We start from the raw sequence: 226,416 nt of genomic DNA, 5'->3' as shown, positions 1-226,416 counted from the left end.
TCACAGGCGGCAGGCCGGCCCCCAGCACAGGAGCGGGGACCGGAGCCGTGGGAGCGGGGGCCGGCGTCGGGCAGACCCGCCTGTTCGTCATGGAGACCAGCTCGGGCGGCGCGGTGAAGCACACGTGGGTCTCCAGCGCCCGCCGCAGCGCCTTGGGCCGGTTGGTGATCAGCCCGTCCACCCCGGCCGCGACGACCCGGCGCATCGCCGGGCGCCGGTTCACGGTGAAGGCCAGTACCTTGAGACCCAGCCGGTGCGCCCGGCGGACGTAGGCGGGGGTCATGGCGCGGTGTTTGACGCTCACGTACTCGGCGTACTCGGCGATGTCGGTCAGCTCGGCCTCGGCCGGCGACCTGCTGAGGACCGCCCGCTCTCCCCTGGCCTGGAACCTCTTGATGAACTGCCAGTCGAAGCTCTGCACGATCGTCAGCGGCGGCGCGAGCGCCATCAGCCCGGCCAGGCGCTCGGCCACCTCGGGCGCGTCGGCGGGGTGCTTGACCTCCAGCAGCAGCCCGGGGCCGCCTTTCATGGCCTCCAGTACGGCGCGCAGCGTCGGCACCCGCTCCCCGGCGAACTTCTGGTCGAACCAGCTTCCGGCGTCCAGCCTGCCGATCTCCTCCAGCGTGAAGTCCCGCACCCGCCACGGAGCGCGGTCGGGGAAGACCTGCTCGACGTCGGTCGTGCGGGCCAGCGACGCGTCGTGGATGACCACGAGGTGGCCGTCCCGGGTCTGGTGGACGTCCAGCTCGTAGAGATCGGCGCCGGCGGTGCCGGCGGCGCGGAAGGCGGCCAGAGTGTTCTCCGGCGCCACCTTGGGAGCGCCTCGATGGGCCACGATCAGCGGGTCCGGATCAAACATGATCCCTATTCGAGCGCATCCGGCGATCTTTGCCCGGTAGGACATGCCGTAGCGGTCGAATAGGGCATTTGTCCAGGTCAGAGCTCCACGGGCAGCAGCTTCCCGCTGTGGACGTCGTAGATCGCTCCGCCCACCGGCAGCGGGTGCGGGAAGAACGGGGTGGTCCTGATCCGGGTCAGGTCGTGGCGCAGGGCCGCCTGCTGGTCGGGGACGGTGTGGAACTCCAGGCTGCGGGTGTCCACGCCCTGCTGCTGGGCGAGGGCGTGCACGTCGTTGTCGGAGACCTTGGACATGCCGCAGTCGGTGTGCGGCATCACCAGGACGCGCTCGACGCCCAGGAGGAAGACCGCCAGCACCAGGGTGCGCAGGACGTCGTCGGTGACGCGGGCACCGGCATTACGCAGGATCTTGGCGTCGCCCGGCACCAGGCCGAGCAGCCCCAGAGGGTCGATGCGCGAATCCATGCACGTCACCACCGCGAGCCCGCGGGCCGCGCGTCCGGTGAGGTCGGAGCCGGTGAAGCCGGCGGCGTACGTGGCGTTGGCGGCCAGCAGGTCGTCGAATTCACTCATGAGTCAGATGATGCCGCACGCTCGTTTCCTGAGGGTTTCCGGGGTGCCCGCCAGGCTGAAGTGGCGAACGTCCCACGATCACCCCTTACTCTTTGTGATGGAGATGTAGCCACACGTGATTGATGGAGAAGGTTGCCGTGAGCCGGTCAGAAACCCTCGCCGCCTATCTGCGTTCCCAGGCGCGCCGCCGCCTCGACCGGGTGGAGTCCAACGACGAGGGCAGGAACGCCCGCGGCGCGCTCGCGCTCTTCGACGCGGCCGCGTACGCGGCCAGCCTGCCCGACGACGACCCGCTGATCGCCATGCTCGACAAGGCCGGCTGCTACGGCCCGCTCGGCTGCGAGGACTTCGACCCCGGCGAGGCCGGGGCCCGCCTGATCCGCGACTGGCAGGCCGGTGAACCCCACGAACTCCTGCTGGCCTTGCCCGCCACCGTCACCGCGTGACCCAGGTGTCGGGCGCCCAGGATGAGGTAGAAGTCTGGGCATGACAGGCATCGCCAGATTCCGCACCACCGTGCTCGACTGCCCCTCGCCCATCGAGCTGGCCCGCTTCTACTCCGAGCTGCTCGGCTGGCGTGTCGTCAGCGAGGAGGACGAGACCTGGGTGGTCGTCACCGACGGCGGCCCGCCCGCCCGGCTGGCCTTCCAGCTGGCCGAGGACCACCAGCCGCCGGACTGGCCGGACCCCGCCCGGCCCCAGCAGTTCCACCTCGACGTCACCGTCGACGACCTGGACCTCGCCGAGGATCAGGTGCTGAAGATCGGCGCGCGCAAGCACGAGCACCAGCCGAGCGAGGACGACACCTTCCGCGTCTTCCTCGACCCGGCCGGTCACCCGTTCTGCCTGTGCGTGGGCGAGACCTCGGACTAGCCCGCGAGCAGTTTCACGGCGCCGGTCAGGTCGCCCGCCGCGAGCGCCTGATCGGCCCGCGCCTGAGCCGCCGGGTCGTGGCCGGCCGCCTGCGCCAGGTCCCTGGCCACCGAGACGAGCGCGTCGTCGTGCGCGTAGGTGTCGGTACGCGACCTCTCCAGCAACGCGGCGGCCACACCCACCGCCCGCAGCACGGTACGGCCGTCGCGCACCGACCCGTCGGCGTTCCAGTGGCGCTCCGGCAGCACCGCACCCAGCACCGCCGCGGCCGCCCTGGACAGCCCGTCGCCCCTGCCCAGCTGTTCACGCACGGCCGCCAGACGCGTGCGCGCCCGATCGGTGCGCAGCCCGAACCCATAGGGGAACAGCGGACGGTACACCGGGTCGCCCACGTTGATCGGCACCTGCTCCATCGAGGCGGGCCAGGTGAAGGGCAGCCGTCCCGTGTACGGCACCGCGCCGAACATCGGATCCGACACCCCGGCTCCCTCGGTCCCCGGCAGCCAGGCGGCCACGACGGCCTCCACGCCCGACAGGTCGCCGAGCAGCAGCGGCCGTCCCGACACCACGACGACGACGCAGCGCAGCGCGCCGCAGACCGACGCGACCGCCGCCTTGTCGGCCGCCGACAGCTCCAGCGTGCGCCCCTGGCGCCCGACGTCGCCGATGCCCTCGGCGTACGGCGTCTCGCCCACGACCACGACGCCCACGTCATGACCGGCGGTGGGGGCGGAGGCGTCGGCCGAGTAGGTGACGGAGGAGGCCCGGCCGCGGATGCCCTCCAGGATGGTCGTGCCCGGCGTCGTCGGTCCCGAGGCGCCCTGCCAGCTGATCGTCCAGCCGCCGGACTGGTTGCCGACGTCGTCGGCGTTGGACCCGGCCACGTACACCTTGGCGGTCCTGGGCAGCGGCAGCACGGCGCCGTCGTTCTTCAGCAGGACCTGCGACTTGGCGGCGGCCGTACGGGCGATCGCTCGATGGCCGGGCGAGCCCACGGCGGCCAGGCCCGAGCGGTCGGCGAAGGGCCGATCGAACAGCCCCAGCCGGAACTTCTGCGTCAGGACGCGGCTCACCGCGTCGTCCACGCGGGCGAGCGTGACGCGGCCCTCGGTCACCTCGGCGGTGAGCGCGGCCACGAACTGCGGGTACGCGTGCGGCACCATGATCATGTCGAGCCCCGCGTTGATCGAGGTGCGCACGTCGGACGGGTAGTCGCCGGGGATCTGGTCGATCGCCGCCCAGTCGCTGATCACGAAGCCCTTGAAGCCGAGCCGGCCCTTCAGCACGTCGGTGATCAGTTCGCGGTGGGCGTGCATCTTGGTCGGGCCGACGCTGGAGTAGGACGGCATGACGCTGCCGGCGCCCCGCCTGATCGCCTCGGCGAACGGCGCCAGGTGCAACGCCTCCAGTTCTTGCCGGGTTCCGGTGAAGACGCCCTGGTCGATGGTGTAGTCGCCGGTCGAGGAGGTGCCATAGGTCGTGCCGCCGTCGGCGACGTAGTGCTTGGCGGTGGCCAGCACGCCGTGGTCCTGCAGGCCGTCCACGATCGTGGCCATCCGGCCGGCCAGCGCGGGGTCCTCGCCGAACGACTCGTAGGCGCGCCCCCACCGCTCGTCCCGCGAGACGCAGAGACACGGCGCGAAGTCCCAGGGGATACCGGTCGCCTTGACCTCCTTGGCGGTGATCTCCCCCGTCTTCTCCACCAGGGCCGGGTCACGCGTGGCGCCCAGGCCCACGTTGTGCGGGAAGATCGTCGCGCCGATCACGTTGTTGTGCCCGTGCACCGCGTCCACGCCGTAGATGAGCGGAATCTGCAGCCGGGTCTGCCGCGCGCGCAGCTGGAACCCGTCGACCATGTCCGCCCAGCCCTTGGGCGTGTTCACCGACGGCGCCGAGCCGCCGCCCGACAGCAGCGACCCGAGCAGGTACTCCGCGATGTCGTCCTGCCTGCCCAGCGCGCCGCGCTCGGCCTGCGTCATCTGCCCGGCCTTCTCGGCGAGCGTCATGCGCCCGAGCAGGTCACGCACCCGCTCCTTCACGCTCCTGCCCTTGTCGAGGTACGGCAGGCCGTGCGCGTTGACCACGATCGCGGGCTCGTCGGCGGGCGGCCGGACACCCTCGCCCGACAGCACGACCGGGATCGTCTCGGCGACCTCGGCCTGCCGGTCGGCGAGCGTCCTGACGGTGAACGCCTTGGCCGTGCCGGAGGCGGTGCCGGCGGGGAAGGCGAGCACGCCCTCGGCCGGGGTGTAGTCCTGGCCGGGGGTGGCGGTGCCCTCGCCGGTCCTGTACGTGACATCGGCGTCGGCGGGCAGCGGCCTGCCGTCGGCGGTGGTCACGGTGACCTTGACCTCGGCGCCGCCCTTCTCGTTCACGGGGTAGACCGGGGCGTCGGTGCTCAGCCTGACCGGTCTGGGGGGCGCGGTGCCGTACACCTGGACGTCGTCGAAGACGAGGGTGCCCGAGGCGGTGGGGAAGCGGATCGCGTACCCCCACATCGCGACCAGGTCCAGCTCGCCGTCGGTGGGGGCGCCGCCGGGCTGGTAGTCGCCGCGCCGTACGAAGTCGGCGAACGGGACCTGGATCCGCCGCCAGCCCGCCGTGTCGTCGGTGAAGGACGACTCGAACAGCTCGGCGCTGCCCGCGCCGGCGCCGCCGTCCTTGACCTCGAAGAACACCCGCTGACCCGAGGCCGCGCCCTTGACCCAGAAGGAGAAGCCCGAGTAGGGCGACCAGTCCTGGGTGGCGGCCAGGTCGTGGGACCAGCCGCCCCACTGGCTGACGGTGTACTCGGCGGACAGGGCCCGGTTGGCGCTCGCCGCGCCGGGCCGGTCGGGCGCGGCGGCGATGGCCAGCCGGGGCGTGGAGGCGGCGTCGTTGCCCCACGGGTAGACGCCCGCGGGGACGGTGTCGGACTCGAAGTCGGTGATGTCCGGCGGCTCCGCCGCCGCCCGCGCGGGGGCGGCTAAGAGCGTGGCGCCCAGCAGGGCCAGGAGGGCGAGAAAGCGCGTTCTGCGGCGGTGCGGGGTCACGACGCCTCCAGGATCTCGATGAGACCCCATAGTGACCCGAATCGCCCAGCCCGGCTAGAGAGCGCTCTCTCCGATTTCTGGCCGGGCTTTGCCCTCGGGTGAGGGCAAAGCCCGGCCGGTCAGAACAGCTCTTCCGCTCCCGTCTGGGCCGAAGGCCGGGCGGCGGGCGGGGTGTCGGCGGTCAGGGAGCCGCCCACCGCGCCGATCGTGTGGGTCAGGCGCAGGCCGGAGCCGTCGCGGCGGCTGATCTCCTCGGGCAGCGGGATGGGCTTGCCCGTCGCCGAGACCGCCTTGGCCGGCGCGGGGCCGACCCAGGCGAGCAGCAGGACGTCCTCGCCCTTCAGGAAGCGCTGGGCGCGTACGCCGCCGGTGGCGCGGCCCTTGGCGGGGAACTCGGCGTAGTCGGAGACCTTGCCGCCACCCACCTGGGTGCCGGGCAGGGCGGTGGCCGATCCCGCGACCGTGACCACCTGGGCCGGGCGGGACGGGTCGACCGCGCCGAAGAAGATGACCCTGGCGTCGCCGTCGAGCCTGATGCCCGCCATGCCGCCCGCCGGCCGGCCCTGGGGGCGTACCGAGGAGGCGGAGAAGCGGAGCATCTGCGCGTCGGAGGTGACGAAGACCAGGTCGGCGTCCTCGGAGTCGAGTTCGACGGCGCCGATCACGCGGTCGCCGTCCTTCAGCGTGATGACCTCGAAGTCGTCGCGGTTACCCGGGTACTCGGGCACGACCCGCTTGACCACGCCCTGCGCGGTGCCCAGCGCGAGGCCGGGGCTGTCGGGGTCGAGCGAGCCCAGGCCGACGACGATCTCACCGGAGTCGAGCGTGATGAACTCGGCCACCGGATGCCCGCCGGACAGCGACGGCGGGTTGGCCGAGGGCGGCAGCGTGGGCAGGTCGGCCACCGCCACGCGGACCATGCGGCCCTCGGAGGTGACGACGCCGACGCTGCCGAGCGCCGTACTTCGCACCGCCGAGACCAGCACGTCGTGGGCGGTGCGCTCGCCTTCGCCGAGCAACGCCGTGGCGTCGGGGGTGCGGGCCAGCAGCCCGGTGGACGACAGCAGCACCAGGCACGGATCGTCGGCGATCATCAGCGACGCCACCGGCGTGCGGGCCACTCCGGCCGACTCCAGCAGCACGGTGCGGCGCGGCGTGCCGTACTTCTTGGCCACCTCCGCCAGCTCGCCTGAGACCACCTGACGCAGCCGCGCCTCGGAGCCGAGGATCTCGCTGAGCTCGGCGATCTCCGTGCTCAGCCGCTCCTTCTCGCTGTCGAGCTCCAGCTTGTCGAAGCGGGTCAGGCGGCGCAGCGGCGTGTCGAGGATGTAGGCGGCCTGGATCTCGGTCAGCTCGAAGACGTCCATGAGGCGCTGGCGGGCCTGGCCGGAGTCGTCGGAGGAACGGATGACCTGGATGACCTCGTCGATGTTGAGCAGCGCGATGATGAGGCCGTCGACCAGGTGCAGGCGCTCCTGCCGCTTGCGGCGGCGGTACTCCGAGCGGCGGCGCACGACGGTGATGCGGTGGTCGACGTAGACCTGGAGCAGCTCGCGCAGGCCGAGCGTGCGGGGCTCGCCGTCGACGAGGGCCACGTTGTTGATGCCGAAGGTCTCCTCCATCGGCGTCAGCCGGTAGAGCTCCTCCAGCACGGCCTCGGGGACGAAGCCGTTCTTGATCTCGATGACCAGGCGCAGGCCCTTGTGCCGGTCGGTGAGGTCCTTCAGGTCGGCGATGCCCTGGAGCTTCTTGCTGGTTACCAGGTCCTTGATCTTGGTGACCACGCGCTCGGGGCCGACGGCGTAGGGCAGTTCGGTGACGACGATGCCCTTGCGGCGCGGGGTGATCTGCTCGACCGTGCACTTGGCGCGCATGCGGAAGGTGCCGCGGCCGCTCTCGTAGGCGTCACGGATGCCCTGCAGGCCGATGATCGAGCCGCCGGTGGGCAGGTCGGGGCCGGGCACGTACCGCATCAGCTCGTCGAGCGAGGCGTCCGGCTTCTTGATCAGGTGGCGGGCGGCGGCGACGACCTCGCCGAGGTTGTGCGGGGCCATGTTGGTGGCCATGCCGACGGCGATGCCGGTGGTGCCGTTGACGAGCAGGTTGGGGAAGGCGGCCGGCATGACCGTGGGCTCGGTCTCCTGGCCGTCGTAGTTGGGCTTGAAGTCGACGGTGTCCTCGTCGAGCGACTCCACCATGAGCATGGCGGCGGGAGCCAGCCTCGCCTCGGTGTAGCGCATGGCGGCCGGCATGTCGTCGGGCGAGCCGAAGTTGCCGTGGCCGTCGACGAGCGGCAGTCGCATCGAGAACGGCTGCGCCAGGCGTACGAGCGCGTCGTAGATCGCGGAGTCGCCGTGGGGGTGGAGCTTGCCCATGACGTCGCCGACGACGCGCGAGGACTTGACGTGCCCGCGGTCGGGGCGCAGCCCCATCTCGCTCATGGAGTAGAGGATGCGGCGCTGCACCGGCTTCAGACCGTCGCGCGCGTCTGGCAGCGCGCGTTGGTAGATGACCGAGTAGGCGTACTCGAGGAAGCTGGTGCGCATCTCGGAGGAGACGTCGATATCGACGATCCTCTCCTCGAAGTCCTCCGGAGGCGGGGTCGTGGTGCGTCGGGCCATGTCGAACATTTTGACGGAGGATCGGGGGTGTCCGCGACTCAATGGCCAGACGAGTATCTTGACCAAGCAATTGCTTGGGACGTACGTTCAGGCCATGATTGAGTTTCACCCTGTGACCAAGCACATCGGCGCCGAGGTGACCGGGGTCGACCTGCGCAAGCCACTGGCGCCGGAAGAGGTGGCCACACTCCGCGAAGGCTGGCTGCGCCACCTCGTGCTGTTCTTCCGCGACCAGCACATCGACGACGACCAGCACCTGCAGTTCGCGCTGAACTTCGGCACGCTCAACCATCCGGCGTTCAAGAAGGACTCCAGCAGCCCGATCCACGTGCTGGACCAGACCGACCCCAAGGGCGAGGGCGGCGACGAGTGGCACAGCGACAACACCTTCGAGCCCACGCCGCCCATGGGCTCGCTGCTGCGCTGCGTCCAGCTCCCGAGCGTCGGCGGCGACACCTGCTGGGCCAACACCTATCTGGCCTACGAGACGCTGTCGCCGTCCCTGCAGCGGCTGTGCGACGAGCTGACGGCCGTGCACGACATCACGATGTCGATGAAGAAGGCCATCTCCAAGGGACACCCCTTCGTTCTTGAGGAGATCCAGGCCAAGTGGCCGCCGATCGAGCGGCCGATCGTCCGCACCCACGCCGAGACGGGACGCAAGGCCTTGTTCGTCAACCGGGCCTCGACCACCCGCCTGGCCGGGCTGACCGACCGGGAGAACGAGGCGCTGCTGCCGCTGCTCATCGACCACATCCGCTCGCCCGAGTACCAGGTACGCCTGCGCTGGCGGCCGGGCACGATGGCGTTCTGGGACAACCGGCCCACCCAGCACTACGCGGTGGCCGACTACACCGAGCGCCGCCGGATGCACCGGGTCACCGTCAACGCCTTCCCCGAACACCAGGACGGCGCGTAGGAGCCCCCTTCCCCCGAGAGCGCCTTTGACCCTAGAATGAGTTAGGAAACTTTCCTAATAAGCTGGGAGTCAGGGTGAAACTCGCCGTTGTCGGGGGCGGCTCGACGTACACGCCGGAACTGATCGACGGGTTCGCCCGCCTGCGCGATGATCTGCCGATCACCGAGATCGCGCTGATCGATCCGCACGCCGAACGCCTCGAACTGGTCGCGGGCGTCTCCCGCCGCATGCTCGCGCGAGCGGGGCATCCGGCGAAGGTCGTCGCCACGCCCTCGGTCGAGGAGGGCGTGGCCGGGGCGCAGGCCGTCCTCTTCCAGCTGCGGGTCGGCGGCCAGGCCGCCCGCAACGTGGACGAGACGCTGCCGCTGCGGTGCGGCTGCGTGGGCCAGGAGACGACCGGCGCCGGAGGTCTCGCCAAGGCGCTGCGGACCGTCCCGATCGTGCTCGACCTGGCCGAACGGGTGCGCGAACACGCCCCGGACGCCTGGATCGTCGACTTCACCAACCCGGTCGGCATCGTCACCCGCGCCCTGCTCGACGCCGGGCACCGCGCGATCGGGCTGTGCAACGTGGCCATCGGCTTCCAGCGCGCCTTCGCCCGCTACCTCGGCGTCGAGCCGGGCCGGGTCAGCCTCGGCCACGTCGGCCTGAACCACCTCACCTGGGAGCGCGCCGTCTACCTCGACGGCGAGGACGTCCTGCCCCGGCTGCTGGCCGAGCACGGCCAGGAGATCGCCGACAACATCGGGCTGCCGCCGGAGCTGTTCGCCCGCCTCGGCGTCGTGCCCTCCTACTACCTGCGCTACTTCTACGCCCACGACATCGTCGTCGCCGAGCAGCGCACCAAGCCCTCGCGCGCCGACGAGGTGGCCGCCATGGAGGCGCGACTCCTGGAGATGTACGCCGACCCGGCCGTCGACACCAAGCCCGAACTCCTGGGCAAGCGCGGCGGCGCCTTCTACTCCGAGGCCGCCGTCGCGCTCATCGCCTCCCTGCTCGGCGACCGCGGCGACGTCCAGGTGGTCAACACGCGCAACGCGGGCACGCTGCCGTTCCTGCCGGACGAGGCGGTCATCGAGGTGCCCGCCACGATCACCGCGACCGGCGCCGTCCCGCTGCCCATCGACCCGCTCGACCCCCTCTACGCCGGCCTGATCGCCAACGTCTCCGCCTACGAGAGCCTGGCACTCGACGCCGCGATCCACGGCGGCGCCGACCGCGTGCGCAACGCGCTGCTGGCCCACCCGCTGATCGGCCAGGAAGCCGTCGCGGGCGAGCTCACCGACCTGCTGCTCGAGGCCAACGCCGCGCACCTGCCGTGGGTGAAGCCGTGAGCACGCTGCTCGCCGTCGACGGGGGCAACAGCAAGACCGACGTGCTCGTGCTCTCTTCCGACGGCACCGTGCTGGCGCGCGGGCGGGGCGGACCGTTCGTCCCGCAGAGCGCCGGCGTCCCCGCCGCCGCCGACGTCCTCGAAGACGCGGTACGGCAGGCGCTCGGACCCGGCGCGGCCCCGCCGTACGCCGACCGGATGGCCGCCTACCTGGCCGGCGCCGACCTGCCCGCGGAAGAGGAAGCCCTGGCCGCCGAGTTCGGCGCCAGGGGCTTCGCCCGCGACATCGTGGTCGGCAACGACACCTTCGCCCTGCTGCGGGCGGGGGCCTCAGGCCCGTCCGGCGTGGCCGTGGTCTGCGGCGCCGGCATCAACGCCGTCGGCGTCTCCCCCACCGGCCAGGTGGCCCGCTTCCCCGCGATCGGGCCGCTCGTGGGCGACTGGGGCGGCGGCGTCGGGCTCACCAACGAGGTCATGTGGCACGCCGCCCGCGCCGAGGACGGCCGCGGCGGCCCCACGGCCCTGGCCGGCCTGGTCACCTCCCACTTCGACGCCCCCACGGTCGAGCAGGTGGCGCTCGACGTGTACTTCGGCCGGCTCGACCCGCTGCGCCTGCTGGAGCTGACCGCCGGCCTGCTGGAAGTGGCCGCCGCCGGTGACGAGATCGCGATCAGCCTGGTCACCCGCATGGCCGACGAGATCGTCGGCATGGCCAGGGTCTGCCTGACCCGCCTGGACCTGCTGGAGACGCCCACCGAGGTGGTGCTGGGCGGCGGCGTGCTGCGGGCCAGGCACCCGCTGCTGATGGACCTGCTGGACGCCCGCTTCGTCAAGCACACCCCGGCCGCCAAGCCCGTCGTGACCGACACCCCGCCCATCGTGGGCGCGGCTCTGAACGGCCTGGACGCCCTGGGCACCACGCAGGAGGCCGAAGCCCGGCTCCGCGCACAGTTCTGACGAGGAGGGGGCTGCCGTCCGGACGGCAGCCCCCGGCCGCGTTCCTGGAGACCACCGTCGGCCCCTGACGGCCGCCAGGTGGAACAAGCCGTGGCCGCCCGTCTCCCCGCCGCCCTGGCGGGCGCATGCCGAAGCCGCCGCACGTGCTGTGCGGCGGCTTCGCCCGTGGTGTCTAGGCGTCGATGTGGTCGCGGTCCACCTCGGCCGCGCTGCTGACGATGAACTCGCGCCGGGGCGCCACGTCACTGCCCATCAGCAGGTTGAAGATGCCCTCGGCCGCCTCGGCGTCCTCGATGCGCACCCGGCGCAGGATCCGGTGGCGCGGGTCCATCGTGGTCTCGGCCAGCTGGTCGGCGTCCATCTCGCCCAGGCCCTTGTAGCGCTGGACCGGGTCCTTCCACCGCTTGCCGCGCCGTTCGAGATCGCGCAGGACCTTGTGCAGCTCGGCGTCGGTGTAGCAGTAGATGTACTTGTCCTGGCCCCGGCCCGGATTGGTGAGCTCGATGCGGTGCAGCGGCGGCACGGCGGCGAACACGCGCCCGGCCTCGACCATGGGCCACATGTAGCGGTGGAACAGGGTCAGCAGGAGGGTCCTGATGTGGGCGCCGTCGACGTCGGCGTCGGCCATCAGGATGATACGGCCGTAGCGTGCGGCCTCCAGGTCGAACGAGCGGCCGGACCCGGCGCCCACCACCTGGATGATCGCGGCGCACTCGGCGTTCTTCAGCGTGTCGGCGACCGACGCCTTCTGCACGTTGAGGATCTTGCCGCGGATCGGCAGCAGCGCCTGGAACTCCGAGTCGCGGGCCAGCTTCGCGGTGCCGAGGGCGGAGTCACCCTCGACGATGAACAGCTCGCTGCGGTCGACGTCGTCGCTGCGGCAGTCGACCAGCTTGGCGGGCAGCGCGGAGTTTTCCAGGGCGCTCTTGCGGCGCTGGTTGTCGCGGTGCTCGCGGGCGGCGATGCGGGCCTTCGCGGCGGCCACGATCTTCTCCAGCATCGCGCGCAGCGGCTGCTTCATGCCGCGCGGCGGGTTGGTGAAGACCGCCTTGAGCTCGCGCGAGACCACGTGGGAGACGATGCGGGTGGCCGCCGAGGTGCCGAGGACCTCCTTGGTCTGGCCCTCGAACTGCGGCTCGGGCACCCGGACGGTCACGACGGCGGTCAGGCCTTCGAGGATGTCCTCCTTGGTGACCGGGTCGTCGCCGTTCTTGAGCAGCCGGGTCTCGCGCAGCTGCTCGTTGAGCGTCTTGACCAGCGCGCGCTCGAAGCCGGTGACGTGGGTGCCGCCCTTGGGGGTGGCGATCACGTTGACGAACGAGCGGATGGTCGAGTCGTAGCCCTTGCCCCAGCGCACCGCCACGTCGACGGTCAGCTCGCGCTGGACCTCGGTGGGGGTCATGTGGCCCTGGTCGTCGAGGACGGGCACGGTCTCGTGGAAGTGGCCGAGCCCCTGCAGCCGCTGCACCTCGCAGACGGCCTCGTCGCGCGCCAGGAACTCGGTGAACTCGGAGATGCCGCCGTCGAAGCGGAACTCCTCGGTCTGGCCGTCGTGGATCAGGGCCAGCGTCAGGCCCGGCACGAGGAAGGCGGTCTGGCGCAGCCGTACGTGGATCTCGTCGATGGAGACCTCGGCCTCGGCCAGGAAGATCTGGGTGTCGGCCCAGAAGCGCACCCGGGTGCCGGTGACCTTCTTGCTCAGCTTGCCGCCGTCGCGCAGGCCGGACTTCTTCTTGAACTTGGCCGTGGGGCCCTCGCCGTCGAAGACGCCGGGCACGCCGCGCCTGAAGCTCATCAGGTGGACCTTGCCGTAGCGGTCGACCTCGATGTCGAGGCGGGACGACAGCGCGTTGACCACCGAGGCGCCCACGCCGTGCAGTCCGCCGGAGGCCGCGTAGGAGCCGCCGCCGAACTTTCCGCCCGCGTGGAGCTTGGTGTAGACGAGCTCCACGCCGGGAAGCCCGCTCTTGGGCTCGATGTCCACCGGGATGCCGCGGCCGTCGTCACGCACCTCGATGGAGCCGTCCTCGAACAGCTCGACCTCGATACGGGTGCAGTGACCGCCCAGCGCCTCGTCGACGCCGTTGTCCACGATCTCCCAGAGGCAGTGCATGAGACCGCGGCTGTCGGTGGACCCGATGTACATGCCAGGGCGCTTGCGGACGGCCTCGAGGCCCTCAAGCACCGACAGGTGACGAGCTGTGTAACCCGCCTCCACTACCGTCACTCCCGCTCCTCTGGTCTAGCCATCGAACACGTGTGCGTAGCTTACCGTTCTTCCCGCTGACGCGCGTACAAGCTTGCCATCCCGGCACGTTTGCCGTTACCAACCGGCTGATCATCATTACTTTCGGACACATTCCGCTCTCGGCGTAGCGACGCGCCGGTTGGGAACGTCCAGGTCCGGTTAGATGTTGTCTCAAGTGACTGCGCCAGATCCTCGCTTCGGCGGGGGTGACCAGAAAGGCGATACGTGACTGGAGCTCTCGCCCCCGTTAAGCCGCTGACGGCCCTCGACCGTTGTGACCGTTGCGGCGCCCAGGCCTACATTCGTGCGACCCTGCCGGTAGGTGGGGAGCTGCTGTTCTGCGCCCACCATGGGCGACAGCACGTGGCGGCACTGCGCGATAAGGGCGCCGATATCCTGGACGAATCGGCCCGACTCAGCGAAACCCCTACGATTGCCCCCGACAGCGAGCGCTGACTCAGCACTCGCTCCGAGATAACCACATATAGCGCTACGCACGACGCGGCCGCCCCTTCAGGCGAGGGGCGCCGCGTCGTGCTGTTTCAGGACCCCTGTGTACGGCCCGCCGCCCCCAGACCTTCGCCCACCCGGTAGTGGTAGCCCTCTCCGGCCACCTCGAAGCCCTCGCCGCGGTAGAGCCCTCTGGCGTTCTCGTTCGCCTCGGTGACCACCAGGTAGGCCGACGACATCCCGGCCGGCACGGCGCGCCGTACCAGCGCCCTGATCACGCTGCGGCCCAGCCCCCGGCGGCGGGCGGCCGGCAGGGTCGCCATGCAGTAGATCCCGAGCGTGTCCCCCTGCGGGACGCCGCGGCCCACGGCCAGGGGCACGCCGTCCCGCTCGACCGCGGCGTACCAGGCGGGCACTCCGGTCACGATGCGCCGCGCGTCGCCGATCCGGTCGGCGTAGCGGCCGTCCACGGACCACCAGGCGTCCATCCAGGCGTCCCAGGGCTCGTCCTCGATCCGGACGGGGTGCGCGGGCGCCTCGGGCAGAGAGCCCAGGCGGGCGACCATGGCCAGGACGGGCCGCGTACGCCGGTAGCCGCGCCGTTCCAGGACCCGGTCGAGGCCGGGATCGCCGACCGTGAAGACGGGCTTCAGCCCCCGCTCGGCGTAGAACCTTTCCGCGTCTTCCAGTGCCGCGTCCATGTCCTCCGGTACATTCCGGGCATATACCGAGTTCGCCCGATCGGTCACGCCACCGGCGTATCGCAGGACCCAGCCGTCGCGCTCGTGCTGTTCGAACGCCGGCCACGCTTCGTGCACCAACCTGCGAAAATCCATGACAAAAGCCATGAACGGCACGATATCTATTACGATTCCCCAGGTGTCCTCCCCATCCCACGAAACGACGCCGCGCGGCCGGGCCTGGATGTGGTTCGCGGGCCTCGCCGCCGTGATCCTCCTCCCGCTGGCCATCGCGTGGCCGCTCGGCGGGCTGGCGGACGCGGGAAAGAACGAGCCGCCCAAGACCGCGCTCGGGCAGAAGCTGACCGGCAACCGCTTCCAGCTCGTGCCGAAGAAGGCCGCGTACACCACCAGCGACCCCAACCCGTCGCCCTTCGGCGAGCCCGACAAGGGCCGGTACGTGGTGCTCGACCTCGACGTGACCAACGTCAGCCGGTTTCCCGCGTCGCTGTCCGACATGGCCGCCCGCCTCGCCATCAAGCTCGACGGCAGGCCGCTCGACCAGATCATGTCCATCAAGGACCAGCTGATCATGCGTCCGGGCGACAACCGGGGCAGCCTGCTCAACCCCGGCATGGCCGAGACCGTCCGCCTGTCGTGGGAGGTCGCCGCCGAGGCTCCGGACCCCAGCCGGCTCAGCGTCGCCGTCCACGACGAGGACTACCAGCCGAGCTGGTCGCTGCTGGGCTACTACTCGGGCACCTCGCTCTGGTACAGGCAGGACGATCCGCGCTGGATACTGGACACCCCGCTGGAGCGGGCATGAACAAGCTGATCGCACTGGTCGCCTCGGCGCTGCTGCTCGTGGCCGTCGGCGCCGCCCAGCGGCTGCGGCCCGACGCCGACCGCGTCTACCAGCCCCTCTCCTCGGCCGGCGCCATCGGCCAGGACGTCCGCACCACCCCGTACACCGTCCGCGTGGAGCGCGCGGAGACCGGCCGCGAGCTGGTGCTGACGGGTTTCCTGGACAAGAAGGAGAAAAAGACCACCAAGGGCGTGTGGGTCGTGGTCCACCTGACCGCCACCGCCACCCAGGAGCGGGTCCAGCTGGGCACCGTGGAGCTCCAGGCGTTGAACGGCACCCGCTACGCGGTCACCGACCGCTTCTCCACCCTCGGCTCGGCCGACCTGGAGGCGGGCATCCCGCAGCGCGGCACGATCGCCTTCGAACTGCCGCCGGACGCCGTCAAGGGCGCCATCCTGCGGATCACCAAGGCCAGGTACACCACCATCCACCGGCTCAACGCCGCGCTGGGCCCCGGGGTCGAGGTGCCGCTGGGGTTGTCCGGCGCCGCCGTACCGACGGTGACGATCGAGGAGGACGACGCGTGAGCGGGCGGCGCGCGAAGCGCGGCAAGGGCGTGAAGCACCTCTGGTACGGCCTGGGCCTGGCCGCCGCCGTGGCGGCGCTGGTGGCCGTGCAGGTCGTGCCCAAGCTGGAGGACTACGGGCTGCGCTCGGGCGGCGAGCCGATCGACGCCGCGGCCGGGTCGGGCGCGGCGTTCGAGGGCTCGACGTGGCGGCTGATCGGCATCGGCCAGACCTCGGGCGACGACCTCCCGCCCGGCACCACGGCCGTCACCGCGGTCATCGGCGTCACCCCGCGCGACGCGGCGGCCAGCAAGGCCATGTCCAAGGGCTGCGAAACGGCCGTCCGCGACGCCCGCGCCCGCACCTGGACGCCGACCACGCGGGTGAAGGGCGTCCCCAAGGTCTCCACGCTGTGCACCCGGATCGACGAGAAGACCTACAAGCCGATCCTGGCCAAGCCGGGGGTGGAGTCGAAGTTCCAGGCGAGCTTCGCCGTCCCGGCCGACGCGGTCAGCTCTCTGCGGGTTGAGGTGCGTCTTCCCGACCACCACGAGAATTTCGTACGGCTGACGCCGTCCGCAGCGCCATCTGCAGGGCCGCCGCCAGCAGGCCGATCCGCAGCACCTCGTAGACCGCCGTGACCCCGAACTTGATCGGCCCGTGCCACACGGTCCACCAGTTGCTCTCGTGCGGCCCGATCAGGTTGACCACGCCGATGAACGCCCAGTCGTGGCCCACGCCCAGCAGCGTGTAGCACAGGCAGAACACCAGGAAGAAGACCGGCCCGGCGCGCAGCACCATGCGCAGGCCGTTCAGCATGGGCGTGTACTTGTCACGCAGGTCGCGCGAGACGAACTCGGCCACCTTCCGCACCGGCTCCGGCGCCGCCTCCTTCACCCGTCCCGCGCCCGACTCGACGCGGGTGCCCTGGATCAGGGCCTCGCCCTGGCCCATCTCGCGGCCGTAGACGACGGCGGCGATCGTCACCCAGACCAGCGGCAGGACCAGCGCGTCCTTGAGATTCGGCACGACCACCGCGACCGCCTCGCCCACCGGCCCCAGCACGCCGCCGATGACGTCGGCGGCGGCCACCCAGGCGGACCTGGAGGTCAGCCACTCGATCCGCTCGCCGATCCAGTGCTCGACGCTGATCACCGCGAAGAACATCCACATGGACTCCAGCGCGATCGACAGCAGCCCGAGTCGCCCCTTCGGCCACCGCTCGTACGCCTTGCCGACCGCGACCCGGGCCGCGAACGCGCCCAGGGCGATGAACGAGGTGGTGAGCAGCGGGTTGAAGCTGAGGTTCTCGATCTCCTGCACCCCGAAGAGCTCCTGGGACAGGATGCTGTACTGCCGCACGTCGTCGGTGAACAGCCCCCAGGCCCCGTAGAAGGCCAGGAACGGCAGCATGGTCTGCGCGATCAACGTCGACAGCCGCCCGCCCTGCCCTTCGGCGGCGCCGGCCAGGATCGCGTTTCTGCGCAGCACCTGAAGCATGGCCACGTACGAGGCCAGGGTGGCCAGCACGGCCAGGCTCATGACCGCGAAACCCAGGTACTTGCGCGGGGCCTCGACGTCACCGGCGTAGACGGCGCCGACGAGGATCAGGTCGTGGACCACCCGGCCCACCGTGTAGAAGAAGGCCAGGGGCAGGAAGGACCGCACTGCCAGGACAAGTGCATCCCAAGGCAGCCAAACGGGGGAGAGTGACGCTTTCATCGCTGTGGATGCTACCGGCCCTAAGCTGTCTGACGTGCTGATTCTGCTGCCGCCGTCCGAAGGCAAGGCGCCGGAGGGCTCCGGCGCCCCGCTGGGCGAGCTCTCCTTCCCCGCGCTGGACAAGGCCCGCAAACGCGTGCGAACCGCCCTCGCCAGGGCGTCCAAGCGTCGCGACGCCATCGACGTCCTCGGCCTCACGCCCGGTCTGGCGGCCGAACTGGAGAAGAACCTCGCGCTGGAGAGCGCACCGGCGCTTCCGGCCGCCGAGCTCTACACCGGCGTCCTGTACGACAACCTCGGCCTTGCCACCCTCTCCCCCGCCGACCTGCGCAGGGCCGAGGAGTCGCTGCTCATCTTCTCCGGGCTGTGGGGCGTGCTGCGGATCACCGACCGGGTCCCGCCGTACCGGCTGTCCATGGGTGTGACCCTGCCCGTGCTGGGCGGGCTCGCCGCCTTCTGGCGCCCCTTGATCACCAAGCAGCTCGACGGGCTGCCCGGTCTGGTGGTCGACATGCGCTCCGGCACGTACGCGGGGGCGTGGAAGCCGGGCGACCGCTCGGTCGCGGTGCGGGTCTTCCGCGACGGCAAGGTCGTCAGCCACATGGCCAAGGCCACCCGGGGCGCGATCGCCCGCGCTCTGGTGCGCTCGGGCGAAGACCCCACGACCCCCGCCGACCTCGCCAAACTCCTCGACACGCACGGCTTCGCCACCACCCTGGGCCCTCACCCCAAACCGGCCCACCCCTGGCACCTCGACGTGGAGGCCACCGCCTAGCCCAGACCGCTAGCGCGGCACAGGCAAGCACACGCCGCGCAACCGGCCGGGCAGGCAGGCAGGAGCAGCGCAGACGAGCAGTCGGGCTGGCGCGGAGGCAACACAAGCGGCCCAGGGGCGCAGCCCGCCTGGGAGCGCAGCCCGTCTGGGGCGCGGGCCGTCTGAGGCACAGGCCGTCTGGGGGCGCAGACGGCGCACGGGCGCAGCCGACGTGGGGCACTCAGGCGACGCAGGCACCGCAGGCGGCGCGGGAGCGGGTGGTTCAGGCGGGGACTTGGTTGGGTTCGTCGGAGAACGTTCTGACGTCCTTGCTGGCCGCGGCCACCCCCGCCACCACCAGCATGATCCCGCCGATCCCGACCAGCGCCCACGCCCCGCCGAACGCCGCGGCCAGCGACCCGCCCAGCACCGGCGCCAGCGGGTTGAGCCCCCGGCTGACCATGGTGAGCGCCGCGCCCACCCGCCCGAGCATGTCCTCCGGCACCAGCCGCGAGACCACGGCGGAGAGCACGACGTTGAACGTCGGCGTGGTCAGCGAGAACAGCAGCAGAGGCACCATCGGCCACCACGGCCCGAACGGCAGTGCCATGGCCACGATCGCCCCGCCGAACACCGTCGTGAAGACGACAGCCAGCTTCCCCGGCGCCAGCAGCCGCCCCAGCCACCCCGACAGCAGCGCACCGGCCAGCCCGCCGATCCCCGTGGCGGCGAACACGGTCCCGGTGTTGAGCGCGTCACCCCCACGCTCGCCGATCAGCACCACCAGCGGAATCAGGAACGCGCCGCCGAGCAGGTTGAGCATCATCGCGATGAGAAAGATCTCCCGCAGCCCCCGCCGCCGCCACAACCACCCGACGGCCTCCCCGGCCTCCCGGCGCATGCCCTTCCTGACCGGCTCAGGACTCCCCTGGGGCCGCCGCGGCACCCTGGCGAGCAACGTCGCCACCCAGGCCAGCAGATAACTCACGCAATCCACCACAAAGGGCACAGCCTGCCCCAGCCCATACAGAAACCCACCGACCGGCGGCCCGGCCAGCGCCGCCGCGTGCCGCCGCGACTCCTCCTGCGCGTAGGCGCTCCGAAGCTGTTCAGGCGCGACAACCCCGCGAATCGCCGTATCCCAAGCAGGCCCGACAAAGGCCACACAAACCCCATCGACCACGGCCAGCGCCACCAGCACCCAAACGTGCGCCTCCCCCACAAGAATGACCCCAGCCAGTACGGCCGCCGCCAGCACCTGCACCGCCTGCGCCCCGAGCAACGTCCGCCGCCGATCCCACCGGTCGACCCACACCCCGGCCGGCATCTGCGCCACGAGCATCGCCGCCGCCTTGGCCCCGGCCACGACCCCCGCCAGCCCCGGCGAACCGGTGAGCGCGAGCACCAGCATGGGCATCGCGATCCTGGTCATGTCGGTACCCAGCTGCGAAACCACACCGCCGATCCAGAGCAGCTGGAACTGCTTGTTCCCACGCAGAGACACGAGACTTCCTCAACCACGGCCGAAGGGGACGTTCCACAACCCGAACGAAGCCCGCCACCCTACCCGACCCCCACCCCCACAACCCACCGCACGAACCGTCCAACCCCAGATCCCGCCAAGAGCCGCAGTCGCCAACCCCGGACGACCCCGTGCGCCGTCCCACCCGGCGGCCCTCACGGCCGCCGGGCACGGGAGCCCCACAGCCATAGCCCCGCACAAGCCCTCGCCGAACCCGGCACGAACATGTGATCGCCCAACCCGTCACAAGCATGTGATCGCCGAACCCGTCACGAGCGTTGGATCGCCGAACCCGTCACGAGCCCCCGCGACCGTCAGCGGGCCACCAGCCCGTCCGTCACCGCGTCGATCAGCCGGTCCATGATCGCCGGATACAGGTCGGCCCCCAGCTCGTCGGCATGCAACGGCACCAGCAGCACGGCCCGCAGCACCCCCACCACCACCCGGGGATCCCCCGCCAGCCGCCCCTCCACGAACTCCAGCAGGTCCGCCAGCGGCCCGCCCTCCACCTGCGCCATCCGCTCGGGCGTGAGCTTGGTGGCCAGCAGCGCGACCTCTTCGGGATGCGCGAGGAGCCGCCGATACAGGGGGTTCGCCTCCAGCTCCGCCACGGTGGCCCGCAGGAACCGGCGCAGCGAGTCCCGGGTGTCCTCGCCCCGGTTCAGCCCTTCGTCGATCACCCGCCGCCTGACCTGCTCGCCCTGCCGGAGCATGGCCTCCAGGTAGAGGTCCTCTTTGGAGTCGAAGAAGGCGTACAGGGACGTCTTGGCGATTCCGGCGGGCTCGGTGAGCTCCTGCAGGGACGTCTTGCGCAGCCCTTGGGCCGCGAACAGCCGCGTCGCCGCCTCCAGCAGCTGCTCGGTGATCCGTGCCCGCTCACGCTGGTTGAATGCCGGCGGCATGCGCAGCGCCTCCTGTGAACAAAAGTCCGTACCGTTCACAGCGTACCGCGCCGCAGACCGACGCGACCGCCGCCCACAAGACCTGAAACCAGCGAACCCGCACAGTAGAGCGCGATCCGGCGAGCCCACGGAAGCCCGTACCTGATAAGGGTCGTCCATGGGCTCCTCACTGATCAACATCACCCCGCTGCTGCCCGTCGCGCTCGCCCTGCTGGTCGCCGTGGGCGCGACGGTCGCCTGGCTGGGGCGGCTGGGCCACGGTCCCGCCGTGGTGACCGCCTGCGCGCGGGCCGCCGTCCAGCTCGGCGCGGTCTCGGTCGTGATCACCTGGGTGCTGCGACTACCGGTCGCGACAGCCGCGTTCGTCCTGCTCATGTACGGCGTGGCCGCCTTCACCGCCGGCCGCCGCATCACCGGCGGCCAGGGCGGCTGGTGGTGGGCCGGCGTCCCGATCGCCGCCGGCACCGTGCCGGTCCTGGCTCTCCTGATGGCCTGCCAGGTGATCTCCACCGACGGTCTCGTCGTCATCCCGATCGCCGGAATCCTGCTGGGCGGCTGCATGACCGCCACCACCTTGGCCGGAAAACGAGCCCGGGACGAACTGGCCCAACGTCACGGCGAGGTCGAAGCCGCCCTGTCCATCGGTCTCCTCCCCAGAAGCGCCCGACTGGAGATCTGCCGCCCCGCCGCCGCGCAGTCCCTGGTCCCGGCCCTGGACCAAACCCGCACCGTCGGCCTGGTTACCCTGCCGGGCGCCTTCGTCGGCATGCTGCTGGGCGGCGCCACCCCACTGGCGGCCGGGCTGGTCCAGCTGGTGGTTCTCATAGCCCTGCTCGCCGCCGAGGCCGTCGCCTGCGTAGCCACCATCGAACTGGCCGCCCGCGGCACCTGGCCCTGATCCATGGCTCACCGAGAGTAACCATCAGCGCCCTCGCAAAATACCGCCAACAACAACCACACCTCGCCACACAATGACTACCTTTGGCAGCTTTCGGGCATAAATATGCACATATGTCCGATCAGCTGAGGAGGCCCGCCGTGCGACGTCTAACGGGAACCATCGTGGCCACCGCGGTCATCACCGTGACCTCATGGGCAGCCCCTCCCGTCGACGCCCACACGGCCGGCAGGTACGGCGACGCGGCGGCAGCCACCTCCTCCACCCAAGGCGAAGCCGAGCGCCGCCAGTGACCTGAACCCCCACATCAGCCCACGGAACGCCAATCGCACGCAGAGCCCGCACAACGGCGCCGAACACCATCGACCCACGTCCCCACGCGGCGCCGAAAGCACAGGGGCGCACCACAGCACGGGCCACCGCCACCTTGACGCAAGGCGCTCGCGATCCCGCGCCACCCGCCGGCCCCCACGTGCAGGGCGGAAGGAGAACGGTGTCCTGGTAAACGCGCAGGCCCCGCACCCCCATCAGGGGTACGGGGCCTGCGAAAACCAGCTGACTAGTCCAGATAGTCCCGCAGGACCTGGGACCGCGACGGGTGCCGCAGCTTGGACATCGTCTTCGACTCGATCTGGCGGATCCGCTCCCGGGTCACGCCGTAGACCTTGCCGATCTCGTCCAGCGTCTTCGGCTGCCCGTCGGTCAGCCCGAAGCGCATCGACACGACGCCCGCCTCTCGCTCCGACAAGGTGTCGAGAACGGAGTGCAACTGCTCCTGCAGCAGCGTGAAGCTGACGGCGTCGGCCGGAACGATGGCCTCGGAGTCCTCGATGAGGTCACCGAACTCGCTGTCGCCCTCCTCTCCCAGCGGCGTGTGGAGGGAGATCGGCTCGCGGCCGTACTTCTGGACTTCGACGACCTTCTCGGGCGTCATGTCCAGCTCACGGGCGAGCTCTTCCGGCGTCGGCTCGCGGCCGAGGTCCTGCAGCATCTGCCGCTGGACCCGGGCCAGCTTGTTGATCACTTCGACCATGTGGACCGGGATGCGGATGGTCCGCGCCTGGTCGGCCATGGCGCGGGTGATCGCCTGCCGGATCCACCACGTGGCGTACGTGGAGAACTTGTAGCCCTTGGTGTAGTCGAACTTCTCGACGGCGCGGATCAGGCCCAGGTTGCCCTCCTGGATCAGGTCCAGGAAGAGCATGCCGCGGCCGGTGTAGCGCTTGGCCAGCGAGACCACCAGGCGGAGGTTGGCCTCCAGGAGGTGGTTCTTGGCCCGGCGGCCGTCCTCGGCGATCCACTCCAGCTCCGCCCGCACGTCGACGGGCAGGTTGTCGACCTCGCCGCCGAGCTGCTCCTCGGCGAACAGGCCGGCCTCGATGCGCTTGGCCAGCTCGACCTCCTGCTCCGCGTTGAGCAGGGGGACCTTGCCGATCTGCTTGAGGTAGTCCTTGACCGGGTCGGCGGTGGCTCCCGCGGCGGCCACCTGAGCGACCGGGGCGTCATCGTCGTCGTCGGAGAGGATGAGGACTTCTTCCTCGTTCTTCTCCGGCACCGCGGCGGCGGCCGCGGCTTCGGCCTTGGGCTCTTCCTCGGCGTCGTCGTCGGACTCTTCGCCCTCGGTCTCGGCCTCGGCGACGATCTCCTCGTCGTCGACCTCGATGTCCTCGAGGTCTTCGAGATCGACATCGCCCTCAAGGTCGATGTCCTCGTCGTCGGACCCTTCCTGGGCCTTGGGCTTGGCGTCGGCCGGGCCGGTGTTGTTGTTCTCCGGCTTGTCGGCCTTCTTGGCGGGTGCGGCCTTCTTGGCCGCCGGGGCGGCCTTCTTGGCAGGAGCAGCCTTCTTGACGGGCTCGGCTTCAGCCGCGCCCACGACCGCGGTCACGGTCTCGGGCTGCTGCTCCTTGGCGGCCGCTGCGGTCTTCGTCTTGACGGGGGCAGCGGTGCGGCGCTTTGCTGGACCACGAGACTTCTTCGGTGCCGCCGAATCCGCGGCGGTCACCACCACGGTCACGCCCTCTTTACTGAGGTTCCGCAAGAACGCGGCGGCGTGCGACATCGGGATGTCCGCCTCCTCGAAGGCTTGGCGGACATCCTCAGACTCGAGGAAACCCTGCGAGCGCCCACGCTCGAGCAGTCGCTGAATGACGGGCTCGTTCAGCTCTTGTGGCTTCGAGCGAGTCGAACTTGCAGGCGACACGAACACCTCTCGAACGAACGCGTGGCGACAATGGACCCAGATCCCCGCTGGGGGGCTATGCCTCTCTAGGAGTACGGCGAGGCCGTGCGGAGCGCAAACGGACCATCCAGCATTCTGGCATGACCCAGCACTTCATACGGCCACCTCCCGGCGGTTGACCTCCACCCTAGGCCGACCCGGACAGTAGTGCGTACGTAAGGGCGGCACTGATACCCGAAAGCAACCCTTATGACTGTTTCATTCAGTCACTCTTCGTGGCCGACGGAACATGAATGGCCAGCGCGGTAACGTCATCATCCTGTTCATATCCCGACAACATCCGGTCTACCAGGAAGTCCAGCAGCATATGCGGACTACTGACCACCTCGGGCGGAGCTTCGGTCACAACAGAGCAAAGTTCCGCGAGGCCGGCGTCCAGCCCGCGCTTCCTGTTTTCCACCAGACCGTCGGAGTAGAGCACGGCCGTATGGCCGGGCGGCACCACGAACCGGAACTGCCTTCGGCTGGTCGGCCAGCCTAGCGGAGTACCGGGCTCGGCGTCGCACAGAATCGCCGTACCCTGCGGCGAAACCAGCACGGGCGGCGGGTGACCGGCCAGCGCCAGCGTCCCCTCTCCCGTCACCGGCTCGACCACCATGTACGCCAAAGTCGTGACCTGCTCCTCCTCTTCGGTGGCCTCGAAGACCCGGTCGAGACCGGTCAGCACGGCCGCCGGAGGCGGGTTGGTCAGCGCCAGCGCGCGCATGGCGTTGCGGATCCGGCCCATGCCTGCGGCGGCCTTGACGCCCTTGCCCATGACGTCGCCGACCACCGCGGCCACCCGTCCGTCCTGGAGCACGAAGGCGTCGTACCAGTCGCCGCCGACCTGCACGTGGCGGCTTCCGGAACGGAAGCGCTGCGCCAGCACCAGCCCCTTGACCACGGGCAGCCGGTCGGGCAGCAGGCTGCGCTGCAACGTCTCGGCGGTGCGGTGCTCACGCTCGAACAGCGTGGCCCGCTCGACGGCGAGCGCGCACTGCCCGGCCAGGGCCTCCAGGAAGACGCCGTCCTCCTGTGAGATCTTCTGCGGCCGCGTGAAGGAGAAGCGCAGCGCGCCCAGCGCCCGGCCCGCGGCGAGCAGCGGCAGGCCCACCCAGGCCCGCTCGTCGCTGTGCTTGAGGTAGGCCGACAGGACCTCCTCGCTGCCGCCGGCTTCCAGCAGCTGCGACTTGAGGCTCTCCGGCGACTCGGCGAAGACCGGCCGACGGCTGTTGACCGCGATCGTCATCACGCTGGTGTGGGCGAGCGGGATCTCCTCGCCCGCCGCTCCCGGCACCTCGGGCACGCCCTCGCCGTTGATCAGCTGCAGCATGGCGCGGTCGGGATCGAGCAGCGCGACCGCGGAACGGTCGGCGGCCAGCGCGGTGCGCCCGACGTCGATGATGACCTGGACCACGTGCTCGACCGTCAGCGCCTCGGCGAGCAGCGCGGTCGCGCCCTGCAGCCTGGCCGTGCGCAGCGCGGCGGCGCCCAGCTGGTCGGTCAGCCTGCCGCGCATCTCCTCGGCCTCGCGCTGCGGGGTCACGTCGGTGTTGGCGCCGACCCACTCGACCACCCGGCCGTGCCTGATGATCGGTACGGCCCGCACCTCGAAGTGCCGGTAGCCGCTGGCCCGGGTGCGCACCCGGTAGTTCCACTCGAACATGGTCCGCCCGCGCAGGGCCTCGCGCCAGGCCTCCTCGGTCTGCTGGCGCTCGTCGGGATGGACCGCGTCGAGCCAGCCCTGCCCCAGGTACTCCTCCAGCCCCTGGCCGGTGATGGCGCGCCACTGGGGCGCGTCCTCGACCACCGCGCCCGTGGGCGAGGTGATCCACACCAGCTGCGACTGCGCCTCGACCAGCGAGCGGTAGCGCTCCTCGCTGCGGCGCAGCTCCTCCTCGGTCTGGCGGCTCTCGGTCACGTCGAGCCCGACCAGCGCGACGGCACGCAGCTCGCCGCCCTCGTCGTGGATCGGCGAGAACGACAGCGACCAGTGCCGCGTGTCACCCTCGGCCGAGCGGACGCGCACCCGGCTCTCCGTGACGGGCCCGTCGCTCTCGATCACGGCCTGTACGGCGTGCGTGATCAGCTGGCTGAGGTCGGCGGTGAGCGTCTCGGCCGGCGGCTTTCCGGTCAGCTTGTCCGCGGGCACGCTGACGACGTCGGTGAACACGTCGTTGACCCGCTGGACGCGGCCTTCGACGTCGAAGAAGGCGAAGGCGAACTCCGCCTCGGAAAGCAGGCCCTTGAACAGGCCGGAGTCTGAGATGTCCACATCCGACTCCCGGGGACGGGGAACGGAGGTCTCGGCGCTCATGGTCGGCACCTCCGTCGCGTGCCAGGGTCTCCCACGCGGCACATCTCCATAACTGTGTATCGGCGTAGCGCAGCTCCGGGCGACCGGATTCTGCTGTACATCATCGGCGATGGGTGTGCGCGGACGGAAGCCCCCGCCACCCGCGGGTCTCCACTATGGACAACGCATCCTGTCAAAATCGCTCCACATTACGCAGCAAGATCAGGCTACTTGGCCTTCGCCGCCCTTTTGGCCTCTTGCTTGGTTGCCCTGACCTTGCCCAGGCTCTCCGGGTCGGTGACGTCGGCCACCGACCTGTGGGAACCCTCCTCGCCGTAAAGTCCTGCCGCCTCGCGCCAGCCGGGTGGCCGCACGCCGAGCTGCTTGCCGAGCAGAGCCAGAAAAATCTGTGCCTTCTGCTTGCCGTAGCCCGGAAGATCTTGCAGTCGCTTGAGCAAGTCCTTGCCGTCGGCGGCGTCGGCCCAGATCCGCTCGGGCTCGCCCTCGTAGCGTTCCACGAGGTAGGCGGCCAGTTGCTGGACGCGGCTCGCCATCGACTTCGGATAGCGGTGCACGGCGGGTTTCTCGGCCAGCAGCGCGGCGAACGCCTCGGGGTCGTAGGAGGCGATCTCCCCGGCCGTGAGGTCGTGCCCGAGCCGCTCCGAGATGGTGTGCGGGCCGGTGAACGCCCACTCCATCGGGATCTGCTGATCGAGCAGCATGCCGACGAGCAGGGCGAGCGGGCTGCGGCCGAGCAGCTCGTCGGCCTCCGTCCGCTGGGCGAGCTGGATGCGCATGGCACCAGCTTCGCACGAAAGGGTCTCTCACGTTCGGTGGTCGGCATCGGTGGACCTACAGCCGGGCGAGAACGTCTAGTAAACGTAGGGAACACAGTCGGCCTGGAGGCTTGACACCGGCCCGAGAACAGATGAAATGAGAGCGCAAGTCGCCCGCGTCCGTCTCCGGGGGGTTTGCCCTCGGGCTTGCAGAGGAATCTCACGACTATGCTCGCTCTGGCCACACGCATGCTCAAAGAGCCAGTTAGTCATCGGCTGGCCGAAGAGTTTCTCACCGTGCCTGTCGACACGATCGACCGATGTGTGGCCGATGTGTGCGCCTGCGCGGAGCACCTCGGCATCGAGGCGACTCCCCAGATCGTGGAGCGCATCGCGCGCGAGCACCTGCTCGCCATCGTGAACTCCGCGCCCCCGCCCCGTAGCGCCCGATAACATCGGGGTCACCAGGCTGCGTGAAACGCGCCGTTTGTGCCTGGAATGCGAGAGAGTGAGGGCGTGCGCCGACATCGAACCAATCCTGATGAAGTCTTCCAGGAGATGCTGCAGGCGGCGCGCGAACTTCTCGCCGTACGGACGCCGCTCGACGCGGAGCTGATGGTCTCCGACATGATCGGCGCCTGGTGGGGAAAGCGCGTCAAAGGCGGTGACGTCGAGCAGGTGCTCGGCGAGGGCCTGGTCGACTACGCGGCCAAGGCCGGCACACCGGCCTCGCTGACACTGCTCATCTGCCTGGCCTACCTCGGCACCGCGCGTCAGGGCGCCAAGGCCGAGGGCGCGGCGCTGGCGATGATGGAGGGCGGCGTGGCCAGGCCCGGCTGGGCCGACCGGGTGGGCGCGGTCAAGCCCACCGGCTGTTACGTCTCCCGCGACGCCTACGGCGACCAGGACACCGTGATCTGCACCTTCGCCTACCGGTGGGGCGAGGCCGCCGCCGACCGCCCCCAGGACCGGCACGCGCTGGTCATGGTCGTCGACCACAACATGAACGGCATGGCGCGCGACGCCTGGGTCTCCTCCCACGTGGAGAAGCTGCTGGACCAGGCCAGGGCCGAGGCCGGGGCCGACCCGATGCTGCTGTTCGAGGAGATCGAGCCGCAGCAGGCGCGGGCGCTGCTGGAGTCGGCGATGAAGGCCACCGGCGGAGCGCAGGAGCTCGACGGGAGAGAGCGAGGGACGAGCCAACGAGCGGCGAAGCGGGCGCGACCATCACACACGGTGCCCAAGACGCCGCCGCCGGTCAGCGACAGCTACAGCGCCTACCACGCCTTCGCCCGCTCCCGGCTGAAGGCGCTGCCGCCCGGCCGCAAACGCCCTGCGCCGCTGCACATCGAGGCGCCCTACAGCCGCGAACGGCGGGCCATGCTGGCCGCGGAGTTCCTGTCCTCCGACGCCGCCGAGCACCTGTCGGACCCGTCGGCGGCCTCGCGCTGCGCCGACCACATCATCGACTACGGCTGCGAGCAGGACTTCAACCGGCCGATGCGGGTCAGCCCGGTCAAGTGCGAGACGTTCCTGCTGGACTGGCTGCCGCGCAAGGTGATGCTCAGCCGGGCGGAGCAGGAGGCGATGCCGCACGTGCTGTCGGCGTGGGTGCGCTTCGCGGCGGGCCGTACCGGACTGCCGGAGCGAGGACTGCGCGCGACGCAGGACGCGGTGTGGGAGGCGACGGCGAAGTTCCCCGAGGCCTACCGCGACCCGACCTCCTTCGGCCTGGAGCTGCCGCTGCTGGAGCGGCTGCTGCCGGACGGCGACCTGTCGGCGCTGGCCAGGCGGGTCTTCGCCTTCCCGTACCTGCAGGGCATGCACGGTGACATCGACCTCGACAAGCTGGACCCGGCCGACCAGGCCGACCGGCGCACGCTGCTGCGCTTCGACCACGTGGGCGAGATCGACGAGGAGCACCTGGCCTGGCACGAGGAGATCGCGACCAGGCTGTGGGACGGCGACCCGCCGCAACTGTGGGAGGCCGCCCAGCGCCTGCTGGATCTGGGGCACGACCGCCACGACGTGCTGCACGTGCTGATCGAGATCGCCGAGCGCATCGGCGGCGACCCCGAGGAACTCGCCGCCGCCCTCGACGACATCGCCGACATCCCCGACGAGATCTAGAACCATGCCGATGTACTCCTGGCTGGGCCCCGGCCGCTACCTCGCCACCGAGCACACCCAAGGTCCCTGGCACCCGGGCTTCCAGCACATGGGCCCGGTCACCGCCCTGATCGCCTACGAACTGGGCCGCACAGCGCCGGTGCCGGGGCTGGAGTTGTCCCGGCTGGCCGCCGACGTCTTCGGCCCCGTCCCGGTCGGTGAGCTGGAGGTCAGCGCGGAGGTCATCCGCGACGGCAGGCGGGTGCAGTGCCTGGCCGCCACGGTCCGGGCGGATGGGCGCGAGTACGTCAGGGCCACGGCCTGGCGCATCCGCGAGAGCGAAAGTCCCGAGATCGCCACCTCGCCGCCGCCCGCCCCCGTCCCGGACGAGCCGGGCCCGCCGTCGTGGCTGTCGACCGGTTTCGGGTACGGCAGAGCCATGGACTGGCGTTTCGTCAAGGGCACCCCCATGGAGACCGGCCCCGCCACGGCGTGGATGCGCATGCGCGTCCCCCTGGTGGAGGACGAGCCCACGACCCCGCTCGAACGCCTCCTGGCCGTGGCGGACAGCGGCAACGGGATCAGCCACGCCCTGCCGTTCGAGACGCACATGTTCGTCAACCTGGATCTCACGGTCGCGCTGGTCCGCACGCCGGCCACCGAGTGGATCTGCATGGACGCCGAGACCGTCGTCGGCCCGTCCGGCCGCGGCCTCACGCGGTCGACCCTGTTCGACGAACTCGGCGAGGTCGGCGCGGCCACCCAGACGCTCTTCGTCGCGCCACGGTAGAAGATAGGGCCATGGTGATCGACCTCAACGCGGATCTCGGCGAGGGATTCGGCATCTGGCGGCTCGGCGACGACCTGGCGCTTCTCGACATCGTGACCAGCGCCAACGTGGCCTGCGGCTTTCACGCCGGCGACCCCGTGACCATCAGGCGTACCTGCGCCGCCGCCGTCGACCGGGGCGTGTCGATCGGCGCGCAGGTCTCCTATCGCGACCTGGCCCACTTCGGGCGCAGGGAGATGGAGGTCGAGCCGGAAGAGCTGTGCGCCGAGGTGCTCTACCAGCTCGCCGCCGTCGACGGCATCGCCCGCGCGATGGGCGGCCGCGTCTCCTACGTCAAGCCCCACGGCGCCCTGTACAACCGCATCTGCCGCGACCCCGGCCAGGCCGCCGCGGTCGTCGACGCGGTGGCCGACTACGACCCCACGCTGCCGATCCTCACGCTGCCCAGCTCCGTCGTCCACGCCCTCGCCGCCGCCGAGGGCGTCCGCACGATCGCCGAGGCCTACGCCGACCGCGCCTACACGCCGGACGGCACGCTGGTCCCCCGGCGCGAGCCCGGCGCCGTGATCCACGACCCGGCCGCGGTCTCCGCGCGCGCCGTGCGCATGGCCGTCGACGAGAGCGTGCTGGCCGCCGACGGCACCCAGGTCGCGGTCAGCGCCCGCTCCATCTGCGTCCACGGCGACACCCCTGACGCGGTACGGCTCGCGCAGGCCGTACGCGATCGGCTGCTTGAGGCCGGCGTGGTCCTGCAGGCGTTCGCATGACCGCGGCGGCGCGGTGATCAGGGCGGCCGGTGAGCACGGGCTGCTCGTGGAGACCGGATCGCTGGAGGTGTCCCACCGGCTGGACGCGCTGCTGCGGGCCGAGCGGCCGGGCTCCGTGGTGGAGATCGTGCCGGGGCCGGAGACGGTGCTCGTCGTCGCGCCGGGCGCCGACCAGCTACGGCTGCGCGAACGGCTGACGGATCTGGCACGAGTCGCGGCGGAACCGCCGTCGGGCGACCGGGCGGACGGGACCCCGGCCGTCGTGGTGCCGGTCGTCTACGACGGCGCCGACCTGGCCGACGTGGCCGTGGAGACCGGGCTGACACCGGGCGAGGTGGTGGCGCGGCACAGCGGGCGGGAACTGGTGGTGGGGTGGCTGGGGTTCGCGCCCGGGTTCGCCTATCTGACCGGGCTCGACCCGGTGCTCCACGTGTCCAGGCTGGCCACGCCCCGCACGTCGGTTCCGGTGGGCTCGGTGGCCATCGCCGGGCCTCATTCGGCGGTGTATCCGAGCGCCTCGCCCGGTGGGTGGCGGTTGCTGGGGCGTACCGATCTCCGGGTGTGGGACGTGCGGGCCGATCCGCCGTCACTGTTCCGGCCCGGCACTCGTGTGCGGTTCGAGCCCGCATGATCGAAGTGATCAAGCCCGGTCCTTACGCGACCGTCCAGGACCTCGGCCGCCCCGGCTACGCGCACCTGGGCGTGCCGCACTCGGGCGCCGCCGACGCCGCCGCGCTGCGACTGGCCAACCGGCTGGTGGGCAACCCGGAAGGGTTCGCAGGAATCGAACTGACGTTCGGAGGCGCGCGGCTGGCGTTCCCGGCGGGCGCGTGGATCTCCATAACCGGCGCCCCCTGCCCGGTGACGGCCGCACCGGCCGGTCCGGGGACGGGAGCGCCGGTTGGTGCGGGGATGGGAGCGCCGTTCTGGGTTCCGGCCGGGGGCGAGCTGCGTTTCGGGACGCCCGTGAGGGGCCTGCGCACCTACGTCGCCGTCCGGGGCGGGATCGCGGCCGAGCTGGTGCTCGGCAGCCGTTCCACCGACTCGCTGTCCGGCCTCGGGCCCGCTGTGCTCCGGGCCGGGACCGTCCTGCCCGTCGGCCCGGTGGACGGGCTGGCGGAGATCTCGGTCGACGTGGCCCCCCTGCGCGAGCCGGGGGCGGCCGTGCTGCGGGTGGTGCCGGGGCCGCGTGACGACTGGTTCGTGCCCGGGGCGCTGAAGGAGCTGTGCGGGAGGCCCTACCAGGTGAGCCAGGACAGCAACCGGGTCGGCGTACGGCTGAGCGGGCCCGTCCTGGAGCGTGCCCGGCAGGGCGAACTGCCCAGCGAGGGCATGGTGGCGGGGGCCGTCCAGGTGCCGCCGAGCGGGCAGCCGATCATCTTCCTGGCCGACCACCCGCCGACGGGCGGTTACCCGGTGATCGCCGTCCTGTCCGCCGCCGACCTCTCAACCGCCGCCCAGCTCCGCCCAGGCGCCACCACCCGCTTCACCCTCCGCAAAACCCCCACCTGACCTCGGGGACCGCGGCTCGGCCCGGTCGGGCCGATCCGGCCGGCCTTGCCAGGGCCGATCCGGCCGACCTTGCCAGGGCCGATCCGGCCGGTGGGGATCCTGGTCGCCGGTCGGCGTGGGCCGTGACGGCGGGGACCACGTCCGACGTGAGAAGCGACCCCCACGATCGGCGCCCGCCCACGGCGGCGGGTGGCGTGGGGGCGGCTTCGCCGTAACGGAAAGAGAGCCGTGACGGAAAGAGCCGTGTTGGAAAGAGCCGTGACGGAAGGAGCGGGAGCACAGCCGCCGCAGAAACACCACTAAAGGGAAACCGCGCCGCGAATGCAGGTGACGGAAGAGCCGCCGACCCAGATGACATCCGCGTCGGTGGAGATGTGGACGCGGCCGGCGCGGCCGAGGGCGGTGCCTTGGGAGGCCGTGTAAGGCGCGGTGGCGCGGCCCGTGCGCAGGAGCCAGCGGGCCAGTGACGCGTTCAGGCTGCCCGTGACCGGGTCCTCCGCCGTCGCGCCGTGCAGGGGGAAGAACGCGCGCACCTCGAACGCCTGCGGCGACCCCTCCGGGTACGGCCCCGCCACCCCGATGTCCAGGTCGACGACCCCGGGCCGCACCTCCAGCACGTCCTGGGCGCCGGCCAGCAGCACCGCCACCCACCCCGGCCCGTTGTCGGCCCACTGCGCGTCCACGATCGCGGTGCGGTCGATGCGCAGCGTGTCGGCCAGGCGTTCGATCAGTTCTTCCTCCACCGGCCCCTCGCGCAGCAGCGGCGGCGCGGCGAAGGCGAGCCCGCCGGCGGTGCGCCGCACGTCGACCAGGCCGGCGCCGCACTCCTGCACGATCGTGTTCCCGCCGGCCGGCTTGCCTCCGGCCTCCAGCCAGGCGTGGCAGGTGCCGAGGGTGGGGTGGCCGGCGAAGGGCAGTTCGGTGGTGGGGGTGAAGATCCGGACCCGGTAGTCGGCCTCGGGGGTGGTGGGCGGCAGGACGAACGTGGTCTCTGACAGGTTCGTCCAGTGGGCGAAGCGCCGCATGTCCTCGGTGCTCAGCCCGTCGCCGTCGAGGACCACCGCCAGCGGGTTGCCTCGGTAGGGGGTGTCGGTGAAAACGTCGACCTGCGCGAAGTCTCGGGTCATGGGTCCAGTGTCACAGCTCGGCGAGCAGTGCCCGCATCCCGGTCACCGCTTCTGCGAGCGGGCCGGCGGGGACGTCCTCGAACAGTTCCACCTTCATGTCCTTGGGCTCCCACACCCCGGCCACCCGGCCCTGGTGGACCACCACGGGCGAGATCCAGCCCGCCGCGCGGCTGACCTTGGGCTTCACCGCGGGCGGGACGAGCGCCGCCAGGTTCCGGGGTGCGGCGAGGATGTACTGGTCGAAGCCGGGCAGCAGGTGGACCTCTTCCGACGGCCGGGTGGCGGCCAGGTCGTCGAGGTGCTCGGTGAGGGCCTGGAGGGGCTCGCCGTCCACGTCCACCTCCGTCAGCTCGGGCGCCAGGTCGCGGAACCAGCCCTTCAGCACCGACTTCTTCGCGACGCCGCCGAACAGCCACCTGTCGAACGTCTCCGGCGAGGCCGGTCCGTGGGCGCCCAGGTAGTCGCGCAGGACGCGGACGCCGGCCTCCTCCTGGGGCGGCAGCTCGGCGGGCCAGGACGGCAGCCAGTCGCGCGGCGCGGTGAAGGTGACCTTGCCCTCGCGCGGCGGCCCGTAGCACAGCTCGCCCAGCCTGCTCAGGGGCTTCAGCAGTGCGCCCCATCCCGAGGTGAGCGCCTCGCGCAGGTGGGTGTCGCCGGTGCCGGCCACGACGGCGTCGACCAGTTCCTCGCGGGTCAGCGGGGTTTCGCCCAGCGCCTTCGGGACGGCCTCGACGATCGCCTCGATCTCGGCCGCGCTCACGCCGTGGCCGCGCTGCCACACGCCCTTCTCCCAGAACCGCAGCGTGGCCAGGGCGGCGCAGTAGTCGGGCAGCCGATCGCCCGGCACCAGGTGCAGGGTGCCGCGCATCACCCAGGTCTTGGCCAGCGTGCGCTCCTGCCACAGGGCCCGGTCGACGGCGCCGGGGCCGGGGCGCGCGCTGCGTAGCGCGACCGCCTGCTGGGCCGAGGAGGCCACCTGGGTCTGGATCCCGCACAGGCGCCTGGCCACCGCCACGGGGTCGGCGGCGCCGGGGCCGCTCACATGCTGGCGCCGCAGCCGCCATGCCAGTACCTGCGACCAGGTCACCGCGATGTTCACGTGCCCCTTTCTACACCTGACCCGCATGAACGCTCATCTTGACTGAAAGTCGCGAGAAGTAGTCAAGGTGTCACAGTGCGGCTACTGTCCCGCCCCCGCGGGCCGCGGAGAACATGGCGTCCCTGGCCGCGACGGTGCGGCCGAAAGGAGAGCGACGTGAGCAGAGAACCGATCACCACGGAGACGCGGCGTGAGGTGGAGCGATTGCTGGATTTTTCCGCCCATGTCGGCGGTATCAGCGAGGAGGACGTCCTGGAGGTGCTGAGCGAACGCGGTATCACCACACTGCCGGAGTTCGTCGGCCACGCGCTCACCCAGCCTCCGCCCGCCCAGCCCAGCCGGGTCAGCGGCCTGAGCACGCTGCACGGGCCGGCGAGCGACCCGGCCATCGCGCACCGGCCGCCGCGGATGGCCCTGGTGGTGGACGGCGTGGCCTACGACCCGGCCGACATCACGCGCTTCAACGGCCAGCCGCTCACCTTCGCCCTCGACGACACCGGGCCTACCCTGCACGCCTTCACCGACGGCCGACATCTGCGCGCCGCCGCCTGGGCCGCCGCGCAAACGCGCCCGCGCGTCCAGGCTGCGGCCAGGGAGGTGCAGATGTTCGAGCACCACCACTACGGCGGCGACTGGTTCTGGCTGCAGGCCGGCTACTACTGGCCCAACCTCGCCATCAAGCGGCGCGGCGGCTGGCCCACCTCGCCGTCCTGGAACGACACGATCAGCTCCATGAGCACCAACGACTGCCACGTGGCCTACTACGACCACATCGATCTGGGCGGCGCCTCGCTGCACGTCCAGCCGTACCAGGAGATGCGGGAGCTCGACAGCCTCGGCTGGAACGACCGCATCTCCTCCGTCATCAACTACGGCTAGCCGTCACCTGGTGAAGCCGATGTCCTGGTAGCGCAGGTCGTAGAAGCCGCGGGCGCCCGCGTTGGCGAGGTTGGCCTTGGTCGCCACGTTCTGCGGGCGCTGGTACAGCGGCAGCACGTTGACCTCCTGCCAGATCAGCTTGTCGGCCTGGTTCGTCTCGGTCCGCGCCTGCGCGGGGTCGAGCGCGGACCCGGCCTTCTGCATGGCGGCGTCGATGGCCGCCGAGCCGGTCCTGCCGAAGTTGGCGTTCCAGGTCTTGCCGCCGTCGGGCGAGTTCACGTAGATGCCGTAGCTGCTCGACACGGGGTACGGCGTGCCGATGTAGGCGAACGGCGTGATGTCGAAGTTGCCGGGGATGACGTACTTGGTGAAGAAGTCGTCGCTCGGCACCGCCTTCAGCGTGAGCTTGACGCCGATCTGGGCGAGCATATTCTGGGCCAACTCGCCCTCCGACTTGCTCAGCTGCACCCCGGTCGGCACGACGAACCGCAGGTCAAGCGGCTTGCCGTCCTTCTGCCTGACACCGCCGACGAGCTTCCACCCGGCGGCGTCCAGCATCTGCTTGGCCTTCTCCGGGTTGTAGACGCCGAGCTCGCCGGCGTTGTCCTGGTAGCCCTCCTGGGTGTTCATGAAGAAGTGGTTGTTCAGCAGCGTGATCGGCCAGTCCAGGCCCTGCAGGTCCGACTGGGCGATGGCCTGCCGGTTGATGCCGAGCTGGATCGCCCGGCGGACGTTGACGTCCTTGAGCAGTTCGCTGGAGCCGTTGAAGGTGAAGTGGCGGAAGTCGGGGCCGGCGGCCTGGCGTACCTCGGCGCCCGAGGTGGACCTGGCGCGGGCGTAGTCGGGGGCGGAGGGGCCGACGTCGGTGATGTCGAGCTCGCCGTTGCCGAACGCGCCGATCAGGGAGTCCTGCTCGGAGGCGCGGTAGATGATCTGGTCGAGCTTGGCCCGGTCGCCCCACCACGCGTCGTCGCGGACGATCGTGATCGTCTTGGCGGTCTGGTCGAAGGCCTTGAACGCGAACGGCCCCGCCGTCACCGGGATCTTGTTGAGCCAGCCGGTGTTGAAGGCATCGGGCGAGCCGTTGGCGGACTTCGGCAGCAGCGGCCCGAACAGCGACTGCCAGTCGGCGAAGGGCCGGGCGAACGTGACGACCACCTCGTAGTCGTCCTTGCCCTTCCTGACGCTCTCGATGTCCTGGTAGCCGGTCGGCGAGACGATCCGGAAGGCGGTGTCGCGGCCGTTGAGCGCCTTCCACTGGGCCGCGTAGTCCTCCCACGTGATCGGGTCGCCGGTGGACCACTTGGCCTTCGGGTTGAGCGTGTAGGTGACCACCTGCTTGGGATCGCTCTCGGTGATCTTCGCATCGACGAGGTAGTCGGGGTTGACGGCGATCTCGGCCTTCTCGTTCGAGCGGAAGGGCGACGGGAGCAGGGCGTTGCTGACCACGGAGGCCATGAGGAGGTTGCCGTCGACGTGGTTGCGGTTCCACTGCGAGGGGAACTCGTTGAGCCCCCAGCGCAGCGTGCCGCCGTCGCGGACCTGATCGCGCGGCTGAAGGTTGATGTCGAACGCCTTGATCGCGGCGCCGTCGCCGGACGGTCCGGCGCCGCTGCCGCCCGCCGATCCGCCGCTGCCGCCGCCACCGCAGCCCGCCAGAGCCAGCGAGCCGGTCAGCACGGCGGCGAGGGCGAGACGTGATGCCTTCATGGATGTGACTCCTCGTGGTTCTGTACGACTTCGAGCTTCTCGGCGTAGTGGCAGGCCACGCCGTGGTCGTGGGCCAGGGCGCGTACCTCGGGCTCGCTCTCCACGCACCGGGACCGCTCGTTCTCCGCGAGCGTCCTGAACTTGGGGCAGCGGGTACGGAAGCGGCACCCGGAGGGAGGGTCGGCGGGGCTGGGCAGGTCGCCGTCGAGCAGGATCCGGCGCCGGGTGCGCTCGCGCCGCGGGTCGGGCAGCGGGATCGCCGACAGCAGCGCCTGCGTGTAGGGGTGCATGGGCCCGTCGTAGACGGTGTCCACCTGGCCGATCTCGGCGATCCGGCCCAGGTACATGACCGCCACCCGGTCGGCGATGTAGCGCACGACGGCCAGGTCGTGCGCGACGAACAGGTAGGACAGGCCGAGCCTGGACTTCAGCGCGTCGAGCAGGTTGATCACGCCGGCCTGGATCGAGACGTCGAGCGCGGAGACCGGCTCGTCCAGGACGACCAGCCTGGGTTCGAGCGCCAGCGCGCGGGCGATGCCGATACGCTGGCGCTGGCCGCCGGAGAAGTCCTGTGGGTAGCGGGCGGCGTGGGACTCGTCGAGGCCGACCAGCCGCAGCAGCTCGCGCACCCGCGAGCCGGTGTCGCCGCGCCGGTGGGTGCGCAGCGGCTCGGCCAGGATGTCGTGCACGGTCATCCTCGGGTCGAGCGAGGCCAGCGGGTCCTGGAAGACGACCTGCATGTCGCGCCTGATCGCCATCCGGTCGCCGGCGGCCATGCGCGCGGTGTCCCGGCCCAGGACGACGATCCGGCCGTCCTGCGGCTTGACCAGCTCCAGGATCTCCATCAGCGTCGTGGTCTTGCCGCAGCCGGACTCCCCCACCAGCCCGAGCGTCTCGCCCTGGCGGATGTCGAAGCTGATCCCGGCCACCGCGTGCACGGTGCCGACCCTGCGCTTGAACAACGAGCCCTTCATCAGCGGATACTGCTTGACCAGCCCGTCCACGTGCAGGACCACCTCCTGCGCGCCCCGCCCCCCGCGGGCGGTCGCCGCGGCCTGGGCCGCGTGCCGGCCCGGCGGCCTGACCCCGACGTCGGCCCAGCGGATGCAGGCCGCCTCGTGGCCGTGCCCGACCTGCAGCAGCGCCGGCTCGGCCACCGAGCACTCCTCGACCGCCATCGGGCAGCGCGGCTCGAACGGGCAGCCGGGCGGCAGCGCGGCGGGCGAGGGCGGCGCGCCTTCGATGGGAACCAGCGGCTGGCGCCCGCCCCGGTCGACGCGCGGGATCGAGCCGAGCAGCCCCACCGTGTACGGCATGCGCATCCGGTAGTAGATGTCGTCCACCGCCCCGACCTCGACCGGCCGCCCCGCGTACATCACCAGCACGCGGTCGGCGAACCCGGCCACCACCCCGAGGTCGTGGGTGATCATGACGATCGCGGCGCCGGTCTCCCGCTGGGCCGTCTTCAGCACCTCCAGCACCTGCGCCTGGATGGTGACGTCGAGCGCGGTGGTCGGCTCGTCGCAGATGATCACGCCGGGGTCGTTGGCGATCGCCATGGCGATGACCGCCCGCTGGCGCATGCCGCCGGAGAACTCGTGGGGAAAGCCCAGGGCCCGCTGCCCCGGGTTGGGGATGCCGACCAGGTCGAGCAACTCCACGGCCCGGACCATGGCCTGTTCCTTGGTGACCTTCTGGTGGACGCGCACCGCCTCGGCGATCTGGTCGCCGACGCGGTAGACGGGGGTGAGGGCCGACAGCGGGTCCTGGAAGACCATGGAGATCGTCTTGCCGCGCAGGGCGGTCAGCCGCTTCTCCGGCGCGCCGATGAGCTCCTGGCCCGCGAGCCGGACCGAGCCGGTGACGGTGGCGCTCGGGGGCAGCAGTCCCATGACCGCTGCCGAGGTGACGGACTTGCCGGAGCCGGACTCGCCGACGATGCCGAGGACCTCGCCGGGCCGTACGGCATAGCTGACGCCGCGCACGGCGCGCACGTCGCCGAAGGTGACGTGCAGGTCGCGCACCTCCAGCACCGGTTCCCCCGCGGTCATCGCCTCCCCTTCCGTGCGGCGGACGGGTCGAACGCGTCACGCAGCGCGTCGCCGATGAGGTTGACGGCCAGCACGGTGACCACCAGCAGCACGGCCACGAACCAGAACGTCCACGGCGCGTAGACGGCGGTCTTGGCGCCGTCGGCGATGAGCGTGCCGAAGGAGACGTCGGGCGGCTGGATGCCGAAGCCGAAGTACGACAGCGAGGTCTCGGTGAGGATGGCGGCGCTGACGTTGAGCGTGGCGTCGACGATGAGCAGCGACGACAGGTTGGGGATCACGTGCCGGAAGATGATCGTCACGGGCGGGACGCCCATGAAGCGGGCGGCCTGGATGTACTCGCGGTGCTTCAGCGAGATCGTCATCCCCCTGACGATCTTCGAGGTGACCATCCAGAGGAACAGCGCCAGCATGACCACGAACAGCACCCACTGCCCGTCGCCGAACAGCGGCGACATGATCGCCAGGATGAGGAAGGCGGGCAGCACGAGCAGCAGCTCGGTGATCCAGCTCAGCGTGCGGTCGGTCCAGCCGGCGAAGTAGCCGGCGAAGGCGCCGACGGTCGCGGCCAGCGCCGTGGACAGCAGCGCCGCCAGCAGGCCCACGATCAGCGACTTCTGCATGCCGCGCAGCGTGACCGCGTAGACGTCGGCGCCGGTCTGGAGCGTTCCGAACCAGTGCCGCGCCGACGGCGGCTGCAGGAAGGCGGTGAAGTCCTTGTCGGTGTAGGTCCAGGGGCTGAACAGCGGCCCCACGAAGGCCAGCAGGAACATCACCGCCAGTACGGCGAAGCCGATCCGCCCCTGCGTCGAGCCGAAGAAGCGGCCGCTCACCATCCGCAGCCGCGAGGGCGCGCGCGGGGTCTGCCGGAGCTCTTCCGCGAGCTCCTCCTCCTGCAGGCTCATGCGGTTCTCACCCGCGGGTCGAGGGCGGCGTGGAGCACGTCGGCCGCGAGCGAGGCGGCCAGGACCGCGACGGCGGCGAGGAAGGCGATGGCGGCCACGGTGTTGACGTCGTTGGTGAAGATCGAGTTGATCAGCTGCTCGCCGAGCCCGTGCCAGCCGAAGATCTTCTCGGTGAACGTGGCCCCGGTCAGCAGCGTGCCGAAGGTGAAGGCGAAGTAGGTGACGACGGGGATCAGCGCGGTGCGCAGTGCGTGCCTGGTCAGCGCCTTGCGCCTGCTCAGCCCCTTGGCCACCGCGGTGCGGATGAAGTCGGCGCCGAGCACGTCGAGCATCATGTTGCGCTGGTAGCGGCTGAAGGTGGCGATCAGGCCGAGCGACAGCGAGACCGTCGGCAGGATGAGGTGCTGCAGCCGGTCGAGCACGCCGCCCCAGAACCCGGTGTCGAGGCCGTCGGAGTACTCGCCGCTGACCAGGAAGACCTTGGCGCCGAAGACGTTCTCGTTGAGCCAGGTGCCGACGAGGATGAGCATGGTGGCCAGCACGACCACGGGGATCGCGAGGACGAGGAACGACATCCCCGTCGAGAGCCGGTCGAACCATCCGTACTGCTTGACCGCCGCGTAGGCGCCCACCAGCACGCCGACCAGGCTGCCGCAGATCAGCCCGAGCAGGACCAGCCGGAAGGTGACGCCGGCCCGCCGGGCGAGGTCCTCGTTGACGGAGGTGCCGGTGACGGTCCTGCCGAAGTCGCCGTGGAGCACCCCGGCGGCCCAGGTCGCGTAGCGCTGGATGAGCGGCGTCTTGTCGTTGAGGTTGAGCGCGGTCAGCTGGGCGTCGACGACGGCGGGCGGCGGCTTGGGAGTGCGGTCGGCGTAGTTGGAACGCGGGTCGAGCGCGCCGGCCGCCAGCATGTACGCGAGGCTCGACGCCACCGCGACCAGCACCAGATAGTTGAGCAGCCTGCGAGCCAGGAACCCCGCCATCCACACCTCCCCTCCGTAGTCATAGTGCTACACCATGTAACGGAGAGGCCGCAGCCAAGTGTCAAAGAGGAGTTACGTTAGCGTCCGGATAGTTCGTCCACCGCTGCCCGGACATCCTCGCTGGTGATAGTGGTGAGTTCGGCGGAGCTGGCGTCGACGCCCAGCGCGGCCAGGCGCACGTCGCGCCGGAGCGCCGCCCGCTCGAACAGCGAGCGGGCGAAGCGGCCGTTGCCGAGACCGTCGATGAGCTTCTCCCCGCACACCCAGGCGAACACCTCGTCGAGGTCGCGCAGGGCCGCCTCGTCGAAGCGGTCGCCGGCCTTGTCGGCCAGCAGGGCGGCGATCTCCGACAGCTCGCCGGGGCTGTAGCTGGGGAAGGCCACGCGCTGGTTGAAGCGGCTGGCCAGGCCGGGGTTGGTGGCCAGGAAGGCGTCCATCTCGCGCTGGTAGCCGGCCAGCACGATGACGATCCGGTCGCGGTCGTCCTCGGCCCGCTTGAGCAGCGTCTGCACGGCCTCGTTGCCGAAGGCGTCGCCACCGGAGTAGCCGGGGTTGACCAGGCTGTAGGCCTCGTCGATGAACAGCACCCCGCCCAGCGCCCGGTCGACCAGCTCGTTGGTCTTGATCGCGGTGGCGCCGAGGTGCTGGCCGACCAGGTCGGCGCGGTGGGCTTCGACGACGTCGGGCCTGGCCAGCAGGCCGAGCGCGGCGAAGATGCGGCCGATGACGCGGGCCACGGTGGTCTTGCCGGTGCCGGGCGGGCCCGCGAAGACGAAGTGCCGGGTCTGCGGCGGCGTGGGCAGCCCGCGCTCCTGGCGCATCCTGGCCACCTGGAGCTGGGCGGCGATCGCGTGGACCTGGCGCTTGACCGGCTCCAGGCCGGCCATGCGGTCGAGGTCGCCGAGCGCCTCCTCCAGCGTGGGCGTGGCCTCGTAGCCGCGGAAGCGGGCGGTCAGCTCGTCGAAGGCCTTGGTGAGGTCGGCCGTGGTGGTGGTGACGAGGTCCTCGGTGGTGGGGGTGCCGCCGGCGCCGACCACGCGCACGTCGCGGGCCTGGGCGGCCGCCTCGACCAGGCTGCGCACGAAGCGCGCGTTGCCCAGCTCGTCGACCAGGCCGCGGCGCTGGACGTCCTCGAACAGGCCGAGCAGCGCGGCGGGCGCGCCCAGCCCCATGCGGTCGCCGCGGCGGCCCTGGAGCAGCTCGGTGATCTCGGCCAGCTCGGCCGGCGAGTAGCTGGGGAAGCGCACGCGGGTGGCGAAGCGGCTGGCCAGGCCCGGGTTGGAGGCCAGGAAGCCGGCCATCTCCTGCTCGTAGCCGGCCAGAATGATGATCAGCCGTTCCCGGTCGTCCTCGGCCCGCTTGAGCAGGGTCTGCACCGCCTCCGCGCCGAAGCGGTCGGGCTGGCCGTCGGAGGAGTTGATCAGGCTGTAGGCCTCGTCGATGAACAGCACCCCGCCCAGCGCCCGGTCGACCAGCTCGTTGGTCTTGATCGCGGTCGCGCCCAGGAACTCGCCGACCAGGTCGGCCCGCTGCGCCTCGACCACCTGCGGCGTCTCCAGCAGGCCGAACGCGTAGAAGATCTTGGCGAGGGTGCGGGCGACGCTGGTCTTGCCGGTGCCGGGCGGGCCGACGAAGACGAAGTGGCGGGTGGGCCGCTCGGCCGAGTAGCCCGCCTCGGCGCGCAGCCTGGATGCCTCGATGGAGGCGGCGATCGAGCGGACCTGGTCCTTGACCGGCGACAGCCCGATCATGCTCTCCAGCTCGGCGAGCGCCTCCTCGACCGAGATCGGCTTCTGCGGGGCGCCGCGTTCCGGCTGCGCCTCCTGCCTGCCGTCGCGGCCCCGGACGCGCACCTGCTCCTCGGAGGTCAGCTGGGCCTTGGCCTGGCGGGCCGCGACGAAGCGGTAGAGCAGGACCGCGCCGGCGGCGCCGTAGGCCGCCCACAGGGCCACGCTCTCGGAGACCGGGGCGAGCGCGGCGGCCAGAGAACCGGCGGGCACGAGCGCCATGAGCGTGGTGAGCCACGGCGGCACCCAGCGAATGAGATGGGCGATGCCGACCACCGGCACCACCAGCACCATGAGGAGCATGGGCGCGGCCGAGCGAGGCTCGAACACCATCGTCGAGTAGACCGGCAGCAACGCCAGCCAGCCCACCGCCACCAGCGCGGTGGCGGCGGCGCGTGGGAAGCGCAACGTCAGAGCCGTGAACGCCAGCAGCGCCACCGTCACCAGGAAGGTCTGGAACAGATCCCAGCCCAGCGCCGCGGCGATGCCCACGGCGGCGACGAGCACGCCGATGTAGAGCACCCGGCGCACGGCCGGGGGAAGCTGGAAATACCGCAACCTCACCTGCTCGAACAGATCCCGTGCGGCGGCTCTGCCCGCCGGCCGGGTCCTGTCGGACTCCCGCATCACGCCTCCCCGGTCCGACCCCGGTTATACCGCACCGGACCGACGATTGGGCGCACCTGACACGCTAGGTGGCGGTGACGAATGCGGCGATGCGCCGGCCCAGCTCCGCCCCCGCGTCCTCCTGGAGGAAGTGCCCGGCCCCGGCGATCACGGGATGCTCCAGCCCGGCGGCCCCGGCCATGGTCCTCTTCAGGATGGGCGCCATGCCGCCGGTGATGGGGTCGCCGTCGGAGAAGGCGACGAGGAACGGCAGGCCGAGCGTGGTGAGGATCTGCCAGGCAGCGCGGTTGGCGGGCGCGGCCGGATCTTCGGGCGTGTCGGGGACCAAGCCGGGCAGGGCACGCGGACCGGACTTGTGGTTCTCGTCGGGGAAGGGCGCGTCGTAGGCGTCGCGGACGGCCGGCGAAAGCTCGCTCGCGCACCCGGACTGGACGAATCTGGCGATGTCGAGCACGGGCGCGGTCGTGACGGCGTCCTTGAAGCGGTGCCAGACCTCGGGCATGGGAATGTCACCGGTCGGCAAGCCCGTGTTGGCGGCGACGATCCTGGCGAAGCGCTCGGGGTGCTCGGCGACGACGCGCAGCCCGATCAGCCCGCCCCAGTCCTGGCCGACCATGGTGATGCCGGTCAGGCCGAGCTCGTCCAGCAGGAGGCGGCGGGTCCACTCGACGTGGCGGGCGTAGGAGTGGTCGGCGGGGTCGGCCGGCTTGTCGGAGCGGCCGAAGCCGACCAGGTCGGCGGCGATGGCGCGCAGCCCGGCGGCGGCCAGTTCGCGCATGACGTGGCGGTAGAGGAAGGACCAGCTCGGCTCGCCGTGCAGCAGCACGACCGGTTCCGCGTCGGGCGGGCCCGCCTCGTACCAGGCCATGCGGATGCCGTCCACCTCGGCGTAGCGCGGTTCGCAGGGGAAGTCCGGCACGTTCGCGAAGCGCGCTTCGGGGGTGCGCAGCAGATCCATCTCCCGACGTTAGCGGCGCTGGTGGCGCCCGGGGAACTCCCCGACCAGAACGTGGCTCGGCGTCACCCGCAGCGCGTCGGAGCCGGCCAGGGCGATGCCGCGTACCTCCACCCAGAACCGGCGCTGCAGCGGGTCGGCGGCGAACACCGCCACCCTGGGGCAGTCCTCGACCGCGGTCCAGGCCTGCGGCTCGGCGATCAGGCGCAGTTCGCCGGCCCTGGTCACGGAGGCGACCGCGCCCACGACGCGGGGGCCGGCAGGGTCGGTGTAGGAGAGCACCACGGATCTGGCATAGGCGAAGGCCTGCCGTACCTCGGGAGAAAGGGCCACCGACGGGGCGTCGCCGAGCAGCGGCTCGCACATGATCAGGGAGGCCCGCCACGGGCCCGGCGCGCCGCGCCACCAGGCGCGCGCGCCGCGCAGCGCGAAGAGCGCCAGAACCGCGCCGAGCGCGCCCAGGCCCGCCCACCACGCCCAGGCCAGCGCGAACACTCCCCCGGCCGCGCACGCCGGCGCCGCCACCACGACCAGCAGCGCCGCCGCGAGTAGCCAGCGGTCCTCGCCGTGGCGGGCCTTGCGGTAGGCCTCCATCAGCGGGTACGGCACCGCCAGCGCCACCACCGCCGCCCGGGGCTCCAGCACGAGCGCCCCGAGGACCAGCGGCACCAGAACCGACCAGACCCGGCCGAGAACGATCCACAGCACGACCCCGGTGTTCCGCCGCCCCTCGCGCTCCCCGCGGGCCATCGCGAACTCCTCCAGCGCCCGCAGCGGCCGCCCCCGCCAGACGCCGCCGAGCCCGTGCAGGACGGCCAGGGCGGGCCAGCCGAGCACGAGGATGCCGGTCAGTCCCGCCCAGACCGGGTCGAGCGCGGAGGTGAACGCGGGCAGCACCAGCCAGGCGGCGAACGCGGCCACCGCCACCAGAGCCGACACCACCGACGTGCCCAGCCAGGGCGCGCGGCCGAACATGGCCGGCACGTGGGCCCACACGCCGATCCTGCGCGCCTGCCGCACCGTCAGCACGGCCACGGCCACCAGGACGGCGGCGCCGCCCAGCCGGGCCTGCGGCCCCAGGTCGAGGCTCAGGGCGGCGAAGGCGATGGCGAGCGTGGCCACGGCGAGGAGCAGGCGGGTCTGGCGCGACCACACTTCCAGGGCCCGCCGGGCGCGGCCGCTCTCGCGCGGGTCGAGCGGCCAGGCGGGGTCGTGGTGGGCGCGTGGGCTGTCCCAGCGCAGCCAGGCGAGGCCGAGGTTGACGCGGGTCTGCGGGTGGGCGATGTCACGCTCCAGAGCGGCGGCGTAGGCGGTCCTGGCCCGGCGGTGCTCGCCGCGGATCAGGGCCAGGTCGCCGAGCTGGAGGTGCGGGGTCAGTTCTTCGGGGGCGAAGGCGCGGGCCAGCTCCGCCTGGCGGACCGCCTGCTCCCAGCCGCCGGGGGCGCGGCGCTGGGCGGCGGACAGGCGCAGGCGGGCCGGCCAGGATCCGGGGGCCAGCCGTACGGCGTGCTCGGCGTGCGCGAGGGCCTCGGCGTCGCGGCCGAGCCGTTCCTCGGCGAGGCTGATCAGGCGGTGGGCCCATTCGGCGTCGGGGTCGAGTCCCGCGGCCTTCTGGGCGGCTTCGAGCGCGGACTCCGGGCGGCCGTCGCGCAGCCGGGCCGCGGACAGGGCGCACCATTCGCGCGGGGATCGATCAGGGTCGTCGCCCGTTTCGTCTTTCCCCACAGGGTCATGATCGGTGGGTTGGTAGAACTTTCATAGATCGGGACATATGGCTGTATCTCTCTAGAGAGGTGGGGGTGAGGTGTGGATCATCCGATACCGCTATGCCAAGTGCCGCACATCGCCTAAGCTGCCACGCATGCTTACGCGGGCCCGTTGCGACCGAGGCGGCCCGCAGGGGGTTCCATGACCGTCACCCAGGCCGCGCCCATCATGAAACGGGCCCAGCGGGTCGGAAACGACAACCGCTGGGCCGTGCTGGTGCTGCTGTGCCTGAGCCTGTTGCTGATCACCGTGGACGCCACGGTGCTCCACATCGCGGTGCCCGCGCTGACGGCCGCGCTGGAGCCCTCGGCCGTGCAGCTGCTGTGGATCATCGACGTCTACTCCCTCATCGTGGCCCCGCTGCTCATCCTGTTCGGCACGCTCGGCGACCGCTACGGACGCAAGCGGCTGGTGCTGACCGGGTTCGTGATCTTCGGCGTGGCCTCCGCGCTGGCCTCGGCCGCGACCACCCCCGCCATGCTCATCGCGGCCCGCGCGCTGCTCGGCGTCGGCGGGGCCATGATCATGCCGGCCACGCTCTCGATCATCCGCCAGGTCTTCACCGACCGGCGTGAGCGCGCCGTCGCGCTGGGCGTCTGGAGCGCGGTGGCCGCCGGAGGCGCCGCGGTCGGCCCGCTCGTCGGCGGCGTGCTGGTCGGCTGGTGGTGGGGCGCGGTCTTCCTGATCAACGTGCCCATCCTGCTCGTGCTGCTGCCCGCGGCGACCCGCCTGCTGCCGGAGTCGCGCGAGCGCGGCGGGCGCCGCTGGGACGCGCTCAGCGCCGCCCTGTCCGTGTTCGGCATCCTGGCGCTGGCCTTCGGGCTCAAGGAGGCGGGTTCGGGCGGCCTGATGCCGTTCGGCACCGCCCTGCTGGTCTTCTCGGCGGGCGTGGCGCTGCTGGTGTGGTTCGTCAGGCGGCAGAGCAGGCTGGCCGCGCCGCTGCTCGACGTCGGGCTGTTTCGCCGCCGGGAGTTCACCACCGGGGTCGCCGGGGTGCTGCTCGGCGTCTTCGCCCTGGTCGGGCTCCAGCTGATGCTGGCCCAGTACCTGCAGCTCGTGCTCGGAGACAGTCCGCTGCAGGCCGCCGTGCGCATGCTGCCGCTGGTCGTCTCCGCGATCTCCGGCGGGCTGGCCGCCGCGCACATCCTGCCGAGGATCGGCATGCGGGCCACCATGAGCGGCGGCCTCGCGCTGGTGGCGCTCTCTCTGACGCCCACGCTGACCTGGGGCGTCGAGGGGCATCCCGTGATGCTCGCGCTCTGCTTCGTCGGCATCGGGTTCGGCGTGCAGGTGGCGCTGCTCGCGGCCTCCGACACGATCATGTCCGCCTGCCCCGAGTCGCGGGCGGGCGGGGCGGCGGCCATCGAGGAGACCGCCTACGAGCTCGGCGCGGGACTCGGCGTGGCCGTGCTGGGCACCGTCACCACCCTCGCCTACTCTCCCGCGTTGCCGGCCGTACCCGGTGTGCCGGAAGGCGGCATGGACCAGGCCAGGCAGTCGCTGGCGGGCGCGGCCCACGTCGCCGACCAGGTTGGCGGCGACGCCGGACGCGAGTTGCTCGGCGCCGCGCGCTGGGCCTTCGTCAACGCGCTGCACACGACGGTCGTGGTCAGCGTGGTCCTCCTCAGCCTGACCGCCCTCGCGGTGGCCACGCTGCTTCGCCGCGATTGAGGTGTGTGATGTCCCGTTCAGGGCAGGCATCTACCGTGAGACAGGCAATGCGAGATATAGCCGCTTTAGTGGCCCGCGTCGGCGTGGGCGGCCTCTTCTTCGCCAATGGCTGGAGCAAGCTGCAGGTCGGGCTGCTGGCCACGGGCGAGGCTTTCTCCAGGCAGGGCGCGCCCGCGCCCGGAGCCTGGGCCACCGTCACCATGCTCACCGAGCTCATCGGCGGCGCGCTGCTCATCGCCGGGCTGGCCGTGCCGGTCACCGGGCTGATCCTCTTCGTCGAGGCATTGGCCGTCTTCCTGATCGCGCCGCCGCTCAACCCCGTCACCACCAACGAGCTCATCGCCCTGGGCGCCGCCGCGATCCTGCTGGCCGTCGTGGGCGCCGGGCGCATCTCCGTGGACCACATGGTGGTCATCAGGCGCCGGGAGTCGGAGGCGGCCTCGGAGTTCGCCGCCGACAACGAGGCCGACCAGGTCATCGCCTCGTTGCGGGAGCCGTCCGCGCCGGAGCTCGCCGCCCCTGCCGAGAAGGAGCCGGCCGCGGAACCACCCGGCGCCTCCGAGGACACCGCGCCGCATCCCCGTCCGCGCCGCCGTAACGGGGGCACGGACGAGCCGGCGCCCGGCGACACGCTCGTGGCCGGGCGCAAGAAGCCGCCCGCCGCGCGCGGGCGCAAGCCCCCGGAGGAGTGAGCGCTCAGGCGTCCGCGCGGGTCTTCACGGGCCCGTCCAGGGGTACGGCCGGGCGTCGCCCCAGCCGGATCGCCCCCTGGGTCAGCGCGATGGCCACCAGGATGACCACGGCGCCGACCGGCTGGTTCCAGGTCAGCGCCTCGCCCAGGATCACCACCCCGGACAGGGCCGCGACGACCGGCAGCAGATAGGTCACCGTCGAGGTGGTCGTCACGCCCGCCTGCCCCTGCACCCAGTACAAGAGCAGGTAGGCCACGCCGGTCCCGAGCCCGCCGAGCGCGAGCATGCTCCACCACACCCCGGCCGAGACCGCGGTGTCCACCAGCGGCACTCCGGCGACGAGGGTGATCACCCCGAGCTGCACGGCCCCGCTGAGCAGTTGGCCCGTGGCCAGCGCCACGGGCGCCTCGGTACGCCGCCCGGTGATGAACCGGCCCATGTACGCGCCGCCGACGCCGTAGCAGAGCGCGGCGGCGAAGCAGGCGAGGCTGCCCCCGAGCTGCCCGCCGGCCATCGGCTGCCAGACGCCGAGCACCACCATGACCCCGGCGAACCCGAGCCCGAGTCCCGCCACCCGGCTCGCGGTCGGCTTCTCCGCCCGCAGCAGCAGCGTGAAGGCGAGCGTGCACAGGGGCGTGGTGGCGTTCCAGATGGCGGCCACGACGGAGGAGACGTACTGCTCGCCCCAGGCGAAAAGCGTGAACGGCAGCGTCGTCAGCACGACCGAGGCCACCTGGAAGTGCCCCCAGAGCCGCGGGTCGCGCGGCAGCGCCTTGCGGCTGATCGCCAGGGCGGCCAGCAGCGTGGCCGCGCCGATCACCATGCGGGTGAACGACACCTGCAGCGGGTGCATTTCGCCGACGGCGACTTTGATGAAGAAGAAGCTGTTGCCCCAGACGAGCGCCAGCACGAGGTAGGCGGGCAGCCAGCGCCGCATCGGTCCCTCCCGGTCTGATGGATCGGGCAGGAGCGTAGCGGGCTTTTCCTCGGGGTACGTAGGGATATCTCCCTATCTCAGAGCTCGAACTTCGCGACCCTTCTGAGCTTGTTGACCGCGTCGAGCGCGGCGACCTTGTACGACTCGGCCAGCGTCGGATAGTTGAAGACCGCGTCCACGAGGTAGTCGACGGTGCCGCCGCAGCCCATGACGGCCTGGCCGATGTGCAGCAGCTCGGTGGCGCCGGTGCCGAAGACGTGCACGCCCAGCAGGGACCGGTCCTCGGGCGAGATCAGGAGCTTGAGCATGCCGTAGGTGTCGCCGATGATCTGGCCTCTGGCCAGCTCCCGGTAGCGGGAGATGCCCACCTCGAACGGGACGTGGGAGCGGGTCAGCTCGTCCTCGGTCTGCCCGATGAAGCTCACCTCGGGGATCGTGTAGATCCCGATCGGCTGCTGCGACGACAGCCCGCGCAACGGCTCCCCGCACGCGTGGTGGGCGGCGATGCGGCCCTGCTCCATCGACGTGGCGGCCAGCGACGGGAAGCCGATCACGTCGCCGACGGCGTAGATGTGCGGTACGGCGGTGCGGTAGCAGGAGTCCACCGAGATGCGCCCGCGGTCGTCGGCCGCCAGCCCCGCGGCGTCCAGGCCCAGCTCGTCGGTCATGCCGTGGCGGCCGGCGGAGTACATGACGGTCTCGGCCGGGATCTTCTTGCCGCTCTCCAGCAGCGTGATCGCCCCGCGTGGCCGCTTCTCGACGGCGGCGACGGTCTCGCCGAAGCGGAAGGTGACGGCCAGGTCGCGCAGGTGGTACTTGAGCGCCTCGACGATCTCCAGGTCGCAGAAGTCCAGCATGCGCTCGCGCCGTTCGACCACGGTGACCTTGGTGCCGAGCGCGGCGAACATCGAGGCGTACTCGATGCCGATCACCCCGGCGCCCACCACGACCAGCGAGTCGGGGACGGCGGGCAGGTTCAGGATGCCGTCGGAGTCGATGATCGTCTCTTCGTCGAACTCCACGGACTCGGGGCGCGCGGGGCGGGTGCCCGTGGCGATGATGATCTTCGCGGCGCTGACCTTGACGTCACGCCCCTGCTCGTCGATGACGTCCACCGTGTAGGGGTCCACGAACCGCGCCGAGCCCGTCAGCACCGCGACGTGGTTGCGGGAGAGCTGGCTGCGGATCACGTCGACCTCGCGGCCGATCACGTGCTGGGTCCTGATGCCCAGGTCCGCGACCGTGACATCGTCCTTGACCCGGTAGGACTGGCCGTACATCTCGCGCTGGTTGAGCCCGGTGAGGTAGAGCACCGCCTCGCGCAGTGTCTTGGAGGGGATCGTGCCGGTGTTGATGCACACGCCGCCGATCATGTTGCGCCGCTCTACGACGGCGACCCGCTTCTCCAGCTTGGCGGCCGCGATGGCCGCCTTCTGCCCGCCAGGCCCGGAACCTATGACAAGCACGTCAAAGTCGGTCACACGACCCACAGTACGGTTCCCCTCCGCGCCGGTCACCAGCCCCCTGCCGGCCGTTTCCCGGCCCGCGCGGCGGCGCGGGCCGGGAAGCCGGCGGCGATCAGCTGTAGAAGGTGGTGGAGCTGTGGGTGACGGTGGTGCCGCGCTCGCCCCAGTAGGAGGTGATGTCCGCGCGGTAGCGGGTGTCCTCGTAGGCCGTGGCCAAGCTGCCGCAGGTGCTGCCCGGGTGACCGTAGAAGTTGTTGTTGTCGGTGATCGTCGGCGAGGGCCCGGGGCGGGAGAGCGGGACGAGCTTGACCTTCACCCAGCGGGCGCCCTCGGAGTTGAACGCCGCGACGCAGAGGCTGTCGGTGCCGTCGTTGTAGCTGACGGTGCCGTCGCCCACGTTCCTGGAGAAGGAGTTGGCCAGCGCGGGCTGGGCGAGAGCGAAGGTGGCCGCAGCAACGGTGACGCCCACCACGGCGGTCTTGAGGAGGTTCTTCATCATTGCCCTTCGATCGGGAGCGGTGAGGTTTCCACCGCCCTCGCAGCGATCTTGGCCAACGTCTCGTCCGTGACAACAGGTCCTAACGGGAGAATTCTCCAGTTAGTCATGCACTCGTAGACAGATATTCGTCCGGCACGTATCGATGATCAGAGGCACATCTTCCGGCAGAGGAGACGGCGACATGCTGAACGTGATCGGCGCGGGCTTCCCGCGCACGGGAACCTCTTCGATGAAGGCCGCACTGGAACGGCTGGGCTTCGGTCCCTGCTACCACATGTTCGAGATCCTCACCCACCCGGACCACGTGGACCGCTGGCTGCCCGCGGCCGAGGGGCGCGCGCTCGACTGGGACCACGTCCTCGCGGGCTACCGCTCGGCCATGGACTGGCCGGCCAGCCACTTCTGGCGGGAACAGGCCGAGGCCTACCCCGACGCCAAGGTCGTGCTGACCGTACGCGACCCGGCGCGCTGGCGCACCAGCATGCAGGCGCTGATCTCCAACGGCCCCAGGATGCTGGCCGCCACCGGCCTGCCGCCCGCCGCCGAGGAGGTCCTCGGCGGGATGCGCCGCCTGAACCCCGTGCCGGACATGATCGGGCGGGCCGCGTTCGGGCCGGAGTTCGCGATGGCCCACGACATGCCGCCGGTCGAGGTGGCCACGGAGTTCTTCGAGCTGCACACCGAGACCGTCAGGCGCGCGATCGCGCCGGAGCGGCTGCTGGTCTTCGACGTGCGCGAGGGCTGGGAGCCGCTGTGCGCGTTCCTGGGGGCCGAGGTGCCGGACGAGCCGTTCCCGCATCTCAACGACGCCGACGCGATGCGGGCCATGCTGGCGCGGCTGACGACGGAGGGAGTGGTGAGCTCGCCGTTCACTGGCGGTTAACCCCCATCGGACTCGACGGTCCGCCCCCATGGCCTCTCACCTGGGCTTTCCCTAGCGTTGACGCATGATCACACTACGCGGGCTGACCAAGCGCTACGGCGCGCGCACCGCGGTCGACGACCTCACCCTGGAGGTACGGCCCGGCGCCGTGACCGGGTTCCTGGGCCCGAACGGCGCCGGGAAATCGACCACGATGCGCATGATCCTCGGACTCGACCGGCCGGACGCGGGCACGGCGCTCGTGGGCGGCCGGCCGTACCACAGGATCGAGAACCCGCTGCGGACGGTCGGCGCGCTCCTGGACGCGCGCGCGGTGCATCCGGGGCGCTCGGCGCGGGCGCATCTGCTGGCGCTGGCCCGCAGCAACGGCATCGGCCGGGCCCGGGTCGGCGAGGTGCTGGAGACCGTCGGGATGGACCGCGCGGCGGGGCGGCGCGCGGGCGCGCTGTCGCTGGGCATGAGCCAGCGCCTCGGGATCGCGGCCGCGCTGCTGGGCGACCCGGCGGTGCTGATGTTCGACGAGCCGGTCAACGGGCTCGACCCGGACGGCGTGCGCTGGATCAGGCGGCTGATGCGCGGCCTGGCCGACGAGGGCAGGACGGTCTTCGTCTCCAGCCATCTGATGAGCGAGATGCAGCTGACCGCCGACCACCTGGTGGTGATCGGGCGCGGGAAACTGATCGTGGACGCGCCGCTGAGCGAGGTGGTCGCGGCGGGCGCGGTGCGGATCCGCTCCCCGCACGCCGGAGATCTCGCGGTACGGCTGCGCGCCGCCGGCGTCGAGGTGTCCAGGACGGGCGAGAGCCAGCTCGTGGCCACCGGCGCGACGACCGAGCGGATCGGCGATCTGGCCCACGAGGCCGGCATCAGGCTGCACGAGCTGAGCGCTCAGGAGGCCTCGCTGGAGCAGGCCTTCCACGAACTGACCGCGGACAGCACCGAGTACGGGAGCCGGGTATGAGACGGGCGATCTCCGCCGAGTGGGTCAAGTTGTGGTCGGTCCGTTCGACCTGGTGGTGCCTGATGGGGGCGGCGGCGCTGATGGTGCTGGCCTCGGTCACGGCGGCCGCGGCGCTGGGCTCGCACAACGGGCAGCCGCGCACGGAACGGCTGGCCGCCACGGAGCCGGTCGTGTCGGCGGCGATCTTCGCCCAGTTCGCGATGGTGGCGCTGGCGATGCTGGTGGTGACCTCGGAGTACTCCTCCGGCGGGATCAGGGTGGCGCTGCAGGCGACGCCGGTCAGGGGGCGGCTGCTGGCGGCGAAGGCGCTGGTGGTGGCGCCGGTGATGTTCGTCACCGGGGTGGTGAGCGGGGCCGTGGGGGCGGTGCTGACGTACGTCCTGCTGCGGATGGAGCCGTTCGGGGTGCCGGTCACGCTGGCGGCCGGTGAGACGGCGGGTGACCTGGTCAGGCTGGGGGCGTTCTGCGCGCTGGTGGGCGTGCTGACCGTCGGCGCCGGTGCGGCGCTGCGCAGCGCGGCGGGGACGCTGACCGTAGTGTTCCTGCTGATGATGGGGCTGCCGCTGCTGATCATGATGACCGGCGCGCCGGCGCTGATCGACGCCTCGATGCGGCTGCCGATGTTCGCGGGGCTGGCGTTCATGGAGAGCGTGGAGAACATGACGGGCGGGCCGATGCCGTACGCGCCGGGTGAAGGGCTGGCGTGGCTGCTGGTGTGGACGGCGGCGGCCCTGGCCGCCGGGTACGTCGTCCTCCGCCGGCGCGACGCCTAGACTGCGCTGCCGTGGCGGGAGTCATCGGGAAGAGGCTGGCCGGCGTGCTCGCCGGGCTGCTGTCCGGCCTGCTCGAACTCGCTCTGCTGGCCGTCGCCTGGCCCGCCCGGCGGCGGTGGGGCCCGGCGGTCATGCGGCTCGAACACCGCCGGCTGGCCTGGCTCGGCCTGGACAGCGCCCCGCGGTCGCCCTCCTACCCCTACCTCGCGCTGCGGTCGCTGCTCGGCGTCACCGGCGGATACGCGGTGTTCGCGCTGCTCTTCGTCGCCGGGCTGTTCCTGGCCGGCTCGGTGTGGTCGCTGATCACCGGCCGCTTCGACGTGGTCTCGCTGTCCTTCCCCGGCCTGCACCTGCAGACGCTGAGCTGGACGATCGGGCTGAGCGGCGGCCTGGTCGTGCTCGCGCTGGCCGCCGGCGCGGTGGAGCTGGTCGCGTGGGCGGAGCGGCGGCTGGCCGTACTCTTCCTCGGGCCCGGACCGGAGGAGTTGATGCGGCGGCGCATCGCCGAGCTCACCGACACCAGGCTCGGCATCGTGCGCGCCGTCGACGACGAGCGGCGCAGGATCGAGCGGGACCTGCACGACGGCGTGCAGCAGCACGGCGTGGCGCTGGCCATGCTGCTCGGCCGCGCCCGCCACAGCCCCGCCGCCGCGCCGGAACTCGTCGACCAGGCCTACGCCGAGTCGCGCAGGCTCCTCGACGAGCTGCGCAGCGTCGCCTGGCGCGTCTACCCCACCGCGCTCGACGAGCTCGGGCTGAGGGCCGCGCTCGACGGAGTCGCCGAGCGCGCGGGCGTCCCCGTCACCGTCCGGTACGGCCTGCGCGCCCGCCCCGTCTCCGAGGTGGAGACCGCCCTGTACTTCGTGGCCCGCGAAGCCATCACCAACGCCGTCAAGCACGCGCACGCCCGTGACATCCTGGTCGATCTGCGCGAGGAAGGTGAGGCGATGGTGGTGATGACGGTCTCCGACGACGGCGCGGGCGGCGCCGACCCGGCGGGCGGCGGTCTGTCCGGGCTGGCCAGGCGGGTGCGGGCGCTCGACGGCAGCTTCGAGGTGGTCAGCGGCTCCGACGGGACGACCGTGCGGGCGGTGCTGCCGTGCGGCTGATCCTGGCCGACGACGCGGTCCTGCTGCGCGAGGGACTGATCAGGCTGCTGGAGGACGCCGGACACGAGGTGGCGGCGGCGGTCGGCGACGCCGGGGCCCTGCTGGCGGCGGTCGAGGAGCATCGGCCGGAGGTGGCTGTGGTGGACGTGCGGATGCCGCCCACCCACACCGACGAGGGCCTGCGGGCGGCGCTGGAGATCCGTTCGCGCCGGCCCGAGGTCGGCGTGCTGGTCCTGTCGCAGTACGTGGAGAAGACCTACGCGGCCCGGCTGCTGTCCGGCACCGGCGTCGGCTACCTGCTGAAGGACCGGGTCTCGGAGGTCGGGGAGTTCCTGGACGCGCTGGAGCGGGTGCGGGCGGGCGGGACCGTCCTGGATCCCGAGGTGGTCAGGCAGTTGCTGGCCCGTACCTCCCACGCCGACCCGCTGGCCCGGCTGAGCGCGCGCGAGCGCCAGGTTCTGGAGCACCTGGCGCAGGGCCTGGCCAACACGGCGGTCGCCGAGCGGCTGCACGTCTCGCTCAGCACGGTGGAGAAGCACGTCAACGCGATCTTCGACAAGCTGGAGCTGCCGCAGCACGCCGACTACAACCGCCGCGTGCTGGCCATCCTGCGCTACCTGGACGACTAGAGCGCCTAGACGTAGGCGTCGGCGCGGTCGACGATGCCGGTGGCGCCTTCCTGGCGGGCGCAGTGGGCACAGCAGTACCAGGCGCGGTCCACCTGGACGCCGTGGCCGATCACCCGCGCGCCGCAGTGCTCGCAGATGGGCGCCATCGCCTGGATGGCGCACTGGAAGGAGTCGAACGTGTGCACCGCGCCCTGCGCGTGCACCTCGAAGCTCATGTCGTAGTCGTTGCCGCAGGTCTCGCAGGCAGCCATGGCCGTGCTCCTCTCGTTGATCGATGCGTGGCGGAAATACCCCCTTCTCCCCCGCCTTTTCCCCAACGGCGCCCCATATTCTTCACCGCCGGGCGGCGGCCACGAGCAGAGGAACGGCGAGCAGGGCCAGCGACGCCAGCGCCACCGGCAGGCCGGCCGCCGCGGACAGGGCGCCGACCAGGAGCGGGCTGGCCACGAAGCCCGCGTAGGAGATGGTGGAGATCGCGGCCACCAGCGAGCCGCCCGGGTCGTCGGCCGCCGCGCGGCTCAGCAGGGCGGGGACCGGCGGGCCGAGCGCCAGGCCGGTCAGCGCGAAGCCGGCCAGCGCCCAGGCGGGCGAGGTCGCGAGAGCGGCCAGGACGATGCCGGCGCCGCCGCCCAGACCGGCGACGGCCAGCAGCGCACGGGTGCCGAGCCTCGGCCAGGCCTGGGCCAGCAGGCGTCCCACGGTCAGGGCGGCCATGTAGACGGCGGGGGCGGAGCCGGACAGCAGGGCGGTGGCGCCCAGGTGGTCCTCCAGGAGCAGGGCGGACCACTGCTCGACCGCGTTCTCGATGATCAGCACGCAGGCGGCCAGGGCGCCCAGGAGTGCCGCCCGGCGCCATGGCGTGGTGGTTCGGCTCGCCGTACCGGCGGGCGGGCCCGGGGGAAGGGAGAGCGGCGCGAACGCCGCGCCGAGCACCACCACCGCGACGGCGACCAGCGCGGGTCCCGGGCCGGCGCCGAGCTCCCTGGCCAGGCCGGTGGCGGGCGCGGCCACGATAACGGCCAGCGGGAAGGCGGCGTACACCGGCTGGAACAGCCTGCGCCCGCTCTGCCGCTCCGCCCGCCCGGTGGCGAGGTTCAGCGTGACGTCCAGCGCGCCGCTGGCCGCCCCGAGCAGCAGCAAAGCCCCCGCCAGCAGGTACGGCGAGCCGCCGGCCGCCCAGGCGACCACCAGGATGCTCAGGCCGAACAGTGCCGTGGCGGTGGTGAGCCCGGCGCGCTCCCTGCCCCTGGCCAGGCGTCCGGCCAGGGCCATCGCGGGGATCGCGCCCACCGGGACCCCGCTCAGCGCGAGCCCGAGATCGGCCGTGGAGATCGCGAGCTGTTCCTTGATCGCCGGAAGCAACGCCGCCCACGAGCCCCAGAACACCCCCCACACAGCGCAGACCAGGATGAGCGGCACGCCTACCGATGCTGCCACACCACGGCCCGGCCGCTTTCGCCCTCGCACGCGCGTTGCCACAGGACGGGCCAGCCTCCTCTTCCCAGCCAGGCGGCCGGGGCGAGCAGGCCGTGGGCGGCGATCCGGTCCCAGAAGGCGTCGAGGTCGGCGCCGAGTTCCAGGGCGCCGGGGCGGGCGCCGTGCCAGGGGCCGTCCTCGTCGGCCAGGCTGGAGGCGGGGTATCCGGGGATCTCCACGGCCGCCGGGCGCGCCACCGCCACCAGGCCGTCAGCGGGCCCCCAGCAGGTGACGGCGGTGGTCAGCGCGCACAGCACTCCGGTGCCGGGACGGCGGGCCATCGCGCGAGCCAGCCGCGTGTCACCGGCGCCGGCCAGTTCGCCCAGCGCCCGCCGCAGCCGGAGCGCCACCAGCTCGGCCGTCCTGGCCTGGGCGATCGCCGCGTGCCTGGCCAGCTTGCGCAGCGAACCCAGCACCGGCTCGTCCCTGGCCAGCGGCGCCACCCGGGCGGCCAGCGCGGGCTCCAGCCCGCCGATCGCCCTGCTCATCGGCCGGACGCCGGTCAGCGCCCAGAGCCCGGCTGCGCCGAACGTGTCCAGCGCGCCGCCGCACGCCCGTGCCATCTCCTCCCGGCCGGCCCGCCGCAGAGCCACCAGTCCTGCCTCGGTGCCCGCACTGAGCACGAAACCCTTGACGAGCGCGGACAACGCGGGCAGCGCATCGGCGAGAGCCCGCTCGGCCAGGGCCGTCAGGGGCTCCCCGGCCTCGCGGAACAACCGTCCGGGCCGCCGTCCGGGCCCTTTGACCGGCCGGGGCGCGCGCTGCGGCAGCCGTGCCGACGGCATCGGCAGCCGCCCCGCCCACGCCCGTACCCGGCGCTCCAGCTCCACCTCCGGGTCGGCGTTGAACCTGGCCCTGATCTCCCCCACGCGCCACCCGTGCCGTTCGGGCCTGATCTCCACGTTGGCCGTGATCTGTCCGTCGCCGTCGACGAGCGCGGCCAGCACGGCGCGTCCCGCCGACGCCTCCTCCAGGTAGTACGGCCCGGCGATGCAGTTGCCCATGTAGGCGGCCCACTCGGCCGTGGCCCGCGGGTCGCGCGCCCAGCGGACCGTGACCGTGGTGCCGGGCACCCGGGCGCCCTCCAGCCGGGCCAGTTCATCGGGCAGCGGGAAGACGCCGGTCAGGGCCTCGGCGACAGCCGTACCGGCGAGCAGGCCGTCGACCAGCTCCGCCCAGGTACGGCAGCGCGAGACCCGCCCGCCCAGCGACACGAGCCGCGCCGCGCCCGCCAGGGCGAGCGCGACGGACTCCACCCGGGGCACCAGCGGCGCGGGCTCGGCGGGCTCGGGGTCCCAGTCGGCATGAGGGACGATCGGCCCGTGCGCGATCGCGGCGGCGTCGTGGCCGTGCGCGGCGGCGAGGGCGTCGGCCAGGTCGGCCAGCCAGAGCAGGTCGCCCACCACCTCGGACCCGCCGTCCTGAGCGGACCGGGCGGAGAGCGGCTCGGCGCCGCCGCACAGGACCGGCTGGGCCCAGGTGCGGGGAGAGCGGGCCCCGCTCAAGGGCACCGCGGCGCGCCAGGCGCTCAGGTCGCGGCCGGTCCAGTGCCGCAGGTCCTGATGGACGTGCTCGGGGATGTCGATCAGCAGTCCCTCGGCCGCGTTCAGCACGACGACGCCGTAGTCGCGGGCCCTGGCCAGCCGCTGGTGCGCCAGGTCGGGGCGGTCCGGCCGGCCGGCCAGGTCGCGGACGTAGAAGCCGGGCCGCGGCGGCAGCCCCGCCTGCCCGGACAGGCGGCGCGAGCCCTGCACCGTTCCGGCGGCCGCGTTCAGCTGCGCGGTCATGCTCGCCAGGCCCGCCCGGGTCCCGAGGTCGGCCACGGCCACCGCGGTACGCAGCAGGACGGTCGCGGCCATCGCGTCCTCCAGGGCCGTCTGCAGCATGACCGCCCAGTCGGTGGGGCCCGGCGTCCAGCGTGCGGCGTCGGCCAGCGACGGCGTCCAGCCCATGGTCATCCCGAGGCGGCGCACGATCAGCTCGTCGGCGCCGCGCCGGTAGAGCTCGCGCAGCTCGTTCTCCCGGCCGATCTTCCCGTGCACCGCCAGCCTGGCCGCCCGCCGCGCGCCGGCCGCGTGGTGCGCGGCGACCCGCTCCCACAGGTCCATGAGCGGCGCCGTCCTGCGGGGCCGTGGCACGTCCGCGAAGATCTGTCCCAGATGTACGGCCAGCCGCGACGCCCGTCCCCGCCCGGCGATCCCGTCGGATCCGGAGCACGCGCCCAGAAGGGCTTCCAGTTGCTCCGGGCCCAGGATGTCGCTGGCCGCCGAGGCCAGGGTGAGCGCGTCCCAGCGGCCCTCGGCGACGGCCGCGGCGGCCGCGGCGCCGACCGGCTTGGTGGCGGCGGGACCGAACAGCGCCACCAGCACCCCCGCGCGCTCCCCGAGCAGGTGCGCCCGCTCGGGCCCGAGCGCACGCAGGGCGGCGAGGACGGCGTCCCGGCGGTCACCTGCGGCCCCGGCCAGCCGCGCGGAGCGGAACCCGTCGCCCAGGTCCACCCCTGCCCCGGCGGCGTCCTCGCCGCCGGCGGCCACGAGCCGCCGCAGTTCCGTCAGTGCGGGAGCCGGGTCTCGTCCCTCGGGCCCCACGACGACCGCCGCGCCCTGTCGTGGACGCGCGGGGTCGAGCACCCGGACCAGCAGGCCCGGGTGGGTCACCACGCCAAAGGCCAGCCGTGTCATGATCCTCCCTCCGCTTTCCACGGTAGGGATCACATGTCCGGAAAACACCTGCTTTTCGGCGCTACCCCGGCTCCCCGCCGCCGCCCCGCCGGCGCCGGACGGAGTGGGCACGGCGCGCGATGACGTCGTCGCGCCGGCCGGGTGAGCGCGGTGCCGGGGCGACCCGGCCCGCGCCGGCAGAGGAGATCCACCGGCGCGTGCCGGTGCCGGAGAAGGCGCTGCGCGTGATCAGCGGAAGCGGGCCTTCCCGCGCTTGTTCCAGCCACCGTTGACGTCGAGGTACTCCCTGGAGTGCCAGTTCTTGAACTGCTGGAGCGCGCGGGCCGCGCCGCCGGCGTAGTCGACCTTGTCGGGGTTCCAGAGGCCGAGCTTGTGGTAGCGGTAGAGCTGCGTGCCGGCCTGCTCCTCGGTCCTGGCCGGCGGGGTGGCGCCGGTCCTGAGGTCGTTCCAGGCGCGGCCCTTGGCGGTCAGGGCCCCGTCGCGGCCGATGAGGTCGTGCTTGCAGTAGGTACGGTGCTGCCGCTTGGCGACCTTGGAATTGTCGGAGTACTCGACCCGGTTCGGGTCGAAGGCGCACTTGTCCTTGGCGGCGGAAGCCGTACCGGGGAAGAGGGTGAGGGCGCCGAGCGCGCCGGCGGCGAGGGCGGCCGTGATGATCGTTCTGGTGTTCATGCAGATGAAGATGCCCGCCCAGTTCCAAGGCCGTTCCCCGGTCACCACCCGGTTGCGTAACGGAAGGTCCAGGAGAAATGCGTTGTGAGCGGCAGCAGGTGGCGGTTAGGTTGCAACTGCCTGCCAACCCGGCGGCAACCGGGCCGGGTGACCGTGGAAGCGAGAGGGGGCAGACCATGCGACGCGTCAGGAAGATCAAGCCATCGACCAAGAAACGCCCTGAGCTGGACCTGCGCACCCCGTCGGGGCGACGACTTCCTTACTGATTGTGGTCCTTACGACCAACTTACGGGTGGTTCTGTAGATAACATAGGTAACAGAAACATCACGCCGGGGGGCTTGAGGATGAAGAGGCTAATGGTGGTGCCGCCGCGTATCGCCAGGCACAAGGTCCGCGACATCCGTTCGGGCGGCCGCCGCGGGCCCGTGGTCGCCGACCCCAAGGTCGTCGACCTTCGTGCCTACAGCGGCCGTAATGTGATCCTTTTCCCCGGCGGGCCGACGCCCGCCGCGTGATCACACCTTGTAGAGCTTGTCGGCGTAGCCCTTGCTGTAGTACGCCTCCAGCTGCTCGACGCTCTCGGTCACCGTCTGGACGTCCTTGACGATCCGCGCGTGCGAGGGCAGCTCGTCGGGGCTCCACGACTCCGGCTTCCACAGGGACGAGCGCATGAACGCCTTGGCGCAGTGGTGGAAGATCTGCTCGATCTCGACCACGAGCGCCAGGTGGGGACGGTGGCCCTTGACGATCATCTCGTCGAAGAACGGCGCCTCGCGGATCAGGCGCGCCCTGCCGTTGATGCGCAGGGTCTCGTTTCTGCCGGGAATCATGTAGAGCAGCCCGACCTGCGGGTTGCGCAGAATGTTGAGGAAGCCGTCGGCGCGGCGGTTGCCGGGCCGGTCGGGAATGGCGATCGTGGAATCGTCGATCACATGGGTGAAGCCCGCCGGGTCCCCCTTCGGGGACACGTCGCAGGTGCCGTCGTCGCTCGAGGTCGCGATCAGGCAGAACGGCGAGGCCGCCAGCCATGCCCGGTCGAGCGCGTGCAGTCGGGGGCGGTCCTTGGTCGCCGCTCTCGGCATCACCTCGCCCAGCAGTTCACGGAGTTCTTCGGCTGATTCGATCTCCATCCAGGTCATTGGCCCATTCTTGACCATCCGCTCGCGAAGCGGGCAACGGGGTCTACCATCGGCGGGCCCGCGCCATCACGTCCAGGAGGGCGTCGCGCTCGGCGGCGAAGGAGTCCAGGTCCATGCGCTCGCGTTCGGCGCGCACGTGCAGCATGGTCAGTTCGGTGGCCGCTTGCTGGTAGTCGGACATCGCCCGGCCCAGCCCCGCCTTCTGCGCCCACGCCCGCGCGTGCTTGCGCGCCTTCAGCGTGGTCAGCATGCCGAGGTCCTGCGGACTGAGCAGGCCGGTGCCCTGGTAGCGGGGCAGCACGTCACCCATCCTGGCCACCAGTGCCCGCCGCTCGCGTACCGTGACCAGGATCAGCATGACGAGCACCGCCATGATCACCAGATAGGCGAGGCCGAAGAAGGGCAGGGAGCCGGTGGTGGCGCTGCCGTTCCAGAGCATGTGCAGCGAGACCGCGCCCAGATACCCCAGCGGGATCGCCCAGTAGCGCCGCCGCACCGCCGCGTACGCCACCCCGATGCCGATCAGCGAGGTGTAGACCGGATGCCCCAGCGGTGAGATCACCCCGCGCAGCACGAACGTCGCCACGGCCCCGTCGACCCCGCCCTGCCCGAACGAGCCCAGGTAGTAGCCGACGTTCTCCACGGCGGCGAAACCGAGCCCGGCCATGCCCGCGTAGATGATGCCGTCGGTCAGCCCGTCGATCTCCCGCCGCCTGCGCAGCAGCGCCAGCAGCGCCGCGCCCTTCAGCGCCTCCTCGATCACCGGCGCGAGCACGACCGTTCCCACGTCGTCGGTGACGCCCGCGCTGTAGCCGAGCTCGGCGACGACCGCCTGGCCCGCCATCGTGAGCGCGATCCCGAGCACGATCGCCACCCCCGCGCCCCACGCGAAGGCGAAGCCCAGGTACAGCCGGGGTTCCGGCTCCAGCCGGTCCAGGCCGAGGACCGCCGACAGCAGGATCGGCAGCGGCGCCAGCGCGAGCAGCATCGACAGGCCCCACCCGACGGGGCCGCCGCTGAGCAGCAGGACGGTGAGCACGAGCGCGGCCAGCGCGCTGGACACCCCCAGACCGAGCAGCAGCCGCAGGCTCGGCCGCGGCGCCAGGGCGGGGGGACGGAGGTCGACAGCCATGCCTCACTGTGCCCCCGTCCTGTCAACGTCCGCTTGACAGCCGCTTGAATCTTTACTCGATCGCTTTGAGCACGGCGTCGGCGATGGAGCGCGGGTCCACGCCGAAATGCTCGCGCACCGCCTCGCGGGTGTCGGACAGGCCGAAGCCGTCGGTGCCCAGCGAGGTCCAGGGGCGCTCGATCCACGGCGCGATCTGGTCGGGCACCGCCCGCATCCAGTCGCTCACCGCGATCACCGGCCCGTCCGTCCCGGCGAGGGCCCGCTTCAGGTACGGCACGCCGTCCGTGGCCATCGCCTCCCTGCGCAGCTCACTCCAGGAGGTGACCGACCAGACGTCGGCGCCCACGCCGTACTCCTCGTCGAGCATCTTCTGCGCGGCCAGCGCCCAGTGCACGGCGGTGCCGCTGGCCAGGATGTGCGCCTGCCCGCCGCCGTCGGAGTACCGGTAGATGCCCTTGACGATGCCTTCCTCGACGCCCTCCGGCATGGCGGGCTGCGGCAGCGGCTCGTTGTAGACGGTGAGGTAGTAGAAGACGTTCTCGGGGGCGGGGCCGTACATGCGGCGCAGGCCGTCGCGCACGATCACGCCCACCTCGTAGGCGAAGGCCGGGTCGTAGGACAGCGCGGCCGGGTTGGCCGAGGCCAGCAGGTGCGAGTGCCCGTCGGCGTGCTGGAGTCCCTCCCCGGTCATGGTGGTACGGCCCGCCGTGGCCCCGACCAGGAAGCCACGGCCGAGCTGGTCGGCCAGCGCCCACATCTGGTCGCCGGTCCGCTGCCAGCCGAACATCGAGTAGAAGATGTAGAACGGGATCATCGGCTCGCCGTGGGTGGCGTAGCTGGTGGCGGCGGCGGTCAGGGAGGCCATCGAGCCGGCCTCGGTGATGCCCTCGATGAAGATCTGGCCCTGTTCCGACTCCTTGTAGGCCAGCAGGAGCTCACGGTCGACGGAGTCGTAGCGCTGACCGAGCGGCGAGTAGATCTTCGCGGTGGGGAAGAGCGACTCCATGCCGAACGTCCTGGCCTCGTCGGGCACGATGGGCACCCAGCGGCGGCCGGTCTCCGGTTCCCTCATCAGGTCCTTGACGAGGCGGACGAAGGCCATCGTGGTGGCCACCGGCTGCGTGGACCCCTTGGCCAGGGACTGGAACGGCTTGTCGCCCGGCAGTTCCAGACTCTTCTGGACGTATGCGCGCTTGGGGATGGGGCCGCCGAGGGCCGCGCGGCGCTCCAGCGCGTACCTGACCTCGGGCGAGTCGGGGCCCGGGTGGAGGAACGGCGGGAACTCGCCCTCCAGCGGCGGGACCGGCAGGCCCAGCCGCTCGCCCATCTCCCGGAACTCCGGCAGGGTGAGCTTCTTCATCTGGTGGTTGGCGTTGCGGGCCTCGACCCCGGCGCCGAGTGTCCAGCCCTTGACCGTCTGCACCAGGACGACGGTCGGCGCGCCCTTGACGGACGTGGCCCGCCGGTAGGCGGCGTACACCTTGCGCGGCTCGTGCCCGGCCCGGGAACCGCCGACGACGCGCCGCAGTTCCTCGTCGCTCGCGCTCGTGCGCAGCCCGTGGAACAGGTGCTCGCGGATGTAGGCGCCGTCGGAGGCGGCGAACGTCTGGAACTGGCCGTCGGGGATCTCCCCCAGCCGGGCGACCAGCTCGTCGTCGTGGAGCAGGCCGTCCCACTCCTGGCCCCACAGCGCCTTGACCACGTGCCAGCCGGCGCCGCGGAAGACGCTCTCCAGCTCCTGGACGATGCGGGTGTTGCCGCGTACCGGGCCGTCGAGGCGCTGGAGGTTGCAGTTGATCACGAAGGTGAGGTTGTCGAGCCCTTCGCGGGCGGCCAGGGTGAGCGCCGCCGTGGACTCGGGCTCGTCCATCTCGCCGTCGCCGAGAAAGGCCCAGACGTGGCTGTTGCTCGTGTCCTTGATGCCGCGGTTGTGGAGATAGCGGTTGAACCTGGCCTGGTAGACCGCGTTGAGCGGGCCCAGGCCCATGGAGACGGTCGGGAACTGCCAGAAGTCCGGCAGGGCGCGCGGGTGCGGGTAGGAGGGCAGCCCGCCGCGGGTCTCGCGCCGGAAGGCGTCCAGCTGCTGCTCGCTCAGGCGGCCTTCGAGGAAGGCGCGGGCGTAGATGCCCGGGGAGGCGTGTCCCTGGAAGTACACCTGGTCGTCGGTGCCGTGGAAGAAATGGTTGAACCCGATCTCGTACAGCCAGGCCGCGGAGGCGTACGTGGCCATGTGCCCGCCCAGGCCCAGTTTGCTGCCCCTGCTGACCATGGCCGCGGCGTTCCAGCGGTCGTAGGCCGCGATGCGCTCCTCCAGCTCCAGGTCACCCGGGTAGGGCGGTTCCTCGGCCGTGGGCACGGTGTTCACGTATCGGGAGGACGTGGCCAGCCTCCGCAGCAGGTAGTCGGCCCGTTCGGGACCGGCCGCCCGCCTGACCGCGTCGAGCGACTCCAGCCACTCGGCGGTCTCCTGAGGATCCAGATCTTTCTCCATACCTACCATTAAACACCCAATGATCGATCATTGGGTGTTCGGGTGACTGGATTCGCGATTTAATCTTGTGTGTGAAACCCGTAGTGCGATCCCCGCTCCGCGACGACATCCGCCGGCAACTGCTGGACGGCCTGATCACCGGCCGCTGGGCCCCCGGCGAGCGCATCGTGGAGCGCCGCGTGGCCGCCGACCTGGGCGTCAGCCAGGCCCCGGTCCGCGAGGCGCTGCGCGAGCTGGAGTCGCTGCGCCTGATCGAGTCCTCGCCCAACAAGGGCGCGCGCGTACGCCCCGTCACCCGGGCCGACCTGCGCGAGGTCTACCAGGTGCGGGCCGGGCTCGAGGAGACCGCGGCCCGCCTGGGCGCCCCGGCGGTGGAGGCGCTGGAAGCCCACACGGCCCGGCTCGAAGCTGCCGCGGCGACCGGCTCGCTGTCCGGCCAGGTGTCGGCCGGGATCGCCTTCCACCGGGAGATCGTCGCCGCCTCGGGCAACGCGCTGCTGCTGTCGGTGTGGGACGGCCTGGGCCTGGAGGTGTGGACACACCTGTCGATCCGGGTGTTCCGCGCCGAACTCCACGAGAACGCCGCCGACCACCAGCCGCTCGTGGACGCCTTCCGCGCGGGCGACCCCCGGGCCCCGGGCCTCCTGCGCGAGCACATCCTCAGCTACGCGCCGTGAGGAAGGCCGCGATGCGCGCCGGCCAGGTGCGGATGCCGGCCACGGTGTCCGAGACGTGCAGAGTGGCGGCCGGGAGCAGGCCGGCGAGCGCCTCGGCCGTGGACAAAGGATGGCCGTCGTCGGTGTCCCAGGCCAGAATCAGCGCCGGGTGCGTCAGCGCGGACAGCTCCGCCGGCGCGGGCAGGTCGGAGGCGGCCAGACCGCGCATGACCGAGGGCAGCAGATCCCAGGAGACATCCGGCAGCGGGAACGCGGGCCCCTGCGCGAAGATCGCGGGCGGTTCCTCTCCGGCCATCAGGTCGGCGAAGCCCTTCGGTCCCCGGGTCTCCAGCGCCTCGGCCGCCTCCCGGTAGTGGGCGGCCACCGCCTTCCTGGTCTCCCACGCGGTCGGCGGGATGATCAGCACGAACCGTTCGAAGGCCTCCGGCCGCTTCAGCGCGGCGTGCAGCACGGTGGCCGTGCCCATGGAGGCGCCCATCCCGGTCACCGGCCCGGCGTCCACGCGGTCGATCACCGCGAGCAGGTCGTCGGCCAGGTTCGTGAAGACATAGTCCTCGGGTACGGCCCGGCCGCTCGACTCGCCATGGCCGCGGACGTCATAGCGGACCAGCCTGGCCACCTCCTCCACCGGCTCCCACACGAACAGCCCGTGCCGCCGCTCAGCGGCCCTGCTGGACATGGCGCCGTGGACGTGGACCGCGAGCGGCCCGCCCTCCCTGCCGCTCACCGCGTAGGCCAGATCGGCTCCCTCTCGGGCGACGGTTGCCATCACTTCCTCCTCAGCATGGTGGGGATGCCCACGGCGGCGACCGTACAGATCACCGCGATCACCCACAACCGCCGGCGCGGCCCCCTCCCCCGCCACGACCCGGCTGCCCGGCGCGCCGTCACCCACCCCGGGCCCGACCATGCTCACGGCCGGTCCGTCACGCGATCCCGCCCACCAAACGGCAGACGCGCTAGGGTCGCCCCATGCCCCGCACGATCGCCACCACGACCCGCGTCGACCTGCCCGAGCTGCTGGAGTTTCTGCGCCCGCGCCACCACGGGCTGCTGTCCACGGCCCGCGCCTCCGGCCGCCCCCAGCTCTCGCCGGTCGCCTGCGGCGTGGACGAGTCCGGGCGGATCGTCGTGTCCACCTACCCGGACCGCGCCAAGGCGCACAACGCCCGGCGCGAGGAACAGGTGTCGATCTGCGTGCTGTCCGACGACTGGAACGGCCCGTACGTGCAGGTCGACGGCCGCGCCGAGGTGCTGGACATGCCGGACGCCGAGGACGCGCTGGTGGAGTACTTCCGGTGCATCGCCGGCGAGCACCCGGACTGGCGGGAGTACCGCGAGGCCATGCGCCACCAGGACAAGTCGCTGATCCGGATCACCATCGACTCCTGGGGCCCGATCGCCACCGGCGGGTTTCCCGCGCGACTGGCGGACTGACATCGGGGATGCTGGAGGGGTGGCGGAAGGCATCTTCATCCGGCTGCTCGGATCGGTGGGCGCGCGGGACGGCTCGCGCGCCGTCGAGCTCGGGGCGCCGCGCAGGCAGGCCGTGCTGGCGATGCTGGCCGCGCGGGCGGGCGCGCCGGTCACGGTGGAGGCGCTGGTCGACGGGGTGTGGGGCGAGAGCGCCCCGCGCAGTGCCGTACAGAACGTCCACACCTACATCGCCGGGCTGCGGCGGGCGCTGGAGCCAGGGCGGTCCCCGCGCGCTCCGGCCGGACTGCTGAGAGGCGTGCGCGGCGGCTACCTGCTGGCTCTGGCCCCCTCGTGCGTCGACTCCCTGGTCTTCGCCGACCGCGTCGAGCGGGCCCGCGCCTTACCGGCTGACCGGGCGCTGGCCCATCTGGACGAGGCGCTCGGGCTGTGGCGGGGTCCTGCGCTGTTCGGCCTGCCGGGCCCGTTCGCGGAGATCGAGGGGCAGCGGCTGGAGGAGCTCCGGCTGACCGTCGTCGAGGAAAGGGCCGCGCTGCTGCTCGACGCGGGCCGCGAGGCCGACGCGCTGGACGGCCTGGAGCAGGTGGCGCACGCCCATCCGCTGCGCGAGCGGCTGTGGGAGCTGCTGATCCGCGCCCAGGCCGGCAGTGGCCGCCGGGCGGAGGCGGCCAGATCGTTCGAGCGGGCGCGCCACAACCTGGCCGAGGAGCTGGGCGTGCGTCCCGGGCAGGGGTTGCGCGCGGCCCTGGAGGGGCTGGGGCAGGTCCGTGACCGCCGCGCGCCGCAGCAACTGCCACGCGACCTGCGTGGCTTCGTGGGCCGCGAGGCCGAGACGGCGGCGCTGTGCTCGCTGCTGGCGCCGCCCGCCGGCACGGCGCAGGCGTCCGTGGTAGCCGTCACCGGCGTGGCGGGGGCGGGCAAGTCCGCGTTGGCCGTCCACGTGGCCCACCTGCTGCACGCCCGGTTCCCCGACGGCCGGCTGTTCACGAACCTGCGCGGCGCCACGCCCGGGGTTCAGGCGGTGAGCCCGCTGGAGGCGCTGGGCCGGTTCTTACGGGCGCTGGGCGTGGCGGCCGAGGACGTACCGGTCGATCTGGACGAGGCCATCGCCCTGTGGCACAGCCGCCTGGACGGCCGGCGCGTGCTCGTCGTGCTCGACGACGCCAAGGACCCGGCCCAGGTACGGCCGCTGCTGTCGGTGCCGGCGGGCAACGCCGTACTCCTGACCAGCAGAGAGTCCTTCTCCTGCGTCGACGACTGCGCGCAGGTCGGCCTGGCGACGCTGCCGGAGCCGGAGGGCGCGGCCATGCTGGCCGAGCTGGTGGGCGGCGAGCGGGTGCGGGCCGAGCCGCTGGCGGGCCGGCGGCTGGTCGAGCTGTGCGGCGGCCTGCCGCTGGCGATCAGGGTCGCGGCGGCGCGGCTGCTGGACGACCCGCACGCGGGCCTGGCCCGGCACGTGGCCCTGCTGGAGGACGAGCACTCCCGGCTGGAGGAGCTGCAGGCGGGCGACATCGCGGTGCGCTCCAGCCTGATGGGCAGCTGGAGCGCGCTGGCCGGCAGCGAGCACGAGCGCGACCGGCAGGCCGCCGAGGCCCTCGCCGCCCTGGGACTGCTCGACGTGGCCGAGTTGTCGCCGCAGGTGGTGGCGGCGCTCATGGGAACGGGCGTCGCGGTCGCCGAGCGGGCGCTGAACCGGCTGGCCGCGGCGCATCTGATCGACCGCGTGCGGTCCGGCCGCTACCACCTGCACGACCTCGTACGGCTGTTCGCCCGCGAGATCGCCCCGCGACGGCGCCGCGAACCGCTGCTCAGAGCCCTGGGCTTCTACGCCGCCACGGCCCGCGCGGCCACCATCCTGCGCGACCCGCACCGGGTGCAGCCCGCCGGCCCGCCGGTCACCGCCGAACCCCAGCCCTTCGCCGACCGGGACGAGGCGTGCGCGTGGCTCGTCGCCGAGGATCCCAACCTGGTCGCGGCGGCGTGGCAGGCGATGGGCGAGCCCGACGACGAGATCGCCGCGCTGGGCGTCGCCGTGACGTTCGCGCTCCTGTGGCACCAGATCGACGCGTGCGCCATGGCCGACATGCGGCGGCTCAACGAACGGGCCCTGGTCGTGTCCCGGCGGCTGGGCCAGGACCGGCTGATCCTGGAGTGCCACAACCACCTGGGCCACACGGCCAACTGCTACCACCGCACTCCCGAGGCCATCTGGCACTACGAGCAGCAGCTCAACCTGGCCCGGCGGCTGGCGGACCCGTTCTGCGAGCAGCGCGCCCTGGGCAACATGGCCTCGACCCAGCACACCGGCGGCCTGTTCGCGCAGGCACTCGACTCGGCCCTGGCCCAGCTGGCCCTCGCCCGGAGGGAGGGGTTCGCCGTCGGGGAGCGCTTCGCGCTGTTCATCGCCGGCTCCGCCTACCGCGGCCTGGGCCGATCGGCCGAGGCGCGGGACCTGCTGACGCGGGCGTTCGACCTGGCCGTCGAGGCGGGCGACGACTTCCAGGTCCTGTCCACGGGCCGCGAGCTGGCCGAGCTCTACCTGGACCTGTACGACTTCGAGGAGGCGCTGGAACGGCTGACGCGCACCCACGCGCTGGCCGTGGCGCTCAACAGCAAGAAGTGCACGATCGCCTGCCTGATGGCCCTGGCCACGGCCTACCGGCGGCTCGGCGACCCGTCCAGGGCCCACGCCCACCTGACCGAGGCCGCCGCCCTCATCGAGGAGACCGGCGACGCCTACCACCTCGAACGCCTCCACCAGGAGGAACGCGCGGTCCGCCTTGATCTCAGCTGAGGTTGAGGTTCTAGCGTGGGGGCGTGAGACGTGGACGGATGCTCGCCGTGCTGCTCGTGGCCTGGTTCATGGCGCAGTTCGACTTCTTCGTGGTCAACGTGGCCGCGCCGGCCTTCGAGCGGGAACTGGGCGCGAGCCAGGCGCAGCTTGAGCTGATCGTGGGCGGCTACGCGTTCACGTTCGCCGCCGGGATGATCACCGGCGGGCGGCTGGGCGACCGCTACGGCTACCGCGGGATGTTCGTCGCCGGGATGACCGCGTTCACCCTCGCCTCGGTCCTGTGCGGGCTGGCACTCGACCCGGCCCAGCTCATCGCCGCCCGGCTCCTGCAAGGGCTGGCCGGCGCGATCATGGTGCCGCAGGTGCTGGCGATGATCCCGGTGATCTTCGAGCCGCGCGAGCGCCCCATGGCCGTCGGCTGGTACGGCGTCGCGGGCGGCGTCGGCGCGATCGCCGGGCAGGTGCTCGGCGGGCTGCTGCTCACCGTCGACGTCCTGGGCCTGGGATGGCGGATCGTCTTCCTGCTCAACCTGCCGATCGGCGTGGTCACGATCGTCCTGGCGGCTCGCCTGCTGCCGAAGGCCGGCCCGGGGACGTACGCGCGGCTGGACCTGCGTGGCGCCGCCGGGCTGGCGCTCGGGCTGGCGTTGCTGCTGGTGCCGCTCGGGCTCGGGCACAGCCTGGGCTGGCCGGTGTGGGCGTTGGTGTGCATGGCTTCCGCCGTACCGGTGCTGGCGCTGACCGGGTGGTGGCAGCGGGTGCTGGCCGCGCGCGGCGGTCAGCCCGTGCTGGACCTGGCGTTGCTGAAGGTGCGCTCCTACGTCGCCGGGGTCGGCGCGGTCACCGCTTTCACCGCCTATTTCGTGTCGTTCATGTTCACGCTGACGCTGCTGCTGCAGGGCGGGTTCGGGCTGGACGCGTTCCAGGCGGGGCTGGCGTTCGCGCCGATGGGGCTGATGTTCTCGATCACCTCGCTGCTCGGCAGCCGCCTGGTCCGCCGGTACGGCCCGCGGGTCGTCATGATCGGCGGCTGTGTCACCGCGGCCGGGCTGACCGGGATGCTCTTCGTGGAAGGGGTGCCGTGGACCATCGCGGCGCTCATGGTGGTCGGCACCGGCAACGGGCTGGTGCTGCCGCAGCTGATCGGCACCGCGCTGGTCGAGGTGGAGCCGGGGCAGGCGGGCATCGCCTCGGGCTTCCTGACGACGGCCCAGCAGTTCGCCGGGTCCGGCGGGGTCGCGGTGATCGGGGCGGTGTTCTTCGCGGCGGCCGCGGGACCGGGCGGCTACGCCGCGGGCATGCGCTGGTCGGCCGCGATCGATCTCGCGCTGATCCTGGTCGTGGTCGCCGTGGTGGCCTGCAACGGCCGCCGGGCGCTCACCCGAGCTGAGCTTCCAGTCCCTTCACGTCGGACATGACCCAGTACTCGGCGAAGCGGCCGCCTTCGGCCCGCAGGATGTCGTGGCCGCTGAAGGCGATCGGCCTGCCCTGATGGTCGCCGCTGAACGTCCAGCGGGCGGCCACGAGGTCGCCGGTGACGATCGGGCCCACGTCGAGCGTGACCTTCACGCCGGTGAAGGGTTCGTGGCCCTGCTTCAGCACCTCGATCAGCTCGTCGGGGCCCCGTACGTCCATGCCGGGCCAGTGGCCGGTGAAGTCGTCGGTGACGAGTTCCCGGGCGAGTGCGAAGTCGCCGTTCCACATCTCCAGGAGCCAGCGTTCGTACAGGTTGATGACCATATCCAGCGACGTACCCACTAGGTTGCCCTTCATGAACGTTGCGATTACCGGGGGTTATGTCGTGCCCGTGACGGGCGCGCCCGTCGAGAACGGCACCATTCTCATCCAGGACGGGAAGATCACCGCCGTCGGCCCGGACGTGACCGTGCCCGACGGCGTCGAGATCGTGGACGCGGGCGGCGCCTGGGTGCTGCCCGGCTTCGTCGAGGCTCACGGGCACATGGGCGTCCACGAGGAGGCCGACGGCTGGGCCGGCCAGGACACCAACGAGATGACCGACCCGAACGGCGCCCGCCTGCGCGCGCTCGACGCGATCAACCCGGCCGACCTCGGCTTCGGCGACGCGCTGTCCGGCGGCGTCACCACCGCGGTGATCAAGCCGGGCTCCGCCAACCCCATCGGCGGGCAGACCGTGGCGCTCAAGTGCTGGGGCAGGAGCGTGGAGGAGATGCTCCTGCGCGAGCCGGTGAGCGTGAAGAGCGCGCTCGGCGAGAACCCCAAGCGGGTGTACGGCGACCAGAAGAAGCTGCCCTCGACCCGCCAGGGCGTGGCCGCGGTGATCCGCGACGCGTTCATGAAGGCCCAGGACTACCGGGCCAAGCGGGCGGCGGCGGCCGACGAGGGTAAGCCGTTCGACCGGGACGGCACGATGGAGGTGCTGGTCAGGGTGCTGGACGGGGAGCTGCCCTGGTGCCAGCACACCCACCGCGCCGACGACATCGCCACCGCGCTGCGCCTGGCCGACGAATTCGGCTACCGGGTGATCGTCAACCACGCCACGGAGGGGCATCTGCTGGCCGACGTGCTCGCCGAGCGGCGGATTCCGGTGATCATCGGGCCGCTGTTCACCAGCCGGACGAAGGTGGAGCTGCGCCAGCGGTCGTTGCGCAACCCCGGCATTCTGGCCAGGGCGGGCGTCGAGCTGGCCATCACGACCGACCATCCGGTGGTGCCGATCCACTTCCTGGTGCACCAGGCGACGCTGGCCGTGAAGGAGGGGCTCGACCGGGAGACGGCTCTGCGGTCCATCACGGTGAACCCGGCCAAGATCATGGGGCTGGACGACCGGGTCGGGGCGCTGGCGCCGGGGCTCGACGGCGACGTGGTGATCTGGTCGGGGGATCCGCTGGACGTCATGAGCAGGGCGCTGAGGGTCTTCGTGTCCGGGCGTGAGGTGTACACGTTCTCCGATGAGCTGGGCGAGGGTGTGGTGGCCGACCCCTACTACCGCGAGTCCTGATTTTTCACGCCTTAACGCGCCGCGTCCCGTTTGGGGGCGCGGCGCGTTGGTTTGCGGCATGCCGTACAGTGAAAAAATCTAACACTCGTTCAATTTGTTTGCGGAGGCTTCTCCCATGGCCAACCCCTATGCGGCGTTGTTCAGGACGCCAGGCGCCGTGGCCTTCTCCCTCGCCGGATTCGTGGGGCGCATGCCCATCTCGATGACCGGGATCGGAGTGCTGACGATGTTGTCCCAGATGCGAGGCGGCTACGCGCTCGCCGGAGCCGTGGCCGCGACCTTCACGCTGTCCACCGCCCTCGCGGGTCCGCAGGTGTCGCGGCTGGTGGACCGGCTGGGGCAGGGGCGGGTGCTGCTGCCCGCCGCCGGGCTCAGCGTCGCCGGGCTCGCCGCCCTCCTGCTGTGCGCCCGCTCCGGCGCGCCCGCCTGGACGTTGTTCGTCTTCGCCGCGCTGGCCGGGACGCTGCCCAACCTGGCCGCGATGGTCCGCGCCCGCTGGACCCACGCGCACCGCGACTCCCCCCATCTGCACGCGGCCTTCTCGCTGGAGTCGGTGGTGGACGAGCTGACCTTCGTCATCGGTCCTGCGCTGTCGGTGGCACTGTCCACGGCGTGGTTCCCTGAGGCGGGCCCGCTGGTGGCCGGGGTGCTGCTGGTGGCCGGGGTCGTGCTGCTGGTGCCGCAGCGGCGCACCGAGCCGCCCGTTCAGAGGTACGACGCCGCCGCCGGCCCGAGCCGCTCGGCCGTCCGGATCCCGGCGGTGCGGCTGCTGGCGCTGCTCCTGGCGGCGGGCGGCGTGATCGCGGGCACGGTCGACGTGGTCAGCGTGGCCTTCGCCGCCCAGGCGGGCGCACCGGCGAGCGCCGGGTTCGTCCTGGCCGCCTACGCGGGCGGGTCGGCGCTGTCCGGGCTGGTGTTCGGGGCGCTGCGGCTCGCGGTGCCGCTGCCCCGGCTGCTGCTCGTCAGCGTGACCGGGACCGCGCTGACCACGGTGCCGCTGCTGTTCGCGGGCGGCGTGGCGGCGCTGGCCGCGGCGGTGTTCGCCGCCGGGCTGTTCTTCGCCCCTACGATGATCGTGGTGATGAGGCTCGTGGAGCGCGCGGTTCCCGCCTCGTCGCTCACCGAGGGGATGACCTGGGCGATCACCGGGCTGAGCGCGGGCATCGCGCTGGGCGCGGCGCTCGCGGGCGCGCTGGTCGACCGCTACGGCCCGACGAGCGGGTTCGGCGTCGCCGTCGCGGCTGGAGCGGTCGCGCTGGCGCTGGCCGTCCGGGCCGCCCGCGCCCCGGCAGGAAAGGAGGCGAAAGGTGAACGAGCCGCTCACTGACGGGCGCCGCATCAAGGGCGAGCAACGCAAGCGGGAACTGATCGAGGCGACGATCCGGGTGGTCGCCCGCGACGGCGTGGCCGGTGTCAGCCACCGCACCGTCGCCAAGGAGGCCGGCCAGCCCGCCACCGCCGCCGCCTACTACTTCAAGGCCATCGACGACCTGCTCACCGCCGCGCTGACCTCCTGCATGGACGAGGACGCCGAGCGCATGCGCCGCCTGGCCGACATGGACGACCCCGAGGAGGGCCTGCGGGCCCTGGCGGCGCTGATGTGCCGGGTCGTGGCCGCCCCCGCCCACCTGCTCGCCGAGTACGAGCTCTACCTCCTGGCCGCCCGCCGCCTCGAGCTGCGTGAGCCCACCCGGCGCTGGCTGGCCGCCGTCGAGCGCTTCGGCCGCCGCCACACCGACGATCCGGTACGGCTGCGCGTCCTCGCCGGCACGATCGACGGCGTGCTGATGCAGGCGCTGCTGACCGACACGCCGCCCGGCAGGGAGGACTGGGAGGACATCCTGCGGGCCGTGCTGCTCACACCCGGTCCAGAAACCGGGCGATGAGCGGGGCGATCTCCGCCAGGTCCTCCTCCAGCGCGAAGTGGCCGGTGTCGAAGACGTGGAGCTCGGCGCCGGGCAGATCGCGCAGGTAGGCGCGGGCGCCGGGCTCGGGGAAGAACGGGTCGTTGCGGCCCCACACGATCAGGGCGGGCGGGGTGTGCTCGCGCAGCCATGCCTGCCACCTGTCGTACTGCTCGACGTTGGAGCGGTAGTCGAAGGCCAGCGCGACCTGGGCCTCCTTGCGGCCGGGCAGGTCCAGGAAGTGCTGGTCGAGCGTCCAGCCGTCGGGCGAGAGGCGCTCGGGGTGACGGGTGCCCGACTCGTACTGGCCGCGGGTGCCGGACAGGGTGAGCAGGCCGCGGATCGTCTCCTCCGCGCCGGGCGTCTCCGGCCGCAGGTCGACGAAGTCGCGAGCTCCGGCCGACAGGCCCTCCTCATAGGCGTTGCCGTTCTGGATCACGAGACCGGCGATCCACTCGGGGTGCCGCAGCGCGAGACGGAAGCCGATCGGGGCGCCGAAGTCGAAGACGTACATGGTGAAGCGGGTGAGGCCGAGTTCGCGCACGAACCCCTCGGTGATGTCGGCGAGCCGGTCGAAGGAGTAGGTGAAGTCCTCGGGCGCCTGGGTGTGGCCGAAACCCGGATAGTCGGGGGCGATCAGCCGGTATCGGTCGCCGAGTTCGGCGATCAGCTGCCGGAACTGGTGCGAGCCGGACGGGAAGCCGTGCAGCAGCAGGAGCACAGGAGCGTCGGGCGTGGCGGGGACGGACTCGCGGTAGAAGACGCGCACGCCTTCGACGTCGGCATACATGCTGAACTAATGCCTTTCGTTAGTGAAGATGCATTAGTTGTAGCGTGTCGCGACCTAATGCGTCAACCCAGGGATATAGAATTAGTGACATGACGGATCCGCTCACCGGCGAACATCTGGCCCTCGACCTCGTCAACACCAGACCGAGCGTCGGTGACCTCCTCGCCACCCCCGCCGACCTGCGCCATTGGCTGGTCCTCCAGCGGGGCAGGCTGCGGGACGAACCGGTCGCCGAGCGCGACGTCGCCCAGGTACGCGAGCTGCGCGAACTGGTGGCCGTCGCCGTCTCGCACCTGCGCACCGGCACCGCCCCGCCCGAGGAGGTCCTGCGCGCCCTCACGCAGGCGCAGCGGATGGCGCCCGCCTACCGCGAGCTCTCCTGGCGCGACGGGGCCGTCGCCGCGCTCCCCCGGCGCTCCGGCACGCCCGGCGAACGCCTGGTGGCCCAGCTCGCCGAAGCCGCCGCCGACCTGCTCGCCGGCCCGGACGCCGGCCGTATCCGGCAGTGCGAGGGACATGACTGCGTGATGTTGTTCGTCCCCGCGCACCCGCGCCGCCGCTGGTGCTCGACCGCCCGCTGCGGCAACCGCGCCCGCGTGGCCCGCCACTACCAGCGCCACAAGCCCGCTTGAACTCTTCCGGATCCTCGAACCATTGATCAGATCCGGGCGTCAAACGAGATCACAAGCATCTGGAGTGGTTCATGTGATGATCTGGCCGAGCCCCGCCGCCGTGGGTGTGTCTCCGGCATGGTGAGCCGCAAGCGCGCCGCACGCTCCCCGCAGCACATCGACGTGAGTCGTCTTCCCGAGGACATCGTGGCGCTCCTCGACGACCTCCCGCCCGGCGAGAACCTGGTCGTCACGCGCGACGGCGCGCCGATCGCGACGATCGCCGGCACCGTCGACGTGGTCGAGGGCGCCGTCGTCGAGCGCGGCGCGCCCGACGAGGTCACCGAGCAGGCGCCGGTGGACTACGACGGCGTGACCGTCGTGGCCACCGCGATGGAGCTGTCGACCGCGGCCCGGGTGGCGCTGTCCACCCAGCTCGGCGCGGACTACGTCGTCCTCGACATGAAAGCGGCGCCCTTGACGGCCGACGTGCTTCTCGTGCCGCCGGGCAGCCCGCAGCTGATCGGGGCGCTGCGGGGAATGTTCACGAAGGCGCGCATCATCGTCACCGAGATCGAGGACGACGAGCTCGGCGTCCAGTACCACGGTCCGGTCCGGCGGCTGCTCGACGCCGGGGCCGAAGCGTATCTGCCTCCGGCGAACCTCCCGCGCCTGGCCATGCAGCTCGACTACACGCTCAACCACGGGCGCGAGCTCTCCGGCGGGACAGCCGCGCAGCCGCAGATCGCCCCGGCGGCGGACTGAAATCAGCACCATTCGAAGACGCCGGACGCCCGGCCCCCGTGCGGGGCCGGGCGTCCGGTCGGGTCGCCGTCAGCTGCAGCCGCTGGTCGAGCCGCAGCCCTCGCAGACGTAGCAGCTGCCCGCGGGGCGCATCTTGGTGCCGCACGTCATGCAGAGCGGCGCGTCCGCCGTGAAACGCTGGTGGCTCTCCAGCGTCAGCTCACGGCCCGGCGCGGGCTCGGCCGCCGGCTCCGGCTTGGCGGCCTCTATCGGCGCGGACTGGGCCAGGATCTCCCGGTCCACCGACTCGTGCAGCGGCGCCGGGTCCTCACCACGCTGCTGCGCGGCCCGCTCGGCGGCAGAGAAGATGCCCAGGGCGGCCCGCTCGTCGTACGGCAGGTGGTCCAGGGCCAGGCGGCGGAAGATGTAGTCCATCACCGACGTGGCCATCCGGATGTCCGGGTCGTCCGTCATTCCGGCGGGCTCGAAACGCATGTTGACGAACTTGCTCATGTACGTCTCGAGCGGCACGCCGTACTGCAGCCCGATCGAGATCGCCACGGAGAAGGCGTCCATGACGCCCGCCAGCGTCGAGCCCTGCTTGGACATCTTGAGGAAGACCTCGCCCAGACCGTCGTCCGGGTAGGACGAGGCGGTCATGTAGCCCTTGGCGCCGCCGACCGTGAAGCGGGTCGTCGTGCTGGGGCGCTGGTTGGGCATGCGGCGGCGGGTCGGCCGGTTGACCTCGATGACCTTGACCTCGGGCTCGCCGGCGGCGGCCTCGGTGGTCTTGGCCTCCTCCTTCTTGCCCCCGACCGACAGCGGCTGGCCGACCTTGCAGTTGTCGCGGTAGACGGCCAGCGCCTTCAGGCCGAGCTTCCAGCCCTCCAGGTAGACCTGCTCGATGTCGTCGATCGTGGCCGACTCGGGCAGGTTGACCGTCTTGGAGATGGCGCCCGACAGGAACGGCTGCGTGGCGGCCATCATCCGCACGTGGCCCATCGGCGCGATCGCGCGCTCACCCATCGCGCAGTCGAACACCTCGTAGTGCTCCTGCTTGAGGCCGGGCGCGTCGACGACGTGGCCGTGCTCGGCGATGTACTCGACGATCGCCTCGATCTGCTCCTGCTGGTAGCGCAGCTGCTTGAGCGCGCGCGGGATCGTCTGGTTGACGATCTGCATCGAGCCGCCGCCGACGAGCTTCTTGAACTTGACCAGCGCCAGGTCCGGCTCGATCCCGGTGGTGTCGCAGTCCATCATCAGGCCGATGGTGCCGGTCGGGGCCAGCAGCGACGCCTGGGCGTTGCGGTAGCCGTTCTTCTCGCCGAGCTTGAGGCACTCCGACCACTGCTTGGACGCCTCAGTGTGGATCTTGGAGTCCATGATGCCGACCGTGCGCAGGTTGTCGTTGGCGGCGGCGTGCTTGCGCATGACGCGCTTGTGCGGCTCGGCGTTGCGGGCATAGCCCTCGTACGCGCCGACGGCCGCGGCCAGCTCCGCGCTGCGGCGGTAGGAGACACCGGTCATCAGGCTCGTGATGGTGCCGGCCACCGCGCGGCCGCCGTCGGAGTCGTAGGCGTGGCCGGTGGCCATGAGCAGAGCGCCCAGGTTGGCGTAGCCGATGCCGAGCTGGCGGTAGGCGCGGGTGGTCTCGCCGATCTTCTCCGTCGGGAAGTCCGCGAAGGTGATCGAGACGTCCATCGCGGTGATGATCAGCTCGGTGAGCTTCACGAAGTTCGCGATGTCGAAGGAGTTGTCGTCCTTCAGGAACTTCAGCAGGTTGATGCTGGCCAGGTTGCAGGAGGAGTTGTCCAGGTGGACGTACTCACTGCACGGGTTGGACGCGGTGATGCGGCCGGTCTCCGGGCTGGTGTGCCAGTCGTTGATCGTGCCGTCGTACTGGATGCCCGGGTCGGCGCACTCCCACGCGGCCTTGGCCATCTTGCGGAACAGGCCCTGGGCGTCGACCTCCTCGATGACCTCGCCGGTCAGGCGGGCGCGCAGGCCGAACTTCTCGCCCTTCTCCACCGCGTGCATGAACTCGTCGGAGACACGCACGGAGTTGTTGGCGTTCTGGTACTGCACGGACACGATGTCCTTGCCGCCCAGGTCCATGTCGTAACCGGCGTCGCGCAGGGCGCGGATCTTGTCCTCTTCGCGGGCCTTGGTGTCGATGAACTCCTCGATGTCGGGGTGGTCGACGTCGAGCACGACCATCTTGGCCGCGCGCCGCGTGGCACCGCCCGACTTGATGGTCCCGGCCGAGGCGTCGGCGCCGCGCATGAAGCTGACAGGGCCGCTGGCCGTACCGCCGCTGGAGAGAAGTTCCTTGGAGGAGCGGATGCGGGACAGGTTGATGCCAGAGCCGGAGCCGCCCTTGAAGATCACGCCCTCTTCCTTGTACCACTCCAGGATCGACTCCATCTGGTCGTCCACGGCAAGGATGAAACACGCGCTGACCTGCTGCGGGGACTGCGTGCCCACGTTGAACCAGACCGGCGAGTTGAAGGCGAAGACCTGGTGCGAGAGCGCGTACTTGAGCTCGTGATCGAAGATCTCGGCGTCCTCGTCCGTGGCGAAGTAGCCGTGCTCGACCGCGGTCTTGGTGTACATGCCGACCACGCGGTCGACCAGCTGCTTCAGGCTCCACTCACGCTGCGGGGTGCCCACGGCGCCCCGGAAGTACTTGGTGGTCACGATGTTGGCCGCGTTGACCGACCAGAACTCGGGGAACTCGACACCCCGCTGCTCAAAATTGACCGACCCGTCGCGCCAGTTGGTCATGACGACGTCACGGCGCTCCCAGGTGATCTCGTCGTAGGGATGCACGCCCGGCTTGGTGAAGATCCGCTTCATCCTCAGACCCTTGCGGGGCTTCTTGCCCCCGCGCGCCACTGAACCGCTTGCCGTCTCCGTCATGACTCCCCCTTCAGGCCCTTGACGGCCGAGCTCGTCGTGCCGGTGCGGCTCGACTCCCTCTCCGTCTTCAACTGTTCGATCTCGGCCTCGAAGTCCGCCAGGCTCTCGAAACCGCGATATACCGATGCGAACCGCAGGTACGCCACCTCGTCCAGCTCCCGCAGCGGGCCCAGGATCGCCAGCCCCACCTCGTTGGAGGGGATTTCCGCCGCGCCCCTGGCCCGGATGACCTCCTCGACCCTCTGCCCCAGCTGGGCCAGGGAGTCCTCGGTCACCGGCCTGCCCTGACAGGCCCGCCGTACGCCCGCGACGACCTTGTCCCGTGAGAAGGGCTCGGTCACCCCGCTACGCTTGCTCACCATCAGCAGGACCGTCTCCTGGGTGGTGAACCTGCGCCCGCACTCCGGACACGTCCGGCGTCGCCTGATGGCCGCGCCGTCGTCCGTGGAGCGGCTGTCGATGACCCTCGTGTCGGGGTGGCGGCAGAACGGACAGTGCACGCTGCTTCGCCTCCTCGAACGGCCGCGTAAAGCGGTTGTCCCCGTACGCTCGCGCACACCCCACGGCGAGCCATGGAGCGGTCACGGAAACACAAGTTGTGGTGAACTACATCGGTGTAACTACTAGATGTTGTGGTCCTAAGTTAGAAGCGCGCGACCATGAACGCAAGTTGGCGCGGCCCTTCCCACCGAAGTCGCTGATCAGCGGGGTGATGGGCGCTTCGGCCGGGCGTGTCGGCGTCAACAAGCGGGGCGAGGCAGGTGTTCCCGGACCTGTTTCCGCAGGTCGGTGGGGTGTTGGCGGGCCCGCCCGCTTGGGCCTTGATGATCTTGCTTGGAGTGCGGGAAGCCCCTGTGCGCCGGGGTTCCGGAGGTTTCCGAGGCCGGTGTGAGAGGTGGTGCACCGGTGCGTCCGTGAGGCTGATGCTCTCCGCCGGGTGCGCGCGCAAAACGCGCGCCCGTTGCCGGGCGCGCGCTCCTGCCTTCAGGTTGTACGGCGATGCGTCCTCAGCGGCCCGAGGGGATGTACAGGCGGGCGCCGGGACGGATCAGGGAGCTCTTCAGCCCGTTCAGCCGCATGATGTCCCGGGCCACGGCGTCGGCGTCGCCCTCAGGGGAGACGGTTCCCGCGATGGTCCACAGGGTGTCGCCGTCCTCGACCACGACCCACGGCAGGCCCGCGGTGCCGGGCAGCGCCTGGCCCGCCGAGGCGAGGCTCACCGCCCGGGTGCCCAGCCACAGGCCGGCCAGGGCGAGCGCGGCCACGACCACCACCAGGGCCGCCCTGCCGCGCCGCGTCAGCCGTACGGGAGGCTTGGGCCGATTGACCCGCACCTCACCCCCGCGCGACCCACCCCCACGCCCAGCACCACCACGCCCGGTCCCATCGCCATTGCCACGACCACGCACGGCACCCCCGCTTTCGGCACCACCACGTCCTTTGGGTCTGCCTTTGCGCGGGATCGGCTGGGTGTCGTGCGTTCGGGTGTCCCCGGGAGCCCCCGTGGCCCCGGCGACCCTGTTCCGCGCACGCTCCTGGCGGCCTCGCGACCGCCCGCCGTTCCTCGAACCGCCCCGGGCACGCTCCTGGCGACGGCGCGGCCGTTCACCCGAACTCCCGCGACCGTCCGCAGACCCGTCACCCGGCACAGACGGGCCACGCGGCACAGACCCCTCGGACCGCGTGCGCCCGTCACCCCGCGCAGGGCTGTCACCCCGCGCAGGGCTCTCAAGTCGCGGGCCGGGGCCCGTGCCTGTGGGCTCCGTGCGTGGTGGTGGGACCAGCCAGAGGGTCGGGCCGCCCGGACGGCCGCGGCGCACGCGGCCGGGACGCGAGCCCTGCCCGGCCGTGCGCGCCGCGGCCCGCTCCGCGGGGTCCCCCGGGCCGCCGTTGTTCGAACGCCCGGCGCCCCGGTTGTTCGAACGGTGGCGCTCGGCGCTCTCTGCTGCGCGCCGGGCGTCGGCCAGGACGATGTCGGCGATCAGCGTGAGCCCCTGGACGTCGTCGCTGGTCGATGATGTGGTTGTGGTCGCTCGCACGATTGGCCTCCCGCCCCTGTGGCCTTAGCAAAAGGCCCAATAAAGATCGGCAAATCGAACACGGTGTCGATCGAACTCCCGTACGATGTTGTACACCACGCTGGCGACATTTTCGAGGAAGACTCGAACAATTGTTTGAGGATGATCTTCGACGGCGATATCGTCGCTGTGTGCGACATGAAGACCACAGACCGGCAGGCGCGCCGAAGAGGCCGCCCACCGGGCGAGGAGGAGAGCATGAGCGAGCGGGATGACGCAAACGGGGTCAGCGACCTCGCGGTGCGCCGGCGTGACTCCCTGGGCCTGACCCCACGGCAGCGCAAGATCCTCGAGGTGATCCGCGATTCCGTCCAGCAGCGCGGTTATCCCCCGTCCATGCGGGAGATCGGCGAGGCCGTCCAGCTGACGAGCACGTCCAGCGTGTCGCACCAGCTGACGGCCTTGCAGCGCAAGGGCTACCTGCGCCGCGACCCCCACCGTCCGCGCGCGCTGGAGGTCCGCCTGCCCGGCGAGCCGGTCCTGTGGGTCGATCCCGACGCCAACGACGACGAGCCCGCGGTGAGCCGCCCGACCGCGGCGTACGTCCCGCTGGTCGGCCGCATCGCCGCCGGTGGCCCGATCCTGGCCGAGGAGAGCGTCGAAGACGTCTTCGCCCTCCCCAAGCAGCTCGTCGGCGAGGGCACGCTCTTCCTCCTCCAGGTATCCGGTGACTCGATGATCGAGGCCGCGATCGCCGACGGCGACTGGGTCGTGGTCCGCCAGCAGCCGGTGGCGGAGAGCGGAGACATCGTGGCCGCCATGATCGACGGCGAGGCCACGGTGAAGACCTTCAAGCGCAAGGACGGCCACGTCTGGCTGGTCCCCCACAACTCCAACTACGACCCCATCCCGGGCGACGAGGCCAGCGTCCTGGGCAAGGTGGTAGCCGTCCTCCGCCGCCTCTGACCCACAGGGCCCGGCACCACACCGGGCCCTCCCCAGCCCCCCTTCGCCTCCCGACTCTCCCTCCGCTGTTCCCTCTCGCGGCTCCCGTCTCCCCTCGCGGCTCCCCGTCCCCCCTCCTGGTTCCGGCTCCCCTTGACGCGTGCGGCTCCTCCTTGACGCGCGCCGATACCGCTGAAGTGAGGGCTCCTCCTGAGGGCACGCGCCGCCCTGCCGTTTGGGGGCCATGGTGGTCTGCGCCGCATAAGTGCTCTCTGGCCTGCGGCTTCCGCGGGTCGCGCCGGGTAGGCAGTGGGGTTCAGGTGAGCATGCGGTCGTCTGCGCCGGACACGTAGCGCCACCTGCCCGGAGGCTTCCGTGGCTGCGCCCAGTGGTGGGTGCGGTGCGTGGGTCGCGCCGGGGCACCTGCGCCGGGTAGGTGCGGTGGGTACCGGGTCGGGTGGGTGCGGTCATGCCGAGTAGGTGCGGTGGATGCCGGGTCGGGTGGGTGCGGTGGATGCCGGGTCAGGTGGTGCGGTCGTGCCGGGTCGAGTCAGGGTCAGGTCGGGGTCAGGGGCGGGTAGGGAGGTGGGCGGGTTTTGGCTCTGTCGGGAAATGTCGTGAAAAATACAATGCTCGGGTGAAACGTGATGGGTTGAAGTGGAGCAAGGTCGCGCCGGGTGTGATTCCGGCCTGGGTGGCGGACATGGATCTGCCCACCGCTCCGGCCGTCGTCGAGGCGCTCAAGGCTCGGGCGGAGGGTGATCTCGGCTATCCGACCTGGCTGGACAACCACCAGGCCGGTCCCATGTCCGAGGCGTTCGCCGAGCGCATGACCGCCAAGTTCGGGTGGGCTCCCGACATCGGTCACTGCCGCACCTACAGCGACCTCAACCAGGCCCTCCAGGTGTTCCTGCAGGTCTGGACGCGCCCCGGGGACGGGGTGGCGGTTCATACACCTACCTACCACCCGTTCCTGGGCACACTTTCCGGAATGAACCGTCCGATGCGCCCGATCCAGCTCGAACCCGACGGCGAGTCGTGGCGGTTCGAGGTGCCGGATCTGCGCGGATGCCGGGTGCTGCTGCTGGTCAACCCGCACAACCCCACCGGACGTGTCTTCACCCGCGCCGAGCTGGAACTCCTGGCCGAGCACGCGGTCCGCCACGACCTGCTGGTGATCTCCGACGAGATCCACGCCGACCTCGTGTACGCCCCCCACCGGCACATCCCGTTCGCCACCATCCTCCCGGAACGCACCGTCACCCTGACCTCGGCCACCAAGGCGTTCAACCTGGGCGGGATCCGCTGCTCGATCGCCCACGTCGGCGCGCCCGAGGTCCGCAAGGCTCTCGAGGAGCAGCCTCCCTTCGTGTACGGCTCCGCCCACCTGTTCGGCGTCGAGGCCACGGTGGCGGCCTGGCGGCACGGCGACACATGGCTGGCGGACACGCTCGCCCTCCTGGACCGCAACCGGCACACCCTCGCCGCCCGCCTCCCGGGCACGGTGAGCTACCGGGAACCGGAGGCCACGTACCTGGCCTGGCTGGACGTCGGCCGTCCGGGCGTGGCCGACGTCCTGGAGCGCGAGGCCAAGGTGCTGCTGAACGACGGAGCCGCCTTCGGCCCCGGTGGTGACGACTACGTGCGGCTCAACTTCGCCACCACCGAGGACACCGTGGCCCAGATCCTGGACCGCATCGTGCCGGTCCTAGCCTGAGATGCCAGTCCTGGCCTGATATGCCGTCCTGGCCTGAGATGCCGGTTCTCGCGTGAGATGCCGCTCCTAGCCTGAAAGCCGCTCCTAGGGGAGGAGGAGAAGCTGAGGAAAGGTCAGGCGAGGGGCGGCAGGTCGGGCGGCGTCGCCGGAGGGTGTTCCTCCAGCGCGGCCAAGGCCAGCTCCACCGCCTTCTCCAGCTGCGGGTCCCGCCCCGCCACCCGGTCCTGCGGCGTCATGACCACCTCGATGTCCGGGTCGACGCCGTAGTTCTCGACCCCCCAGCCGTGTCCCCCCTCCAGCCAGAACGAGTACCGGGGCTGGGTGACCACGGTGCCGTCGACCAGCGAGTACCGGGAGTCGATCCCGATGACGCCGCCCCACGTCCGCGTCCCGACCAGCGGGCCGATGCCGCGGATCTTGATGCCGGCGCTGACGATGTCGCCGTCGGAGCCGGCGAACTCGTCGGTGACGGCGACGATCGGGCCGCGGGGGGAGTCCTCGGGGTAGCGGCGGGGTTCGTAGCCGCGGGCGCGCGCCCAGCCGGACACCCGCCGGGACAGCTTCTCCAGCACCAGCTCGGAGGTGTGACCGCCGCCGTTCTCCCGCACGTCCACGACGAGGCCGTCGTGGTCCATCTCGGTACGCAGGTCGCGGTGGAACTGCGCCCACCCGGCGGCGACCATGTCGGGAACGTGCAGGTAGCCGAGCCGCCCGCCGGACAGCTCGTGGACGCGGGCCCGCCGGCTCTCGACCCACTCGTGGTAGCGCAGCTGGGTCTCGTCGGTGATCGGGGTGACGACGACGCGGCGCGGGTCGCCGCCCGAGGCCGGCCGTACCGTGAGCTCGGTGGGCTGGCCGGCGGTGCCGGCGAGGGAGGCGAGCGGGCCGCGCACGGGGTCGACGGGGCGGCCGCCGACGGCGAGGATCGCGTCGCCCTCGCGGACGGCGACGCCGGGCGCGAGCAGCGGCGAGCGCGCGTCGTGGTCGGAGCTCTCGCCGGGCAGGATGCGGGTGACGCGCCAGGCGCCGTCTTCGTCGCGGGCCAGGTCGGCGCCGAGCAGGCCCTGGCGGCGGCGGGGGTCGACGCCGGTGCCGTTGGCGCGGGCGTAGGCGTGGGAGGTGCCGAGTTCGCCCTGTACCTCCCAGAGCAGGTCGATCAGCTCGGAGTAGGAGCCGATGCGCTCGACGAGCGGGGCGTAGCGGTCGAGCATGCCCTGCCAGTCGACGCCGTTCATGTCCGCGCGCCAGAAGTGGTCGCGCATGAGGCGGCCGGCCTCGTGGTAGCTCTGGCGCCATTCCGCGACGGGGTCGATGGTGACGCCGACGCGGTCGAGGTCGATGGTGACGACCTCGTCGCCTTCGCCGGCGGCGCGGGTCTGCAGGCCGTTCTTGCCGTTGGTGACCAGGCGGCCGCCGTCGGAGCTGACCTCGAACGCCCGGTACTCCTTGCCGAGCTCGGCCTTGGCGCGCTTCTTGAGGTCGTAGCGCTCCAGCACGACCTCGGGGGTGACGTCGCTGCCGTCGCCGAGCTGGCCGGTCAGCGGGTGGCGCAGCCACAGCAGGGCGTCCTTGGCGGTGCGCAGGTTGCCGTAGCGGCCGGCGGGCACCGGGACGGGCACGACGCGGGCGGCGAGACCTTCGGCGTCGACCTCGGTGCGCGGCGGCGTGTCGCCGTTCTTCTTGTCCTTGGCGTCCTTGGAGCCCTTGTCGTCGTCCTCGCCGTTGAAGCCGCGCCCCTGGAGGCTCGGGTCGAAGGGGCTGGGCGTGGTGGCCTGCAGCGGCACGATGTACGGCCGGCACGCATTGGGGAAGGACAGGTCGAAGACGTGCGAGTCGTAGACCGGATCGAAGGTCCGCATGGACAGGAACGCCAGGTGCTTGCCGTCCTTGGTGAAGACCGGCGAGTAGTCGGAGAAGCGCGGCTGCGTCACCTCCAGCGTGGCGGTCCCGTCGACCCGCCCGACCTTGATCTGCGACAGCGGCTCCGGGTGCGGGTGAACCCAGGCGAGCCAGGCGGAGTCGGGCGAGAAGGCCAGGTCGCCGATGTCGCCGTGGGCGGTTCTGTCGAGTTCGCGCAGGGTGCCGTTGTCGAGGTCGACGGCGAGCAGGCGGCCGTCGTGGGTGGCGACGGCGGCGTGCTTGCCGTCGGGCGCGGCGGCCAGTTCGAGCACCCGTCCGAGCTCGCCCGCGGCCAGGGTGCGGATCTCGCCGCCGGGCACTCCGGTCTCCAGCGCGTCCTCGCCGGTGGCGTCGGAGACCCAGATGGCGCGGCCGTCGGCGTCGAGGGTGCGCGGGAGCCGTACCCGCACGCCTGCTTCGGCGCGTAGCGCGCCGGCGGGTCCGTCGCGGTGGGTCACCCAGTGCGCGGTGCCGCGGATCTCGATCGCGCTGGCCCGTCCGGTCGCGTCGGGCGAGAAGCCGCCGACGCGGCTGGGCGCCGGGCGCTTGGCGCGCGCCGGGCGCGGCCCGCCAAGCGAGATGTCCAGCTTGTACGGCTCCGCAGCCAGATCCTCCAGCAGCCAGAGGTCCCCGGCATGGCTGTAGACCACGCGCTGCCCGTCGGTGGCCGCGTGCCGGGCGTAGAAGTCGTCGTGCGTGGTGTGCCGGCGCACGTCGGAACCGTCGGCCAGGGCGGAGTAGAGGTTGCCGGTCCCGTCCTCGTCGTTGAGGAACGCCAGGCGTTCCCCCACCCACATGACCGACCAGTACGGCGAGAGCCGATCGGCGAACAGCCGCTCGAACTCGCCGTCGCCGTCGGCGTCCACCCAGATCTTGCCCGCGGTCCCGCCGCGGTAGCGCTTCCACTGCGACGGCTCGCGCCACACCGCGGAGACCACCGCGACCCGCTCACCGTCGACGGCCGCCTCGCTGACCCACCCGTACGGCAGCCGCGTGGCGGGACCGCCGTCGAGCGGCACGGAGTACGCCCAGGTCCGGCTCCGCCCGGCTTCGCCCGCCGCGGTCACGGCCAGCACGTTCCCGTCGGCGGTCCAGCCGCGTACGCCGGTCGTGCTGTTGCCCCAGAACGTCAGTCTGTCGACCGCCGCATCGTCGATCTCGGCGGCGAAGGCTTCCGGCGCGCCTTCGCGTGCGCCGGTCCAGGCGATGCGGGTACCGTCGGGAGAGAAGCGCGGGGAACTGACCGGGATGCGGTCGGCGGTGAACCGCCACGCGCGGCCACCGCTCAGCGGAGCGAGCCAGACATCGTCGTCGGCGACGAAGGTGACCAGGTCACCGTGCAGATGCGGGTATCTCAGGTATGCGCCATTTGTCACATCTGAACCCTAGTGCTCGGTCCGCGGCGACGGCTCGTGCTCGCTCCCAGCGAACAGCTCGCTAAAGCGGTCTAGTCCAGGAACAGAGGATGAAGTAGCGTCTCCACCGCAGACAGCTAAAGCGATTTAGCATCGAGGAGAGCTTCATGACCCGTCGTCTGTTACCCCTGCTGTGCGGGGTCCTGGTCGCGACCGCCCTCGTCGCCCTCCCCGCACGGGCCGCCGCCCCCGGCGACCAGCCGTACGCCTCGTACTGGCATCCCGGCACCATCCTGTCCTGGAACCCGGCGAGCGATCCCGACGCCCGGTTCAACCGGTCGAGCGTTCCGCTGCGGCCCCGCGTCTCGGACCCGGCGCTGAAGGCCAACGCCAACGCCCGCGCCGGTGAGGGCCGCGTCGCCGCGCTGGCCGCCTTCGCCCCCACCTCCGGCAACCCCTCCCAAGGCGGGCTCGACCCCAACTACTACGCCTTCACCTACTGGCAGTACATCGACACGCTGGTCTTCTGGGGCGGCTCGGCCAGTGAGGGCCTGATCCTCGCCCCCAACGGCCCCGTGATCGACGCCGCCCACCGCAACGGCGTCAGGGTCTACGGGACCGTCTTCTTCCCGCCCACCGCCTACGGCGGCCAGATCCAGTGGGTACGGGACTTCGTCCAGAAGCAGGGCTCCACCTACCCCGTCGCCGACAAGCTCGCCCAGGTGGCCCAGCACTACGGCTTCGACGGCTGGTTCGTCAACCAGGAGACCGCCGGCGGCGACGCCGCGCTGGCCACCGAGATGCGCAACGTGATCTCCTATCTGCGCGCCAAAAACATGCAGGTCATGTGGTACGACGCCATGACCGAGTCCGGCGCCATCTCCTGGCAGGACGCGCTGACCAGCGCCAACGACAGCTTCTTCCAGGCCTCGAACAACATGTTCATCGACTTCGGCTGGTCGGGCCTGACCTCCTCGCGCGACCTGGCCCGCACGATGGGGCGCAGCGAGTTCGACCTGTACAGCGGCATCGACACCGAGGCGAACGGCTACAACACCGGCGTCAACTGGAACGCGGTCTTCCCCGGCGGCGGGCCGCACGTGACCTCGCTGGGCATCTACCGCCCCGAGTGGACGTGGAAGTCCGCGAGCGGCCCCGCCGACTTCCGCACCCGCGACTCCCGCTACTGGGTGGGCGCCAACGCCGACCCGTCGAACACGGGCACCACCTCGGCCTGGAAGGGCCTGGCCCATTACGTGGCCGAGTCGAGCCCGGTCACCGGCAAGCCGTTCGTCACCGGATTCAACACCGGTCACGGCGACTTCTACAACGTCGGCGGGGTCCGGGTGCGTACCGGGGGCTGGAACAACCTGTCCGTCCAGGACGTGCCGCCCACCTACCGCTGGGTCATCGCCTCCTCAGGCACCAAGCTCACCCCGTCGATCGACTACGGCGACGCCTACGAGGGCGGCTCCTCGCTCCGCCTGACCGGCACCCTCGACGCCGCCAACACCCTGCGCCTGTACCAGACGCGCCTGCCGGTGGCGGCCGACACCAAGCTGTCGGTCGTGGTGAAGGCGCCCGCCGCGGGGCCCACCCGGCTCAAGGCGGCCGTGGCCTTCACCGACGCCCCCTCCACCTTCGTGCCGCTGGACCTCGGCTCGACCGGCGGCAACGGCTGGGAACGCAAGACGCTCGACCTGTCCGCCTACGCGGGCCGTACTCTCGCCCAGGTGGGCCTGCGCGCCGAAGGTGCGGCGGGCGCCTACGACGTCAGGGTCGGCCGGCTCGCGGTCTACGACGGCGCGGTCGACGTGCCCGGCGCCCCCTCCGGGCTCACCGTGCTCGGCGCCACCGACGTCTCCCCCGCCCGCAAGTCGCTCCGCCTGAGCTGGACCGGCTCGGGCAGCCCCCACCACTACGACCTCTACCGCCGCGATCCCGACGGCACCCGCACCTACCTGGGCGCCACCCCGGGCCAGGCCTTCTTCGTGCCGCAGCTCGACCGCGCCGGATCCGAGGCGAGCACCACGCTCGACGTGGAGGCGGTCAGCGCCGAGTACGGCCGCTCGGCCCCCGCCAGCACCACGATCTCCTGGTCCGGCACCGGCGAGGCGAACCTGGCGCTGAACCGCCCGGCCACCGCCTCGGGTCAGTGCAACCCGAACGAGGGCCCGGCCAAGGCGGTCAACGGCAGCGTGGGCGGCGGCAACACCGACAAGTGGTGCGCCCTGACCGCGGCCAAGTGGATGGAGGTGGATCTCGGCGCGCCCAAGGCCCTGACCAGGTTCACCGTCAGGCACGCGCAGGCGGGCGGCGAGTCCGCCTCCTGGAACACCCGGGCCTACACCATCCAGGTCCGCGCATCCGCCTCGGACGCCTGGACCACCGCGGTCACGGTCGCGGCCAACACCGCCGCCGTCTCCGACCACCCGGTGGCGTTCACCGCCCGCCACGTCCGCCTGAACGTCACCACACCCGCCCAGAACGGCGACCCGGCGGCCCGGATCTACGAGTTCGAGGCCTGGGGAGGCTAGAAGCCCTGGGCCCAGCCCCGCTGCGCGGCCTGCCAGCCGAGCTGGACGCGGGTCCGCACGCCCGCCAGGTCCATGAGCTGCCTGATGCGCCGCTGCAGCGTGCGCAGGGACAGACCGAGCCGGCCGGCGACCGCCTCGTCGGTCAGCTTGGCCGGCCACTCCTGCGTCGTGCCCGACAGCCCGATGCGCGCCACCGGCCCGCGCACGTCGCCCGCCAGGTCCGTACGCACGTCGTAGTCGAGTTGCAGCAGCGGGATGTCCACGTTGAACGGCCCGTCCGGGTCGTTGGCGCCGGAGGAGAACCCCCACTCGGTGCGCGCGCGGGTCGAGGTCCGCCGCGTCCCGCCGTCCCCGGCGCTGTCCAGCACCAGCCGGTACGGCAGCGCCGCCGGCGAGTCGTCGGGAAGAGGTGTCGAGGGGCATGCGACCGATCCAACGCCGCCCCGATCGGCCCGGCCGAGACGGCGGCCCGGCGGAAACCCGCCTTGGCGGCGACCCGCCACCTAACCGCGGGTCACGTACGCGTTGACCTCCCCGGCAAGCTCGATCTGATGCAGGAAGTCGCTGCCGTCGATGCCGAAGCCGACCTCGGCCGCGCCCGCCTCGGCGAAGGCCGCGACCCGTTCCGCCGCCTCCCGCGGGGGTCCGCTCACCGTGGCCTCGCGGATCTCCTCGGGCGAGAGCTGGAAGAATCCGGCGAGCTGGGCCTCCATCGCCCGCTTCGCCTCGGGGTCGTCGCCCAGGACGGCGTGCACACCCACGTGGACGAAGGGGGCGGGCCTGCCGTACTCGTCGGCGAACTCCTTCAGCCTGGCCACGGCCGCCTGGAGCTGGGCGGGTGTCAGCCCGGAGGGCAGCCAGCCGTCGGCGTAGCGTGCCACCCGCCGCAGGCCGGCCTCGCCGGTGCCGGAGCCGACCAGCAGGGGCGGCACCGCCGTCCCGGGGGCCAGGGTCACCTCCGGGCCGTCACCCACCGGGGTGGGGCGGCCGGCGATCAGGCCGGGCAGCGCGCGCAGGGCCTCGTCGGCGGCCCGGCCGCGGTTCGTGCCGGTGGCGCCGATCGCGATCCAGAACGGCGAGCCGGGAAAGCCCCCGATCCCCACGCCCAGCCGGACCCTGCCCCGCGAGAGGTACTGCAGGGTCTGCACCTGCGCCGCCATCATCGCCACCGGCCGGGTGGGCGCCGACAGCACCCCGAAGTCCAGCGTGATCCGCTCGGTGACGGCGGCGGCCGTGGCCAGCGTGACCACGCTCTCCAGCGCGAGCGTCCCGTCCCCGATGAGCACGTCGGCGGCGCCCAGGGAGTCGAGGCCGGCCTCCTCGGCCAGCCGCGCCGCGCGGGCCACGCCGTCGGGGCCGAGCGTTTCTATCTCCTGCATCGTCGGAAGCCCGACGCCGATCTTCACCATGGATCCACTGTGCAACCTCAATTCGGCTTGAGGTCAAATCCTGTCGAGAAGGGGCCGGGCCGTTCGTGTAGAAGGTGACCGAGGGAAGGACAAGAGGATGAACTACCTGCTGGCGATCTACCAGCCCGACGGCGAGCCGCCGGAGGGACTGCTGGACGAGGTGCTGCCGCGCGTCGTCGCCTGGGACGACGAGGTCAAGGCGGCCGGGCAATGGGTGTTCGCCGCCGGGCTGCACCTGGCCTCGACCGCGACCGTCGTGCGCGCCAAGGACGGCGACGTGCTCATGACCGACGGGCCGTTCACCGAGGGCAAGGAACATCTCGGCGGCTTCACCGTGATCAGCGCCCCCGACCTGGACGACGCCCTGGCGTGGGCGGGCAAGCTGGCGAAGGCCGTCGGCCTGCCGATCGAGGTGCGCCCGATCCACGGTGACTGACCAGGTCGAACGCGTCTTCCGCGAGGAGTACGGCCGTGCGGTCGCGGTCCTGGTCCGCTCCTTCGGCGACATCGACCTCGCCGAGGAGGCGGTCCAGGACGCCTTCGCGACCGCGCTGCGCCGCTGGCCGGAGGAGGGTCCGCCGCCCAGCCCGTCCGGATGGATCATCACCACCGCCCGCAACCGGGCCATCGACCGGCTGCGCCGGGAGTCCTCTCGCCAGGACCGGCACGCGCAGGCCGCGCTCCTGCGCGCCCGCGAGGAGCCGCCCGCCGAGGAGGGGCCCGTGCGCGACGAACGGCTGCGCCTGATCTTCACCTGCTGCCATCCCGCCCTGGCCAGGAACGTCCAGGTCGCGCTCACGCTGCGGCTGCTCGGCGGGCTCACCACCGCCGAGATCGCGCGGGCGTTCCTGGTGCCGGAGCCGACGATGGCCCAGCGTTTGGTCCGTGCGAAGGGCAAGATCCGCGACGCGAAGATCCCCTACCGGGTGCCGAAGGAGTCCGACCTGCCCGACCGGCTGCGTTCGGTGCTGGCCGTCGTCTACCTCATCTTCAACGAGGGCCACCTGGCCAGGGAGGACCTCTGCGCCGAGGCGATCCGGCTCGGGCGGCTGCTGGCCGCGCTGATGCCGGACGAGCCCGAGGTGATCGGGCTGCTGGCGCTCATGCTGCTGATCGAGGCGCGGCGGGCCGGCCGTACCGGGGAGTCGGGTGAGCTGGTCCCGCTCGCCGCGCAGGACCGCGCGCGGTGGGACCGCGCGCTCGTGGCAGAAGGCCGTGAGCTGGTACGGCGGTGCCTGCGCCGCGACCGCCCGGGCCCGTACCAGATCCAGGCGGCGATCAACGCGGTCCACAGCGACCCGCCGCCGACGGACTGGGCGCAGATCCTGGCCCTGTACGACCAGCTGATCGCGCTGGCCCCGACCCCCGTCGTGGCGCTGAACCGGGCGGTCGCGCTCGCCGAGGTCCGGGGAGCCGCCGCGGCGCTGCCCCTGGTCGAGGAGCTGCCGCTGGACGGCTATCACGTCTTTCACGCCGTCCGCGCCGACCTGCTGCGCCGCCTGGGCAGGAATGCCGAGGCGGCGCCGGCCTACGAACGGGCGATCGCGCTCACCGGCAGCGCGGCGGAGCGCACGTTCCTGCGGGGCCGGCTGGCGGCCCTGCGGTGACGTCCGTCCGGGTCAGGGGACGATGTTGACCAGCTTCGGCGCGCGGACGATCACCTTGCGGGGCTCGCCCGACAGGTGCGCCCGCACCTTCTCCGAGGCCAGCGCCAGCGCGCGCAGGTCACTCTCGGAGATGTCGGGGGCCACCTCCAGCCGGTCGCGGACCTTGCCCGCCACCTGCACCACGGCGGTCACCGACTCCTCGACCAGCAGCGCGGGATCGGCCACCGGCCAGCCTGCCAATGCCACCGAGCCGGTACGGCCCAGTCGCTCCCAGCCCTCCTCGGTGGTGTAGGGCGCGACCAGCGACAGCATGACCGCCAGCGACTCGGCCGCCTCGCGCACCGCGGGATCGCCCGCGCCGGGGCCGGAGTCGATGGCCTTGCGGGCGGCGGAGGTCAGCTCCATCAGGCGGGCGATCGCCACGTTGAACCGGTAGGACTCGATCAGCTTGGTGACCTCGTCGATGGTCTTGTGGGTGACCTTGCGCAGCGCCGGGTCGCCCTGCGAGAAGTCGGCGCCGGCCTCACTGGCGACCTCGTCCATCACGCGGAAGGCGCGGGCCAGGTACTTCTGCGAGGCCTGCGGCGAGACGTCGGCCCAGTCGATGTCGTCCTCGGGCGGGCTGGCGAACAGCATCGTCAGCCGGACCGCGTCGACGCCGAAGTCGTCGATCTGCTTACCCAGGTCGACGCCGTTGCCCAGGGACTTCGACATGGCCTTGCCGCCGTTGATCACCTGGCCCTGGCCCAGCTGGCGCATGAACGGCTCGGTGAAGTCGACCATGCCCATGTCGTGCAGCACCTTGACGAAGAAGCGCGAGTACAGCAGGTGCAGGACCGCGTGCTCCACGCCGCCGACGTACATGTCGATCGGGCCCCACTCGCGGATCTTCTCCACGTCGAACGGGCCGTCGGTGTAGGTGGGGTCGGTGTAGCGCAGGAAGTACCAGGCGGAGTCGACGAAGGTGTCCATGGTGTCGGTGTCGCGCTTGGCGGCGCCGCCGCACTTGGGACAGGCGACGTTGACCCACTCGGTGGCACCGGCCAGCGGGGAGATGCCCTTGGGGGCCAGCGCCTCGCCGCGCAGGTCGGGCAGCGTGACCGGCAGCTGGTCGTCGGGGACCGGCACCTCGCCGCAGTCGGGGCAGTGGATGATCGGGATCGGCGTCCCCCAGAAGCGCTGACGCGACAGCAGCCAGTCGCGCAGGCGGAAGTTGATCGCGCCCTTGCCCCGGCCGTCGGTCTCCAGGCTCCGGATGATCGTGGCGATGGCCTCGGTCTTGCTCAGGCCGTCGAGCGGGCCGGAGTTGACCAGCGTGCCCTCGCCGGGGGTGGCCTCGCCGGTCTCGCCGGGGTCGGCCAGCCCGGTGTGCACGACGACCCGCACCGGCAGGCCGAACTTCAGCGCGAAGTCCAGGTCGCGCTGGTCGTGCGCGGGCACCGCCATGATCGCGCCGTGGCCGTAGTCGGCCAGGACGTAGTCGGCCGCCCAGACCGGGATGCGCTCGCCGTTGACCGGGTTGATCGCGTGGCGGCCCAGGAAGACGCCGCTCTTGTCCTTGTCGGTGGACATGCGCTCGATGTCGCTGAGCTTGGCGACCTCGGCCCGGTAGGCCTCGAACTCGGCGCGGTGCTCGTCGGTGACGATCTCGTCGGCCAGCGCGGCGTCCACGGCGACCACGAAGAACGTGGCGCCGAACAGGGTGTCGGGGCGCGTGGTGAAGACGTGGACCGGCTCCTCGCGGCCCTCGATCTCGAACAGCACGTCGGCGCCCTCGGAGCGGCCGATCCAGTTGCGCTGCATCGTCAGCACGCGCTCCGGCCAGCCGCCCTCCAGCTGGCTCATGTCGTCCAGCAGGCGCTGCGCGTAGTCAGTGATCTTGAAGTACCACTGCGTCAGCTCGCGGCGCACGACCTCGGCGCCGCAGCGCTCACACTTGCCGGCCACGACCTGCTCGTTGGCCAGCACGGTCTGGTCGTTGGGGCACCAGTTGACCAGTCCGCCCTTGCGGTAGGCCAGGCCGCGCTCGAAGAAGCGGTTGAACAGCCACTGGTTCCAGCGGTAGTACTCGGGGTCGCTGGTGTGCAGGCGGCGCGACCAGTCGAAGGAGATCGCGTAGCGCTTGAAGGAGTTGGCCTGGACGTCGATGTTGGCGTAGGTCCACTCGGCCGGGTGGGCGTTCCGCTTGATCGCGGCGTTCTCGGCGGGCAGGCCGAAGGAGTCCCAGCCGATGGGGTGCAGGACGTTGTAACCCTGCTGGAACCAGTAGCGGGCGACGACGTCGCCGATGGCGAAGACCTCGCCGTGGCCCATGTGAAGGTCACCGGAGGGGTAAGGGAACATGTCCAGCATGTAGCGGCGCTCGCGGGGGTCGGCGGCGTCCTCGCTGGCCCGGAACGGGTCCTGCTCCTCCCATCGCTGCTGCCACTTGGCCTGCAGCGCCTGCGGGTCGTACTCACTCACGGCGGTGTCCTTCTGGTTTGATTCTGACCCCATAAGAAAACCCCTCGTATGACAACGAGGGGTAGCCGCGACGGCGAGATCTCAGGGCCGTCGCGGCCCGCTAAGAAGCAGGGTCGCGGAACGCATAGGTCAAGCCTAGCGCACGTCTTCGGAAGAATGAGGGGACTACGCCTGGGGCACCCGGCAGAATGGGCCCTTCAGGTCCTATGAGACCTCGTTGAGATCTATCCGTTGTGACCTCATATGTCCCATTAGAATACTCTCGTCGCCGTGGCCAACCCTGCTGAGCCTGACCGATCAGCGGCCGACCTGCCGATGCAGGATCCGCCGACGGATCCGCACGGCTTCGCACGTTTCCCTGCGGAAGACCACGGGCCACATGAGATCATGCCGGATGCGTCTAATCCGGACATAACCTCGGGAGGTACGGCAGCAATGGCAACGGAGAATTCCGGAGCACCACACTTGCCGCCATCCTGGCCCGAGGTGCCCACGTCCTGGCCGGAGGCTCGCGACGAGGTGCCGACCTCATGGCCGGAGGCGGGACCGCCGCCGCAGCCCACCTGGCCGGAACCACCGCAGCGTGACCCACTCGGCGGCAGGGACCCCTTGGTCGATCCTCGCGACCCCTTGGGTGACCTGTCGGGTGGCAGACGGAGCCGGGACGCACAGGGAATGAGAGACCAGCAGAACATGCGTGATCAGCAGGGTACGCGCGAGCAGCCTCCCGTCCGGGATCCGCTGCCCGCCTGGTCCGACACCCCCGCGCCGGCCCCCTGGCCGGAGACCGCCCAGCCCGGCGGCGCGCACTCCGCCCCGCAGAACCCCTTGGCACAGAACCCTTTGACGCAGAGCCCGTCCGGGCAGAACCCTTCGGCACAGCAGAACCCTTCGGCACAGCAGAGCCCGGGGCAGCAGGTGTGGCCGGAGATGCCGCCGCCCGCCGACGGAGCCTGGTCCAACCTGTCCAGCCCCGCCCCCTGGCCCCCGGCCGGACCGCCGCAGAAGGACCCGTGGCCCCCGGCCGCGCCGCCGCCGGCGGGCGCCCAGCCCGACCCGCGCGCCTGGCAGCAGGACGGCCGCCCCGACGCTCCGGCCTGGCAGCCCGACGGACGCACGGAGACCCCGGGATGGCAGCCCGAGGGGCAGCCGGTTCAGCAGGCGGCGCCCAAGGGCGACCCCATGGACCGGACGATCACCTACAACGAGGCCTACCCCACCCCCGCCGCCCCGCCGCAGGAGCCGGATGAGCACGGCCAGCAGGGCCAGCACGCCCGGCCGGGCTCCAACCTGAGCCGCGACCCGTCCGACCCCGACCGCCCGTTCGTCACCGCGGGCCAGATCAGCGGCTCGCGCACCCCTCCGCCCGAGCGTCAGCAGGAGCTCTGGAACACCGTCTTCGGCGACAACTACCAGGAGATGGGCGACGACGGCAAGGAGTCGCTCGACGAGCCGGGCAAGCCGGTGTGGCTGTTCGCGCTGGCCGCCTCGGTCGCGGTGGCCCTGGTGGCCGCGCTGGTGTGGGCGTTCGTCGCGGGACCGCTGGCCAGCGAGAGCGAGCCCACGGACCCGCCCGCCGCCAAGCCCCAGGCCAGCGGCAAGCCCACACCCACCAAGCCGTCCACCACGATCGGCCCGCTGAAGCGCTTCCCCGGCAAGGCGGCCCCGGTCATGGGCGTGGTCCCCGACCAGCAGGCCGGCATCTCGGTGCCCCGCCTGGGCGGCACCTGGCTGCTCGACCAGCGGCCCCTGGTGAAGACCACCTACGGCTACGACACCCGCCAGTACGTCCAGGTCGGCACCGACACCTACGCCAACCTGATGACCGGCCCGCTCCCCCAGCGCCTGGCCGCCTCCTACACCTCCAAGGACGACCTGGAGCCGGTGATCAAGCAGGTCGTGCTGAGCGCCCGCAAGCGTTTCTTCCCCGAGGACAACAAGGTCAGGAAGATCGCCCAGCAGCCGCTCAAGATCAACGGCTCGACCGGCCGCCTGATCGCCTACGAGCTGACCTCCGGCACCGGCAAGGCCACGATCGTGACCGCGGCCATCAACACGGCCAACGAGCTTCCGGCCATCGTCTACATGTCCGTCCCCGGCGACGCCAAGCGGCTCCTGCCCGACATCAACACCGTGGTCAAGCAGATCAAGGTGACCAACCCGGCCCCCTGACCCTCAGAACGTGCACTCCATGTGCTTGATGCCGTTGATGAAGCTGGAGTGCAGCCGGTCCGGGTGACCGGCCTCCAGCTGGGGGACGCGGCGCAGCAGTTCGCGCAGCATCACGGTGATCTCCCGGCGGGCCAGGTGGGCGCCCAGGCAGAAGTGGGGGCCGGGCCCGCCGTACCCGACGTGGGGGTTGGGGTCGCGGGTGATGTCGAAGGCGTACGGGTCGGTGAAGACGCGCTCGTCGCGGTTGGCGGCCCAGTAGAACAGGACGACCTTCTCGCCCTCGCGGTACAGGTTGCCGTTCATCTCGTGGTCGCGGGTGACCTTGCGGCGCATGAAGTTCACCGGCGAGGCCAGCCGGACGATCTCCTCGACGGCGCCGGGCAGGCGGGCCTCGGTGTCCTCCAGGAGGAGGGCGCGCTGGTCAGGGTGGTTGGAGAGCAGGCGCATGCCGTACGAGATGGCGTTGCGGGTGGTCTCGTTGCCGGCCACGACCAGGAGGATGAAAAAGGACCCGAGCTCCTGCAGCGTCAGATGCTCGCCGTCGATGTTGGCGTTGACCAGAGCGGAGATGAGGTCGCCCGTGGGGTTGCCGGTGCGGTGGGCGGCGAGGTCCTGGACGAGCTGCTGGAGTTCCATGCCGGCGTTGAGCAGGCGTTCGGCGACCTTGGTCAGGTCGTCGCCGGCGTACTCGGGGTCGAAGCCGCCGAGGATCAGGTTCGAGCGCTCGAAGATGAACTGGTAGTCCTTCTCCGGGATGCCCATCATGTCGCAGATGATCTTCAAGGGCAGGCGGGCGGCGACCTCGGTGACGAAGTCGCAGCCGGAGCCGGTGACGAGGAGGTCGTCGACGATCTGGGCGGCGGCGGTCTCCACGTCGGCCTCGAACTGCTTGATCATCTTGGGCGTGAAGGCCCGGGAGACGATGCGGCGCAGGCGGGCGTGGCGCGGGTCGTCCATGTTGATCATCGAGCCGAAGTACTCGGCGAACTCCGGGGGCATGTCGGGGATGTTCGTGGCCCCGCCCCTGCCCGAGCTGAACACGTCCGGGTTACGGCTGGCCTCCAGGATGTCGGCGTGCCTGACGAGCGCGTGGTAGCCGATGCCCTTGGGGGCGAAGGACACCTCCATCTCCTCGAAGAAGGCGGGGGTGTCCCGTGCGCGCAGCGTGTCGAAGGCCGCTTCCCGCTCGGCCATGGGCCTGGCCCAGAAGTGCTGATCCGACAGATCGAAGTCGAGTGCGCTCATGTGCCCATAATTCGAGAAAGCGGGCACTTACGTCAATACTTGGCACGTACACCGTACGTAGGCCCTGGAAAATCGATGGCCGGGCGCCCGCGGGCCCGATAGCGTCGGGCGTATGACGTTCTTCTTCCTGCGCTAGCGACCCCGTCGGCGGGCACGCGGCTCAGTGACCCACCGCCGGCGATGCGGGACGGCTCCACGCCCTCCCGAGTCGCGACGTGGGAGAAGGACACGTGCATACCCTTGCCGTGGCCAGGTCGGTGCACGGCATCGAACACCTGGTGGCCACGGAGATCCGTCATGCCGGGCTGGGCATCGTGCGCGAGGTGCGGCACCGGGAGGTCTGGTTCGAGATCACGGGGCCGGGGGCGTTGGAGCTCCGTCTGGCCGACGACGTCCTGCTGGTGGGAGCCGTGGTCGACGGCGTCGGGCCGCGCCGTGACGCGCTGCGCCGCCTGGCCTCGGCCGCCGCGGGCATCGACGTCCACGCCGTGGCCGCAGGGCGGCCTCTCGGGCCCGGCTCCGGTGTGGAAGTGTCGGCCTCGTTCCTGGGGCGGCGCGCCTACAACCGCTACGACATCGAGGACGCGGTCGGGCCCGAACTCGGCCGTCCCTACCACGCGCGGCGCGAGGGCCGGGTGCCTCCGGCAGGCGCCGCGTCGTGGCGGGTGACGGTCGAGGGCGAGCGGGCCGTGATCGCCCTGCGGGCGGGCGCGCGTCCGCTGCACCGTCGTGCCTACAAGGTGCGCTCGGTGCCGGGAACGCTGCACCCGCCGCTGGCCGCCGCCATGGCGTACCTGGCCGAGCCGAAAGGGCTGGTGATCGATCCGTGCTGCGGCGCCGGCACCACGCTCATCGAGGCCGCCGCCCTCGCGCCGGAGGCCCGCACGCTGGGGTTCGACCGTTGCGGCGAGGCGATCGCCGCGGCCGCCGCCAACGGCCCGCGCCTGGCGTGGGCGCGCGCCGACGCGGGCCGCGTCCCGCTGCCCTCGGGGAGCGTGGACCGCGTGCTGGTCAACCCGCCCTGGCAGCGGCAGGTACGGCTGGCCGGATCCGGTCACCGGCTCTGGGCGGAGCTGCGCCGGGTTCTGGCCGACGGAGGGCGGGTGGTGGCACTGGTGCCTGAGGTGCCGCGCGGCTGGGCCGTACTGGAGAGGGTGGATGTTTCGCTTTTTGGGCGGCATCCCATCCTGGCCATGATGACTCCGGACAAATCCTGATCACGGTTTTGGTGGGCGGGGGACATCCGGGCCGGGTCCCGCGGCTGGCAGCGTGGACACATGAGCGAGGTTGTGATCACGGGGCTCGGGGCCGTGACGCCGCTGGGCGGCGATGTTCCCTCGACGTGGGCGGGACTGCTGGCCGGCCGGTCCGGGGTGGTGGCGCTGCGGGAGTCCTGGGCGGAGCAGTTGCCCGCGCGGATCGCGGGGCGGCTGACCGTGGATCCGGCCGCGCTCCTGGGGCGGCAGAAGGCCCGCCGCCTCGACCGCTGCGAGCAGATCGCGCTGCTCGCCGCCCGTCAGGCCTGGGCGGACGCGGGGCGTCCCGAAGTCGATCCCGAACGGCTGGCGGTCGTGATCGGCACCGGCACCGGCGGCGTCACGACCCTCCTCGACCAGGACGACGTGCTGGAGAAGGAGGGCGTGCGCCGCGTGTCGCCGCACACCCTGCCCATGCTCATGCCGAACGGCCCGGCCGGCTGGGTCAGCATCGAACTCGGCGCGCGAGCCGGCGCCCACGCCCCGGTGAGCGCCTGCGCGGCCGGGGCGGAGGCGATCGCGGCCGGAGCCGACCTGATCCGGCTGGGGCGCGCGGACGTCGTCGTCGCCGGTGGTACGGAGGCGTGCGTGCACCCGCTGACGCTCGCCGCCTTCGCCCAGGCCAAGGCGGTCTCGACCCGCAACGACCGGCCCGAGCGGGCCTCGCGGCCCTTCGACGCGGACCGCGACGGGTTCGTGCTGGCCGAGGGAGCCGCGGTGGTGGTCCTGGAACGGGCCGGGTGGCGCGACGGCGCGGCGCTGGCCCGCCTGGCCGGGCACGGGATCACCGCCAACGCCGAGCACATCACCGCCTCCCAGTTCGACGGCCAGGCACGGGCGATGCGCATCGCGCTGCGCGAGGCGGGGCTGTCGGGCCAGGACGTGACGCACGTACAGGCGCACGCCACCTCGACCCTCGACGGCGACGTGGTCGAGGCCGCCGCGATCGCCCAGACCGTGGGCGGGCATCCGGCGGTGACCGCGATCAAGTCGGCGACGGGGCACCTGTGCGGGGCCTCAGGCGCGTTCGCGACCGTGGCGGCGGTGCTGGCCATGCGCGACGGCCGCGTCCCCGCCACCCTCAACCTGGACCGCCTGGACTCCCGCGTCGAACTGGACGTGGTCACCGGCACACCCCGCCACTGGCTGCCGGGCCCCTCGATGGTGAACGCCTTCGGCTTCGGCGGCCACAACGTGAGCCTGGTGCTCACCCCAGCCAGTCGAGGATCCGCGCGTTGACCTCGCGCGGCTTCTCCAGGTGCAGGAAATGCCCGGCGTCCTCGACGATCTCCGCCCGCGACCCCTCCGGCAGCACGCTCGCCACGTCCGCCACCAGGTCGGCGCCGAGGCAGCCGTCCTGGGCGCCGTGAAGGTACAGCACGGGGCGTACCGGGCCTTCTGTCGCGGCGGCCTGCTCGGCGGCGTACCGGCCTGAAGGCGGGGTGGTGCCGAGCATGGCCCGGTAGTAGCCGATGGCGGCGGCCAGGTTGGCCGGCTCGCCCAGGCTCTGCTTCAGGAAGGCGAGGTCCTCGGTGGCGTCGTGGCCGGGCGACCAGTCCCTCCACAGCCCGTCGAGAAACCCGGGCGCCGACGCCGCGGTCTCGGCCAGCGCCGTCTGGAACAGGAAGATGTAGAAGGACCGCTTGAGCTGCTCGTAGGTGAAGAACGTGCCGAGCAACCACTTCGTCGGAGGTACGGCGAGCGCCACCGACCTGCGGAAGCGCTCGGTGGTGCCGTAGACCGGGTAGGTGCCCCAGTCGTGGCCGATGATGACCGCGTTCTCGTCGCCGCCCAGCTCCTCGTGCAGGGCGTTGGCGTCGGCCACCAGGGCTCCCAGCTCGTAGCCTTCTGTGACCTCGGTGGGGGCGTAGCCGCGCATGAAGGGGGCGACGGCGCGGTAACCGCGCTCGGCCAGCTCGGGCATCAGGTGCCGCCAGGTGTGCGCGGTGTCGGGGAAGCCGTGCATGCACAGGGCCAGCGGCCCGTCACCCAATGCGAGGTAAGCGAACTCCACACCGTTGGCGTGGATATTCCTGATCTCCATGCGCGGAAACCTAGTGCCCTCTCCGCCCCCCGTCCATCAACCACCCCACGACGAGGACGGGACCCCACGGCCAGACGGACCACCACGGGCTTCCACGGGCTTCCACGCGAACCACCGGCCACGCGGGCGAGCCGGCCGCCAAGCGGGTGAGCCGACGGCCGAGCGGGCGAGCCGACGGGCAAGTGGGCGAGCCGGCGGCCATGCGGGCGGGCCGACGGAGTGCACGTGCCCGCCACCGGCCGGCACGGCACGCCGCCCGGCGCGGCTCCCGGGGCGGCGTGACACAGGCGCGCGGCCCTGCGGCAGGCGGACCGCCGTGGCTTCCGGAGGGATCGACCGCAGAGCGGGCCGGCCACGGCGACGGCATCGCCCTGGCGCGCCACCGCTCGGCACCCGGGCGGTGTGACACGGGTGCGCGGGCAGTGACGGCACGTTGGCTGGGCGGGGGTGGCCGATCGCGGGGTTGTGTCAGGTGGTGTAGCGGAGGTGCTTGATGCCGTTGATGAAGTTGGAGAGGAGGAAGTCGGGTTCGCCCTCGGACGCGATGGCGGGCAGGCGGGTGAGGAGTTCGCGGAACATCACGGTCATCTCGCGCTTGGCCAGGTGGGCGCCCAGGCAGTAGTGGGGGCCGGGGCCGCCGAAGCCGACGTGCGGGTTGGGGTCGCGGGTGATGTCGAAGGTGTCCGGGTCGGTGAAGACCGCCTCGTCCCGGTTGGCGGAGTTGTAGAACAGCAACACCTTGTCGCCCTGGTTGTACCGCATGCCGTTCATCTCGACATCCCGCGTCAGCGTGCGGCGGAACTGGATGACCGGCGTCGAGTACCGGACGATCTCGTCGCAGGCCTTGGCGATGCGGCCGTCGAAGTCGGCCATGAGGTGTTCGCGCTGTGCGGGATGGTCGGTGAAGAGCTTCAGCCCGTACGCGATGGCGTTACGGGTGGTCTCGCTGCCGGCCACCACCAGGAGGATGAAGAAGGAGCCGAGTTCCTGGGAGGTAAGGCGTTCTTCGCCGTTGACCAGGAGGCTCACCAGGTCGCCCGCGGGGTGTTCGCGGCGCTGGTCGCCGAGGCGGGCGGCGAGGCGGTTCAGGCTGTAGCCGGCGTGCAGGAGCTTGCCGAGGCCGCGGGCGACGTTCATGCGCTTGAAGTCGGGCTCGATGCCCGTGTACTCGGCGTCGGTGTTGCCGAGGATGATGTTGGTCCGCCGCAGCACCATGTCATGAAATTTCGCGGGGATGCCCATCATGTCGCAGATGACGCGTACGGGGAGCCTGGCGGCGATCTGCTCGACGAAGTCACCCGGGCCCTGCGCGATGGCGTCGTCCACGATCTCGGCGGCGGCCCTGGCCAGGTCCTCCTCCATCTTGGAGAGGATGCGCGGGGTGAAGGCGCGGGAGACGATCCTGCGTAACCTGGCGTGCTTGGGGTCGTCCATGTTGATCATCGAGCCGAAGTACACAGCCAGCCAGCGCGGCATGTCCGGGATGCTGTTGGAGCAGGGCTCGCTGCTGAACACGGCCGCGTTGCGGCTGGCCTCGGTGACGTCGGCGTGGCGTACCAGGGCGTAGTAGCCGGGGCCGCCGCCAATGAAGGGCACGTGGTTCTCGCGGACGAACACCGGGCGCTCCAGCCCGCGCAGCTGACGGAAGGCGTCCATGCGCTCGGCTTGCGGTAAGGCCCAGAACGGTATCTGCGACAGGTCGATGTCGGATGTCGCCGTCATGTCTCCCAAGAGTTGCGCAAGCAATCACTTACGTCAAGACCGGCGCCGCCCCCGCGACGCCGGTCGGAACACGCTTCAGCAGCCGTCGAGGTACGTCTTGCCCTCGGTCCAGACGGTGTCGTCGAAGTCGTGCGCGTACACGCCCAGAGTGGCGTCCACGGGGTGGTTGCTCGCGTTCCTCCAGAGCCGGCCCGACTGACGCTCCTTGAGCCGCACCTGCGAACCCTGGATCCGGAAGGTGATGTCGGTGTTCTGCGAGGTGCGGTTGTAGACCCACACGCATGCCCCGGCGGGGACCGTGCGGACCTGGCAGCCGTTGTTCCAGCCCATGGCGGGCGCCTTGCAGCGGAAGGGCTTGTCGTCCGACGCCAGGGCCGGCGCCCCGCCCACCGCGAGGGCCGCGGTCAGGACCAGCAGAGCGTTCTTGATCATGAGATTCCTCCTCTCGGAGCGTAGCGAAATGGCTACGCTGTGCGATGCCTCCACTGTTGGCGGGGCGGTGCGGCGATGGGGAGGGGTTGACCGTTTCCCGATGGATGGGCGACGCCAGGAAACGACCGCGTTCGGCGCGGAACTACGCAGGTGGCGCACGCTTCGCGGGCTCTCGCTGACCACGCTGGCCGAGCGGGTGCACTACAGCAAGGGCTACCTGAGCAAGATCGAGAACGGCGGCAAGCGGCCCACGCCCGAGCTGGCGCGCGCCTGCGACCGCGCGCTCGAAGCCAACGGCGCCCTGGAACGGCTGGCCCCGCCCAGAACCGGCGGCGGCGACGAATGCCCCTACCCGGGCCTCGACGCCTTCGGCCCCGGCAGCGCCCACTGGTTCTTCGGCCGTGAGGAGGCGACCGCCGAGCTGACCATGCGGCTGGCCGCCAGGATGGACGGCGGCGGCCCGCTCGTGGTGGTGGCGCCGTCGGGAGCGGGCAAGTCCTCGCTGCTCGGCGCCGGCCTGGTGCCCGCGCTGGCCCGCGGCGCCCTGCCCCGTGCGGGTTCCAGCGAGTGGCCGGTCGTTCTGTTCACCCCGACCGCCCGGCCCATGGCCCGCCTGGCGGAGATCCTCGGCACGGACGGCCGGCTCGTGCTGGTGGCCGACCAGTTCGAGGAGGCGTTCACGCTCTGCCGCGACGACGCCGAACGCGACCTGTTCGTCCGCACGCTCAACGAGCTGGCCGTCTCCGGCCGGGCGCTGGTCGTGCTGGGCCTGCGCGCCGACTACTACGGCCACCTGCTCGCCCACCCCGAGCTGGTGGCGGCGTTGCGCGGCGGCCAGCTCGCGCTCGCGCCGCTGACCGAGCGGCAGCTGCGCGCCGCCATCACCGAACCCGCCAAGGCCGTGGGCCTGAGCCTCGAACCCGGCCTGGCCGACCTGCTTCTGCGCGACGGCGGCGAGCCCGGCACGCTGCCGCTGCTTGCCCACGCCCTGCGCGCGCTGTGGCAGCAGCGCGAGGGCGGCGTGCTGACCGTGGCCGGCTACCACCGCACCGGCGGCATCCACGGCGCCGTGGCCACCACCGCCGAGGACCTCTACACCGGCTTCGACGACGCCGCGCGCGAGGTGGCCAGACGCCTGCTGCTGCGGCTGGTGCAGCTCGACCCCGACGGCGGCCAGACCCGCCGCCGGGTCCCGCTCGGCCTGATCTCGCCCGCCTGGCGGCCGGTCCTGGACGCGCTGGTCGGCGCCCGCCTGCTGACGGCCGACGAGAGCGAGGTGTCGATCGCCCACGAGGCGCTGCTGGGCGCCTGGCCGAGGTTGCGCGACTGGATCGAGACCGACCGCGCGGGCCTGCAGACCCGGCGCAGGCTGGGCGAGGCGGCCCAGGCGTGGCGGCAGGCGGGCGACGACGCCTCGTTCACCTACCGGGGCGCCTCGCTGGCGGTGGCACGCGAGTGGGCGGCCGCGCATCCCGACGAGCTCGGCCCGCTGGAGGCGGAGTTCGTGCGCGCGGGCGAACACGAGGAGCGGCGTGCCGCGAGGAAACTGCGCCGCCTGGTCGCGGCGCGCACCGCGCTGGTGGTCGTCACGGCCATGACGGCCGGCGTGGTGGTCTGGCAGGTCGGCGACGCCAGGGCCGAGCGCGACGAGACGCTCTCGCGGCAGGTGGCCGCGGTCGCCGGTTCCGTGCGCCCGGGAAACGCGCCGCTGGCGGCGGGCCTGGCGCTGGCGGCGTGGCGGCGGGCCGAGACCCCCGAGTCGCTGGGCGCGCTGATCGGCTCCAGCGGCTTCCCCGCCGGGAGCCGGTCGAGCGCGGGCGCGGGGCGGGTGACGGTCATGGCCGCCAGCGCGGACGGCTCCGCCGTGGTGACGGGCGACTCGGCGGGTGAGGTGTGGCTACGCCGTACGGGAGACCCCGCGCCGGGCCGTACCGGAGACTCCACGCCTGGCCGTACCGGAGACCCCGTGCTGCCCCGCACCGCAGACTCCGCGGTACGGCTGGCCTGGGACCTCGGCCGGATCACCACGGCGGCCTTCCGCCGGGACGGGCGGGTCGTGGCGGTCGGCGGCGAGAAGGGCGTGCGGGTCTGGCGGGTCGGCAGACCCGAGCCGATCGCCACCCACGCGGCCTCCGCCGTCACCTTCCTGGGCTTCGGCGGCGAAGACGGAGAAGCCGTGGTGGCGGGCACCGGCGAGGAGACCTTGACCTGGAAGGCCGCCACCCCGGAGCGCACGAAGCGGACGGACCGGCTCGTCGGCCTGACACCGGACGGCCCGATCGGCACCGACAGGCGGGGCACGCTCTTCGCCCTGAGCCCCGATCACGCCACCCTCGCCGCCGCGGACGGAGACCGGCTGTGGCTGGTCGACCGCGAGTCCGGCCGGGCCAGGGAACTGCCGACCACCGGCGGCTTCATCTACTCGCTGGCCTTCAGCCCCGACGGCCGGCAGGTCGCGGCGGGGACGAGCGCGCCCGGGGTGCGCCTGTGGAGCACCGCCGACGGCGCGCTCCTCACCGATCTCCCCCACCCGGCCGAGGTACGGGCGCTGGCCTACGGCGGCCGCGACCTGCTGGCCGGGGTGGCCGGCGGGGAGGTGTTCCGCTGGGCGATGCCGCTGCCTGCCCCGCGCGTCCACCCCGGCGAGGTCATGGCGGTGACCTCGGACGAGCGGGTCATGGCGACCGGCGGCAAGGACGGCGGCGTCGGCCTGTGGACTCTCGACGGCGCCCCGCTGGGCACGGCCGGGGAGCATGACGGCCAGGTCAACAACCTCGTCCTGGCCGGCGGCCTGATGGCCTCGGCGAGCGACGACGACACGGTCGGCGTCTGGGACGTCTCCCGGCCGGGCGGCCCGCGCCTGCTCGGCCGGTTCACCGGGCACGACACCGACGTGGTCGGCGCCGCCCTGAGCCAGGACGGCCGGATCGGCGCGAGCGTCTGCGAGAACGGGCACGTGCTCCTGTGGGACCCGGCGACCGGGAAGCGGCTGGGCGAGCTGCCCGGCGTCGACGGCGTGACCGACGTGATCCTCAGGGAGGACCTGCTGGCCGTCGGCGACGCGGAGAACAACGTGCAGATCTGGGACGTCGGCCACCCCGACGCGCCGAAGCGGGTCAGGGTGCTGAAGGGCCACACCGGATACTCCGACGACCTCGACTGGCATCCGGGCGGCCGGTACCTGGCCAGCGCCGGGCACGACGGCGCCGCGCTGGTGTGGGACCTGTCGCTGGCCGAGGACACGCCCGTGGCCCGGCTGACCGGCCACACCGGGATCGTCAGGAGCGTCTCGTTCGACTCCGCGAGCGGACGCCTGGCCACGATCGGCACCGACGGGACGTTGCGCCTGTGGGAGCAGCACCGGCTCCAGGCGGTCTGGCGGGCCGCGGGCGCCGCGCTGCGCTTCCTGCCCGGCGGGCGGCTGGTGTCCGGCGGCCACGACGGCCTGCTCCACCGGTGGACGCTGGCTCCGGAGCCGGTGGCCGCGCGCATCTGCGCGCTCGACCCCACTCCCGTCAGCGCGCGGGAGTGGAGCCGGCACGTCTCCGACGGCTCCTACGCCCCGGTGTGTCCCGAGCGCGACTGAAGGATCAGGTCGGCGCCCTTCTCGCCGATCATGACGGCGGGCGCGTGGGTGTGGCCCCGGTTGAGCGTCGGCATGATCGAGACGTCCACGACGCGCAGCCCTTCGAGACCGCGCACCTTGAGCGCGGGGTCGACGACGGATTCGGCGTCGGTGCCCATCCGGCAGGTGCCGACCGGGTGGTAGAGCGTCTCGCCGCGCTCGCGTACCCACTGGGCCAGTTCTTCGTCGCTCTCCGGCGCCCAGTAGGGGGCCATGGGCCCGCCCGCGTAGGGGCGCATCGCGGTGGTGGTGAAGACCTGCTTGGCCGCCTTCAGCCCGGCGACCAGGCGCTTCACGTCGGCCTCCTGGGTGAGGTACCCGGGGTCGATGGCCACCTCTCGCCCGCTCAGCGAGACCCGCCCGCGGCTTTCCGGCTGCAGCAGCACGACGCCGACGGTCAGCCCGTGCCCGGTCGGCGGGGTGAGGCCGTGGTCGATGAACGGGCCGGGCGCGAAGATCAGCTCGATGTCCGGCGCGGGCTCCTCCGGCGAGGTCTTGATGAAGGCGACCGCCTCCCCCACGTTCGTGGTGAGCATGCCGGAGCGCAGCACGATGTAGCGGACCAGCTGCACCAGCGACTCGGCCTTGACCAGCGTGACCGGCTGTTTGGACTCGACGTAGACGCCGGTGGACAGGTGGTCCTGCAGGTTCCTGCCGACCTCGGGCAGGTCGTGGACGAGCTCCACCCCGGCCTCGCGCAGGTCCTCGGCCGCGCCCACGCCCGAGCGCAGCAGCAGGTACGGCGAGCCGATCGCCCCCGCCGAGAGCACGACCTCCCGTCTGGCCGACACCCGCACCCCGCCGTGCTCGACCCCGACGGCCCGGTTGCCCTCGAACACCACGCGGTCCACGGTCGCGCCGGTGAGCACGGTGAGGTTGGGCCGCTTGAGCGCCGGGCGCAGGTAGGCGTCGGCCGAGCTCCAGCGGCGGCCGCGGTCCTGGGTGACCGGGGTGGGGCTGTAGCCCTCGTTGACGCGCTCGTTCAGCTCGCCGAGCCGGCGCATGCCGAGCTCCTGGCAGGCCTTGAGGAAGGCGGCGGTGGTGACGTTGGGGCTGCGCAGCTCGGAGATGTGGAGCGGTCCCGCGGTGCCGTACACGCCGCCGTTGTTGCTGCCGACGCGGTGCTCGGCCTTCTTGAAGTACGGCAGGACGTCGTTGAAGCCCCAGCCGGGGACGCCCCACTGGTCGTAGTCGGTCGCGCAGCCGCGTACCCACATCTGGGCGTTGAGCGAGGAGGAGCCGCCGATGACCCGCCCGCGCGGCCAGTAGAGCTCGCGCCCGGCCATCTCGGCCTGTTTGGTGGTGGTGTAGTTCCAGTCGTACTCGGTCTTGAACAGCGCCTTGAATCCGGCCGGCATCCGGATCTCGAGCTTGTCGTCCTGGCCGCCGGCCTCGACCAGCGCCACGGTCACGCCCGGATCGGCCGACAGCCTGTTGGCCAGGACGCACCCGGCCGAGCCCGCTCCGACGACCACGTAGTCGTACTCCATGACCCCTCCGAACGGTAAGTAACCTGGTACTTGCCTACCCCAGGGGACAGATCCCGTCCATACGCAGTTGTGACCTCAGTTACCTACCGGTCGGTATGCATCGCCTGCTTAGATGGCGGCAAGCCGGCCCGAGGGAGGAAGCTCTTCCATGCTCAACTTGTCGATCGTCCTGGAGGACAGCGCGAGGAACGCGCCAGACAAGACGGCCATCGTCTTCGGTGATATGCGACTGCCGTACTCGATGGTCGACAACGTGGCCAGCCAAGTGGCCAATCTGCTGGTTTCGCGGGGCATCGGCAAGGGGGACAAGGTCGCGCTGGCCTGTCCGAACCTGCCCTATTTCTCCTTCATCTACTTCGGCATCCTCAAGGCCGGCGCCACCGTGGTGCCTCTGAGCGTGCTGCTTCAGGGCAGGGAGATCGCCTACCACCTCGCCGACAGCGACGCCAAGGCGCTGTTCTGCTTCGAGGGAACGCCCGAGCTGCCGCTGGGCGCGCGGGGCAAGGCCGGGTTCGAGGCCACCGAGGGCTGCGAGCACTTCTTCGTGCTGCCCGCCACGGCGCTGGCGACCGAGTCGGAGCATGGCGAGTCGATCTGGGCGGCGCTGGGCGGCATGTCCAGCGAGTTCGCCACCGTGCAGACGGCGCCGGACGACACCGCGGTGATCCTCTACACCTCCGGCACCACCGGCCAGCCCAAGGGCGCCGAGCTGAGCCACCAGAACATGCTGGTCAACACCATGGTCTGCGACAAGATGTTCCCCAGGAGCGACGGGGGCGACGTCTACCTGGGCGTGCTGCCGCTGTTCCACTCCTTCGGCCAGACCGTGATCCAGAACACCGGCTTCCTGCGCGGGGCCACGATGGTGCTGCTCCCCCGCTTCGAGCCGGGCGACGCGCTGGCGATCATGCGCAAGGAAGGCGTGACGTTCTTCGCCGGCGTGCCGACCATGTACTGGGCCATGCTCACGAAGATCCACGCCGACGGCGCCGAGGTGCCGACCACGCTGAACGTGGCCGTCGCGGGCGGCGCCGCCTCGCCCCTCGAGGTCCTCAACGACTTCGAGAAGACGTTCGGCATCGGCATCCTCGAGGGTTACGGCCTGTCGGAGACCTCCCCCGTGGCCAGCTTCAACCAGCTCGGCCGGCCCACCAAGCCGGGCACGATCGGCACGCCCATCTGGGGCGTGGAGATGAAGCTCATCGACGCCGACTGGAACACGGTCGGCGGCGAGGGCCCCGGCGAGATCGCCATCCGCGGCCACAACATCATGAAGGGCTACTACAACCGGCCCGAGGCCACGGCAGAGGTGATGAACGACGGCTGGTTCCGCACCGGCGACATCGCCACCCGCGACGCCGACGGCTACTACTCCATCTTCGACCGGGCCAAGGACATGATCATCCGGGGTGGCTTCAACGTCTACCCGCGCGAGGTCGAAGAGGTCCTCATGTCCCACCCGGACGTCTCGCTGGTGGCCGTGCTCGGCGTGCCGCACGAGTCGCACGGCGAGGAGATCAAGGCGTACGTCATCCGCTCGGCCGGCTCGGCGATCACCGAGGACGAGCTGATCTCCTGGTCGAAGGAGAACATGGCGGCCTACAAGTACCCGCGCAGCGTCGAGTTCCGCGACGAGCTGCCCATGACCGCCTCCGGAAAGATCCTCAAGCGCGAACTGCGCTGACCCACCGGCCCGTACGGCTCGCGCCCTCCCCCCTGAGGCGCGAGCCGTACTCGTGTCTAGATCCTCGCCAGTTCCTCGCGCATGGTGCCGAGACCCATCGGGCCGAGGTCCAGCGCGGCGGTGTGCCAGGCCTTGAGGTCGAAGCCGGGCCTGGCCTGCGCCTCGGCCCGCGCCTCCAGCCAGGCGCGCTCGCCCAGCTTGTAGCAGATGGCCTGGCCGGCCCAGCCGAAGTACCGCAGCACCTCGGGGTGGACCTTGTGCGCCTCGGCCCTGCCGCGCTCGCGCAGCACCTCGCAGGCCTTCTCGAACGTCCAGCGCGAGCCGTCGGGCAGCGGCAGCTCCAGGTGGACGCCGATGTCGATGACCACGCGGGCGGCACGCAGCGCGGAGGCGGCCAGCATGCCCAGCCGGGCGCCGGGGGCGGTCAGCCAGCCCAGCTCGTCGGCCAGCCGCTCGGCGTACAGCGCCCAGCCCTCGCCGTGGCCGCCCACCCAGGACATCTTGGCGTAGCGGGAGAGCTTGTCACCGGCGACGGCGACCGCGCCCAGCTGCAGGTGGTGGCCGGGTACGCCCTCGTGGAAGACCGTCGTCAGATCGCTCCACGTGGCGAACTTCTCCCGCCCGCCGAGCGGCCACCAGGTCCGTCCCGGCCGCGAAAGGTCCTCGCTGGGCTGCGTGTAGTACGGCGCGGCGGACGTGGACCCCGGCGCGAGCACCACGTCGACCGTGCGCAGCTGCTCGGGGATGTCGAACTGGGCGCCGTTGAGCGCGGCGATCGCCCGCTCGTGCTGGTCCCTCAGCCAGGCCAGGTACGCGTCGGGGCCGACCACGTACTCGGTGGAGTCCAGGTGGGCGGTGGCCTCGTCCACGGTGGCGCCGGGCAGGATGGCGCGGGCCTCCGCGGCCATCTCCGCCTCGATGCGGTCGAGCTCGGCCCAGCCCCAGGCGTAGGCGTCGCGCAGGTCGATCTCGTCGCCGAGCTGCATGCGGGCGGCCACGGCGTAGCGCTCGGGCCCGACGGCGTCGCGCTCGTCGGCCCGCGGCGCGTACTCCTCGCGCAGGTAGCGCGCGGTCTCGGCGTAGCCCCGGTAGGCGCTGCGCGCGGCCTCGGCCAGCTCGCCCGCGACGGGGCCGTCGCCGTAGCCCGCGATCAGGTCGTCGTGGGTGCCCGCGAAGCGCTCCGCCTGGTCGGCGGCGCCGAGCGCCTGCCGCCGCGCCGCGCGCAGCCCGCGCTCCAGGCCGACGTCGAGGGTGGTGCGCCAGCCGTTCAGCATGCCGGGGACGGCGGCCAGGCGCGCGGCGATGGCGCGCCACTGCTCGTCGTCGTTGCGCGGCAGCAGGTCGATGCTGTCCCTGAGCCCGGAGACGAGCCCGAAGGGCGAGCTGACTTCCCGGTACGGCCCGCCGATCGCGTAGACGGCGGCCTGCGCCTCCAGCCGTTCGCGCAGGTGGGCCGCGGCCCTGCGGTCGGCGTCGGAGGACGGGGCCAGGCGGCTCAGCTCGGCCAGGGTGTCGCGGACCAGCTCCTGCCTGGCCTCGTGGCCGTCGGGGCTGTAGTCGGTGGCCACGCCGAAGTCGCCGACGATGCCCAGGTAGACGGATTCGACGGGGTCCAGGGCCGCCGCCCTCAGGATGTACTGCTCACACAGGCGGAAGATTGCGCTCACCCAGGCACAATAGCCACATTTCCTTCATTTCGCGGGGTCGGGATATCTTCCTTGGAGCAGTAGTTGCAGAAACGCCCTGTCTGCTACGTTGCAGAGATGTCAACGGACCCCAGCAAGATCTTCCGGCGCTATCTGAGCGCCGGCGTGATCAACGCGCTGGCCACGGCGGAGGCGGCGGGACTCAACGCCACCGACTACTACGCGCTGAACCTGCTCGACCTGTCCGGTCCGCTGACCTCCGGCGACCTGGCCGCCGGCACCGGCCTGACCACGGGCGCGACCACGCGCCTCATCGACCGGCTGGAGAAGGGCGGGCTCGTGCGCCGCGCAACAGACCCTGCCGACCGGCGCAAGGTCATCGTGGAGTCGGTGGCGCGGCCGGAGGGGCTGGAACAGGTGCTCGCCGGGACCCGGCGGCGGCTCGGCGAGGTGTTCGAGGGGATGACGGAGGGGGATCGGGCGGTGCTGTTCCGCTACTTCACCCAGGCCGCCGACGCCTACCAGGCCGCCACCGAAGAACTCCACCACCCCCGAACCCCCTGACCCACCCCCATCTCCCGCATTCCCCCGCCCCGCCGAGCTTTCCGACCTCCTCAGCCCCCCGGACTCCCGCGCCTTGCCTCCACCCCCTCCCCCCGGGCACCCGGCCTCCGCCCCACCGGGCTACACCGGCCTTCCGGGCTCCCGGTCTCCGGGTCTTCCGGCTCCGCCGCGCTTTCTGGCCGACGGCCTCTCCGACCGGCTGTCTCCCGGGATTGCCGCTTTCTCCGGGTCCGAAATTCCCGGCGTCTCCGCCCCTCCCATACCCCCGAAACCCCTAGCTCCGGGCTACCCCGGCCTTCCGGCTCTTCCGGGCTTCTCCCCCCAGATCCAGGTGTCTGGGGGGTGGCGGCTCAGAAAGGATGTCAGCGGGAGGTGGGCAGGAGGGGGAAGGAGGGCTGGGCGGACTTGAGGACCGCGTCGGTGCCGCAGGAAGCCTTCAGCAGGAAGGAACCCAAGGCCGGGTCGATGTCGTTGGGCAGCATCTGCCCGTTCTCGTCGAAGCGCTGATACTTCATGAGGTTCATCCCGAACGACACCTGCCGCCGCCCGTCCTCGCTGATCAGCGACTGCGTGCCCATCCCGAACACCCCGCCGTCATGCCCCCAGAACCGCCCGCACGGCAGGTCCAGCGGATACAGCCCCAGCCCGTAGTCCATGGCGAACCCGCCCACCGCCACCTTCACCGTCGTCTTCATCTGGGCCAGCGACGCCGGCCCGATCAGGTCGCCACGCAGCAGCGACCGGTAGAAGGAGTTGAGGTCGTCCATAGTCGAGACCAGGTTCCCCGCGACTCCGGCCCACGACATGTTGTAGACGCTGTAGTCGCGCGGCGGGTCGATCCAGCCGTACATGTTCTCGTAGGCCTTGGAGTGCGCCCCCCGGATGTACGGCGAGCGCGGGAAGGCCGTCTCCCGCAGCCCCGCCTTCCTGATCACGTGCCGGGTGATGTAGTCCTCGGGATTCGTCCCCGTGACCTTCCGCAGCACCAGCCCGGCGATCACGTAGTTGGTGTTGGAGTAGGAGCCCGGCTGGGCGCCCGGCTCGCCGTACGAGGGAGCGGCGAGGCCGAGCTTCACCAGTTCCTCGGAGGCGAAGGTGCGGAAGCGGTTGTCGTCCAGGCTCCTCGGCGAGCCCTCCAGGAGCGACGGGAACGCGCCGGCGACGTGGTCGGAGATGCCGCTGGTGTGGTTGAGCAGCATCCGGATGGTGACCTTGTGGCCGCGTTCGCCGGGGATGAGGCCGGGCAGGTAGCGGGCCACCGGGGCGTCGAGGTCGATCCGGCCGCGTTCGACCTGCTGGAGGACGGCCACGGCGACGAACGTCTTGGTGATGCTGCCGATCCGGTGGCTCAGGCCGGGCCGTACCGGACGACGGGTCTCCACGTCGGCCACACCCGACGCGCCCGCCCATTCCTGGCGGCCGGCGCGCGCCTGAGCGTAGATGCCGTACATGCCCGCGGCGTGGACGGCGTCGAGTGACTGCCTCAGCTCGCGCCGGTCGAGCTCGCCCGTGGCGGCCGCGGCCGGTGCGCCGCCGAGGTACAGGGCCGCGGCGACGGCGGCGACGGTCGCGATCAATGGTCGTCTCATGAGATTCAGCATGATCGTTGGGCGCGGGCGCGGTTAGTCCGGCGCGTCACCGGCTGGGGATGACAACTGTCATGTCCAGGTGAAGCGGGTGGCGTCCTCGGGGAGGCTGTTCCAGGCGAGGACGCGTTCCGGCCGCAGGGTCCAGACTTCGGGCAGGAACGCGCCGTAGCCGTATTTCTCCTTGTCGGCGGCCTCCAGGCGGCGGGCCAGGTCCGGGCCGGGAGTGGTCCAGGTGGCGGCGCCCTCCACGATGACGGCCGCGGTCGCGTTTTCCAGGTGGACGCAGGCGTGGCCGTTCGCGCGCAGATTGCGGATGTGGACGGTCTGGTCGCCGCCGCTGAAGTAGAAGGCGTCGGCCACCCACAGCCCGTCGACCGGGACGACGTGCGGGCGGCCGTCCGGGCGCGCCGTCGCCAGCCAGTAGCTGGGGGCGGCCCGGAGCTTCTCCCGCACCTCGCCCCAGGTCAGAGTGATGGTCTGCGGCTGGGTGCGATACCCGTCGGGCAGGTCGAGTACTTCGGTCCTCGGCTCCATGGCCCGAGTATGCGTGTCAGCTGTCCGCCCGGCGGTTGAAAACCGAACGTGCCCAGAAATATCCGGCCAAGGCCCCGGCCAGGCACCAGGCGATCGCCACCAGCCACTGGCCGCCGACGGGCCGGCCCATGAGCAGAGCGCGCAGCGTGCCGATGATCGGCGTGAACGGCTGGTACTCGGCGAACCACCGCAGCCCCGCCGGCATCGACTCCGGCGTCACGATCGCATTGCCCAGGAAGGGCAGGAACTGGAACGGCAGCCCGATGTTGCTCGCCGTCTCCGCGCCCTTGGCGATCAGCCCGAACGCGGCCGAGATCCACGTGATCGCGAACGCCACCAGCAGCATGAGCCCGATCACCCCGAGCCAGCCCAGCGGCCCGGCCGCCGGCCGGAACCCGATCAGCAACGCGACCAGCGTGACCAGCACCACGCTGATCATCGTCTGGATGACGCTGCCGACCACCTGCCCGGTCATGACCGAGGCCCGCGAGATCGGCATCGTGCGGAACCGGTTGATGATGCCCTCGGTCTTGTCCACCGAGACCGAGACCGCAACGACCACCGAGCCGGACATGGTGGCCATCATGAGGATGCCGGGGGTGACGAAGTTGACGTAGTCGCCGGTCGCCAGGCCCTTGCCGATCGCCCCGCCGAAGACGTAGACGAACAGCAGCAGCATGAAGATCGGGATGAACGCCACCGAGAGCGTCATGTTCGGATACCGCTTGGCGTGCAGCAGGTTGCGCCGCAGCATCGTCATCGAGTCGCGCATGGCGAGGGTCGTCGAGCTCATCGGAGGGCTTCCTTCTGGGAGTCGTGGGGGTGGCCGGTCAGCGCGAAGAAGACGTCGTCGAGGTCGGGGGTGTGCACCGACAGCTCCTCCACCTCGACCGCCGCGCCGTCCAGCCGGTCGATGAGGGCGCGTAGCGCGCGGAAGCTGCCGTCGTTCGGGACCTGCAGCGTGAGCGCGTCCTCGTCCGCGCTCACCTCGCCCGCCGCTCCGAGCGCGAGCTCGCCCGCCCGCAGCGCGCGCGGGTCGGCGAAGCGCAGGCTCACGTGGCCGCCGGGAATGCGCCGCTTGAGCTCCTCCGCGGTGCCTTCCGCCACGATCCGTCCATGATCGAGTACGGCGATGCGGTCCGCCAGCTCGTCGGCCTCCTCCAGATACTGCGTGGTCAGGAAGATCGTGGTGCCGTTCGCGACCAGCTGCCGGATGATCTGCCACATGGTGTGGCGGCTGCGCGGGTCCAGGCCCGTGGTGGGCTCGTCCAGGAAGATGACTCGTGGGTCCCCGACCAGCGTCATCGCCAGGTCCAGTCGGCGGCGCATGCCGCCCGAGTAGGTGGTCGACACCTTCTTGCCCGCCTCGACCAGGTCGAAGCGCTCCAGCAGCTCGGCTGCCCTGCGGCGGCCCTCCTGCTTGGACAGGTGGTTCAGGTCGGCCATGAGGAGCAGGTTCTCCTCGCCGGTCAGATAGCCGTCGACGGCGGCGAACTGGCCGGTGACGCCGATGGACATGCGGATCTCGTCGGACTGCTTGGCCAGGTCGAAGCCGTTGACCCGCGCTTCACCGGCGTCGGGCTTCTTCAGGGTGGCCAGGATCTCCACGGCGGTGGTCTTGCCCGCGCCGTTCGGACCGAGCAGGGAGAAGATGGTGCCGGCCGGGACGGTCAGGTCGATGCCGTCCAGGACCAGCTTGTCGCCATAGGACTTGCGCAGGCCGGTCACCGCGATGGCGGGTTGGGCATGGGAGGGCATGATGCCTCGTCTCTTTCGGACGTGTGGGTGTCGGGGGTCCTGCCCTGCCGGTTTCGGGCGCGCTCTGGCGCGCCGTGGCGGCGGTGCGGGGAAGTGTCGCGCGCGGCCTGCGGTCCCGGGAGCGGTCACCGGGCGGGCGTGCGGCGAGTGTCAGGTGATGTCGGGGTCGGGCGGTCAGGCAGGGCTCAGGTGGTCACCTCGTGGGGGTGCGGGTGTGGATGGCCGGGTTGCCGGTCAGGCGCGGCGGACGAGGATGTCGCCGTAGCCGGTCGTGGCGTGGACCTCGACCATGTCCTCCGCCTCGGCGGGGCCGTCGTGGGCGTCCAGCTGGACGCGCACGTCGCCGTACTGGGACGAGACGTTCAGCCAGGCGGCCGTGCCCTTGCGGACGCCGACCTCCAGCTCGCCGTAGGCCGTGTCGATCACCGTCGAGCCGCGGACGATCTGGCCCAGCCGTACGTCGCCCGCCGCGGTCTTGGCGATCACACCCGACAGCGCACGCTCGACCTGGATGTCGCCGTAGGCGGTGTTCATCCGTACGTCACCGGATACCTGGCCGAGTGTGATGTTGCCGTTGGACGTCTTCACCAGAGCGGCGCCGTCGATCTCCCGCACCCGGATGTCGCCGTTGGCCGTGGTGATCTCGGCGGGCCCGCCGGCCCGCGTCACCAGGACGTCGCCGTCACCGGTGTGGATCTGGACCCGTCCGGCCTCGTCGACGTCGACGTCGCCCATCGACGTGGTGAACCGGCAGTCACCCAGCCGCCCGCGGCAGCGCACCTCCGCGTCGGCCTGCACCTCCACGCCGGACCCCGAGGGCAACTCGACCGTCACCTCGACCGAACCGCCCCACAACCACCACCAGCTGCGGCGGCCGGAGTCCTTGGACGTCTTCACGGTCAGCCTGCCGCCGGAGTACTCGACCCGGGTCTGCTCGGCGGCGCTGACATCGGACTCGTTGCCGGAATCGGCCGGGCGCACGTCGACGACCGTGTCGGTGCGCTCGCTCGCGACGATGCGGATATGGCCGGTGCCGATCTCGATGCTGGCCGAGATCGGTTCGTTCGTGTCGAACCTGGGCATGGCGCTGCCTCCTCTTGATACCTGCCGCCTCTGCTGCCCGTACGGCGGACCGATGCCGGCGACCGCCGCTCCCGTGCGGCGGGCCGATGGTGGTGGCCGCTGCCCTCACGCGCCCGTGCGGCGGCCGATGCCGGTGCGCGCCGCCCTCAGGTGCCGGTACGGCGGGCCGATATGACGACGGCGCCATGGGCGGCGCCGGGATGTGGGGTCAGCGGACCCAGCCGGTGTAGCGCTGGCCGCCGGAGCCCGCGTCCTTCGTTCCCCGGCCCCCGTGGTCGGGGTCGAGAGCCGCCGACACCGCGCGTACGAGCCAGGAGTTCACCGACAGCCCCTCTCGGGCGGCCGCCTCGTCGATGCGTGGTTTGAGATGGTCAGGAACCCGCAACGCCACCCGGGTGGTGCCGCCTTCGTCGGTCTCCGGCGGGCGTACCGGGCGGGCCTGGGCGGTGCCCGGACCCGCCTCCGTGTCACGTGGCGCCACGGGCGGCGGGGTCACGACGAAGTCCGGGTCACGTCCGCGCAGCCGTACGTCCACCGAGCCGGGGGCGAGCTCCCTGGTGATCTCGTTGGCGGCGGCCGACAGCGCCTCCAGCAGGGTCAGCCGGGCGGCCGACTCCAGCGACGCGATGAGGCGCTCGGCCGGCGCCCGGGTCTCCTCACCGCCGGCCTCGGCGGCGACCGCCAGCTCCCGGCGGAGGTGATCGACATATGGCGCGAGTTCCATGACACCACTATGACATGCCCATGGCACCAACTCAAGCGCGCATGGCACCATAGTGGCACCACCCAAGGAAACGCCAGGTCAGGCAATCCTGCCACGCCTTGTCGCCCAGCCTCCGGCGAAAAGGAGTGGCGCCGGCCTGCCGGGGGTGCGTTCCGGCTGCGTCTCTACGTGTCGGCTCGGGGCCCGATGTGGGCGGTGTCCGGCCCACGGGGCGGACGTCACGGCGGCCGGCCCCGCACGCTGGACGGCCGTTCCCCTGGACGGGGCCCGGCCACGGTCGGCGGGCGGGGTCTTGGCGGCCGTGCCGTAACGGAGAGAGGGAGATCAGAAGCGGGCCAGGTTCTGGGAGAACACCCGCGCGGGGTCATAGGCCTGCTTGATGGCGGCGAGGCGGGCGCGCGTGGCGGGCGGGTAGACGGCGGCGACGTCGGCGGGGCGTGGGTCACTGAAGAAGTTCGCGTACGCGCCCGAAACGTGCGGCTCCATCGTCTCCCACAGCGCGTCGTAGGCGGGCAGCCGCGCGGGGTGGTCGGCCGGAGTGCCGAGCAGGACCCCCAGCAGCATCGCCTCGCTGTCACGGTGCGCGAAGGCGGTGTCGTCGCCGCGTCCCATCGCGCCCCCGATCGCCCGGATCTCGCGGAACATCATCGGAATGTCCGCCGACACCCACGCGTCGATCAGCTCATTCGTCAGAACCGGGGCGAACCGGTTGCGGACCATGGGACGCCAGCCGGGCGGCAGTTCGGCGCTCTCCAGGACCTCGGCGTAGGGGATGGCCGAGATCTCCTGGAACGTCGGCTCGCCCAGGCGGGTCAGCGGCTCGATGACCGCGGGGTCGTCGCCCGCGTAGGCCGCCAGGATCAGGATCGACGGCGGCGCCTCCTCCCCGAACGCCGGGTACAGGTGCGCCGACGACGTCAGCTCCTCGCCCGCCTCGCGCACCACGTCCCGCCAGGCCTTGAGAACCGCGGCGGCGTCGGCGGCGGGGTACCCGACGCGGGCGAAGGTCACGGTCGTCTCCCGGCGGGCCCTGACCAGGAATGAGGTGATCACCCCGAACTCCCCGCCACCGCCCCTGACGGCCCAGAAGAGATCGGCGTTCTCGTCGGCGGCCGCCCGCAGCACCTCCCCGGCGGCGGTCACCACCTCGGCCTCGACCAGGTGATCCAGCGCCAGCCCGTACTTGCGGACCAGCCACCCGATCCCGCCCCCGACCATCAGCCCGCCCACGCCGACCGAGTCGGTGTCACCCGAGGAGATCACCAGCCCATGCGGCGCCAGCACCCGCGAGACCTCGCCCCACCGAGCCCCCGCGCCGATCCGCACCAGGTCATCATCCAGAACCTCGACGCCGTTGAGCCGCGCCAGGTCGATCACCGCCCCGCCGTCGTTGGTGCCGTAGCCGGGCACGCTGTGCCCGCCGCTGCGCACCGACAGCACCAGCCCGTCGCGCACGGCGTGCCCGACCGCCTCGGCCACAGCCGCGGCGTCGCGGGGGCGGACGACGCGCGCGGGCGCGCCCTCCTTGGAGAAGGTACGGCTGAGCAGCTCGTACCCCTCGTCACCGGGGCGGACGATCTCGGTGGCCAGCGTGTCGTTCGTCATCGTTGTTGCCCTTCCTGTCCGTGTTCTCCCTGACAGGTCGGAGCCGGTGACGCCCGCTCTACACGCACGGCCAAGATTCTTTCCGGGCATGGGAGGGTACGGGGCATGGTCTTCGGAGTCCGCGCGTTCGAACTGGCACTCATGCACCGCATGCGGGACCTCAATCCCGCCCGGGTCGAGGACGCCCTCGCCGACATGGGCGCCACCCGCGCCGAACTCCGCGAGGCCCACACCCTGTGGACCCGCACCGCCTACGCCGGCCGGGCGCCGAAGGGGGCGGGCCGGTTCCGGAGGGCACTGGGGCGGCCCGCGTTCGAGGGCGAACGGCCCATCGGCAGCCTGACCTGCGACGTGGTGCGGTGGGCGCTGCCGTACTGGCCGGGGCTGGAGTTCGAGCTGCTCGTCGGGCCGGGCGGAGAGATCTGGAACCAGTGGTTCGTCCGGCCGTCCGGTGACCGGACGCTGAGCTTGGCCGGCCTTGTGCCGTGGGAGTGCGTCGTGGCCGACGTCGGCGCGAGCTTCCCCGACGCCGTCCAGGAGGAGGGCGCCGCGCCCCACCACTGGGCCGTCTCCTTTCCGCAGTCCGGCGCCACCTACCGCGCCCGCTTCGTCTACGGCCTCCTGCAGTGCGTCGACCCCATCCCTTAGCGGTTAGGATACAACTGTATCCATACGGGAGATGGGGTCCATCATGCGCACACCTGATCGGCCGTCCGGCTTCAGCGACGACGCCGCCCGCGACAAGTTCCACGCCGTCTACGACCGCGTGCTCGGCGAGCTGTGGCCGGTGCCGGTGGACGCCTTCGACGTCGAGACCCGCGCGGGAAAGGTACGGATCCACCGGGCCGGGCCCGCCGAGGGCGATCCCGTGGTCCTCGTGGCCGGCGCCGGCGGGAACGCGCTGGCCTGGTACCGCTACATCGAGCCGCTGGCGCGCACCCGCCCGGTCTTCACCGTCGACCCTCTCGGCGAGCCGGGCCGCTCGGTTCAGACCCGGCCGCTCACGAACGGCGCCGAGGTCGGCGGCTGGCTCACCGACGTCCTGGCCGGGCTCGGAGCCGAGCGCGCACACATGGCTGGCTTCTCCTACGGCGGCTGGACCGCGGTGGAGCAGCAACTCGGCGAGGGCGGCCGGGTCGCGGCGCTGACGCTGGTGGACCCGGGCGGCTTCGCGCCGTTGCCCGGGCGGTTCGTCCGGTGGGCCCTCGCCGGGGCTCTAGCCTCCATGCTCCCCCGTCCGTTGCGGCACGGCATGGCCGGCGTCGTGAGCAACGGGGTTCTGCGCGAGGATGGGCTGGTGAGGCTGATGCGGGCCGGGTGGTCCTTCCGCCGGCGCCTGCCCGTGCCGCCCACCTACACCGACGAGCGGATACGCGAGGTGCCCGTGCCCGTCCAGATGCTGCTCGGCGCGCGCAGCGCGCTGCTCGACCCGCAGGCGGTGGCCGCGCGGCTGGCCGGCACCGCGCCGTCCTGGCGCGTGGAGATCGTGCCCGGCACCGGACACTCGTTGTCCGTCGAGGCGCCAGACCTGGTCATCGAGCGGATCCTCACCTTCCCCCAGCTAAAGGCAGGACACGGGCATGCCCCGACAGGTGGATCATGACGAGCGGCGGCGCCGGCTCACCGACGCGCTGCTGCGCATCGCCAGCACCCGCGGCCTGCAGGCGGTGTCGATGCGTGAGATCGCCGCCGAGGCCGAGGTCTCCCTGCGCGTCGTCCAGTACTACTTCACGAACAAGCAGGCCCTGCTCGAATCCGGCCTCACCGAACTGGGCGCCCGCATGGAGCGCCGGGTCAGGCAACGGACCGCCGCCGCGGGCGAGCTGACGCCCCGAGGCGTCTTCGCCGCCGTCCTCGGCGTGATCCTGCCGTTCGACGAGCAGAGCGAACGGGACTCCATGGCCTGGACCGCCTATTACACCGCCGCCCTCACCGACCCGGCACTCGCCGCGGTCGGGCTCACCCTGCCCAACGCGCTGGAGAACTTCCTCACCGTACGGCTGACCGCCGCCCAGCAGGCCGGGGACATCGCCCCCGATCGGGACCCGCGTACCGAAGTCGCCGGCCTCCTGGCCCTCGTCAACGGCCTGACCTCCAGCGTCCTCAGCCGGCAGCGCAGCCACGAGGCCGCCGTCGAGATCATCGACTACCAGCTGGACCGCCTGTTCGCCTCGGGCTGACGCGGCGGTTCGCGTTCACCCGGGCGGGCCCGCCCTGACGCGCTCCACCAGCTGTTCCATCGATCCCCGGTAGCCGTGAAGGTGTTCGAGCCACCAGGTGGCGCCCGCCTCGGCGTAAGCCCGTACCGACGAGCCGGGTTCGCTCACGCCGATGACCGCCACGTCGAGGTCGCCCGCGCCCGCCCGGCGCAGCTCACCGGCCTGGACGGCGAGGGCGTCGGGCGTGAGCGACATGCGGCCCTCCTGGTCGTCGGCCGCGACGATCCAGCCGTCCCAGCGGGCGGCCCGCCGGAGGGCGGCGGGAGCCGTGCCGCCGACCCACACCGGTACCCGCGGGCGCTGGAGGGGCAGGGGCGAAAGCCGTACGCCGTCGACGGTGTAGTGCGCGCCGCGGTGGCGCACCTCGTCGCCGGACCAGAGCGCGTCCAGCACGCCGAGCGCCTCGTCGAGCACGGCCCCGCCGGGACGCGCCTGACCGAAGGCGGTGAACTCCGCCGTCACCCCGCCCAGCCCGGCCCCCAGGATCACGCGGCCACCGCTCAGCCGGTCGAGCGTCGCCACGGTCTGGGCCAGCCGCTCCGGACGGTGCCGGGCCACGGCCGTCACCGCCGTGCCGAGCCTGACGCGCGAGGTCGCCTGGGCCGCGGCGGCCAGCGCCACCCACGGGTCGGCCGACGGCGTGCCCCAGGCGAAGGCCAGATGGTCCCAGACCAGCACCGCCTCCCACCCGGCGTCCTCGGCCTCCTGAGCCAGGGCGACCAGACGCGCCGGCTCCGCGAGATCACCGAGAATCGCGATGTCAATGCCGTACCGCATCCCCCGACCCAACCACCCGCCACCGACACTTTCCCGGTCCCGCACTTTCCCGGGGCGGACGGGACGGTTCGCGAGCAAGCCGACGCGGGATCATGCTCGACGAGAAGCACGAGATCACCGAGGTCGAGCCTGGTGGCGCCGTGAGGTGCTCCGCTGGAGCCAGGGTGGGCTCCAGCGGAGGCGGGCACGTCTACGGCCAGTCGACGGAGGGGCGGAGGGGGATGCCGGAGCGGCCCTCCTTGTCGAGCTTCACGCCCAGCACCTGGTGCAGCTGGACCTTGTTGCGTTCGAAGCCCACGATGCAGCCGGCCATGTACAGGGCCCACACCCGGGCCGTGCCCATGCCGACTTCCTGGACCGCGTCCTCCCAGTTGGCGTCGAGGTTGTCGCACCAGGCACGCAGCGTCTTGGCGTAGTGCTCGCGCAGGTTCTCCTCGTGGCGGATCTCGAAGCCGAGGTCCTCCATCTGCCTGACCAGGTAGCCCACCGACTCCAGCTCACCGTCGGGGAAGACGTAGCGGTTGATGAAACCGCCCTTGTTGAACGTCTTCTCCTTGCCGGTTGGCCGGGTGATGCAGTGGTTCAGGATGCGGCCGCCGGGGCGGAGCTTGCCGTACAGGAAAGAGAAATAGGCCGGTACGTTGGCCGCGCCGATGTGCTCGGTCAGGCCGATGCTGCTGACGGCGTCGAAGTCGCCCTCGGGGACGTCGCGGTAGTCCATGAAGCGGACTTCCGCCAGGTCCTCAAGGCCCGCCTCCTTGATGGCGGCCTGGGCCCATTCGGCCTGCTGCTTCGACAGGGTGACGCCCAAGGCCTTGACGCCGTAGTTCTTGGCGGCGTGCATGACCATGCCGCCCCAGCCGCAGCCGACGTCGAGCAGCCGCATGCCCGGCTTCAGGTCGAGCTTCTTGGCCACCAGGTCGAACTTGGCGAACTGGGCCTCTTCCAGCGTGGATTCCTGGGTGGGGTAGACGGCGCAGGTGTAGGCCATCGACGGGCCCAGGACCCATTCGTAGAAGCGGTTGGAGACGTCGTAATGGTGGTGGATGGCTTCGGCGTCGCGCTGCTTGGCGTGCCGGGAGCCGAGCTTGGCCAGCGTGCTCTGCCGCATCTCCTGCGGAGGCGGCGGGACACGCATCATCAGCGGCTTCATGCCCAAAGAGCGGACGGCCTCCACTTTTTCGGCAAGAGTCAGGTCGTTGGTGGTGATGTTCCACATACGGTCGAGCAACGTGTAGATGTCACCGTGCACATCGATGTGCCCCGAGACATAGGCACGTGCCAGACCCAGCTCCCCCGGAGCTTGAGCCAGGTACGCCACCGCGATGGGTGACTTCACCTCGATGGTGACGTCCGACCCGTCCGGCCCGGCCTTGCTGCCGTCATAGGCCAGGAACGAGATGTTCGACTTGGAACCGACGATTTTTTCAAAGATGGTTGCGAGCGCCATCACTTACCTTCCCCGCACACACTTGTCGTACAGGTCAAGCAGGCGACCGTTCGGATCGTATTCCCGCTTGACCGGCCAGTAAGCATCGCCGTTGTACAGCTGCCAGAACTGCTCACGGGCATAGAAACTGGTCGAATATAGCGACTTGTGCCCGTCCAGCTCGTGCACAGAGTTCTCGATGAGCCGGTTGTAGTACCCGTCGAACTGCCCCCGAGGCAACGGGACCAGCCCCCAGAACCCGAAGTTGACATACAGCTTGCCCTGCTCCAGCGGATAGAGCGGCCAGTCGCTCGACGACTTGAGCGGGCACATCCAGACCGGCGTCATGCCGACCTTCTCGTGGAAGAACCGGAGGAAGTCCGCGCCCCGCTCGACCGGCGTCTCCACGTCCTGGATCACCGACTCCTGCACCGGCTGGTCGCGCCACCGGTCGACGCGGGCGGTGAAGCCGTACTTGCGATCGAGGGCGACGAGCCTGCGGTAGACGTCGGAGCGCATGTAGCGGCGCGGCATGAGCGAGCGGACGACCGGCTGCTGCACGCCGAAGGCGCGCGAGCACCAGAACCAGTCGGTGTCCCAGCGCCACAGATAGTCGCGCACGGTCAGCCAGTCGCGGTTGCGCTTGCGGATGGACTGGTAGTAGATGCGCATCCCGGTGTAGTCCGAGACGTACGGGGCGCGCTCGGCGAAGCGGCCGAGCGTGACGTACATCTCGTCGGGGCTGAAGAACACCCCGTCGATGAAGTCGACCTGCTCGCCGTCGTGCACCATCGTGTCGCAGATCTCCTGCATGGCCAGCATGCACTTGTCCGCGTCGGTGAACTTCACGTGCGTGAGATGCACGTACGGCTGGACCGCCTTGAGCTTGATCCGGATGCGCAGCGCGTAGCCGAGCGTGCCGTAGGAGTTCGGGAAGGCGCGGAAGAGGTCGCGGTGCTCGTTGTCGTCGCGGGCGATGACGATGCGCCCGTCGCCGGTGAGGATCTCGAGCTCCTCGACCGACTCGTGCGGCAGACCGTCCCTGAAGCTGGTCGACTCGATGCCCAGACCCGTCACCGCTCCCCCGAGCGTGATCGTCTTGAGCTGCGGCACGACGTACGGCATGAGCCCGTGCGGGAGGGTGGCGTCCACGAGGTTCTCGTAGGTCGTCATCCCCTGGACTTCCGCCGTCATCGTGACCGGATCCACGCTGATGACCTCGTCGAGGTCACGTGCGGAGAGCTTGGCCGTCTTGCCGTTGTCGCGGAACCTGAACAGGTTCGACGTGGCCTTGGCCAGGCGGGGCGCGGCGTCCCCCGGAATCTCGGCGTACGACTGCCGGATGTGCTCTACGGCCCTCTGGTGTGTCGACATGTCTGTCGTCACGGAACACCCCCTGGAGCTGGTAGAGATCGTCCGTAAGACCGTATCTCCCTCCAAACACATAGAACAGACCGGGGTCTGTTAAAGACACGAAAACTGTTCACAGTGCCAGGTCGAGGAGCTACGCCGCGGGCGAATCACCAAACTTCCTGGTGACAATCGCATCGGCCCTGTTGACAACGTTGACTAGTGGCCGCCCGTCGACCGCCGCTTCAAGGTTGTCCATGACGGCCTTGAGCAGGCGTCCCGTCGCCTGTCCCGTGACGCCCGCGATGTGCGGCGACAGCAGGACGCGGTCGAGCCCGAGCAGCGGGTCGTCCGCGGGCAGCGGCTCGGTGGCGAAGACGTCGAGCGCCGCGCCGCCCAGGTGCCCGCCGAGCGCCTCGGCCAGCGCCGCCTGGTCGACGACCTCGCCGCGGGCCGCGTTGACCAGCAGCGCGCCCTGCTTCATCCGCCGCGCGTCGATGAGCCCGCGCGTCTGCTCCGACAGCGCGATGACCACCACGAGCACGTCGGACTCGGCCACGACCGTCTCCAGCGGCGTGTAGGCGGGGTCCTCGCGGGGGGTGCGCGTCCAGTAGGACACCTGGCAGCCGAACGCGCGGAACAACCGGCCGCACTCCGCGCCGATCGGGCCGTGGCCGACGATCCCGACCTTCGACCCGGACAGCTCGCTCGGCTGCAGCTCCTGCTGGGGCCAGCGGCCGGCGCGTACCGCGGCGTCGGCTTCGCGCAGTTTCCTGCGTACGGCCAGCGCCGCCGACACACACCACTCCGCGACCGCCACGGCGCTGACCCCGGCGGTGTTGGCCAGCGGCACCCCTGCGGCGGTCAGGGCCGTCAGGTCGTGCCCGTCCACGCCGACGGACGGCTGCTGCACGAAGGCTAGCCGGGACGCGGCCGCGACCGCCTCGGCGTCGAGCGCGAGCTCGGCCGACCAGTCACCGAGGACGATCTCGGCCTCGGGCAGGGCGTCGAGCATGGCGGCCCGGTCCCGCCTGGCGGGGACGCTCAGCCGTACCCGATCGCCGAGAGGGGTGAGCAGGCCCCGCAGCAGTTCCTCGGGCAGCGGCGGGAGCGCCAGCAGGTTCCAGGGCGTCATGCGCCCACTGTAAAGCTGTTGATCACCTTGCGCATGAGCTCCCGGTGCCGCGGCCACTGCGCCTCGGTGAAGGTCCAGGACAGGACGTAGGCGGTCTCGCCGACCGTCACCGCGCGCCTGACCTCGCGGTAGCGCTGCCCGGCCTGCGCCCAGGCGCTCTCGCCGGGGGCGCCCGCGGCCCGCCAGGTGAACTCCCACTCGACCGCGGTCGCCCCGCGGTGCCTGACGACCTTGCGACCGACCGTGGTGAACTCCTGGCCGCTCTCCTTGAACATCTCCTCGGAGTCGCGCAGGAGCTGGTGCGGGTCGGTCTCGGAGAAGACGGCCTCGACGGCGAGGTGTCCGCGCCGGTCGGGCCTGGTCCAGGTGGCCGAGCCGTCGCCGCGCGCGCCCCGCCAGCCGGTGGGGCGGGAGATCGACCAGCCGTCGGGCGAGGTCCAGACCCGCATCGGCGGCCTGGTCCTGGTCGGGGTGGGGGTCGGCGTCGGTGACAGCGTGGGGCTCGGGGTCGGCGTGGAGACGCTCGGCAGCGGGCTGCTGGCCGCGCGCTGCGCGAGGCGCGGGGTGGGTTCGGCGTCGGCCGACAGGATCGTGTACGCGCTCACGCCCCCGCCGATCACCAGCACGACCGCCGCCACGGCCGCGACGAGCAGCTTGCGGCTGCCCACCTTCTCCACCGACTCCACGGTACGGCCGGCCGCCAGCCCGGCCAGCAGCCGCTCCGCCTCCTCCGGCGCCAGCCGCTCGTGCGGTTCCTTGCGCAGCAGCCCGCGCAGCACGGGATGCATGGCGGGCGGGATGCGCCGGTAGTCGGGCTCCTCGTTGAGCAGCGCGGTGAGCGTGGCCATGGGCTCGCCGCGTTCGAACGGCGAGCGCCCGGTCAGCGCCGCGAACAGGGTGGCGCCCAGCGACCACAGGTCGGAGGCGGGCCCGGCCTCGGCGGCGCGTACCCGCTCGGGCGCGAGGAAGCTGGGCGAGCCGGTGACCATGCCGGTGCTGGTCAGCGACGAGTCGCCTTCGGCGGTGGCGATGCCGAAGTCGGTGAGCACGGCCCTGCCGTCGTCGTCGAGCAGGATGTTGCTCGGTTTGACGTCACGGTGCAGGATGCCCAGCTCGTGCGCGGCGCGCAGCGCGGAGAGCACCTGCCTGCCGACCTCGGCGGCCTGCGGGATGGGCAGCGCGCCGGTGGTGGCCACGATCTCCTCGATGGAGCGTGCCCTGAGCATCTCCATGATGATCCAGGGGCGGCCGTCCTCCTCGACGACGTCGTAGATCGCGACGACCGACGGGTGGTTGAGCCGGGCGGCCGTGCGCGCCTCGCGGGCGGTACGCAAAAGCTGCCGCTCACGGTCGGCGGGTGGGACCCCGTCGGGCAGCAGCACCTCCTTGATCGCGATCTGCCTGTTGAGGAGCGTGTCGCGACCTTCCCAGACCACGCCCATGCCGCCGCGCCCCAGCTCGCGCAGTAACTGGTACCGCCGAGCGACGAGCTGTTCCGAAACCATGTCCAACCTCCACAACAGTGGGCAAGTTTCCCATAAGTGGGAGTGCGGAAGAGTGTGATCACATGAGCCCGGCATGGTTGCGGCCTGCTACCGAAGGTTGTTCTACTGGGGTGGGCGCCCGGCGCCGGGTCGCGCCCGCCGTACCGGAACAGACTTGAGGAGATGTCCATGCGTGAAGGTCCGCTGGCCGGAGTGCGGGTGCTGGAGCTGGCGGGGCTCGCGCCAGGGCCGTTCGCGGGGATGATGCTCGCCGACCACGGCGCCGAGGTCTTGCGCGTCGACCGCGTCAAGGCGGTCACCGACAAGCCGCGCACGGACGTGATGGACCGCGGCAAACAGACCGTCGGCCTCGATCTGAAGTCGCCCGAGGGCGTGCGCGCGTTCAAGGAACTGGCGCGGAACGCGGACGTGGTCATCGAGGTGTTCCGCCCCGGTGTCGCGGAACGCCTCGGCATCGGCCCCGCCGACCTGCACGAGATCAACCCGAGGCTCGTCTACGGCCGCATGACCGGCTGGGGCCAGGACGGGCCGCTGGCCCCGACCGCCGGGCACGACATCGACTACATCGCGATCTCCGGCATCCTGTCGATGCTCGGCCGCGCGGGCGACAAGCCGACGCCGCCGATCAACATACTCGGCGACTTCGCCGGTGGCGGGCTGATGCTGGCGTACGGCGTGCTGCTGGCCCTTTTCGAGCGCGAACGCACCGGGAAGGGCCGGGTGATCGACGCCGCGATGGTGGACGGCGCCTCGATCCTGTTCGCGATGTTCCACCACGGCGTGCAGTCCGGCTTCTGGGGCCCGCGCGGCACCAACCTGCTCGACACCGGCGCCCCCATGTACGACACCTACGAGACCGCCGACGGGGGGTTCGTGGCGGTCGGCTCGCTGGAGCCGCAGTTCTGGGACGAGATGGTCCGCCTCATGGAGCTGAGCGACCTGCCCGACCGCGGCGACAGGGAGCAGTGGCCCGCGCTCAAGGCCCGGCTCGCGGACGCCTTCAGGTCGAGGACCAGAGCCGAATGGGAGGCCGTCTTCGACGGCTCCGACGCCTGCGTCTCCCCCGTGCTGACCATGGGCGAGGCCGTCGAACACCCGCACAACGCGGCCAGGGAGAGCTTCGTCCAGGTCGGCGAGTACCGGCAGCCGATGCCGGCGCCGCGCCTGCTCGGCGCCCCCGCGCCCGATCTGTCCCCCGCCACCCGGCTGGCCGACCTGTCGGCGTGGGGACTCGACGCCGCGGAAGCCGACAAACTCCGCGAAGCGGGGATACTGGCCTGATGGAGATCTTCGAGGCCCTCTACACGACGCGCGCGATGCGCCGGGTGAAGCCCGACCCCATCCCGACGGAGGTGCAGCGCTCGATCCTGGACGCCGCCATCCGCGCCCCCACCGGCGGCAACGCCCAGAACTGGCGCTTTTTGCTAGCCGACGACCCCGCTCTGAGGGCCGAGCTCGCGCCGCTCTACCAGGACGGCCTGCGCCGCCTGTTCGGGACTCACTACAAGGAGGCGATCGACCAGGCCGACGACCAGGCCGACCGCGTCTTCACCTCCGCCCGGTACCTGGCCGACCACTTCGACGGCTACCCGCTGCTGCTGTTCGCGTTCGTCCAGCACGACCCGAGCGGCGGCTCCATCTTCCCCGCCGTCTGGAACGCCCAGCTCGCCGCCCGCGCCCACGGCGTCGGCACCGCGCTGACCACCATCCTCGGCATATTCCACCCGAAGGAGACGATGCGCCTGCTCGGTGTTCCCGAAGACGAAGGCTGGTGGCTGGCCTGCACGGTGACCTTCGGCTACCCGACCGGCCGCTGGGGCGTGGCGCCCCGCCGTCCCGTCCACGAGGTCAGCTACCGCAACCGCTGGGGCGACCCGGTCGGCTTCACCGTGGACGAGCCGCTGTGGAGCCCACCGGCCCCGCGCGGAGAGGGGTGAAGCCCACCTGATTTCCCCGGCCTGACCGCCCAGTCGCAGGCGCGAGCGATGCGGCGGCTCCGTGACAGCACCTCTGAACCCCCGGAGCTGACCCATGCACGAACCACCGGCGCGCCTGCGCACAAGCATCGACCTGCTCGACGGCGACCTGTACGCCGACGACCCCCTGCCGCTCTACGCCTGGCTGCGCGAGCACTCCCCCGCCCACTACGACGCCGCCAACGACCTGTGGGGCATCTCCCGCCACGCCGACATCTGCGCCATCGAACGCGACGCCAAGCTCTGGACCAGCACCGGCGGCTACCGTCCCCAGCTGCCCTCCGATCCGTCCATGATCGGCATGGACGACCCCGAGCACGCCGAGCGCCGCCGCCTCGTCTACCGCCGGTTCACCCCGCGCCACGTGCACGAACGCTACGCCGACCGGATCCGGTCCGTGGTCACCGAACAGATCGACCAGGCCCTGGCGGAAGGCACCGTGGACGCCGTACCGGCCCTGGCCGCACCGCTTCCCGCCCGCATGATCGGCTGGCTGCTCGGCTTCCCCGACGCGGACTGGCCCAAGCTCAAACACTGGTCGGAGACCACGATCGCGGCCGGCGGCGGCCTGCGCTACGTCACCCACGAGGCCGCCGTCGCCGCCGGCGAGTTCGGCCTCGCCGTCCTGGACCTGGCCGCCGAGCGCCGCGCCTGCCCCCGCGACGACCTCCTGTCGGTATGGTCGGCCCGGCCCGACTACGACGACGAACACCTGGCCAACGAGGCCCTCCTTCTGCTCGACGGCGGCGCCGAGACCACCCGCACCGTGATCGCCACCGCCCTGGACGCCCTCGTCCGCCACCCCGCCCAATGGCGCCACCTGCGCGAGAACCCCTCCCAGATCGACACCGCCGTCGAGGAGTTCATCCGCTGGACCACGCCCATCCTCAACATGTGCCGCACCGCCACCCGCGACACCACCCTCCACGGCCAGACCATCAGAAAGGGCCAGCAGGTCCTTCTCATGTACGGCTCCGCCAACCGCGACCCGGCGGTCTTCGACGACCCCGACACCTTCGACATCACCCGCAAACCCGGCGGCCACATCGCCTTCGGCCTCGGCACCCACTTCTGCCTGGGGGCGGCGCTGGCACGGCTGGAGCTCAAGATCTTCTTCGAGGAGTGGGTGGGCCGCGTGGAGTCGGCGGCCTGGGCGGACGCCGACGGTCCCCGCCTGATGCGCAACTCCTTCGTCCGAGGCGTCACGTCCTTCCCCATCACCCTCCGCCCCCGCCGCCAGTAGCACCGCCCCCTCCGGTGGGCCACCACAGAGGGGGCCACCCCAGGGTGGTGCCCCACCCTGGGGGCCGCGTGGCACCGCCCACGCCCCCGTGCCCCGGGGCAACCCCGGGCGCGCGGGGGGTCAGGCGTGGGTTGTGAGGGGGTGGTAGGGCTTCAGGGTGATCGAGTCGTGGAGGCGGAGGCCGTTGGCGCTCAGCTTGGCCAGGCGGCGGGTCAAGGGACTGGGGAGGTGGTTGATCAGGCGAGCCCCTTGGGCCAGGGCCCAGACGTCCAGGCGCGTCGTGGGGACCAGGCGTTGGGCGGCCGCCACGGCGAAGGTGCGGCTCCGCCGTACATAGTCGGAAATTTCGTGTTCGTAGGCCGGGAAAGCGCGTGTGTGGTCCCCGCCGTGCGCGGCCAGTTCGCCGGCCAGCACGTACGCGCCCACGACCGCCAGGCTCGTGCTGCCGCCCACCGCCGGACCGGGGCAGTAGCCCGCGTCGCCGACCAGCGTGACCCGGCCGCGTGACCACGTGTCCAGGCGGAGCTGGGCCACCGAGTCGAAGTAGAAGGTCCCCGCGGCGTCGGCCTCGTCCAGGAGGCGGGGAATCTCCCAGCCCATGCCGGAGAAGGCCTCGCGGAGCAGTCGCTTCTGCCTGGGCACGTCGCGGTGGTGGAAGTCGAGCGGGGCGTCGGGACGGAACAGGAACAGGGCCCGCGCGTCGGGCATGCGGTCGGCGCCGTAGATCCCGGCGATCCTGCCGACCTCGGCGGCGACCTCCATCCGCCCGTCCAGCCCCAGGTAGTTGGGAACGGACGCGACCGCCAGGTACGCGCCGATCCAGTGCTCCTCGGCGTCCCCGAACGTCAGGCGGCGCACGTTCGAGTGCAGGCCGTCGGCCCCCACCACGAGGCCGAAGCGCCGGGGCGGCCCCTTCTCGAAGGTCACCTCGCCGTCGGCGGAGATGGAGGTGATGGAGTCGCCGAAGATGTACTCGGCGCCGTCGCGGGAGCGCTCGTAGAAGATCTCGCTGAGGTCGTCGCGCATGATCTCCACGTGCCGGTCGGAGACGGCCGTGACGAGGCGGCCGAGCTCCAGCCCGACCGGGCGCTTGCCTGCGCGGTGGTAGGTGAGGTGGCTGGTGCCGGTCTTGGCCTGTTCGAGCTGGTCGAGGACGCCCATGCGCTCGGCGATGTCCATGGCGGGGCGGAACAGGTCCACCGCGTGGCCGCCGCCCTTGCGCAGCGTGGGCGCGCGTTCCACGACGGTGACCGCGAACCCGTGGCGGGCCAGCCAGTAGGCGAGGACGGGACCGGCGACGCTGGCGCCGGAGATGAGGACGCGCATGCCTTTACCTAACGGTAGGTAAGTAGCTGACTTAACGGAAGGTAAGTCATACTGAGGCCCATGGCAAGACCCGGTGACACCAAGGGCCGCATCCAGACCGTCGCCCGTGAGTTGTTCCTGGCCAAGGGCATGCAGCAGACGAGCCTGCAGGACATCGCCGACCGGCTCGGCATCACCAAACCGGCGCTCTACTACCACTTCTCCTCCCGCGAGGAGCTGGTACGCAGCATCATCGAGCCGATGTTCCAGGACGGCGAGGCGTACGTGTCACGGCTGGAGGCACTGGAGGAGGTCCACGTCCCCGAGTTGCTCAGGGAGTACTTCGACTTCCACTACCGGCACCGGGACATGGTGATGTTCATGCTCAGGGAGATGATCTCGCTGAGCGGCCAGGGGCTGATCGACTGGGCGTTCACCTCGCGGGAGCGGCTGACCGTGCTCCTCGTGGGGGAGAATCCGACGCTGGAGCAGGCCACGCGTGCGACGGTCGCGCTGGGCGGGGTGGCCGACTGCGCCGTGCAGTTCGTGGACGCGCCCGCGGACCAACTGCGGGCCGCGGCCGTGCGCGCCGGATGCGACGCGCTCGGCCTGCCGTCAGATCGCTAGGTAGAGGTCGGCGCCGTCCGCGTGGTGGATCTCCAGGTCCGTGGTGAAGGCGCGCGCCGGGCTGCCGCCGGACTCGGTGTGCTTCCAGACGTGCTGCCAGGCCTCGATGAGCGCCTGCGGCATCGGTCCGCGCGCCGCCAGTGTCAGCGCCTGGCCGGCCGGCACGCGTACCGCGACCATCCCTTCCGGCAGCCTTGGAACGGTCCGTACCCCGACCCCGAGAATCTGCGTGTAGGCGCCGTGATGGTCGCTTTCGTAGTCCGTGAGGACCGCGTAGAGGTTCTCGTCCGTTCGCCCCGGAACATGGGCGAACGCACCCGGCGCCCCCGCCCGCTGCCATTGCGCGGGCAGCTTCGCGCGCGAGGGATCCATCTCGTCGGCGTTCGTCGTGCGGACGGCGTAGCCGACCACCAGCAGTTCGGCGCGTTCTGTGACGTCCACTGCTCCTCCATCCCCCATAAGTATCCAGGGCCGATCATATGGCGGGACTTGACCGGCTACCGCATAGGATGGACGAACGTGAAGTTTCTCAACGGACTCGAGCCGTCCTACGACCTGACCTACAGCGACGTGTTCATGGTCCCGTCGCGTTCCTCGGTCGGATCCCGGCTCGGCGTCGACCTCTCGACGAACGACGGCACGGGCACCACCATCCCCCTCGTCGTGGCGAACATGACCGCCGTGGCCGGCCGTCGCATGGCCGAGACGGTGGCACGGCGGGGCGGCATCACCGTCATCCCGCAGGACATCCCGATCGACGTGGTGACCGACGTCGTCGACTGGGTCAAGAAGCGCGACCTGGTCCACGACACCCCGCTCACCCTCACGCCCCACGACACCGTCGGCGAGGCGCTCAACCTGCTGCCCAAGCGCGCCCACGGCGCGGTCATCGTGGTCGACTGGGAGAACCGCCCGGTCGGCGTGGTGACCGACGCCGACTGCCAGGGCGTGGACATGTACACCCAGCTCTCGCAGGTGATGTCCACCGAGCTCCTGACGCTGCCCGCCGGGCTGGACCCGCGCGTGGCCTTCGACCGCCTGCACGACGGCCGCCACCGCCTGGCCCCCATCGTCGACGGCGAGGGCCGCCTGATCGGCATCCTCACCCGGACCGGCGCGCTGCGCGCCACCCTCTACGACCCCGCGCTCGACGCCGCGGGCAAGCTGCGGATCGCCGCCGCCGTCGGCGTCAACGGCGACGTGGCCGCCAAGGCGAAGGAACTGCTGGAGGCGGGCATCGACGTCCTGGTCGTGGACACGGCGCACGGCCACCAGGAGAAGATGATCTCGGCGCTGCGCGCGGTGCGGGCTCTGGACCCGTCCGTGCCGGTCGCGGCCGGAAACGTCGTGACAGCCGAGGGTGTACGCGACCTCGTGGACGCCGGAGCCGACATCCTCAAGGTCGGCGTCGGCCCGGGCGCCATGTGCACCACCCGGATGATGACCGGCGTCGGGCGGCCCCAGTTCTCCGCCGTCCTGGAGTGCTCCGCCGAGGCCCGCCGCCTGGGGCGGCACGTGTGGGCCGACGGCGGCGTACGGCACCCGCGTGACGTCGCGCTCGCGCTGGCCGCCGGGGCTTCCAACGTGATGATCGGATCCTGGTTCGCCGGCACGTACGAGTCGCCCGGTGACACCCGCACCGCGGCCGACGGCCGCAAGTACAAGGAGAACTTCGGCATGGCCTCGGCGCGGGCCGTACGCCTGCGTACCGCCGAGGACAGTCCTTTCGACCGGGCCCGCAAGGCGTTGTTCGAGGAGGGCATCTCCACCTCCCGCATGTACCTGGACCCGGTGCGCCCGAGCGTCGAGGACCAGATCGACGCCATCGTGGCCGGCCTCAGGTCCTCGTGCACCTACGCGGGCGCCACGACGCTCGAGGAGTTCTACGAGCGGGCCGTGGTCGGCATCCAGTCGTCCTCCGGCTACACAGAGGGCATGCCGCTCCACCAGAGCTGGTGATCACTCCTGGCCGACGTGGATGGTCGTGCCCGTGACGAGCCTCGCCATCTCCCCGGCCAGGAAGACCGCCACCGCCGCGGCGCCGGACAGATCGCCCGGCGGCCGTCCCGGCGCGATCGCGTTGACCCGGATCGGCGCCAGCTCCGCCGCCAGCGAGGCGGTGAGGCCGGCCACCGCGGCGGTCATCGCGGCCTGGATCGCGAAGCCCGGGGCCGCCCCGATGTTGATGATCGACGAGCCCGCCCGCATCAGCGGTAGCAGGCGCCGGATCATGGCCGTGAGCTGGGTGAAGTTCTCCTCGATGAGGGTACGCTCGCCCATGGCCGTGGTCTCGGCGAAACTCGTGTGGCAGGCACCGCCCGCGCTGTTGACCAGGATGTCCACCCGCCCATAGCGCTCTTCCACCGCGCGGGCGAACACATCGGCGGCCACCGGGTCGCGGACGTCGAGCGTCATCGCCAGCCCCTGCCCGCCCGCGATCTTGACCCGGTCGCAGACCGCCACCGACGCCCCGAAGGCCTCGAACGCCTCCGCCACCACCCGCCCGACCCCCTCGGCGCCTCCCGTGACCACGGCGACGCGCCCGGTGAGCAGGATCCCATCGGGAGAAAGGGCCATCCCGACAGCATAGAGTCGTCGGGTCCATTCGTTTCGTTCATCAGGAGTACTTTCGTGGCACTCGAGAAGCCGGAGATCGACTTCCCGGAGGGCAACCCGCCCACCGACCTGGAGATCGTCGACCTGGTCACGGGCGACGGCCCCGAGGCCAAGCCCGGACACACGGTCAACGTCCACTACGTCGGCGTCGCCTTCTCCACCGGCGAGGAGTTCGACGCGTCGTGGAACCGGGGCGAGGCGTTCGCGTTCCCGCTCGGCGGCGGGCGCGTCATCGCCGGCTGGGACCAGGGCGTCGCGGGCATGAAGGTCGGCGGCCGGCGCAAGCTGGTCATCCCGCCGCACCTCGGCTACGGCAACCGGGGCGCCGGCGCCCGCATCAAGCCGGGCGAGACTCTCATCTTCGTGGTGGACCTGCTCTCGGTCGGTTAGTCGGCTGTTCGGGCGTCGCCGCGTCCCTGACGGGCGCGGCGGCGCCTTTCGGCGCGCGCTAGCATGCCGGGCATGCGATCTGTGCGCGACTTCTTCGCCGGTGTCGGCTTTTTCGTTCAAGGGCTGGGCTGGGTGGCACGTAACGGGCGTTGGTGGCTCTTCGGCCTGATCCCCGCGCTGATCGCCTTCGCGGTCTACGTGGCGGCGCTGGTCTACCTGGGCAACAACGCCATCGAACTGGCCAACTGGATGACGCCGTTCGCCGACACCTGGGGCTGGCGGGACGCGTTCCGGGTGATGATCGCGATCGTCGTGTTCGTGGGCGGGCTGGCGCTGGCGGTGGTGACGTTCACCGCGATCACGCTGGTGATCGGGGAGCCGTTCTACGAGAAGCTGTCGGCGACGGTGGACGTGGTGCCAGGGTATGAGGAACTGCCCTGGTGGCGGACGCTGCCCCGGTCGATCAGGGACAGCCTGGTGACGTTGGGGTGGGTACTGTTGATCACCGTTCCGCTGTTCTTCCTCGGTTTCATCCCGGTGGTGGGCCAGACGGTGATCCCGGTGATAGGCGCCGCCGTTTCCGGATTTTTCCTGACAGTGGAGCTCACGACCCTTTCGATGGAAAGGCGGGGGTTGGCGCGCAAGCAGCGATTCGCCCTGCTCCGCGGAAACAAGCCGGCCGCGCTGGGGTTCGGGGTGGCGGTGTTCCTGCTGTTCCTGGTCCCCTTCGTCGCCGTGATCGCCATGCCGGCCGCGGTGGCGGGCGCCGCCCTCCTGGTCCGCAACCGCCTGTCCCCCGCTTAGCCGTCCTTTTCCGCGTACGGCCCGCGTAGCCGTCCTGCCGGAACAGCCCGCGTAGCCGTCCTGCCGGAACAGCCCGCGTAGCCGTCCTTCTGGCATGGCCCGCGTTATCCACAGCCGGGCCCGCCCCAACCCCGCTCCGTCCCCAGAACGCCTTTCGGCCCCCCGGCCGCACCCCCGTCCACGGCACCCTCATGCCCCATGACCCCGTGCCTCACCCTGCTCTCCCCGTCCGACATCCTCGCCGCGGTGCCGTACCTGGTCGGCTTCCACCCGTCGGAAAGCCTGATCGTGATCGGCATGGCCGCCGACCAGGCCCAGATCGCGGCCCGCTGGAGCCTGCCCCTGCCCGAGGACGCCCTCGCTCCCCTGACCCCGGTCCTGGAGCGGGAGAAGATCACCGAACTGATCCTCGTCGGCTACGGCGCCGGCCCGCTGGTGACCCCGGCGATCGACGAGGCCAGACGCCTGGCGGCGGCGGAGGGTGTGAAGATCGGCGAAGCCCTGCGAGCGGAGGACGGCCGCTACTGGTCCTACACCTGTGACCTCCCCCACTGCTGCCCGCCCACGGGCACCCCCTACGACCCCACGACCAGCCCCGTGGCCGCCGAGGCGACGGTCCACGGCATGGTGGCCCTCCCCGACCGCCAGACCCTGGAACGCACCATCGCCCCGTGCACCGGCCCGGTCCGCATGTCGATGCGCGCCGCCACGGCCACCGCCGTCGCCGACCTGCGCACCCGCCTGGCGAATTCTGAAGACACCGAGGCTTTCGCCCGCAAGTTCGTGGCCGAGGGCCTGGTGAGGGTCCGCGCCGCCATCGCCTCCCACGCCGCCGGCCGCCGCCTCGACGACACGGAAGCCGCCAAACTCGGCCTGGACCTCACGATCATCCGCATCCGGGACGAGGCCTGGACCCTCATGGACGACGCCCACGCCCCACTCTGGAAGGACCTGACCCGCAGGCTGGAGCCCCGCTTCGTCCCCGCGGCCGCTTCCCTGCTGGCCATGTCCAGCTGGCGCTCCGGTGACAGTGTTCTGGCCGTCATAGCCCTCGAACGCGCCCTGACCACAGACCCCGCCTACTCCATGGCCAACCTGCTGATGCACGCCCTGCAGCACCTCATGCCGCCCTCACTCCTGCGCGGCCGCCTGCCCACCCCCGCCGAACTGGACACCGCCATGGGCACCCCAAGAGCCGCCTGGCTCCTCCCCCTGACCACCCTCCTGGACGACCCCGCAGACGCCATAACCGTCTGACCCACCCCGCAGGCCCCACCACGACCCACCCCACAGTGCCGTCACGATCCGCCCCGCGAACGCCGCCACATCCCAGCTCACCACCCGAGCGCACTCCGCCACGCCCCAACCCACCACCCGGCGGATGCCGTAACGGCCTGCCCCACCACCCGAGCCCACCCCGCCACGCCCCAACCCACCACGCTGCGGATGCCGCAGCGGCCTGCCCCACCACCACGCGGATGCCGTTGGGACCTGATCCCACCACCCGGCGGCTGAGGCCACGACCACCTGACGCCCCGCCCCGGCCGCTGCTGCGACACGACCCACCAGGACCCCTTGGCGGCCTGACCCATCACCCCCGGGCACCCGACGGGCACCACACCACCACCGGGGCGGCCACTTCCAGGGCTGCTCGGAGACGGGCAGGAAGATTGCGAGCACACGAAAAGGGCACGCGCCAGAGCGGCGCGTACCCCGAGGGCAGGCGGGCTACAGCCCGCCCTCCTCCCTGCGCCGCTTCTCGTTGTAGGCGCGCATGCGCTGCGGATACCCCGTCAGCTGCACGTCGTACACGGGCAGCGCCAGGTCACGGGCGACCTTGTGGATGACGGCGGGCGAGCCCACCCGTCGCCGGGTCCACTCCCCGTCGTCGGCCACGGCGACGGCCGTGGTGTCGGTGGCAAAGGTCTCCGGTTCGACGTAGAACTCGACGCCGCGCCGCGACTTGGCAAAGGCGATGAGCGCTTCGATGTCGGCGTCCGTCGCCTCCCGGTCGAACTTTGCGACCTTCGGCCCGCGCAGACGCCGGAGCCCATAGCGGTCTCGCCATCTCATGGTTCCTTTTTATATCGGTTTCGCGTCCGCCGCGTCGGGGCTGTTCTAAGGGAGACTTCGGGGTTCCTCCCGATCCCACATCACCGGAAAAGGATGCAGCATAGGACCAGACCGCCTGAGCTAAGGAGAGGCATGGCCGCGATGACAGAGGCACCCACACCCCCGGGCGGCCCGGGACCCGTGCCCCAAGCCCAACTGCGGGTGACCAACCAGGACCGCGAGCACGTCGTGGAGCACGTCCAGGCCGCCTATGCCGAGGGCCGGTTCGACAAGCACGAGTTCGACGACCGCCTCGAACGCGCCATGACCGCGCGCACGCACGGCGACCTCATGCCCATCATGACGGAGCTGTACGGCTCGCGCCCCGCAGCCCACCTGCACCAGACAGCGGCCCCGGCACCGCCGAAGCACCACGGCCCCACGGAGAGCAACGAACGCCTGGGCGCATCCGCGGCCCACCTCGTGGCGCTGATCGGCTTTCCCATCATCGGCCCGCTGATCCTCCTGCTGACCGGCGGCAAAACCTCGCCGTACATCCGCCGCCACGCCTTGGAGTCGCTCAACTTCCACCTCACGGTGACCGGTGCGACGTTCCTGCTCCCGTTCACCATCGTGGGCGTCATCTTGCTGCCGGTCATCTGGATCGCCGCGGTCATCCTGTCGATCGCCGGAGGCGTGGCCGCTCTGTCGGAGAACGAGTTCCGCTACCCCCTGACGGTCCGCCTGATCAAATAGCCGCGACCGCGACCCGACCACCAGTCGCCAGCCACCAGCCACCAGCCAGGCGACCAGAGAGGGGCCTCCGGCCTCCCACCAAACGCCGGCCACGCTAGACCCTTCGGCCCACCCGGCTCCCGCCGAAAAGCGGGAGACCCGGGCCCACCCAGCACCGCCCACACGGATTTCCAGGCACACATGCGCGGCCGGGCCCGGAGGACCTCAGCTCCACGCGGAACCCAAGTCCGGACGCAGCCCAGCCTCACGCGGGCACCCGGCTCCACGCGGAACCCAAGTCCGGACGCAGCCCAGCCTCACGCGGGCACCCGGCTCCACACGCGAGACCGATCCCGCACGAGATGCCAGCTCAGCACGGGACAACCGGCTCCCGCGAGACACCGGCGAGACCTGCCCCGCACGGCCTCCGGGCTACGCGCGCAGGGCACCAGCCCAGCCACGCACCAACCACGCCTCAACCCCGGCCCGCACCGGTCACCGGACACCAGACACCGGTCTGCCGCGCCGCGAGAGCCGCCGACGCCCGCCCTTCCCGGCCACCACACCGCCGCATGAGAGCACCCATGCCAAAGCCGCCTGCCACGCAAGCGCAGGTGAGGGGTTACCTGGCCAGGACCTCGTACTTGACGGTCATGACGCCCGAGCCGGTGTTGCCGATGGCGTCGAAGGCGGCTTCCGAAAGGTCCAGGCACCGTCCGCCCACATAGGGCCCACGGTCGTTGATGCGGACGGTCACCGAGTCGCCGTTGTTCGGGTTCGTGACCCGGACCCGGCTGCCCAGCGGCAACGTCTTGTGCGCAGCCGTCATCGCGGACGGGTTGAAGCGCTCCCCGCTGGCGGTCATCTGGGGCTCGCCGTAGAAGGAGGCCCCGCAGGTACCGGTGGAGACGACCCGGGTACGCGGCTTGGAGACCCGCTCCGCCTTGGCCACCTTGGGCGCGGCAGGCGCTTTGCTGGGGCTTGACGACGGCTTGGGAGACGCCTCGGGGTCACCGGGCGAGGGTGAATGCACTGGTTTGCCCTGAGATTGGGCCGGACCGCCGAGCCGTGGCTTCGGGGTGGCGGTCTGTGAGGCGGCGGAGGGACGCCCGGCCGGGGTCTGGGCCGGAGGGATGGCCGCGGTGTTCATGGCGGTGGCGCGCTGGGTGTCGTCACCGTTGGTAACCGCGGCCCAGGCGGTGGTCGAGGCGGCCGCGACGACGGCGACTCCGGCGGCCAAGGCGGTCCAGCGGCGCTTGCCGCTTGCGGATGACCGGGCAAGGGGGTTCGGACGAGACGGCTTGGTCGAATGCTGACCCAAGGGGAACCACAGTCCTAGATAGGGGACAGGACGGGGAAAGGCCAGGCGAGAAGGGGTATGGTGCGCGCTTCGGCCGTTCCCGGCAGGATGGGGCGAGTCAACGCCCCGGCAACGGAGTGAACATACGCGACAAAGCCCGAGTAAAGGCAACTTAATGAGTCAAGTAGTGACATATATCACTTTGATCACAAGTTTCACTGGAGTTTCGAGGGTACGCGCCTGATCTTGTGGTGTCCTGGATTCCCGGTGAGCACTCTGCGTGATCAGTTCGGCCGAGCCGTACCCTGGCACGATGATGAACACGCTCGCCGTCGAGAACTACCGGTCACTGCGCAGGCTGTTCGTCTCGCTGGGGCGGCTCAACGTCGTGACCGGCGCCAACGGCAGCGGCAAGTCCAGCCTCTACCGCGCGCTGCGCCTGCTCGCCGACTCCGCGCGCAACGGCGCCGTCGCCGCGCTGGCCAGGGAGGGCGGCCTGGCGTCCACACTGTGGGCCGGACCGGAGAACATCGGCCGGAGCGTACGCGAGGGCGCCCACCCGGTGCAGGGCACGACCCGTTCCGGCCCGGTCAGCCTCAAGCTGGGCTTCGCCGGAGACGACTTCGGCTACGCCATGGACCTGGGCCTGCCCATCCCCACCGGCGGGTACGGCGGCGCCGCCTCCGCCTTCTCCCTCGACCCGGAGATCAAGGCCGAGGCGACCTGGGCGGGGCCCATCCTCCGGCCCGCGACGTTGCTGGCCCAGCGGGGCGGCCCCGCCGTACAGATTCGTGATCGCGGCGGCAGGTGGGAGTTCGTGCCGCACGACCTGCAGCCCTTCGACAGCATGCTCAGCGAGATGGCGGATCCGGTGCGCGCGCCCGATCTGCTGGTGCTGCGCGAACGGATCAGGTCATGGCGCTTCTACGACCATCTACGGACGGACGCGTACGCACCAGCACGACAAGCACAGATCGGCACCCGCACCCCGGTTCTGGGTCACGACGGCGGCGACGTGGCGGCGGCGCTGCAGACGATCCGCGAGATCGGCGACGCGGACGCGCTCGACGCGGCCGTCGACCACGCCTTCCCGGGCAGCCGGGTGGAGATCGCGCTTGAGGGTACGCGCATGGAGCTCACGCTGAGGCAGCACGGACTGCTACGCGCGCTGGGCAGCGCGGAACTGTCCGACGGCACGCTGCGGTATCTGCTGTGGGTGGCCGCGCTCCTCACGCCCCGCCCGCCGGAGATGCTGGTCCTGAACGAGCCGGAGACCAGCCTCCACCCCGACCTCCTCGAACCTCTGGGCGAACTGATCGCCGCGGCCGCCGAGGAGACGCAGGTGATCGTCGTGACGCACGCCAAGCCCCTGGTCGCCGCGCTGGAACGGCGCAAGGCCACGACGATCGAACTGGTGAAGGACCTGGGCGAGACCGGGGTGGCCGGGCAGGGACCGCTCGACGGGCCCAGCTGGAAATGGCCCAAACGCTGACGTCAGACCATGAGGGACCGGACCGTGTCGACGGTGTCGGCCTCGTCGGCCCGTTTGTCCGGGCGATAGCGCAGTACCCGGGCGAATCGCAGCGCCATGCCGCCGGGATAGCGCGGCGATCGCTGGACCCCGTCGAAGGCGATCTCGACGACGAGTTCGGGGCGCAACGTGACCGTCCAGCCGTCGGTGGGGCCGTCGGCGATCTCCAGGAACCGTTCGGTCTGCCAGGCGAGCAGTTCGTCGGTCAGGCCCTTGAACGTCTTGCCCAGCATCACGAAGCCGCCCTCGGGGTCGCGGGCGCCGAGGTGAAGGTTGGACAGCTTGCCCTCCCGGCGGCCGTGACCCCATTCCGCCGCCAGGACCACGAGGTCGAGCGTGTGGCGCGGCTTCACCTTGATCCATCCGGCGCCGCGCCGACCGGCGGCGTACGGTGAGGTGAGGGTCTTGACCACGAGCCCCTCGTGCCCGGCGCGCACGACCTCGGCGAAGAACGCCTCCGCCTTGGCCACATCACCGGTGACCAGGCGCGGGGTGAGCAGACCTGGCGGCACGGTCCTGGCCAGGGCCTCCTGCCGTTCGGCGTAGGGCAGATCGAGAAGATCCTCGCCACCGGCTCGCAGCGCGTCGAAGAAGAACACGCTCAACGGCGTCTCCTCGCGCAGCCGCGCGACGTCCAGCTTGCTGGCCACCCGGCTCGCCGTGACCTGGAAGGGGTGCGGCCGTCCGTCCGGCTGAAGCGCGATCAGCTCACCGTCGAGCACCAGATCGGTCTCGGGCAGGGCGAGCATGGCCTCGGCCAGCTCGGGAACCTGGTTGGTGATGTCGTCAAGCGTGCGGGTGAAGACCCGGACATCCTCCCCAGACCGGTGCGCCTGCACCCGAATCCCATCCAGCTTCCACTCCAACGCCACCACACCCGAGGCGCCGTCTTCAGAGTCTTTGGCAGCGGTCTGCGGCCTGGCCTGAGCAGCCTTCTCCAGCGCGGCGGCCACATTGGCCGCGCTCCCCGCCAGCATAGGAGCAACCGGACGGCCAACCTCCAGCCGGAACGCCCGCAAAGCGTCGATCCCACCAGAAAGCGCCCCCGCCCCCACCGCGGGCAGCCACCCCCGCAACGTCAGCGCCCGCCGCACGTCCGCCGACGGCGCCCCGGACGCCTTGGCCAGAGCCTCGATCATCACCCCGTCAAGCGCCCCCTGCCGCAGCTCCCCGCTGAGCAACCGGGTCAAGAACGCCTGCTCTTGACTGGTCAGCCCCGCGAACAGCTCCGTCACGAGCCCCTTCCGGGCCGCCTGCGACCCCTGCCCGGAAACAGCCTTGATCCGGCTCAGCAACTCATCCACCTGGGCCAGCGTGGCAGTGGCGGCCAGCCGGGGCGGCGGAATGTCCTGAAGCGTCCGCCACCCCACCCCGACCTGCCGCTGCGGCAGCTCGCCGGACAGGTAGGCGATGGCGATCTCGGCCTCATCGGGGCCAACCCTGCCGAGCAGCTCGGCGAGGTGTCCCACCTTCCCCAGCCGAGCCGACGTCCGCGTCACCGCCTCCGACACCCGGACCACGTCGATCAATAGCACACCCGCTATGTTGCCGCACCCCGCCGACAAAACCCACCAGCGCCGACGCACCATCCTGACGTCGCCGCGACCAGCGCCCCCACTACGACAAACCCCACCCCCTGCTACGACAAACCCCACCCCCACCATCCGTTACGGCAAGCCACCCCACCCCCACCCGCCGTCGCGAGTGACCGCCGATCGTGGGGATCGCTTCTCACGTCGGACGGGGTCCCCGCCGCTACGGCCCACCTTGACCGGCCACCGTGCCCCACCCCGCCCACCGGCGAGGGGCGCCAAGCCCACCACCCACCACCCCGCCGCACGGCGCCCCAAACCCCGCTATCGCCACGTGCGGCCGGCGGCGCAGCGAGGATCGCGAGGTCACCCCGGTTTACGAGCCTCGATCAAGAAGCGGGTGGTGGTGGCCACGAACGGCCCTTCGCTCTCCAGCCGCTCATGCAGCTCCCGCAACCGCGGCAGATACTCCTCAACCGTGAACCCAGGCACCATCCAGATCACCTTCCGCAGAAAGTAGACCACCGCCCCCACGTCGAAGAACTCCGTCCGCAACCGCTCGAACCGAAGATCCATCACCTCGAGCCCGGCCCCTTCCGCACCGGCCCGAGCGTCATCCGGATGCCGCCCCCGCCGCCTCTCATCAGACAACGGCCCCAGAAAGTACTCGACCAGCTCGAACACACTCTCCGGCCCCACCTGCTGCGACAGATACGTCCCGCCGGGAGCCAGGACGCGGCCGATCTCCTCCCACCACACGGTCACCGGATGCCGGCTCGTCACCAGGTCGAAGGCCCCGTCAGCGAACGGCAGCGGCGGCTCATCCGGGTCCGACACCACCACGCACCCCCGCGGATGCAACAGCCGGGTGGCTTTGGCGAGATTCGGCGGCCAGGACTCGGTGGCGACCATCAAGGACGGAAGCCGCGCGGCCCCGGCCAGCACCTCCCCACCGCCCGTCTGAATATCAAGCCCGGCGGTAGCTCCAGCCAGGCGTTGGGCCATGAGCCGCTGATACCCCCACGAAGGCCGCGCCTCCGTCGCACGCCCATCCAGCCAGGAGAAGTCCCAGCCTTCCACGGACACCGACGCGGCCTCGTCCACCAGATCCTCGAATGCGCGCTTCATAAGATCACCTTCGCAGCTCGCCAGCCACCCGGTCGAGCGCACGCCACCCGCAGCCGCACCGCGGATCACGGCGTCAGCGCCCTCTGCGCAAGGCCTTTCTCCGTGGCGCCACGCCACGCGGCTGGCGGATCGCGACGTTGGCGCCCACGCACAAGACCTGCTCCACGGCTACGCACCGCATGGCCGCCGCGTCGCCGGCGTTCGCGTTGGCTGCTCTACGGCAGTCCTCCCTGGCGGTGCGCCACGCGGATCACGGGGTCGGCCGCCCTGCGGGAGGCCACCTCCAACGCGAGTCACCGCCCGGAGCCCAGCGGCGCGGCGGAGGCGTGTCAGGTGGCAGGGTCGTGTGGTCGGAGGGCTTCGTAAAGGGCGGCTACCGCCAGTAGGACGTCACCGAGTGGCCCAGTTCTTCGAACAGCGATCGGGTCAGCGGCAGTGAGATGCCCAGCACGTTGCCGTGGTCGCCGTCGATGCCGTCCACGAACCACCCGCCGCGTCCCTCGATGCTGAACCCACCGGCCATCTGCAGCGGCTCCCCCGAGTCGATGTACGCCTCCAGCTCGGCCTCGGTCGGCTGGCCGAAGCGGACCACCGTGGTCGCCGTCTCGGCAGCCTCCCGGCCGGCCGTCACGTCGATGACGCAGTGGCCGGTCACCAGGCGGGCCGTGCGGCCGCGCATCATCCGCCAGCGGATGGCCGTCTCCTCGGGCGTGCCCGGCTTGCCGTACGGCCGGCCGTCCAGCTCAAGGATGGAGTCGCAGCCGATGACCAGTCCCTCGTCCAGGTCGGAGGCCACCGCGCGGGCCTTCGCCCGCGCCAGCACGAGGCTCAGCGCGGCGGGCGAGTGCGCGGTGTACGCGTCCTCGTCCACGCCGCTGACGATCACCTTGGGATCGAGCCCGGCGGTGCGCAGAAGGGCCAGACGGGCGGGTGACGCTGAGGCGAGGACGATCATCACCCCAGCTTACCGGTCACCAGTCGGGGTTCGACGTGCCCGGAGCGGCCGAGGACGGCTGCTGTTGCTGGGGCGGCTGCTGCGGCTGGCTCGGCTGCTGTTCGCCGCCGAAGATGCCGCCGAGCACGGAACCCAGCAGGTCGCCGAGGCCGCCGGTCTGCATGCCGGCCTGTTCCTGGTTGAGGTCGTTGGCCACGGCTCCGGCGTCCATGTTCTGCTGGGAGGCGCGGTTGGCCAGCAAGGACATGATCATGGGTGCGATGAGCGGCAGCAGCTTCATGATGGTGCCGGAGTTGATCCCGGCGAACTGCGCCAGCCCCTGCGCCGCCTGCTCCGTCCCCTGCGAGCCGAGAACGTGACCCAGGATCCCCTCGCCGTCCCTCGACAGGCTGGCGACGTCACCGGTGAAGGGGTCGGCGTCTACATGCTGGTCGAGTGCGCTGCGCAGTGACTGCGCGCCGTCGTTGTTCTCGGCGTTGCGGGCCATGCCGCCCGCGATGGTGCCCGTCGCGGCCTCGACGACGCTGCGCGCCGTGGCCGTGTCGGTGCCGAGCAGACCGGCGATCTGCTGCAGTCCGGAGTCGCCCAGTTGTGCGAGTAGCTCATCATTGAGTGACACGACAAGTCCCCCCGATCGTTTGTCTCGGGTGGACCTACCCTCCGCTTTATCGAGCTATTTCCCGAATTGACCTAACTGTCTACCAACACCCCTCAGATCAGGTACGGCCCGCCTCAAACCCCCCGAGCCCCTCAAGAACCGCGAGACAACCAGAGCCTCACAAAAGATCGGAAACCGGGCCTTCCACAGGTTGGCCCACGTATCGGGGAAGGGCAGCGGGGAACCAGCGTCCCGCGAAAGCCCTTGAGCCAGACCTCCAGGATCGAAGCCCTCAACAGCGCAAGCCTCTCGGAAGCCCGTGGGAACCGGCCTCCCTCCCGAACGAAGGAAGGAAGGAACCGGCCCGAGCTCAGGACCCCAGAAAGCACGCCTCAGGATGTGGGTGCGTCGGAAGAGCCCGCGACCCCGTTCGGGGCGCCATCGGAAGGCATCGGGGTGGACACGTCAGGCACCGGCGACCCGTCCACCGACTGCTGCGGCAGCGGGCCCGAGGGAGCGTCCGCCCCCCGAGGCAGTTCGCCGTTGGCGCGCGGGGCCTCCAGCGGGGTGTTCGCCGGCCGGCTGACCCCGGCCGCCGCATACGCGCCCGCCTCGTCCAGCGTCTCGTGCTCCAGCAGCGCCACCACGATGGCTTCCAGCTTGTCGCGGTTCTCCGACAGGATGCGCACCGCCACCTCGTAGCACTCGTCCACGATCCGGCGGGCCTCCTCGTCCACGGTGGCGAGGGTGGCGGGTGAGGCCTGGGGCTGCTGGCCGTCATTCGGGAGGATGGTGAGCGGGCCGACCTTGGCGGACATGCCCCACCGGCCCACCATGCCCCGCGCGATCATGGTGACCTGCTCCAGGTCGTTCTCGGCGCCGGTGGTGATGATGTCGTACACGACCTGCTCGGCGGCCATGCCGCCCAGGGCGCCGGCGATGCGGCCGCGCAGGTACTTCTCGTCGTAGGCGTAGCGGTCGGTGTCGGGCGTGGACAGGGTGACGCCGAGCGCCCGGCCGCGCGGGATGATCGAGATCTTCCTGACCGGGTCCGCGCCGGGCTGGAGCATGCCGAGCAGCGCGTGCCCGGCCTCGTGGTAGGCGGTCCTGACCCGCTCCTCCTCCGGCATGACGATGCTGCGGGCCGCGCCGAGCTGCAGTTTCTCCAGCGCGTCGGCGAAGTCGGCGGTGCCGACCTTGTCCTTGCCGCGCTTGGCTGCCAGCAGCGCCGCCTCGTTGACGAGGTTGGCCAGGTCCGCGCCGGTCATGCCGGGCGTGGTCTTGGCGAGCTGGTCGAGGCTGACCTCGGCGGCCAGTGGTACGCCGCGGGTGTGCACCTTCAGGATGGCGCTGCGGCCGGCCGCGTCGGGCAGGCCGACCTGCACGGTCCGGTCGAAGCGGCCGGGGCGCAGCAGGGCGGGGTCGAGGACCTCGGGCCGGTTGGTGGCGCCGATGACGATGACGCCCTCCGCGCCGGAGAACCCGTCCATCTCGGTGAGGATCTGGTTGAGGGTCTGCTCGCGCTCGTCGTGCCCGCCGAGGCCGGAGGCGCCGCCGCGGGCGCGGCCGATGGCGTCGATCTCGTCGATGAACACGATCGCCGGGGCGACCTTGCGCGCTTCCTCGAACAGGTCGCGCACCCGGGAGGCGCCCACGCCGACGATCATCTCGATGAACTCGGAGGCGCTGGCGGAGAAGAACGGCACGTTGGCCTCACCGGCCACGGCGCGGGCCAGCAGTGTCTTGCCGGTTCCGGGCGGGCCGGCGAGCAGCACGCCCTTGGGCAGCTTGGCGCCGAGCCTGCGGTACTTGCCCGGGTCCTTCAGGTAGTCGACGATCTCGACGAGTTCGTTCTCGACCTCGTCGATGCCGGCCACGTCGTCGAACGTGACCCGGATCTTGGAGCTCTCGACCGGCTTGGCGGCCTTCGACTTGCCGAGCCCGCCCAGGCCGCCGCCGCCCATCATGCTGGCGCCGCGGCGCATCACCCAGATCCACAGGGCCGCGAGCAGCAGCACGGGCAGCAACGACAGCAACAGGTTCAGGAAGAGCCCGCGCCCGCCGACCGGAGTCGACGTGATGTTCACGCCCGCGGCCTTGAGCTGGGCGTCCAGCTGGTCGGTGTTGGCGAACACCGGGATCTCGGTGTCGAACTTCGTGTACTGCTTCTTGTCGTCGGGGTCGGTCGCCGCCGCCTTCAGTTCACCCTGGACGGACGTGCCCTCGGCCGAGATGTCCTTGACGTTGTTCGCCGTCACCTGCTTGGTGAACTCCGTGTAGGAGATCGTCTCCACCGGCTCGCTGTCGAAGAACGAGGAGATCAGGAAGAAGCCCGCGTACACCACGAGCAGCGTCACGACGAAGCGCCACCAATTGATCTTGGGACGTCCGGTGCCGGAACCACCCGGGAGGCCCTCGGCGCGCCAGGGCTTCTGCTTGTTCTTGTCCTGCTCCTGAGGCGGCCCAGAGCGTTCCACGGCGTCACTCCCCCAAATCGCCGCATCCATGATCTCTACCCTAGAACACGGGCACCAGAGACGACGCGGTAGATGTCACGCCAACGCTTACGTTGCGTGTCCGGTATCGAAGCGAACACCAGTCCCGGCTTGGCCATTCCCCCGTCCAGTACGACGACGGCGGCGACAGAGGACCGCTTGCCGTACTTGACCTGGTAGATCGTCGCCCAGCCGCCCTTGACCGGCTGGGAGGTCAGCCAGCGGACGGTGGCGCCCTTGGGGTGGAGGTTGAGTGTCCAGCGCGCGGCCAGCAGCGCGGTGTCGCGCGGATTCTTCTGCGCCTCGATCGGGACGGGGCAGCTCACGATCAGGCCGCGCTCGGCGCGGCCGCGCAGCTTGGGGAGCACCTGCTTGCTGGTGAACGGCGCGCCGCGGTGCCGCTTCCAAGGCCTGCCCAGCAGGGGTACGGCCACGCCGGTCCGCTTGTCCGCGAGCACGCGGCGTCCCGGCTTGGGCAGCACGGCCTTCTTCGGCTTGCCCGGCACCTCCGGCAGCCGGGCATCGGCGTAGAAGGCCTCCATGGCCGTGTATCCGGGTGCCAGGGACGCGCCGGGCGAGGGCGTGGGCCGCGCCGCCGCCTGGGAGACCGACGGCGCCGGGCTGGGCAGCGCGGGCACCGCCGCGGACGGGCTGACGACGGGCTCGGCCGTACCGGCGGGATGGACGGTCGCGGCGGGCGGAACAGCTCCCGGCGTCCCGGACGGAGTGGCCGACGCGGTGGCCGACGCGGTGGCCGACGCGGTGGCCGACGCGGTGGCCGACGGGGTGCCGGGTGGGGTGGCGGACGAGGTCGGCGGGGCGGTCGATGGCGCGGCGACCGGCCGTTCCGCGACCTCGTCCGGCCGGGAGGGAAGTGCGAGCACGACAGCGACGACGGCGACCGCCGCCGCGACGAGCACGGCGAGCCCGCGATAGACGTCCCGCATACGCAGGTCGCCGATGCGGGAACGCCTTGGCGGGGAGGCGTTCTTCGGCTTGTCCGCCGTTGTCACACGGGAACCCACGGTCCCACCTTCCCCATCGAGCACGACGGGAGCGTACGACAAATCCAGCTATTGCGTGCAAGAAGCTATGGAAGTGTCATCATGGCAGGGTGCACCAGGTGGAGCTCCGATTCCATCCCGCCTCGCGGGAGACGCTGACCCACACCAACCTGTCCGCGGTCCGTCACGACGGCGCCGGCCTCTGGCTGGCCGGTGACGAGACCGCCACGATCGAACACCTCGCCTGGAACGGCGAGCGCTACGACGACCAGCGCACCTTCCATCTGGCCGACTACGTGGACCTGCCCGCCGGACCCCACGACGAGGCCGACATCGAGGGCCTGGCCAGGACCGACGGCCAGTTGTGGCTGGTGGGTTCCCACAGCCTCAAACGGCGCAAGCCCAAGTCCAAGGACCCGGAGAAGGCGGCCAGGCGCCTGGCCACGGTGCTGCGCGAGGAGAACCGGTTCATCCTGGTACGCCTCCCGCTGGACCCGGTCACCAACAGCCCGCTGCCCGGCGAGATCATGTCCGGCAAGGAGAACCTGGCCCGGCACCTGGACGACGACGAGCATCTCGCCCCGTTCCTGGCGCTGCCCGGCAAGGACAACGGCCTGGACATCGAGGGCATCGCGGTCATCGGCCGCCGGGTCTTCCTGGGCCTGCGCGGGCCGGTGCTGCGGGGCTGGGCCGTCGTGCTGGAGGTCAACCCCGTCCCCGCCGACCGCGGCAGGCTGAGGCTGGCGACGCCGTACAAGAAGCACTTCCTGGACCTGGGCGGGCTGGGCGTGCGGGACCTGTGCCCCTACGACGGCGACCTGCTGCTGCTCACCGGCCCCAGCATGGACCTGGACGGACCGGTGCGGGTGGTGCGCTGGCGGGCGGGCAAGCACACGGACGTGGTCGGCGCCCAGGACCTGGAGACCGTCGCGGAGCTGCCGTTCGGGATCGGCTTCGACCATCCGGAGGGCCTGGCGATACTGCCGGACGGGCGGTTGATGGTGGTCTACGACTCGCCGGGCCCGCACCGCCTCACCCCGCAGGGCGGCGTGCTGGCCGACATCATCGCGCTCTAGAGCCCGCCAGCCAGGGCGCTTCCGCCACGAACGTGCACGAGCCCGGCGCGATCTCGGTGAACCCGGCGTCGCGCACCACCGGCAGCCCGCTGCCCGACAGCGCGTCGAAGCGCTCACGCGAGGGCGCCAAGCGGACGGAGACGGCCAGCCCGCGCGCGATCCAGGCCGCCCGCTCGGCCGTGCCACTGGCCCACCAGGCCAGCTGGGCGGCGTGCCCGGCCTGCGCCATGGCCTTGCCCGCGCTCATCTCCAGCGCGGGGTTCTCCCACAGCACGGGCGGCTCGGCGGCCGGTAGGGCGGCGCCGTCGGCCAGGTCGGTGCCGGACACCTGAAGCCGGGACAGGTCCTTGGGCCACCCGTCGAGCGGGACGGGCGGATGCACGCGGACTTCCGCCGACCGATGCTCGACGGTACGGCCGGGCAGCGCCAGCACCCGCGCCCACTCGGCCCCGCGCGCCCGGCGCACCACCTTGCGGATCTTCCCGGTGGCCTGCCAGGCGAGCAGTTCCTCGCTCCACTCCCCCGGGTCGGCCAGGACGCTCAGCACGGCCATGGCGGCCGCCTCCAGCGCGTCGGCGCGCTCGGGCGGCGCGGTCCGCTCGATCCTGACCACCAGCGGGAGGACCCTCAGTTCAAGCTCGTCGTTCATCGCTGACCAGCATGCCCGACGGCGTCCCCGCGAGCGGGCGCGACCCCCTTCCGATGGCCAGTGAGAGCGCGGCGGCGACCAGGCAGAGCGCGCCGGCGGCGTACCAGGCCAGGTCGTAGGTGCCGAGCTGGTCGCGGGTGAGGCCGGCGAGCACGGCGGCGATCGCGGCGCCGATCTGGTGGGAGCCGAACACCCAGCCGAACACCACGCCGCCGTCGGCGCCGTAGATCTTGCGGCAGAGCGCGACGGTGGGCGGGACGGTGGCCACCCAGTCGAGGCCGTAGAAGATGATGAAGACGAGCATGCTCGGTTCGGTGGTGGCGGCGAACAGCCCCGGCAGCACCATCAGCGACAGCCCGCGCAGCGCGTAGTAGACGCCGAGCAGGATGCGCGCGTCCATCCGGTCGCTGAGCCAGCCGGAGGCGACGGTGCCGACGACGTCGAAGATCCCGACCAGCGCGAGCAGCCCGGCGGCGCTCGCCTGGGGCATGCCGTGGTCGTGCGCGGCGGGGATGAAGTGGGTGCTGACCAGTCCGTTGGTGCTGGCGCCGCAGATGGCGAAGCCGCCGGCCAGGAACCAGAAGGGCCGCGTGCGCGCCGCCGACCTGAGCACCGACAGCGCCCTGACCGCCGCGTTGACGGCGGGCGGTTCCGTACGGCCCGCCCCCAGCTCGGCCCCCAGCGCGGTGGTGCCCACGTCGGCCGGGTGGTCGCGCAGCAGCCACCACACGAGCGGGACGACGACCAGCGCGCACCCGGCCACGGTCAGCGAGGCCACCCGCCATCCCGGCCCCTCGGCCAGGTGGGCCAGCACGGGCAGGAAGATGAGCTGCCCGGTGGCGCCCGCCGCGGTGAGCAGGCCGGTGACCAGGCCGCGGTGCCGTACGAACCAGCGGTCGGTGACGGTCGCGGCGAAGACCAGCGCCATGGAGCCGGTGCCCAGCCCGACCAGGACGCCCCAGAACAGCAGGAGCTGCCACGACGCGGTCATGGCCAGGGTGCCGCCGCTGCCCGCCGCGACCAGCAGCAGGGCGATCGAGACCACGCGGCGCATGCCGAAGCGGTCCATGAGGGCGGCGGCGAAGGGGGCGGTCAGGCCGTACAGGACGAGGTTGATGGAGACGGCCAGCGAGATCGTCGCGGTGGACCAGCCGAACTCGCGCTGGAGCGGCTCTATCAGGACGCCGGGGGTGGCGCGGAAGCCGGCGGCGCCTAGGATGGCCACAAAGGCCACGGCCGCCACCAGCCAAGCACGGTGCAGTCTTCTCACCGGATCATGCTGATCGATCCGGTGAGAAGGCGAAAGTGGCCGGAGAGCCAATATGTGAAAGAATCAGGCCATGGTGCATCGTGTCGCGGTCGTCGTGCTCGACCATTTCGCCACGCTCGACCTCGGTGTGCCCGGACAGGTGTTCCGGGTGGCGGAGACGCCGGACGGCGAGAAGCTCTACGAGATCGTGACGTGCTCGCCCGGCGGCCTGCCGGTGCGCTGCGACGCCGGGTACTCGGTGACGCCCGACCACGATCTCGGCGTGCTCGGCACCGCCGACACCGTGCTCGTGACCGGCGTGCACGGCGGGCCGGCGCTGGTGGACGGCACGCTCCCCGGCGACGTGCGCGCCGCGCTCCAGGGGCACCGGCGCATCATGTCGATCTGCACGGGCGCCTTCGTGCTGGCCGCCGCCGGGCTGCTCGACGGCCGGCCCGCCACCACGCACTGGCGCGAGGCGGCGCGGTTCGCGTCGTTGTTCCCGCTGGTCGAACTGGATCCCGACGTGCTGTACATCGACGACGGCGACGTGCTCACCTCGGCGGGCGTGGCCGCCGGGCTCGACCTGTGCCTGCACGTGATCAGGCGCGACTTCGGCAGCGAGGTGGCCAACCGGGCCGCCCGCCGTTGCGTGATGCCGCCCTCGCGCGAGGGCGGGCAGGCGCAGTACATCGACCGGCCGCTGCCCGACCCCGCCGGCACCAGCACCGCGGCCACCCGCGCCTGGATGCTCGGCCGGCTGGCCGAGCCGCTCGACCTGACCACGCTGGCGGCGCACGCGGGCATGAGCGTGCGCACGTTCACCAGGCGCTTTCGCGAGGAGACCGGGCTGAGCCCGGCCAAATGGCTGACCGGGCAGCGGGTCGGGCACGCCAGAGACCTGCTGGAGGCGACGGACCTGCCGGTGGACGAGGTGGCCAGACGCGCCGGGTTCGGCACGGCGGTCTCCCTGCGGCAGCATCTGCACGCCGCGGTCGGGGTCTCGCCTCAGGCCTACCGCAACACGTTCACGCGGGCGGTTCAGGTCTGACGCCGCGAGCCCGCGTGCTCCTTGAGGAAGTCGACGACGTCCTCGGGCAGCGGCGTACGCAGCGCGAGCCGGAACGAACCCGTCTCCGGCTCCCGCACGATCAGCGAGTGGCCGGTGTAGACGAGCGTGGCGCGCGTCAGGTCGACCCGGACGGTCCGGTACGCGACCTTCCTGACCAGCGTCGTCCCCTCAAGCCAGGCCGCCGTGCCGCGCCTGAGGAAGATCCAGACCCCGATCAGCCCCAGGATCGGGACCCCGGCGAACAACCCCAGCGTCACCGCGGTCTGGAACGTCGTCATGCCCGCGCCCAGCGCCGACATGCTCGCCATGGCCACGAGGATCAGCACCACGAGACTGGCGCAGCCGCACCCGCTGCGCAGGCCCACACCCAGCGAGACGTCGAGCTTGATAGGGGAGGTCACGTCCCTAAAATAGCGGCGTGGTCGAATGGGTGGAGCGGCCACCTGCCTTGGAGAGTTGATGATCAATCCCCTCAACGTCCAGCTCTACTCCGTCCGCGACCCGTTGTCAGCAGATCGTGACGGAACGCTGCGCCGGATCTCCGGCATCGGCTACCGCGCGGTCGAGCCCTTCGACCCCATGAACGACCCCAAGGGCATGCGCGAGCTCTGCGACGAGCTCGGCCTGGCCATCCCGAGCACCCACGCGTACGCGCTGCTCGGCGAGGAGACCCGCCCCGTCTTCGAGGCCATCGCCACCCTCGGAGCCGAGCTGGCGATCATCCCGGGCGGCATCCCGCACGAGGAGTTCACCGGCCACGAGGGTCTGCTGCGCACCTCGGAGCGTCTGCTCGCCCTGGCGGAACAGGGCCGCGAGTACGGCGTGCGGATCGGCTACCACAACCACTGGTGGGAGATCGAGCCGGTGATCGACGGCCGGCACGCGCTCGAACTCCTGGCCCCCGAGATCTTCCTGGAGGTCGACACCTACTGGGCTTACGTGGGCGGCGCCGACGTGCCCGCGCTGCTGCGCCGCCTCGGCGACCGGGTGCTGGCCCTGCACGTCAAGGACGGGCCGGGGGTGAAGGACCAGCCGCACACGGCCGTCGGCTCCGGTGTCGTGCCGGTGCCGGAGATCCTGTCGGCCAAGCCCGGCGCGCTGCGGATCGTCGAGCTCGACTCCTGCGACGGCGACATCTTCGACGCCCTGACCGCCAGCCACGCCTACCTCAGCGCGCTGGAGGTGCGATGACCGGCGTGGCGATCGTCGGCGCGGGGGTGATCAGCGCCGCCTACCTGCGCGTCCTGGCCGACTTCCCGGAGATCGAGGTGGTCGGGGTCGCCGACCTCGACACCGCGCGGGCGGCCGCGGTCGCCGCCGAGCACGGGGTGCCGGTCTCCGGCGACCTGGCATCGGTGCTGGCGGTGCCCGAGGTCGAGATCGTGGTCAACCTCACCGTGCCGGCCGCGCACGCGGCCGTCGGCCTGGCGGCGTTGCGGGCCGGCAAGCACGTGTACGGGGAGAAGCCGCTCGCGCTCGACCTGGACGAGGGCGAGAAGCTGCTGACGGAGGCCGAGGGCTTGGGGCTGCGCGTGGGCAGCGCCCCCGACACGTTCCTCGGCGCCGGGCTGCAGTCGGCCGGGCGGGCGCTGCGCTCGGGGATCATCGGGGAGCCCGTCGCGGTCACCGCGGCCGTGCAGGGGATGGGGCCGGAGGCGTGGCATCCGAGTCCCGAGTTCTTCTACCTGCGGGGCGGCGGGCCCATGTTCGACCTCGGGCCGTACTACCTCACGGCGCTGGCGGCGCTGCTCGGCCCCGCCGTACAGGTGGCGGGCAGCACACGCAAAGCCCGTGAGCTGCGGGTGGCGGGCGCGGGACCGAGGGCGGGCACGACGTTCCCCGTCGAGGTGGCCACGCACGTGCACGCGCTGATCGACCTGGCGAGCGGGCCGTCGGTGTCGGCGACGTTCAGCTTCGACTCGGCCGTCCCGAGGCGGCGGATCGAGATCCTCGGCACCGAGGGCGCGCTGTCGCTGCCCGACCCCAACACCTTCGGCGGGCCGCTGCTGGTGCGCGGGCCGCGGGAGGCGGACTGGCGCGAGCTGCCCGTCGAGGGCTCGCAGGTCGGTCGCGGCATGGGCGTCCTGGACCTGGTCAGGTCGCTGCGTGACGGCACGCCCCACCGGGCCTCCGGCGCGCTCGGCCTGCACGTCCTGGAGATCATGACCGCGATCACGGAGTCGGCGGAACAGGGCGAGTTCCGGCGCCTGCTTACGAGCGCGCCGCTGCCGGAACCGCTGCCGGACGGCTGGCTGGACTGATCGAAGGGGGTCGGGGAACCGAAGCCGGGATCCGCGCGTTGACCCGGACATGCGTAGCTCCTTCTTCGGCAACCTCGACCCCCAGCAGGCGCAGGGCTCCTTCGCGCTGCAGAACACCAAGATGCTGCGGGTACGGCTGCCGCAGGAAGTCCTGGCCCGCCAGGGCTCCATGGTGGCCTTCCAGGGCCAGATGACCTTCGACTACGAGGGCTCGGGCGGCGTGAGCAAGCTCTTCAAGAAGGTCATGACCGGTGAGGGCGTGCCGCTCATGCGGGTGAAGGGCGAGGGCTTGCTCTACCTCGCCGACAACGCCGACGACATCCACCTGTTCTACCTGGAGAACGAGGGCCTGACCGTCAACGGCCGCAACCTGCTGGCCTTCGAGCCGCAGCTGACCTGGGACATCAACCGGGTGCAGGGGGCGGGCGTGGCCGCCGGCGGGCTGTTCAACACCACGGTCACGGGCGCCGGCTGGGTGGCGGTGACCGCCCACGGCAGCCCGGTGATGCTGGACGCGGGGCAGGCTCCGACGTTCGCCGACGGGCAGTCCGCGGTCTGCTGGAGCGCGGGGCTCCACGTGGGCGTCAACCGCACCTTCAAGGCGGGAGCGCTGATCGGGCGGGGCAGCGGCGAGGCCATGCAGCTGGCCTTCCAGGGGCAGGGCTTCGTGCTGGTGCAGGCCAGCGAGGGCCCGCCGATTCCGTCGGCTTCCTAGGCACTCAGCTTTTCGCACAAATCCCAGACGGCGTCGCGGACGCGCTCGTCCAGCACGGTCCTGGGCCACGGGCGGCGCCGCAGGTTCTGGCCGAAGTAGGCGCCGCTCACGCCGTCCACCTCCGCGCTCGCGGCGAGGTGGACGCTGGAGCGCGCGGGCTTGGCCAGGTCGCCGAAGGCCAGCGGGGCGATCAGCCTGACCAGCGGCGCCAGGGGCCGGTAGACGTAGGGGAAGGCGGACATCGCGGTCCGCCGGTTCATCGGGGTGTCGCCGTGGCCGGGGTAGACGACGTTGACCGCCACGTCGTGCTCGCGCAGCCGTTCCGCCATCCGGTGGCTCATCGCCATGAGCATCGTCTTGGTGTGGTTGTACTGGCTGAACGTCCAGCCCAGGAAGCGCTTCTCCGCCTGCAGGTTGTTCAGCTCGATCGGGGCGCCGGGGATGCCGCCGGTGACGTTGACGACCCGGCCGCCGCCGCGCAGCAGCGGGAGCAGTTCCCAGGTGAGCGTGTAGGGCGCCAGGACGTGGGCGGCGAACATCGTCTCCACGCCGTCGGCGGTCAGCCGCCTGCGGCCGGTGTTGGCGCCGGCGTTGTTGACGAGCGCGTCGAGCCGGCCGCCGCGCTCGCGTACGCGTGCGGCCAGCTCGCGCAGGCCGCGTAGGTCGAACACGTCGGCGGTCATGGCCTCGGCCCGGCCGGCGCCGCGGGCCAGCTCGGTGGCGGCCGCCTCCGCGCGGCCGGGGTCGCGGCCGACCAGGATCACGTGCGCGCCGCGGGCCACCAGGGCACGCGCCGTCTCCTTGCCGATGCCCGCGGTGCTGCCGGTGATCAGGACTGTCTTCCCGTGCATGCCATCTCCTCATCAGAGCGATGACCTAAAAGTGGCATTCAGTGCCACAAATGTCAACGGGTATACTTCGGGCATGACGGGATTGCGGGAGCGGACCAAGCGCGCGGTGCGTGCGGAGGTCGTGGAGGCGGCCAGGGGGCTGTTCGCCGAGCGCGGCTTCGACGAGACCACGGTGGACGACATCGTCCAGGCCGCCGGCATGTCCAAGCGCAGCTTCTTCCGCTACTTCCCGGCCAAGGAGGACGTGGTCCTCGGCGAGATCGACTTCATGGGCGAGCGGATCGCCGCGGAGATCGCGGCCCGCCCGGCCGAAGAAGACGCCTGGACCAGCCTGAGCACGGTGCTGCGTACGTGGGAGCAGCGCATCGACGACGAGCGGCAGGCGCTGGAGCGCCTGCGGCTGATCGAGTCGAGCCCGTCGCTGCGGGCCCGCTACCACCAGAAACGGGATGAGACGCGCGAGCAGATCGCGCGGGCGGTGGCCGCCCGGCCGGGGCTGGACCCCTTCACCGCCGACCTGCTCACCGCGGCGGCCGGGGCCGCCCTTGACTGCGTGGCGCGCGCCTGGACGCGCTCCGACGGGCGAGCCGACCGGCTCGCCCTCGTCGACCAGGCGTTCGCGCTGTTCGCCCCTACACGGGCAGGACGCTGACGTCCCCGGAGCCGGCCTTGACCGAGACCTTGCGGGTGGCGGACGGGTCGTTCTTCACCGAGACGTTGGCGTCACCGGAGTCGGCGACGGCCTGGATGGCGTACGGCCCCGCGGGCAGTTCGAGCACGGAGTTGCCGGAGCCGGTGACCAGGTTCACCTCGTCGGGGGCGGCGGCGTAGGTCAGCTTGGTGTCACCGGAGCCGGTCTTCACCGAGACCGTCTTGCCGAGCAGTCCCGTGCCCACCAGATCCCCCGAGCCCACGCTGGCCACGATCGGCCCGGTGACGCCCTTGAGCGCGATGTCGCCGGAGCCTGTCTCCAGGTCGAGCTGGAGACCCTTGGGCACCTCGATCTTGTAGTTGACGCTGCAGTTGTCCATGGCCGCCGGGCATTCGTACTTCATGACCAGCGTGTCGCCCTCGACCTTGTGCTCGGTCTTGGGCTTGTCGGAGTTCCACTTCAGCGTCTCCACGACCTTGATGGCGCCGCCGGTGCCCTCGCGGATCTCGGTGTCGCCCGAGCCGCCGGCCAGGCGGAGCTTCACCACCTTGTCCGTCACCGAATAGCCGGCCGTCTCCTCGTTGGCCGCCTTGCCGATGTTCTGCAGCCCGCACCCGGTCAGCAACACCGCGGAGGCCAGCAGGCCGCCCGCCAACACCATCGTCTTCATGACCGTCATCCTGTCGAACCGGGCCGGCACCCCGCATCCGGGTACACCCCTGACCCGCCCTCGGGGGAACCCCGGAGGTCAGCCGCGGATGCGGGCCGTGATGCGGTCCACGTCACGGCGTTCGGCCTCCGGCAGGGGCGCCCCCGCCGACGCGCGCAGCCGGGAGGCCTGCTCCAGGAGCTCGGCGGCCTCGGCGTTCTCTCCCGCCAGTGACCGGGCCCCGGCCAGGCCCTCCAGGGCGAGCGCCTTCGCGCGGGGATCGCCGCTGCTGTGCGCGGCGGCCAGCCCCGCCTCGTGCAGACGGCGGGCTTGGCCGGCGTCGCCGCGCAGCTCCGCGACGAAGCCCAGCTCGGCCAGGAGCAGGGCCACGCCGTAGTCGGCCTCCAGCGCGCGGGTCCACTCCAGCCATCGGTTCAGGTGCGCCTCGGCGTCGTCGAGCCGGCCCTGTCGGCGGGCCACCATCCCCAGCCCCACCTCGGCGAACTGCACCCCGAACGTGTGCGAGCGCTCCTGGGCCAGCCGCAGCGCCCGCTCGTGGTGGCGCACGGCCGCCTCGTAGTCGCCCGTCAGCATGGCGATGCGCCCGAGGCCGGACAGCCGGAAGGAGACCTCAAGGAACAGGCCGACCTCCTCGGCGATCCGCACCCCCTCGGCGTGCAGGGCGGCGGCCCGCTCGTAGTCGCCGTTGACCTCGGCCAGGAAGCCCAGCGTGTCGCCGATCTGGACCTGGCCCCAGCGTTCGCCGAGCCGCCGGAAGCGGCGCGCGCTGTCGGAGCCGTGACGCTCCAGCGCGGCCAGGTCGCCGCGGAAGGTCGCCTGCCCCGCCTTGACGGCGAGCACGGCGGCCAGGCCCCACGCGTCGCCGGTCTCGGTGAAGTCGTCCAGGGCGACCTCGGCCAGCTTCTCGCTGGCCGACAGATCGCCGAAGTTCAGATGCGTGAAGGCGAGGAACCACGCCGCCGTCCCCCGGGCCCCCGGGTCGTCCGCGAGCAGGTCGAGGGCGCGCCGGCTGCGCTCGCAGCGATCCTCGCCGTCGGCGTCGAGGAGGGCGAAGCCGGTGTGCCAGGCCAGCACCCGGCCGTCGGCGGTCAGCTCCAGCACCGCGCCCATCACCCGGTGCGCCTCCCGGTGGCGTCCCCGCAGATACCAGTACCAGGCCAGCGCGGTCACCAGCCGCGCCGCGAGCCCGGCCGCGCCCCGGTGCAGCGCCTCGTCCAGGACGTTCCTGAGGTTGGCCGACTCGTCGTCCAGCCGGTCCAGCCAGCGCCGCTGGTCTTCGCCGTACAGGTACGGCGCCGCCCGCTCGGCCAGGTCCGCGTAGTGGTCGTCGCGACGGCGGTGTACCTCGTCGAGCTCGCCGGCGGCGCGCAGCCGTTCCACGCAGTAGGCCGCGACGGACTCCAGCAGCCGGTAGCGCGCCCCGTCCGCGGTCACGACCAGCGAGCGGTCCACGAGCCGCGACAGCAGGTCGAGAACGTCGTCCGCGGCCACCTCCCCGCCCGCGCAGACCTCCTCGGCCGCCTCCAGCGTGCAGCCCTCCGCGTGCACGGCCAGGCGGCGCAGCACCACGCGTTCTGGCTCGCTGAGCAGCTCCCAGCTCCAGTCGATCATCGCGCGGAGGGTGCGCTGGCGGGCGGGGGCGTCGCGCCGGCCGGACGCCAGCAGACGGAAGCGGTCGTCGAGCCGCTCGGCCAGCCCGCGTACGCCCAGCGCGCGGACCCTCGTGGCGGCCAGCTCCAGCGCGAGCGGGAGGCCGTCGAGGCGGCGGCAGATCGCGGCGACGGCGGCGGCGTTGTCCTCGTCGAGTACGAACCCCGGCGCGGAGGCGGCGGCTCTGGCCACGAACAGGCGTACCGCTCCGGCCTCGCGCAGGGTGTCCAGGCCGGCGTCCGGCTCGGGCGCGCGCAAGGGCGGCACGGCCAGCAGGACCTCTCCGGTCAGGGCCAGCGGCTCCTGGCTGGTGGCCAGCACGCGCAGTTCCGGCACCTCGCGCAGCAGGATGCCCGCCAGCTCGGCAACGGGCTCGATGAGGTGCTCGCAGTTGTCCAGGACGAGCAGGGTTCCCCGGCTCCGCAGCGCGCCGACCAGCCGCCGGGTGATCCGCGGCATCTCGGCCACCGGGCTCTCGGGGGTGGGGGCCTCGTCGCGGATGTCGAGGGCGGTGGCGATCGCCTCGGCGACCTCGGCGGCGTTCGCGCTCGCCGGGCGGTGCCGTCCCGCGAGCTCGACCACGAGCGCGCCGGCGAGGCCCCCGGCGGCGGCCAGCGCGAGCCGGGTCTTGCCCACGCCGCCGGGGCCGGTGAGCGTGACCAGCCGCGCCGTGCCCAGCGTCGCCCTGACCTCGGCCACCTCCTGGTCCCTGCCGATCAGCTCCGACGGGGAGATCGGCGCATGGGGCCGCAGACGGGGCGCGTGTTCGAGGATGGCCTGGTGGAGGGCGGTCAGCTCGGGGCCGGGGTCGAGGCCGAGCTCCCCGGCCAGCTGGACGCGCAGGTCGGCGAAGGCGGCCAGCGCCTCGGCCTGCCGGCCGGAGAGGTACAGGGCCCGCATGTGGGCCGCGCGCAGGCGCTCGCGCAGCGGGTGGGCGGCGGCGAGCTCGGCCAGCTCACCCGCGAGCGCCGCGTGCTCGCCCAGCTCCAGGCGGGCCTCGGCGCGTTCTTCCAGCGCGGTCAGCCGTTGCTCTTCGAGGCGGGCGACCGCGGCCGTGGCGAACGCCTCGTCGCGGAAGTCGGCGAAGGCGGGGCCGCGCCACAGCGCCAGCGCCTGGCCCAGGATCGCGGAGCGCTCGCGCGGGTCGGCGCTGGCCCGGCCTTCGGCCAGCAGTGCGGTGAAACGGCCGCTGTCCACCGAGTCCGGGGCGGCGCGCAGGAGGTAGCCGGCGGGGCCGTACGCCACGAGGTCCTTGACGCCCAGCGCCCGCCGCAGCTGCGAGACCTTGCCCTGCAGCGAGTTGGCCGGGTCGCCCGGCAGGTCCTCGCCCCACAGGTCGGCGGCCAGGCGGTCGGCGCTCACCGGGCGGCCGGGCTCGACGAGCAGGTCGGCCAGGAGCGCGCGGACCTTCGCCTCGGGGACCCGCACCGGCTCGCCGCCGTCCGACCACACCTCGAGCGGGCCGAGCACCCCGAAACGCATGGCGTCCAACCTACCCTCAGACGGCCCTCAGCCGACCGTCAGCGCCCCGGGCCACCCTGACCCCATGAGAACCGACATTGAGCCCAAAGCCGGTCCCAAGGAGTGGATCGGCCTGGCGGTCCTTACTCTGCCCACGTTGTTGCTGTCGCTGGACGTCACGGTGCTGCACCTGGCGGTCCCGCACCTGGGCGCGGACCTGAAGCCGTCCAGCACCCAGACGTTGTGGATCATCGACATCTACGGGTTCATGATCGCCGGCTTCCTGGTGACGATGGGCACGCTAGGCGACCGCATAGGACGCCGCCGGCTGCTGCTGGCGGGTGCGGCGGCGTTCGGGGCCGCGTCGGTGCTGGCCGCCTACTCCACCAGCGCCGAGATGCTGATCGCCGCCCGCACGCTGCTGGGGGTGGCCGGTGCCACGATCATGCCGTCCACCCTGTCCTTGATCAGCAACATGTTCCGGGATCCGCGCGAGCGCGGGCTGGCGATCGGGGTGTGGGCGACGATGTTCTCGGTCGGCATCGCGCTCGGGCCGGTCGTGGGCGGGCTGCTGCTGGAGCACTTCTGGTGGGGGTCGGTGTTCCTGCTGGGCGTTCCGGTGATGGCGATACTGCTGGTGGCGGCGCCGTTCCTGCTGCCGGAGTTCCGTGACCCGGGGGCCGGGCGGCTGGACCCGCCGAGCGTCCTGCTGTCGCTGGCGACCCTGCTCCCGATCACCTTCGCGATCAAGGAGCTTCCCGTGTACGGCCCGCGTCCGCTCCCCCTGATCGCCCTGGCGGCCGGGCTGGCGGCGGGAGCGGCCTTCGTGCGCAGGCAGCGGCGGCTGGCCGACCCCCTGCTCGACCTGAGGCTGTTCGGCGACCGGGTCTTCCGCGGCGCCCTGCTCATCATGCTGATCAGCCTGGCCACGCTGGGCGCCGTCTACCTGTTCGTCACGCAGTACCTGCAACTGGTCGCCGGACTGTCGCCCCTGCGGGCGGGCCTGTGGCTGCTGGCTCCGGCGGTCGGCCTGGTCGTGACCTCCATGGCCGCGCCGCTGCTGGCCAGGCGGATTCCGACCGGGCACGTGCTGGCCGGGTCGCTCGTGCTGTCGGCGGCGGGGTTCGCGCTGATGACGCAGGTGACGGCGGCGACGCCGCTGTTGCTGCTGGCCGCCTTCTTCCTGCTCTACGTGGGCTCGGGGCCGGTCAGCGCGCTCAGCACCGACCTGGTCGTGGGGGCGGCGCCGCCGGAGAAGGCGGGGGCGGCCTCGGCGCTCGGCGAGACCAGCGGCGAACTGGGCCTCGCGCTGGGCATCGCGATCCTGGGCAGCGTCGGGACCGCGGCCTACCGGGGCGCCATGACCGGCTCGCCCGCCCTGGACGGCGTGCCGGCGGCCGCCGCAGAAGGAACGCGCGAGAGCCTGGCCGCCGCGGTCGCGACGGCCGGCGGACTGGAGGCGCCGCTCGCCGGGGAGGTGCTGGGGGCGGCGAAGGAGGCGTTCACCGGCGGGCTCACCACGGTCGCGGCGATCGGCGCGGTGCTCATGGCGGGGGCGGCGTTGCTCGCGGTGGTCACCCAGCGCCGCTCGTGACGTGTCACAGAAAGGGCCCGGACCTCCTCTTGGCGGTCCGGGCCCGTCAGGCGTCGGTCAGGACTGGCGGCCGCTGGTGGCGGCCACATACTGCAGGTCCTGGTTGGGCAGGCTGGACTTGACCTCGAACGGGGAGACGACCTTGGCGGTGGTCTTCCCGGCCCGCACGATCGAGGCGCTGTGCCTGCCGTACGCCAGGGGGAAGGTCGTGGCGGTGATCCCGGCGGCGACGTCGGCCTTCTTGGCCGCCCCGCCGATGGCGGCCTGCACGGTGGCGGCCCCGGTCAGGAAGGCGAGGACCTCGACGGTGTCGCGCGGGGTGCTGGTGCCGCCCCTAGGGACCATGAACTTGGTCTGCGAGCCGCCAGAGGGCCGTTGCGCCGCCTTCTGCAGGCGGTGCGTGAGGTAGACGGTGTCACGGACGATCGCCGGCGCCTTGCCGGTCTTGAACTTGGTCAGGTAGTAGGACGTGAGGTCCAGGTACGCGCCGCCGTTGTGCGTGGACGGCGTGAACTGGGTGCCTTCCGAGAAGTCGTTCCAGGTGGTGAGCTGCACCCAGTCGGCCCCGCCGGTGATGGACTTGTCCCACGTCAGGCGGAGGTTCTCGGTGTTGTTGGCCTCGTCGTAGATGCCCTGGTTGGGCCGCTCGTCCTGGACGGAGACCGGTTGCATCCAGATCTTGCCCAGATCGTGGGCGAGGTTGATGTTGGAGGCGATGCCCGCCTGCTGCGCGGGGCTGCGGTTGCCCCAGTTGGAGAAGCCGTAGCTGATGGGCGCGTACGCCTTGGCGTGGGTGGAGAAGTTCAGGAAGACGGGCACGAACGCCACCTTGACGCTGTGCTTGACCTGCATGATGTCCATGAACTCCTTCCACCACGAGACCGGCTGGTTCTCCGCCTTGAACGGTGAGACGACCAGGCGCTTGTCGGCCAGGCGGTAGACGGTGGAGTTCTGGGCCAGCTCGGCCATGGAGGCGGCGAGCTGGGCGGGGGTGACGCTCTTGAGGCCGTTCATGTCCGGCATCAGGACGATCTTGAAGCCGGGGTCGACGTTCTTGGCGGCCTGGACGAGCAGCTTGAGCCGGGTCCAGTGCTGGCTGGTCAGCGAGAGGACGTCGACGGTGAAGCCGTCGAGCCCGGCCGTCCTGGCCAGGCGGATCTCGCTCTCCATGTCGGCCAGTTGCCAGTCGCCGGTCTTGGGCGCTCTGGGCAGGGGGCGGTCGCGCAGGAGCCCGCCGTAGGCGGCGTGCTTGCCGCTCTCACCGGCCGGGTTGAGGTAGTTGCGGGCGTAGTAGTCCTCGGCGCCCGCCTTGTTGTCCAGCGAGATCGGGTACGGCGTGAAGTAGTGCGCGAACACCTTCTTCTCCGAGGCCCGCAGCGTGCTGATCGCCGGAAGGTCGAACGGCAGCGGCCCGGCGGGCACCGGCGGCTTGTCCGCGGCGGTGTAGGTGATGACCAGGCGCGGCGGGACGGCGCCGGTGGCGGTGGCGCGCGAGGAGTGGAAGACGCCCTGGACGCCGCCGGTGCTGGTCAGCGCGAAGGCGTACGTGCCGTCGCCGGTCACCGCGCCCGGCAGGTCGATCTTGGCCTGCTGGCCGGCGGTGAAGCCGGTCCTGGTGCCGGCGGTGGCGCCGAGCGTGGGCCGGTCGGTGTAGAGAACGTGCTCGTCCCATGCGGACGTGGTCTTGCGCACGGCCAGCGCCGTGTCGGTGGTGCGCACGGAGTGGATCTCCAGCGCCGCCTTGACCTCGGCGCCTTCCGGGATGCCGGTGACGTTGAAGCGCACCAGGCCGAAGCGCTCGTTGCCGGCGCCGTTGAAGGCCGACATCCAGGTGAAGTCCGCGTGGTCCGCCGTGGGACTGGTCTCGCTGACATAGGTGTCGGCGGAGGCCTGCACCGTTACGGTCTTGGGCTCGGCGGCGGCCTGTGCGGAGGCCGGCGGAGCACTCATGATCGCGACGGCCATCGCCATGACAGCGGATAACCAGGGCTTGCGCAGCATGTGATCTCCGGGGTGTGGGGTTTGCTGCGCGTGATCTTATTGCCCGCCTTGCCATGAAATGACCCGAAATATCAACATCCGGTCAGCCGTTTCTCCGCGGAGTACTATGAACAAAAAACCAGATTGTTCATACGGAAGGAGACACGATGAGGGACGACCTGCCGCGCATCACCGTGGGCCAGGGCCCGCCCCTGGTGGTGCTGCTCTTCACGCCTCGGGCGGCCAACCCCGCCGGGCTCGCCCGCTGGTCGGCGATGCGGATGCTCAAGCCGTTCACCGAACACTTCACCGTCCACCTGCTCAACCGCCCGCCGGGGCTGGCCCCCGGCACGACCATGGCCGAACTCGCCGCCGTCTACGCCGGCGGCTTCGACGGCCCCGCCCGGGTGCTGGGCGTCTCCACGGGCGGCTCGGTCGCGCAACAACTCGCCGCCGACCACCCCGACCTGGTCGAACGCCTCGTCCTCGCGGGTACGGCAGGCACGCTCGGCCCGATCGGCAAGCGCGCCCAGCGGGCCTACATCGACCGCGCCCGCCAGGGCAGACGCCCCAGCCCGGCCCTGGCCGAGCTCGTCACCCCGTCACCGCTCGCCCGCGGACTCCTGTCCGGCCTCCTGTGGCTGTCCGACGGTTCGGCCGACCACTCCGACGCCGCCACCATGCTCAACGCCGAGGACGGCTTCGACCTGCGCGGCAGGCTGGCCGACATCAAGGCGCCCACCCTGCTCGTCCACGGCGAGAAGGACGTGGTCTACCCGCTGGAGCTGGCCAGGCAGACGGCCGCGGGCATCCCCGGCGCCCGCCTGATCGTCTACGCGGGCCGAAGCCACAGCGCCACGTTCACCGACCGCCGCTTCGCCCCCGACGCGCTGGCCTTCCTCACCTGAACACCGAACACTCACCTGATCACAGACCCTCACCTGATCACAGACCCTCACCTGATCGCCGAACCCTTCTCCGGCGCCACCCTGCGCAGGGTCAGCACCCTGCGGCGGCGTGAGGCGGCCGTCCTGATGAACGACTCGGCCTGGTTGACGTGCGGGAACGGGAGGGCGGGCGCCGCCGTACCCAGGAACTCGCACAGCGGCGCCCAGCCCTCGCGCACGTCGAAGACCAGCAGCCGGTCGGCGGGCACCTCGGCCATGACGGCGTCGTTGTGCCGGCGGAAGACCTCCATGGCGTGCTCCGGCTCGCCGAACCGGCCGCCGAAGGTGTCCTCCCAGATCAGCCGCTGGGCCAGGGCGCGGCGCCTGGCCAGCGACGGGTAGAACGCGTCCTCCAGCCGCATGACCAGGCCGCGCACGCCCGGCTTGCGGGCCATGAAGTGGTAGATGGTGCGGTGCGCGCTGGCGTACCAGCGGGCGGGGTCGCGTACGGTCAGCACGATCTTCGCCTTCGGGAACGCCCCGGCCAGTTCCCGCCAGAACGAGCAGGCCGGCCAGTCGCAGGCGGCCCGGAAGCCGGTCAGCAGGTCCGGCCAGTCGACCGCCTCACCCCGCACGGCCGCCTCCCACCTCGGGATCAGCTCCTCGCGCTCGCCCAGGGACGACATGTGGTGGCAGGGCCGGTACCCGAGCGCTTCCAGCGCCAGGCGCAGGGAGTAGGTACCGGTCCGCCCCATGCCCGCGCCGATGACCTCGACCATGAGACCGCTCCTCTCATGGTGCACAACGGGCGGGCGCGGAATCCGGTTCAACATTGAAGGAGTTGACGTGGACGTCAAGGGTCGTTCATCCGCGCTTCAGCGAATGGACGCCGGGCATCGCTAGCTTCCGGGTGCCATTGCCACACTTTTGATCGTTAGGAAGCGTCGTGTCCCGTTCATTGATCGCCGGGCTGGCTGCCGCGGCCGCCCTCACCACCGTCGCGGCCGCCCCCGCCGAGGCGGCGCCGCGGCCCAAGGTCACCTCGGACGTCGTCCTGCCCGCGCCCGCCCTGGCCGACTTCGAGAAGGGCCTGGTCCAGGACGACCGCGGGGTCAAGCTCGGCGGGATCGGCAGCGGCCTGTACCCGGCCGGCCGGCGCGGCGACTACTGGATGGTGACCGACCGCGGCCCCAACGGCGAGCCGAAGGTCAACGGGGAGAAGCGGCGCACGTTCCCGGTGCCCGAGTTCGCGCCGGCCATCGTGCGCGTGTCCGTGAAGAACGGCAAGGCCGCGATCACCAGGACGATCACGATCAAGAACACCGACGGCACCCCGATCACCGGCCTGTCCAACCAGTCCGGCCACGACGAGGTGCCCTACGGCTGGGACGGGCAGGAGGAGCTCGCCTACGACCCGGGCGGCCTGGACACCGAGGACATCGTGCCCGACGGGCGCGGCGGCTTCTGGCTGGTCGACGAGTACGCGCCGTCGCTGGTGCACGTCGGCTCCGACGGGCGCGTGCTGACCCGCTACGTGCCGAAGGGCCTCGGGCTGAAGGGCGCGAAGTACCCGGTGAAGGAGACGCTGCCCGCCGTACTCGCCACCCGGCAGCAGAACCGCGGCTTCGAGGCCGTCGACGTGTCACGCCGCGAGAACGCGCTGTACGTGGCCGTGCAGAGCCCGCTGGCCAACCCGGACAAGAAGACCGGCAAGGCCTCCGGCACCGCCCGCATCCTGCGCGTCGACCTGCGTACCGGCCGGCCGACCGGCGAGTGGGCCCACACCATGGAGAACGTCGCCACCTTCGACCCCAAGGCCGAGCAGGGCGACATGAAGATCTCCGCGCTCACCGTGCTGGCGCCCGGCCGCCTGCTGCTGCAGGAGCGTACCGACGCCGTCGCCCGCCTCTACACCGTTGACCTGCGCCGCGCCACCGACCTGGCCGGCGGCGGCCACGACGACCCGGCCACGAAGCCGTCGCTGGAGTCGGCGCTGCCCGCCTCGGTGAAGCCGGCCAAGAAGGAACTCGCCGTCGACCTGGCGGCCATCCCCGGCCTGCCCGGCAAGATCGAGGGCGTGACCCTGCTCGACCCCAGGACCCTCGTGATCGCCAACGACAACGACTTCGGTCTCGGCACGTTCGGCGAGGACGGCCGCCTGATCGACTCCGGCGTCAAGAGCCACCTCGTCACCATCCGCCTGCCCCGCCCGCTGCGCTGACCGTTCCTCTGCACCCGGAAACATCACCCTCTGTTACCTGCTGCGACGCCAGAATCTTTAGGAAAGTTTCTTGATTGTTGGCGGATCGTGAGTCAAGCTTGATCTTGATCATGAAGCGGTGGCCCGCACCCCGCGGGCCACGCAAGCACGCAGGAGGACGCTTGATGCACACAAGAAGGCTCGGTCGTGCCGGAGTCGCCGCCGTCGCCGCGACGCTGACGATCCTGGGCGCCGGCACCATGGCACACGCCGAAACCCCCGCCTCCGCGCCGAGCGCGGCCGTCGCCTGCCAGCCTTCGGGTGCGCTGGCAGTCGACGGCGCCGAGCTCGACGTCAACAGCCCCGCCCCCGGAACCGGCAACTGCTTCACCTTCACCGGCCAGGTCGGTGACAACCTCACCGTCGGCATCTACCTGCCCGGCGGCGCCGGCGAGCGGATCGGCTTCCACAGCAAGCTGATCGTCCGTGACCCGTCCGGTCAGGTGGTCGCCCAGTACCAGGGCGGTCACCCGCAGGTTCAGGCGATCTACCGCCTGGCCGTACCCACGCTGACGACAGCGGGCACCTACGAGGTCGAGGTCGCCCCGATCACCGCCGACGGCCTGCTGGCCGCCCGCGTCCTGCTCAACTCGGTGACCGACCTCGGCAGGGTGAACATCGACGGCCCCGGCAAGCTGGTCCACCTCAAGCGGATCGGCCAGGAGCAGCGCATCACCTTCGCCGGCACCGCCGAGCAGTGGGTCCAGCTCGACCTGGCCGGTTTCGACTTCGAGACCGGCACTCCCGGGCGCGAGGCGGGCGTCTGGTTCGAGATCTGGAACAAGGACCAGACCCGGCTGCTCTTCCGCGACGTGCTGCGCGCCAGTGGCCGCCGCGAGCTCGGCCCGCTGCGCGTCGGCGGCGACTTCGTCATCCAGGCGTGGTCGGTGTGGGGCTCCGTCGGCGGTGTGACCGTCTCGGTGCCGAGCATGCCTCCGCAGAAGTAACCTGCTGAACCGTGCGACGGCCGTCCCTCCGGGGCGGCCGTCGCCGTCTACCGTCACGATGACGGATTCGCCGGCCCCGCCCTGGTCCGTAATTTCTTCCTCAGAAGGAAACACGACCTCGAAAGGACCGCGCCATGGTCACCACCACCGCCCCCGCCGCCACCACCACCGACGCCAAGCTGCTGCGCTTCGCGCTCCGCCTCGACGCGATCGGGACCGGCGCCAACGGCCTGCTCTACCTCGGCGCCGCCGCCGTCTTCGGCGGGATGTTCGGCCTGCCCGCCGCGCTCCTGTACCCGATCGGCGTCTTCCTGGCCGCCTTCGGCGCCGTCCTGCTCGTCCTCGCCGCCCGGCCCGCGATCAGCAAGGCCGCCGTCGGAGTCGTGATGGCGGTCAACGTCCTCTGGGTGCTGGCCAGCGCCGAAGCGCTGATCGCCGGCTGGTTCCCGCTGACCGCTCTCGGCACCGCGCTGGTGATCGCCCAGGCCGCCGCGGTCGCGGGCTTCACCGCTCTGCAGTACGCCGGTCTGCGCAGGGCCTGAGCCGCCCTACCATCGAAGATCGTGAAGGATCTCGAACTGCTCCGCCAGGAGATGCGGGTGCAATGGGACATCGACGGCCGGGACCGCATCCGGGGCGGCGGCGAGGACCTGGCCGTCGCCGTGGCCCCCGACGGGACGATGGCGGCGGCGGTGGCCGAGACCGTGCCGGACGAGAAGGCGCGCCCGCTGCTGAAGAGGGTCACGGACGGCCCGCCCCCGCCTCCCGGCCGCCCGCCCGCGCTCGCGCCCGGCGCGACGGTGTCCGGCGGCCCCTCCTACCTGGTCTCCCCGCCCGTGCGCGGCGACGTCCACGTGGACGTGCTGCGCTCCGACCGCCCGGCCGACGCCGACCTCGTCCGGGACCTGCGGCCGGGCAACTGGGAGCCGGAGGAATGGGCCGACCTCGTCGGCGGCGGCCAGGGAGCGCCGTGGGCGATGGTCGTCTCGGCCGGCCGGGTGGTCTCCATCTGCCACACACCACACCGGACGGCCGCCGGAGCGGAAGCCGGCACCTGGACCGCGCCCGGCTTCCGCGGCCGGGGCTACGCCGCCGCCACCACCGCCGTCTGGGCGGACCTGCTGGCTCCCGGCTGCCCGCGCCTGTTCTACAGCACCACCGCCGCCAACCGCTCCTCGCAGCGGGTGGCCGAACGGCTGGGACTACGGCACATCGGGTGGATCTGGCGGTTCGAGGGGCTCTAGGGTCATGCGGGTGGGCGAACCGTTCGGGCAGTTCGGGCAGTACACGGCCATCGAGGTTCTCGGCGAAGGCGGTCAGGGCACCGTCTACCTGGGACGAGCCCCCGACGGCACGCAGGTGGCCATCAAGGTGTTGCTCGGCCAGATCGCCCGCGACGACGACGCCCGGCGGCGCTTCCGGCGCGAGGCCGAGGCGGCCCGGCGGGTGGCGCCGTTCTGTACCGCGCGGGTCCTCGACGTCGGTGTGGCCGCGCGGCCGTACATCGTGAGCGAGTACGTCCCGGGACCCTCGCTCGACGCCCTCGTCCGCCGCGACGGACCCCGCACGGGAGGCGGGCTCCAGCGGCTGGGCGTGGCCACCCTCACCGCCCTGGACGCCGTCCACCGCGCCGGGATCGTGCACCGCGACTTCAAGCCCAGCAACGTGATCATGGGCCCGGAGGGGCCCGTCGTCATCGACTTCGGCATCGCCAGGGCGCTCGACCAGACGGCCACCAGCGGCGTGCTGGGCACACCCGCGTTCATGGCGCCGGAGCAGTTCGGCGGCCAGGGGCTCACGGGGGCGGCCGACCTGTTCAGCTGGGCCGCCACGATGGTGTACGCGGCCACCGGCCGGTACCCGTTCCGCGGCGAGACGATGCCCGCGCTGATGCACGCGATCCTGACCACCGAGCCGGACCTGTCCGGCGTCCCCGGCGAGCTCCTGCCGTTGCTGCGGGCGTGCCTGGCCAAGGAACCCGGCCGGCGCCCCACCGCGGCCACCGCCCTGGGCACGATGACGGCGCTCCCCGCGACGGGCCGGCCGACCGTCACGGCACCGTCACCGCCGGCTGCCCCGCCGACCATGGCCGCTCCGGTGCCGCAGGCTCAGGCCCGGCCGGCCATCGCCGCCCAGGTGCCACAGCCGGCCGTCGACGTTCCGGTGCCGGAGGCGGCGTCCGGTCCCCCTGGCGCCGATTCCCGTCATCACGCCCCGGCGGCCGGGATGACGAGTCTGGCCGGGGCGGTGTTCGCGCTGGTGGCCGTCGCGCCACTGCTCTACTACAGCGTGCTGTTCGCCCTGGCCACCCTGGAGCACGGCCCGGCCGGTTCGGCGGAGCCGTACCCGCTGGACATGCCCAGGGCGATCGCGTTCTCGGTCGTGGTCTGCCTGCTCTGCGTGGCGGTGCACCACGTGTCCATGGCGGCGGCGCTCATCGGGCTGCTGCACATTCCGTTGTCTGTGGTCTTCGCGCTGCCGTCGCTGCCGGGGGCGACGCGGGCGGCGTTCAGGGAGATGGCCGGGTTCGACGTGATGGCGCTCGTGTCGCTGTCGTCCGTGCTGACCGCGCTGGTACTGCTCGCCACCGCGCTGCCGCAGTGGCGCTGGAGCCGGCTGGTCGCGGCGCCCGCCGTCGCCGGGAGCGCCCTCATGATGATCGGCGGCCTCACCGGCGTGCTGGCCGAGCTCCGGCTGGCCGGGCCGCGGTCCGGCGCCTACACCACGGAGGCGCTCGGACGGCTGGCCATCGGCCTCTGGGCGCTGGCGGCGGCGGGGATGGTGGTGGCGCAGGCCGTACAGGCTAGACGGCGATCTTCCGGGCCGCGCCCTTTCCCGCCCGCAGCACCAGCAGGGCGGGCGTGAGCAGGGTCCACGCGCCCAGCGTCACGCTCGTGACCATCGACTCCAGCTGAAGCAGGTCGTAGAGGACGTCAGGGAGCGAGCCGGGCAGGCGTACGACGAGGAAGCCGAGGGCCTCGACGGCCACCAGGCCCCCGGCGGCCACACCGAGCAGCGCGACCACCAGGCTGAAGCGCCACAGCAGGAGCGCCGACACCGAGATCATCAGCCCGATCAGCACCCCGGGCACGACCGCCAGCAGGAACGCGGGCAGGTCGTTGTCCCCCAGGGCGAACCCCCAGAAGACGAACACCAGCGCCGGTAGCACCGTCATCGCCATGCAGATCGCCGCGCCCACGCTGTGCCGCCAGGCCGCGACGGCGTAGGCCGGGATGTACAGGAGCAGCGACACCACGCTGATCGTGAGCCAGGAGGTCATGCTCAGGAACGTCTCGTAGTCGTCGTCGATCCAGTCCGCCACGGTCTCGAAGGTCTGGCCGAACAGGCTGAGCGCGACCACCGCGCCGCAGATCAGCGCCGTCACCGCGGCGATCCGGTGAACGACGTCGGCCGCCGGGCGCCCGGCCCTGGCCACAGGCGCCGGCGGCTGCCACGGCGGCGGCCCGGCCTCCAGGCGGACCGTCCCGGCGGCGGGCACCGTCCGCGGCCCAGAGACCGGCACCGGCACCGTGGGCATGGCCTGCGGTCCCGAAGGCGCCCCGGTGAGCGTGGACAGCAGCCCGTCGGCGGTGGGCCGCTGGGCCGGATCCTTGTTCAGGCACGCCTGCAGCAACGGCCGGAGATCGTGGGGAACGCCGGACAGGTCCGGTTCCGCGGTCAGGATGGAGTGCATCAGGGACGGCATCGTGTCCCCCTTGAACGCCTGCTCCCCCGTGGCCGCGAACACCATCGTGCTGGCCCAGCTGAACAGGTCGGCCGCCGGCCCGGCCACCCCGCCGGCGAACTGCTCGGGCGCCATGAACGCCGGCGTCCCCATCACGCTGCTCGTGGCCGTCTGGTCGAGCGCCCGCGCGATCCCGAAGTCGATGACCACCGGCCCCTCGGCGCCCATGATCACGTTGCCCGGCTTGAAGTCGCGGTGCACCACACCGGCCCGGTGGATCGCGGCAAGCGCGGTGAGCGTGGCGACGGCCAGCCGTTCCAGCCCGCTCCCGAACCGCGCCCCGTCGCCCTTGACCATCTGCTCCAGCGACGGCCCCGCGATGTGCTCACTCACGATGTACGGCCGGCCGTCCGCGACCCCCACATCCAGCACCCGGGCGGTACAGAACGGCGCCACCCGCCGCGCCGCCTCCGCCTCCCGCAGGAACCTGCGGTGCGCGTCCTCGTCGGCCACCTGGGCGTGAAGCACCTTCACGGCCACCTTGACCCCGGCGCCGTCCTCCCCCAGATACACCGATCCCTGCCCACCGCGGCCGAGCACTCCGCTCAGCGAGTAGACGGCGATCTGACCAGGGTCCGCGGCGGCGAGGGGCAACACGCAGACGACCTTAGTGGCACCTCACCGCCGCGGCCACCCGCCCCCGAGCCCGGCGGATCCCGGACGCGCGGCCCGCCCGCGCCGGAAAACCGGTTGCCTCCGGCGTGGGCGAAGTCCTAGCTTGTGGCCGTCGTCCGTGCATCGGGGAGGAACATACGTGTTCGACGCCGCCGTCCACGCCTATCTCAGGTCGGCCGCCGGGGAGGGGGCTCGCCGGGCCGGGCCGTTCACGGTGCGCTTCGACGAGCACGACGACGCGCTGCCGTTCAACTACGCCGTTCCCGACGACGACGTCGTGCCCACCGCCGGCGAGGTCGGCGCGCTGGTCGCGCTCTTCCACGAGCACGCCCGCGTGCCGCGGCTGGAGTACGTGCCGCAGGCCGCGCCCAAGGTGGAGGCGGCGGTGCTGGCGGCCGGCTTCGAGCCCGAGGGACGCTACCCCCTTCTGGTCTGCACACCCGCCACCGTGGTGGACGCGCCGGTGGACCCCGCGATCGAGGTGGCGCCGGTCACCGCCGACGCCGGCCTCTGGCAGGCCGCCCGGGTCATGAACACCGCCTTCGACGCCCCTGACGCCACCGAGCACGACGTCGCCCGCATGCGGCGCGTCCTCGACCGCGGCGGCCTGGTCGCGGTCGCCACCGACACCACGACCGGCACAGCCGTCGGCGCCGGCCAGATCGGCGGTCCCCACGAGGGGGTGGCCGAGGTCGCCGGGATCGCGGTGGCGGCCTCGCACCGGCGCCGTGGCATCGCCGGCGCCGTCACGGCCCTGCTGACCCGGGCGGGAGCGCCCACGGCGTTCCTCACCCCGGCCGACGACGCGGCGGGCCGGGTGTACGCGCGTGTGGGCTACCGGAAGGTCGGCGAGATGCTGCACATCTCGCTGCGCTGACGCGGGGCTAGCCGACGAGGGTGCACGCGGTGACCGGTCCGGCCGAGACGCGGTCGCTGATTCCCGCCTCCATGCCCATGAAGGAGCTCCGGACCATGAACTCCAGGACGGCGGTCTGACCCGGTCCGACCTTGGACGGGTCGAGGCGGAAGCCCGCGCCGCCGCTCTCCTCTTCGCCGGACTGCGGGGCGGCCAGGCGTACCCCTTCCACCCAGGTTGTCGAGCGGGGCTGGGGTGAGCATCTCTTGCCCTCGGGGATGAAGTCGACGATCGCGTTGAAGCCGCGGGCCCGGAGTTCGGCCTGCAGGCCCTTCGGGTTCTCGGCCTGGTAGATCTTGACGGTGATCGTGCCGTCGGGGTTGTCGGTCACCGCGTAGGCCGGGCCGGTGTTCAGCAGGACGGCCGCGGCGGCGGCGGCCAGGGCCAGCGCCGCCGCGGCGGGGACGAGCAGTCTCCTGCGGCGGCGGGGCGGGGTGGCGAGGTCGGTCATGACGCGCTCCTTGAGCAGGTGGAGGCGGCCGGGGTCCAGGTCGGCCCCGGGCACGGGTGACAGCAGGCGGGTCAGTTCGTCGAGGTCGTTCACCTGTCGTCCTCCCGTCCGGCCGCGGCCGCGCCGGTCGCGCGGTCATCTGTTACCTGCCGCTCAGGCTTGATCAGTTCCCGGGCCAGGCGGGCGCGGGCGCGCGACAGCCGGGACTTCACCGTGCCGACGGGGATGCCCAGTGCCTGGGCGGCCTGCTCGTAGTCCAGACCGGCCCAGACGCACAGCGCCACCACGTCCTGCTCGGGGCGGCGGAGCCGGTCGAACGCCTGCCGTACCGCATGGATCTGGGCCGCGGCGGCGGCGCGGTCGGCGACCTGGTCCGCGAAGTCCGGCACCAGCGCGTCGGGCGGCAGGCGGTCGGCCAGCGCGCGCCGGCGGCGCTCACCGCGCCGCGCGGCGCGCGCCAGGTTGGTCGCGATGCCCAGCAGCCAGGGTCGCAGCGTCCCGCCGTCCGTCTGGATCTTGCGGCGGGAGCGCCACGCCTGCCCGAACGTCGCCGCGGTCACGTCCTCCGCCGTCGACCAGTCGCCCGTCAGCCGGTACGCGTGCGCGTAGACCTGCTGGGCGAATTCGTCGAACAGCGCCGAGAAAGCGTCGTGATCACCCGCCCGGAGGCGGACGCGCAGCGAAGGCTCCACACTGATAACTGTCCGCCAGAGGGCCCCGGGTTCCGTAATGTTCGGGTTCATGAGCTTCGCCGGCACAGCGCGGCCGCGACCCCGCTGGTACCACGCGCAGACCGACCTGGACGACTTCGCCATCATCAGCTACCGGGTGGACGCCGACGCCCTGGCCCGCCACCTGCCCGACGGCTTCACCCCGATGACGCTGGACTTCGCCGACGGCCCCGGCGGCCTGGTCTCGGCCGTGGCGTTCAGGGACCGCGACTTCCACTTCCGGTTCCTCCCGCAGGTCGGCATCGACTGCGGCCAGATCAACTACCGCGCCTACGTCACCGCGAACGGCCGGCCGGGCGTCTGGTTCTTCGGCACGAGCCTCGACCATCCCGTGGTCCTGATCCCGCAGCACCTGTGGGGCATGCCCTGGCGCCGCGACCGCATCCGCATCGGCGCCGACTGGACCGGCAGCCCGGCCCACTGGCGCCTCGACGCCGGCGACGCGCGCTGCGAGGCCGAGGAACTCCCCGAACCGCCCGCCCGCCTGGACGGCTTCGCCGGCGAAGCGGACTGGCTCGAACGGCTGACCCACCCCATGGACGGCTGGTACCGGCGCCGGGACGGCGGGGTCGGCGTCTACAGCATCTGGCACCCGGTCATGCGCCCCCGCTACCTGACGGCGCGCTCGGCCCGGTTCCCGGTGTTCGAGCGCCTCGGGCTGATCACCGCGGACGCCGCCCCGCACTCGATCCTGGCGCAGCGGCATCTGCCGTTCGACATCCACACCCCGCCCCGCCGTCTCTGATGCCCCTTCGGTCAGCGACGCGGGCAACTGTAGGGCCACGACATCGCGGTGATCGTGTGCGTCGCCTGGAACGTGCCGCGCTGACCGGGAAAGACGCACCGCTCCACGAGCACCACCGACCCGCCCTGGCGCGGATCACCGTTGGTGTAGGAGGTCTCCAGCCGCCTGACACCGCTCGTGGCGTCCGCGGTACCGCAGGAGAGCGTGAGCGCGCCGGCGAGAACGAACGGGGCGGCTCTCATGACGTTGCGCACAGCGACAACACTGCGGGGATCATCTCCCGCCGGGTACCTCGCACATCAGAGGACGGTCAGCAGCGGGTGAGCCACTGGTGGGAGCGCGCCATGTAGGTCCCGGCGAGATTGCCCTGCGCGTGGACCGAGGTGCAGCCCTTGCGGCGCTGATGGTCGCGCTCCATGTAGAAGGCCAGGGCATGGTAGGGGTCCAGCTCGTTCGCGTTGTTGAACACCGACTTGATCGGCCGGGTCAGCGCCCACTCACAGCGCCCCGGTCCGGCCGCCCAGTCCTTGCTGGTCTCCGTCCAGCTGCACATCTCACCTTTGCCGTCGTTCTCCGAGAAGAAGCACGCGCTGTTCTCGGGACAGCGGTAGTACCCGGTCGTCCCCGGCTGCTCCCGCAGACCCGCGGCGCCGAAGCCCGCGAGCGCGCCGACGACCAGCGCGGCGGCGGTGACCGCCAGGAGCCGCGGACGCCTGCGCCGCCGCGGGGTGGTCGCGGCGGCGGCGGACGCCACGCGGGGCAGCAGGCTCTCGCTCGTGTGCGCGGCGCGCTCCTCGTGGGTACGCGCCAGGCAGTCGCGCACGATCTGCCGCCAGGGCTCGGGCAGATCCGGGGACAGCCGGATCCGTTCGGCGCCCCGGCCGTAGGCCTGCACGGCGTCCCGGCGAGCGGCCGGCGTACCGCCGGGAAACGGGTGCGCGCCGGTCAGGAGGAGATGGGCCATGATCCCGAACGCCCAGACGTCCGCGCTGGGCCGGATGACCTGGCCCCGCTCGCCGATCTCGGACCAGAGCAGCTCCGGCGCGGTGTAGTCGGGGGTGGAGAACGCGGGCGCGTAGGCGTGCGTACCCTCCATCTCGGCGGCCAGGTTGAAGTCGCCGAGCCGTACCGAACCGTCCGCCATGAGCAGCACGTTGCCCGGCTTGAGATCGCCGTGCACCCACCCGGCGGCGTGCAGGTCGGCCAGGCCCTCGCAGACCTGCGCCAGCACCACCGGCCCGCCCGGGACCGGCGCCGGCGCGACGAGCGAGACGAGGGAGATCAGCGCGTCCAGCGAGCTCTCCGCGCGTTCCAGCACGAGGACGGTGGCGCCGTCCAGCTCCGGCTGTCCGGCGTCGTCGACGACCAGGGTCTGGAACATCCGGATCAGGCGCGGGCGGCGCAGGGTGCGGTGGAGATCCACCTCACGGCGTACCAGGTCCTGGTAGTGGCGCAGCCGGCGCGGGGTGCCCGTGCCCGTGGGCAGGAACTTCAGCGCCGCCACCGCGGGCAGGTCGTCCGACGCTCCCACGCGGTGCGCGAGATACACACTGCTGAACGCCCCGGTGGCCAGCGGATGGCGTACCTCCCAGTCGCCGACCCGATAGCCGGAAGGGACCGGGACGGCGAAGAGCCCGCCCGGCTCCCCGATCACGTCGCGGCCCCGTCCAGCAGCGCCAGGTCGTCCTCACCGGCCAGATCGAACCGCAGGGCCAGCGAGACGAGCGTCGCCTTCTTGCTGTGCAGGCGGGATCCGCGGTCCGCGGTCTCCGGTGCCGGCTTCAGCCGTAACTTGACGGCCAGGTAGTCGATGTTCCACTGCACGGACGTCCGTGACGCGTCTGGCCACGTGGGCCGTAAGCGCCGCACCAGTTGCTCGACGGTCGGCGGCGGCGTGTGCAGTTCGCCCCGCAGCCGCGACTCGCACAACGCCACCAGAACCAGGAAATACCGCGTGCCGCGGTCCAGCGGGAACGCCGGCGTGGTGAGCGCACCCGCCAGCTCACGATCGTCCACGGTGCGGTAGTCGTGCCGCGGCGCCCACACGTCGAACCCGAGCAGTTCCTCCCCCGCGGGCAGCACCACCCGGGAGAACTCGAACGGCACCGGCGCCTCGGCCCGCCCCGGAGCGATCTTGATGTGCTCGCCCGCGCCCTCGGGGTTCTCCACCACGTACGTCTGGCGACGGCTCAGATTGCTCAGCGTCCAGAAGGTGCCGGTCGCCGTGACCTCTCCGGCGACCCTGGACACCCCGCCGTGGGCGATCGTCAGGTGGGCGCCGGTCCCCGACGGAGCCCGCCCGAAGACCAGCGTCTCCCCCGGCGCCAGCCGGATCTGCTCGTCCGGCCCCGCGCAGCCCTCGGGCACGACGATGATGCTGAACATCCACAGCCCCTTCCCCGCGGGGGAATGGCTCCCTCACTGAGGTCTGGTCCGTTTCAGCGTAGCCGTGGAGATCGAACGCGCGACACCGTTACTCCGTGATGCGGACGTTGCGGAACGAGACGGTGTCACCCGTCCCGTGGTTCTGCAGGCCGATGTGCCCGTCCTTCAGCGAGCGTGCCGGGTCGGCGTTGGTGTAGTCGTTGATCTTGACGCCGTTGAGGAAGACCTGGACCCTTTCGCCCTCGACCTTGATCTCGAAGGTGTTCCACTGGCCGGGCGGGTTCAGGGCCCTGTCCCGGGCGGCGATGTCGGCCGCCTTGAAGCCGTAGACCGAGCCCGTGGTGCGATCCGCCGCGTCGGTGGCGTCGATCTGGATCTCGTAGCCGTTGTTCACCGCCGACCACGGGTCGGTGCTGGCGGGGAAGCCGATGAAGACGCCCGAGTTGTCGTCGCCGGCCATCCTCCAGTCGAGCTTCAGGGAGTAGCCCCCGGTGTACTGCTTGGCCTTGTACCAGTACAGGCCCATGCCGCCGGTGGAGGTCAGGGTCGCGTCGGCGTTGGTGAACGACCCCGGTCCCGCCTGCTCCCAGCCGGTGACCGAGCCGTTGTACAGGGTCGTGTAGCCGGTCTCCGGCCGGCAGTCCGCCTGGGCGGCGCCCATGGCGTACGCGATGCCGCCCTTCAGATGCTGCAGGAAGGCCGGCTCGGAGTAGGACGCGACCGTGTGGCCCAGGCCGGTGTAGAACGAGCGGCCGCCCTGGTAGACCTTGCACCAGGAGATCGGGTGGTCGCCGCCCATGGTGCCGCCCGTGTAGGAGGTCTCGTCCAGGGTGGCCAGGACGCGGGCGGCGGGCCTCGGGTTGGTGCGGAAGTTGTACCACTCGTCGGTCCTGGTCACGGTGGCGCCCAGGTGGGCGGTGGCGGCGTGGGCCCGGTCCCCGACGTTGATCCTGGCCTGCTGGATCGCGGGGTGGGAGGCGAACCAGGCGCCGGCCAGCTCACCGTAGAAGGGCCAGTCGTACTCGGTGTCGGCGGCCGCGTGCACGCCGGCGTAGCCGCCGCCGCTCTTGATGTAGCCCTCGAAGGCGGCCTGCTGCTGGGCGTTGAGCACGTCGCCTGTGGTGTTGAGGAAGACCACCGCCTTGTAGCCGGCCAGGTTCGCGCCGGTGAAGGCGGCCGGGTCCTCGGTGGCGGTCACCGCGTAGCCCATGTTCCTGATCGCCTGGATGCCCGCGGGGATCGAATCGTGACGGAAGCCCGCCGTACGGCTGAAGACCAGCAGGTCACCCGCCGCCGGCGTCGGCGGCGAGAACCGCTGGGCGGCACCGCCGTTGCACGCCCTGATGACGAGTTGCGCGCGGTCGGTGGCGTCCAGGCACTTGCCCAGCGCCTTGAACGCGCCCGCGTCGACGGTCCACTTCTGGGCGGCGGTGGCGTTGCAGGTGTAGATCTGCACCCGGGTGCCGTCGGCGGGGTTGGCGCCGGCGACGTCCATGCACTTGCCGAGCGCCTTGACCGTTCCCGGGCCGGGGTCGATGGTCCATCGCTGGGCCGCGGACTGGTTGCACGCGTACATCTGCACCTTCGTGCGGTCCGCCGGGTTGGCGCCGGCCACGTCGACGCAACCGCCGGGTCCGCCGATCGGGCCGGTGACGGGCTGGGCGACGGCCTCCCTCGACAGCGTGAAGGAGTCCACGTCGAACAGCGCGCCCGTTCCTCCGGTGAAGACCAGGAACAAGCCGGTGGTGGCCGTGGTGAGGCCGGTCAGCGCGGCGCGCACGTCCACGAACGTCTCCCAGCTGCCGGTCTGCGGTACGGCCACCCTGCCCGCGACCGGTCCGGTCTGCGAGCCTGTGCGGATCTCGACGGTCCCGCCCGCGCCGCCGGAGGAGACGCGGAACGTGGCCGACCTGGCGGAGCTGAGCTCGTACGGCGTGAAGGGGATCCAGTCACCCGCGTGGATGTCGCCGACCGTCTTGCCGCCCTCGGCCGCCGCCTTGTTGTACACCCCGATGCCGGAGGCGTTGGTGTAGTGCTCGGCCTGCCGGTGTCTGGGCTGGAGGGTGACGGACTTGCCGGTGGTCAGGTTGCCGTCGTCGGTGTAGGAGGCGTTGAACACGGCGAAGATGTTGGCGGCGCTGTCGTGCTCGCCGTCGGTGGGGATGGTGAGCGTGCCCTCGCACCCGTTCGTGGAGGTGATGGGGTGGCCGTGGCTGTCGTGGCCCAGGACGTACGACACCAGGACGGTCGCGCAGTCGACGGCCCCGTCCTCCGGGTCGGTGACGGTGACCTTGAACGGCACCGTGTCGCCCCACTCGAACAGCTGGCCCTCGCGCGGCAGCTGGAAGGTGATCGCCGGTGCGGTGTTCCCGACGGTGATCGGTACGCTCGACGTGCCCGAGTTGCCCCCCGGGTCCTCGACGACCAGGGTGGCGGAGTGGGTCCCCTTCGCCGTGTAGGTGTGCGTGGGGTTGGGCTCGGTGGAGGTGGCGCCGTCGCCGAAGTCCCAGGCGTAGGTCAGCGGCTGGCCGTCGGGGTCGGCCGAGCCCGCGGAGGAGAAGGCCACGGTCAGCGGCGGCTGGCCCGAGGTCTTGTCGGCGGCCACCCGGGCGACCGGGTTGCGGTCGCGACCCTTCACGTACTCGATGCGGTAGAGGGCCGAGTTGGCGTCGCCGCCGAAGTAGCCGGTGCCGTAGTCGAGCACGTAGAGCGAGCCATCGGGCCCGAAGGCCAGGTCCATGACCTGGGTTCCGGTCCACGGGAACGCGGAGATGTGGTTGTCGGCGAGGCTGACGGCCTTGATCCACCGGCGACCGAACTCGCCGAGGAACACCATGTTGTCCAACTCTTCCGGAAATTTCACAGCAGAGTTGAGCAAGGGGTCGTAATGGTAGACAGGTCCGCCCATGGGTGACTCGGACCCCGTGCCGAACTCCGGCGGGCTGCCCGCGTCCCCGCCGTACCTGATCCACGCGGGCAGCGCGGCGGGCAGCGTGCTCAGGCCGGTGTTGCGGAAGGAGTTGTTGGCCGGGCCGCCCGCGCAGTCGTACGTGGCGCCCGACGGCCCCGAGGGGAAGGTGTACTCGTTGTAGGTCTCGGCCGCGGTGTTCGTCCCCGTGCAGTACGGCCAGCCGTAGTTGCCGGTTCTGCCGACCTTGTCGAACTCCACCTGCCCGGAAGGCCCGCGACCGGGGTCGGTGCTTCCCGCGTCGGGTCCGTAGTCGCCGACGTAGATCACCCCGGTGGTCTTGTCCACGCTCATCCTGAACGGATTCCGGAACCCCATGGCGTAGATCTCCGGCCGGGTCCTGGCCGTGCCGGGGGCGAACATGTTCCCGCTCGGGACGACATAGGCCCCCGTAGCCGGATTTACCGTGATCCGGAGGATCTTGCCGCGTAAGTCGTTGGTGTTGCCCGCCGTACGCTGCGCGTCGTAGGCCGGATTCCGGTTGGTCCGCTCGTCAAGCGGCGCGTACCCGGCCGAGTCGAACGGATTGCTGTCGTCCCCGGTCGACAGATAGAGATTGCCCTGGGCGTCGAAGTCGATGTCTCCGCCCACATGGCAGCACATGCCCCGATCAGCCGGAACGTCCAGGACCTTCTTCTCGCTGGCCACGTCCAGCGTCCAGTCGGGCTTGACGGTGAACCTCGACAGGCGGTTCACCCCCTGCCAGGCGCTCCAGTCCGTTCCCGTCGCGGGAGCGTCCCCGGCGGGAGTGGACAGCCGGGGCGCGTAGTAGAGATAGATCGTGCGATTGGTGGCGAAGCCGGGATCGGCCGCGACCCCTTGCAGCCCTTCCTCGTCGTGGTTGTAGACGCTGAGCGCGCCCAGAACCTTGGTGTCTCCGAGCCGGTCCGTACGCCGGAGCGTCCCGTCACGGGCGGTGTGGATCACCGACAGGTCGGGCAGGACGGCCATGCTCATGGGCTCACCCATGTCCGGCACGCCCTTGGCGAGCTCGACGCGCTGGTAGTCGGCGGGATCGATGGCCTCGTGGGCGTACGCGGGCGCGACGGCCCAGGCCGAGGATAAGACGATGGCGCAGAGTAAGACCGTGCCTTGACGAATCATGCCGGTGTCCATTCGCGGGGGGGTGGCGAAGTTTCGCGGCGCTGCGCCGTAATGTAAGTCGGTTCTCACATCATGTCCATCACTTTCGCCGCAAATCGACAGAAGTCTGCCTTCACCCCAGGAAAAGCCGAAAAGTCAGGCGTGTCCGGGCTCTTTCGCCTCCTGCCCCCGTGGGACAAAATCAGTGTTCTCCGTCGAGTGTCGGCATCGACAAGGGGATGAGCATGTGACCCAGCCCGGTACGGCCGCCGCCCCGGGGCGGACTCCCGCGTGGCGCTACGCCATAGGGATGTTCGGCACCTCGATCCCGATCAACATGATCAAGGGATCGATGATCTTCTTCTACGTCGACATCCTGGGGCTCGACGTCCGCGCGTACGGCGTGGTCATGGTCGTCTACGCGGTCATCGACGCGCTCGACAACCCGCTGCTCGGCCACCTCTCCGACCGCACCAGAAGCCGGTTCGGCCGGCGGCGGCCATGGCTGCTGATCGGCGCGCCGATGCTCGCGGCCTGCATGATCGCCTTCTTCTCCGCGCCCAGCTCGCTGGAGGGTTTCGGCCTCGTCCTGTGGTTCGCGGTGTTCGCGATCCTGTGCGAGGCGTTCGACTCGATGCTCAACGCCAACTACGGCGCCCTGCTCCCCGAGCTCTATCCGCGCGAGCGCGACCGCGCCGTCGCCAACAGCCTGCGCCAGGGCTTCCAGCTCGTGGCCCTGGTGATCTCGCTCGCGGTCACCCCCTTGCTCACCACGCAGGTGTTCGGCACCGAGAAGTCCACCGAAGGCTTCCAGACCACCGCGATCATCTACGGCGCCATCGCCGTCGTCGTGATCGTGTTCATGGCGCTCAGCGCCCGCGAGAACCCCCGCTACTCCACGCAGGAGAGGCTGCTGCCCAGCCTGTGGTCGATCGTCCGCAACCCGATCTTCTGGAAGGTCGGGCTCACCGGCGCCTGCTACGGCGCGGCCATGGCGCTCGTCCTGGCCGGCATCCAGCTGTACGTGCGCTACTCGCTCGGCCTCCCCGTCGCCAACGCCCTCTACCTCCAGGGCATCGTCATCCTCATCTCCGCGCTCGGCCTCGTCGTGTGGACGCGCGTCATCGCCCGCCGCGGCGCCCTGTGGGCCTGGCGCCTGTCCTTCGCGATCCTCGCGGCCAGCTTCGCCGCCCTGTTCTTCGCCACCGACCTCGTCACCGCCGTCGCCGCGGGCGCGCTCGTCGGCGCAGGATGGTCGGGCATGCTCGCGACGAACGACCTCATCGTCGCGCGGGTGCTGGACGCCGACGCCGCACACAACGGCGAGCACCGCGAAGGCCTGTTCCTGTCCGCGTTCGGCTTCTTCGGCCGCCTGAACGGCATCGTGACCGGACTCGCGCTCACCTCGCTCGGCGTGTTCTTCGGCTACAACTCCGGCAACGACCCCGGGGCCGACCCGGGATTCGCGTTCCGCGTGTACCTGTGCGTGTACCCGTTCGTGCTGACCACGATCGGCGCGGTGGCCGCACGATTCATCTCGATCCCGCTGGCCCCATCACCCGAGCCCGCCTCTCCCGGCTCTCCCGGCTCTCCCGGCTCGGAGGAACCTCGATGACCCGTCGCGTCGTCATCACGGCCGACGATCTCGGCCGGGAGGCCGGGACGACGGAGGTCATCATCGCCCTGCTCGCCGAGGGGCAGGTCAGCGCGACAACCCTCATCCCCGTCTCGCCCCACGCCGACCAGGCCGCCGCCCGGATCCGCGACCTCGGCGTCGTACCGCGCCTGCACGTGACGCTCACCAGCGAGCACGGACTCCCCCGCTGGCGCCCCCTCACCGGCACGACCACCCTCCCCGACCCGGACGGAACCCTCACCGACGACCCCTTCACCCTCGGCGCCCGAGGCGAGACCGAGGACGTCATCCGGGAAGCGGACGCGCAGTTGCGCTGGATGCACGACCGCGACCTCCCGCCCGTAGCCGCCGACTCCCACTCCGGCACCTTGTACGGCCTGCACGGCCGATCCTGGCTGGCCCCGGCGCTGAAGTGGTGCGCGCACCACGGCCTGGCCTTCCGGCTGCCCCGCGACGCGGAGCCGTACTTCGGCGGCCCCCTGCCGCCGGAGCCGGCGGCGGCCCACGAGAGCGCCGTCACCCTCGCCGACACGCTCGGCGTGGCCATCCCGCAGACGATCGCGACCAACCGCCGGACCGCTGCCGAACTCGGCTCCTACGAACGGCTCCGGGATGACTACCTGCGCCGTCTAGCCGACCTTCCCGAGGGGACGAGCGAGCTGTTCCTGCACCCGTCCGGTAAGGACGCCGTGAACGGACCCGACGGAGTCGTGCGCGCCTGGGAGACCCGGTTGCTGCGTGACCCCGCCTGGCACAAGGCCCTTGAAAGCGAGGGCGTCGAGGTCGTCGGAGGCTGGTGGTAGCCGCCTCACGCAGGGACAGGGGAGGCGGCGAACCGTCGGGACGTCAGGGTGCGTTGAGCGAGCAGATGCCGGCCGGCCGCCGTTCGGCCCACGGGCGCAGCTGGCGCGGACCTCTACTGTCGAAGGCCGGTCGTCTCGGGACCGGCCGGGACGGCGGTGGTTCGAGACCATGTCCAGGCGGAGCGCAGGATGAAGGCCAGGAGCAGCACCTCGATTCCGATGGAGAGGCCGTAGAAGAGGGCCCAGTCCCAGGACTCCCCTACCGCGTTGAACACCGAGTACGGGATGTAGAGCGATGCGACGACGAGGTTCGTGGCGCGGTTCACCCGGGCGGGCAGCGTCATGGAGAGCATCACCATCACGGCCGGGATCGCCACGGACGCGAGCATCGCGGTCAACAACGTCGGGCTGATGTCGAACTCAAAGACGACGCCGGCCCGGATGTTGTCGACGGTGCCAGGCTTGTAAAGGTGGAAGTAGTCGACGTAGATGTAGAGGAACATGAAGCTGGTCCATGCGGCGGCCAGTTTGACCTGCACGGGGACCGGCGGGTTGGCGAGCAGGTTCGGGGCTTTCGTCCGGACGGTCATAGGTTCTTCCTTCGAGAGGAGCGGTCCGTCCGCCGGGGTGGCGGCCGGTTGGGGCGTACATACGCACGGGGTTGGGTCGTGCTCGTCGGTCCGGCCGTCAGACGGTGACGACGACCTTCCCCCCGGGGTGGCCGGCCGCGAGGTAGCGGAGGGCGTCGGCTGCTTCGGCGATCTGTACGGCGAAGCGGCGCTGGCCGCCCCGACGTGCCCGTGACCAGCACCGTCTGGCCCGGTCGAACGTTCGCGACCATGCGCGATGCCTGCAACGCCGCCATGTACCGAGGCCGCGCCCACCTGGACGAGCACATCGCCTCGACCGGACAGCGGTAGCCCGGCCTCGGACGAGTCGAGCGCTGGGGGCGACCCGCATCGTCGTCACCCCGGGCGTGCTCCGGCCTTCGATCGCCGTTCGATTCCCACACGAACCTCCTCACGCCCGAGCCGCGACCCTCGCCGGTTCGTACACTGTACTTCGTACGCCGTACTACGGTAGTACGCTGTACGATGGCCGTACGCTGAACGATTGTCAAGCCGTTCGAGGGAGCGAGGAAACCCGTTGCCTGCAAGGGAACGCCGCCAGGTCGCGTCGGATGCGGGGCTGAGCAAGAAGCGGGTGGTGGTCGAGGCGGTCAGGCTCGCCGACCGCGAGGGGGTCGGCGAGCTGAGCATGCGCCAGCTGGCTCGCGCGCTCGGCGCGGGCGCGATGTCGCTCTACCACTACGTGGCGAACAAGGAGGACTTGCTGGACGCCATGATCGACGTCGTGTTCGAGGAGATCGAGCTCCCGCCCGAAGAGACCGACTGGCAGTCGGCGATGCGACGTCGGGCGGCATCCGCCCGGCAGGTTCTCGCACGTCACCCGTGGGCGATCGGCCTGATGGAGTCACGGACCTCGCCGGGGCCCGCCAACCTCCGCCACCGCGAAGCGGTCACCGCCTGCCTGCGGAGGGCCGGCTTCCCGGTCTTGATGGCGACGCACGCCAACTGGCTGCTCGACAGCTACGTCTACGGTTTCGCCCTGCAGGAAGCCAGCCTGCCGTTCGACACCGTCGATGAGCTCGCGGACATGACCGAGGACGTCTTCCTGCCCCAGCTTCCTCCTGACGAGTTCCCCTACCTCAACGAGTCCGCCGCGGTGCTCGCCGCCGCCGGCTACGACCCGGCGGAGGAGTTCACCTTCGGCCTCGACCTCGTCCTGGCCGCCCTCGAACCCCTGAGAGTGCCTACGTGAGCCTCCGTCCGTGATGTCGTTATGTGATCGTCTGGATTTGTAGTGGCACCGCCCGTCTGCGGGTCCAGTTGCGCTGGGATGGCGCGGCGACTTGAGCGCATGCCGTACCCGAACGACTGAGCCGACGCCCAGGGCGTTGATCGAACCGGTCCCCGCGGTATGGAAGGCGGCGCGCCCCTCGGTCGGCGGCCACTCCATGACCCGCTGCGCTGGCACCCGCACGAGAAGAAGGGCCGATGAGCCGACCCGGGCCCGGTCGTGCTGGACACCCAGAGCGTCCACGTCGCGGCCGGCGTCCCCGCCACCACGACCGGCCGGGACGTCGCCAAGAAGGTGCCGGACGTAAGCGGGGCCTGGCCGTAGACGTGCCGGGCCTGGTCATCGCGGTCGTCGTGCCCGCGGCCTCAGCGCACGAGAACCCGGCCGGGATCGCCCTGCCGGACCGCACCAACACCTTCGATGCCGGGCAAACCGCGCAAGCCATGCGCCGAAGTCGCGGACGATCAAACGCCCGAGCGCAGCGAGGACCACAGACCAGGGCGGGATCCAACCGCCCAACCGGGCAACGGGTGGGGCCCCAGAAGAACGCGCGAAGCACCATGCCCTTGGCCAGAAAGAAACGCCCGGCCGGAGGGAGGACCTTCAGGGGTCGAGCTTCAGCTCGACCGGAGAAACGCCTGGAACACCAACGCGCGAAGCGCGCCCATGTGAAAGACCTTGCCTGTGGACCTCATCGCCGCCTACTCGAACACCATGTTTCAGGAGATGACGCTGCACCAGCCGATCGTCCGCTGAAGAGGGCTGACCATGCCTGACCGGTCGGGCATGATCCTTCCTGGGAGACGAACCTCTTGCGCTAGCCTGTCGCTCCGTGCGGTCGCGTCACGGCGATCACGTCCACCAGTCGTCCCAAGCCGTCGAAGTCCTTGGGGTTTGCCGTGAACAATGGCAGTTCATTGCTGGCGGCCGTAGCAGCGATCATCAAGTCGGCGGTCCGGCTCCGTGGCTGTCGGCCTTGCGCGTACACCACGGCGCAGAGCTGCCCGAACATCCGGGCCGCCGCAGCGTCGTACGGCAACGGATCGCCGAACGCCGCCTCGGCATGCTGGAGCACCGCGACTCTTCCGGCGCGCTTGACCACATCATCGGTGGCGTACGGGCCACGTGACAGTTCACCGAGTGTGACAGCCGTGATCGCCGACTCCATAGGTAGTTCGGCGGGATTGAAGAATTTAAGGGCGGCCACGATGTTCGTGTCCAGAACGCCCCGCTCATGTCGGCTCACAGGCCGGTCCCCTCGAACGGATCACGCAGGTCATCGTCGATCGCCGTGTCCAGATCAGCCCGTACCTCGTCCCAGTCAACAGCCGGGGCGGTAGCGAAGACGCCCTGCGCCTCGGTTGTAGGAACGAATCGGCGACGTTTGATCGGCTTCACTTCGGCGAGCGGCTCACCGTTGATCGTCAGAATGTAGCGCCTTCCCTCACGCAAGCCGCGCGTGACGCTACCGGAGTCGTTGACGAACTGGCGCACGCTCACCTCAGTCGGACGAGACCTCTGAGCATCCATACCTCGACCATACCCCGCGGTACCACGGCGTACCACGGATCGCTAAGTGGTTCACCGGTTCGAGCAGCCAAAACAGAGGCTCCAGCGACGTCTCGCCGCTGCTGCCATCAGCTCTCGGCCTGCGAGTTCAGCGTCTTGCGCCCGCATTCCAAGCGCCAGTTCAGCGCCTCCGACGACTGAACTTGCTGACTGAACGCGCAAACCGCGCGCCGAAGGCGCACACGATCAAACGCCGAGCGAAGCGAGGACCACAGACCAGGGTGGGCTCCAACTGCCCAACCACCCAACTGGGCAACGGGCGGGACATCAAAGGAACGCCCGTGCGAAGCGAGGACGACCAGGTGTCGGGGCCGCGCCCCGACTGGAAGAACGCGCGAAGCACCCTGCCTTTAGTCCGGAAGACGCCCGACCGGAGGGAGGACCTTCAGGGGTCGAGCTTCAGCTCGACCGGAGAAACGCCTGGAACCTTGAACGCGCGAAGCGCGCCCATGTGAAAGACCTTGCCTGTGGAGCTAAGGGGATTCGAACCCCTGACCCCCTCCATGCCATGGAGGTGCGCTACCAGCTGCGCTATAGCCCCATGCCGCATCACGGCACCGCATCAGTGTATCCGACTCCCAGACTCCCCGAGTTCGGGATTAGCCTGCGTCACCGTCTTGCTACCGTGCGTAACGTGACGACTGTGGAGGCAGTGCCTTTGACGGCGCGGTGTGCGCGTATCTTCGCCGGGCGGGAGCATGCGCTGCTCGGAATTAGCGCTATGAATGGATATTTCAGTCTTGGGGCTATTACGGGGCTGCTTCACTGGGCTCGGGGGCACTTCAAGCGGGTCGATGTGCTCGTTCCGGGGATCGAGCTGGCCGGGACGCTCGCGGCCCGGGGGGATCTGCCGCCGCACAAGGCCAACAAGAAGGCCCGTGCGGCGATCAACAACACGCGTAACCGCGTGGTTCACGCGCTTTCCGCCCTCGAAGCGCCGGACGTCGGCGTCTACTCCTGGACCGAGCTTCACGACCGGCCCGCCTACACCGGCCTCCGGAGCCGCCTGGACGAGCTCTACCTGGGCGATTCGGTCTTCCGCGAGCTCTGCGACGCCGCGCTGGAGCCCGTGCTGGGCACCTCGCGGCCCACCGCCGACCAGGTCCACGAGGCCATTCCATTCCTTTTGTCGGAATTGCCGCTCATGCTGGATACTCCGGCGATTTTGGAGACGGAGTCGTCATTGTTCTGCTATCCGCGCATGCTCCCGGTAGCGAAGTGGCTTTATGCCGGGATGATGCCGGTATATCCCAGCACTGGTCAGGGAATGTTGACGACTCGGTTGACAGGTATTGATGCAGGTGAGAACCATTAGTCCTGAGTAATTTACCGGGGTGGGGCGGGGCGGCCATGGATCCTCACGCGCGTAACGCGGGGTATGCATTCGACAGTAGCGACATGGGTCATGACGGGTTCCTCGACGAGCACGACATGATGCTCGTCGGCGTCGCGGTCTGTGATCGGCTCAGTGTTCCCGAGCCGTCCGAGCAACGCGACGCCGTCGTCTCCGCCTACCGCCAGGCCTGGCAGCACGCCGTCGACCTCATCGGGACCGACGACCAAGGGCGCATCAGCCGCGCTTCCTATGTACGGCACGCGATGCGCCCCGCCTCCGGCCGCATGACCTTCGTGGCCCGGATCGTCTGGCCCATCGGCGACGCCCTGTGGGACGCCCTGGACACCGACGGCGACGAGCAGCTGACCCGGGCCGAGTATCTACGCCTGTTCGCGGCCTACGACGTGGCCGGCCGTACCGCCAGAGAGGCCTTCGAGCGGCTGGACGCCAACCGCGACGGCCGGCTGTCGAAGGACGAGTTCGCGCAGGCCCTGTACAACTTCTACTACGGCCGCGACCCAGAGATCCCGATCTTCGGCCGCCCGGGATAGGCGCTTCCCCCGGATACGGACAAACGCTCAAGCCACCTCCGCGGCCTTGCCGATCAGGGATGACAGCTCGGTGACCATCGGGTCCTCCGCCGCCGCCGACAGCCGCCCCGCGTGCTGCGCCAGCGTCCTGAGGTCCAGGCCGAAGGCCTCCCGGTCGCGCATGTACACCGCGAAGGCCGCCGCCACGACATCCACCTGAAGCCGCACCGGCGCCTTGCTCCAGAGGTCACCGCTCAGGTCACCGACGTCCACGGCCTTCCCGGCCTCGGCCGGATTGCGGGTGTCGGGATCCTGCCAGCGCACCGTCGCCGCGGCGAGCTGGCCGGTGGCCCCCGGCTTGAGCTTGACCGAGTAGAGGGCGGTCACCGAGTGCCCCGGCCCGATCTCGCCGCCGTCCTTGGTGTCGTCCCGGAACTCCTCGGCCGCCAGCGCCCGGTTGTCGTACCCGATGAGCTGGTAGGACTCCACCGCGCGCGGGTTGAAGGCGACCTGGGCCTTGGCGTCGCGGGCGCGTAGTTCGATGGTGGTGGTGAGCTGGTTGCCGAAGATCTTGGTGGCTTCCTCCTCGGTGCTCATGTAGACGGCCGCGCCGTCGGCGTTGTCGGCGAGCTGCTCCATGAGCTCGTCGCCGTACTCCCGCCCGACGCCGACGGTCAGCAGCGTGATCTGCTTGCCCGCCTGCTCCTTGACCTTGTCCAGCAGCGACCGCCACTGGGTGTCGCCCTGGTTGGCCAGCCCGTCGGACAGCAGGATCACGCGGTTCGTGGCGGCGGAGCGGAAGGCCTTGGCGGCCTCGTCGTAGCCGAGGCGCAGGCCGGACTCCAGGTTGGTGCCGCCGCCGATGGCCAGGGAGTCGACGGCCGCGTGCAGTTCGGCGCGGGAGACGAGCGGGGTCATGGACGCCAGCAACGTGCCCTGGTCGCTGAACGCCACGATGGACACCTGGTCGCCGGGCGCGAGCTGGTCGAGCAGCGTGTGCAGCGACTTGCGCACGAGGTCGAGCCGGCCGGGCTCGGCCATGGAGCCGGAGACGTCGATGACGAAGGTGAGGTTGGCGGGACGGCGGGCGGCCGCCTCCGAGGCGCGCGTCTGCAGCCCGACGCGGACGACCGCGTTGTCGCCCTCGCCCATGCGGGCACCGTCGACGTGCACGGTGAAGCCGTTGTCGGCGGGCTGCGCGTAGTCCTGGCGGAAGGAGTTCACGAACTCCTCGGGACGGATCCGGCCCGCTTCGGGCCAGCGTCCTTCCGCGAGGGTACGGCGGGCGTACCCGTAGGAAGCGGTGTCCACGTCCAGCGCGAACGTGGAGACCTGGGCCGTGGTCGTTTCCGAGTCGGTCCGGGTGGCCGCCGGCCGGGGCTGCTCGGGAGACGAGTCCCGCCTGGGCGCGACGTGGGCGGGCGCCTTGGCCTCGGATCCGGAGGAGCCGCCGCCGGGCCCGCCGCACGCGGCCAGCAGCAGCACCCCGGCCAACCCGACGCCTACCGCTATAGGACGAAATTTCATGGATAACCACCTCCACGCCCTATGACGGACCCGCATAACCACTGGCCGGGCCGGAGACGCAAGCGAGCACAAACCGTGTTCACCACGTGATCGGTGTTTTCGAACCGTGACCCGTTGTGCCAGGCCAGGGCCATCCGGTAGGCATGGATGCCGTGCGCGTCTATTTAGGACTGGCCGCGAAAGGCCAGGCGATAGATCCTCGTATCCTCGACCGGGCCAGGTCCGTTATCGAAACGGCCTTCCCCGTGCCCCCCGACGTCATCCGCGGCCAGGAATGGCACGGCGCGGGCGTCTCCCTGTTCGCCTGGTCCAACGAACCCGACGACACCCGCCACCCACCCCTCCTCCACCGGCGCCCCGGCGACGGAAGGGTCACGGGAGTCAACGGCCACCTCGCCGACCCGGCCGACGTCACCCGCCTGCCCGACTCGTCCGTAGGCGGCTGCTACTCCGCCTGGACCGCGAGCGACCGGGCGCTGACCGCCACCACCGCCGCCAACCGGATCTGCCCCGTCTTCCACGCCGAGACCACCGGCCTGCACATCGTCGCCAGCCGCGCTCTCCTCGCCCACCTGGTCGCCCAGCACGACGAGAACCTCGCGTTCGACGTGATGGCGCTGCAGACGATGGTCAGATCGGGCTACTTCCTGTCGGATGAGACCCCGTACCTGGGCGTGACGGCGCTGCCGCCGAACTCCCGGCTCGACGTGCGCGGCGGCAGCCGTACCGTCACCAGGGAGGAGTTGCCGCGGGCGGCGCCCGCGCCCACGACGCGGCGGGAGAAGCGTGCGGCGCTCGACGAGCTGGCGGCGGCGCTGCTGGCGACGGTGGCGCCGCTGCGGTCGGCGGCCGAGCCGGTGAACCTGGCGCTGACCGGCGGGCGCGACACCCGCGTCCTGGCGGCGCTGCTGCATGCCGCGAAGGTGCCGTTCCGGGTGACGACGAACGGGCTGGACACCCATCCGGACGTGATCCTCGCCCGCCGGATCGCGGCCGAGCTGAAGCTGGAGCACACGGTCATCGCGCCACCGCAGACGGAGGACCGCGACGCGATGCTGGTGGAGCACCCGCTGGCACGCGCCTGGGAGACGCTGCGCACCTGTGAGGGCATGACCTCGGCCTACGAGTCGATCGTGGGCTACCTGCCGTACTCGGCCACGCCGACCATGTCCGGGCAGGGCGGCGAGACGCTGCGCGCCGGGAGCCTCAACCTGCTGCAGACGGATCTGAGTGACAGAGCGCTGCTCAGGCGGATCGGCGCCACGTTCCTCAAGGACGAGAAGCTGTTCACCGCGGCGGCCAACGAGCACGCGCGCGAACAGGCCAGGCCGTGGCAGGAGCGCCAGGACAAGCTGGAGGCGCTGCACCACATCTACCTGTCGTACCGGGTGGGCCGCTGGCAGGCCGGTGCCCGCGCGGGCGCGCTGCGCCGCGGCGACTCGGTGCGGCCCTACCTGGACAACCGGGTGGTACGCGCCGCGCTGAGCCTGGACCAGCGCTGGAGCCTGTCGGAGGAGCCGATCTACTCGCTCATCCTGCGCTTCGCCCCGAAGCTGCGGAAGATCCCGATCGAGGGGAAGCCGTGGCGGTTCGTCGACGGGCGGGCCGGGCGATGGCCGTGGTCGCACGTGCCGCCGCCGCATCTGCCGACGGCCAGGACGGGCGGCGGGTGGAGCTGGCGCACCAGCCCGGGTCCGGCGCTCACCGACGTGCTGCGCGAGCAGGTGCTGGGCGGCCTCGACGCGCTGGAGACGATCGTGAACCCGGACGAGGTACGCGCGATGTTCGCCGGCCCGGTGGTGAGCAAGCCGGCCACCGCCTGGAACCTCTACACGGTGAGCACGCTGCTGACCGGCCTCTACCCGGGCAAACGCCCCGAAGCGCTCGAACGCGTCACCGTGCACCGGCCGTAGGTACTATCCGGCCATGATGCCGTTCAGGCCGCACACCGTCGCCGTGCTCGCCTATGACGGGATGGCGCCCTTCGAACTCGGCTGCGTGGTCGAGATCTTCGGCCTGCCCCGCCCCGAGCTCGACGTCCCCTGGTACGACCTGAAGGTCTGCGCCGAGACCGGCGGCCCGCTGCGCGTGGTCGGCGGGTTCACGATGCGCGCCGAGCACGGACTCGACGTGCTCACCTCGGCCGACACGGTCATCATCCCCGGCGCCGACATCACCAGGCCGGTGTCCCCAGCGCTGGTCGGGGCGGTCCGCGCGGCGCACGCCCGCGGCGCCCGCGTGGTCTCCATCTGCTCCGGCGCCTTCACCCTGGCCGCCGCCGGCCTGCTCGACGGCCGGGACGCGGCCACCCACTGGAAGTACGCCGATCTGCTCCAGCACCGTCACCCCGAGATCCGGGTCAACCCCGAGGTGCTCTACGTCGACGACGGCGACGTGCTGACCAGCGCCGGCAGCGCCGCCGGGCTGGACCTGCTCATCCATCTCGTCCGCAGGGACCACGGCGCGAGCACCGCCAACGCCGTGGCCCGCCGCCTCGTGGTGCCGCCGCACCGGGAGGGCGGGCAGGCGCAGTTCATCGAGGCCGCGGTGACGCCCGTCGGCGAGGACGACGGCGTGGCCAGGGCGATGGCGTGGGCGCTCGACCATCTCGCCGAGCAGATCACGGTGCGCGAGCTGGCGAGGCGGGCGCACATGTCGCAGCGCTCGTTCATCCGTCACTTCAAGCGGCAGACCGGCACCAGCCCGCTGCGCTGGGTGATCTCCCAGCGGGTGGCGGCCAGCCTGACCATGCTGGAGTCCACGACCGCGCCGGTGGAGGCGATCGGCGCGGCGGTCGGGTTCGAGAGTCCGGTCACCTTCCGCCACCATTTCACCCGCGCGATGCGTACCTCGCCGTCGGCCTACCGGCGCGCGTTCAGCGCGTGAGGGTCAGCCGCCACAGCGAGGTGACCTCGGCGGCGCGCGCCCGGTGCAGCGGGTCGTCGCTCTTGGCGGCCCGCCCGTGCCTCGGCGTGGTCTGGAGCTGACCGGCGACCGCCAGCCCGGCCTCCTCGAACCAGTCGAGCAACTCCTGCCGGGAGCGCAGCTCAAGATGTTCGGCCAGGTCGGACAGGATCAGCCACGCCTCCCCGCCGGGTGACAGGTGATCACGCAGCCCGTTCAGGAAGCCGCGCAGCATCCGGCTGTCCGGGTCGTAGACGGCGTGGTCGAGCGGGGACATGGGCATGGCCGGGATCCACGGCGGGTTGCACACCACCAGCGGCGCCCGTCCCGCCGGGAACAGGTCGGCCTGTTCGACCAGGACCCGGCCGGACAGGCCCAGCCGTTCCACGTTGTCGCGGGCGCACTCCAGGGCGGCGGGATCGAAGTCGGTGGCGATCACTCGGCGTACGCCCCGCCTGGCCAGCACCGCCGCCAGCACGCCGGTGCCGGTGCCGACGTCGAAGGCCACCTCGGCGTCGGGCAGCCGCGCCCGGGCGACGAGGTCCACGTACTCGCCTCTGACCGGGGAGAACACCCCGTAGTGCGGGTGGATGCGCTCGCCCAGCGCCGGGACCTCGACGCCCTTGGCCCGCCATTCGTGCGCCCCGATCACGCCCAGCAGCTCGCGCAGCGACCCGACGGCCTCGCCGGCGGCCGGGCCGTAGACCTCGGAGCAGGCCTCGCGCACGTCGGGCGCGCGGCGCAGCGCGATCTCATGCTCTCCCGTGTACGGCACCAGCAGCATCCCCAGAATCCTGGCCCGCTGCGACTGGGCCTGGCGCTGCCGGTGGAACCCGCTGCCCGGCCTGGGCCGGGAACAGCGCCGGTCCATCGCCCTGAGCAGTTGCCGGGCGTTGTGGTAGTCGCCCGTCCACAGCAGCGCGGTGCCATCGGCGGCCAGGTTGTGCGCGGTGTCGGCCTTGGTGGCGTCGTCGGCGAGTTCGACGTGTGCGGGCTCGGGTGCGCCCGCCGCCGATCGCCAGGCTGCTCGCCGCTCGTGTCCCGCCTCGTTCCAGGAGATCATCGTCTTCCGACGGTGTCACGCCACCTGGTCACGGGCAACCGGTTTAACACCTGCGATCAGCCAAAAGGGACCTCAGACCAGCACGCCGGGATTGAGCACGCCCGCCGGGTCCAGCGCGTCCTTGGCCGCGCGCAGCGCCAGCGCGAACGGCTCGGGACGCTGCTCGTCGTAGAAGGGGCGATGGTCGCGGCCGACCGCGTGGTGGTGGGTGATGGTGGCGCCGTGGTCGAGCAGGATGCGCGAGACCCGGGCCTTGAGCGCGTCCCACTGCGCGACCTCCGCGCCGCGCTCGGCGGGCAGGGAGACCGTGTAGTAGGGCGCCGGCCCGTCCGGATAGACGAACGCGAAGCGGCAGGTGGCGTCCACCGCGCCCGTGACCGCCTCGTGCAGGGCCGGGAACCGGTCCCACGTGACCGCGGTCTCGAACGTCTCCACCACCCTGCCCATCCCTGGAAAGGCGTTGCGGAAGTAGGGCATCCGGGTGAACGTGCCCTTCCACTCCTGGTCCTGGCGTACCCCTCCGGTCTCGCCACCGGCGATCTCCAGAGCCCTGGCCATGGCCGCGTCCACGGGGTGGTCGGCCGACTCGAAGCCGAGGATGAGGACCGCGTGCTCGCCGTCGCCTCCCGCCGCGAGCTGGGCTTCGGCGGCGTCGAGCAGGCGGCAGTTCGACGGGTGCAGCCCCGACTGCGACAGCTCGCGCACCGCCTCGACCGCCCGCGCCCACGAGGCGAACCGGACCGACGCCGACAGTTTGTGCGCGGGCCGGCGCTGCAGCCGCACCCACGCCCGGGTGATGACGCCGAGCGCGCCCTCTGATCCCAGCAGCATCCGGTCGGGCGAGGGTCCCGCGCCCGAGCCGGGCAGCCTGCGCGACTCCCACACCCCGGCCGGGGTGATCGCGCGCACCGACTCGACCAGATCGTCGATGTGGGTGTGCAGGCTCGCGTAGTGGCCGCCGGCCCGCGTCGCGATCCAGCCGCCCAGCGTCGAGAACTCATACGACTGCGGGAAGAAGCGCAGCTGCAGGCCGTCGGGCAGCTGGGCGTTGAGCGAGGGCCCGCTCGCCCCGGCCTGCACGAGCGCCGCGCGCGAGACCTGGTCCACCTCCACGACCCGGTCCATCCCGCTCAGGTCGAGACAGATCGCCGGCCCGTCGAAGCGGGCTTCGACGCCGCCGACCACGCTCGTGCCGCCGCCGCGCGGCACCACCGCCACCTGCCGCGCGGTGGCCCACTCCAGGACCTGCTCGACCTCGGTCTCGGTGCGGGGCAGCGCCACCAGATCGGGCGCGCAGGTGAAGTCGCCCCGGTAGGCGCGGATGAGGTCGCGGTAGGCCTGGCCGTAGGTGCGGCCCGCGCGGGCGCGCGCCTCGCCGGTAGCGAACTCCTTCCACGCCTCCGGTACGGCCAGCCGTGGCGGCGGCAGCCGTACCCGGTCGAAGGGGACGGGTTCCTCGAAGTCATCGCTTCCGCTGATCATGCGGGCGATGCCCCGCAGCTCGTCCAGGTCCGGCTCGGCGCCCCACGCCCAATGGCTCATGGGTCCTTGCTACATCATCGGCGGCTTGGACATCATCGGAGCCATGGCTCGAACGGTACCGGCGTGATCAAGGCCGTGCTGGCCCTGCTGGCCGTGGTCGTGCTGCTGCTGGGGTTGCTCTGGGTGTTCCAGCGGCGGCTCGTCTACCTGCCCGACGCCGCTCCCGTGCCGCCGGCCGCCACGGTTCTGCCCGGCGCCCGCGAGGTCACCTTCACCACCGCCGACGGGCTGAAGCTCGGCGCCTGGCACCTGCCCGGTGACCGGGGCGTCACCGTCATGGTGATGGGCGGCAACGCGGGCAACCGCCTGCATCGCGCGCCGCTGGCCGCGGCGCTGGCGCGGGAGGGCTTCGCCGTACTCCTGATGGACTATCGGGGCTACGGCGGCAACGCCGGCTCGCCCACGGAGGACGGGCTGGCGCTCGACGCGAGGGCGGCCCGCGCGACGTTGTCAGGGAAGGTCCTCTACTACGGCGAGAGCCTCGGCGCGGCCGTCGCCACGCGCCTGGCGACCGAGATCCCGCCGGACGGCCTGCTGCTGCGCTCCCCCTTCACCGACCTGGCCGACGCCGGTCAGCACGCCTACCCCTTCCTGCCGGTACGCCTGCTCCTGCGCGACCGCTTCCCGCTGAAGGAGCAGCTCGCCACGGTGCGGGCCCCTGTCACCATCGTGTACGGCTCCCGCGACACGATCATCCCGCCCGCCCTGAGCCGGGCCGCCGCCCCGCCGGGAGCGACTCTGGTCGAGGTCCGGGACGCCGACCACAACGACCGCATCCTGCTCGACGGCCCCGAGCTCGTCGCCGCCGCGGTGGCGCTGGCTCAGAGGGTGTAGTCGAGGACGTAGGAGTGCGAGCCGTCGGGCGCGATGAGGATGTCCATCTCGCCCCTGATCCCGGCCAGTCCGCCGACGCCGGAGTCGGGCACGATCGTGACGCGCAGCGACTGGCCATCGGGCTCGCTGACGGCCGAGTGCGCGACGGTGAAGGCGCCGGTGCGGCCGTCCAGGGTGGCGTCGATGCGCTCCAGCGCCACGTACGCCTTCGACTCCTCCACCGGAGTGCTCACCATCAGCATCGTGACCAGGCTGGTGCCGGTCAGGTCGCCGTGGAAGGTCTTGGTCAGGGTGACGACGCCGAGCGAGACTCCGTCGCGGTCGTCGTAGGGCGGCTGAGGGGTCCAGTCCGCGAGGTCGAAGGTGCCTTTCGCTGTCATGGAGCCCAGCGTGGCACAGGTGCCTGTCATCTTCTGTCAGGTACCGGCCAGCCGTTCCACGACCGGGGCGAACTTCTCCATGAACTGGGCGCTGATCGAGACGTAGGAGATGCCGAGGCGGTCGCGGCGGCTGCGCAGCGTGTCGGCGATCTGGTCGGCGGAGCCGGTCATGATGCCGTAGCCGCCCCTGGCCACGATCTCGCGCGGGTCCGCGCCGAGCTGCTGGGACAGCCAGCCCGGCAGCTCGTCGCCGACGGCGGCCAGGTTGGTGTTGATCTCCAGCCGGTTGAAGCGGTCGCCGGCCAGCTCGTAGAGCTCGTCGAGCTTGGCGGCCAGGTCGTCCTCGGTGGCGGTCGCGGGCAGCCCGAGCGCCACCGTGTCGGCCCGCTCGGCGGCCAGGCGCAGCAGCCGGGTGCTCGCCGCAGCGATCAGCACCGGGACGTCCTTCACCGCGTCGAGGGTCTCCTCGACCCGTTCCACCCGCTCGGACGGCGTGCCGAACCGCACGCCGAGCGCCGCCGCCTCCTGCTCGGCGCCGGGCCGCCCGGCGCCGATGCCGAGTTCGAAGCGCCCGCCGCTCAGCGCCTGCAGCGTGCTCACCTCGCGGGCCACCACCGCCGGAGTCCGGTACGGCGCCGCCGCCACATACGTGCCGACCCGCAGTCTGCTGGTCACGGCGGCGACAGCGGCGGCGGCCGTGAAGGGGGAGAGCGTGTTGAGCGTGTCCGGGATCAGCAACGTGGAGTATCCGAGCTCCTCGGCGCGCCGGGCCAGCCCGGTCCACGCCTCGCCCGTCGCCGCGAAGCCCCCGACGGTTCCGAATCTGAACGCGTGAGAAGTCATGCCTCCCACCTTCTCTCCGGACGGCCGCCGGGACATCGTCCACAGGACCGGTGATCTCCTACCGCACCGGACGCAGCGGGCCGCCGGCGCCGTACTCCCGTGGCTGTACAGGGGTCGGTGCGTCTGTTACCTTCCGCCCGTGCTGTACCTCTACCAAGCCATGGGGCTGGCCACGCTGGTGCTGTGGATCTACTGCCTCTTCGACGCGATCACCACGCCCGACGAGGCCGCGCGCAACCTTCCCAAGATCCTCTGGGTGATCATCGTCCTGCTGTTCCCGCTGGTCGGCTCGCTCTTCTGGCTGGTGGCGGGCCGTCCACAAGGTCAGGCGCCGCCGCGCATGGCGGGCCAGGCGAAGGCGACCAGCCCGGACGACGACGAGGAGTTCCTGCGCCGCCTGCGCGAGCGCGCCGAGGAGCAGCGCAGGAACGCCCCGAAGGACAAGCCGGACGACAAGGAGTAACCAGGTCCTACAGGGCCACCGCGCAGCGGCCGCGGTCGGCCCTGCGGGGGCCCTCGGCAGTGGGCTTGATGTCGAAGTCGAAGATGGCGGTCGGCAGGTAGAGCGAGCAGCACGCGTTGGGGATGTCGACCACGCCGCTCACCCGTCCCTCGATGGGCGCCGAGCCGAGGATCAGGTAGGCCTGCTCGCCGCTGTAGCCGAACTGCTTGAGGTACTCCACGGCGTTCAGGCAGGCGTTGCGGTAGGCCAGGGTGGCGTCGTTGTAGTGGTTCTCGTTCGTCTTGTGGTCGACGGAGATGCCGATGAACGACAGGAACTCGGTGTAGCGCGGCTCGACGTTGCCCGGCATGAAGATCGGGTTGGTGGAGACGGCGTACTTGCTCATGCCGTCCTTGATGAGATCGACGTGCATGTCGATGAAGCCGCCCATCTCGATGGCGCCGCAGAAGGTGATCTCGCCGTCGCCCTGGCTGAAGTGCAGGTCGCCGCCGGAGAGCTTGGCGCCGGGCACGTGCACGGGGTAGAGGACGCGCGAGCCGCGGGAGAAGTTCTTGATGTCGTGGTTGCCGCCGTTCTCGCGGGCGGGGACGGTGCGGGCGCCCTCCCTGCCGACGCGTTCGAGGTCGGCGCCGTCGAGGGTGCCGGCCAGGACGCCCTCTTCCAGCGGGGGCAGGGCGAGCGGGGGCACCCGGCCGGGGTCGGTGGCGATGAGGGCGCGCTCGCGTTCGTTCCACTTGGCGAGCAGGTCGTGCGAGGGCGCGGTGCCGAACAGGCCGGGGTGGGTGATGCCGGTGAAGCGCACGCCGGGCAGGTGACGGGAGGTGGCGACCTGGCCGCGGAAGTCCCAGACGGCCTTGCAGGCCTGCGGGTACTCCTCGGTCAGGAAGCCGCCGCCGTTCTCCTTGGCGAAGATGCCCGTGTACCCCCAGCCTTCGCCGGGCGCCTCGCCGCGGGTCTGGGGAACGGGACCGAGGTCGAGGATGTCGACCACGAGCAGGTCGCCGGGCTCGGCGCCCTCGATCGCCACGGGTCCGCTGAGCATGTGCGCCACCGACAGGTCGACGTCGCGTACGTCCTTGGCGGTGTCGCTGTTGAGGATCTGGCCGTCGGTCCATTCGCGGCATTCGATGCGGATCGAGGTGTCGGGCGGGACGGTGGCGACGGCGGGGATGTCGGGGTGCCAGCGGTTGTGTCCCGGCGCGGCCTGGTCGCGCATGGATCGGGACTGGTCGACGGAGAAGACGACGTCAGGCATGGGACGGCTCCCGTTCTTTGGGGAGGCGGGCGTACATCCACAGGCCGCCGAAGGCGACGACGCAGACGCCCGCCAGGATGAGCGCGAGGGTGGCCGAGGGGGTGTAGCGGCCGGCGAGCAGGAGGAAGGCGGGGATGACCGCGGTCAGCCAGGCCTCGGCGAGCGTCACCCAGCCGGTGTAGCGGGTGAGCTCCGCGCGCCCGAGGCCGAGCACGAGGAAGAAGAGCAGCCACAGGAACGACCACAGCACCCAGATGACCGCGAAGGGGTAGTCGCCCACGACGAAGGCGTTGTGGGCGGCGTAGACGAGCGCGGTGATCGCCACGAACAGGGAGAACCACCCCACGCCCGTGCCGGAGAGCCCGGCCAGCAGGCCGATGCCCACGTAGAGGTAGGTGAATCCGAACAGGTAGATGCCGGAGGCGCCCATGATCGTGGGCAGGTCTCCGCCCGCGGTCATGATGATCACCGTGGGCGTCACGACCTGCAGCGCTCCGACGAACAGGTTGAGGATCGCCGCGGCCTTCTCCTCGACCTTGCCGAGCAGCATCATCGCGTTGACGAACAGCACCGCGCCGACGTACAGCAGGCCCACGCTGGCCATCGCCGTCACCTCCTGACGACTCGGGGCTCGTGCGCGCTGGCCTCCTGCGCGTCCAGGGCCCGCCGCAGCCCCGGCGTGATCTGGCGTACGGCCGGCGGCGAGAACCGCCGGGCAGCGGCGGCGCCGCATCCTTCGCAGGCGGCCTGCTCGGGCGCCTGCCCGATCGGGTGCCGGGCGTCGAAGGGCCCGCAGGTCCGGCACGTGTACTCATAGACAGCCATGGCCACTCCTCCGCCCAGATACTTCACACAGAAACTATTATCCTGGGAAGTATTGTCAAGACCTCAGAGTTGCTGCAGCACGCGGAAGTCCATGCCTTCGGCCTCCGCGAGGAACACGGCCTGCTCCAGATGACGTCCGCGCATCCGCATCGTGCCCCGCGGGCCCTCGTACACCAGGCCCTCGGCGATCCGCCCGATGCTGCGCAGATCCAGCTCCCCCGCCCGGTTGAGCAGTTCGCCCAGCAGCAGCACGCCCTCGAAACAGGACTCCCCCATGCTGTTGAGCACCGGCGCGTCGGGCCCGAACCTGGCGTGGTAGCGCCCGCCGAGGTCGAGGCTGCCCGCGGTCCCCAGGCCCTCGAAGAATCCCGCCGCCGAGTACAGCCCGCGCGTGCTGGCCGCGCCGGTCGCCATCAGCATGTTCTCGTCCATCAGCGGGCTGAAGCGCACGTGGTCGCGGTCGAGTCCGGCCGCGGCGAAGGCCCGGTTGAAGGCCACCGCGTCCTGGCCGACGAGCAACATGAGCACGCCCTCGCCGCGCCCCTGGGCGATCCGGCCGAGCGCGCCGCCGAAGTCCTCGGTGCCCAGGCGCACGTAGACCTCGTCCACGATCTGGCCCCGCGCCTGCCTGACGTAGCGGCGGGCCGCCCTGGCCGACTCCCTTGGCCACACGTAGTCGTCGCCGACCACCGTCCAGCGCCGGACGCCGAGCTCCTCGGCCATCCAGCGCAGCGCCGGGCGCAGCTGCCGTCCCGGCGTCTCGCCGGTCAGGAAGACCCACGGGGTGTGCTCGCCGCCCTCGTAGAGCGGGGTGTAGAGGTACGGCACGCGCCCGGCTATCCGGGGGGCCACGGCCTGCCGTACCGCGGAGATGTGCCAGCCCGTGACGGCCTGCACCTGGCCCGCGGTGATCAGCCGGTCGACCTCGTCGGCGACCTCGCGCGGCGGGCGGCCGCCGTCGACCACGCGGAAGACCAGCTCGCGGCCGAGCAGCCCGCTCCTGGCGTTGATCTCGTCGGCGGCCAGCCTGGCGCACAGCTCGCACGAGGGACCGAAGATGCCGGCCGGCCCCCGCAACGGGATCACCAGGGCTACCGCGAGAGTGTCCATGGCGCGCCCCTTTCGCGGTCACTTTATCCGCGAAGTATTTGCGCGTGAACTGTTAATCTGGAGTGAACATGGAGACAGCACGCCTGCTCACGCTCGCCGAGCGCCAGTTCACCCAGCGGATCTCGACCGCGCTCACCTCGGTCGGCGGCACGGTCGATCAGTGGCGCGTGCTGGGCCTGCTCGCCGACGGCCAGGGGCACCCGATGACGCAGGTGGCCGAGCACGTCATCCTCGCCGCGCCGACCGTCACCAAGATCGTGGACAGGCTGGTGTCCCAGGGGCTCGTGTACCGGCGGGTCGACGACGCCGACCGCCGGCGGGTGCTCATCTACGCCTCGGCCCGCGGCAAGGCGGCCCTGCGGCGGTGGGACACGGCCGTCGAGGGCGAACGCGCCCGGCTGGAGCAGGAGGCGGGCGAGGACCTGGCCCAGCTCGCCGAGGTCCTGACCAGGATCGTCGCCCGCCTGCGCTGACCTACGCGCCTTTCTTCCAGATCTGGCTGCGCAGGTCGGTACCGCGGATCACCTGCACCCGCCACGGATCCAGCCGCAGCACGTGCAGCTTCGGGTCGGTCGGACTGGTCCAGAAGTTGCCCAGGTCGTAGCCGGCGCCCCGCGGGCTGGTCTTGCGATACAGGTCCCACACGCGGCGCTTGACCTCGACGTCCGTCACCCATTCCGCGACCGTGTCGACGTTCACCGCGTTCTGGCGCGCGGTCCAGTAGGAGAACGTGGTGTGCGGGTTGTTCGCCAGATGCGCCGCCTTCACCGGAGTCCTGTACGTGGCCAGCCAGCCCAGCGGCTCGCCGTCCACCACCTCCCAGATCGGGATCAGCACCCGCGCCCTGGGCCGGTTCCGCTTGTCCACCGTCGTCATGGTGGCGTACACGATGTCGCCGATGTAGGCCTCGAAGGCGTCCTGGATCTCGCTGAACTTCGTCATGCCGTCTCCTCCAGCACCACGACGGGGATCTCGCCCCTGGCCGCGTTCGCGTAGCGCTGGTAGACCGGTTGGCGGGCCACCAGCTCGTTCCACAACCTGCGCCGCTCGGCGCCGTGCGCGGTGTGCGCGCGGACGCGCAGCTTCTTGTCGCCCAACTGGACTTCCGCCTCTGGGTGGGCAACCAGGTCCCGGTACCAGCCGGGCAGATGCGGACCCCGTTCCGAACCTGGGCCTATCAGCACCAACTGCCCTTCGTCGGAACTGTAGGCGTGTGTCGTCGTTCGCAGGCGGCCGGTCTTGCGGCCCACTGTCGTGATCACCAAGTCACTCATACGGGCAGCATGGAGGGCGGGACTTCAGCTTTCCTCCAGACTCCCTCCGGGCCCTTAGGCTGCTGTGTCATGTCTGAGGAACTCGCCCGCGTCCACCGGTTCCAGCGGGACTTCAACCTCCGCAAGGCGCGGCGGACGATCGAGGTACCCGGAGGCGTGGCCGTCCTGAACGACCGCTTCCCCGCCTCGCACGACGACAACAAGCTGCTCCTCTGGGCGGGCGACGCCCCCGCCCCCGCCGTCCAGGCCGCCGACGAGGCGCTGGCCGGGCTGGGCCACCGCTACGTCCACGTGCTCGACGACGACCTCGGCGCCGCCTTCGCACCCGCCTTCACCGCCGCCGGGTACGAGCACTCGCCGTACCTCACGATGGTCTTCCGCGGCCAGGCGCCGGCCGGCGTGCCCGCCGCGGACCAGCTCGGCCTCGACGAGATGATCTCGGTGCTGCGGGCGAACTGGCGTGAGACGCTGCCCGGCGCCCGCGACGAGGAGGTCGAGGCGCTGGCCCTGCGCATCGAGGACCGCGTGCGCGGCGCCGCGACGGTGGCCTTCCGCGGCGTAAGGGCACCGGACGGGGAGGTCGCCGCCCGTGCCGACCTGTACGTGCACGACGACATCGCCCAGATCGAGAGCGTGTACACCGCCGAACGGCACCGAGGCAAAGGCCATGCCCGCACGCTCATGGAGTCGATGCTGGCCGAGGCCGCCGGCGCCGCATTGATCTTCCTCTACACCGGAACCGACAACTGGGCCCGCGACTTCTACACCCGGCTGGGCTTCGAGCCGCTGGGCCGTACCCACGGCTTCCTGCGCATCGAGTAGAGCCGTGTTGTGCGGGATGTCCAAGATCGCCTAGGGTGGGCGCTTCCACCGGAGGCAGGGGGCTGCTGCGTGCCGAAGCGTCACCCGGCGACACCCGACGACTGGTCGGTCGCCTACACCCGGGCCGTCGCCGGCAACATTCGCGCCCACCGCGAGCGCCGCCGCATGTCCGTGCAGGCGCTCGCCGATCGTTGTACCGCCCTGGGCTATCCGCTCGAACGGACGAACCTGAACAAGCTGGAGTCCGGCGGCCGCGCGTCCATGTCCGTGGCGGAACTGCTGGTGCTGGCCCGCGCGCTCGACACCCCGCCCATGCTGCTCCTCGTCCCCCTGCACGACGAGCCGGTGGAGATCCTGCCCGGCGTCGAGGCGCCGGCCGCCGTGGCGGCCGCGTGGCTGGACGGTACCGCTCCCGCCCCTGACGCCGACGACGCAGAGGCGGGCGAAGAGCGGCGCGACGCGTTGCGGCTGCTGCGCGACCACCACCGCGCCGTCGAGGAATGGACGTCGCGCTCGCGTGCCGCACGCACAGCGGGTACGCGCGCCGCCGACGCCCAGGACCCCAACCAGCGGGAGTGGCAGGAGGCGGCCCACCAGCACGCCGACCAGGCGCGCCACGCCGCCGACCGGCTGGGCTTCCTGCGCGACGGCATGCGGTTGCGCGGCGTGCCCCTGCCGGAACTGCCGCCCGGCCTGATCCACCTGGACGACGCCCCGGCCTGACCATCAGGACGGTTGGCCACTCAGCTGGTCGGCCCAGAAGCGGCGGGCGTACATGCGGCGCCACACGCTCATCATGAACGTCAGGGCCTCGATCTCCGGCGGCGTCAGTTCCGGATGCCAGAAGTCGAAGAGCAGAACGGTCCGGCGCTGATCGCCCTCGTTCCACACCTCGTGCTCGAAGGTGTCGTCGAAGACGAAGGCCCGGCCCTCCCGCCACCCCCGCGTCTCGTCCGCCACGCGGATACGCGACCCCTCCGTCGCGACCAGCGACAGATGACACCGCAGATGAGCATTGGTGAATCCGGTGTGCGCCGCGATATGAGTGCCCCTTTGGACACTGGAGAAGAAGGTCATATCGCAGTTGGAGGCTCCGGGCAGGGCCGAGAGGATCTTGAGTGTCAGGGGGAAGGCCTGGAGGTTCTTGGCGTACGGCCTGCCCATGGTGCACAGGTACAGTGCGCGCCAATCGCCTTTCGCCGTGTGTTCTCCCCAGTGCGACAGGGGCGGACTGGTGTCCAGGCCAAAGGCCAGGAGTTCCTGGCGGATGGTGGGCGCCGCCGCCTCCAGCTCAGCCAGCCAGGGAAAGTCCGCGCCGCTCCACCAGGGCCGGGCGGTCAGCCCGGGAAAGAAGACCTCCGGCCCCTGGAGCTTCGCCACCTCCCGGATTCCCCCGTGAGCCGAGATCTCCAGCCCCTCGGAGATACGCGACACGTCATCGCGATCGACGCTCCCCCGCGCCAGCCAACGCTCGAACTCGCGAGGCCCTTCGGTAAGCCATGGCTTTTCCATACGTGCGGCTCCGATCGATTCATCCAGTACTCCGGTCCGGCATCAGGCGACCGGCGATCCGTCAGCGAATCCGCGCGACCAGCATGCCGTCGTGGCCGCGCCGGCCGACGGTCTGAAACACCGCCCCGTCCACGTCCTCGGCGCTCCCCACCATCTGGAGTACCTGCTGTGTGGCACGCACGGCCTGATTCGTCGTGCCTGTCTGGCGAACCTCGCCGGAGCGCACGACATTGTCGAGGACGATGACGCTTCCCGGGCGGCCGAGGCGCAGGCAGCTCTCGAAATAGACGACGTTGTTGTGCTGGTCGGCGTCGATGAAGAAGAAGTCGTACGGCTCCGCCTTTTCGTCGATCAGGGCGGCCAGTCGTTCGGCCGCGTTTCCGAGTCGCACCTCGACCTGGCCGGACAACCCGGCTTGTTTCAGGTTGCCGATGGCGACCGCGGCGTGCACGGGATTGTTCTCGATGGTGATCATCCGGCCGTCCGGGGGCAACGTCTTGGCCAGCCACAAGGTGCTGTATCCGCCGAGGGTTCCCACCTCGAGAATCCGGCGGGCCCCGACCATCCTCGCCAGCAGGCTGATCTGCCTGCCCTGTAGCGGCGACACGTTGATCGGCGGAAGGTGCTCCTGCTCACTGCAGTGCAACGCGAGAGCCAGATCCGCGTCCGGCGGGCACAGCAACGCGCTGAGGTAGTCCTCGGTCTGTGACCAGATCTCCGGGGTCATGGGTCACCTGGCCAGCTGGTGCGCCCAGAAGCGGCGGGCGTACATGCGGCGCCACACGCTCATCATGAACGTCAGGGCCTCGATCTCCGGCGGCGTCAGTTCCGGATGCCAGAAGTCGAAGAGCAGAACGGTCCGGCGCTGATCGCCCTCGTTCCACACCTCGTGCTCGAAGGTGTCGTCGAAGACGAAGGCCCTGCCCTCCTGCCACCCCCGCGTCTCGTCCGCCACGCGGATACGCGACCCCTCCGTCGCGACCAGCGACAGATGACACCGCAGGTGAGCATTGGTGAATCCCGTGTGCGCCGCGATATGAGTGCCGCCCTCGACCGCGGAGAAGTACGTCATTCCGCACGCGGAGGCTCCCGGCAGGGCCGACAGGACCTTGAGTGTCAGGGGGAAAGCCGCGAGATTCTTGGCGTACGGCCTGCCGATGTGACACAGGTACAGCGCACGCCAGTGACCGCTCTCCGCGAGCCTGGTCGGGTGCGACGGCAGAGAGCCCGCGTCCTGGCCGCAGGACAGCAATTCCCGGCGGATGGTGGGCGCCGCCGCCTCCAGCTCAGCCAGCCAGGGAAAGTCCGCGCCGCTCCACCAGGGCCGGGCGGTCAGCCCGGGAAAGAAGACCTCCGGCCCCTGCGGCCCCGCCACCTCCGCGACCCTCCCCTCAGCCGAGATCTCCAGCCCCTCGGAAACACGCGACACGTCATCGCGATCGACGCTCCCCCGCGCCAGCCAACGCTCGAACTCGCGAGGCCCTTCGGTAACCCATGGCTTCATCATCGTTTCTCCCGTCGGTCGTCGATGGCGAAGGGTCAGTCGGACCCGAGCAAGGCCGTCAGGCGTGCGAAGTTACTCATGGAGCCACGCTGCTCGTCAGGGGGATCGGCGGCGAGGAATCCCGTCAGCGTCTGCCGATGCACCGAGCCGGCTGTTCGATCCACCCGTTGAATGCAGTGGATCGTGCCTTCCTTGACCAGGACGAGCCGGTTGGGTTTGGGCACGATGGCCGTCAGGCAGTGCGGCGCCTGGTTCACCTTGGCCGCGACCAGTTCCCGTGGCGGCAGCGTGGGGTCGGCGACCTCGATGGTCTCGGGGTCGGCGTCCAGGAGGAGGAGTTCTCCGCTCCACGACGCCTGCCAGGTCGGGTGGAGGAAGAGGATGAATTCGCCCTGCCGGCCGCTGGCGACGTCGTTGTGCCAGCTGAGCCGGTTGCCGGCCGTGTACTTCCAGAAGCTGAATCCGATGATGGACCAGGCGTCGCCGGGTGCGCCGAACAGGTCGGTGTGCGCGCCCAGCCCTCGGATGATCGAGTTGTAGGCGTTTCCCTCACGGGCCGTGTCGTGGCGGAGCACGGAACTCCGTGAGCGGAAGGCGGTCCCGTCGGTCTCGGGGTCGACGACGCTGGCCACCTCCTCGAAGGTGCTCCTGTCCATCAACTGGCGGACTTCCTCCAGTTCTGCGGGGTTCAGGAAGTCGTCGATGACGCGGAAGCGCGCGCCGCCGGCCACACGTTTCATGGGCAACTCCATTCCGTGAATACCGTCCATCAGCGCGTGGGCCAGGCCCAGGACCGTGTATGCCTCGGGTGCGGAAGCGAACTCGTCGGGGAAGACGAGGCCGAACCTGTTCTCCAGCGCGGTCAGGATGGCCATCCAGGTCAGCGAGTCGACCCCGTGGGTGGCCAGGGAGAGGCGTAGGTCGCTCTCCTGGGAGGTCATCAGAGCGCGCAACCGGGCGAGGGTCGTGTCGTCGGCCGCCATGTTCTTCGCCGCGTCCAGAGCCTCGCTGATCACGGCCCCGACGGCACGCTGCGCGGAGTCATCCATCTCGCCTGATCCATTCTGTGAGCGCGGTTCTGTCGAGTTTGCCGAGGACTGTGCGTGGGAAACGCTCGTAAAAGCGGAGGCGGGGGACGAGGCCGCGGTGCGCGGTCGTGCGGATGGCCTGCTCCGCTGTCGCGCGGTCGACCCGGGGACCGGCCACCACGGCATAGACGTCGTCACCATCGGGCTGACCGGCCCGAGGCAGGACGACGAAGGCCACATCCCTCACCCCGGCGATCTCGGCGAGGGCCTGCCGTACCGGGCCGACGTCCACGAACGCGCCGTTGGCCCGGACCGAGCCCTCTGCCCGTTCGGCGAACCAGACCTGCCCTGAGGCGTCGCGCTCGACGATGTCCCGCGTGTGCCACAACGTGGCCGGTGGCCGTCCGTCTCCCAGGTAGCCGAGTACGGGTGCGCTCGTCGTCACCACCAGCTCGCCGCGTTCCCCGGCACCGGGTGCGACGATCTCGACCGAGGGGATGGGCCGGCCGATCCCTCGCGGCCCGATGAAGATGCCGCCGGTCTCGGTGGATCCGTAGCCACGCGTCAGGGCGACTCCGAACCGCTCCTGGCAGGCGGCCTCCAGCTCCGCGGAAGCCGGGCCCGCCCCGACGAGTATGCCGCGCGGCCGTTCGCCGCCCCTCGGCCTCGTCCGCACCAGCAGCCGGGCCAGGGGCGGGGTGAGGGCGACGTGGGTGGCCTGTCCGGTGTCCAGGTCGGCGGCCAGGCTCGCGGGCGTGGTGCACGCGCGGACGTCGGCTCGGCAGCCCGACAGAAGGGCGCTGAGCGCGACGCCCCAGCCGAGGGAGTGGGTGACGGGCAACGGCACGCGCACGGTGTCGCCAGGGGTCAGGCCCAGCCCCTGCCGGTAGCCGATCTGTTCGGCGAGGAGGCTGGCGACGCTCCGCTGGACGAGTTTGGGAGTGCCGGTGGAGCCGGAGGTCTCGTGCACCACGGCGAGGCATTCGTGCGCCTGACCGGGGACGGCCGGGCCACGCCGTACCTCCGAGTCCGCTGTGACCAGGACGGACGCCGGCTCCGGCGGCCGGTCGAACCCGCGAGGGGACACCCAGACCGCCGCCCCCAAGCTCCAGCAGGTGATCGCCATGGTCAGAAGCGTCTCCGGCGGCAAGGCGGCGAGGAGGACGAGATCACCCTCGCCGACGCCGGCTTCACTCAGCACGTCGTGGCCCGGGGCGCCGATCACCCCGCCGGAGGCGACGATCGTGTGGGCGAGGTGACGCCGTCCCTCAGCCATGGCTCGTACGCCCCTGGAGCAGTCGATCCATCCCGAGGATGGGAAGGACCGTCAGGCAGGTTCCGGCCACGCCCAGCCACATGGCGGGCACCACTCCCACCTGGGCGCCGAGCCACCCGGCGAGAATCGCGGCCGGCGGCATGCTGCCCCACACCACGAAGCGGATCGAGGCGGTCATCCGGGCCAGCAGTTCCTTGGGGCAGACCCGTTGCCGCACGCTGACCTGGGTGATGTTGAACGTCACCGCGCCCCACGTCATGCCGAACTGGCCGAGGGTCAGCAGCGCCGCCGACCACAAGGGCGACCACTCCCGCAATGACCCCGCGATGGGGAAGGCGGCCGTGGAGGCCGCCGCCAGGAGCAGGCCGGCCGCCATGACCGTGCCCGCGCGCCGGCGCTGACGAAGCCTGGCGACGACGAGCGAGCCCGCGAGACCGCCGAGCGTCCCCACGCCCAGAATCACGCCCATGGCGGTCGCGCCCAGGCTCAGCTCGGTCAGGATCAGCAGGGGGGTGAGCGTCATGACGATGGTGGCGAAGAAGTTGGAGACCCCGACCGCGAGGCACAGTCTCCGGACCACCGGGTTCCCGAGCACGAAGGCGATCCCGGTGCGGATCTCGGCCGCCAGCGAATGCCCGGCCCGCTGCCGGGGGCGACGGCGGGGCTCGGTGTCCTTGATCGTGGCCAGGAAGCCCGCGGACAGCACATAGGCCAGGGCGTCGAACGCCAGAACCAGCGGAGCGCTGACGACCTTGAGGAGGAGCCCCGCCAGGGCGGGTCCGCCGGCGGCGGAGATCTGGGCGGAGGCTTCCAGCCGTGCGTTGGCCGGTTCGATGGCCGCGTCGGAGACGATGAAGGGCAGGTACGACTGGTAGGCGACGTCGAAGAAGACGGAGGCGATGCCGATGACGACGGCGGCGCCGTACATCCACATGAGCGTGAGGTGCCCGCCGGCCCACAGCCCGGCGAGGAAGGCGAGCGCGAGTGCCCGCACCAGAGCCGAGGACATCATCGTGGTCTTCTTCGGCCATCGATCGACCCAGGCGCCGGCCGGCAGGCCGACGAGCAGATAGCAGACGGTCAGCGCCGCCGTGAGGTAGCCGACCTCCGTGCTGCCCGCGTGCAGGATGTCGATCGCGGCGACGGGCAGGGCCAGGAGGCCGAACCGCTGGCCGAGCTGGGACAACGATTGCGCGGCCCAGAACCGGGGGAAGGCGCCGGAGGTCGTCTCGGCCGCGGCGTTGGTCATCGCCGGCCCGCTTCGGTCGTCGCCTCGTTCAGGAAGGCCGATCCGCGCAGGTCCAGGCCCGAGGACTTTGCCACGCTCCGCACGTGATCGAGGGTCACGACGAAGCGGTCCTTGCCGTAGATGAGGTAGCGCTTCTGGTTGGCGGCGCCGGAGAAGTTGACCGTCATGACGTTCGCGCCCGCTTCGAGCCCGCGCGACTGGCCGCCGTCGTCCACCCGCTCCAGCGCGCTGACCGACGGGATGAGCAAGTGCGGATAGCACAGCCGCAGGCAGGCGATCACGTTCAGCGCGAGCTCGTTGTCACCCATGGGCGCCACGCTCAACGGGGTGTCGGGGGCGGGGATGAACGGGCTGACACTGCACATGTCCACCTTGAGCGCGCCGGCGAGGCCGATGTCGTCGATGACGCTGTCCAGCGTTTGGCCCGGCAGACTGGAGATGAGGCCGGTGCCGACCTTGAACCCCACTTCCCGCAGGTCCCGCAGACACCGCAGGCGGGTTTCCAGCCCCTCATGGCGGATCGCCCTGTGCAGCTCGGGATCACTGGTCTCGTGCTTGAGGATGTAGCTCAGCGCGCCCAGATCACGCAGCCGCTGGTACTGGGAGCGCCGCAGGTTGCCGAGGTTCAGCAGGATCTCGACCCGGTCATGGAACAGGTGACGGATCCGGGGAATCGCCTCTTCCAGGATCGGCAGCACCGACGGCGTCTCCCCGCCCTGGAGCAGGATGATGTCGATCCCCGCGCCCTTGATCGCCCTGGCCCCCTCCACGATCTGATCACTGGTCAGGAAATAGCGGTCGTTGACCGGAATGTTGTCGCGCCGCATGGGGCAGTAGTCGCAGTTCACGCGGCACACGTTGGTCAGCTCGATGACCCCGCGCACGACGGCCTTCCTCCCCCAGCGGGCGTCCCGGGCCTGGCGTGCTCGCGCGAACCACTCCTGCTGCTCGTGCCCACGAGCCAGGAGCAGCCTGCGTATCTCATTGCGAGTCAGCATCGCCTACCTTCTCACCACTGGTCTCGGACAGCTCGATGTCCGCTGCCATCTGTGCCATCCGACCGGGATCGGCGCCCGCCGCCCGATAGCCGGCTATCGCCGCGTGCGTCGACGGCGTGAACTCGACGTGCCGGGTGACCCCGTTCACCGTGACGCGGATCCGCCCCGGGTTCACGATCCGGTCGCTGAGGAACAGCCGGAGATACGCCGCGTGGGCCGTCCGGATCTCCACGTGCGAGCGGCTCGCCACCCGGGCGTCCACCCAGCCCGTACGCCCCGGAGTGATCCGCTCGATCGCCACCCAGTGCGCGCGCCCGCCGTCGCACTCACGCGCTTGGTGACGCACCCGCGCGGGCCAGGTCCGGCGCCGGCCGGACCGCAGCCGCCGGATGACGAGATCGGTGTGCGGGCTGCCGGGGGTCCAGCTCATCGTGCTGAGCCTGTGCTCTCCTCCAGCCACTTCGAGGTACGACAGGTCCGGGTGACCGAGGGCGTGAAGCCTGGCCACGCCTTCCTTGTCCAGGGCGGGCGGGATCTGCTGGTCCATGCTCCCGTGCACCACCACGAACGGCAGGTTGACGAGGTTGGGCAGAAGGTCACGCATGGATTGGTCCGGCCCGAAGAGTTCCCAGATCGAGGGCGCTCCGTTGATCGACGCGGCCAGGCTGAGCTCGTCCCAGCGTCGTGCGGCCAGATTCCAGGCCGTGATGCCGCCCATGGAGGTGCCGGCCAGAGCGCAGCGGTCGGCGTCGACCGCGAGGTTCTCCCGCGCCCAGCGCAGCGCCTGAGCGGGAAAGTCGCCCGGAGCCGGCGTCCAGCGCGCCTCGGTGAACCGGCTGCCGAACAGCCCGGCCAGGTCGAAGTTGCCGGTCCGGCCCACCGGACGCTGTGCGGTCGGGCACAGCAGGACCGCGCCGCAGGCGTCGGCAACGGGACGGAAGTACGGCTCGAGATCCGCGCCGGAACCGCCCACGCCGTGCAGGGCCACGATCACGCCCAGCGGGTGACCGCCGTGCGTTTCCGGCACGTACACCGTCATCTCGGTGGTCCGTCCCCAGCCGTCCGTCAGCGGGACGGTTTCCGTGCGGGCGGGTTCGGGTTCGCGGGCCACCGCGCTCAGCAGCGACCGGAGCCGGGACTGCCCGATGCCGCGTCGTTCCAGCGCCGCGGCCGCCTCGTGGACGGTTCCGGTCAGGCACAGCCGACGTGCTTCGCGTGGGCTCGTCATCGCGCCTCGGCCCCGAAGGTCGCGACGCCCAGGCTCACCGGGGAACGGCTGAGCCGCTTGGCGCCCATTCCGGCCAGCTGAAAGGCGGTATGTAGGTCGGCTGCCTCGAAGAGAACCTCGATGCCGGTCGCCCCGGTCGCCGCCGCGGGCGTCGCCGTCGCCGCCACCAGGACCGGCAGGTCGGTGACCGTGGCACAGGGGTTGCCGCTCAGCAGCAGGCGCGTACGGTCCAGGGCCCAGCCCAGGCGGGTGTTGCCCGGATCGTCCTGCTCAAGGCCGAGCAGCTCCTTGACCATGGGGGCGCCGTCGCCGGGAACGGTCACGATCCCGGTCGCGGGTACGGCAGGCGCCGCGCTGCCCGGCGAGCACGGCAACGGGATGAGATAACGATGGAGAAGCGGGCTGGAGGGCCGCAGGCGCAGCCGTTGAGCGAGGTGCGATTCCGGACGGCCGTGCTCGATCCAGGCGAGAATGCCCGCCAGGTTCTGCTGACGGGCCCACTCGCGGATGGCGAAGGCCGCGCGCAGACCCACGCCCGATTCCCGGAACCGGTCGGCGACGAACAGTCCCTTGAGCAGCAGGTGTCGGTGCCAGCGCATGCCGCGGTGCAGGGCGGCCGGCGTTCCGTCCGGCGTGTACAGCCCCATCCAGCAATACAGGCTCCCGGCGCTCAGCTCCCGCTCCACGACCGAAGCGTCGACGTCGTCGAAGGAACAGAGACTCAGCACGGCGTCCGCTTCACCGGCGACCAGCGGACGGGCGTGTAGGTCGCGGAGGTCAGAGGTCACTACCACGGCCTTCCACGCGAGTGGCCAGCGCGAGATAGGTCACCCCGGGCCGCGATGCGACCGTGGCCATCCTGCGCGCGGCGACGCGGCCGGCGAGCAGGTTCATCATCAGAGGGGGGCTGATGAACCGCGCATCCAGATCCTGGAGGACCCAGTCGAACAGAGCCAGGTCGAAGGGATAGTAGGTGGGATAGAGGAGCGCCTCCTCGTCCGTCCCCACCTGGCGAGACAGAGCGGTGCTGGGCAGGATGCGGTAGCCGATGTGCATGACGAGTTCTTCGGCGCTGAGATGGTCGTTGATGAAGCGCGCGCTGTTGCGTACCGTCTCGCGTGTCTCGCCCGGCCCGCCGAAGACCACGTTCACCCGGACCGGCAGCTCGTTCTTCCGGCTTCGCTCCAGGAAGCGCGCCATGTGCCGGGTGTCGAAAGTCTTGCCCAGATTGCGCATCACCTGGTCATCCAAGCTGTCGGGAGAAACCACGACCGCTTCGACGCCACTGCCGACAAGAATGTCGCCGAACTCGTCGTCGAAGGGCTTGGGGGTGAAATACGCCGACCACGTCATCGCCTTGAGCGCGAGTTCGTGGAGTAGTCCGACGACCTGCTTGGAGTAACGCAACTCGCTGTTGAAGATTCCGTCGGTGAAGAAGATACGCCGGAATCCCGCATCGTAGATGCCCTGTATCTCGGCGGCCAGGATGTCCATGGGTTTGAGGTCGCCGGCGTTGTCGCCGTCGATATAGGCGTAGGGGCAGTAGACGCATCCCTGGTAACACGTCTTGCGCCGCGTTTCCACACCGATCATGGCTCGGTGGGCATTCGTGTAGGCACCCATGAGGGACGTGGGGTGACTCAAGGTCTCCGACAGGAATCCGGCGTGTCGCTTGCCCTGCAGAACGGCCTTGCGGCCCTTGAACGCGCGAGGGTTGCCGGCTATCTCCAGCATGACCTGCTCGCCGGGGCCCACGACGCCCACATCCAGTCCGAGCCTGTCGAGAAGGACACCGGCGAAAAGACTGAACCCCGGGCCGCCGCCGATCAGCACCGGATCCCGGCCACACCGGTCGAGCTCCCGCCGGACCCTGTCGACGAAGGCGATGTAGTCGTCGACATGAGTGCCGCAGGAAATCTCGATGGGATCGATGTTCCGCAAGGTGAACCCGATGACATCCCAGTCATGGCCGAGCCACTCCAGGCTCGCCAGTTCCCCCGGCGCCTCGACGAAATCCACCAGCGCCGTCACGTGGCCGGCCCGGTCCAAGGTGTCCTGAACACAGCGGACGCCGATCGGGAAAATCGGTTCGTTGCCGGCCATGGGAAGGCTGGCCAGATTGACGAGTGCGACGCGCGCCATGCGATACCTTCCCCCACGGGCTTGGCCAGGGCACGCCGATCCGGTGTGCCCTGGCGCCGGGCCGCGAATTGACTCAGCCGCAGGACGGGACGCCCATGGCGACGAGGAAGTCGGAGTCGACCAGGTCGAACAGCGCCTCGGACACCAGGTCGAAGCGTGCGGGGTCGACGAGCATGAGTGCCTCCATCGACTCCTTCTCCAGCGTCAGCCCGGCGTCGGCCAGGGTTTGGCGGGGGCTTTCCTTCAGCGCCGCGGCGAAGGTGTCGTCGTCGCCGAGCCGGCGCACCAGCGCCTCCAGGGCCTTCGCGGCGTTCTCCGCCTGAGCCATTTGCTCGGTTGTGAAAGTGCTGGTGGAGTTGACCATTTCTCGTCTCCTTCACAGAGCGGTGATTGACGTGCTCCTGATGGTGCGGTCACGGAATGTCACGTGCCCGATGACAGAACTCCCTCGTCATTGGACTTACACCGGCGAGATATGACGATAGAAGCGCGGCCTACATTTCCCCTATATTCCATATCTCGCTAGTTCTGCTGGAGAAAGGCGAGTACGGCCAGCACGCGGCGGTGGTCGTCGCGGGCCGGTGGCAGGGTCAGTTTGGTGAAGATGTTGCTCACGTGCTTCTCCACGGCCCGCTCGCCCACCCGCAGCAGCCGCGCGATGGCCGTGTTCGAGCGGCCCTCCGCCATCAGCGCGAGCACGTCGCGCTCGCGCCCGGTCAGTACGGCCAGCGGATCCCTGCGCCGCCCGGCCCGCATCAGCTGGGCCACGACCTCGGGATCGAGAGCGGTGCCTCCGGCGGCCACGCGGTCGAGGGCGGCCAGGAAGTCCTCGACCGCCGAGACCCGGTCCTTCAGCAGGTAGCCGACGCCGCCCGGGTTGCCGGTCAGCAGTTCGGTGGCGTAGCGGGTCTCGACGTACTGCGAGAACAGCAGGATGCCGACGCCCGGGTGGCTTCCGCGGAGCGCGATGGCCGCGCGCAGTCCCTCGTCGGTGTAGCCGGGCGGCATCCGGATGTCCACCACGGCCAGGTCGGGCAGGTGCTCGGCCACGGCCGCCCGCAGTTCCTCGGCCCTTCCCGTCTCGGCCACCACCGTGTGCCCGTGGTGCGTCAGCAGCCGGGACAGCCCGGCCCTGATGATGGCCGAATCCTCGGCGATCACGATGCGCACCCCGGTCACCGCCGGTGCGGCAGTTCGACCACCGCCGTGGTGGGCCCGCCCGGAGGGCTGGAGATGCTCAGCCGGCCGTCGACCGGGCGCAGGCGATTGGCCAGCCCGTCCAGCCCGCCGCCGGGTGTGGTGGCGGCGCCGCCGTACCCGTTGTCGTGGACGCGCAGCACCAGAACGGACGGCTCGCGGCGCACCTCGATCGCGGCGCGGGTGGCGTGGCTGTGCTTGAAGACGTTGGCCAGCAGTTCGGCGGCGCAGAAGTACAGGATGCTCTCGGTGGCGCGGTCGGCGCGCCGCGGCATGGAGACGCTGACCTCGACCGGGATGCCGCCCCGGGAAGTGGCCAGCGTGGTCAGCGCGGTGTCCAGGCCGTGGTCGAGCGCGGGCGGGTGGATGCCCCTGGCCAGGTCGCGCAGCTCGGCCACGGCGCCCGCCGCGTTCTGACGGGCCAGCTCGAGGAGTTCGCGGGCCTGGTCAAGCTGGGTGGCGTCCCGCAGCAGCTTGCCGGCGGTGATCAGGTCCATGGTGACGGCGACCATACGGGCCTGTGCGCCGTCGTGCAGGTCGCGTTCGATCCGGCGCAGGGTGGCGGCGGCGTCATCGACGGCCTGGGTGCGGGTGCTTTCGAGGTGGCGCAGGCGGTCCGCGCCCGTCGGGGTCAGCAGGGCTCTGGCCAGGAGGCGTTCGAGCGCGATCGTGCCGCGGACCGCCCACGGGGCGCCGGCCAGCAGGAGCACGCCCGCGCCCGCGGCGAGCAGGGAGTGAGGCTCGATTCCGCCCCATACCTGGGTGAGGCCGCCGATGTGCCGCCAGACGGGGTACGCGAGCTCGGCCACGCCGACGGCCCAGAAGAGCAGGGCGGCGGAGAAGGACAGCAGCGCGGTAAGCGGCTTGAGCAGGGCGAACGCCACCGCCCGCCAGCCGGCCCCGTGTTTGAGCCGGGCGGTCAGCCATCCTCCCGGGCCCGGTCCCGGCGGGGTCTCGATCCGGATGCCGAGCAGGCTCGCCTGGCGCCGCCGTTCGACCGAGGCGAACCATCCCGCCAGATCGGCCGCGGCGGCCACCAACGGCAGTCCGGCGAGGACGAGCGCCAGAGCCAGGCCGGGGACGAGCAGCACGCCCACCCCCACCAGGCCGGCCAGCGCGATCGGCAGCGCGGTGACGGCATAGCGGAATTCCGCCCAGATGCGTCGCACGCTCCCAGCCTGCCAAGGATCACGCCCGTGTCCATCGGGTAAACCGAACCATCGACGGCCGGACGGCACGATCGCCCGCGCGCCGCCGGGTTCCTAGCGTCGGCGGCATGCTGACACCACTGATGCTCACCCTCGCCCTGCTCGCGCCGCCGCCCCAGGACGCCTGGTTGCGGCGCGGCCTGGACGCCGTACGGGATCTGGGCGTGATCGGCGCGGTCGCCGAGGTCCGTGACGGCGCGCGCCTTCTGAGCGCGCGCACCGGCATGGCCGACCGCGCCACCCGGCGCCCGGTCCCCCGCCGGCCGCAGATCCGCATCGCCAGCGGCACCAAGGCGTTCACCGCCACCGTGCTCCTGCAACTTTCCGGCGAAGGCCGCCTCGCCCTGGACGACTCCGCCTCCCGATGGCTGCCCAGGCTCGACGCCCGGATCACCGTCCGCCACCTGCTCCAGCACACCAGCGGCCTCGCCGACGACGACCCTCCGGGTCTGGCCTCCGAGGAGGGCTACCTGCGCCACCGCCTGGACACCGTCACGCCGCACCAGGTCGTCGAACGCGCCCGGAAGCTCCTCGCCCCGGGCACGGGCTGGAACTACGCCAACGTCAACTCGGTCATCGCCGGGATGATCATCGAGAGCGTCACCGGGCAGAGCTGGGAACGGCAGGTCACCGACCGCGTCATCGTCCCGCTCGGCCTCACCTCGACCTACGCGCCCGGCCCCAGTCCTTACCTCGCGGGCCCGCACCTGACCGGATACCGCCAGTTCGCCGCGGGCGGCCGTCTGGTCGACACGACCGTGGCCGACCAGAGCGCCCACCGCGCCGCCGGCGACCTCATCAGCACGCCCTCGGACCTGGCCCGGTTCTTCACCGCCCTGATCGGCGGGAAGCTGCTGCGACCGGCGCAACTGGCCGAGATGCGGAAGACGGTGCCGGTCAGCCCGTTCTACCAAAGGCTCCTCCCCGGGATGAGGTACGGCCTGGGCCTCATGTGGTTCCCGCTGACCTGCGGCGACGGCTACTGGACCCACTGGGGCGACGCGCTCGGCTACTCCACCCGTGGCGGCGTCACCCCCGGCGGCCGGCGGGTGGTGATCGTGCACACGAACACCAACGGCGACCCCCTCCAGGGCCGCTTCCACCAAAAACTGCACCCGCTGGTCGACCGCGCCCTGTGCGGAGGCCGCTCGTGATCGCCCTGGCCTTGGCCCTGATCCTGTCGTCACCTCTCCCCTGACGTCGAGCGGATCCACCGCACCGGCGATCGGCGTACTCGCCGTGACCGGCGACGGCGACCGGGCGCGCGCGGGCGTCACCGTACTCGGCACCGCCGGAAAGATCCCCTTCAACGCCCGCTTCCGCATCGCCAGCGGCACCAAGGCGTTCACCGCCACCGTGCTCCTGCAACTTTCCGGCGAAGGCCGCCTCGATCTGGACGACTCCGCCTCCCGATGGCTGCCCAGGCTCGACGCCCGGATCACCGTCCGCCACCTGCTCCAGCACACCAGCGGCCTGCCCGACTACTTCCGCGACCCCGCCGCCTGGCCCCAGCTCCGCGCCGCCGCCGGCTTCCTCGCCCGGCGGCTGCGTACCTACCGGCCGTCCGAGCTGGTGGCATTGGCCCTGAAGCATCCGCCCCTGTTCCCGCCCGGCACCCGGTGGTCCTACTCCAACACCAACGACATCCTGGCCGGGATGCTCATCGAGAAGATCACCGGACAGACCTGGGCTCAGCAGGTACGGCAGCGCGTCATCCATCCGCTGCGCCTGCGCGCCACCAGCGTCCCGGAGACGGACCCGGCCATCCACGGCCCCCACGCCCACGTCTACCGCCGCTACCCCGACGCGCCGGGCCCCACCGACGTCACCGAGGTCAACCCGTCGATGGGCGGGGCGGCAGGCGCGATCATCACCTCCGCCACCGACCTCAACCGCTTCCAGCAGGCCCTGAACTCCGGCCGCCTGCTCCGCCCAGCTCAGCTCTTGGCGATGCGGACCACGGTCGAGACCGACGCCGAGGCTCAGTCGGTCTGGCCTGGGGCGGTACGGGCTCGGGCACCATCTCCAGCCTCTTGCCGTAGCTTGGCCGGGACCCCTGTTTGGCCTGACGACCACATGACGCAACTCGACGTGAAGTGCCGCCTGCCCCACGCCTGACCCGGCCCGCCGCGCAAGGCGCGCACGATCAAGGCGTTCGAGCGAAGCGAGGACCACTGACCGGGGTGAACTCCAGCGGCGACGCCTCGCCCGTGCCCCCACCTGGCCGGCGCCCGCCTGGACGGACCACCTCTGACCGACCAGGTTCACAAAAGTCCGCGCGCACCGGCGTGGCCCCTCGGAGATCTTGACGCCGTTGGTGCCGCATGTTGTGATCCACACATGCGCTATTTCGTACTGATTTAGTAGGAAATGAGGCGGTTGTGAGGTTACTCCGGCGTGCCGCTGCGGTTGTCATGCTCCTGGTGAGCGCGGCGGGCATCCAGATCGTCCAGGGCGGACCGGCGCAGGCGGCTCCGCCCACCGCCGCCGTCGCGCTCGGCGACAGCTTCATCAGCGGAGAAGGCGCGGGGAACTACCAGCCCGTCGTCGACACCTCCGGTACGGCACAGAACTTCCCCGGCTGGTCGGCGGCCAACAGCAACGCCTACTTCTGTCACCGGTCGGCGAACGCCTCGGTGTTCGCGGCGGCGCTCCCGGGCATTCAGCAACGATTCAACCTCGCCTGCTCCGGCGGTCAGCCGGCCGACATCGCCGCCCCCTCCAGTGCCCGGGCCGGGGGCCGTACCGTCGCCTCGCAACTCGATCAGCTGCGCGCCGTCGCCCAGACGCACGATATCGACGTCGTCCTCGTCGGCCTCGGCTCCAACAACACCCAGTTCACCTTCGGTGACGTGGCCACGCTGTGCGCCAACCGCTTCATCGCCGACGCCTGGACCGGCTGGTGGGAGTTCTGGGCCTATCTGGGGGGCCCGGTGCCGCAGAAGCCCTGCAGCGCCTCGGACCTGGCCACCGACACCGAGGTCGCCGCCGCCACCACCGAGACCACCGCCGCCCTGCGCCAGATCCTCGACACCCTCGCCCAGATCGACGCCGACGGCACCCACCAGGTGATTCTGCAGACCTACACCAACCCGCTGCCCCCCGACGTCGCCTCGCGCTACCACGAGGAGGACAACCGCTCCGACACCCGCGACAAGTTCCGCGCCCTCGGCGCCGAGCGGTACGCCGCCGGATGCCCGATCCACCGCGCGAGCCTCGCCCCCGGGCTCGTGTTCTCCCAGAACCTCGGCTCCCTGGTCAGGAACGCGCACAGCACGCTGGCAGCCGAACGTCCGGGGGCCGACCTGCGCGTACTGGACGTCCAGCAGGCTTTCGACGGGGCCAGGCTCTGCGAGAACCCCGACAGCCCGGCGAGCGCGCTCGCGACGCCGGTCCGGGTACAGGACGGGCCGTCCGGCACGTTCGTCACCAGCCTGTCCGGCTGGGACAAGATCGATATCCAGCGGGCGGCGAACACCTGCGTCACCTACTTCCAGACCTGCCAGGAGTCGTGGCACCCCAACGCCGCGGGCCACGCGGTCCTCGGCCAGTGCCTGACCGCCGCCTCCGCCGCGGCGCCCCGCGCGATCGTCGCATGCGCCCGTAACCCGAACGGCACACTCACCATCTCCTGACACCTCCTCGGCTTCGCGTCCGGCCTTCGGAAGCCGGACGCGAAGCCGAGGACGCGATCGCCTGGGCAGCACAGCGGAGCCGGACGCGAGGCGAGAAGACGACCGGCCTGAGCAGCACAGCGGAGCCCCACCTCCCGCGCGCGTCCATGAAGCCCACGCGCGGAAATCCGGCGGACTCCGCGCCCCGCGACCAGCGAGGACCTACAGGGGCTGGAAGCACGCGCGGAGCATCGCTGACCAGGGTGGGATTCACCTGCCCAACCACCCGGCCGGGCAACGGGCAGGCCGCAGAGGGCGCGCGAAACACCATGCCTTTGACCCGGGAAAGCGCCCGGCCGGAGAGAGGATCTTCAGGGGTTAAACTCCAGCCCGACTGGAGAAACGCCCGGAACCCAAATGCCCGAAGCACGCTGATGTGAAAGACCTTGCCTGCGGACCTCATTGCCACTACTCGAACGCTGCACCGCAGGTGCCGGTTCTGCGCCACGCAATCAGGCGCATCGGCTGTGATCGGTCAGATCAGCCATTGGATGCCCCCGAATCAACGATCACTTCGGCAGCCCCGTCGCCTCGTCATACGGCATCGCGTCGAAATCCTGGGACACAGAGTCCTCACCCATGCGTCGCGCCATGTCCCGGCCGATCGCCACCAACCGCTCCGCTTTGTCCGTCTCCCGCTGTTCGAGTCGCCTCAGCCTCTCGGTCATCGCGATGATGACGGTCTGCGTCAGCCTCTGGAGCTTGCGTGCGAGCTCTTCAGCCTCGGCGTTCTTGATGTTCACGGATGTCCACCACTCCACCTCGGCATAGAAGAATTCCACCGTCGAAATCGGGCTGACGGGAAGAAATTCGCAACACCCAGCGATCAGCCGACCACACCGGAGTGAGGGCGCATGCCCGAAGATCAATGAAAGGCGCGGGGGCAGCCTCTCAACGTCATCACGCACCTCTACCGGCGAGACTCGGGAAGCCACGGGCCCGCGATCTCATCATTTGGTGCGCTGGCAACCGCCTTAGGGCGACGCCCACCACTGGACAGCGGCAGCTTCATGTCCTCACACGTGACATCCCGCACACGTGGGCCCCCGGGCTTCACGCATCACGCCGATCAGAGCATCCGCCCACCTGTTCCAGCCCGCAGCCGGCGTGGAGTTCAGCGCCTTTCGCCCGTGTTCCGAGCGCCGGTTCAGTGAACCTTTTTCATCCTCACGCGGCCTGGGCGACTCGGTGGTTTTGAAGGACGGCGATGGCCTTGCACAGGTGGCCGGCCTTGCTGGGGCTGCAG

The 226,416-nt window shown here is 71.3% G+C and carries 202 protein-coding genes and 1 tRNA gene (1 of these 203 only partly in view); 89 read left to right on the top strand and 114 right to left on the bottom strand.

Features of this window, described 5'->3' with window-relative positions; all coding sequences use genetic code 11:
• On the bottom strand, positions 1–859 hold the 5' portion of the coding sequence (locus tag ACIBHY_RS43150) for a glycerophosphodiester phosphodiesterase (protein ID WP_397309755.1). Its footprint begins 26 nt before the window's first position; 859 of the gene's 885 nt are visible here — the first part of the coding sequence; its start codon is at positions 857–859; the stop codon falls past the left edge of the window.
• Between the two features lie 77 nt (positions 860–936).
• Positions 937–1,431 carry a beta-class carbonic anhydrase gene (locus ACIBHY_RS43145; protein WP_397241980.1) on the bottom strand — a complete coding sequence of 165 codons (495 nt, stop codon included), beginning with the start codon at positions 1,429–1,431 and terminating at the stop codon, positions 937–939.
• A 137-nt stretch (positions 1,432–1,568) separates the two neighbouring features.
• Between ACIBHY_RS43145 and ACIBHY_RS43140 the strand changes: the two genes are divergently transcribed.
• Positions 1,569–1,877: a hypothetical protein gene (locus ACIBHY_RS43140; protein WP_379609509.1), complete on the top strand. Its 309-nt coding sequence runs from the start codon at positions 1,569–1,571 to the stop codon at positions 1,875–1,877.
• Between the two features lie 40 nt (positions 1,878–1,917).
• Positions 1,918–2,304 carry a VOC family protein gene (locus tag ACIBHY_RS43135; protein WP_397241978.1) on the top strand — a complete coding sequence of 129 codons (387 nt, stop codon included), beginning with the start codon at positions 1,918–1,920 and terminating at the stop codon, positions 2,302–2,304.
• On the opposite strand, the gene ACIBHY_RS43130 is transcribed toward ACIBHY_RS43135, so the two are convergent.
• Complete coding sequence (locus ACIBHY_RS43130) at positions 2,301–5,336, bottom strand: glycoside hydrolase family 3 N-terminal domain-containing protein (RefSeq protein ID WP_397309754.1); 3,036 nt, start codon at positions 5,334–5,336, stop codon at positions 2,301–2,303. The genes ACIBHY_RS43135 and ACIBHY_RS43130 overlap by 4 nt on opposite strands.
• A 119-nt stretch (positions 5,337–5,455) precedes the next feature.
• Positions 5,456–7,966, bottom strand: coding sequence for a DNA topoisomerase (ATP-hydrolyzing) subunit A (locus tag ACIBHY_RS43125; protein WP_397309753.1), 2,511 nt, complete (start codon positions 7,964–7,966; stop codon positions 5,456–5,458).
• 85 nt (positions 7,967–8,051) lie between these two features.
• On the opposite strand from ACIBHY_RS43125, the gene ACIBHY_RS43120 reads away from it, so the two are divergent.
• The 3 genes from ACIBHY_RS43120 to ACIBHY_RS43110 all read left to right on the top strand — a co-directional run bounded on the left by ACIBHY_RS43120 (position 8,052) and on the right by ACIBHY_RS43110 (position 11,166).
• The gene (locus ACIBHY_RS43120) at positions 8,052–8,876 is read left to right on the top strand and encodes a TauD/TfdA dioxygenase family protein (protein ID WP_397241972.1); all 825 of its coding nucleotides are present in this window, start codon (positions 8,052–8,054) and stop codon (positions 8,874–8,876) included.
• Positions 8,877–8,950: 74 nt separating this feature from the next.
• Positions 8,951–10,210, top strand: a complete 1,260-nt coding sequence (locus tag ACIBHY_RS43115) for a 6-phospho-beta-glucosidase (RefSeq protein WP_397309751.1) — start codon at positions 8,951–8,953, stop codon at positions 10,208–10,210.
• Positions 10,207–11,166: an N-acetylglucosamine kinase gene (locus tag ACIBHY_RS43110; protein WP_397241968.1), complete on the top strand. Its 960-nt coding sequence runs from the start codon at positions 10,207–10,209 to the stop codon at positions 11,164–11,166. Before ACIBHY_RS43115 ends, ACIBHY_RS43110 begins: the two co-directional genes overlap by 4 nt.
• Positions 11,167–11,338: 172 nt before the next feature.
• On the opposite strand, the gene ACIBHY_RS43105 is transcribed toward ACIBHY_RS43110, so the two are convergent.
• Positions 11,339–13,393, bottom strand: a complete 2,055-nt coding sequence (locus ACIBHY_RS43105) for a type IIA DNA topoisomerase subunit B (protein WP_397309750.1) — start codon at positions 13,391–13,393, stop codon at positions 11,339–11,341.
• 246 nt (positions 13,394–13,639) lie between these two features.
• Here ACIBHY_RS43105 and ACIBHY_RS43100 point away from each other — a divergent pair, with 246 nt between their 5' ends.
• Positions 13,640–13,870 carry a hypothetical protein gene (locus ACIBHY_RS43100; RefSeq protein ID WP_312896826.1) on the top strand — a complete coding sequence of 77 codons (231 nt, stop codon included), beginning with the start codon at positions 13,640–13,642 and terminating at the stop codon, positions 13,868–13,870.
• Between the two features lie 86 nt (positions 13,871–13,956).
• Here the strand turns inward: ACIBHY_RS43100 and ACIBHY_RS43095 are convergent, their stop codons facing one another.
• A complete protein-coding gene (locus tag ACIBHY_RS43095) occupies positions 13,957–14,712 on the bottom strand; it encodes a GNAT family N-acetyltransferase (RefSeq protein WP_397309748.1) in 756 nt (251 codons plus the stop codon).
• 31 nt (positions 14,713–14,743) lie between these two features.
• On the opposite strand from ACIBHY_RS43095, the gene ACIBHY_RS43090 reads away from it, so the two are divergent.
• Both ACIBHY_RS43090 and ACIBHY_RS43085 read left to right on the top strand, forming a co-directional pair.
• A complete protein-coding gene (locus ACIBHY_RS43090) occupies positions 14,744–15,370 on the top strand; it encodes a hypothetical protein (protein ID WP_397309747.1) in 627 nt (208 codons plus the stop codon).
• Entirely contained in the window at positions 15,367–15,936 is a 570-nt protein-coding gene (locus ACIBHY_RS43085; RefSeq protein ID WP_397241960.1) for a hypothetical protein, read from the top strand. The genes ACIBHY_RS43090 and ACIBHY_RS43085 overlap by 4 nt, the downstream gene beginning before the upstream one ends.
• 489 nt (positions 15,937–16,425) lie before the next feature.
• Here ACIBHY_RS43085 and ACIBHY_RS43080 read toward each other — a convergent pair whose 3' ends face one another.
• Positions 16,426–17,583, bottom strand: a complete 1,158-nt coding sequence (locus ACIBHY_RS43080; protein ID WP_397309746.1) for a hypothetical protein — start codon at positions 17,581–17,583, stop codon at positions 16,426–16,428.
• A gap of 88 nt (positions 17,584–17,671) precedes the next feature.
• On the opposite strand from ACIBHY_RS43080, the gene ACIBHY_RS43075 reads away from it, so the two are divergent.
• Positions 17,672–18,412 (top strand): YaaA family protein, encoded by a 741-nt coding sequence (locus tag ACIBHY_RS43075; RefSeq protein ID WP_397309745.1) that lies wholly within the window; start codon positions 17,672–17,674, stop codon positions 18,410–18,412.
• A gap of 262 nt (positions 18,413–18,674) precedes the next feature.
• On the opposite strand, the gene ACIBHY_RS43070 is transcribed toward ACIBHY_RS43075, so the two are convergent.
• Together ACIBHY_RS43070 and ACIBHY_RS43065 are read right to left on the bottom strand one after the other, a co-directional pair.
• On the bottom strand, positions 18,675–19,895 hold the full coding sequence (locus ACIBHY_RS43070) for an MFS transporter (protein ID WP_397309744.1): 1,221 nt from the start codon (positions 19,893–19,895) through the stop codon (positions 18,675–18,677).
• A gap of 332 nt (positions 19,896–20,227) precedes the next feature.
• A complete protein-coding gene (locus ACIBHY_RS43065) occupies positions 20,228–20,815 on the bottom strand; it encodes a TetR/AcrR family transcriptional regulator (protein ID WP_397309743.1) in 588 nt (195 codons plus the stop codon).
• A 157-nt stretch (positions 20,816–20,972) separates the two neighbouring features.
• Here ACIBHY_RS43065 and ACIBHY_RS43060 point away from each other — a divergent pair, with 157 nt between their 5' ends.
• Entirely contained in the window at positions 20,973–21,713 is a 741-nt protein-coding gene (locus ACIBHY_RS43060; RefSeq protein WP_397309741.1) for an ABC transporter permease, read from the top strand.
• 140 nt (positions 21,714–21,853) lie between these two features.
• Positions 21,854–22,006 (top strand): hypothetical protein, encoded by a 153-nt coding sequence (locus tag ACIBHY_RS43055; protein ID WP_397309740.1) that lies wholly within the window; start codon positions 21,854–21,856, stop codon positions 22,004–22,006.
• 266 nt (positions 22,007–22,272) lie between these two features.
• Here the strand turns inward: ACIBHY_RS43055 and ACIBHY_RS43050 are convergent, their stop codons facing one another.
• The 3 genes from ACIBHY_RS43050 to ACIBHY_RS43040 all read right to left on the bottom strand — a co-directional run bounded on the left by ACIBHY_RS43050 (position 22,273) and on the right by ACIBHY_RS43040 (position 27,024).
• A complete protein-coding gene (locus ACIBHY_RS43050; protein ID WP_397241944.1) occupies positions 22,273–23,913 on the bottom strand; it encodes an RNA polymerase sigma factor in 1,641 nt (546 codons plus the stop codon).
• A 241-nt stretch (positions 23,914–24,154) separates the two neighbouring features.
• Positions 24,155–26,248 carry a SpoIIE family protein phosphatase gene (locus ACIBHY_RS43045; RefSeq protein ID WP_397309739.1) on the bottom strand — a complete coding sequence of 698 codons (2,094 nt, stop codon included), beginning with the start codon at positions 26,246–26,248 and terminating at the stop codon, positions 24,155–24,157.
• Positions 26,249–26,454: 206 nt separating this feature from the next.
• On the bottom strand, positions 26,455–27,024 hold the full coding sequence (locus ACIBHY_RS43040) for an HhH-GPD-type base excision DNA repair protein (protein ID WP_397241940.1): 570 nt from the start codon (positions 27,022–27,024) through the stop codon (positions 26,455–26,457).
• Between the two features lie 276 nt (positions 27,025–27,300).
• On the opposite strand from ACIBHY_RS43040, the gene ACIBHY_RS43035 reads away from it, so the two are divergent.
• From ACIBHY_RS43035 to ACIBHY_RS43010, 6 genes are all read left to right on the top strand, one after another.
• Positions 27,301–27,456: a hypothetical protein gene (locus ACIBHY_RS43035; protein ID WP_379609489.1), complete on the top strand. Its 156-nt coding sequence runs from the start codon at positions 27,301–27,303 to the stop codon at positions 27,454–27,456.
• 105 nt (positions 27,457–27,561) lie between these two features.
• A complete protein-coding gene (locus ACIBHY_RS43030; protein ID WP_397243759.1) occupies positions 27,562–29,133 on the top strand; it encodes a hypothetical protein in 1,572 nt (523 codons plus the stop codon).
• A 10-nt stretch (positions 29,134–29,143) separates the two neighbouring features.
• Positions 29,144–29,902, top strand: a complete 759-nt coding sequence (locus ACIBHY_RS43025; protein ID WP_397241938.1) for a thioesterase family protein — start codon at positions 29,144–29,146, stop codon at positions 29,900–29,902.
• Positions 29,903–29,913: 11 nt separating this feature from the next.
• Positions 29,914–30,669 (top strand): LamB/YcsF family protein, encoded by a 756-nt coding sequence (locus tag ACIBHY_RS43020; protein WP_397309738.1) that lies wholly within the window; start codon positions 29,914–29,916, stop codon positions 30,667–30,669.
• Between the two features lie 13 nt (positions 30,670–30,682).
• Positions 30,683–31,300 carry an allophanate hydrolase subunit 1 gene (locus ACIBHY_RS43015; RefSeq protein WP_397309737.1) on the top strand — a complete coding sequence of 206 codons (618 nt, stop codon included), beginning with the start codon at positions 30,683–30,685 and terminating at the stop codon, positions 31,298–31,300.
• A complete protein-coding gene (locus ACIBHY_RS43010) occupies positions 31,297–32,181 on the top strand; it encodes a biotin-dependent carboxyltransferase family protein (RefSeq protein WP_397309736.1) in 885 nt (294 codons plus the stop codon). Before ACIBHY_RS43015 ends, ACIBHY_RS43010 begins: the two co-directional genes overlap by 4 nt.
• Positions 32,182–32,480: 299 nt before the next feature.
• Here the strand turns inward: ACIBHY_RS43010 and ACIBHY_RS43005 are convergent, their stop codons facing one another.
• Both ACIBHY_RS43005 and ACIBHY_RS43000 read right to left on the bottom strand, forming a co-directional pair.
• Positions 32,481–33,308: a PhzF family phenazine biosynthesis protein gene (locus ACIBHY_RS43005; RefSeq protein ID WP_397241930.1), complete on the bottom strand. Its 828-nt coding sequence runs from the start codon at positions 33,306–33,308 to the stop codon at positions 32,481–32,483.
• 10 nt (positions 33,309–33,318) lie between these two features.
• The gene (locus tag ACIBHY_RS43000; protein WP_397241928.1) at positions 33,319–34,407 is read right to left on the bottom strand and encodes a winged helix DNA-binding domain-containing protein; all 1,089 of its coding nucleotides are present in this window, start codon (positions 34,405–34,407) and stop codon (positions 33,319–33,321) included.
• Positions 34,408–34,563: 156 nt separating this feature from the next.
• On the opposite strand from ACIBHY_RS43000, the gene ACIBHY_RS42995 reads away from it, so the two are divergent.
• Positions 34,564–35,286, top strand: a complete 723-nt coding sequence (locus ACIBHY_RS42995; protein ID WP_397241926.1) for a hypothetical protein — start codon at positions 34,564–34,566, stop codon at positions 35,284–35,286.
• Positions 35,287–35,289: 3 nt separating this feature from the next.
• Here ACIBHY_RS42995 and ACIBHY_RS42990 read toward each other — a convergent pair whose 3' ends face one another.
• From ACIBHY_RS42990 to ACIBHY_RS42960, 7 genes are all read right to left on the bottom strand, one after another.
• Positions 35,290–36,996, bottom strand: coding sequence for an ABC transporter family substrate-binding protein (locus tag ACIBHY_RS42990; RefSeq protein WP_397241924.1), 1,707 nt, complete (start codon positions 36,994–36,996; stop codon positions 35,290–35,292).
• The gene (locus tag ACIBHY_RS42985) at positions 36,993–39,047 is read right to left on the bottom strand and encodes a dipeptide ABC transporter ATP-binding protein (protein ID WP_397309735.1); all 2,055 of its coding nucleotides are present in this window, start codon (positions 39,045–39,047) and stop codon (positions 36,993–36,995) included. The genes ACIBHY_RS42990 and ACIBHY_RS42985 overlap by 4 nt, the downstream gene beginning before the upstream one ends.
• A complete protein-coding gene (locus ACIBHY_RS42980) occupies positions 39,044–39,952 on the bottom strand; it encodes an ABC transporter permease (protein WP_397309734.1) in 909 nt (302 codons plus the stop codon). The genes ACIBHY_RS42985 and ACIBHY_RS42980 overlap by 4 nt, the downstream gene beginning before the upstream one ends.
• Positions 39,949–40,935: an ABC transporter permease gene (locus tag ACIBHY_RS42975; protein WP_397241918.1), complete on the bottom strand. Its 987-nt coding sequence runs from the start codon at positions 40,933–40,935 to the stop codon at positions 39,949–39,951. Before ACIBHY_RS42975 ends, ACIBHY_RS42980 begins: the two co-directional genes overlap by 4 nt.
• 77 nt (positions 40,936–41,012) lie before the next feature.
• Complete coding sequence (locus tag ACIBHY_RS42970) at positions 41,013–43,349, bottom strand: AAA family ATPase (protein WP_397241916.1); 2,337 nt, start codon at positions 43,347–43,349, stop codon at positions 41,013–41,015.
• A 64-nt stretch (positions 43,350–43,413) separates the two neighbouring features.
• Entirely contained in the window at positions 43,414–44,307 is an 894-nt protein-coding gene (locus tag ACIBHY_RS42965; RefSeq protein ID WP_397309732.1) for a haloalkane dehalogenase, read from the bottom strand.
• Positions 44,308–44,316: 9 nt separating this feature from the next.
• Positions 44,317–46,029 carry a tetratricopeptide repeat protein gene (locus ACIBHY_RS42960; RefSeq protein WP_397309731.1) on the bottom strand — a complete coding sequence of 571 codons (1,713 nt, stop codon included), beginning with the start codon at positions 46,027–46,029 and terminating at the stop codon, positions 44,317–44,319.
• Positions 46,030–46,212: 183 nt separating this feature from the next.
• Here ACIBHY_RS42960 and ACIBHY_RS42955 point away from each other — a divergent pair, with 183 nt between their 5' ends.
• Both ACIBHY_RS42955 and ACIBHY_RS42950 read left to right on the top strand, forming a co-directional pair.
• Positions 46,213–47,742: an MFS transporter gene (locus ACIBHY_RS42955; RefSeq protein WP_397309730.1), complete on the top strand. Its 1,530-nt coding sequence runs from the start codon at positions 46,213–46,215 to the stop codon at positions 47,740–47,742.
• A 47-nt stretch (positions 47,743–47,789) separates the two neighbouring features.
• Positions 47,790–48,434 (top strand): DoxX family protein, encoded by a 645-nt coding sequence (locus tag ACIBHY_RS42950; protein ID WP_397241908.1) that lies wholly within the window; start codon positions 47,790–47,792, stop codon positions 48,432–48,434.
• 4 nt (positions 48,435–48,438) lie between these two features.
• On the opposite strand, the gene ACIBHY_RS42945 is transcribed toward ACIBHY_RS42950, so the two are convergent.
• From ACIBHY_RS42945 to ACIBHY_RS42935, 3 genes are all read right to left on the bottom strand, one after another.
• Positions 48,439–49,371 carry a DMT family transporter gene (locus ACIBHY_RS42945; RefSeq protein WP_397309729.1) on the bottom strand — a complete coding sequence of 311 codons (933 nt, stop codon included), beginning with the start codon at positions 49,369–49,371 and terminating at the stop codon, positions 48,439–48,441.
• Between the two features lie 77 nt (positions 49,372–49,448).
• Entirely contained in the window at positions 49,449–50,852 is a 1,404-nt protein-coding gene (gene sthA, locus ACIBHY_RS42940) for a Si-specific NAD(P)(+) transhydrogenase (RefSeq protein WP_397241904.1), read from the bottom strand.
• 97 nt (positions 50,853–50,949) lie between these two features.
• Positions 50,950–51,336, bottom strand: a complete 387-nt coding sequence (locus tag ACIBHY_RS42935) for a hypothetical protein (protein WP_397241903.1) — start codon at positions 51,334–51,336, stop codon at positions 50,950–50,952.
• 181 nt (positions 51,337–51,517) lie between these two features.
• Between ACIBHY_RS42935 and ACIBHY_RS42930 the strand changes: the two genes are divergently transcribed.
• From ACIBHY_RS42930 to ACIBHY_RS42910, 5 genes are all read left to right on the top strand, one after another.
• Entirely contained in the window at positions 51,518–52,219 is a 702-nt protein-coding gene (locus ACIBHY_RS42930) for a sulfotransferase family protein (RefSeq protein ID WP_397309728.1), read from the top strand.
• A 64-nt stretch (positions 52,220–52,283) separates the two neighbouring features.
• Complete coding sequence (locus tag ACIBHY_RS42925) at positions 52,284–53,180, top strand: ATP-binding cassette domain-containing protein (protein WP_397241901.1); 897 nt, start codon at positions 52,284–52,286, stop codon at positions 53,178–53,180.
• A complete protein-coding gene (locus tag ACIBHY_RS42920; protein ID WP_397309727.1) occupies positions 53,177–53,953 on the top strand; it encodes an ABC transporter permease in 777 nt (258 codons plus the stop codon). The genes ACIBHY_RS42925 and ACIBHY_RS42920 overlap by 4 nt, the downstream gene beginning before the upstream one ends.
• A gap of 11 nt (positions 53,954–53,964) precedes the next feature.
• A complete protein-coding gene (locus tag ACIBHY_RS42915; protein ID WP_397241899.1) occupies positions 53,965–55,062 on the top strand; it encodes a sensor histidine kinase in 1,098 nt (365 codons plus the stop codon).
• On the top strand, positions 55,053–55,691 hold the full coding sequence (locus ACIBHY_RS42910) for a response regulator (RefSeq protein ID WP_379609464.1): 639 nt from the start codon (positions 55,053–55,055) through the stop codon (positions 55,689–55,691). The genes ACIBHY_RS42915 and ACIBHY_RS42910 overlap by 10 nt, the downstream gene beginning before the upstream one ends.
• 5 nt (positions 55,692–55,696) lie before the next feature.
• Here ACIBHY_RS42910 and ACIBHY_RS42905 read toward each other — a convergent pair whose 3' ends face one another.
• From ACIBHY_RS42905 to ACIBHY_RS42890, 4 genes are all read right to left on the bottom strand, one after another.
• Positions 55,697–55,942, bottom strand: coding sequence for a hypothetical protein (locus tag ACIBHY_RS42905; RefSeq protein ID WP_184974494.1), 246 nt, complete (start codon positions 55,940–55,942; stop codon positions 55,697–55,699).
• 82 nt (positions 55,943–56,024) lie between these two features.
• Complete coding sequence (locus ACIBHY_RS42900) at positions 56,025–57,110, bottom strand: MFS transporter (protein WP_397309725.1); 1,086 nt, start codon at positions 57,108–57,110, stop codon at positions 56,025–56,027.
• 2 nt (positions 57,111–57,112) lie between these two features.
• Positions 57,113–59,848, bottom strand: a complete 2,736-nt coding sequence (locus ACIBHY_RS42895; RefSeq protein ID WP_397309724.1) for a hypothetical protein — start codon at positions 59,846–59,848, stop codon at positions 57,113–57,115.
• 228 nt (positions 59,849–60,076) lie between these two features.
• Complete coding sequence (locus ACIBHY_RS42890) at positions 60,077–60,520, bottom strand: hypothetical protein (RefSeq protein ID WP_397309722.1); 444 nt, start codon at positions 60,518–60,520, stop codon at positions 60,077–60,079.
• A gap of 345 nt (positions 60,521–60,865) precedes the next feature.
• On the opposite strand from ACIBHY_RS42890, the gene ACIBHY_RS42885 reads away from it, so the two are divergent.
• On the top strand, positions 60,866–61,036 hold the full coding sequence (locus ACIBHY_RS42885) for a hypothetical protein (RefSeq protein ID WP_184974622.1): 171 nt from the start codon (positions 60,866–60,868) through the stop codon (positions 61,034–61,036).
• On the opposite strand, the gene ACIBHY_RS42880 is transcribed toward ACIBHY_RS42885, so the two are convergent.
• Genes ACIBHY_RS42880 through aceE form a run of 3 tightly spaced genes read right to left on the bottom strand, consistent with a single transcriptional unit; the run spans position 61,037 to position 65,283 of the window.
• On the bottom strand, positions 61,037–61,660 hold the full coding sequence (locus ACIBHY_RS42880) for a pyridoxamine 5'-phosphate oxidase family protein (RefSeq protein ID WP_397241895.1): 624 nt from the start codon (positions 61,658–61,660) through the stop codon (positions 61,037–61,039).
• A 43-nt stretch (positions 61,661–61,703) separates the two neighbouring features.
• Complete coding sequence (locus ACIBHY_RS42875) at positions 61,704–62,792, bottom strand: PrsW family intramembrane metalloprotease (protein WP_397309721.1); 1,089 nt, start codon at positions 62,790–62,792, stop codon at positions 61,704–61,706.
• A 52-nt stretch (positions 62,793–62,844) separates the two neighbouring features.
• Positions 62,845–65,283 (bottom strand): pyruvate dehydrogenase (acetyl-transferring), homodimeric type, encoded by a 2,439-nt coding sequence (aceE, locus tag ACIBHY_RS42870; protein ID WP_397309720.1) that lies wholly within the window; start codon positions 65,281–65,283, stop codon positions 62,845–62,847.
• Between the two features lie 71 nt (positions 65,284–65,354).
• On the opposite strand from aceE, the gene ACIBHY_RS42865 reads away from it, so the two are divergent.
• Entirely contained in the window at positions 65,355–65,960 is a 606-nt protein-coding gene (locus tag ACIBHY_RS42865) for a GntR family transcriptional regulator (RefSeq protein ID WP_397241892.1), read from the top strand.
• Here the strand turns inward: ACIBHY_RS42865 and ACIBHY_RS42860 are convergent.
• Positions 65,944–66,729 (bottom strand): alpha/beta fold hydrolase, encoded by a 786-nt coding sequence (locus ACIBHY_RS42860; RefSeq protein WP_397309719.1) that lies wholly within the window; start codon positions 66,727–66,729, stop codon positions 65,944–65,946. The genes ACIBHY_RS42865 and ACIBHY_RS42860 overlap by 17 nt on opposite strands.
• A 203-nt stretch (positions 66,730–66,932) precedes the next feature.
• Between ACIBHY_RS42860 and ACIBHY_RS42855 the strand changes: the two genes are divergently transcribed.
• The 3 genes from ACIBHY_RS42855 to ACIBHY_RS42845 are packed head-to-tail and all read left to right on the top strand — an operon-like array spanning position 66,933 to position 71,606.
• The gene (locus ACIBHY_RS42855; RefSeq protein WP_397241890.1) at positions 66,933–67,397 is read left to right on the top strand and encodes a PPOX class F420-dependent oxidoreductase; all 465 of its coding nucleotides are present in this window, start codon (positions 66,933–66,935) and stop codon (positions 67,395–67,397) included.
• A 19-nt stretch (positions 67,398–67,416) separates the two neighbouring features.
• A complete protein-coding gene (locus ACIBHY_RS42850) occupies positions 67,417–70,188 on the top strand; it encodes a BTAD domain-containing putative transcriptional regulator (protein WP_397309718.1) in 2,772 nt (923 codons plus the stop codon).
• A gap of 23 nt (positions 70,189–70,211) precedes the next feature.
• Positions 70,212–71,606, top strand: coding sequence for an MFS transporter (locus tag ACIBHY_RS42845; RefSeq protein ID WP_397241887.1), 1,395 nt, complete (start codon positions 70,212–70,214; stop codon positions 71,604–71,606).
• Here the strand turns inward: ACIBHY_RS42845 and ACIBHY_RS42840 are convergent.
• Positions 71,566–71,961, bottom strand: a complete 396-nt coding sequence (locus ACIBHY_RS42840) for an ester cyclase (protein ID WP_397241885.1) — start codon at positions 71,959–71,961, stop codon at positions 71,566–71,568. The two genes, ACIBHY_RS42845 and ACIBHY_RS42840, sit on opposite strands and share 41 nt — an antisense overlap.
• Between ACIBHY_RS42840 and ACIBHY_RS42835 the strand changes: the two genes are divergently transcribed.
• The 3 genes from ACIBHY_RS42835 to ACIBHY_RS42825 all read left to right on the top strand — a co-directional run bounded on the left by ACIBHY_RS42835 (position 71,960) and on the right by ACIBHY_RS42825 (position 75,054).
• The gene (locus ACIBHY_RS42835) at positions 71,960–73,168 is read left to right on the top strand and encodes an amidohydrolase (protein WP_397309717.1); all 1,209 of its coding nucleotides are present in this window, start codon (positions 71,960–71,962) and stop codon (positions 73,166–73,168) included. The two genes, ACIBHY_RS42840 and ACIBHY_RS42835, sit on opposite strands and share 2 nt — an antisense overlap.
• A 115-nt stretch (positions 73,169–73,283) precedes the next feature.
• Positions 73,284–74,495: an MFS transporter gene (locus tag ACIBHY_RS42830; protein WP_397309715.1), complete on the top strand. Its 1,212-nt coding sequence runs from the start codon at positions 73,284–73,286 to the stop codon at positions 74,493–74,495.
• Positions 74,476–75,054 (top strand): TetR/AcrR family transcriptional regulator, encoded by a 579-nt coding sequence (locus ACIBHY_RS42825; protein ID WP_397309714.1) that lies wholly within the window; start codon positions 74,476–74,478, stop codon positions 75,052–75,054. Before ACIBHY_RS42830 ends, ACIBHY_RS42825 begins: the two co-directional genes overlap by 20 nt.
• Here ACIBHY_RS42825 and ACIBHY_RS42820 read toward each other — a convergent pair.
• The gene (locus ACIBHY_RS42820; protein WP_397309713.1) at positions 75,026–75,862 is read right to left on the bottom strand and encodes an alpha/beta fold hydrolase; all 837 of its coding nucleotides are present in this window, start codon (positions 75,860–75,862) and stop codon (positions 75,026–75,028) included. The genes ACIBHY_RS42825 and ACIBHY_RS42820 overlap by 29 nt on opposite strands.
• Before the next feature lie 89 nt (positions 75,863–75,951).
• Here ACIBHY_RS42820 and ACIBHY_RS42815 point away from each other — a divergent pair, with 89 nt between their 5' ends.
• Entirely contained in the window at positions 75,952–76,494 is a 543-nt protein-coding gene (locus ACIBHY_RS42815; protein WP_397241875.1) for a CGNR zinc finger domain-containing protein, read from the top strand.
• Positions 76,495–76,656: 162 nt separating this feature from the next.
• The gene (locus ACIBHY_RS42810; protein ID WP_397309712.1) at positions 76,657–77,238 is read left to right on the top strand and encodes a hypothetical protein; all 582 of its coding nucleotides are present in this window, start codon (positions 76,657–76,659) and stop codon (positions 77,236–77,238) included.
• Positions 77,239–77,307: 69 nt separating this feature from the next.
• Here ACIBHY_RS42810 and ACIBHY_RS42805 read toward each other — a convergent pair whose 3' ends face one another.
• The 3 genes from ACIBHY_RS42805 to ACIBHY_RS42795 form a co-directional block, all read right to left on the bottom strand.
• On the bottom strand, positions 77,308–80,136 hold the full coding sequence (locus ACIBHY_RS42805) for a vitamin B12-dependent ribonucleotide reductase (RefSeq protein ID WP_397241871.1): 2,829 nt from the start codon (positions 80,134–80,136) through the stop codon (positions 77,308–77,310).
• A complete protein-coding gene (gene nrdR / locus ACIBHY_RS42800) occupies positions 80,133–80,636 on the bottom strand; it encodes a transcriptional regulator NrdR (protein ID WP_397241869.1) in 504 nt (167 codons plus the stop codon). The genes ACIBHY_RS42805 and nrdR overlap by 4 nt, the downstream gene beginning before the upstream one ends.
• A gap of 507 nt (positions 80,637–81,143) precedes the next feature.
• Positions 81,144–81,470, bottom strand: a complete 327-nt coding sequence (locus ACIBHY_RS42795; RefSeq protein WP_397241867.1) for a LysM peptidoglycan-binding domain-containing protein — start codon at positions 81,468–81,470, stop codon at positions 81,144–81,146.
• Between the two features lie 942 nt (positions 81,471–82,412).
• Between ACIBHY_RS42795 and lexA the strand changes: the two genes are divergently transcribed.
• Complete coding sequence (gene lexA / locus ACIBHY_RS42790; RefSeq protein WP_397241865.1) at positions 82,413–83,120, top strand: transcriptional repressor LexA; 708 nt, start codon at positions 82,413–82,415, stop codon at positions 83,118–83,120.
• Between the two features lie 616 nt (positions 83,121–83,736).
• A complete protein-coding gene (locus ACIBHY_RS42785; protein ID WP_397309711.1) occupies positions 83,737–84,816 on the top strand; it encodes a MalY/PatB family protein in 1,080 nt (359 codons plus the stop codon).
• A gap of 113 nt (positions 84,817–84,929) precedes the next feature.
• Here the strand turns inward: ACIBHY_RS42785 and ACIBHY_RS42780 are convergent, their stop codons facing one another.
• Entirely contained in the window at positions 84,930–88,091 is a 3,162-nt protein-coding gene (locus ACIBHY_RS42780; RefSeq protein WP_397309710.1) for a PDZ domain-containing protein, read from the bottom strand.
• A gap of 146 nt (positions 88,092–88,237) precedes the next feature.
• Between ACIBHY_RS42780 and ACIBHY_RS42775 the strand changes: the two genes are divergently transcribed.
• Entirely contained in the window at positions 88,238–90,607 is a 2,370-nt protein-coding gene (locus tag ACIBHY_RS42775) for a discoidin domain-containing protein (RefSeq protein WP_397309709.1), read from the top strand.
• On the opposite strand, the gene ACIBHY_RS42770 is transcribed toward ACIBHY_RS42775, so the two are convergent.
• Together ACIBHY_RS42770 and ACIBHY_RS42765 are read right to left on the bottom strand one after the other, a co-directional pair.
• A complete protein-coding gene (locus tag ACIBHY_RS42770) occupies positions 90,604–90,975 on the bottom strand; it encodes a helix-turn-helix transcriptional regulator (protein ID WP_397309708.1) in 372 nt (123 codons plus the stop codon). The genes ACIBHY_RS42775 and ACIBHY_RS42770 overlap by 4 nt on opposite strands.
• 135 nt (positions 90,976–91,110) lie before the next feature.
• The gene (locus ACIBHY_RS42765) at positions 91,111–92,016 is read right to left on the bottom strand and encodes an LLM class flavin-dependent oxidoreductase (protein WP_397241855.1); all 906 of its coding nucleotides are present in this window, start codon (positions 92,014–92,016) and stop codon (positions 91,111–91,113) included.
• 97 nt (positions 92,017–92,113) lie between these two features.
• On the opposite strand from ACIBHY_RS42765, the gene ACIBHY_RS42760 reads away from it, so the two are divergent.
• Together ACIBHY_RS42760 and ACIBHY_RS42755 are read left to right on the top strand one after the other, a co-directional pair.
• Positions 92,114–92,452 (top strand): YciI family protein, encoded by a 339-nt coding sequence (locus ACIBHY_RS42760; protein ID WP_397241853.1) that lies wholly within the window; start codon positions 92,114–92,116, stop codon positions 92,450–92,452.
• Positions 92,445–93,623, top strand: coding sequence for an RNA polymerase sigma factor (locus ACIBHY_RS42755; protein ID WP_397241851.1), 1,179 nt, complete (start codon positions 92,445–92,447; stop codon positions 93,621–93,623). Before ACIBHY_RS42760 ends, ACIBHY_RS42755 begins: the two co-directional genes overlap by 8 nt.
• A gap of 12 nt (positions 93,624–93,635) precedes the next feature.
• On the opposite strand, the gene leuS is transcribed toward ACIBHY_RS42755, so the two are convergent.
• Positions 93,636–96,119, bottom strand: a complete 2,484-nt coding sequence (gene leuS, locus ACIBHY_RS42750) for a leucine--tRNA ligase (protein WP_397241849.1) — start codon at positions 96,117–96,119, stop codon at positions 93,636–93,638.
• Between the two features lie 660 nt (positions 96,120–96,779).
• On the opposite strand from leuS, the gene ACIBHY_RS42745 reads away from it, so the two are divergent.
• Positions 96,780–98,258, top strand: coding sequence for a hypothetical protein (locus ACIBHY_RS42745; RefSeq protein ID WP_397241847.1), 1,479 nt, complete (start codon positions 96,780–96,782; stop codon positions 98,256–98,258).
• Positions 98,259–98,261: 3 nt separating this feature from the next.
• Here ACIBHY_RS42745 and ACIBHY_RS42740 read toward each other — a convergent pair whose 3' ends face one another.
• Positions 98,262–99,503, bottom strand: coding sequence for a cytochrome P450 (locus ACIBHY_RS42740; RefSeq protein WP_397309706.1), 1,242 nt, complete (start codon positions 99,501–99,503; stop codon positions 98,262–98,264).
• 230 nt (positions 99,504–99,733) lie between these two features.
• On the opposite strand from ACIBHY_RS42740, the gene ACIBHY_RS42735 reads away from it, so the two are divergent.
• Both ACIBHY_RS42735 and ACIBHY_RS42730 read left to right on the top strand, forming a co-directional pair.
• Positions 99,734–100,720, top strand: a complete 987-nt coding sequence (locus ACIBHY_RS42735; RefSeq protein ID WP_397309705.1) for a methyltransferase domain-containing protein — start codon at positions 99,734–99,736, stop codon at positions 100,718–100,720.
• A gap of 60 nt (positions 100,721–100,780) precedes the next feature.
• On the top strand, positions 100,781–101,998 hold the full coding sequence (locus ACIBHY_RS42730; RefSeq protein WP_397309704.1) for a beta-ketoacyl-[acyl-carrier-protein] synthase family protein: 1,218 nt from the start codon (positions 100,781–100,783) through the stop codon (positions 101,996–101,998).
• Here ACIBHY_RS42730 and ACIBHY_RS42725 read toward each other — a convergent pair.
• The 3 genes from ACIBHY_RS42725 to ACIBHY_RS42715 form a co-directional block, all read right to left on the bottom strand.
• Positions 101,967–102,803 carry an alpha/beta fold hydrolase gene (locus ACIBHY_RS42725; protein WP_397241839.1) on the bottom strand — a complete coding sequence of 279 codons (837 nt, stop codon included), beginning with the start codon at positions 102,801–102,803 and terminating at the stop codon, positions 101,967–101,969. The genes ACIBHY_RS42730 and ACIBHY_RS42725 overlap by 32 nt on opposite strands.
• A gap of 468 nt (positions 102,804–103,271) precedes the next feature.
• The gene (locus ACIBHY_RS42720) at positions 103,272–104,525 is read right to left on the bottom strand and encodes a cytochrome P450 (RefSeq protein ID WP_397309703.1); all 1,254 of its coding nucleotides are present in this window, start codon (positions 104,523–104,525) and stop codon (positions 103,272–103,274) included.
• A gap of 75 nt (positions 104,526–104,600) precedes the next feature.
• Positions 104,601–104,957, bottom strand: a complete 357-nt coding sequence (locus tag ACIBHY_RS42715) for a hypothetical protein (protein WP_397241835.1) — start codon at positions 104,955–104,957, stop codon at positions 104,601–104,603.
• A 100-nt stretch (positions 104,958–105,057) separates the two neighbouring features.
• Here ACIBHY_RS42715 and ACIBHY_RS42710 point away from each other — a divergent pair, with 100 nt between their 5' ends.
• Positions 105,058–108,543, top strand: coding sequence for a helix-turn-helix domain-containing protein (locus tag ACIBHY_RS42710; RefSeq protein WP_397241833.1), 3,486 nt, complete (start codon positions 105,058–105,060; stop codon positions 108,541–108,543).
• Here the strand turns inward: ACIBHY_RS42710 and ACIBHY_RS42705 are convergent.
• Positions 108,513–110,072 carry a GMC family oxidoreductase gene (locus ACIBHY_RS42705; RefSeq protein ID WP_397309702.1) on the bottom strand — a complete coding sequence of 520 codons (1,560 nt, stop codon included), beginning with the start codon at positions 110,070–110,072 and terminating at the stop codon, positions 108,513–108,515. The two genes, ACIBHY_RS42710 and ACIBHY_RS42705, sit on opposite strands and share 31 nt — an antisense overlap.
• Before the next feature lie 148 nt (positions 110,073–110,220).
• Here ACIBHY_RS42705 and ACIBHY_RS42700 point away from each other — a divergent pair, with 148 nt between their 5' ends.
• Complete coding sequence (locus ACIBHY_RS42700) at positions 110,221–111,756, top strand: long-chain fatty acid--CoA ligase (RefSeq protein ID WP_397309701.1); 1,536 nt, start codon at positions 110,221–110,223, stop codon at positions 111,754–111,756.
• 56 nt (positions 111,757–111,812) lie between these two features.
• Here ACIBHY_RS42700 and ACIBHY_RS42695 read toward each other — a convergent pair whose 3' ends face one another.
• A complete protein-coding gene (locus ACIBHY_RS42695; protein ID WP_397241827.1) occupies positions 111,813–113,423 on the bottom strand; it encodes a DUF885 domain-containing protein in 1,611 nt (536 codons plus the stop codon).
• Positions 113,424–113,519: 96 nt separating this feature from the next.
• On the opposite strand from ACIBHY_RS42695, the gene ACIBHY_RS42690 reads away from it, so the two are divergent.
• On the top strand, positions 113,520–113,966 hold the full coding sequence (locus ACIBHY_RS42690) for a MarR family winged helix-turn-helix transcriptional regulator (protein ID WP_397309700.1): 447 nt from the start codon (positions 113,520–113,522) through the stop codon (positions 113,964–113,966).
• Between the two features lie 362 nt (positions 113,967–114,328).
• Here ACIBHY_RS42690 and ACIBHY_RS42685 read toward each other — a convergent pair whose 3' ends face one another.
• The 7 genes from ACIBHY_RS42685 to ACIBHY_RS42655 all read right to left on the bottom strand — a co-directional run bounded on the left by ACIBHY_RS42685 (position 114,329) and on the right by ACIBHY_RS42655 (position 121,259).
• Positions 114,329–115,555: a serine hydrolase domain-containing protein gene (locus ACIBHY_RS42685; RefSeq protein ID WP_397241823.1), complete on the bottom strand. Its 1,227-nt coding sequence runs from the start codon at positions 115,553–115,555 to the stop codon at positions 114,329–114,331.
• Positions 115,556–115,624: 69 nt separating this feature from the next.
• Positions 115,625–116,089, bottom strand: a complete 465-nt coding sequence (locus ACIBHY_RS42680; RefSeq protein ID WP_397241821.1) for a pyridoxamine 5'-phosphate oxidase family protein — start codon at positions 116,087–116,089, stop codon at positions 115,625–115,627.
• Positions 116,090–116,105: 16 nt separating this feature from the next.
• Entirely contained in the window at positions 116,106–116,882 is a 777-nt protein-coding gene (locus ACIBHY_RS42675) for an ABC transporter permease (RefSeq protein ID WP_397241819.1), read from the bottom strand.
• Positions 116,879–117,847, bottom strand: a complete 969-nt coding sequence (locus tag ACIBHY_RS42670) for an ATP-binding cassette domain-containing protein (protein ID WP_397241817.1) — start codon at positions 117,845–117,847, stop codon at positions 116,879–116,881. The genes ACIBHY_RS42675 and ACIBHY_RS42670 overlap by 4 nt, the downstream gene beginning before the upstream one ends.
• 234 nt (positions 117,848–118,081) lie before the next feature.
• Positions 118,082–118,930 carry a DUF4097 family beta strand repeat-containing protein gene (locus tag ACIBHY_RS42665; protein WP_397241815.1) on the bottom strand — a complete coding sequence of 283 codons (849 nt, stop codon included), beginning with the start codon at positions 118,928–118,930 and terminating at the stop codon, positions 118,082–118,084.
• A 208-nt stretch (positions 118,931–119,138) separates the two neighbouring features.
• Complete coding sequence (locus tag ACIBHY_RS42660; RefSeq protein WP_397241813.1) at positions 119,139–119,654, bottom strand: hypothetical protein; 516 nt, start codon at positions 119,652–119,654, stop codon at positions 119,139–119,141.
• A gap of 324 nt (positions 119,655–119,978) precedes the next feature.
• Entirely contained in the window at positions 119,979–121,259 is a 1,281-nt protein-coding gene (locus ACIBHY_RS42655; protein WP_397309699.1) for an FAD-binding oxidoreductase, read from the bottom strand.
• Positions 121,260–121,364: 105 nt separating this feature from the next.
• Here ACIBHY_RS42655 and ACIBHY_RS42650 point away from each other — a divergent pair, with 105 nt between their 5' ends.
• Genes ACIBHY_RS42650 through ACIBHY_RS42640 form a run of 3 tightly spaced genes read left to right on the top strand, consistent with a single transcriptional unit; the run spans position 121,365 to position 123,439 of the window.
• Positions 121,365–121,907 (top strand): hypothetical protein, encoded by a 543-nt coding sequence (locus ACIBHY_RS42650; protein WP_397241809.1) that lies wholly within the window; start codon positions 121,365–121,367, stop codon positions 121,905–121,907.
• A gap of 43 nt (positions 121,908–121,950) precedes the next feature.
• Positions 121,951–122,862 carry an alpha/beta fold hydrolase gene (locus ACIBHY_RS42645; RefSeq protein WP_397241807.1) on the top strand — a complete coding sequence of 304 codons (912 nt, stop codon included), beginning with the start codon at positions 121,951–121,953 and terminating at the stop codon, positions 122,860–122,862.
• Positions 122,840–123,439 carry a TetR/AcrR family transcriptional regulator gene (locus ACIBHY_RS42640; RefSeq protein WP_397241805.1) on the top strand — a complete coding sequence of 200 codons (600 nt, stop codon included), beginning with the start codon at positions 122,840–122,842 and terminating at the stop codon, positions 123,437–123,439. The genes ACIBHY_RS42645 and ACIBHY_RS42640 overlap by 23 nt, the downstream gene beginning before the upstream one ends.
• A gap of 15 nt (positions 123,440–123,454) precedes the next feature.
• Here ACIBHY_RS42640 and ACIBHY_RS42635 read toward each other — a convergent pair whose 3' ends face one another.
• The 5 genes from ACIBHY_RS42635 to ACIBHY_RS42615 form a co-directional block, all read right to left on the bottom strand.
• On the bottom strand, positions 123,455–124,255 hold the full coding sequence (locus tag ACIBHY_RS42635; RefSeq protein ID WP_397241803.1) for an LLM class flavin-dependent oxidoreductase: 801 nt from the start codon (positions 124,253–124,255) through the stop codon (positions 123,455–123,457).
• A gap of 190 nt (positions 124,256–124,445) precedes the next feature.
• Complete coding sequence (locus ACIBHY_RS42630; protein WP_397241801.1) at positions 124,446–125,705, bottom strand: class I SAM-dependent methyltransferase; 1,260 nt, start codon at positions 125,703–125,705, stop codon at positions 124,446–124,448.
• A gap of 3 nt (positions 125,706–125,708) precedes the next feature.
• Positions 125,709–127,058, bottom strand: a complete 1,350-nt coding sequence (locus tag ACIBHY_RS42625; RefSeq protein ID WP_397241799.1) for an FAD-binding oxidoreductase — start codon at positions 127,056–127,058, stop codon at positions 125,709–125,711.
• Positions 127,059–127,188: 130 nt separating this feature from the next.
• Positions 127,189–128,169 (bottom strand): NAD(P)-dependent oxidoreductase, encoded by a 981-nt coding sequence (locus ACIBHY_RS42620; RefSeq protein ID WP_397241797.1) that lies wholly within the window; start codon positions 128,167–128,169, stop codon positions 127,189–127,191.
• Positions 128,166–129,674 carry a serine/threonine-protein kinase gene (locus ACIBHY_RS42615; RefSeq protein ID WP_397241795.1) on the bottom strand — a complete coding sequence of 503 codons (1,509 nt, stop codon included), beginning with the start codon at positions 129,672–129,674 and terminating at the stop codon, positions 128,166–128,168. Before ACIBHY_RS42615 ends, ACIBHY_RS42620 begins: the two co-directional genes overlap by 4 nt.
• Before the next feature lie 168 nt (positions 129,675–129,842).
• Between ACIBHY_RS42615 and ACIBHY_RS42610 the strand changes: the two genes are divergently transcribed.
• From ACIBHY_RS42610 to ACIBHY_RS42600, 3 genes are all read left to right on the top strand, one after another.
• Positions 129,843–130,955, top strand: a complete 1,113-nt coding sequence (locus tag ACIBHY_RS42610; RefSeq protein ID WP_397241793.1) for a CaiB/BaiF CoA transferase family protein — start codon at positions 129,843–129,845, stop codon at positions 130,953–130,955.
• Entirely contained in the window at positions 130,955–131,611 is a 657-nt protein-coding gene (locus tag ACIBHY_RS42605; RefSeq protein WP_397241791.1) for a nitroreductase family protein, read from the top strand. The genes ACIBHY_RS42610 and ACIBHY_RS42605 overlap by 1 nt, the downstream gene beginning before the upstream one ends.
• A gap of 94 nt (positions 131,612–131,705) precedes the next feature.
• Positions 131,706–132,893 carry a cytochrome P450 gene (locus ACIBHY_RS42600; RefSeq protein ID WP_397309698.1) on the top strand — a complete coding sequence of 396 codons (1,188 nt, stop codon included), beginning with the start codon at positions 131,706–131,708 and terminating at the stop codon, positions 132,891–132,893.
• Positions 132,894–133,013: 120 nt separating this feature from the next.
• Here ACIBHY_RS42600 and ACIBHY_RS42595 read toward each other — a convergent pair whose 3' ends face one another.
• Positions 133,014–134,219, bottom strand: coding sequence for an FAD-dependent monooxygenase (locus ACIBHY_RS42595; RefSeq protein ID WP_397309697.1), 1,206 nt, complete (start codon positions 134,217–134,219; stop codon positions 133,014–133,016).
• 60 nt (positions 134,220–134,279) lie between these two features.
• Between ACIBHY_RS42595 and ACIBHY_RS42590 the strand changes: the two genes are divergently transcribed.
• A complete protein-coding gene (locus ACIBHY_RS42590) occupies positions 134,280–134,825 on the top strand; it encodes a TetR/AcrR family transcriptional regulator (RefSeq protein WP_397309696.1) in 546 nt (181 codons plus the stop codon).
• Here ACIBHY_RS42590 and ACIBHY_RS42585 read toward each other — a convergent pair.
• Positions 134,814–135,266 (bottom strand): GyrI-like domain-containing protein, encoded by a 453-nt coding sequence (locus tag ACIBHY_RS42585; protein WP_379609391.1) that lies wholly within the window; start codon positions 135,264–135,266, stop codon positions 134,814–134,816. The genes ACIBHY_RS42590 and ACIBHY_RS42585 overlap by 12 nt on opposite strands.
• Before the next feature lie 78 nt (positions 135,267–135,344).
• Between ACIBHY_RS42585 and ACIBHY_RS42580 the strand changes: the two genes are divergently transcribed.
• On the top strand, positions 135,345–136,784 hold the full coding sequence (locus ACIBHY_RS42580; protein ID WP_397241783.1) for a GuaB1 family IMP dehydrogenase-related protein: 1,440 nt from the start codon (positions 135,345–135,347) through the stop codon (positions 136,782–136,784).
• Here the strand turns inward: ACIBHY_RS42580 and ACIBHY_RS42575 are convergent, their stop codons facing one another.
• Positions 136,785–137,402, bottom strand: coding sequence for an SDR family NAD(P)-dependent oxidoreductase (locus ACIBHY_RS42575; protein WP_397241781.1), 618 nt, complete (start codon positions 137,400–137,402; stop codon positions 136,785–136,787).
• A 54-nt stretch (positions 137,403–137,456) separates the two neighbouring features.
• On the opposite strand from ACIBHY_RS42575, the gene ACIBHY_RS42570 reads away from it, so the two are divergent.
• The 3 genes from ACIBHY_RS42570 to ACIBHY_RS42560 all read left to right on the top strand — a co-directional run bounded on the left by ACIBHY_RS42570 (position 137,457) and on the right by ACIBHY_RS42560 (position 139,892).
• A complete protein-coding gene (locus tag ACIBHY_RS42570) occupies positions 137,457–137,831 on the top strand; it encodes an FKBP-type peptidyl-prolyl cis-trans isomerase (RefSeq protein ID WP_184973397.1) in 375 nt (124 codons plus the stop codon).
• A gap of 72 nt (positions 137,832–137,903) precedes the next feature.
• The gene (locus ACIBHY_RS42565) at positions 137,904–138,635 is read left to right on the top strand and encodes an EI24 domain-containing protein (protein WP_397241779.1); all 732 of its coding nucleotides are present in this window, start codon (positions 137,904–137,906) and stop codon (positions 138,633–138,635) included.
• 198 nt (positions 138,636–138,833) lie between these two features.
• On the top strand, positions 138,834–139,892 hold the full coding sequence (locus ACIBHY_RS42560) for a DUF4192 domain-containing protein (protein WP_397309695.1): 1,059 nt from the start codon (positions 138,834–138,836) through the stop codon (positions 139,890–139,892).
• A gap of 471 nt (positions 139,893–140,363) precedes the next feature.
• On the opposite strand, the gene ACIBHY_RS42555 is transcribed toward ACIBHY_RS42560, so the two are convergent.
• Positions 140,364–140,708: a hypothetical protein gene (locus ACIBHY_RS42555; RefSeq protein WP_184973393.1), complete on the bottom strand. Its 345-nt coding sequence runs from the start codon at positions 140,706–140,708 to the stop codon at positions 140,364–140,366.
• Positions 140,709–140,840: 132 nt separating this feature from the next.
• Between ACIBHY_RS42555 and ACIBHY_RS42550 the strand changes: the two genes are divergently transcribed.
• Positions 140,841–141,443 carry a DUF1707 and DUF4870 domain-containing protein gene (locus tag ACIBHY_RS42550; protein WP_397241775.1) on the top strand — a complete coding sequence of 201 codons (603 nt, stop codon included), beginning with the start codon at positions 140,841–140,843 and terminating at the stop codon, positions 141,441–141,443.
• A gap of 601 nt (positions 141,444–142,044) precedes the next feature.
• Here the strand turns inward: ACIBHY_RS42550 and ACIBHY_RS42545 are convergent.
• Positions 142,045–142,662, bottom strand: a complete 618-nt coding sequence (locus tag ACIBHY_RS42545; RefSeq protein WP_397309694.1) for a septal ring lytic transglycosylase RlpA family protein — start codon at positions 142,660–142,662, stop codon at positions 142,045–142,047.
• 373 nt (positions 142,663–143,035) lie between these two features.
• Here ACIBHY_RS42545 and ACIBHY_RS42540 point away from each other — a divergent pair, with 373 nt between their 5' ends.
• Positions 143,036–144,214, top strand: a complete 1,179-nt coding sequence (locus ACIBHY_RS42540) for an AAA family ATPase (protein WP_397241771.1) — start codon at positions 143,036–143,038, stop codon at positions 144,212–144,214.
• Between the two features lie 2 nt (positions 144,215–144,216).
• Here the strand turns inward: ACIBHY_RS42540 and ACIBHY_RS42535 are convergent, their stop codons facing one another.
• The 6 genes from ACIBHY_RS42535 to ACIBHY_RS42510 form a co-directional block, all read right to left on the bottom strand.
• Complete coding sequence (locus ACIBHY_RS42535; protein ID WP_397309693.1) at positions 144,217–145,788, bottom strand: ATP-dependent DNA ligase; 1,572 nt, start codon at positions 145,786–145,788, stop codon at positions 144,217–144,219.
• A gap of 363 nt (positions 145,789–146,151) precedes the next feature.
• Complete coding sequence (locus tag ACIBHY_RS42530) at positions 146,152–146,913, bottom strand: class I SAM-dependent methyltransferase (RefSeq protein WP_397241767.1); 762 nt, start codon at positions 146,911–146,913, stop codon at positions 146,152–146,154.
• A 373-nt stretch (positions 146,914–147,286) separates the two neighbouring features.
• Positions 147,287–147,868 carry a Maf family protein gene (locus tag ACIBHY_RS42525; RefSeq protein WP_397241763.1) on the bottom strand — a complete coding sequence of 194 codons (582 nt, stop codon included), beginning with the start codon at positions 147,866–147,868 and terminating at the stop codon, positions 147,287–147,289.
• Between the two features lie 16 nt (positions 147,869–147,884).
• Positions 147,885–148,487, bottom strand: a complete 603-nt coding sequence (locus ACIBHY_RS42520; protein WP_397309692.1) for a DUF937 domain-containing protein — start codon at positions 148,485–148,487, stop codon at positions 147,885–147,887.
• A gap of 371 nt (positions 148,488–148,858) precedes the next feature.
• Positions 148,859–150,973 carry an ATP-dependent zinc metalloprotease FtsH gene (gene ftsH, locus ACIBHY_RS42515; RefSeq protein ID WP_397309691.1) on the bottom strand — a complete coding sequence of 705 codons (2,115 nt, stop codon included), beginning with the start codon at positions 150,971–150,973 and terminating at the stop codon, positions 148,859–148,861.
• A gap of 5 nt (positions 150,974–150,978) precedes the next feature.
• Positions 150,979–151,986 (bottom strand): hypothetical protein, encoded by a 1,008-nt coding sequence (locus tag ACIBHY_RS42510; RefSeq protein ID WP_397309690.1) that lies wholly within the window; start codon positions 151,984–151,986, stop codon positions 150,979–150,981.
• Positions 151,987–152,084: 98 nt separating this feature from the next.
• Here ACIBHY_RS42510 and ACIBHY_RS42505 point away from each other — a divergent pair, with 98 nt between their 5' ends.
• Positions 152,085–153,041, top strand: a complete 957-nt coding sequence (locus ACIBHY_RS42505; RefSeq protein WP_397241755.1) for a DUF3616 domain-containing protein — start codon at positions 152,085–152,087, stop codon at positions 153,039–153,041.
• Here ACIBHY_RS42505 and ACIBHY_RS42500 read toward each other — a convergent pair.
• Together ACIBHY_RS42500 and ACIBHY_RS42495 are read right to left on the bottom strand one after the other, a co-directional pair.
• The gene (locus ACIBHY_RS42500; protein ID WP_397309689.1) at positions 153,028–153,690 is read right to left on the bottom strand and encodes a peptidyl-tRNA hydrolase; all 663 of its coding nucleotides are present in this window, start codon (positions 153,688–153,690) and stop codon (positions 153,028–153,030) included. The two genes, ACIBHY_RS42505 and ACIBHY_RS42500, sit on opposite strands and share 14 nt — an antisense overlap.
• Positions 153,674–154,960, bottom strand: a complete 1,287-nt coding sequence (locus tag ACIBHY_RS42495) for an MFS transporter (protein ID WP_397309688.1) — start codon at positions 154,958–154,960, stop codon at positions 153,674–153,676. The genes ACIBHY_RS42500 and ACIBHY_RS42495 overlap by 17 nt, the downstream gene beginning before the upstream one ends.
• A 70-nt stretch (positions 154,961–155,030) precedes the next feature.
• Between ACIBHY_RS42495 and ACIBHY_RS42490 the strand changes: the two genes are divergently transcribed.
• Positions 155,031–155,990 carry a GlxA family transcriptional regulator gene (locus ACIBHY_RS42490; protein ID WP_397241749.1) on the top strand — a complete coding sequence of 320 codons (960 nt, stop codon included), beginning with the start codon at positions 155,031–155,033 and terminating at the stop codon, positions 155,988–155,990.
• On the opposite strand, the gene ACIBHY_RS42485 is transcribed toward ACIBHY_RS42490, so the two are convergent.
• Entirely contained in the window at positions 155,981–156,412 is a 432-nt protein-coding gene (locus ACIBHY_RS42485; RefSeq protein ID WP_397241747.1) for a hypothetical protein, read from the bottom strand. The two genes, ACIBHY_RS42490 and ACIBHY_RS42485, sit on opposite strands and share 10 nt — an antisense overlap.
• Positions 156,413–156,470: 58 nt before the next feature.
• Between ACIBHY_RS42485 and ACIBHY_RS42480 the strand changes: the two genes are divergently transcribed.
• The 3 genes from ACIBHY_RS42480 to ACIBHY_RS42470 are packed head-to-tail and all read left to right on the top strand — an operon-like array spanning position 156,471 to position 158,987.
• On the top strand, positions 156,471–157,202 hold the full coding sequence (locus ACIBHY_RS42480; RefSeq protein WP_397241745.1) for a sugar phosphate isomerase/epimerase family protein: 732 nt from the start codon (positions 156,471–156,473) through the stop codon (positions 157,200–157,202).
• Positions 157,199–158,272, top strand: a complete 1,074-nt coding sequence (locus ACIBHY_RS42475) for a Gfo/Idh/MocA family protein (RefSeq protein WP_397309687.1) — start codon at positions 157,199–157,201, stop codon at positions 158,270–158,272. Before ACIBHY_RS42480 ends, ACIBHY_RS42475 begins: the two co-directional genes overlap by 4 nt.
• A 49-nt stretch (positions 158,273–158,321) precedes the next feature.
• The gene (locus ACIBHY_RS42470) at positions 158,322–158,987 is read left to right on the top strand and encodes an AIM24 family protein (RefSeq protein ID WP_397241741.1); all 666 of its coding nucleotides are present in this window, start codon (positions 158,322–158,324) and stop codon (positions 158,985–158,987) included.
• On the opposite strand, the gene ACIBHY_RS42465 is transcribed toward ACIBHY_RS42470, so the two are convergent.
• On the bottom strand, positions 158,984–159,838 hold the full coding sequence (locus tag ACIBHY_RS42465; RefSeq protein WP_397309686.1) for an SDR family NAD(P)-dependent oxidoreductase: 855 nt from the start codon (positions 159,836–159,838) through the stop codon (positions 158,984–158,986). The two genes, ACIBHY_RS42470 and ACIBHY_RS42465, sit on opposite strands and share 4 nt — an antisense overlap.
• A gap of 73 nt (positions 159,839–159,911) precedes the next feature.
• Between ACIBHY_RS42465 and ACIBHY_RS42460 the strand changes: the two genes are divergently transcribed.
• Positions 159,912–160,490: a TetR family transcriptional regulator gene (locus tag ACIBHY_RS42460; RefSeq protein ID WP_397241737.1), complete on the top strand. Its 579-nt coding sequence runs from the start codon at positions 159,912–159,914 to the stop codon at positions 160,488–160,490.
• Here the strand turns inward: ACIBHY_RS42460 and ACIBHY_RS42455 are convergent.
• Together ACIBHY_RS42455 and ACIBHY_RS42450 are read right to left on the bottom strand one after the other, a co-directional pair.
• Positions 160,471–161,160 (bottom strand): DUF4097 family beta strand repeat-containing protein, encoded by a 690-nt coding sequence (locus ACIBHY_RS42455; protein ID WP_397241735.1) that lies wholly within the window; start codon positions 161,158–161,160, stop codon positions 160,471–160,473. The genes ACIBHY_RS42460 and ACIBHY_RS42455 overlap by 20 nt on opposite strands.
• 78 nt (positions 161,161–161,238) lie before the next feature.
• Entirely contained in the window at positions 161,239–164,292 is a 3,054-nt protein-coding gene (locus ACIBHY_RS42450; protein WP_397309685.1) for a BTAD domain-containing putative transcriptional regulator, read from the bottom strand.
• Positions 164,293–164,356: 64 nt separating this feature from the next.
• Here ACIBHY_RS42450 and ACIBHY_RS42445 point away from each other — a divergent pair, with 64 nt between their 5' ends.
• On the top strand, positions 164,357–165,865 hold the full coding sequence (locus ACIBHY_RS42445; protein WP_397309684.1) for an MFS transporter: 1,509 nt from the start codon (positions 164,357–164,359) through the stop codon (positions 165,863–165,865).
• Positions 165,866–165,922: 57 nt separating this feature from the next.
• On the opposite strand, the gene ACIBHY_RS42440 is transcribed toward ACIBHY_RS42445, so the two are convergent.
• On the bottom strand, positions 165,923–167,866 hold the full coding sequence (locus ACIBHY_RS42440; RefSeq protein WP_397309683.1) for an endo-1,3-alpha-glucanase family glycosylhydrolase: 1,944 nt from the start codon (positions 167,864–167,866) through the stop codon (positions 165,923–165,925).
• Between the two features lie 146 nt (positions 167,867–168,012).
• Here ACIBHY_RS42440 and ACIBHY_RS42435 point away from each other — a divergent pair, with 146 nt between their 5' ends.
• A complete protein-coding gene (locus ACIBHY_RS42435) occupies positions 168,013–168,753 on the top strand; it encodes an alpha/beta fold hydrolase (protein WP_397241727.1) in 741 nt (246 codons plus the stop codon).
• Positions 168,754–168,800: 47 nt separating this feature from the next.
• Here ACIBHY_RS42435 and ACIBHY_RS42430 read toward each other — a convergent pair whose 3' ends face one another.
• Positions 168,801–169,511 carry a sulfotransferase family protein gene (locus ACIBHY_RS42430; RefSeq protein WP_397309682.1) on the bottom strand — a complete coding sequence of 237 codons (711 nt, stop codon included), beginning with the start codon at positions 169,509–169,511 and terminating at the stop codon, positions 168,801–168,803.
• A gap of 167 nt (positions 169,512–169,678) precedes the next feature.
• Between ACIBHY_RS42430 and ACIBHY_RS42425 the strand changes: the two genes are divergently transcribed.
• From ACIBHY_RS42425 to ACIBHY_RS42405, 5 genes are all read left to right on the top strand, one after another.
• On the top strand, positions 169,679–170,953 hold the full coding sequence (locus tag ACIBHY_RS42425; RefSeq protein WP_397309681.1) for an esterase-like activity of phytase family protein: 1,275 nt from the start codon (positions 169,679–169,681) through the stop codon (positions 170,951–170,953).
• 164 nt (positions 170,954–171,117) lie between these two features.
• Positions 171,118–171,939: a hypothetical protein gene (locus ACIBHY_RS42420; protein WP_397241721.1), complete on the top strand. Its 822-nt coding sequence runs from the start codon at positions 171,118–171,120 to the stop codon at positions 171,937–171,939.
• 134 nt (positions 171,940–172,073) lie between these two features.
• Entirely contained in the window at positions 172,074–172,481 is a 408-nt protein-coding gene (locus ACIBHY_RS42415) for a hypothetical protein (RefSeq protein ID WP_397309680.1), read from the top strand.
• A gap of 21 nt (positions 172,482–172,502) precedes the next feature.
• A complete protein-coding gene (locus tag ACIBHY_RS42410; protein WP_397309679.1) occupies positions 172,503–173,183 on the top strand; it encodes a GNAT family N-acetyltransferase in 681 nt (226 codons plus the stop codon).
• 10 nt (positions 173,184–173,193) lie between these two features.
• Entirely contained in the window at positions 173,194–174,804 is a 1,611-nt protein-coding gene (locus tag ACIBHY_RS42405) for a serine/threonine-protein kinase (protein ID WP_397241715.1), read from the top strand.
• Here ACIBHY_RS42405 and ACIBHY_RS42400 read toward each other — a convergent pair.
• Positions 174,743–176,281 (bottom strand): serine/threonine-protein kinase, encoded by a 1,539-nt coding sequence (locus tag ACIBHY_RS42400; RefSeq protein ID WP_397309678.1) that lies wholly within the window; start codon positions 176,279–176,281, stop codon positions 174,743–174,745. The two genes, ACIBHY_RS42405 and ACIBHY_RS42400, sit on opposite strands and share 62 nt — an antisense overlap.
• Before the next feature lie 157 nt (positions 176,282–176,438).
• Here ACIBHY_RS42400 and ACIBHY_RS42395 point away from each other — a divergent pair, with 157 nt between their 5' ends.
• Positions 176,439–177,176 carry a GNAT family N-acetyltransferase gene (locus tag ACIBHY_RS42395; RefSeq protein ID WP_397241711.1) on the top strand — a complete coding sequence of 246 codons (738 nt, stop codon included), beginning with the start codon at positions 176,439–176,441 and terminating at the stop codon, positions 177,174–177,176.
• A 7-nt stretch (positions 177,177–177,183) separates the two neighbouring features.
• Here ACIBHY_RS42395 and ACIBHY_RS42390 read toward each other — a convergent pair whose 3' ends face one another.
• Together ACIBHY_RS42390 and ACIBHY_RS42385 are read right to left on the bottom strand one after the other, a co-directional pair.
• On the bottom strand, positions 177,184–177,759 hold the full coding sequence (locus ACIBHY_RS42390; RefSeq protein WP_397309677.1) for a hypothetical protein: 576 nt from the start codon (positions 177,757–177,759) through the stop codon (positions 177,184–177,186).
• Positions 177,756–178,358, bottom strand: a complete 603-nt coding sequence (locus tag ACIBHY_RS42385; RefSeq protein WP_397309676.1) for an RNA polymerase sigma factor — start codon at positions 178,356–178,358, stop codon at positions 177,756–177,758. The genes ACIBHY_RS42390 and ACIBHY_RS42385 overlap by 4 nt, the downstream gene beginning before the upstream one ends.
• A 49-nt stretch (positions 178,359–178,407) precedes the next feature.
• Between ACIBHY_RS42385 and ACIBHY_RS42380 the strand changes: the two genes are divergently transcribed.
• Positions 178,408–179,142 (top strand): DUF2071 domain-containing protein, encoded by a 735-nt coding sequence (locus ACIBHY_RS42380; protein WP_397241707.1) that lies wholly within the window; start codon positions 178,408–178,410, stop codon positions 179,140–179,142.
• Between the two features lie 11 nt (positions 179,143–179,153).
• Here ACIBHY_RS42380 and ACIBHY_RS42375 read toward each other — a convergent pair whose 3' ends face one another.
• From ACIBHY_RS42375 to ACIBHY_RS42360, 4 genes are all read right to left on the bottom strand, one after another.
• Positions 179,154–179,396 carry a hypothetical protein gene (locus ACIBHY_RS42375; protein ID WP_397309675.1) on the bottom strand — a complete coding sequence of 81 codons (243 nt, stop codon included), beginning with the start codon at positions 179,394–179,396 and terminating at the stop codon, positions 179,154–179,156.
• A 56-nt stretch (positions 179,397–179,452) separates the two neighbouring features.
• Complete coding sequence (locus ACIBHY_RS42370) at positions 179,453–180,796, bottom strand: protein kinase (RefSeq protein WP_397309674.1); 1,344 nt, start codon at positions 180,794–180,796, stop codon at positions 179,453–179,455.
• Positions 180,793–181,527, bottom strand: coding sequence for a hypothetical protein (locus ACIBHY_RS42365; RefSeq protein WP_397241701.1), 735 nt, complete (start codon positions 181,525–181,527; stop codon positions 180,793–180,795). The genes ACIBHY_RS42370 and ACIBHY_RS42365 overlap by 4 nt, the downstream gene beginning before the upstream one ends.
• A gap of 88 nt (positions 181,528–181,615) precedes the next feature.
• Entirely contained in the window at positions 181,616–185,599 is a 3,984-nt protein-coding gene (locus ACIBHY_RS42360; RefSeq protein ID WP_397309673.1) for a ThuA domain-containing protein, read from the bottom strand.
• Between the two features lie 226 nt (positions 185,600–185,825).
• On the opposite strand from ACIBHY_RS42360, the gene ACIBHY_RS42355 reads away from it, so the two are divergent.
• The gene (locus ACIBHY_RS42355) at positions 185,826–187,193 is read left to right on the top strand and encodes an MFS transporter (protein ID WP_397309672.1); all 1,368 of its coding nucleotides are present in this window, start codon (positions 185,826–185,828) and stop codon (positions 187,191–187,193) included.
• Entirely contained in the window at positions 187,190–188,017 is an 828-nt protein-coding gene (locus ACIBHY_RS42350) for a carbohydrate deacetylase (protein WP_397309671.1), read from the top strand. Before ACIBHY_RS42355 ends, ACIBHY_RS42350 begins: the two co-directional genes overlap by 4 nt.
• Positions 188,018–188,130: 113 nt before the next feature.
• Here the strand turns inward: ACIBHY_RS42350 and ACIBHY_RS42345 are convergent, their stop codons facing one another.
• The gene (locus ACIBHY_RS42345) at positions 188,131–188,607 is read right to left on the bottom strand and encodes a DUF6326 family protein (RefSeq protein WP_397241692.1); all 477 of its coding nucleotides are present in this window, start codon (positions 188,605–188,607) and stop codon (positions 188,131–188,133) included.
• 556 nt (positions 188,608–189,163) lie between these two features.
• Here ACIBHY_RS42345 and ACIBHY_RS42340 point away from each other — a divergent pair.
• Entirely contained in the window at positions 189,164–189,838 is a 675-nt protein-coding gene (locus ACIBHY_RS42340; RefSeq protein ID WP_397241690.1) for a TetR/AcrR family transcriptional regulator, read from the top strand.
• Positions 189,839–190,694: 856 nt separating this feature from the next.
• Here the strand turns inward: ACIBHY_RS42340 and ACIBHY_RS42335 are convergent.
• The 3 genes from ACIBHY_RS42335 to ACIBHY_RS42325 form a co-directional block, all read right to left on the bottom strand.
• Positions 190,695–191,123 carry a type II toxin-antitoxin system VapC family toxin gene (locus ACIBHY_RS42335; protein WP_397309670.1) on the bottom strand — a complete coding sequence of 143 codons (429 nt, stop codon included), beginning with the start codon at positions 191,121–191,123 and terminating at the stop codon, positions 190,695–190,697.
• The gene (locus tag ACIBHY_RS42330; RefSeq protein WP_397241686.1) at positions 191,120–191,371 is read right to left on the bottom strand and encodes a hypothetical protein; all 252 of its coding nucleotides are present in this window, start codon (positions 191,369–191,371) and stop codon (positions 191,120–191,122) included. The genes ACIBHY_RS42335 and ACIBHY_RS42330 overlap by 4 nt, the downstream gene beginning before the upstream one ends.
• Before the next feature lie 543 nt (positions 191,372–191,914).
• Positions 191,915–191,987, bottom strand: a tRNA-Ala gene (locus tag ACIBHY_RS42325).
• Positions 191,988–192,080: 93 nt separating this feature from the next.
• Between ACIBHY_RS42325 and ACIBHY_RS42320 the strand changes: the two genes are divergently transcribed.
• Positions 192,081–192,761, top strand: coding sequence for a tRNA-dependent cyclodipeptide synthase (locus ACIBHY_RS42320; RefSeq protein ID WP_397309669.1), 681 nt, complete (start codon positions 192,081–192,083; stop codon positions 192,759–192,761).
• Between the two features lie 83 nt (positions 192,762–192,844).
• Positions 192,845–193,333: an EF-hand domain-containing protein gene (locus ACIBHY_RS42315; RefSeq protein ID WP_397241682.1), complete on the top strand. Its 489-nt coding sequence runs from the start codon at positions 192,845–192,847 to the stop codon at positions 193,331–193,333.
• A 27-nt stretch (positions 193,334–193,360) separates the two neighbouring features.
• On the opposite strand, the gene ACIBHY_RS42310 is transcribed toward ACIBHY_RS42315, so the two are convergent.
• On the bottom strand, positions 193,361–194,839 hold the full coding sequence (locus ACIBHY_RS42310; RefSeq protein ID WP_397309668.1) for a von Willebrand factor type A domain-containing protein: 1,479 nt from the start codon (positions 194,837–194,839) through the stop codon (positions 193,361–193,363).
• 143 nt (positions 194,840–194,982) lie between these two features.
• Here ACIBHY_RS42310 and ACIBHY_RS42305 point away from each other — a divergent pair, with 143 nt between their 5' ends.
• Positions 194,983–196,752, top strand: coding sequence for an asparagine synthase-related protein (locus tag ACIBHY_RS42305; RefSeq protein ID WP_397309667.1), 1,770 nt, complete (start codon positions 194,983–194,985; stop codon positions 196,750–196,752).
• Between the two features lie 13 nt (positions 196,753–196,765).
• A complete protein-coding gene (locus ACIBHY_RS42300) occupies positions 196,766–197,725 on the top strand; it encodes a helix-turn-helix domain-containing protein (protein ID WP_397241676.1) in 960 nt (319 codons plus the stop codon).
• Here the strand turns inward: ACIBHY_RS42300 and ACIBHY_RS42295 are convergent.
• Positions 197,715–198,806 carry a methyltransferase gene (locus tag ACIBHY_RS42295; RefSeq protein WP_397309666.1) on the bottom strand — a complete coding sequence of 364 codons (1,092 nt, stop codon included), beginning with the start codon at positions 198,804–198,806 and terminating at the stop codon, positions 197,715–197,717. The two genes, ACIBHY_RS42300 and ACIBHY_RS42295, sit on opposite strands and share 11 nt — an antisense overlap.
• A 72-nt stretch (positions 198,807–198,878) precedes the next feature.
• Positions 198,879–200,348 (bottom strand): FAD-binding oxidoreductase, encoded by a 1,470-nt coding sequence (locus ACIBHY_RS42290; RefSeq protein ID WP_397309665.1) that lies wholly within the window; start codon positions 200,346–200,348, stop codon positions 198,879–198,881.
• Between the two features lie 63 nt (positions 200,349–200,411).
• Between ACIBHY_RS42290 and ACIBHY_RS42285 the strand changes: the two genes are divergently transcribed.
• Positions 200,412–201,182 (top strand): alpha/beta hydrolase, encoded by a 771-nt coding sequence (locus tag ACIBHY_RS42285; RefSeq protein WP_397241670.1) that lies wholly within the window; start codon positions 200,412–200,414, stop codon positions 201,180–201,182.
• On the opposite strand, the gene ACIBHY_RS42280 is transcribed toward ACIBHY_RS42285, so the two are convergent.
• Both ACIBHY_RS42280 and ACIBHY_RS42275 read right to left on the bottom strand, forming a co-directional pair.
• On the bottom strand, positions 201,170–201,562 hold the full coding sequence (locus ACIBHY_RS42280) for a DUF3224 domain-containing protein (RefSeq protein ID WP_397241668.1): 393 nt from the start codon (positions 201,560–201,562) through the stop codon (positions 201,170–201,172). The two genes, ACIBHY_RS42285 and ACIBHY_RS42280, sit on opposite strands and share 13 nt — an antisense overlap.
• A gap of 36 nt (positions 201,563–201,598) precedes the next feature.
• Positions 201,599–202,405, bottom strand: a complete 807-nt coding sequence (locus ACIBHY_RS42275; protein WP_397309663.1) for an LLM class flavin-dependent oxidoreductase — start codon at positions 202,403–202,405, stop codon at positions 201,599–201,601.
• A gap of 139 nt (positions 202,406–202,544) precedes the next feature.
• Here ACIBHY_RS42275 and ACIBHY_RS42270 point away from each other — a divergent pair, with 139 nt between their 5' ends.
• On the top strand, positions 202,545–202,868 hold the full coding sequence (locus ACIBHY_RS42270) for a PLD nuclease N-terminal domain-containing protein (protein WP_397241664.1): 324 nt from the start codon (positions 202,545–202,547) through the stop codon (positions 202,866–202,868).
• Between the two features lie 7 nt (positions 202,869–202,875).
• On the opposite strand, the gene fmdA is transcribed toward ACIBHY_RS42270, so the two are convergent.
• From fmdA to ACIBHY_RS42250, 4 genes are all read right to left on the bottom strand, one after another.
• Complete coding sequence (gene fmdA, locus ACIBHY_RS42265) at positions 202,876–204,123, bottom strand: formamidase (RefSeq protein ID WP_397309662.1); 1,248 nt, start codon at positions 204,121–204,123, stop codon at positions 202,876–202,878.
• Positions 204,116–204,727 (bottom strand): AmiS/UreI family transporter, encoded by a 612-nt coding sequence (locus ACIBHY_RS42260; RefSeq protein WP_397309661.1) that lies wholly within the window; start codon positions 204,725–204,727, stop codon positions 204,116–204,118. Before ACIBHY_RS42260 ends, fmdA begins: the two co-directional genes overlap by 8 nt.
• A gap of 5 nt (positions 204,728–204,732) precedes the next feature.
• Entirely contained in the window at positions 204,733–204,948 is a 216-nt protein-coding gene (locus tag ACIBHY_RS42255; RefSeq protein WP_379619323.1) for an FmdB family zinc ribbon protein, read from the bottom strand.
• A 63-nt stretch (positions 204,949–205,011) separates the two neighbouring features.
• On the bottom strand, positions 205,012–206,058 hold the full coding sequence (locus ACIBHY_RS42250; RefSeq protein WP_397241658.1) for a substrate-binding domain-containing protein: 1,047 nt from the start codon (positions 206,056–206,058) through the stop codon (positions 205,012–205,014).
• Positions 206,059–206,126: 68 nt separating this feature from the next.
• Here ACIBHY_RS42250 and ACIBHY_RS42245 point away from each other — a divergent pair, with 68 nt between their 5' ends.
• Positions 206,127–206,531, top strand: coding sequence for a MarR family winged helix-turn-helix transcriptional regulator (locus ACIBHY_RS42245; protein WP_397241656.1), 405 nt, complete (start codon positions 206,127–206,129; stop codon positions 206,529–206,531).
• Position 206,532: 1 nt separating this feature from the next.
• On the opposite strand, the gene ACIBHY_RS42240 is transcribed toward ACIBHY_RS42245, so the two are convergent.
• The gene (locus ACIBHY_RS42240; protein ID WP_397241654.1) at positions 206,533–207,000 is read right to left on the bottom strand and encodes a pyridoxamine 5'-phosphate oxidase family protein; all 468 of its coding nucleotides are present in this window, start codon (positions 206,998–207,000) and stop codon (positions 206,533–206,535) included.
• The gene (locus tag ACIBHY_RS42235) at positions 206,997–207,332 is read right to left on the bottom strand and encodes a nitroreductase/quinone reductase family protein (protein ID WP_397309660.1); all 336 of its coding nucleotides are present in this window, start codon (positions 207,330–207,332) and stop codon (positions 206,997–206,999) included. The genes ACIBHY_RS42240 and ACIBHY_RS42235 overlap by 4 nt, the downstream gene beginning before the upstream one ends.
• Before the next feature lie 69 nt (positions 207,333–207,401).
• On the opposite strand from ACIBHY_RS42235, the gene ACIBHY_RS42230 reads away from it, so the two are divergent.
• Together ACIBHY_RS42230 and ACIBHY_RS42225 are read left to right on the top strand one after the other, a co-directional pair.
• Entirely contained in the window at positions 207,402–208,154 is a 753-nt protein-coding gene (locus ACIBHY_RS42230; protein ID WP_397309659.1) for a GNAT family N-acetyltransferase, read from the top strand.
• A gap of 69 nt (positions 208,155–208,223) precedes the next feature.
• Positions 208,224–208,877, top strand: coding sequence for a helix-turn-helix domain-containing protein (locus tag ACIBHY_RS42225; RefSeq protein ID WP_397309658.1), 654 nt, complete (start codon positions 208,224–208,226; stop codon positions 208,875–208,877).
• Positions 208,878–208,880: 3 nt separating this feature from the next.
• Here ACIBHY_RS42225 and ACIBHY_RS42220 read toward each other — a convergent pair whose 3' ends face one another.
• The 13 genes from ACIBHY_RS42220 to ACIBHY_RS42160 all read right to left on the bottom strand — a co-directional run bounded on the left by ACIBHY_RS42220 (position 208,881) and on the right by ACIBHY_RS42160 (position 221,457).
• Positions 208,881–209,588 (bottom strand): aspartyl/asparaginyl beta-hydroxylase domain-containing protein, encoded by a 708-nt coding sequence (locus ACIBHY_RS42220; RefSeq protein WP_397309657.1) that lies wholly within the window; start codon positions 209,586–209,588, stop codon positions 208,881–208,883.
• 139 nt (positions 209,589–209,727) lie between these two features.
• Positions 209,728–210,393 (bottom strand): O-methyltransferase, encoded by a 666-nt coding sequence (locus ACIBHY_RS42215; protein WP_397309656.1) that lies wholly within the window; start codon positions 210,391–210,393, stop codon positions 209,728–209,730.
• A 3-nt stretch (positions 210,394–210,396) separates the two neighbouring features.
• Positions 210,397–211,095 carry an aspartyl/asparaginyl beta-hydroxylase domain-containing protein gene (locus ACIBHY_RS42210; RefSeq protein ID WP_397309655.1) on the bottom strand — a complete coding sequence of 233 codons (699 nt, stop codon included), beginning with the start codon at positions 211,093–211,095 and terminating at the stop codon, positions 210,397–210,399.
• Between the two features lie 110 nt (positions 211,096–211,205).
• Positions 211,206–212,219 (bottom strand): 2OG-Fe(II) oxygenase family protein, encoded by a 1,014-nt coding sequence (locus ACIBHY_RS42205; protein ID WP_397241644.1) that lies wholly within the window; start codon positions 212,217–212,219, stop codon positions 211,206–211,208.
• A complete protein-coding gene (locus ACIBHY_RS42200; RefSeq protein WP_397309654.1) occupies positions 212,212–213,474 on the bottom strand; it encodes a class I adenylate-forming enzyme family protein in 1,263 nt (420 codons plus the stop codon). The genes ACIBHY_RS42205 and ACIBHY_RS42200 overlap by 8 nt, the downstream gene beginning before the upstream one ends.
• Positions 213,467–214,723 (bottom strand): MFS transporter, encoded by a 1,257-nt coding sequence (locus ACIBHY_RS42195; RefSeq protein WP_397309653.1) that lies wholly within the window; start codon positions 214,721–214,723, stop codon positions 213,467–213,469. Before ACIBHY_RS42195 ends, ACIBHY_RS42200 begins: the two co-directional genes overlap by 8 nt.
• The gene (locus tag ACIBHY_RS42190; protein ID WP_397241638.1) at positions 214,720–215,721 is read right to left on the bottom strand and encodes a radical SAM protein; all 1,002 of its coding nucleotides are present in this window, start codon (positions 215,719–215,721) and stop codon (positions 214,720–214,722) included. Before ACIBHY_RS42190 ends, ACIBHY_RS42195 begins: the two co-directional genes overlap by 4 nt.
• Positions 215,705–216,949 (bottom strand): alpha/beta hydrolase, encoded by a 1,245-nt coding sequence (locus ACIBHY_RS42185; protein WP_397309652.1) that lies wholly within the window; start codon positions 216,947–216,949, stop codon positions 215,705–215,707. Before ACIBHY_RS42185 ends, ACIBHY_RS42190 begins: the two co-directional genes overlap by 17 nt.
• Entirely contained in the window at positions 216,946–217,737 is a 792-nt protein-coding gene (locus ACIBHY_RS42180; protein ID WP_397241634.1) for a hypothetical protein, read from the bottom strand. The genes ACIBHY_RS42185 and ACIBHY_RS42180 overlap by 4 nt, the downstream gene beginning before the upstream one ends.
• Positions 217,727–219,091, bottom strand: coding sequence for a B12-binding domain-containing radical SAM protein (locus tag ACIBHY_RS42175; protein WP_397309651.1), 1,365 nt, complete (start codon positions 219,089–219,091; stop codon positions 217,727–217,729). Before ACIBHY_RS42175 ends, ACIBHY_RS42180 begins: the two co-directional genes overlap by 11 nt.
• 73 nt (positions 219,092–219,164) lie before the next feature.
• Positions 219,165–219,419, bottom strand: a complete 255-nt coding sequence (locus ACIBHY_RS42170; protein WP_397241630.1) for a hypothetical protein — start codon at positions 219,417–219,419, stop codon at positions 219,165–219,167.
• Between the two features lie 194 nt (positions 219,420–219,613).
• The gene (locus ACIBHY_RS42165) at positions 219,614–220,261 is read right to left on the bottom strand and encodes a response regulator (protein WP_397309650.1); all 648 of its coding nucleotides are present in this window, start codon (positions 220,259–220,261) and stop codon (positions 219,614–219,616) included.
• 5 nt (positions 220,262–220,266) lie between these two features.
• Complete coding sequence (locus tag ACIBHY_RS42160; protein WP_397309648.1) at positions 220,267–221,457, bottom strand: sensor histidine kinase; 1,191 nt, start codon at positions 221,455–221,457, stop codon at positions 220,267–220,269.
• A 107-nt stretch (positions 221,458–221,564) separates the two neighbouring features.
• Between ACIBHY_RS42160 and ACIBHY_RS42155 the strand changes: the two genes are divergently transcribed.
• The 3 genes from ACIBHY_RS42155 to ACIBHY_RS42145 all read left to right on the top strand — a co-directional run bounded on the left by ACIBHY_RS42155 (position 221,565) and on the right by ACIBHY_RS42145 (position 225,131).
• Positions 221,565–222,650, top strand: a complete 1,086-nt coding sequence (locus ACIBHY_RS42155) for a serine hydrolase domain-containing protein (protein WP_397309647.1) — start codon at positions 221,565–221,567, stop codon at positions 222,648–222,650.
• Between the two features lie 85 nt (positions 222,651–222,735).
• Positions 222,736–223,614 carry a serine hydrolase domain-containing protein gene (locus ACIBHY_RS42150; RefSeq protein WP_397309646.1) on the top strand — a complete coding sequence of 293 codons (879 nt, stop codon included), beginning with the start codon at positions 222,736–222,738 and terminating at the stop codon, positions 223,612–223,614.
• Between the two features lie 263 nt (positions 223,615–223,877).
• Entirely contained in the window at positions 223,878–225,131 is a 1,254-nt protein-coding gene (locus tag ACIBHY_RS42145; protein ID WP_397309645.1) for a hypothetical protein, read from the top strand.
• Positions 225,132–225,679: 548 nt separating this feature from the next.
• Here ACIBHY_RS42145 and ACIBHY_RS42140 read toward each other — a convergent pair.
• The gene (locus tag ACIBHY_RS42140; RefSeq protein WP_397309644.1) at positions 225,680–225,952 is read right to left on the bottom strand and encodes a type II toxin-antitoxin system VapB family antitoxin; all 273 of its coding nucleotides are present in this window, start codon (positions 225,950–225,952) and stop codon (positions 225,680–225,682) included.
• Positions 225,953–226,416 lie beyond the last annotated feature (464 nt).

Source organism: Nonomuraea sp. NPDC050547, assembly GCF_044457345.1.
Classification (GTDB): Bacteria; Actinomycetota; Actinomycetes; order Streptosporangiales; family Streptosporangiaceae; genus Nonomuraea.
This window is presented reverse-complemented; position numbering and strand designations above follow the sequence as displayed.

Bases quoted from the DNA above. Each gene is read 5' to 3' on its own strand.
- ACIBHY_RS43145 (WP_397241980.1), bottom strand. From the start codon at position 1,431: ATGAGTGAATTCGACGACCTGCTGGCCGCCAACGCCACGTACGCCGCC.
- ACIBHY_RS43135 (WP_397241978.1), top strand. From the start codon at position 1,918: ATGACAGGCATCGCCAGATTCCGCACCACCGTGCTCGACTGCCCCTCG.
- ACIBHY_RS43125 (WP_397309753.1), bottom strand. From the start codon at position 7,966: ATGTTCGACATGGCCCGACGCACCACGACCCCGCCTCCGGAGGACTTC.
- ACIBHY_RS43120 (WP_397241972.1), top strand. From the start codon at position 8,052: ATGATTGAGTTTCACCCTGTGACCAAGCACATCGGCGCCGAGGTGACC.
- ACIBHY_RS43095 (WP_397309748.1), bottom strand. From the start codon at position 14,712: ATGGCTTTTGTCATGGATTTTCGCAGGTTGGTGCACGAAGCGTGGCCG.
- ACIBHY_RS43085 (WP_397241960.1), top strand. From the start codon at position 15,367: ATGAACAAGCTGATCGCACTGGTCGCCTCGGCGCTGCTGCTCGTGGCC.
- ACIBHY_RS43065 (WP_397309743.1), bottom strand. From the start codon at position 20,815: ATGCCGCCGGCATTCAACCAGCGTGAGCGGGCACGGATCACCGAGCAG.
- ACIBHY_RS43060 (WP_397309741.1), top strand. From the start codon at position 20,973: ATGGGCTCCTCACTGATCAACATCACCCCGCTGCTGCCCGTCGCGCTC.
- ACIBHY_RS43045 (WP_397309739.1), bottom strand. From the start codon at position 26,248: ATGAGCGCCGAGACCTCCGTTCCCCGTCCCCGGGAGTCGGATGTGGAC.
- ACIBHY_RS43040 (WP_397241940.1), bottom strand. From the start codon at position 27,024: ATGCGCATCCAGCTCGCCCAGCGGACGGAGGCCGACGAGCTGCTCGGC.
- ACIBHY_RS43030 (WP_397243759.1), top strand. From the start codon at position 27,562: ATGCTGCAGGCGGCGCGCGAACTTCTCGCCGTACGGACGCCGCTCGAC.
- ACIBHY_RS43025 (WP_397241938.1), top strand. From the start codon at position 29,144: ATGTACTCCTGGCTGGGCCCCGGCCGCTACCTCGCCACCGAGCACACC.
- ACIBHY_RS43020 (WP_397309738.1), top strand. From the start codon at position 29,914: ATGGTGATCGACCTCAACGCGGATCTCGGCGAGGGATTCGGCATCTGG.
- ACIBHY_RS43010 (WP_397309736.1), top strand. From the start codon at position 31,297: ATGATCGAAGTGATCAAGCCCGGTCCTTACGCGACCGTCCAGGACCTC.
- ACIBHY_RS43005 (WP_397241930.1), bottom strand. From the start codon at position 33,308: ATGACCCGAGACTTCGCGCAGGTCGACGTTTTCACCGACACCCCCTAC.
- ACIBHY_RS42990 (WP_397241924.1), bottom strand. From the start codon at position 36,996: ATGAAGGCATCACGTCTCGCCCTCGCCGCCGTGCTGACCGGCTCGCTG.
- ACIBHY_RS42985 (WP_397309735.1), bottom strand. From the start codon at position 39,047: ATGACCGCGGGGGAACCGGTGCTGGAGGTGCGCGACCTGCACGTCACC.
- ACIBHY_RS42980 (WP_397309734.1), bottom strand. From the start codon at position 39,952: ATGAGCCTGCAGGAGGAGGAGCTCGCGGAAGAGCTCCGGCAGACCCCG.
- ACIBHY_RS42975 (WP_397241918.1), bottom strand. From the start codon at position 40,935: ATGGCGGGGTTCCTGGCTCGCAGGCTGCTCAACTATCTGGTGCTGGTC.
- ACIBHY_RS42970 (WP_397241916.1), bottom strand. From the start codon at position 43,349: ATGCGGGAGTCCGACAGGACCCGGCCGGCGGGCAGAGCCGCCGCACGG.
- ACIBHY_RS42965 (WP_397309732.1), bottom strand. From the start codon at position 44,307: ATGGATCTGCTGCGCACCCCCGAAGCGCGCTTCGCGAACGTGCCGGAC.
- ACIBHY_RS42955 (WP_397309730.1), top strand. From the start codon at position 46,213: ATGACCGTCACCCAGGCCGCGCCCATCATGAAACGGGCCCAGCGGGTC.
- ACIBHY_RS42950 (WP_397241908.1), top strand. From the start codon at position 47,790: ATGCGAGATATAGCCGCTTTAGTGGCCCGCGTCGGCGTGGGCGGCCTC.
- ACIBHY_RS42945 (WP_397309729.1), bottom strand. From the start codon at position 49,371: ATGCGGCGCTGGCTGCCCGCCTACCTCGTGCTGGCGCTCGTCTGGGGC.
- ACIBHY_RS42935 (WP_397241903.1), bottom strand. From the start codon at position 51,336: ATGATGAAGAACCTCCTCAAGACCGCCGTGGTGGGCGTCACCGTTGCT.
- ACIBHY_RS42930 (WP_397309728.1), top strand. From the start codon at position 51,518: ATGCTGAACGTGATCGGCGCGGGCTTCCCGCGCACGGGAACCTCTTCG.
- ACIBHY_RS42925 (WP_397241901.1), top strand. From the start codon at position 52,284: ATGATCACACTACGCGGGCTGACCAAGCGCTACGGCGCGCGCACCGCG.
- ACIBHY_RS42920 (WP_397309727.1), top strand. From the start codon at position 53,177: ATGAGACGGGCGATCTCCGCCGAGTGGGTCAAGTTGTGGTCGGTCCGT.
- ACIBHY_RS42905 (WP_184974494.1), bottom strand. From the start codon at position 55,942: ATGGCTGCCTGCGAGACCTGCGGCAACGACTACGACATGAGCTTCGAG.
- ACIBHY_RS42895 (WP_397309724.1), bottom strand. From the start codon at position 59,848: ATGACACGGCTGGCCTTTGGCGTGGTGACCCACCCGGGCCTGCTGGTC.
- ACIBHY_RS42890 (WP_397309722.1), bottom strand. From the start codon at position 60,520: ATGAACACCAGAACGATCATCACGGCCGCCCTCGCCGCCGGCGCGCTC.
- ACIBHY_RS42885 (WP_184974622.1), top strand. From the start codon at position 60,866: ATGAAGAGGCTAATGGTGGTGCCGCCGCGTATCGCCAGGCACAAGGTC.
- ACIBHY_RS42880 (WP_397241895.1), bottom strand. From the start codon at position 61,660: ATGACCTGGATGGAGATCGAATCAGCCGAAGAACTCCGTGAACTGCTG.
- ACIBHY_RS42875 (WP_397309721.1), bottom strand. From the start codon at position 62,792: ATGGCTGTCGACCTCCGTCCCCCCGCCCTGGCGCCGCGGCCGAGCCTG.
- aceE (WP_397309720.1), bottom strand. From the start codon at position 65,283: ATGGAGAAAGATCTGGATCCTCAGGAGACCGCCGAGTGGCTGGAGTCG.
- ACIBHY_RS42860 (WP_397309719.1), bottom strand. From the start codon at position 66,729: ATGGCAACCGTCGCCCGAGAGGGAGCCGATCTGGCCTACGCGGTGAGC.
- ACIBHY_RS42855 (WP_397241890.1), top strand. From the start codon at position 66,933: ATGCCCCGCACGATCGCCACCACGACCCGCGTCGACCTGCCCGAGCTG.
- ACIBHY_RS42835 (WP_397309717.1), top strand. From the start codon at position 71,960: ATGAACGTTGCGATTACCGGGGGTTATGTCGTGCCCGTGACGGGCGCG.
- ACIBHY_RS42840 (WP_397241885.1), bottom strand. From the start codon at position 71,961: ATGAAGGGCAACCTAGTGGGTACGTCGCTGGATATGGTCATCAACCTG.
- ACIBHY_RS42830 (WP_397309715.1), top strand. From the start codon at position 73,284: ATGGCCAACCCCTATGCGGCGTTGTTCAGGACGCCAGGCGCCGTGGCC.
- ACIBHY_RS42820 (WP_397309713.1), bottom strand. From the start codon at position 75,862: ATGTATGCCGACGTCGAAGGCGTGCGCGTCTTCTACCGCGAGTCCGTC.
- ACIBHY_RS42815 (WP_397241875.1), top strand. From the start codon at position 75,952: ATGACGGATCCGCTCACCGGCGAACATCTGGCCCTCGACCTCGTCAAC.
- ACIBHY_RS42805 (WP_397241871.1), bottom strand. From the start codon at position 80,136: ATGACGGAGACGGCAAGCGGTTCAGTGGCGCGCGGGGGCAAGAAGCCC.
- lexA (WP_397241865.1), top strand. From the start codon at position 82,413: ATGAGCGAGCGGGATGACGCAAACGGGGTCAGCGACCTCGCGGTGCGC.
- ACIBHY_RS42775 (WP_397309709.1), top strand. From the start codon at position 88,238: ATGACCCGTCGTCTGTTACCCCTGCTGTGCGGGGTCCTGGTCGCGACC.
- ACIBHY_RS42765 (WP_397241855.1), bottom strand. From the start codon at position 92,016: ATGGTGAAGATCGGCGTCGGGCTTCCGACGATGCAGGAGATAGAAACG.
- ACIBHY_RS42760 (WP_397241853.1), top strand. From the start codon at position 92,114: ATGAACTACCTGCTGGCGATCTACCAGCCCGACGGCGAGCCGCCGGAG.
- leuS (WP_397241849.1), bottom strand. From the start codon at position 96,119: ATGGGGTCAGAATCAAACCAGAAGGACACCGCCGTGAGTGAGTACGAC.
- ACIBHY_RS42745 (WP_397241847.1), top strand. From the start codon at position 96,780: ATGCGTGATCAGCAGGGTACGCGCGAGCAGCCTCCCGTCCGGGATCCG.
- ACIBHY_RS42740 (WP_397309706.1), bottom strand. From the start codon at position 99,503: ATGAGCGCACTCGACTTCGATCTGTCGGATCAGCACTTCTGGGCCAGG.
- ACIBHY_RS42730 (WP_397309704.1), top strand. From the start codon at position 100,781: ATGAGCGAGGTTGTGATCACGGGGCTCGGGGCCGTGACGCCGCTGGGC.
- ACIBHY_RS42725 (WP_397241839.1), bottom strand. From the start codon at position 102,803: ATGGAGATCAGGAATATCCACGCCAACGGTGTGGAGTTCGCTTACCTC.
- ACIBHY_RS42720 (WP_397309703.1), bottom strand. From the start codon at position 104,525: ATGACGGCGACATCCGACATCGACCTGTCGCAGATACCGTTCTGGGCC.
- ACIBHY_RS42715 (WP_397241835.1), bottom strand. From the start codon at position 104,957: ATGATCAAGAACGCTCTGCTGGTCCTGACCGCGGCCCTCGCGGTGGGC.
- ACIBHY_RS42710 (WP_397241833.1), top strand. From the start codon at position 105,058: ATGGATGGGCGACGCCAGGAAACGACCGCGTTCGGCGCGGAACTACGC.
- ACIBHY_RS42705 (WP_397309702.1), bottom strand. From the start codon at position 110,072: ATGGAGTACGACTACGTGGTCGTCGGAGCGGGCTCGGCCGGGTGCGTC.
- ACIBHY_RS42700 (WP_397309701.1), top strand. From the start codon at position 110,221: ATGCTCAACTTGTCGATCGTCCTGGAGGACAGCGCGAGGAACGCGCCA.
- ACIBHY_RS42690 (WP_397309700.1), top strand. From the start codon at position 113,520: ATGTCAACGGACCCCAGCAAGATCTTCCGGCGCTATCTGAGCGCCGGC.
- ACIBHY_RS42685 (WP_397241823.1), bottom strand. From the start codon at position 115,555: ATGAGACGACCATTGATCGCGACCGTCGCCGCCGTCGCCGCGGCCCTG.
- ACIBHY_RS42680 (WP_397241821.1), bottom strand. From the start codon at position 116,089: ATGGAGCCGAGGACCGAAGTACTCGACCTGCCCGACGGGTATCGCACC.
- ACIBHY_RS42675 (WP_397241819.1), bottom strand. From the start codon at position 116,882: ATGAGCTCGACGACCCTCGCCATGCGCGACTCGATGACGATGCTGCGG.
- ACIBHY_RS42670 (WP_397241817.1), bottom strand. From the start codon at position 117,847: ATGCCCTCCCATGCCCAACCCGCCATCGCGGTGACCGGCCTGCGCAAG.
- ACIBHY_RS42665 (WP_397241815.1), bottom strand. From the start codon at position 118,930: ATGCCCAGGTTCGACACGAACGAACCGATCTCGGCCAGCATCGAGATC.
- ACIBHY_RS42660 (WP_397241813.1), bottom strand. From the start codon at position 119,654: ATGGAACTCGCGCCATATGTCGATCACCTCCGCCGGGAGCTGGCGGTC.
- ACIBHY_RS42655 (WP_397309699.1), bottom strand. From the start codon at position 121,259: ATGACGAACGACACGCTGGCCACCGAGATCGTCCGCCCCGGTGACGAG.
- ACIBHY_RS42650 (WP_397241809.1), top strand. From the start codon at position 121,365: ATGGTCTTCGGAGTCCGCGCGTTCGAACTGGCACTCATGCACCGCATG.
- ACIBHY_RS42645 (WP_397241807.1), top strand. From the start codon at position 121,951: ATGCGCACACCTGATCGGCCGTCCGGCTTCAGCGACGACGCCGCCCGC.
- ACIBHY_RS42640 (WP_397241805.1), top strand. From the start codon at position 122,840: ATGCCCCGACAGGTGGATCATGACGAGCGGCGGCGCCGGCTCACCGAC.
- ACIBHY_RS42635 (WP_397241803.1), bottom strand. From the start codon at position 124,255: ATGCGGTACGGCATTGACATCGCGATTCTCGGTGATCTCGCGGAGCCG.
- ACIBHY_RS42630 (WP_397241801.1), bottom strand. From the start codon at position 125,705: ATGGCGCTCGCAACCATCTTTGAAAAAATCGTCGGTTCCAAGTCGAAC.
- ACIBHY_RS42625 (WP_397241799.1), bottom strand. From the start codon at position 127,058: ATGTCGACACACCAGAGGGCCGTAGAGCACATCCGGCAGTCGTACGCC.
- ACIBHY_RS42620 (WP_397241797.1), bottom strand. From the start codon at position 128,169: ATGACGCCCTGGAACCTGCTGGCGCTCCCGCCGCTGCCCGAGGAACTG.
- ACIBHY_RS42615 (WP_397241795.1), bottom strand. From the start codon at position 129,674: ATGGTTTCGGAACAGCTCGTCGCTCGGCGGTACCAGTTACTGCGCGAG.
- ACIBHY_RS42610 (WP_397241793.1), top strand. From the start codon at position 129,843: ATGCGTGAAGGTCCGCTGGCCGGAGTGCGGGTGCTGGAGCTGGCGGGG.
- ACIBHY_RS42605 (WP_397241791.1), top strand. From the start codon at position 130,955: ATGGAGATCTTCGAGGCCCTCTACACGACGCGCGCGATGCGCCGGGTG.
- ACIBHY_RS42600 (WP_397309698.1), top strand. From the start codon at position 131,706: ATGCACGAACCACCGGCGCGCCTGCGCACAAGCATCGACCTGCTCGAC.
- ACIBHY_RS42595 (WP_397309697.1), bottom strand. From the start codon at position 134,219: ATGCGCGTCCTCATCTCCGGCGCCAGCGTCGCCGGTCCCGTCCTCGCC.
- ACIBHY_RS42590 (WP_397309696.1), top strand. From the start codon at position 134,280: ATGGCAAGACCCGGTGACACCAAGGGCCGCATCCAGACCGTCGCCCGT.
- ACIBHY_RS42575 (WP_397241781.1), bottom strand. From the start codon at position 137,402: ATGGCCCTTTCTCCCGATGGGATCCTGCTCACCGGGCGCGTCGCCGTG.
- ACIBHY_RS42565 (WP_397241779.1), top strand. From the start codon at position 137,904: ATGCGATCTGTGCGCGACTTCTTCGCCGGTGTCGGCTTTTTCGTTCAA.
- ACIBHY_RS42560 (WP_397309695.1), top strand. From the start codon at position 138,834: ATGACCCCGTGCCTCACCCTGCTCTCCCCGTCCGACATCCTCGCCGCG.
- ACIBHY_RS42555 (WP_184973393.1), bottom strand. From the start codon at position 140,708: ATGAGATGGCGAGACCGCTATGGGCTCCGGCGTCTGCGCGGGCCGAAG.
- ACIBHY_RS42550 (WP_397241775.1), top strand. From the start codon at position 140,841: ATGGCCGCGATGACAGAGGCACCCACACCCCCGGGCGGCCCGGGACCC.
- ACIBHY_RS42540 (WP_397241771.1), top strand. From the start codon at position 143,036: ATGATGAACACGCTCGCCGTCGAGAACTACCGGTCACTGCGCAGGCTG.
- ACIBHY_RS42530 (WP_397241767.1), bottom strand. From the start codon at position 146,913: ATGAAGCGCGCATTCGAGGATCTGGTGGACGAGGCCGCGTCGGTGTCC.
- ACIBHY_RS42525 (WP_397241763.1), bottom strand. From the start codon at position 147,868: ATGATCGTCCTCGCCTCAGCGTCACCCGCCCGTCTGGCCCTTCTGCGC.
- ftsH (WP_397309691.1), bottom strand. From the start codon at position 150,973: ATGGATGCGGCGATTTGGGGGAGTGACGCCGTGGAACGCTCTGGGCCG.
- ACIBHY_RS42500 (WP_397309689.1), bottom strand. From the start codon at position 153,690: ATGAACGACGAGCTTGAACTGAGGGTCCTCCCGCTGGTGGTCAGGATC.
- ACIBHY_RS42490 (WP_397241749.1), top strand. From the start codon at position 155,031: ATGGTGCATCGTGTCGCGGTCGTCGTGCTCGACCATTTCGCCACGCTC.
- ACIBHY_RS42480 (WP_397241745.1), top strand. From the start codon at position 156,471: ATGATCAATCCCCTCAACGTCCAGCTCTACTCCGTCCGCGACCCGTTG.
- ACIBHY_RS42475 (WP_397309687.1), top strand. From the start codon at position 157,199: ATGACCGGCGTGGCGATCGTCGGCGCGGGGGTGATCAGCGCCGCCTAC.
- ACIBHY_RS42470 (WP_397241741.1), top strand. From the start codon at position 158,322: ATGCGTAGCTCCTTCTTCGGCAACCTCGACCCCCAGCAGGCGCAGGGC.
- ACIBHY_RS42465 (WP_397309686.1), bottom strand. From the start codon at position 159,838: ATGCACGGGAAGACAGTCCTGATCACCGGCAGCACCGCGGGCATCGGC.
- ACIBHY_RS42460 (WP_397241737.1), top strand. From the start codon at position 159,912: ATGACGGGATTGCGGGAGCGGACCAAGCGCGCGGTGCGTGCGGAGGTC.
- ACIBHY_RS42455 (WP_397241735.1), bottom strand. From the start codon at position 161,160: ATGAAGACGATGGTGTTGGCGGGCGGCCTGCTGGCCTCCGCGGTGTTG.
- ACIBHY_RS42450 (WP_397309685.1), bottom strand. From the start codon at position 164,292: ATGCGTTTCGGGGTGCTCGGCCCGCTCGAGGTGTGGTCGGACGGCGGC.
- ACIBHY_RS42445 (WP_397309684.1), top strand. From the start codon at position 164,357: ATGAGAACCGACATTGAGCCCAAAGCCGGTCCCAAGGAGTGGATCGGC.
- ACIBHY_RS42440 (WP_397309683.1), bottom strand. From the start codon at position 167,866: ATGCTGCGCAAGCCCTGGTTATCCGCTGTCATGGCGATGGCCGTCGCG.
- ACIBHY_RS42435 (WP_397241727.1), top strand. From the start codon at position 168,013: ATGAGGGACGACCTGCCGCGCATCACCGTGGGCCAGGGCCCGCCCCTG.
- ACIBHY_RS42430 (WP_397309682.1), bottom strand. From the start codon at position 169,511: ATGGTCGAGGTCATCGGCGCGGGCATGGGGCGGACCGGTACCTACTCC.
- ACIBHY_RS42420 (WP_397241721.1), top strand. From the start codon at position 171,118: ATGCACACAAGAAGGCTCGGTCGTGCCGGAGTCGCCGCCGTCGCCGCG.
- ACIBHY_RS42415 (WP_397309680.1), top strand. From the start codon at position 172,074: ATGGTCACCACCACCGCCCCCGCCGCCACCACCACCGACGCCAAGCTG.
- ACIBHY_RS42380 (WP_397241707.1), top strand. From the start codon at position 178,408: ATGAGCTTCGCCGGCACAGCGCGGCCGCGACCCCGCTGGTACCACGCG.
- ACIBHY_RS42365 (WP_397241701.1), bottom strand. From the start codon at position 181,527: ATGTTCAGCATCATCGTCGTGCCCGAGGGCTGCGCGGGGCCGGACGAG.
- ACIBHY_RS42360 (WP_397309673.1), bottom strand. From the start codon at position 185,599: ATGATTCGTCAAGGCACGGTCTTACTCTGCGCCATCGTCTTATCCTCG.
- ACIBHY_RS42350 (WP_397309671.1), top strand. From the start codon at position 187,190: ATGACCCGTCGCGTCGTCATCACGGCCGACGATCTCGGCCGGGAGGCC.
- ACIBHY_RS42345 (WP_397241692.1), bottom strand. From the start codon at position 188,607: ATGACCGTCCGGACGAAAGCCCCGAACCTGCTCGCCAACCCGCCGGTC.
- ACIBHY_RS42315 (WP_397241682.1), top strand. From the start codon at position 192,845: ATGGGTCATGACGGGTTCCTCGACGAGCACGACATGATGCTCGTCGGC.
- ACIBHY_RS42310 (WP_397309668.1), bottom strand. From the start codon at position 194,839: ATGAAATTTCGTCCTATAGCGGTAGGCGTCGGGTTGGCCGGGGTGCTG.
- ACIBHY_RS42305 (WP_397309667.1), top strand. From the start codon at position 194,983: ATGGATGCCGTGCGCGTCTATTTAGGACTGGCCGCGAAAGGCCAGGCG.
- ACIBHY_RS42300 (WP_397241676.1), top strand. From the start codon at position 196,766: ATGATGCCGTTCAGGCCGCACACCGTCGCCGTGCTCGCCTATGACGGG.
- ACIBHY_RS42295 (WP_397309666.1), bottom strand. From the start codon at position 198,806: ATGATCTCCTGGAACGAGGCGGGACACGAGCGGCGAGCAGCCTGGCGA.
- ACIBHY_RS42290 (WP_397309665.1), bottom strand. From the start codon at position 200,348: ATGAGCCATTGGGCGTGGGGCGCCGAGCCGGACCTGGACGAGCTGCGG.
- ACIBHY_RS42280 (WP_397241668.1), bottom strand. From the start codon at position 201,562: ATGACAGCGAAAGGCACCTTCGACCTCGCGGACTGGACCCCTCAGCCG.
- ACIBHY_RS42275 (WP_397309663.1), bottom strand. From the start codon at position 202,405: ATGACTTCTCACGCGTTCAGATTCGGAACCGTCGGGGGCTTCGCGGCG.
- fmdA (WP_397309662.1), bottom strand. From the start codon at position 204,123: ATGCCTGACGTCGTCTTCTCCGTCGACCAGTCCCGATCCATGCGCGAC.
- ACIBHY_RS42260 (WP_397309661.1), bottom strand. From the start codon at position 204,727: ATGGCCAGCGTGGGCCTGCTGTACGTCGGCGCGGTGCTGTTCGTCAAC.
- ACIBHY_RS42255 (WP_379619323.1), bottom strand. From the start codon at position 204,948: ATGGCTGTCTATGAGTACACGTGCCGGACCTGCGGGCCCTTCGACGCC.
- ACIBHY_RS42250 (WP_397241658.1), bottom strand. From the start codon at position 206,058: ATGGACACTCTCGCGGTAGCCCTGGTGATCCCGTTGCGGGGGCCGGCC.
- ACIBHY_RS42245 (WP_397241656.1), top strand. From the start codon at position 206,127: ATGGAGACAGCACGCCTGCTCACGCTCGCCGAGCGCCAGTTCACCCAG.
- ACIBHY_RS42240 (WP_397241654.1), bottom strand. From the start codon at position 207,000: ATGACGAAGTTCAGCGAGATCCAGGACGCCTTCGAGGCCTACATCGGC.
- ACIBHY_RS42235 (WP_397309660.1), bottom strand. From the start codon at position 207,332: ATGAGTGACTTGGTGATCACGACAGTGGGCCGCAAGACCGGCCGCCTG.
- ACIBHY_RS42230 (WP_397309659.1), top strand. From the start codon at position 207,402: ATGTCTGAGGAACTCGCCCGCGTCCACCGGTTCCAGCGGGACTTCAAC.
- ACIBHY_RS42215 (WP_397309656.1), bottom strand. From the start codon at position 210,393: ATGACCCCGGAGATCTGGTCACAGACCGAGGACTACCTCAGCGCGTTG.
- ACIBHY_RS42205 (WP_397241644.1), bottom strand. From the start codon at position 212,219: ATGGATGACTCCGCGCAGCGTGCCGTCGGGGCCGTGATCAGCGAGGCT.
- ACIBHY_RS42200 (WP_397309654.1), bottom strand. From the start codon at position 213,474: ATGGCTGAGGGACGGCGTCACCTCGCCCACACGATCGTCGCCTCCGGC.
- ACIBHY_RS42195 (WP_397309653.1), bottom strand. From the start codon at position 214,723: ATGACCAACGCCGCGGCCGAGACGACCTCCGGCGCCTTCCCCCGGTTC.
- ACIBHY_RS42190 (WP_397241638.1), bottom strand. From the start codon at position 215,721: ATGCTGACTCGCAATGAGATACGCAGGCTGCTCCTGGCTCGTGGGCAC.
- ACIBHY_RS42185 (WP_397309652.1), bottom strand. From the start codon at position 216,949: ATGACGAGCCCACGCGAAGCACGTCGGCTGTGCCTGACCGGAACCGTC.
- ACIBHY_RS42175 (WP_397309651.1), bottom strand. From the start codon at position 219,091: ATGGCGCGCGTCGCACTCGTCAATCTGGCCAGCCTTCCCATGGCCGGC.
- ACIBHY_RS42170 (WP_397241630.1), bottom strand. From the start codon at position 219,419: ATGGCTCAGGCGGAGAACGCCGCGAAGGCCCTGGAGGCGCTGGTGCGC.
- ACIBHY_RS42155 (WP_397309647.1), top strand. From the start codon at position 221,565: ATGCTGACACCACTGATGCTCACCCTCGCCCTGCTCGCGCCGCCGCCC.